The organism is Mesorhizobium abyssinicae (assembly GCF_049887195.1).
Lineage (GTDB): Bacteria > Pseudomonadota > Alphaproteobacteria > Rhizobiales > Rhizobiaceae > Mesorhizobium > Mesorhizobium abyssinicae.
The window spans coordinates 1-229153 of sequence record NZ_JARAKC010000004.1; the positions used below are offsets into that span (position 1 = coordinate 1).

208 protein-coding genes, 2 tRNA genes, 3 pseudogenes and 1 riboswitch (1 of these 214 cut by a window edge) are annotated in these 229153 nt (G+C 63.4%); of the genes and pseudogenes, 102 read left to right on the forward strand and 111 right to left on the reverse strand.

Annotated features, from left to right (window positions below; translation table 11 throughout):
• Positions 1-235: 235 nt before the first annotated feature.
• The 5 genes from PU724_RS10420 to PU724_RS10440 are packed head-to-tail and all read right to left on the reverse strand — an operon-like array spanning position 236 to position 7813.
• A complete protein-coding gene (locus tag PU724_RS10420) occupies positions 236-2683 on the reverse strand; it encodes a GcvT family protein (RefSeq protein ID WP_354422459.1) in 2448 nt (815 codons plus the stop codon).
• Positions 2680-3861 (reverse strand): pyridoxal phosphate-dependent aminotransferase, encoded by a 1182-nt coding sequence (locus PU724_RS10425; protein ID WP_354422457.1) that lies wholly within the window; start codon positions 3859-3861, stop codon positions 2680-2682. The genes PU724_RS10420 and PU724_RS10425 overlap by 4 nt, the downstream gene beginning before the upstream one ends.
• Positions 3861-4760 (reverse strand): homocysteine S-methyltransferase family protein, encoded by a 900-nt coding sequence (locus PU724_RS10430; RefSeq protein ID WP_354422455.1) that lies wholly within the window; start codon positions 4758-4760, stop codon positions 3861-3863. The genes PU724_RS10425 and PU724_RS10430 overlap by 1 nt, the downstream gene beginning before the upstream one ends.
• Positions 4757-7210 carry a GcvT family protein gene (locus PU724_RS10435; protein WP_354422453.1) on the reverse strand — a complete coding sequence of 818 codons (2454 nt, stop codon included), beginning with the start codon at positions 7208-7210 and terminating at the stop codon, positions 4757-4759. Before PU724_RS10435 ends, PU724_RS10430 begins: the two co-directional genes overlap by 4 nt.
• 15 nt (positions 7211-7225) lie before the next feature.
• Complete coding sequence (locus tag PU724_RS10440; protein ID WP_292173765.1) at positions 7226-7813, reverse strand: helix-turn-helix domain-containing protein; 588 nt, start codon at positions 7811-7813, stop codon at positions 7226-7228.
• A gap of 236 nt (positions 7814-8049) precedes the next feature.
• On the opposite strand from PU724_RS10440, the gene PU724_RS10445 reads away from it, so the two are divergent.
• Entirely contained in the window at positions 8050-8754 is a 705-nt protein-coding gene (locus PU724_RS10445; protein WP_127311983.1) for a nitroreductase, read from the forward strand.
• Between the two features lie 25 nt (positions 8755-8779).
• On the opposite strand, the gene PU724_RS10450 is transcribed toward PU724_RS10445, so the two are convergent.
• The 5 genes from PU724_RS10450 to PU724_RS10470 all read right to left on the reverse strand — a co-directional run bounded on the left by PU724_RS10450 (position 8780) and on the right by PU724_RS10470 (position 15579).
• Positions 8780-10222, reverse strand: coding sequence for an MFS transporter (locus PU724_RS10450; RefSeq protein ID WP_426213169.1), 1443 nt, complete (start codon positions 10220-10222; stop codon positions 8780-8782).
• A gap of 204 nt (positions 10223-10426) precedes the next feature.
• Entirely contained in the window at positions 10427-11029 is a 603-nt protein-coding gene (gene soxG / locus PU724_RS10455; RefSeq protein WP_135908286.1) for a sarcosine oxidase subunit gamma family protein, read from the reverse strand.
• Positions 11022-14015 carry a sarcosine oxidase subunit alpha gene (locus PU724_RS10460; RefSeq protein ID WP_354422449.1) on the reverse strand — a complete coding sequence of 998 codons (2994 nt, stop codon included), beginning with the start codon at positions 14013-14015 and terminating at the stop codon, positions 11022-11024. The genes soxG and PU724_RS10460 overlap by 8 nt, the downstream gene beginning before the upstream one ends.
• Positions 14012-14308 carry a sarcosine oxidase subunit delta gene (locus PU724_RS10465; RefSeq protein WP_127283739.1) on the reverse strand — a complete coding sequence of 99 codons (297 nt, stop codon included), beginning with the start codon at positions 14306-14308 and terminating at the stop codon, positions 14012-14014. The genes PU724_RS10460 and PU724_RS10465 overlap by 4 nt, the downstream gene beginning before the upstream one ends.
• Before the next feature lie 11 nt (positions 14309-14319).
• Positions 14320-15579 (reverse strand): sarcosine oxidase subunit beta, encoded by a 1260-nt coding sequence (locus tag PU724_RS10470; protein WP_354422447.1) that lies wholly within the window; start codon positions 15577-15579, stop codon positions 14320-14322.
• A gap of 204 nt (positions 15580-15783) precedes the next feature.
• Here PU724_RS10470 and PU724_RS10475 point away from each other — a divergent pair, with 204 nt between their 5' ends.
• From PU724_RS10475 to PU724_RS10560, 18 genes are all read left to right on the forward strand, one after another.
• Positions 15784-18273, forward strand: coding sequence for a mechanosensitive ion channel family protein (locus PU724_RS10475; protein ID WP_354422446.1), 2490 nt, complete (start codon positions 15784-15786; stop codon positions 18271-18273).
• Positions 18274-18567: 294 nt separating this feature from the next.
• Positions 18568-18831, forward strand: a complete 264-nt coding sequence (locus PU724_RS10480) for a hypothetical protein (RefSeq protein ID WP_187331283.1) — start codon at positions 18568-18570, stop codon at positions 18829-18831.
• A gap of 220 nt (positions 18832-19051) precedes the next feature.
• Positions 19052-20485 (forward strand): UbiA family prenyltransferase, encoded by a 1434-nt coding sequence (locus PU724_RS10485; protein ID WP_354422443.1) that lies wholly within the window; start codon positions 19052-19054, stop codon positions 20483-20485.
• 2 nt (positions 20486-20487) lie between these two features.
• The gene (locus PU724_RS10490) at positions 20488-21834 is read left to right on the forward strand and encodes an FAD-binding oxidoreductase (protein ID WP_354422442.1); all 1347 of its coding nucleotides are present in this window, start codon (positions 20488-20490) and stop codon (positions 21832-21834) included.
• A gap of 121 nt (positions 21835-21955) precedes the next feature.
• Positions 21956-22390, forward strand: a complete 435-nt coding sequence (locus tag PU724_RS10495) for an EamA family transporter (RefSeq protein WP_127311339.1) — start codon at positions 21956-21958, stop codon at positions 22388-22390.
• Positions 22387-23394, forward strand: a complete 1008-nt coding sequence (locus PU724_RS10500) for an NAD-dependent epimerase/dehydratase family protein (RefSeq protein ID WP_354422440.1) — start codon at positions 22387-22389, stop codon at positions 23392-23394. Before PU724_RS10495 ends, PU724_RS10500 begins: the two co-directional genes overlap by 4 nt.
• 25 nt (positions 23395-23419) lie before the next feature.
• Positions 23420-24895 (forward strand): aspartate aminotransferase family protein, encoded by a 1476-nt coding sequence (locus tag PU724_RS10505; RefSeq protein WP_426213172.1) that lies wholly within the window; start codon positions 23420-23422, stop codon positions 24893-24895.
• Positions 24896-24912: 17 nt separating this feature from the next.
• Positions 24913-26154, forward strand: coding sequence for a hypothetical protein (locus PU724_RS10510; RefSeq protein WP_354422438.1), 1242 nt, complete (start codon positions 24913-24915; stop codon positions 26152-26154).
• Positions 26151-26903, forward strand: coding sequence for an FkbM family methyltransferase (locus tag PU724_RS10515; protein WP_354422436.1), 753 nt, complete (start codon positions 26151-26153; stop codon positions 26901-26903). The genes PU724_RS10510 and PU724_RS10515 overlap by 4 nt, the downstream gene beginning before the upstream one ends.
• A 95-nt stretch (positions 26904-26998) precedes the next feature.
• Positions 26999-27115: riboswitch (TPP riboswitch) on the forward strand.
• 103 nt (positions 27116-27218) lie between these two features.
• Positions 27219-29054, forward strand: a complete 1836-nt coding sequence (gene thiC, locus PU724_RS10520; RefSeq protein WP_354422434.1) for a phosphomethylpyrimidine synthase ThiC — start codon at positions 27219-27221, stop codon at positions 29052-29054.
• The gene (thiO, locus tag PU724_RS10525; protein ID WP_354422432.1) at positions 29051-30052 is read left to right on the forward strand and encodes a glycine oxidase ThiO; all 1002 of its coding nucleotides are present in this window, start codon (positions 29051-29053) and stop codon (positions 30050-30052) included. Before thiC ends, thiO begins: the two co-directional genes overlap by 4 nt.
• Positions 30021-30218, forward strand: a complete 198-nt coding sequence (gene thiS, locus PU724_RS10530) for a sulfur carrier protein ThiS (RefSeq protein WP_095783628.1) — start codon at positions 30021-30023, stop codon at positions 30216-30218. The genes thiO and thiS overlap by 32 nt, the downstream gene beginning before the upstream one ends.
• Positions 30219-30220: 2 nt before the next feature.
• Positions 30221-30994 (forward strand): thiazole synthase, encoded by a 774-nt coding sequence (locus tag PU724_RS10535; protein WP_354422431.1) that lies wholly within the window; start codon positions 30221-30223, stop codon positions 30992-30994.
• Positions 30991-31596 carry a thiamine phosphate synthase gene (locus PU724_RS10540; RefSeq protein WP_320320269.1) on the forward strand — a complete coding sequence of 202 codons (606 nt, stop codon included), beginning with the start codon at positions 30991-30993 and terminating at the stop codon, positions 31594-31596. The genes PU724_RS10535 and PU724_RS10540 overlap by 4 nt, the downstream gene beginning before the upstream one ends.
• Complete coding sequence (locus tag PU724_RS10545; protein ID WP_354422474.1) at positions 31587-32345, forward strand: hydroxymethylpyrimidine/phosphomethylpyrimidine kinase; 759 nt, start codon at positions 31587-31589, stop codon at positions 32343-32345. The genes PU724_RS10540 and PU724_RS10545 overlap by 10 nt, the downstream gene beginning before the upstream one ends.
• A gap of 158 nt (positions 32346-32503) precedes the next feature.
• Positions 32504-35065, forward strand: a complete 2562-nt coding sequence (locus tag PU724_RS10550) for a GcvT family protein (protein ID WP_354422428.1) — start codon at positions 32504-32506, stop codon at positions 35063-35065.
• Between the two features lie 79 nt (positions 35066-35144).
• A complete protein-coding gene (locus tag PU724_RS10555) occupies positions 35145-35990 on the forward strand; it encodes a DUF1194 domain-containing protein (protein ID WP_292104634.1) in 846 nt (281 codons plus the stop codon).
• Positions 35991-36086: 96 nt separating this feature from the next.
• Positions 36087-36434 (forward strand): peptidase inhibitor family I36 protein, encoded by a 348-nt coding sequence (locus tag PU724_RS10560; RefSeq protein WP_127284694.1) that lies wholly within the window; start codon positions 36087-36089, stop codon positions 36432-36434.
• A 45-nt stretch (positions 36435-36479) separates the two neighbouring features.
• Here the strand turns inward: PU724_RS10560 and PU724_RS10565 are convergent, their stop codons facing one another.
• Both PU724_RS10565 and PU724_RS10570 read right to left on the reverse strand, forming a co-directional pair.
• Positions 36480-37331: a TSUP family transporter gene (locus tag PU724_RS10565; RefSeq protein ID WP_354422426.1), complete on the reverse strand. Its 852-nt coding sequence runs from the start codon at positions 37329-37331 to the stop codon at positions 36480-36482.
• A 45-nt stretch (positions 37332-37376) separates the two neighbouring features.
• Positions 37377-37580: a DUF1127 domain-containing protein gene (locus PU724_RS10570; RefSeq protein WP_245493428.1), complete on the reverse strand. Its 204-nt coding sequence runs from the start codon at positions 37578-37580 to the stop codon at positions 37377-37379.
• Positions 37581-37800: 220 nt separating this feature from the next.
• Here PU724_RS10570 and PU724_RS10575 point away from each other — a divergent pair, with 220 nt between their 5' ends.
• Positions 37801-39144: an aminotransferase-like domain-containing protein gene (locus PU724_RS10575; protein WP_354422424.1), complete on the forward strand. Its 1344-nt coding sequence runs from the start codon at positions 37801-37803 to the stop codon at positions 39142-39144.
• Positions 39145-39154: 10 nt separating this feature from the next.
• Here the strand turns inward: PU724_RS10575 and PU724_RS10580 are convergent, their stop codons facing one another.
• The 3 genes from PU724_RS10580 to PU724_RS10590 all read right to left on the reverse strand — a co-directional run bounded on the left by PU724_RS10580 (position 39155) and on the right by PU724_RS10590 (position 41112).
• Positions 39155-40093 (reverse strand): GlxA family transcriptional regulator, encoded by a 939-nt coding sequence (locus tag PU724_RS10580; RefSeq protein ID WP_348627112.1) that lies wholly within the window; start codon positions 40091-40093, stop codon positions 39155-39157.
• 341 nt (positions 40094-40434) lie between these two features.
• On the reverse strand, positions 40435-40728 hold the full coding sequence (locus tag PU724_RS10585) for a hypothetical protein (protein WP_187331318.1): 294 nt from the start codon (positions 40726-40728) through the stop codon (positions 40435-40437).
• A gap of 198 nt (positions 40729-40926) precedes the next feature.
• Positions 40927-41112 carry a hypothetical protein gene (locus PU724_RS10590; RefSeq protein ID WP_292347869.1) on the reverse strand — a complete coding sequence of 62 codons (186 nt, stop codon included), beginning with the start codon at positions 41110-41112 and terminating at the stop codon, positions 40927-40929.
• 208 nt (positions 41113-41320) lie between these two features.
• On the opposite strand from PU724_RS10590, the gene PU724_RS10595 reads away from it, so the two are divergent.
• Positions 41321-42220, forward strand: coding sequence for a LysR substrate-binding domain-containing protein (locus PU724_RS10595; protein WP_127284690.1), 900 nt, complete (start codon positions 41321-41323; stop codon positions 42218-42220).
• 26 nt (positions 42221-42246) lie between these two features.
• Here PU724_RS10595 and PU724_RS10600 read toward each other — a convergent pair whose 3' ends face one another.
• The 3 genes from PU724_RS10600 to PU724_RS10610 form a co-directional block, all read right to left on the reverse strand.
• Positions 42247-43194 (reverse strand): alpha/beta hydrolase fold domain-containing protein, encoded by a 948-nt coding sequence (locus PU724_RS10600; protein WP_354422421.1) that lies wholly within the window; start codon positions 43192-43194, stop codon positions 42247-42249.
• Positions 43195-43436: 242 nt separating this feature from the next.
• Positions 43437-43622 carry a hypothetical protein gene (locus tag PU724_RS10605; RefSeq protein WP_354422419.1) on the reverse strand — a complete coding sequence of 62 codons (186 nt, stop codon included), beginning with the start codon at positions 43620-43622 and terminating at the stop codon, positions 43437-43439.
• Between the two features lie 184 nt (positions 43623-43806).
• Positions 43807-45876 (reverse strand): ASKHA domain-containing protein, encoded by a 2070-nt coding sequence (locus PU724_RS10610; protein ID WP_292172507.1) that lies wholly within the window; start codon positions 45874-45876, stop codon positions 43807-43809.
• A gap of 71 nt (positions 45877-45947) precedes the next feature.
• Here PU724_RS10610 and PU724_RS10615 point away from each other — a divergent pair, with 71 nt between their 5' ends.
• A complete protein-coding gene (locus PU724_RS10615; RefSeq protein WP_354422417.1) occupies positions 45948-46208 on the forward strand; it encodes a hypothetical protein in 261 nt (86 codons plus the stop codon).
• A gap of 79 nt (positions 46209-46287) precedes the next feature.
• Here PU724_RS10615 and PU724_RS10620 read toward each other — a convergent pair whose 3' ends face one another.
• The 7 genes from PU724_RS10620 to PU724_RS10650 all read right to left on the reverse strand — a co-directional run bounded on the left by PU724_RS10620 (position 46288) and on the right by PU724_RS10650 (position 51608).
• A complete protein-coding gene (locus PU724_RS10620; RefSeq protein WP_127285130.1) occupies positions 46288-47259 on the reverse strand; it encodes a methyltetrahydrofolate cobalamin methyltransferase in 972 nt (323 codons plus the stop codon).
• Positions 47260-47339: 80 nt separating this feature from the next.
• A complete protein-coding gene (locus PU724_RS10625) occupies positions 47340-48431 on the reverse strand; it encodes a methylenetetrahydrofolate reductase (RefSeq protein WP_127285131.1) in 1092 nt (363 codons plus the stop codon).
• Positions 48428-49027: a methylenetetrahydrofolate reductase C-terminal domain-containing protein gene (locus PU724_RS10630; protein WP_127285132.1), complete on the reverse strand. Its 600-nt coding sequence runs from the start codon at positions 49025-49027 to the stop codon at positions 48428-48430. The genes PU724_RS10625 and PU724_RS10630 overlap by 4 nt, the downstream gene beginning before the upstream one ends.
• Positions 49020-49322 carry a virulence factor gene (locus tag PU724_RS10635; RefSeq protein WP_127285133.1) on the reverse strand — a complete coding sequence of 101 codons (303 nt, stop codon included), beginning with the start codon at positions 49320-49322 and terminating at the stop codon, positions 49020-49022. The genes PU724_RS10630 and PU724_RS10635 overlap by 8 nt, the downstream gene beginning before the upstream one ends.
• Before the next feature lie 136 nt (positions 49323-49458).
• Entirely contained in the window at positions 49459-50229 is a 771-nt protein-coding gene (locus tag PU724_RS10640; protein ID WP_426213174.1) for a formyl transferase, read from the reverse strand.
• Between the two features lie 145 nt (positions 50230-50374).
• Positions 50375-50953, reverse strand: a complete 579-nt coding sequence (locus PU724_RS10645) for a DUF4893 domain-containing protein (RefSeq protein WP_128274729.1) — start codon at positions 50951-50953, stop codon at positions 50375-50377.
• A gap of 25 nt (positions 50954-50978) precedes the next feature.
• Positions 50979-51608, reverse strand: coding sequence for a DUF1638 domain-containing protein (locus PU724_RS10650; protein WP_128274730.1), 630 nt, complete (start codon positions 51606-51608; stop codon positions 50979-50981).
• A 62-nt stretch (positions 51609-51670) separates the two neighbouring features.
• Here PU724_RS10650 and PU724_RS10655 point away from each other — a divergent pair, with 62 nt between their 5' ends.
• Positions 51671-51811 carry an entericidin A/B family lipoprotein gene (locus PU724_RS10655; RefSeq protein ID WP_127393868.1) on the forward strand — a complete coding sequence of 47 codons (141 nt, stop codon included), beginning with the start codon at positions 51671-51673 and terminating at the stop codon, positions 51809-51811.
• A gap of 84 nt (positions 51812-51895) precedes the next feature.
• On the opposite strand, the gene PU724_RS10660 is transcribed toward PU724_RS10655, so the two are convergent.
• On the reverse strand, positions 51896-52594 hold the full coding sequence (locus PU724_RS10660) for a corrinoid protein (RefSeq protein ID WP_127285137.1): 699 nt from the start codon (positions 52592-52594) through the stop codon (positions 51896-51898).
• 274 nt (positions 52595-52868) lie between these two features.
• Here PU724_RS10660 and PU724_RS10665 point away from each other — a divergent pair, with 274 nt between their 5' ends.
• From PU724_RS10665 to PU724_RS10690, 6 genes are all read left to right on the forward strand, one after another.
• Positions 52869-54443 (forward strand): trimethylamine methyltransferase family protein, encoded by a 1575-nt coding sequence (locus PU724_RS10665; RefSeq protein ID WP_292171530.1) that lies wholly within the window; start codon positions 52869-52871, stop codon positions 54441-54443.
• Positions 54444-54532: 89 nt separating this feature from the next.
• Positions 54533-55222, forward strand: a complete 690-nt coding sequence (locus tag PU724_RS10670; RefSeq protein ID WP_354422412.1) for a hypothetical protein — start codon at positions 54533-54535, stop codon at positions 55220-55222.
• A gap of 104 nt (positions 55223-55326) precedes the next feature.
• Positions 55327-56058 carry a dienelactone hydrolase family protein gene (locus PU724_RS10675; RefSeq protein WP_354422410.1) on the forward strand — a complete coding sequence of 244 codons (732 nt, stop codon included), beginning with the start codon at positions 55327-55329 and terminating at the stop codon, positions 56056-56058.
• 182 nt (positions 56059-56240) lie between these two features.
• Entirely contained in the window at positions 56241-56798 is a 558-nt protein-coding gene (locus PU724_RS10680; RefSeq protein ID WP_128346821.1) for an RNA polymerase sigma factor, read from the forward strand.
• A gap of 2 nt (positions 56799-56800) precedes the next feature.
• On the forward strand, positions 56801-58954 hold the full coding sequence (locus PU724_RS10685; protein WP_354422408.1) for a YfbK domain-containing protein: 2154 nt from the start codon (positions 56801-56803) through the stop codon (positions 58952-58954).
• Between the two features lie 453 nt (positions 58955-59407).
• The gene (locus PU724_RS10690) at positions 59408-59593 is read left to right on the forward strand and encodes a hypothetical protein (RefSeq protein ID WP_245493432.1); all 186 of its coding nucleotides are present in this window, start codon (positions 59408-59410) and stop codon (positions 59591-59593) included.
• Between the two features lie 24 nt (positions 59594-59617).
• Here PU724_RS10690 and bmt read toward each other — a convergent pair whose 3' ends face one another.
• Together bmt and PU724_RS10700 are read right to left on the reverse strand one after the other, a co-directional pair.
• Complete coding sequence (bmt, locus tag PU724_RS10695) at positions 59618-60634, reverse strand: betaine--homocysteine S-methyltransferase (protein ID WP_354422406.1); 1017 nt, start codon at positions 60632-60634, stop codon at positions 59618-59620.
• Between the two features lie 89 nt (positions 60635-60723).
• Entirely contained in the window at positions 60724-61566 is an 843-nt protein-coding gene (locus PU724_RS10700) for a helix-turn-helix domain-containing protein (protein ID WP_292171551.1), read from the reverse strand.
• 227 nt (positions 61567-61793) lie between these two features.
• Here PU724_RS10700 and PU724_RS10705 point away from each other — a divergent pair, with 227 nt between their 5' ends.
• Both PU724_RS10705 and PU724_RS10710 read left to right on the forward strand, forming a co-directional pair.
• Complete coding sequence (locus PU724_RS10705) at positions 61794-62804, forward strand: fatty acid desaturase (protein ID WP_354422404.1); 1011 nt, start codon at positions 61794-61796, stop codon at positions 62802-62804.
• Between the two features lie 90 nt (positions 62805-62894).
• Entirely contained in the window at positions 62895-63695 is an 801-nt protein-coding gene (locus PU724_RS10710; protein WP_354422402.1) for a phosphate/phosphite/phosphonate ABC transporter substrate-binding protein, read from the forward strand.
• Between the two features lies 1 nt (position 63696).
• Here PU724_RS10710 and PU724_RS10715 read toward each other — a convergent pair whose 3' ends face one another.
• The 4 genes from PU724_RS10715 to PU724_RS10730 all read right to left on the reverse strand — a co-directional run bounded on the left by PU724_RS10715 (position 63697) and on the right by PU724_RS10730 (position 70908).
• Positions 63697-65049 (reverse strand): M24 family metallopeptidase, encoded by a 1353-nt coding sequence (locus tag PU724_RS10715; protein WP_354422400.1) that lies wholly within the window; start codon positions 65047-65049, stop codon positions 63697-63699.
• A 20-nt stretch (positions 65050-65069) separates the two neighbouring features.
• Positions 65070-66482, reverse strand: coding sequence for an ArnT family glycosyltransferase (locus PU724_RS10720; RefSeq protein ID WP_426213204.1), 1413 nt, complete (start codon positions 66480-66482; stop codon positions 65070-65072).
• 191 nt (positions 66483-66673) lie between these two features.
• Positions 66674-69244 (reverse strand): GcvT family protein, encoded by a 2571-nt coding sequence (locus PU724_RS10725; protein ID WP_354422396.1) that lies wholly within the window; start codon positions 69242-69244, stop codon positions 66674-66676.
• Positions 69245-69330: 86 nt separating this feature from the next.
• Complete coding sequence (locus tag PU724_RS10730; RefSeq protein ID WP_128346961.1) at positions 69331-70908, reverse strand: trimethylamine methyltransferase family protein; 1578 nt, start codon at positions 70906-70908, stop codon at positions 69331-69333.
• Positions 70909-71112: 204 nt separating this feature from the next.
• Between PU724_RS10730 and PU724_RS10735 the strand changes: the two genes are divergently transcribed.
• The 6 genes from PU724_RS10735 to PU724_RS10760 all read left to right on the forward strand — a co-directional run bounded on the left by PU724_RS10735 (position 71113) and on the right by PU724_RS10760 (position 81961).
• Positions 71113-73020 (forward strand): phospholipase D-like domain-containing protein, encoded by a 1908-nt coding sequence (locus tag PU724_RS10735; protein WP_354422394.1) that lies wholly within the window; start codon positions 71113-71115, stop codon positions 73018-73020.
• Positions 73021-73131: 111 nt separating this feature from the next.
• Positions 73132-74319 carry an MFS transporter gene (locus PU724_RS10740; RefSeq protein ID WP_354422392.1) on the forward strand — a complete coding sequence of 396 codons (1188 nt, stop codon included), beginning with the start codon at positions 73132-73134 and terminating at the stop codon, positions 74317-74319.
• Between the two features lie 89 nt (positions 74320-74408).
• Positions 74409-75569: an MFS transporter gene (locus PU724_RS10745; protein ID WP_354422390.1), complete on the forward strand. Its 1161-nt coding sequence runs from the start codon at positions 74409-74411 to the stop codon at positions 75567-75569.
• Between the two features lie 105 nt (positions 75570-75674).
• Positions 75675-77744 carry a prolyl oligopeptidase family serine peptidase gene (locus tag PU724_RS10750; protein WP_354422388.1) on the forward strand — a complete coding sequence of 690 codons (2070 nt, stop codon included), beginning with the start codon at positions 75675-75677 and terminating at the stop codon, positions 77742-77744.
• A gap of 206 nt (positions 77745-77950) precedes the next feature.
• Positions 77951-79330, forward strand: coding sequence for an aspartate aminotransferase family protein (locus tag PU724_RS10755; RefSeq protein WP_354422386.1), 1380 nt, complete (start codon positions 77951-77953; stop codon positions 79328-79330).
• A 192-nt stretch (positions 79331-79522) separates the two neighbouring features.
• The gene (locus tag PU724_RS10760) at positions 79523-81961 is read left to right on the forward strand and encodes a GcvT family protein (RefSeq protein ID WP_354422384.1); all 2439 of its coding nucleotides are present in this window, start codon (positions 79523-79525) and stop codon (positions 81959-81961) included.
• A gap of 335 nt (positions 81962-82296) precedes the next feature.
• Here PU724_RS10760 and mmsB read toward each other — a convergent pair whose 3' ends face one another.
• The 3 genes from mmsB to PU724_RS10775 form a co-directional block, all read right to left on the reverse strand.
• Positions 82297-83181, reverse strand: coding sequence for a 3-hydroxyisobutyrate dehydrogenase (gene mmsB, locus PU724_RS10765; RefSeq protein WP_354422382.1), 885 nt, complete (start codon positions 83179-83181; stop codon positions 82297-82299).
• An 81-nt stretch (positions 83182-83262) separates the two neighbouring features.
• A complete protein-coding gene (locus tag PU724_RS10770) occupies positions 83263-83631 on the reverse strand; it encodes a four helix bundle protein (protein WP_292246500.1) in 369 nt (122 codons plus the stop codon).
• A gap of 42 nt (positions 83632-83673) precedes the next feature.
• Positions 83674-84840: an isobutyryl-CoA dehydrogenase gene (locus tag PU724_RS10775; protein ID WP_354422380.1), complete on the reverse strand. Its 1167-nt coding sequence runs from the start codon at positions 84838-84840 to the stop codon at positions 83674-83676.
• Positions 84841-84978: 138 nt separating this feature from the next.
• Between PU724_RS10775 and PU724_RS10780 the strand changes: the two genes are divergently transcribed.
• Both PU724_RS10780 and PU724_RS10785 read left to right on the forward strand, forming a co-directional pair.
• The gene (locus PU724_RS10780; protein WP_354422378.1) at positions 84979-85593 is read left to right on the forward strand and encodes a dimethylsulfonioproprionate lyase family protein; all 615 of its coding nucleotides are present in this window, start codon (positions 84979-84981) and stop codon (positions 85591-85593) included.
• The gene (locus tag PU724_RS10785; protein WP_354422376.1) at positions 85593-87086 is read left to right on the forward strand and encodes a cobyric acid synthase; all 1494 of its coding nucleotides are present in this window, start codon (positions 85593-85595) and stop codon (positions 87084-87086) included. Before PU724_RS10780 ends, PU724_RS10785 begins: the two co-directional genes overlap by 1 nt.
• On the opposite strand, the gene PU724_RS10790 is transcribed toward PU724_RS10785, so the two are convergent.
• The 4 genes from PU724_RS10790 to PU724_RS10805 all read right to left on the reverse strand — a co-directional run bounded on the left by PU724_RS10790 (position 87083) and on the right by PU724_RS10805 (position 89532).
• Positions 87083-87505, reverse strand: coding sequence for a VOC family protein (locus PU724_RS10790; protein WP_127391675.1), 423 nt, complete (start codon positions 87503-87505; stop codon positions 87083-87085). The two genes, PU724_RS10785 and PU724_RS10790, sit on opposite strands and share 4 nt — an antisense overlap.
• Positions 87506-87596: 91 nt before the next feature.
• Positions 87597-88421, reverse strand: coding sequence for a helix-turn-helix domain-containing protein (locus PU724_RS10795; protein ID WP_354422374.1), 825 nt, complete (start codon positions 88419-88421; stop codon positions 87597-87599).
• Positions 88422-88524: 103 nt separating this feature from the next.
• Entirely contained in the window at positions 88525-88695 is a 171-nt protein-coding gene (locus PU724_RS10800; protein ID WP_126054125.1) for a hypothetical protein, read from the reverse strand.
• Positions 88696-88746: 51 nt separating this feature from the next.
• Positions 88747-89532 (reverse strand): TSUP family transporter, encoded by a 786-nt coding sequence (locus PU724_RS10805; protein WP_354422372.1) that lies wholly within the window; start codon positions 89530-89532, stop codon positions 88747-88749.
• Between the two features lie 114 nt (positions 89533-89646).
• On the opposite strand from PU724_RS10805, the gene PU724_RS10810 reads away from it, so the two are divergent.
• Positions 89647-90078: a TerB family tellurite resistance protein gene (locus tag PU724_RS10810; RefSeq protein ID WP_127287368.1), complete on the forward strand. Its 432-nt coding sequence runs from the start codon at positions 89647-89649 to the stop codon at positions 90076-90078.
• Between the two features lie 32 nt (positions 90079-90110).
• On the opposite strand, the gene PU724_RS10815 is transcribed toward PU724_RS10810, so the two are convergent.
• The 5 genes from PU724_RS10815 to PU724_RS10835 form a co-directional block, all read right to left on the reverse strand.
• A complete protein-coding gene (locus PU724_RS10815; RefSeq protein ID WP_354422370.1) occupies positions 90111-91733 on the reverse strand; it encodes an ABC transporter ATP-binding protein in 1623 nt (540 codons plus the stop codon).
• On the reverse strand, positions 91730-92599 hold the full coding sequence (locus PU724_RS10820) for an ABC transporter permease (protein WP_354422368.1): 870 nt from the start codon (positions 92597-92599) through the stop codon (positions 91730-91732). Before PU724_RS10820 ends, PU724_RS10815 begins: the two co-directional genes overlap by 4 nt.
• Positions 92596-93543 (reverse strand): ABC transporter permease, encoded by a 948-nt coding sequence (locus PU724_RS10825; protein WP_354422366.1) that lies wholly within the window; start codon positions 93541-93543, stop codon positions 92596-92598. Before PU724_RS10825 ends, PU724_RS10820 begins: the two co-directional genes overlap by 4 nt.
• Before the next feature lie 73 nt (positions 93544-93616).
• Complete coding sequence (locus PU724_RS10830; protein WP_354422364.1) at positions 93617-95098, reverse strand: ABC transporter substrate-binding protein; 1482 nt, start codon at positions 95096-95098, stop codon at positions 93617-93619.
• A 151-nt stretch (positions 95099-95249) separates the two neighbouring features.
• A complete protein-coding gene (locus PU724_RS10835) occupies positions 95250-96530 on the reverse strand; it encodes an acetylornithine deacetylase/succinyl-diaminopimelate desuccinylase family protein (protein ID WP_354422362.1) in 1281 nt (426 codons plus the stop codon).
• 222 nt (positions 96531-96752) lie between these two features.
• On the opposite strand from PU724_RS10835, the gene PU724_RS10840 reads away from it, so the two are divergent.
• The 3 genes from PU724_RS10840 (at position 96753) to PU724_RS10850 (ending at position 99514) form a co-directional block, all read left to right on the forward strand.
• Entirely contained in the window at positions 96753-97184 is a 432-nt protein-coding gene (locus PU724_RS10840) for a L,D-transpeptidase (RefSeq protein ID WP_127285696.1), read from the forward strand.
• A gap of 158 nt (positions 97185-97342) precedes the next feature.
• Positions 97343-98188, forward strand: a complete 846-nt coding sequence (locus PU724_RS10845; protein WP_426213179.1) for a hypothetical protein — start codon at positions 97343-97345, stop codon at positions 98186-98188.
• A gap of 465 nt (positions 98189-98653) precedes the next feature.
• Complete coding sequence (locus tag PU724_RS10850) at positions 98654-99514, forward strand: hypothetical protein (RefSeq protein WP_292168748.1); 861 nt, start codon at positions 98654-98656, stop codon at positions 99512-99514.
• A 227-nt stretch (positions 99515-99741) separates the two neighbouring features.
• Here the strand turns inward: PU724_RS10850 and PU724_RS10855 are convergent, their stop codons facing one another.
• The 10 genes from PU724_RS10855 to PU724_RS10900 all read right to left on the reverse strand — a co-directional run bounded on the left by PU724_RS10855 (position 99742) and on the right by PU724_RS10900 (position 110340).
• The gene (locus tag PU724_RS10855; protein WP_354422358.1) at positions 99742-100755 is read right to left on the reverse strand and encodes a lipid A biosynthesis lauroyl acyltransferase; all 1014 of its coding nucleotides are present in this window, start codon (positions 100753-100755) and stop codon (positions 99742-99744) included.
• 4 nt (positions 100756-100759) lie between these two features.
• Positions 100760-101785: a zinc-binding dehydrogenase gene (locus PU724_RS10860; protein WP_127285699.1), complete on the reverse strand. Its 1026-nt coding sequence runs from the start codon at positions 101783-101785 to the stop codon at positions 100760-100762.
• A 39-nt stretch (positions 101786-101824) separates the two neighbouring features.
• Entirely contained in the window at positions 101825-103096 is a 1272-nt protein-coding gene (locus PU724_RS10865) for a beta-ketoacyl-ACP synthase (protein ID WP_292246511.1), read from the reverse strand.
• Positions 103097-103116: 20 nt separating this feature from the next.
• A complete protein-coding gene (locus tag PU724_RS10870; RefSeq protein ID WP_354422355.1) occupies positions 103117-104307 on the reverse strand; it encodes a beta-ketoacyl-ACP synthase in 1191 nt (396 codons plus the stop codon).
• A 54-nt stretch (positions 104308-104361) separates the two neighbouring features.
• Positions 104362-104643, reverse strand: coding sequence for an acyl carrier protein (locus PU724_RS10875; protein ID WP_126054139.1), 282 nt, complete (start codon positions 104641-104643; stop codon positions 104362-104364).
• 177 nt (positions 104644-104820) lie between these two features.
• Positions 104821-105963 carry a slipin family protein gene (locus PU724_RS10880; protein ID WP_354422353.1) on the reverse strand — a complete coding sequence of 381 codons (1143 nt, stop codon included), beginning with the start codon at positions 105961-105963 and terminating at the stop codon, positions 104821-104823.
• 351 nt (positions 105964-106314) lie between these two features.
• A tRNA-Arg gene (locus PU724_RS10885) sits at positions 106315-106390 on the reverse strand.
• 2 nt (positions 106391-106392) lie between these two features.
• Positions 106393-106466 (reverse strand) — tRNA-OTHER (locus tag PU724_RS10890).
• Positions 106467-106695: 229 nt separating this feature from the next.
• Complete coding sequence (locus tag PU724_RS10895) at positions 106696-107244, reverse strand: histidine phosphatase family protein (protein ID WP_127311155.1); 549 nt, start codon at positions 107242-107244, stop codon at positions 106696-106698.
• A gap of 84 nt (positions 107245-107328) precedes the next feature.
• Positions 107329-110340 carry a caspase family protein gene (locus tag PU724_RS10900; RefSeq protein ID WP_354422351.1) on the reverse strand — a complete coding sequence of 1004 codons (3012 nt, stop codon included), beginning with the start codon at positions 110338-110340 and terminating at the stop codon, positions 107329-107331.
• A 144-nt stretch (positions 110341-110484) separates the two neighbouring features.
• Between PU724_RS10900 and PU724_RS10905 the strand changes: the two genes are divergently transcribed.
• The 3 genes from PU724_RS10905 to PU724_RS10915 all read left to right on the forward strand — a co-directional run bounded on the left by PU724_RS10905 (position 110485) and on the right by PU724_RS10915 (position 114193).
• Positions 110485-111435, forward strand: a complete 951-nt coding sequence (locus PU724_RS10905) for an AEC family transporter (protein ID WP_354422349.1) — start codon at positions 110485-110487, stop codon at positions 111433-111435.
• A gap of 173 nt (positions 111436-111608) precedes the next feature.
• Positions 111609-113066, forward strand: coding sequence for an NAD-dependent succinate-semialdehyde dehydrogenase (locus PU724_RS10910; protein ID WP_126088724.1), 1458 nt, complete (start codon positions 111609-111611; stop codon positions 113064-113066).
• A 98-nt stretch (positions 113067-113164) separates the two neighbouring features.
• On the forward strand, positions 113165-114193 hold the full coding sequence (locus tag PU724_RS10915) for an aldose epimerase family protein (RefSeq protein ID WP_292347790.1): 1029 nt from the start codon (positions 113165-113167) through the stop codon (positions 114191-114193).
• 168 nt (positions 114194-114361) lie between these two features.
• On the opposite strand, the gene PU724_RS10920 is transcribed toward PU724_RS10915, so the two are convergent.
• Positions 114362-115282, reverse strand: coding sequence for a sugar kinase (locus PU724_RS10920; protein WP_354422346.1), 921 nt, complete (start codon positions 115280-115282; stop codon positions 114362-114364).
• A 208-nt stretch (positions 115283-115490) separates the two neighbouring features.
• On the opposite strand from PU724_RS10920, the gene PU724_RS10925 reads away from it, so the two are divergent.
• A complete protein-coding gene (locus PU724_RS10925; RefSeq protein WP_426213205.1) occupies positions 115491-115934 on the forward strand; it encodes a FixH family protein in 444 nt (147 codons plus the stop codon).
• A 7-nt stretch (positions 115935-115941) separates the two neighbouring features.
• Positions 115942-117150 (forward strand): cytochrome-c peroxidase, encoded by a 1209-nt coding sequence (locus PU724_RS10930; protein ID WP_127285678.1) that lies wholly within the window; start codon positions 115942-115944, stop codon positions 117148-117150.
• Position 117151: 1 nt separating this feature from the next.
• Here PU724_RS10930 and PU724_RS10935 read toward each other — a convergent pair whose 3' ends face one another.
• On the reverse strand, positions 117152-117604 hold the full coding sequence (locus tag PU724_RS10935) for an Lrp/AsnC family transcriptional regulator (protein WP_127285682.1): 453 nt from the start codon (positions 117602-117604) through the stop codon (positions 117152-117154).
• Positions 117605-117767: 163 nt separating this feature from the next.
• Between PU724_RS10935 and putA the strand changes: the two genes are divergently transcribed.
• On the forward strand, positions 117768-121379 hold the full coding sequence (gene putA / locus PU724_RS10940) for a bifunctional proline dehydrogenase/L-glutamate gamma-semialdehyde dehydrogenase PutA (protein ID WP_354422342.1): 3612 nt from the start codon (positions 117768-117770) through the stop codon (positions 121377-121379).
• A gap of 175 nt (positions 121380-121554) precedes the next feature.
• Here putA and hmuQ read toward each other — a convergent pair.
• The 4 genes and pseudogenes from hmuQ to PU724_RS10960 form a co-directional block, all read right to left on the reverse strand.
• Positions 121555-121870: pseudogene (gene hmuQ, locus PU724_RS10945) on the reverse strand (heme-degrading protein HmuQ).
• A gap of 44 nt (positions 121871-121914) precedes the next feature.
• Positions 121915-122967, reverse strand: a complete 1053-nt coding sequence (locus PU724_RS10950; protein WP_354422340.1) for an energy transducer TonB family protein — start codon at positions 122965-122967, stop codon at positions 121915-121917.
• Between the two features lie 52 nt (positions 122968-123019).
• Entirely contained in the window at positions 123020-123460 is a 441-nt protein-coding gene (locus tag PU724_RS10955; RefSeq protein WP_354422338.1) for a hypothetical protein, read from the reverse strand.
• A gap of 5 nt (positions 123461-123465) precedes the next feature.
• Positions 123466-125685, reverse strand: coding sequence for a TonB-dependent hemoglobin/transferrin/lactoferrin family receptor (locus tag PU724_RS10960; protein WP_426213180.1), 2220 nt, complete (start codon positions 125683-125685; stop codon positions 123466-123468).
• A 201-nt stretch (positions 125686-125886) separates the two neighbouring features.
• On the opposite strand from PU724_RS10960, the gene hemP reads away from it, so the two are divergent.
• From hemP to PU724_RS10985, 5 genes are read left to right on the forward strand one after another with little or no spacing between them, the layout of a single operon-like run.
• The gene (gene hemP, locus PU724_RS10965; protein WP_126054152.1) at positions 125887-126093 is read left to right on the forward strand and encodes a hemin uptake protein HemP; all 207 of its coding nucleotides are present in this window, start codon (positions 125887-125889) and stop codon (positions 126091-126093) included.
• Between the two features lie 37 nt (positions 126094-126130).
• Complete coding sequence (locus PU724_RS10970; RefSeq protein WP_354422333.1) at positions 126131-127192, forward strand: hemin-degrading factor; 1062 nt, start codon at positions 126131-126133, stop codon at positions 127190-127192.
• Positions 127193-127204: 12 nt separating this feature from the next.
• Complete coding sequence (locus PU724_RS10975; RefSeq protein ID WP_354422331.1) at positions 127205-128101, forward strand: heme/hemin ABC transporter substrate-binding protein; 897 nt, start codon at positions 127205-127207, stop codon at positions 128099-128101.
• Between the two features lie 2 nt (positions 128102-128103).
• Positions 128104-129204 carry a FecCD family ABC transporter permease gene (locus PU724_RS10980; protein WP_354422329.1) on the forward strand — a complete coding sequence of 367 codons (1101 nt, stop codon included), beginning with the start codon at positions 128104-128106 and terminating at the stop codon, positions 129202-129204.
• Positions 129205-129211: 7 nt separating this feature from the next.
• Positions 129212-130000 (forward strand): heme ABC transporter ATP-binding protein, encoded by a 789-nt coding sequence (locus PU724_RS10985; RefSeq protein WP_354422327.1) that lies wholly within the window; start codon positions 129212-129214, stop codon positions 129998-130000.
• Positions 130001-130013: 13 nt separating this feature from the next.
• On the opposite strand, the gene rirA is transcribed toward PU724_RS10985, so the two are convergent.
• Positions 130014-130475 (reverse strand): iron-responsive transcriptional regulator RirA, encoded by a 462-nt coding sequence (rirA, locus tag PU724_RS10990; protein ID WP_127285960.1) that lies wholly within the window; start codon positions 130473-130475, stop codon positions 130014-130016.
• Positions 130476-130676: 201 nt separating this feature from the next.
• Between rirA and PU724_RS10995 the strand changes: the two genes are divergently transcribed.
• The 3 genes from PU724_RS10995 (at position 130677) to PU724_RS11005 (ending at position 133181) form a co-directional block, all read left to right on the forward strand.
• A complete protein-coding gene (locus PU724_RS10995; RefSeq protein WP_320319901.1) occupies positions 130677-131972 on the forward strand; it encodes a DUF445 domain-containing protein in 1296 nt (431 codons plus the stop codon).
• A 55-nt stretch (positions 131973-132027) separates the two neighbouring features.
• A complete protein-coding gene (locus PU724_RS11000; RefSeq protein ID WP_354422325.1) occupies positions 132028-132456 on the forward strand; it encodes a phasin family protein in 429 nt (142 codons plus the stop codon).
• 227 nt (positions 132457-132683) lie between these two features.
• Positions 132684-133181: a MaoC family dehydratase gene (locus PU724_RS11005; RefSeq protein ID WP_354422323.1), complete on the forward strand. Its 498-nt coding sequence runs from the start codon at positions 132684-132686 to the stop codon at positions 133179-133181.
• Positions 133182-133320: 139 nt separating this feature from the next.
• Here PU724_RS11005 and PU724_RS11010 read toward each other — a convergent pair whose 3' ends face one another.
• Positions 133321-134775: an MFS transporter gene (locus PU724_RS11010; protein ID WP_354422321.1), complete on the reverse strand. Its 1455-nt coding sequence runs from the start codon at positions 134773-134775 to the stop codon at positions 133321-133323.
• A 114-nt stretch (positions 134776-134889) separates the two neighbouring features.
• Between PU724_RS11010 and PU724_RS11015 the strand changes: the two genes are divergently transcribed.
• Positions 134890-135783 (forward strand): LysR family transcriptional regulator, encoded by an 894-nt coding sequence (locus PU724_RS11015; RefSeq protein ID WP_127311989.1) that lies wholly within the window; start codon positions 134890-134892, stop codon positions 135781-135783.
• A gap of 6 nt (positions 135784-135789) precedes the next feature.
• Here the strand turns inward: PU724_RS11015 and PU724_RS11020 are convergent, their stop codons facing one another.
• On the reverse strand, positions 135790-137208 hold the full coding sequence (locus PU724_RS11020) for an aminotransferase-like domain-containing protein (protein ID WP_354422319.1): 1419 nt from the start codon (positions 137206-137208) through the stop codon (positions 135790-135792).
• Between the two features lie 106 nt (positions 137209-137314).
• Here PU724_RS11020 and PU724_RS11025 point away from each other — a divergent pair, with 106 nt between their 5' ends.
• On the forward strand, positions 137315-138208 hold the full coding sequence (locus tag PU724_RS11025) for a DMT family transporter (RefSeq protein WP_354422317.1): 894 nt from the start codon (positions 137315-137317) through the stop codon (positions 138206-138208).
• 15 nt (positions 138209-138223) lie between these two features.
• Here PU724_RS11025 and PU724_RS11030 read toward each other — a convergent pair whose 3' ends face one another.
• The 3 genes from PU724_RS11030 to PU724_RS11040 are packed head-to-tail and all read right to left on the reverse strand — an operon-like array spanning position 138224 to position 140653.
• A complete protein-coding gene (locus PU724_RS11030; RefSeq protein WP_354422315.1) occupies positions 138224-139264 on the reverse strand; it encodes a zinc-dependent alcohol dehydrogenase family protein in 1041 nt (346 codons plus the stop codon).
• A gap of 35 nt (positions 139265-139299) precedes the next feature.
• Entirely contained in the window at positions 139300-139950 is a 651-nt protein-coding gene (gene maiA, locus PU724_RS11035; RefSeq protein WP_354422313.1) for a maleylacetoacetate isomerase, read from the reverse strand.
• A gap of 4 nt (positions 139951-139954) precedes the next feature.
• Positions 139955-140653 (reverse strand): fumarylacetoacetate hydrolase family protein, encoded by a 699-nt coding sequence (locus tag PU724_RS11040; protein ID WP_354422311.1) that lies wholly within the window; start codon positions 140651-140653, stop codon positions 139955-139957.
• Positions 140654-140723: 70 nt separating this feature from the next.
• Between PU724_RS11040 and PU724_RS11045 the strand changes: the two genes are divergently transcribed.
• Positions 140724-140969 (forward strand): hypothetical protein, encoded by a 246-nt coding sequence (locus PU724_RS11045; protein WP_354422310.1) that lies wholly within the window; start codon positions 140724-140726, stop codon positions 140967-140969.
• 12 nt (positions 140970-140981) lie between these two features.
• On the forward strand, positions 140982-141665 hold the full coding sequence (locus tag PU724_RS11050; protein WP_127393290.1) for a response regulator: 684 nt from the start codon (positions 140982-140984) through the stop codon (positions 141663-141665).
• Between the two features lie 89 nt (positions 141666-141754).
• Here the strand turns inward: PU724_RS11050 and PU724_RS11055 are convergent, their stop codons facing one another.
• Genes PU724_RS11055 through PU724_RS11070 form a run of 4 tightly spaced genes read right to left on the reverse strand, consistent with a single transcriptional unit; the run spans position 141755 to position 145066 of the window.
• A complete protein-coding gene (locus tag PU724_RS11055) occupies positions 141755-142183 on the reverse strand; it encodes a hypothetical protein (protein WP_354422308.1) in 429 nt (142 codons plus the stop codon).
• A 13-nt stretch (positions 142184-142196) separates the two neighbouring features.
• A complete protein-coding gene (locus PU724_RS11060) occupies positions 142197-142466 on the reverse strand; it encodes a hypothetical protein (RefSeq protein WP_354422306.1) in 270 nt (89 codons plus the stop codon).
• Positions 142463-143806 carry an ATP-binding response regulator gene (locus PU724_RS11065; protein ID WP_354422304.1) on the reverse strand — a complete coding sequence of 448 codons (1344 nt, stop codon included), beginning with the start codon at positions 143804-143806 and terminating at the stop codon, positions 142463-142465. The genes PU724_RS11060 and PU724_RS11065 overlap by 4 nt, the downstream gene beginning before the upstream one ends.
• Before the next feature lie 12 nt (positions 143807-143818).
• Entirely contained in the window at positions 143819-145066 is a 1248-nt protein-coding gene (locus PU724_RS11070) for an FIST N-terminal domain-containing protein (protein WP_426213181.1), read from the reverse strand.
• A gap of 204 nt (positions 145067-145270) precedes the next feature.
• Between PU724_RS11070 and PU724_RS11075 the strand changes: the two genes are divergently transcribed.
• The 3 genes from PU724_RS11075 to PU724_RS11085 all read left to right on the forward strand — a co-directional run bounded on the left by PU724_RS11075 (position 145271) and on the right by PU724_RS11085 (position 149041).
• Positions 145271-145771 (forward strand): (2Fe-2S)-binding protein, encoded by a 501-nt coding sequence (locus PU724_RS11075; RefSeq protein ID WP_127285950.1) that lies wholly within the window; start codon positions 145271-145273, stop codon positions 145769-145771.
• A 109-nt stretch (positions 145772-145880) separates the two neighbouring features.
• Complete coding sequence (locus PU724_RS11080; RefSeq protein WP_127393492.1) at positions 145881-148232, forward strand: xanthine dehydrogenase family protein molybdopterin-binding subunit; 2352 nt, start codon at positions 145881-145883, stop codon at positions 148230-148232.
• A 14-nt stretch (positions 148233-148246) separates the two neighbouring features.
• Positions 148247-149041 (forward strand): FAD binding domain-containing protein, encoded by a 795-nt coding sequence (locus tag PU724_RS11085; RefSeq protein ID WP_292170922.1) that lies wholly within the window; start codon positions 148247-148249, stop codon positions 149039-149041.
• Positions 149042-149099: 58 nt separating this feature from the next.
• Here PU724_RS11085 and PU724_RS11090 read toward each other — a convergent pair whose 3' ends face one another.
• The 3 genes from PU724_RS11090 to PU724_RS11100 form a co-directional block, all read right to left on the reverse strand.
• On the reverse strand, positions 149100-149588 hold the full coding sequence (locus tag PU724_RS11090) for an SRPBCC family protein (RefSeq protein ID WP_128346103.1): 489 nt from the start codon (positions 149586-149588) through the stop codon (positions 149100-149102).
• Between the two features lie 76 nt (positions 149589-149664).
• On the reverse strand, positions 149665-150159 hold the full coding sequence (locus PU724_RS11095; protein ID WP_354422299.1) for a GNAT family N-acetyltransferase: 495 nt from the start codon (positions 150157-150159) through the stop codon (positions 149665-149667).
• A gap of 16 nt (positions 150160-150175) precedes the next feature.
• Positions 150176-150934 carry a copper homeostasis protein CutC gene (locus PU724_RS11100; RefSeq protein ID WP_354422297.1) on the reverse strand — a complete coding sequence of 253 codons (759 nt, stop codon included), beginning with the start codon at positions 150932-150934 and terminating at the stop codon, positions 150176-150178.
• A gap of 303 nt (positions 150935-151237) precedes the next feature.
• On the opposite strand from PU724_RS11100, the pseudogene PU724_RS11105 reads away from it, so the two are divergent.
• Positions 151238-151688: pseudogene (locus PU724_RS11105) on the forward strand (carboxymuconolactone decarboxylase family protein).
• 6 nt (positions 151689-151694) lie between these two features.
• Here the strand turns inward: PU724_RS11105 and PU724_RS11110 are convergent.
• From PU724_RS11110 to PU724_RS11130, 5 genes are all read right to left on the reverse strand, one after another.
• Positions 151695-152126: a cupin domain-containing protein gene (locus tag PU724_RS11110; protein ID WP_354422295.1), complete on the reverse strand. Its 432-nt coding sequence runs from the start codon at positions 152124-152126 to the stop codon at positions 151695-151697.
• Between the two features lie 166 nt (positions 152127-152292).
• Complete coding sequence (locus PU724_RS11115; protein WP_354422293.1) at positions 152293-152472, reverse strand: hypothetical protein; 180 nt, start codon at positions 152470-152472, stop codon at positions 152293-152295.
• 152 nt (positions 152473-152624) lie between these two features.
• Positions 152625-152783 (reverse strand): hypothetical protein, encoded by a 159-nt coding sequence (locus PU724_RS11120; protein WP_187331286.1) that lies wholly within the window; start codon positions 152781-152783, stop codon positions 152625-152627.
• Positions 152784-152914: 131 nt separating this feature from the next.
• Positions 152915-153091 (reverse strand): hypothetical protein, encoded by a 177-nt coding sequence (locus PU724_RS11125; protein WP_426213209.1) that lies wholly within the window; start codon positions 153089-153091, stop codon positions 152915-152917.
• Positions 153092-153104: 13 nt separating this feature from the next.
• Positions 153105-153383, reverse strand: a complete 279-nt coding sequence (locus PU724_RS11130) for a hypothetical protein (protein ID WP_426213183.1) — start codon at positions 153381-153383, stop codon at positions 153105-153107.
• A gap of 601 nt (positions 153384-153984) precedes the next feature.
• Between PU724_RS11130 and PU724_RS11135 the strand changes: the two genes are divergently transcribed.
• Positions 153985-155430 carry a tyrosine-type recombinase/integrase gene (locus tag PU724_RS11135; RefSeq protein WP_354422291.1) on the forward strand — a complete coding sequence of 482 codons (1446 nt, stop codon included), beginning with the start codon at positions 153985-153987 and terminating at the stop codon, positions 155428-155430.
• A gap of 155 nt (positions 155431-155585) precedes the next feature.
• Here PU724_RS11135 and PU724_RS11140 read toward each other — a convergent pair whose 3' ends face one another.
• Positions 155586-155825 (reverse strand): helix-turn-helix domain-containing protein, encoded by a 240-nt coding sequence (locus PU724_RS11140; RefSeq protein WP_426213184.1) that lies wholly within the window; start codon positions 155823-155825, stop codon positions 155586-155588.
• A gap of 164 nt (positions 155826-155989) precedes the next feature.
• Here PU724_RS11140 and PU724_RS11145 point away from each other — a divergent pair, with 164 nt between their 5' ends.
• Entirely contained in the window at positions 155990-156655 is a 666-nt protein-coding gene (locus tag PU724_RS11145; RefSeq protein WP_354422287.1) for a hypothetical protein, read from the forward strand.
• A 34-nt stretch (positions 156656-156689) separates the two neighbouring features.
• On the opposite strand, the gene PU724_RS11150 is transcribed toward PU724_RS11145, so the two are convergent.
• Together PU724_RS11150 and traA are read right to left on the reverse strand one after the other, a co-directional pair.
• Positions 156690-156902: a helix-turn-helix transcriptional regulator gene (locus tag PU724_RS11150; RefSeq protein WP_354422285.1), complete on the reverse strand. Its 213-nt coding sequence runs from the start codon at positions 156900-156902 to the stop codon at positions 156690-156692.
• 130 nt (positions 156903-157032) lie between these two features.
• A complete protein-coding gene (traA, locus tag PU724_RS11155) occupies positions 157033-160017 on the reverse strand; it encodes a Ti-type conjugative transfer relaxase TraA (protein WP_354422283.1) in 2985 nt (994 codons plus the stop codon).
• A 172-nt stretch (positions 160018-160189) separates the two neighbouring features.
• Here traA and PU724_RS11160 point away from each other — a divergent pair, with 172 nt between their 5' ends.
• The 5 genes from PU724_RS11160 to PU724_RS11180 all read left to right on the forward strand — a co-directional run bounded on the left by PU724_RS11160 (position 160190) and on the right by PU724_RS11180 (position 165287).
• Complete coding sequence (locus PU724_RS11160) at positions 160190-160516, forward strand: conjugal transfer protein TraD (protein ID WP_354422282.1); 327 nt, start codon at positions 160190-160192, stop codon at positions 160514-160516.
• 1 nt (position 160517) lies between these two features.
• Positions 160518-160739 carry a conjugal transfer protein TraD gene (locus PU724_RS11165; protein ID WP_354422280.1) on the forward strand — a complete coding sequence of 74 codons (222 nt, stop codon included), beginning with the start codon at positions 160518-160520 and terminating at the stop codon, positions 160737-160739.
• 221 nt (positions 160740-160960) lie between these two features.
• Entirely contained in the window at positions 160961-161404 is a 444-nt protein-coding gene (locus PU724_RS11170) for a hypothetical protein (RefSeq protein ID WP_354422278.1), read from the forward strand.
• A 972-nt stretch (positions 161405-162376) separates the two neighbouring features.
• Positions 162377-163624: an HlyD family secretion protein gene (locus PU724_RS11175; RefSeq protein ID WP_354422277.1), complete on the forward strand. Its 1248-nt coding sequence runs from the start codon at positions 162377-162379 to the stop codon at positions 163622-163624.
• A 49-nt stretch (positions 163625-163673) separates the two neighbouring features.
• Entirely contained in the window at positions 163674-165287 is a 1614-nt protein-coding gene (locus PU724_RS11180; RefSeq protein WP_354422275.1) for an MDR family MFS transporter, read from the forward strand.
• Between the two features lie 648 nt (positions 165288-165935).
• Here PU724_RS11180 and PU724_RS11185 read toward each other — a convergent pair.
• Positions 165936-166742, reverse strand: a complete 807-nt coding sequence (locus PU724_RS11185; RefSeq protein ID WP_354422273.1) for an alpha/beta hydrolase — start codon at positions 166740-166742, stop codon at positions 165936-165938.
• 495 nt (positions 166743-167237) lie between these two features.
• Between PU724_RS11185 and PU724_RS11190 the strand changes: the two genes are divergently transcribed.
• The 4 genes from PU724_RS11190 to PU724_RS11205 all read left to right on the forward strand — a co-directional run bounded on the left by PU724_RS11190 (position 167238) and on the right by PU724_RS11205 (position 171389).
• Entirely contained in the window at positions 167238-168167 is a 930-nt protein-coding gene (locus tag PU724_RS11190) for an MBL fold metallo-hydrolase (RefSeq protein ID WP_354422271.1), read from the forward strand.
• A gap of 46 nt (positions 168168-168213) precedes the next feature.
• Positions 168214-168399 (forward strand): (2Fe-2S)-binding protein, encoded by a 186-nt coding sequence (locus tag PU724_RS11195; protein ID WP_354422269.1) that lies wholly within the window; start codon positions 168214-168216, stop codon positions 168397-168399.
• A 397-nt stretch (positions 168400-168796) separates the two neighbouring features.
• Complete coding sequence (locus PU724_RS11200; protein WP_354422268.1) at positions 168797-169453, forward strand: response regulator transcription factor; 657 nt, start codon at positions 168797-168799, stop codon at positions 169451-169453.
• Between the two features lie 97 nt (positions 169454-169550).
• Complete coding sequence (locus tag PU724_RS11205) at positions 169551-171389, forward strand: PAS domain-containing sensor histidine kinase (protein ID WP_426213185.1); 1839 nt, start codon at positions 169551-169553, stop codon at positions 171387-171389.
• On the opposite strand, the gene PU724_RS11210 is transcribed toward PU724_RS11205, so the two are convergent.
• From PU724_RS11210 to PU724_RS11225, 4 genes are read right to left on the reverse strand one after another with little or no spacing between them, the layout of a single operon-like run.
• Positions 171379-172368: an ABC transporter permease gene (locus tag PU724_RS11210; RefSeq protein ID WP_354422264.1), complete on the reverse strand. Its 990-nt coding sequence runs from the start codon at positions 172366-172368 to the stop codon at positions 171379-171381. The two genes, PU724_RS11205 and PU724_RS11210, sit on opposite strands and share 11 nt — an antisense overlap.
• The gene (locus tag PU724_RS11215) at positions 172369-173232 is read right to left on the reverse strand and encodes an ABC transporter permease (protein ID WP_354422262.1); all 864 of its coding nucleotides are present in this window, start codon (positions 173230-173232) and stop codon (positions 172369-172371) included. It lies immediately after the preceding gene.
• On the reverse strand, positions 173229-175031 hold the full coding sequence (locus PU724_RS11220; protein ID WP_354422261.1) for an oligopeptide/dipeptide ABC transporter ATP-binding protein: 1803 nt from the start codon (positions 175029-175031) through the stop codon (positions 173229-173231). The genes PU724_RS11215 and PU724_RS11220 overlap by 4 nt, the downstream gene beginning before the upstream one ends.
• A 44-nt stretch (positions 175032-175075) precedes the next feature.
• Complete coding sequence (locus PU724_RS11225) at positions 175076-176635, reverse strand: ABC transporter substrate-binding protein (protein ID WP_354422259.1); 1560 nt, start codon at positions 176633-176635, stop codon at positions 175076-175078.
• Positions 176636-178281: 1646 nt separating this feature from the next.
• Between PU724_RS11225 and PU724_RS11230 the strand changes: the two genes are divergently transcribed.
• The 5 genes from PU724_RS11230 to PU724_RS11250 all read left to right on the forward strand — a co-directional run bounded on the left by PU724_RS11230 (position 178282) and on the right by PU724_RS11250 (position 183811).
• Positions 178282-178674, forward strand: a complete 393-nt coding sequence (locus PU724_RS11230) for an SPW repeat protein (RefSeq protein ID WP_354422257.1) — start codon at positions 178282-178284, stop codon at positions 178672-178674.
• Between the two features lie 604 nt (positions 178675-179278).
• Positions 179279-182092, forward strand: a complete 2814-nt coding sequence (locus PU724_RS11235) for an MASE1 domain-containing protein (RefSeq protein ID WP_354422255.1) — start codon at positions 179279-179281, stop codon at positions 182090-182092.
• Entirely contained in the window at positions 182089-182730 is a 642-nt protein-coding gene (locus PU724_RS11240; protein WP_354422253.1) for a response regulator transcription factor, read from the forward strand. Before PU724_RS11235 ends, PU724_RS11240 begins: the two co-directional genes overlap by 4 nt.
• Before the next feature lie 3 nt (positions 182731-182733).
• The gene (locus PU724_RS11245; RefSeq protein ID WP_354422251.1) at positions 182734-183123 is read left to right on the forward strand and encodes a response regulator; all 390 of its coding nucleotides are present in this window, start codon (positions 182734-182736) and stop codon (positions 183121-183123) included.
• Positions 183113-183811: a response regulator transcription factor gene (locus tag PU724_RS11250; protein ID WP_354422249.1), complete on the forward strand. Its 699-nt coding sequence runs from the start codon at positions 183113-183115 to the stop codon at positions 183809-183811. Before PU724_RS11245 ends, PU724_RS11250 begins: the two co-directional genes overlap by 11 nt.
• Before the next feature lie 73 nt (positions 183812-183884).
• On the opposite strand, the gene PU724_RS11255 is transcribed toward PU724_RS11250, so the two are convergent.
• The 6 genes from PU724_RS11255 to PU724_RS11280 all read right to left on the reverse strand — a co-directional run bounded on the left by PU724_RS11255 (position 183885) and on the right by PU724_RS11280 (position 187929).
• Positions 183885-184532, reverse strand: coding sequence for an HD domain-containing protein (locus tag PU724_RS11255; RefSeq protein ID WP_354422247.1), 648 nt, complete (start codon positions 184530-184532; stop codon positions 183885-183887).
• A gap of 47 nt (positions 184533-184579) precedes the next feature.
• A complete protein-coding gene (locus tag PU724_RS11260; RefSeq protein WP_354422245.1) occupies positions 184580-185038 on the reverse strand; it encodes a carboxymuconolactone decarboxylase family protein in 459 nt (152 codons plus the stop codon).
• Between the two features lie 87 nt (positions 185039-185125).
• Complete coding sequence (locus tag PU724_RS11265; RefSeq protein WP_354422243.1) at positions 185126-185563, reverse strand: CBS domain-containing protein; 438 nt, start codon at positions 185561-185563, stop codon at positions 185126-185128.
• Between the two features lie 45 nt (positions 185564-185608).
• Positions 185609-186025 carry a cupin domain-containing protein gene (locus PU724_RS11270; protein WP_354422241.1) on the reverse strand — a complete coding sequence of 139 codons (417 nt, stop codon included), beginning with the start codon at positions 186023-186025 and terminating at the stop codon, positions 185609-185611.
• Between the two features lie 92 nt (positions 186026-186117).
• Entirely contained in the window at positions 186118-187101 is a 984-nt protein-coding gene (locus tag PU724_RS11275) for an alpha/beta fold hydrolase (RefSeq protein ID WP_426213186.1), read from the reverse strand.
• A 69-nt stretch (positions 187102-187170) separates the two neighbouring features.
• Complete coding sequence (locus tag PU724_RS11280; RefSeq protein ID WP_354422238.1) at positions 187171-187929, reverse strand: SDR family oxidoreductase; 759 nt, start codon at positions 187927-187929, stop codon at positions 187171-187173.
• 409 nt (positions 187930-188338) lie between these two features.
• Between PU724_RS11280 and PU724_RS11285 the strand changes: the two genes are divergently transcribed.
• Positions 188339-189100: a sensor histidine kinase gene (locus tag PU724_RS11285; RefSeq protein WP_354422236.1), complete on the forward strand. Its 762-nt coding sequence runs from the start codon at positions 188339-188341 to the stop codon at positions 189098-189100.
• 294 nt (positions 189101-189394) lie between these two features.
• Here PU724_RS11285 and PU724_RS11290 read toward each other — a convergent pair whose 3' ends face one another.
• The 3 genes and pseudogenes from PU724_RS11290 to petA form a co-directional block, all read right to left on the reverse strand.
• A complete protein-coding gene (locus PU724_RS11290; protein WP_354422234.1) occupies positions 189395-190894 on the reverse strand; it encodes a mechanosensitive ion channel family protein in 1500 nt (499 codons plus the stop codon).
• Between the two features lie 119 nt (positions 190895-191013).
• Entirely contained in the window at positions 191014-192303 is a 1290-nt protein-coding gene (locus tag PU724_RS11295) for a cytochrome b (RefSeq protein WP_354422232.1), read from the reverse strand.
• Positions 192304-192318: 15 nt separating this feature from the next.
• Positions 192319-192743 (reverse strand): annotated as a pseudogene (gene petA, locus PU724_RS11300) (ubiquinol-cytochrome c reductase iron-sulfur subunit); the annotation flags it as partial.
• A 537-nt stretch (positions 192744-193280) separates the two neighbouring features.
• Between petA and PU724_RS11305 the strand changes: the two are divergent.
• From PU724_RS11305 to PU724_RS11325, 5 genes are all read left to right on the forward strand, one after another.
• A complete protein-coding gene (locus PU724_RS11305) occupies positions 193281-193529 on the forward strand; it encodes a hypothetical protein (RefSeq protein ID WP_354422230.1) in 249 nt (82 codons plus the stop codon).
• Between the two features lie 738 nt (positions 193530-194267).
• A complete protein-coding gene (locus tag PU724_RS11310) occupies positions 194268-195104 on the forward strand; it encodes a helix-turn-helix domain-containing protein (protein ID WP_354422228.1) in 837 nt (278 codons plus the stop codon).
• A gap of 68 nt (positions 195105-195172) precedes the next feature.
• On the forward strand, positions 195173-196156 hold the full coding sequence (locus PU724_RS11315) for a DMT family transporter (protein ID WP_354422226.1): 984 nt from the start codon (positions 195173-195175) through the stop codon (positions 196154-196156).
• Positions 196146-196994, forward strand: a complete 849-nt coding sequence (locus tag PU724_RS11320; RefSeq protein WP_354422224.1) for an alpha/beta fold hydrolase — start codon at positions 196146-196148, stop codon at positions 196992-196994. Before PU724_RS11315 ends, PU724_RS11320 begins: the two co-directional genes overlap by 11 nt.
• A 119-nt stretch (positions 196995-197113) precedes the next feature.
• On the forward strand, positions 197114-197977 hold the full coding sequence (locus PU724_RS11325) for an alpha/beta fold hydrolase (RefSeq protein WP_354422223.1): 864 nt from the start codon (positions 197114-197116) through the stop codon (positions 197975-197977).
• A gap of 79 nt (positions 197978-198056) precedes the next feature.
• Here PU724_RS11325 and PU724_RS11330 read toward each other — a convergent pair whose 3' ends face one another.
• From PU724_RS11330 to PU724_RS11365, 8 genes are all read right to left on the reverse strand, one after another.
• On the reverse strand, positions 198057-198854 hold the full coding sequence (locus PU724_RS11330; RefSeq protein ID WP_354422222.1) for an SDR family NAD(P)-dependent oxidoreductase: 798 nt from the start codon (positions 198852-198854) through the stop codon (positions 198057-198059).
• A 227-nt stretch (positions 198855-199081) separates the two neighbouring features.
• Positions 199082-200812: a fatty acid--CoA ligase gene (locus PU724_RS11335; protein WP_426213187.1), complete on the reverse strand. Its 1731-nt coding sequence runs from the start codon at positions 200810-200812 to the stop codon at positions 199082-199084.
• A 21-nt stretch (positions 200813-200833) separates the two neighbouring features.
• Positions 200834-201808, reverse strand: a complete 975-nt coding sequence (locus PU724_RS11340) for a 3-hydroxyacyl-CoA dehydrogenase NAD-binding domain-containing protein (RefSeq protein WP_354422219.1) — start codon at positions 201806-201808, stop codon at positions 200834-200836.
• 22 nt (positions 201809-201830) lie between these two features.
• Positions 201831-202751 (reverse strand): 3-hydroxyacyl-CoA dehydrogenase, encoded by a 921-nt coding sequence (locus tag PU724_RS11345; protein WP_354422217.1) that lies wholly within the window; start codon positions 202749-202751, stop codon positions 201831-201833.
• 84 nt (positions 202752-202835) lie between these two features.
• Positions 202836-203621, reverse strand: a complete 786-nt coding sequence (locus tag PU724_RS11350) for an enoyl-CoA hydratase (protein WP_354422215.1) — start codon at positions 203619-203621, stop codon at positions 202836-202838.
• 32 nt (positions 203622-203653) lie between these two features.
• Complete coding sequence (locus tag PU724_RS11355; protein WP_354422213.1) at positions 203654-204880, reverse strand: CaiB/BaiF CoA transferase family protein; 1227 nt, start codon at positions 204878-204880, stop codon at positions 203654-203656.
• Positions 204881-204916: 36 nt separating this feature from the next.
• A complete protein-coding gene (locus PU724_RS11360; protein ID WP_354422211.1) occupies positions 204917-205771 on the reverse strand; it encodes an enoyl-CoA hydratase-related protein in 855 nt (284 codons plus the stop codon).
• A 54-nt stretch (positions 205772-205825) separates the two neighbouring features.
• Positions 205826-207049 carry an acyl-CoA dehydrogenase family protein gene (locus tag PU724_RS11365; RefSeq protein ID WP_354422209.1) on the reverse strand — a complete coding sequence of 408 codons (1224 nt, stop codon included), beginning with the start codon at positions 207047-207049 and terminating at the stop codon, positions 205826-205828.
• A 521-nt stretch (positions 207050-207570) separates the two neighbouring features.
• On the opposite strand from PU724_RS11365, the gene PU724_RS11370 reads away from it, so the two are divergent.
• The 6 genes from PU724_RS11370 (at position 207571) to PU724_RS11395 (ending at position 211780) form a co-directional block, all read left to right on the forward strand.
• Positions 207571-207744, forward strand: coding sequence for a hypothetical protein (locus PU724_RS11370; protein WP_354422207.1), 174 nt, complete (start codon positions 207571-207573; stop codon positions 207742-207744).
• Positions 207745-207821: 77 nt separating this feature from the next.
• Entirely contained in the window at positions 207822-208160 is a 339-nt protein-coding gene (locus PU724_RS11375) for a hypothetical protein (RefSeq protein WP_354422205.1), read from the forward strand.
• 3 nt (positions 208161-208163) lie between these two features.
• Positions 208164-209036, forward strand: coding sequence for a sigma-70 family RNA polymerase sigma factor (locus PU724_RS11380; protein ID WP_354422204.1), 873 nt, complete (start codon positions 208164-208166; stop codon positions 209034-209036).
• Positions 209037-209247: 211 nt separating this feature from the next.
• Positions 209248-210645 (forward strand): cytochrome ubiquinol oxidase subunit I, encoded by a 1398-nt coding sequence (locus tag PU724_RS11385; protein ID WP_354422202.1) that lies wholly within the window; start codon positions 209248-209250, stop codon positions 210643-210645.
• A complete protein-coding gene (gene cydB, locus PU724_RS11390) occupies positions 210642-211652 on the forward strand; it encodes a cytochrome d ubiquinol oxidase subunit II (RefSeq protein WP_354422200.1) in 1011 nt (336 codons plus the stop codon). The genes PU724_RS11385 and cydB overlap by 4 nt, the downstream gene beginning before the upstream one ends.
• Positions 211652-211780, forward strand: a complete 129-nt coding sequence (locus PU724_RS11395) for a DUF2474 family protein (protein ID WP_354422198.1) — start codon at positions 211652-211654, stop codon at positions 211778-211780. Before cydB ends, PU724_RS11395 begins: the two co-directional genes overlap by 1 nt.
• Before the next feature lie 317 nt (positions 211781-212097).
• Here the strand turns inward: PU724_RS11395 and PU724_RS11400 are convergent, their stop codons facing one another.
• The 7 genes from PU724_RS11400 to PU724_RS11430 all read right to left on the reverse strand — a co-directional run bounded on the left by PU724_RS11400 (position 212098) and on the right by PU724_RS11430 (position 217914).
• Positions 212098-213366 carry a patatin-like phospholipase family protein gene (locus PU724_RS11400; protein ID WP_354422196.1) on the reverse strand — a complete coding sequence of 423 codons (1269 nt, stop codon included), beginning with the start codon at positions 213364-213366 and terminating at the stop codon, positions 212098-212100.
• A gap of 114 nt (positions 213367-213480) precedes the next feature.
• Positions 213481-213708, reverse strand: coding sequence for a YjiS-like domain-containing protein (locus PU724_RS11405; protein WP_426213189.1), 228 nt, complete (start codon positions 213706-213708; stop codon positions 213481-213483).
• Between the two features lie 314 nt (positions 213709-214022).
• Entirely contained in the window at positions 214023-214457 is a 435-nt protein-coding gene (locus PU724_RS11410; protein ID WP_354422194.1) for a DUF983 domain-containing protein, read from the reverse strand.
• A gap of 62 nt (positions 214458-214519) precedes the next feature.
• Positions 214520-215797 carry an HlyD family secretion protein gene (locus PU724_RS11415; RefSeq protein WP_354422192.1) on the reverse strand — a complete coding sequence of 426 codons (1278 nt, stop codon included), beginning with the start codon at positions 215795-215797 and terminating at the stop codon, positions 214520-214522.
• Between the two features lie 11 nt (positions 215798-215808).
• Positions 215809-216012: a DUF1656 domain-containing protein gene (locus tag PU724_RS11420; RefSeq protein ID WP_354422190.1), complete on the reverse strand. Its 204-nt coding sequence runs from the start codon at positions 216010-216012 to the stop codon at positions 215809-215811.
• The gene (locus PU724_RS11425) at positions 216009-217748 is read right to left on the reverse strand and encodes an FUSC family protein (RefSeq protein ID WP_354422188.1); all 1740 of its coding nucleotides are present in this window, start codon (positions 217746-217748) and stop codon (positions 216009-216011) included. Before PU724_RS11425 ends, PU724_RS11420 begins: the two co-directional genes overlap by 4 nt.
• 19 nt (positions 217749-217767) lie before the next feature.
• Entirely contained in the window at positions 217768-217914 is a 147-nt protein-coding gene (locus PU724_RS11430) for a hypothetical protein (protein WP_354422186.1), read from the reverse strand.
• 200 nt (positions 217915-218114) lie between these two features.
• Between PU724_RS11430 and PU724_RS11435 the strand changes: the two genes are divergently transcribed.
• Positions 218115-218237: a hypothetical protein gene (locus tag PU724_RS11435; RefSeq protein WP_354422184.1), complete on the forward strand. Its 123-nt coding sequence runs from the start codon at positions 218115-218117 to the stop codon at positions 218235-218237.
• A complete protein-coding gene (locus PU724_RS11440; protein WP_354422182.1) occupies positions 218231-219745 on the forward strand; it encodes a mechanosensitive ion channel domain-containing protein in 1515 nt (504 codons plus the stop codon). The genes PU724_RS11435 and PU724_RS11440 overlap by 7 nt, the downstream gene beginning before the upstream one ends.
• Before the next feature lie 283 nt (positions 219746-220028).
• On the opposite strand, the gene PU724_RS11445 is transcribed toward PU724_RS11440, so the two are convergent.
• Positions 220029-221297 carry an MFS transporter gene (locus PU724_RS11445; RefSeq protein ID WP_354422180.1) on the reverse strand — a complete coding sequence of 423 codons (1269 nt, stop codon included), beginning with the start codon at positions 221295-221297 and terminating at the stop codon, positions 220029-220031.
• 368 nt (positions 221298-221665) lie between these two features.
• Between PU724_RS11445 and PU724_RS11450 the strand changes: the two genes are divergently transcribed.
• The 7 genes from PU724_RS11450 to PU724_RS11480 all read left to right on the forward strand — a co-directional run.
• Positions 221666-224389 (forward strand): helix-turn-helix transcriptional regulator, encoded by a 2724-nt coding sequence (locus PU724_RS11450; RefSeq protein WP_354422178.1) that lies wholly within the window; start codon positions 221666-221668, stop codon positions 224387-224389.
• Between the two features lie 168 nt (positions 224390-224557).
• Complete coding sequence (locus PU724_RS11455) at positions 224558-225424, forward strand: sensor histidine kinase (protein WP_354422176.1); 867 nt, start codon at positions 224558-224560, stop codon at positions 225422-225424.
• Positions 225425-225723: 299 nt separating this feature from the next.
• Complete coding sequence (locus PU724_RS11460; protein ID WP_354422174.1) at positions 225724-225945, forward strand: DUF680 domain-containing protein; 222 nt, start codon at positions 225724-225726, stop codon at positions 225943-225945.
• An 8-nt stretch (positions 225946-225953) separates the two neighbouring features.
• Complete coding sequence (locus tag PU724_RS11465; protein ID WP_354422172.1) at positions 225954-226187, forward strand: hypothetical protein; 234 nt, start codon at positions 225954-225956, stop codon at positions 226185-226187.
• Positions 226188-226453: 266 nt separating this feature from the next.
• Entirely contained in the window at positions 226454-227743 is a 1290-nt protein-coding gene (locus PU724_RS11470; RefSeq protein ID WP_354422171.1) for an epoxide hydrolase family protein, read from the forward strand.
• A 46-nt stretch (positions 227744-227789) separates the two neighbouring features.
• Entirely contained in the window at positions 227790-228566 is a 777-nt protein-coding gene (locus PU724_RS11475; protein WP_426213191.1) for an alpha/beta fold hydrolase, read from the forward strand.
• A gap of 50 nt (positions 228567-228616) precedes the next feature.
• Positions 228617-229153, forward strand: the 5' portion of a protein-coding gene (locus PU724_RS11480; RefSeq protein WP_354422169.1) for an alpha/beta fold hydrolase. The gene runs 507 nt beyond the window's last position; the window shows 537 of its 1044 coding nt (coding positions 1-537); the start codon lies at positions 228617-228619; its stop codon lies off the right edge, out of view.

The following is a 229153-nucleotide window of genomic DNA, read 5'->3' on the forward strand; positions in this document are numbered from 1 at the left end:
CGGGGTCGATGGAACGGCGGACGATGACCCTCGCTCTCCCACGGGCTTCAAGGCCCAAAGATGCTCCGGTCTCTCGTCCGCCACCGCACCTGCTGCAATAGCAGAGTCGGCAAGGGACAAGTTACAAAGATGCCGGCAGGCAGATGAGGGGCGGCGCTTCACTGGCAGAACTTGGCGCTGCCCCTCATCCGCCCTTCGGGCACCTTCTCCCCGTAGAACGGGGAGAAGGAAGAGATCACATCTTCACCCGCTCCGCCTTGGGGTCATACATCGGCTTCAGCGATGCCTCCGCCGCGAAGCGCTCGCCGGCGATCTCCACCTCGTAGGACGAGCCAAGAACATCCGCCTCGCTCTCGCCCTTGCACGGCACGTAGCCCAGCCCGATCGCGCCGCCGAGATGGTGGCCGTAATTGCCGGAGGTGATCGGGCCGACGATCTTGCCGTCGCGCAGGATCGCCTCGTTGTGGAAGAGCAGGGGTTGCGGGTCCTTGAGGCGGAACTGCAGCAGCCGGCGGTCCAGCCCGGCTTCCCTCTTCCGCAGCACGGCATCACGGCCGATGAAGTCGCCCTTGGCCGTCTTGACGGCGAAACCGAGGCCAGCTTCCAGCACATTATCCTCGTCGGTGATGTCGTGGCCGAAATGGCGGAAGGCCTTCTCGATGCGGCAGGAATCCAGCGTGTGCAGGCCGCAAAGCTTGAGGGCGCCCTCCGCGCCGGCGTCAGTGAGCGCCTCGAAGATGTGGGCCGCCTGCTCGGTCGAGACATAAAGCTCCCAGCCGAGCTCGCCGACATAGGTGACGCGGTGGGCGCGGGCCAGCCCCATGCCGATCTCGATCTCCTGGAAGGTTCCGAACGGATTGGCCTCATTGGAGAAGTCGTTGGGGCTCACCTTCTGGATCAGTTTTCGCGACTCGGGACCCATCATGCAGATGACCGCTTCGGCGGCGGTGACGTCGGTGATAACGACGAATTCGTCGGCGACATGCCGCCTTAGCCAGGCGAGGTCGCGCTGCAGCGTAGCGCCGGGCACGACGAGGAAATAGGCTGTCTCCGACAGGCGCGACACGGTGAGGTCGCTCTCGATGCCGCCCTTGGCGTTGAGCATCTGCGTGTAGACGATCTTGCCCGGCGCGACGTCCATGTCGTTGGCGCAGAGCCTTTGCAGGAAGGCACAGGCGTCGCGGCCCTCGACGCGGATCTTGCCGAACGAGGTCATGTCGAACAGGCCGACGCCGTTCCTGACCGCCAGATGCTCTTCGCGCTGGTTGTCGAACCAGTTCTGCCGCTTCCAGGAATAGCGGTACGCGCGCTCCTGGCCGTCGCGGGCGAACCAGTTGGCACGCTCCCAGCCGGCGACCTCGCCAAAGACGGCGCCGCGCGCCTTCAGATGCTCATGCAACGGCGAGCGGCGGATGCCGCGCGACGTCGCCATCTGGCGGTAGGGGAAATGGTCGGCGTAGAGCAGGCCGAGGGTTTCGGAGACGCGCTCCTTGAGATAGCGGCGGTTCTTCTGGAAGGGCTGGGCGCGGCGGATGTCGACCTCCCAGAGGTCGAAGGGCGCCTCGCCATCGTTGATCCACTGCGCCAAAGCCATGCCGGCGCCGCCGGAGGAGACGATGCCGATCGAATTGTAGCCGGTTGCCATCCAGTAGCCGGAGAGTTCCGGCGCCTCGCCGAGATAGTAGCGGTCGTCGGGTGTAAAACTCTCGGGGCCGTTGAAGAAGGTGTGGATGCCGGCGGTGCCCAGCATCGGCATGCGGTTGACGCCCATTTCGAGGATCGGCTCGAAATGATCCATGTCCTCGGGCAGCTGGTCGAAGCAGAAATCCTCGCGAATGCCGTCCATGCCCCAGGGTTTGGCCACCGGCTCGAAGGCGCCGAGCATCATCTTGCCGGCATCTTCCTTGTAGTAGGCGCACTCGTCCGGCACGCGCAGCACGGGCAGGCGGGTCAGCCCCGGGATCGGCTCGGTGACGAGATAGAAGTGCTCGCAGGCGTGCAGCGGGATGGTGACGCCGTTCTGGCGGCCGAGCTCGCGCGCCCACATGCCGGCGCAGTTGACGACGATGTCGGTCTCGATCGTGCCCTGTTCGTCGCCCTGTGCCCACGACACGCCGGAGACGCGGCCTCCCTTGGTGTGGACCTTGGTCACCTTGACGTTCTCGATGACTGTCGCACCCCGCTGGCGCGCGCCCTTGGCCAGCGCCATGGCGATGTTGGCGGGGTCGCATTGGCCGTCGAGCGGCAGGTGCACCGCGCCGACGACATCGGACACGTTGAGATGCGGATACATCTCCTTGACTTCGCTGGGCGAAATCTCGCGGACATCGACATCGAAGGCGCGGGCCAGCGAGGCCTGCCGGTAGATCTCGTGCTTGCGCTCTTCGGTCAGCGCCACGGTGATCGAGCCGACCTGGCGCATGCCGGTGCCGACATCGGTCTCGGCTTCGAGCTTGACGTAGAGGTCGGCCGAATATTTCGCCAGCCGGGTCATGTTCTGGGAGGCGCGCAACTGGCCGATCAGGCCGGCGGCATGCCAGGTCGTGCCGCAGGTGAGTTGCTTGCGTTCGAGCAGCACGATGTCGGTCCAGCCGAGCTTGGCCAGATGATAGGCGACCGAGCAGCCGGACACGCCGCCGCCGATGATGACAGCGCGGGCTTTGCTGGGAACGCTTTTGGTCATGCGGCCTCGCGGCGGTAAGCGGAAGCGAAGCGGCGCAGGCGAAGCGCTGCTTCCTTGAGGATGGGCTCGGGCTGGCAGAGGCTGATGCGGATATGTCCGGCGGCGGCCTCGCCGAAACTCGAGCCCGGCATGACGCCGACCTTTTCCTTGTCGAGCAGCGCCCAGGCGAATTTCTCGTCGTCGCGTTCGACGGCCGAGATATCGAGCATCACATACATGCCGCCTTCGGAGCCGCGCACGGTGACATCGTTCATGCCGCGGATCGCTTCGAGGAACAGCATGCGCCGTCCCGCGTAACGCTCGGCGATTTCCTTCACGCCATAGTGGTTTTCAAGCGCCTCGGCGCAGGCGATCGAGATGAAGGCCGGCAGGCCGTAGGTCGTCACCAAATTGAGGTTGATGAGCAGCGTGATCATCTCGCTTGGGCCGGTCAGCCAGCCCATGCGCCAGCCGGTCATGCCGTGGCTCTTCGACATCGAATTGATGACCAGCGTGCGCTCGGCCATGCCGGGCAGCGAGCGCGGCGAGATGTGCTCGCCGCCGCCGAGCGTCCAGTAGACCTCGTCGGAGAGCAGCCAGAGGTCATGATCGCGGCAAACTTGCGCCAGTTCCTCCAGCCGCTCGCGCGAATACACGGCGCCGGTCGGGTTGTTCGGCGTGTTGATGAGGATGGCGCGGGTGTTCGGCCGCAGCGCGGCGCGGATCATGTCGGCCCGCGGCTGGAAGCCGTTCTCGGCCGGGGTTTCGACCACGGTGAATTCGGCGCCCGCCGCACTGAAGGTGTTGGGGTAGGTGGCGTAGTAGGGCGCGACGACGATGGCATGGTCACCGGGATCGAGCACGGCCTGCACGGCGGCGTAGAGCGCCGCCTGTCCGCCCTGCGTGGCAATGACCTGGTCGGGTTCCGTCAGGACGCCGGTGCAAGCGGTCGAAGCCGCCGCCATCGCCTTGCGCAGTCGCGGCAGGCCGGGCAGCGGCGTGTAGTGGTGGTTGCTGGCGCGAACGGCGCTGACGCAGGCTTCGATCGTCTGCGAGGGCGTGTCGAAATCATGGTCGCCGACCGACAGCATGATGATTTCCTCGCCGGCCTGCTTGCGGGTCCAGGCGGCGAAATGCACCTCCCAGCCATCCTTGCCCGAAGGCACGATGCCGGCAATGCGCGATGAGGGTCTGGGCATCATTGAACTCCCGAAATCCGGTGGCCGGCCTCGTCGAGCCGGTCGCGCAGAGCGGCGATGTGGGCGGGGCCGACCTCGCAACAACCGCCGACGATGAGGGCGCCGGCCTCGACCCAGCCGATGGCCTGGTCGGCATAGGCCCGCGGGTCGAGGTCGTGGCGGGCATGCAGCACGTCGACCGTGCCGCCATGCTTCAGCGCCTCGATCGAGGTGAAGCCGTTGGCGTAGGCGCCGACCGGTCCGCCGAGGGCGATCAGCTCGGGCAGTGCGGCGCTCACGGCTTCCGGCCGACAGCAATTGACCAGCCTGGCAGCGACCGGCAGGTCGCCGAGCGCGCTCGACGCCGCGGCGATCGTCTCGCCGCTGCGCAGGCGCGGCGTGCCGTGGTCGGCGAGCGTCCACGACACCCAGACCGGCTTGCCGCTTTCCGACGCTGCCGTGACGGCGGCGCGCGCCTCGTCGGCGGAGGCCATGGTCTCGCACAGGAAGAGGTCGACTCCCTCCGCCTGCTCGGCGACGATGCGGCGGTAGATGTCGAGCGTCTCCTGGTAGGAGATGGTCAGCGCTGGCGCGTAGCTGCCGAACAGAGGCGACAGGCAGCCGGCGACGGCTGCGTCGCCGGCTTGCTCGCAAGCCTGCCTGGCAAGCTCAACGCCGCGCTTCTGCAACGGCTTGAACAGGTCTTCCGCGCCTTCGCGCGCCAGGCGTTCGGGCGTCGCGGAATAGGTGTTGAGGGTGATGACGCGGGCGCCCGCCTGGATAAACTCGACATGCAGGTCGCGCACCAGGTCCGGTTCGTCGATCAGCACCCTGGCCGACCACAAGGGCGTCGGCTCGGACTTGCTGCGCCGGACCAGTTCCTGGCCCATGCCGCCGTCGGTGAGGATCACTGATTTCATGTCCGCAATCTTTCGTTCTTCGGGTCCCAGAGCGGCTCGTCCTTCTGCACCACGGCCTTGAAGCGGTCGCCGAAGATCTCGACCTCGACCGACGCGCCGGGCTCGGCGAGATCGGCGCGCAGCATGCCGAGCGCGATCGACTTCTCGACCCGGTGGCCATAGCCGCCCGATGTCGTCTCGCCGACGACCCTGCCGTCATGCCAGAGCGTCGACATATAGGGCGCGTCGCATTCGCCGGGGTTCTCGACGACCAGGGTGACGAAACGCTTCTTCACGCCCTGCTGCTTCTCGTTGAGCAGTGCCGCCTTGCCACGGAAGTCTGGCTTGTCCCATTTGACGAAACGCTCCAGCCCGCCCTGCAGGATCGTATAGTCGGTCGAAAGGTCGCCCTTCCAGGCGCGGTAGCCCTTTTCCAGACGCAGGGAATCGAGCGCGTACATGCCGAAAGGCTTCAGCCCGTGCTTCTGGCCGGCGGCCCAGACAGCATCGAACACCGTCGCCGTGTCTGCGACCTTGGTGTGGATCTCCCAGCCGAGCTCGCCGGCGAAGGAGACGCGCACCAGCTTCGCCCAACGTCCGGCGATCGTCGTTTCCTGATGCGTCAGCCACGGAAGCGTCAGGTCGGCGGCGCAGACCTCGGCAAGGATTTTTCGCGACTTTGGGCCGGCGAGGATTTGCGTCGAATAGTCCTCGGTGCGGTCGGTCAGGGTGAAGGCCGCGTCTTTCGGCATGCGCGATTTCAGCCATTCGAAGTCGTGCCACTGGGCGACCGCGGCGGTGATCAGCGTCATCTGCTCCTCGCCGTGGCGCACGACCGACATTTCGGTGACGATGCGGCCCTTGTCGTCGGAGAAATAGACGAGGCCGATCCGGCCGGGCTTCGGCACCAAGCCGGTGACCTGCAGCGCCAGCCAGTCTGCGGCGCCCGGGCCTTCCAGGTTGAAGCGGGAAAAGCCGGGCAGGTCGAGGATGCCGGCGGCGTCGCGCACCGCCAGGCATTCCTCGCGCACACGGTGCTGCCAGGGTCCGTCGCGGCGGAAGGTCAGCGTCGATTCCTCCGATGTGTCGTCACCCTGATGCGCGTACCAGGTGGCGCGCTCCCAGCCATTATAGGCGTCGAACTGGCCGCCGAGCGCCTTTATGCGATCGTGCAGCGGCGACAGCTTGCGGTTGCGCCCCTCCGGCCAGGCATGGCGCGGGAACTGGATGGCGTATTCGTTGCCGTAGATCTCCATGCCCTTGGCGACGCAATAGTCGGGCGCCGCGGCAAAGGACGTGAAGCGGCGCGGATCGCAGGACCACATGTCCCATTCGGTCTGGCCCTCGGTGATCCATTCGGCCAGCACCTTGCCGGCGCCGCCGCCCTGGGCGATGCCGAAGGTGAAGACGCAGGCCTCGAAGGCGTTCGGCACGCCGGGCATCGGGCCGATCAGCGGGTTGCCGTCCGGCGCGTAGGGGATCGGTCCGTTGATCACCTTGGAGAGGCCGGCAGTGCCGAGGATCGGCACCCGGGCGACTGCGTCGGCGAGATAGTGCTCCAGCCGGTCGAGATCGTCGGGGAAGAGCTGGAAGGAAAAATCCTCGGGCATCGGGTCGTTGTGGGTCGCCCAATGCGCGCGGCAATTGCGCTCGTAGGGGCCGAGATTCATGCCGCTCTTTTCCTGGCGCAGATAGTAGGACGTGTCGACGTCGCGCAGCAGCGGCAGCTTCTTGCCCTGTTCCCTGGTCCAGGCGGCAAGCTCGGGGATTTCCTCGAACAAAATGTACTGATGGCTCATCACCATCATCGGCACCTCGCGGCCGAACATTTTTCCAACCTCGGCGGCGCGGTAGCCGGCGGCGTTGACGACGATCTCGCAGCGGATCTCGCCCTGCGGCGTGACAACCACCCATTCGCCGTTCTCGCGGCACACGCCGGTGACCGGGCAGAAGCGGATGATCTTCGCGCCCATGTCGCGCGCGCCCTTGGCCAGCGCCTGGGTCAACTGCGCCGGATCGATGTCGCCGTCGCTCGGGTCGTAGAGCGCGCCTTTCAGCTCATGCGTCTCGATGAACGGGTAGCGGCGCTTGATCTCGTCGAGCCCGACGACGTCGATATCCATGCCCTGGTAGCGGCCCATCCCCTTGGCGCGCTGGAATTCCTGCATGCGCTCCTTCGTATGGGCGAGCCTGAGCGAGCCGGTGACGTGATAGTTCATCGGATAGTCGACGGCTTCGGCAAGCCCGCGATAAAGCTCGGTCGAATAACGCTGCATGTTCATCAGCGACCATGAGGACGAGAAGGTCGGGACGTTGCCGGCGGCATGCCAGGTCGAGCCCGAGGTCAGCTCGTTCTTTTCCAGAAGCACGCAATCGGTCCAGCCCGCCTTGCAGAGGTGGTAGAGCGAGGAGGCGCCGACGACACCGCCTCCGATGATCACCACGCGTGCCGTGCTCGGCAAACCCGCCATGTTCTTCCCCTTCAATCAATAGACAGGTGGCGAAACCACCCAGATGACCACCGCCGGCTCGGCGCCCGGATTGCGCCAGCGGAACGGCTTGCCCTCGAAGCGAAAGCTGTCGCCTTCGCCGAGCCGGTGCCAGACGCCGGCAATCTCGATCTCGAAAACACCCGACACGACGTAGCCGGCTTCTTCCGTCGGGCGGCGCGCCTCGGTCTTCAGTTCCGCTCCCGGCGCGAAGACCGAGCGCAGCATCTCGAAGCTACCGCCGAGATCGGGCGACAGAAGCTCCTCCACGAGGCCGGATTCGCTTGTGCCAAGCGAGCGCCTGCTGCCGGCGCGCACGACCACGCCGCGCTCCTTCTCGGTAGGCACGTCGTGGCCGAAGAACAGGCTGAGCGGCACGCCGAACAGTTCGGCGAAGGCCCTAAGGTCGCCGAGCGAAGGGACCGACAGGCCGCGCTCAACCTGGCTGACCCAGCCGACGGAACGGCCGAGTTTCAGGCCGATCTCGGCCAGCGTCAGCCCGCGCGCCTTGCGCAGCGCACGGATGTCGCCGGCCAGCAGCCGCTCGCCATTGTCCTGTTCCGATCTGAGGGTGGTCGGGGTCATCGGCCTCCCGGTGAAAAAATTCAGTTTAATTTCATGAGAGGCCAGCCGCATGAAAAAATCAAGAGTATTTTCATACCCCCACAAGATTTGCTTGCGCGTTTTTTGCGGTTCATGCAAAGGCTCGGCCACGAACGGCGGGTGGGGACGTCCGGTCGTGGACCAGGTTTCAAGCAGTCTGCGCGTGGTCCTTCGCGGGAACCGGTTTCGGTTTCCGGCCACGCGCAAAGGGACGACCCATGCTGGAGAACAACAGCCGGATTGCCAAGGACGCGGCGATCGTCGACGAGGCGATCACGTCGCGCCGGTCGGTGCGCGCCTTCCTGCCCGACATGGTCGACGACGAGACCATCCGCGACGTCCTTTCCGTTGCCTCGCGCGCGCCTTCCGGCACGAATATGCAGCCGTGGCGGGTCTATGTGACCAAGGGCGAGGTGAAGCAGCGCATCTCCGACGCCATCCTCAATTCCGGCATTCGCGCCGAGAAGGCGGAGTGGGACGAATATCGCTACTACCCCGACCAGTTCTTCGAACCCTATCTCACCCGTCGCCGCGCCAATGGCTTCGGCCTCTACGGCGCGCTCGGCATCGGCCGGCGCGAGGTCGACAGGATGCGTGCCCAGCACGACCGAAACTTCGTCTTCTTCGATGCACCCGTCGGCATGATCTTCACCGTCGACCGGCGGCTGAACAAGGGCTCGTGGATCGACTACGGGATGTTCCTGCAGAACATCATGGTGGCGGCGCGGGGCAGGGGCCTGCACACCTGCCCGCAGGCGGCCTTCGCGCCTTATCACCGGCAGATCCGTCCGGTTCTCAACATCCCGGACGAGGAGATCGTCGTCTGCGGCATGGCGCTGGGCTACGAGGACACGTCGAAGCCGGAGAACGAATTCCGCACCGACCGCGCGCCGCTCGAGGAATGGGTGACGTTCAGCGAGTAAGGCTCGCGAGCGCCACGCCTGCAGCCTACTCGGTGTCCATACGCGCGCCATGGCCGCTGACATGGGCGCCGTCCTGCGGCGTCAGCCGCAGATAGGCGAACAGGGCGCAGAGCGTGATCAGGCCTTCGATAACGAACAGGATGCGGAAATCGTTGACGCTGGCCTGGCCGCCGCCTGCGAGCAGCGACAGAAGTGCCGCCGCCAGGCCGACGCTGACCGCCACCGCGAGCTGCCAGAGGATGTAGTAGAGCGCGCTGAAGCGGCCGAGTTGCTCGGGCGCGATGTCCGAGTAGGACAGGTTGCCGGTCGAGGCCCATTGCACCGAGCGGAAGATGCCGAAGATGAAGATATAGGCGAGCACGATCCAGGCGGGCAGGCTTGCCTGCATCAAGGCGAAGCCAGCGACCAGGCAGGCGACGATCGGCGTGTTGGCGACCAGCACGCGGCGGAAGCCGAAGCGGTTGAGGATGCGCGGCATCATGAAGCGCGTCAGCAGCGAGCCGATCGCGGCAACGAAGGTCAGCGATCCCGCCTGCACCGCGCTCATGCCGAAGCCGAGCTGGAACATCAGCGGCAACAGGAAGACGACCGAGCTCAGCCCGATCGTATCGAGGCCGCCGCCAGTCAGGAAGCTGACGCGGAAGGTGCGGATGCGCAGCAGCTTGAGGTCGAGCAGCGGATTGCGGACGCGCAGGCAATAGAAGGACGCGACGGTCAGGATGGCGACGGCCGCACCCAGCTCGGCGGCGATGATGCCGGCGGCGGCGTCCTTGGCGGCGAGCGAATCCATGCCGAAGACGAGCAGCGCCATGCCGCTGCCGACCAGCAGGAAGCCCGGAAAGTCGAACGGCGTGCGGACCGGCTTGGTCGCGGAGGGGAACAGCGAGGCGGCGAGCAGCGCGGCAATGAGCGCAATCGGGATGTTGATGTAGAAGATCCAGCGCCACGAGACGTAGGTGGTCAGCGCGCCGCCGACCAGCGGGCCGACCAATGGTCCGGACTGGCCGGCCAGCGAAATGTACATGTTGATCTTCAGCGTGCGGTCGCGCGGAAAGCTCGACAGGATCACCACCTGGCCGAGCGTGCCCATCAGCGCGCCGCCGAAACCCTGCAGGGCCCGCGAGGCGACCAGCATCCAGATGTTCTCCGAGAGGCCGCAAAGTGCGGAGGCACTGGCGAAGACCAGCAGGGCAAAGCAATAGACGTTGCGCAGGCCGAAGCGGTCGGCTGCCCAGCCGCCGAGCGGCATCGAGATGATGAGGCTGGCGACATAGACGGTGATCAGCAGGCCAAGCTGGCTCGGCGGACGGGCCAGGCTTTCACCGATGCCGGGAAGCGCAGTCACCACGACATTCTGATCGAGACTGGTCATGAAGACGCCGCAGGCGACCGTCGCCGGCAACAGCATCGACGCTTCGCCTGCCGGGGCAAAGCGGGTTGTGGCTGTCGCCGAAGTCTCTGCGGTCATTGGAGGATATGGTCGAACGGGTTGCCTGGACGGGCACCTGCCCCGACAGGAGCCCGTGATTTCCTATCTATCGTCCCGGCTGGCCTAAGGCTCAAGCAGCAGTTGTAGCCGTCCGTAGTGCCAGCTGCGTGCTCTTCCAGAATTGTCCTCTTGTCTTACGCAGTTCCGGACGGAAAACCGCTGCACACTTTTCCTGGAATTGCTCTATTGCACCTCGTAGCCGACTTCCTCGCTGGCGTGGCACAGCGCCTTCCAGAACGAGCGGGCGAAGGAGCGGAAGACGTAGATGTCGAACTGGTCGCCGCCGCTGCGCTGGATCTGCGCAAAGACGTCGTGATGCGTGGTCGAGCGGCCGGCGCCGACCGGGAAGGCCGTCAGGGCGAAATCGATGGCGAAGAACTTCGCCAGCACCCATTCGGCCTTCGGGCCGGCGATGCGGATCGCGGTGCGGCCGTGCGACAGATCGGTGACGGTGCCTACGTCCGGCGTGACGACGCCGGAGAACGCGGCCGCAAGGCCCTCGGCTTCGTCGACGACGGTGAACTTGCCCGGGGCGAAGCCGAATGCCGCTCTTACGCCGTTGGCGACGCCGCCGCCTGCGCCGTCCGGAAGGGCAAGGCCCGCAACCTTATATATGGCCGACATCAGCCGCTTCTCCTCGCCCGGCCAGGCGGCGAGCTGCAGGATCGACCCCGGCCGCGTCTCGGACAGGATGACGTCGACGCCTTGTTCGAAATTGCCGTGCGAGCCCGGATGGTACTCCGGCTCGAGCGGAGACAAGCGCACGGGTAATTGGCGTTCAACCATGCATGCGGCTCCCGTCCGGGTCGTAGAAGTGGTTGGAGACGATCTCGATCGGACCGAACCGGTTGCGCAGTGGGTCAGAGACGAAGGCGCGCGTGCCGTGGCGGGCCTTGCCGCCCTTGATTAGCGCCAGCGCGATATGCTTGCCGAGCGCCGGCGAGTAGCAGCAGGCGGTGATGTGGCCGATCGAATCGTGCGGATTGGCTTCGTCCAATTCCTCGACGATATGGGCGCCGCCGTTGAGCGGACGGTTGTCGAGCGAGACCAGGCCGACCAGTTGCAGCCGGTCAGGCGCGATCAATCCTTCGCGGTCCATCATTGCTGAGCCGATGAAGGGCTTCTTCTTCGACAGCATCCAGTCGAGATGCAGGTCGCGCGCCGTGGTGCGGCCGTCGATCTCGGCGCCGGTGACATGGCCCTTCTCGATGCGCATCGTGCCCAGCGCCTCGAGCCCGTAGGTGACCAGGCCGAACGGCTTGCCGGCCGCGATCAGCGCCTCCCAGACATGGGTGCCGTAGCCGGCGCCGGAATAGACCTCGAAGGCCATCTCGCCGGAGAAGGAGAGACGGCAGATCATCACCGGCACGCCTGATATCTGGCCGTGGACGATGCCCATGAAGGGCAGGGTGGCGTTGTCGACGGCGGTGCCAGTGACGCAGGCCGCAAGGATGGCTCTCGCCTTCGGCCCGCCGATGGCGGCGCCAGCCCATTCGTCGGTCACAGACGTGACGGTGACCTTCAGCTCCGGCCAGATGACGTCGAGGAAATATTCCAGATGCTGCATCACCTTGCCGGCATTGGCGGTGGTGGTGGTCATCAGGAAGTCCTGTTCGCCGAGCCGCCAGGTGGTGCCGTCATCGAAGGCAAGCCCGTCCTCGCGCAGCATCAGGCCGTAGCGCGCCTTGCCGACGGCAAGCGTGGAAAACATGTTGGTGTAGACGCGGTCGAGGAGCTCCGCCGCGTCCGGCCCCTGCACCGCGATCTTGCCCAGCGTCGAGACGTCGACGATGCCGGCGCTGTCGCGGGTGGCCTTGGCCTCACGGACATAGGCCTGCTCGACCGTCTCGCCGGCGAGCCCGTAGATCATCGGCCGGTACCAGAGTCCGGCCGAATACATCCTCGCGCCATTGGCGATGTGCCAGTCATGCATCGGCGTCAGCCGCTCGGGCTTGACGTCGCCAAAACGCTCGGCCGCCAGCGAGCCGATCGACACCGCAGTATAGGGCGGGCGGAAGCGCGTCGTGCCGACCTCGGGGATCGGCTTGCCGAGCGCCTCGGCCATGATGGCGAGGCCCGGCACGTTGGAGCTCTTGCCCTGGTCGGTCGCCATGCCGAGCGTGGTGTAGCGCTTCAGATGCTCGACCGAGACAAAGCCCTCGCGATGCGCCAGCCGCACATCTTCCGCCGTCACGTCGTGCTGGAAATCGACGAAGCTCTTGCCCTTTGCCTTGATCTCGAACACCGGCGCCGGATCGGGCTCGCCGGGCGCTGCTTCGACGTCCGGCAAGGCCGCCGGCGTGCCAGGGCCGCCGGCGGCGGCGAGACCCGCGGCGCGGCCTTCGGCAATGGCCTCGGCGGTCGAGAAACTGCCGGTGAAGGCGCCGGCGCCGACCCAGCGCTGCGTCGGCTTGGGCGGCAGGAAAGCCTGGCGGGAAGCGTCCCACTCGGCCCTGGCGCCGGCCTGGCTGGCGAGGTGGATGGTCGGCGACCAGCCGCCCGAGATCAGCAGGCAGTCGGCGTGGATGCTGCGCGCATCGCCGGTGAGCGCGCCGCTCGGCATGTCGAAGCGCTGCACCTTGAGGCCGTTGAGCGCCTTGCCGCCTTCCGTCGCGATTACGGCATGGCCGGACAGGATTTCCGCCTCGGCTTCGGTGGCGAGCCTGCGCATCTCATCCGACAGCTCGGCGCGAACGTCGATGATGGCGACGATCGCGGCCCCTGCCTGCTTCAGTGCCAGGGCGGAACGGTAGGCGCTGTCATTGTTGGTGAAGAGGGCAATCCGCTCGCCCGGCAGCACGCCATATTCATTGGCGTAACGCTCTGCCGCATGCGCCAGCATGACGCCCGGCCGGTCATTGCCGGGGAAGACCAGCGGCCGTTCGAAGGAACCGGTGGCGAGCACCACGGTCCTGGCGCGGATCGCCCAGTAGCGATGGCGCGGTTCGCCCCTGGCGGGGCTCTCCTTGTGGTCGGTGACACGCTCCAGCGCGGCAAGCGTGTTGCCGTCATAGTAGCCCCAGACCGTGGTGCGCGGCAAAAGCCGCACATTGTCGTTGCCTTCGAGCTGGCCGGCTGCGCGCGCCGCCCAGTCGGCCGCCGGCATGCCGTCTATCGTCTCGCCGGACCAGTTGGCCGAGCCGCCGAAGCGCGGCTCCAACTCGGTGAGGACGACCCGCGCGCCCTGGTCGGCGGCAGCCTTGGCGGCCATCAGCCCAGCCGGACCTGAGCCGACCACCAGCACGTCGCAGAAGGCGTTCATGCGCTCGTAACGCGATGTGTCGGCGGCGGTGCCGGCCCTGCCGAGGCCGGCGGCGCGGCGGATGAAATGCTCGCAGAACATCCAGAAACGCGTGCCCTTGAGTGGGCCGATCACCGGCCCCATGAAGGTCTTGTAATAGAAGCCGGCCGACAGCAGCTTGCCGCCGAGCTGATTGACCGCGCTGACGTCCCAGGCGAGCGAGGGGAAGCGGTTCTGGCTGACGGCGGTGAGCCCGTCATAGATCTCGACCATGGTGGCCGGGATGTTCGGCTCGCGGACCTCGCCGCGCAGCACCGTCACCAATGCGTTCGGCTCCTCGACGCCGGCGGTGAGCACGCCGCGCGGGCGGTGGTATTTGAACGAGCGGCCGAACAGCGTGACGCCATTGGCGAGCAGCGCCGAGGCCAGCGTGTCGCCGGCATGGCCTGTGTACGAAGCACCGTCGAAGCTGAAGCGGATGGTGCGCAGGCGGTCGACGCGACCGCCGGTCTCAGTGCGGCGCGGGCTCACGACTTCGCCTCCGTCTTGTGCCGCGCGGCGGATTTGTGGCCGCCATGCGCGAAGGCGGTGCTGGAGATGTCATGCGTCAGCGTGTTGCGCACGACCCTGACATGGGCGCGGCAGCCGCCCGAATGCTGCCAGATCTCGTTGTGATCGCCGGCCGGGTTCAGCCGGTCGTAGACATAGGCGTTCCAGGCGTCGATGTCCTGCGAGGCAGGTTGCGGGCGCTCGCGGTTGCCGTCGCCCTGATAGGTGAATTCGATGACGTCGCGCGGGCCGCAATAGGGACAGGTAATGAGCATTTATCTAAACCCTAATGCAGCCGAGGCGTCGCGCCCTGGCCTTTGTCGTCGATGACGAGGCCGCGATAGAAGCGGTCGAGCGTGAAGGGCGCGTTGAGCTCGTGCGGCTCGTCCTTGGCGATGGTCCAGGCAAAGCACAGGCCGGAGGCAGGCGTCGCCTTGAAGCCGCCATAGCACCAGCCGCAATTGAGATACATGCCGGGCAGCGGGCCGGTTGTGATGATCGGCGAGCCGTCCATCGTCATGTCGCAGAGGCCGCCCCAGGAGCGCAGCATGCGCACGCGCGCCAGGCCCGGGAACAGCGCCAGCATCTCGCTCATCACCTCGTCGACGATGGGCAGGCTGCCGCGCTGGGCATAGCTGTTGTAGCCGTCGAGGTCGCCGCCATAGACCAGGCCGCCCTTGTCGGACTGCGAGATGTAGAAGTGGCCCATGCCGAAGGTCAGGATGGTGTCGATGATCGGCTTCAGCGATTCCGATACGAAGGCCTGCAGCACGTGGCTCTCGATCGGCATCTTGTCGATGCCGGCCAGTTGCATGACGCGGCCGGTGCTGCCGGCGACGGCGAGCGCAACCTTCCTGGTGCGGATTTCGCCGCGCGTCGTCGACACGCCGGTGATGCGGTCGCCGTCGCGCAGGAAGCCGGTGACCTCGCAATTCTCGATGATGTCGACGCCGCGGCGGTCGGCGCCGCGCGCATAGCCCCAAGCGACGGCATCGTGGCGGGCGCTGCCGGCGCGCCGCTGCATCAGTCCGCCGATGACCGGAAAACGCGCCGAGCCGGAGACGTCGAGCACAGGCACCAGCCGCTTGATCTGGTCGACCGTCATCAGTTCGGCATCGACGCCGAGATGGCGCATGGCGTTGCCGCGCCTGGCATAGTCATCGAACTGGGCCGGCGTATGCGCGAGGTTGAGACAGCCGCGCTGCGAGAACATGACGTTGTAGTTCAGATCGTGCGACAGGTTCTCCCACAGCTTCATCGAATGCTCGTAGAAGCGCGTGTTGGACGGCAAAAGGTAGTTCGAGCGAACCGCGGTGGTGTTGCGGCCGACATTGCCGGAGCCGAGCCAGCCCTTTTCCAGTACCGCGACGTTGGTGATGCCGTGCTCCTTGGCGAGGTAGTAGGCGGTCGACAGGCCGTGCCCGCCGCCGCCGATGACGATCACGTCATAGGATGCCTTCGGGTCCGGCTTGCGCCAGGCCGGCTTCCAGTCCTGGTTTCCGCTGAGCGCGTTCTTGAGGAGCGAAAAGGCCGAATATTCCGCCATGTTTCATGTCGTCCGGTTTGTGCGATGCGGCAGACTATAGAGCAGGCGGCGGGCGCAAAGCCAAGATTGCGCCATCGCTTTTCGACTGGCCGACTCCGGTCCGTTCGGCGGCTCTGGACGGGGACGGCTTGCCGCATGGTATGGCGGTCTTTATCAAGAACGGAGTTTTTCCAAGTCTTTCGGCAGCGAGTCGCCAACAACGTCATGCTCTTCCGGTTGCTTCGCCTGATCCTGGTCTTCATGCTCGTCGTGTCGGCGCAGCCGTCGTTCGACGCGATGGCGCAGGCGATCGGCCAGGGTTCCGCCCAGCTGATCGCCGACCAGCAGAAGGTCGTCCAGGACCTGACGGCCAAGACCGATGGTCTCGAAAAGAAGGTTACCGACGATGCCGAGGACGACGCCGCGCTCGTCGACATCCGCCTGCAGCTCGAGGATATGTCGCGGGCGGCGCTGAACAGCGCGCTGGCCTTCCGCTCGCGCCTCACCGACATCAACAATCGCATCGAGGTGCTGGGGCCGCCGCCGGCGCAGGGACAGCCGCCGGAGCCCGCGATCGTCACCAACGAGCGCGGTGCCCTTGCCGCCGAAAAGGCGGAGATCAACGCCGTCATCGCCGGCGCGCAGAACCTGTCGATCCGCATCAACGGGCTGATCGACAAGATCGGCATCATGCGCAGCGAGCTTTTCCGCAACGTTCTGACCAAACGCTACGAGCTGACCGACGCAATCAGCCCGCAGGCCTTTTCCGATGCTCACGATCAGTTCACCGGCCTCTACAAGGCGGTGGTGTCCTGGCTGAGCTTCGCCTTCAAATTCAAGCTCCAGGCCGTGCTCGCGGCGGCCCTGATGGCGCTGGGGCTGGCGGCGGTGCTGCTGGTCGGCGGCCGGCGACTGTTCGGGCGGATCTTCGAACCCGACCCGTCCATCGAGGAGCCGTCCTATCTCAGCCGGCTTTCCGTGGCGTTCTGGTCGACGCTGCTGCCGTCCGCGGCGCTCACAGTGTTCCTCGCCTCGACTGTGTTTTTCTTCAATTATTACAATGTGCTGCGCGGCGACATCGGCGTCTTCCTCAATGCGCTGCTGGCCGTCATCGCGGTGGTGTTCTGCGTCAACCGGCTGACCAATGCCGCACTCGAGCCGCGCCTGCCGAACTGGCGCCTGATCCCCGTCGCAACCGGCCCGGCGCGCTGGCTGGTGCGGCTGACGACGGCGATGGCTGTGGTCATCGGCTTCAACAATTTCCTGGCGGTCGTCAACGACAAGATGGGCTCGCCGCTGTCGCTGACCATTGCCAGAAGCTTCGTCGCCACCATCATCGTAGGCGTCATCCTGATCCTGATGGCATTGCTGAAGCCATTCCGGGCGAGGGATGGGACATGGCGCCCGTGGCCAGCCTGGCTTCGCGTCACCGCCGTGGCGCTCGGCCTGTTCACCATCGCCGCGGCGCTGCTCGGCTATATCGGCCTTGCGCTCTTCGTCTCCCTGCAGGTGGTGGTCACCGGCACTGTCCTCGTCACCGCCTATATCGGCTTCCTGTCGGCGCGGGCGATCGGCGAGGAGGGCGGCTTCGCCGACACATCGATCGGGCGCTGGCTGACCACCAATTCCAGTTATGACGAGACCGCGCTCGACCAACTCGGCCTGGTCGTCAGCATCGCCATCAACCTGATGATCGTGCTGGTGTTCCTGCCGCTGATCCTTTTGATGTGGGGGTTCCAGCCCGGCGACATCCAGGCCTGGGCCTATAAGCTGGCGACGGGCGTCACCATCGGCTCGGTGACGATTTCGTTCACCGGCATCCTCAGCGGCATCGTCGTCTTCGTCATCGGCTATTTCCTGACGCGCTGGTTCCAGGGCTGGCTCGACGGTTCAGTGATGGCGCGCGGCAGGGTCGATCCCGGCGTGCGCAACTCGATACGGCTGGCGGTCGGCTATGCCGGCGTCGCCATTGCCGGCCTCGTTGGCGTCTCGGCGGCCGGCATCGACCTGTCGAACCTGGCCCTCGTTGCCGGCGCTCTGTCGCTCGGTATCGGTTTCGGCCTGCAGAATGTCGTGTCGAACTTCGTCTCCGGCCTGATCCTGCTCGCCGAGCGGCCGTTCAAGGTCGGTGACTGGATCGTCGCCGGCGACACCACAGGCACGGTCCGGAAGATCAGCGTGCGCGCCACCGAGATCGAGACGTTCCAGCGGCAGTCGGTGATCCTGCCCAATTCGAACCTGATCAACAATGCGGTCGGCAACTGGACGCACCGCAACAAGCTCGGCCGTGTCGATATCAAGGTCGGGGTCGCCTATGGCAGCGACGTCAAGCGGGTGCATGCCCTTTTGCTCGACATCGCGCGCAGCCATCCGCTGGTGCTGAAGAACCCCGAGCCGTTCGTGCTGTTCGCCAATTTCGGCGCCGCCGCGCTCGAATTCGAGATCCGCGTCTTCCTCGCCGACATCCTCAACGGCAACATCGTCCAGAACGACATCCGTTTCGCCATCTTCGATGAGTTCAACAGCGAGCACATCGAGATCCCGTCGACGCCGCGCGCCGTGGTCGAGACGAAGAAGCCCGAGGCATGGCCGCTCGACGACGACAAGATGGAGGCCGACTTCGCCGACAAGGAGCAAGCGGAGGCCGAAGCCGCGGTAGAGAAGGCGCGCCTGGCGAAGTCCAGGCGCAAGGGCAGCAAGCCCGACCCGGATTGAGGTGGGCTGATATTCAGGTGAGGCCGGCCTGCAAACGGCGGCTGCCTGCGCTTCCGGTGCTCACCTACTTTATGTACGCTCCGCTCCGGTTCTCGGAACCCACCGTTTTCGACACGGCCTGACCTGAATCTCAGTACACCTTGGAGACGCCGCAGCGTGCTCGCTAACCAATTGCGGCATGAATGCGGCATTCAGTTGCGGTTCAGCTTCGATCTCATATAAGCTCGCATGCAAAGGGCGAGAATGCCTTGCGAAATGCAACAAGAGGCGGTGTGGAAACACCGGTATTGCAAAATGTGGAAGTCTGTCGTCGCCGCCATCGCTTTCCTGGCCGTGAGCGGGTCGGCTTTTGCCGCCAGCGCGGTCAACAAGGACGCCGAGACCAGGACGCTGATCGTGACCGAGGGCGGCGGCAAGACGGAGCTGGCGCTGGCCGCCGGCGAAACCGTGGAATTCTGCCCGAACGGCTGTTTCGTCACCTTGCCGAATGGTGACCTCGAAGCCTTGACCGGCTCGGAGACGGTCGAGATCTCGGGCGGCGTCGGCCGCATCAAGTAGTCGTCCGCACCAAGTAACCAAGGCAACATCTCTTGCGAAGGCCGGGCACATTGCCCGGCCTTTTATTGTTTCCGGTAGCAGTCGTTTAACAATGACGGGGGAAATACCACCGTACACACCGGATGCAACCGGACGTTTTAACGTTCGCTACGGCGTTCCCCGCTATACCGGTCGCGAAGACGCCGAAACGCGGCGCGAAGGATCAGGCAGGCAGGGAATCATGGACGCGCGGTCGGACAGGAACGCAATTCCGCTTGCGGTCGATCTCGACGGCACGCTGATTGCAACCGATCTTCTGTGGGAAGGCCTGTTCATCCTGCTCAAGAAGAACCCGCTTTATGTCTTCATGGTGCCGTTCTGGCTGGCAGGCGGCCCGGCGCGCTTGAAGCAGGAGATCGCCGCCCGCATCGATATCGATCCGGCTTCGCTGCCCTATCGCGAGGCGTTGCTCCAGCGGCTTCGCGCCGATCACCAGGAGGGCCGCAAGATCGTGCTGGCGACCGGCACGCCGCGCAAGTTCGCGGAGGCGATCGCTTCGCATCTCGGCATTTTCGATCGCGTGCTGGCGACCGATGGCCCGCACAACATGACCTCGGGCAGGAAACGCGACTCGCTGGTCGCCGCTTATGGCGACGGCGGCTTCGACTATGCCGGCAACAGCCGGCACGACCTCAAGGTCTTCGACGCCGCGCGTAGCGCGATCATCGTGGCGCCCGACCGTCATGCGGCGCGCTGGCAGGCCGCTCATGGCGGCGAAACGGTTGCGGCGCCGAAGCCGACCTTGAAGACATTCGTCAAGATGCTGCGCGTGCATCAATGGCTGAAGAACGCGCTGATCGCGGTGCCAATGGTGCTCTCGCACGAGTACTTCAATATCGACATGATCTGGGAATGCGTGCTGGCGTTCATTTCCTTCAGCGCGGTGGCCTCGGCCATCTATATCCTCAACGACTTCTTCGACCTCGCGCTCGACCGCAAGCATCCGACCAAGCGCTATCGCCCCTTCGCAAGCGGCGCGCTGTCGATCCCTTTCGGCTTCGGCGCGATGGTTGCTCTTATCAGCCTCGGCATCGCCGCCGGACTGGCGCTGCCGATCGAATTCCTTGGCGTGCTGTGCGGCTACATGGTCGTCACCACGGCCTATTCGCTGTCGTTCAAACGCATGCTGCTGGTCGACGTGCTAACGCTCGCCGGCCTCTACACGATCCGGGTGTTGGCGGGCGCGGCGGCGACCGGCGTCGACGTCTCGTTCTGGCTGCTCGCCTTCTCGATCTTCTTCTTCCTGTCGTTGGCGCTGGTGAAGCGCTTCGTCGAATTGCGCACCACCGCCATCCCGGCCGGCGAGCGCATTGCCGGCCGCGGCTACCGCACCGAGGACCAGGAGATCGTCGCCCAGGCGGGCATGGCCTCGGCCTTCTCCTCGGCGCTGGTGCTGGCGCTCTACATGGACAGCGTCTCGGTGCGCGAACTCTATCCGCATCCGTGGCTGGTCTGGCCACTGGCGCCGATCGTGCTCTACCTCACCATGCGGGTCTGGATCCTCGCCCGCCGCGACGAGATGCATGACGATCCGGTCGTCTTCATCATCCGCGACTGGCGCAGCCAGATCGTCGTCGCCATCGGCGCAGCGTTCCTGGTTGCCGGAGGCTGGTGAGCATGGCCGGTGACAGTTTCCAAAGTTTCGGCCGCGCCACGCCGGCGGCGCGCCATGCGATCCCTGCGGAAGACGCCATCGCGCTGCTGAAGAGCGGCGCGGCGAAGGACGGTTCCTTGCTCGGCTATGGCAATGGTCGTTCCTATGGCGACACCTGCCAGAACCAGGCCGGCTCGGTGGTCGACATGCGGCCGCTCAACCGCGTCCGCGCGTTCAACGCCGAGACGGGTGTGCTGGAGGCGGATGCCGGCGTTCTGTTGTGCGACATCATCGCCCACGCCGCACCCCACGGCTTTTTCCCGGCGGTGGTTCCCGGCACGCAGTTCGTGACGCTCGGCGGGGCAATCGCCAACGACGTCCACGGCAAGAACCATCACCGGCGCGGCACCTTCGGCTGCCATGTCGAATCGCTGACGCTGCTGCGCTCGGACGGCAAGACCTATCGCTGCTCGGCGACCAGCAATGCGCGGCTATTTCGGGCAACCATCGGCGGCATGGGGCTGACCGGGCTGATCCTGTCGGCGTCGATCCGGCTCATGCGGGTGCCTTCGCTCGACATCGTTGAGAAGGCGACGCCCTTTGGCGATCTCGGCGAATTCTTCGAACTGACCGAAGCGGCCGACCAGGCCAATGAGTACGCCGTCGCCTGGATCGACCAACTCGCCGGAGGGCGAGGGCGCGGCCTGCTGTTCACCGGCAACCATGCCGAGCATGGCTTGCATGCGGCGTCCCGTGCCGGCGCGCGCCTTTCGGTGCCGCTGCAGCCGCCATTCAATGTGCTCAACCGGCCGTTCCTGACTGCTTTCAATGCTGCCTATCGATGGAAGAAGGGGCGATCGGCGGCGCCGCGCCAGGTCGGCTACCAGGGCTTTTTCTTTCCGCTCGACGGTGTTGGCGACTGGAACCGGCTCTATGGACCGAAGGGCCTTTTCCAGCACCAGAGCGTGGTGCCGGAGGGGCCGGCGCGGCATGCCGTGCCGGCGCTGCTGGAAGCGGCAAGGCGCGCCGGGCAGGGGTCCTTTCTCACCGTACTGAAGCGTTTTGGCAGGGTCCGCTCGCCGGCGCTGCTGTCGTTTCCGAGGCCAGGCTTCACGCTGACGCTCGACTTCCCCAACCGGGGCGAAAAGACGCTCAGGCTGCTTGCCGAACTCGACCGCATTACGATCGAGGCGGGCGGCGCGGTCAACCCATACAAGGACGCGCGCATGGGCGCCGAGACCTTCGCGGCATCCTTCCCGGACTGGCCGCGGCTGGAAGCTGTGCGCGATCCCGCCTTCATGTCCGACTTCTGGGCGCGCACGGCAAAGAAACTGGATGAACGGCAGGGAGCTGCGCATGCGGCGGAATAGGTAGAATTCGAATAAATCTTGGTAAAAGAAGCGTTAAAGTCAGGGTTTACTCAAACAGTCACGTGACTTCACGAAATGTTTGCAGGTTTGTAATAGGACCGCTGCGAGCGGGGTGGCAACAATGAAATACATCGTCTTCATTCTCTTCACGGTCATGACCAATGCGGCGGCCCAGCTGATGCTGAAGCAAGGCATGATGTCGCTCGGGCCAATTTCGTTCGAGGGCACCAATCCGCTGCTGAAGCTGCTGCAGATCGTCTTCAGCCCGTGGGTGTTCCTCGGGCTCTGCACCTTCGTCATCTCGATGGCTTCGCATCTCTATGTGCTGTCCAAGGTCGAGCTCAGCTTCGCCTATCCATTTCTTAGCCTCGCCTATGTCGCGGTCGCCGTCTTCGCCTATTTCGTTTTCCGCGAGGACCTCAATGGCTGGCGCGTCGCTGGCATCGCGTGCATCTGCGTCGGCACGGTGCTGATCGCCCAAAGTGGGCGAGGGCACGAGGACCAGACCGCTTCCATCACCCAAGACAAGATCGGCACAAGCGAGATCGTTCGATGAGACATGTGATTTTCGGCGGCGACGGTTTCGTCGGCCGCCACCTTGCCCCCAAGCTTGTTGCCGACGGCGAAGAGGTCGTTGTCGCCGACATCGTCAAGAGCGATCTGCCGCATTATCGCTCGGCTCGTTTCGTCACCTGTGACGTCACCGATCCGGCCTCGGTCGCGACCGTCGGGCTCAGGGGCGACGACATGGTCTACAACCTGTCGGCGAAGATGCTGTCGCCGATCCAGGTGCGCGCCAAGCGGCACGACTTCTTCTTCCCGGTGAATTTCCACGGCACCGAGAACATCATGAAGGCGATGGACAAGGCCGGCGCCTCGAAGCTCGTCCACTACACGACCGACATGATCTACGGGCACACGGTGACGCTGCCGATGACCGAGGAGCATCCGGTCGCGCCGCTCGGCGAGTACGGCCTGTCGAAGTTGAGGACCGAGGAGCTGGCTGCCGAATGGCGCAAGCGCGGCATGTCGATCTCGCTGTTCAGGCCGCGCCTGATCATCGGCCCCGGCCGCCTCGGCATTTTGGAAAAACTGTTCAAGCTGATCGACTGGAATTTGCCCGTGCCGATGATCGGCTCGGGCAAGAATCCCTACCAGTTCATCTCTGTTTTCGACTGCGCGGAAGCTGCCCGCGCGGCCTGGAAGGCCGGCGTGCCGAACGAGGCCTATAATCTCGGCTCCCTCAAGCCGCCGCCGGTGAAGAAGCTGCTTGGCGACCTGATCCGGCATGCCGGTTCGAAATCGGTCCTGATCCCGACACCGGGCTGGGCGGTCAAGCGCACGCTCGACCTGCTCGACCTCATGAACATGCCCATCATGGATCCGGAGCAGTATCTGATCGCCGACGAGGAGTGCGTGCTCGACGTGTCCAAGGCCGGGCGCCAGCTCGGCTGGGTGCCGCAATATCGCGACGAGGACATGCTGATCGCCGCCTACAGCGAGTACCGCGCCAAGAAGGACGGCCACGCCGTCGCCACCAAACACGTTCCTGCCGAATAAAGGCGACGAAGGGGAGATTTTTCAGATGACCGTCATGGCCAAGCCGGAACACACGGGCACGCGCACGCTGGTCGAGGCGCCTGCGCTGTCGCCCGCCACCATCGCCAAGCCCGAGCTGATCAGCGTCGAGCAGGCCAAGGCGATGGACGTCGCCCGCATCACCGACCTGTTCAAGGCGCATCTCAATCCGGGCCAGCTGCATTTCATGAAGCTGCTCGGCTTCCACAAGGTCAAGATCGAGCGCGCCGAGGGCATGTTCTACATCGACCAGAACGGCCGCAAGATCCTCGACTTCTTCGGCGGCTTCGGCTCGCTGGCCTTCGGCCACAACCATCCGCGCATCCTCGAAGCACGCAAGAAATTCCAGGAGGAGAAGCGGCAGGAAATCGCCATCGCTTTCATGTCGCAATATGCAGCGGCCCTTGCGCACAACATCGCCAAGTGCTCGCCCGGCGACCTCGACATGGTGTTCCTCGGCTCGTCCGGTTCGGAAGCCATGGAAGCGGCGGTGAAGCTTGCCGAGCGCGCCGCCGGCCCGAAGCGGCCGAAGGTCGTCTATGCGGAGAATTCTTTCCACGGCAAGACCAAGGGCGTGCTGGCGATCACCGACGGTTCGCTCTACCGCGCCGACTTCAGGGTGGCGGACAATGTGGTGCGGGTTCCCTTCGCCGACATCGATGCGGTCGAGCGCCTGTTCAGGAGCGATCCCGAGATCGGCGTCATCGTGCTCGAAACCATCCAGGGCGGCGGCGGCATCATCCAGGCGCCTGGCGAATACTGGCAGAAGCTGCGCGCGCTTTGCGACCAGTACGGCGTGCTGTGGGTCGCCGACGAGGTGCAGTGCGGCTATGGCCGTTCCGGCCGCTTCTACGCTTTCGAGCACTACGGTGTCGTGCCGGATGTGACGGCGCTGGCGAAATCGCTCGGCGCCGGCAAGGCGGCGGTCGGCGCCATGATCGCCAGGCGCGACGTATACATGAAGGCCTATGGCACGCCGAAGACGGCGATGATCCATGCCATGGCGACTTTCGGCGGCATGGGCGAAGCCTGCGTCACCGCGATCGAGGGGCTCAACGTGCTCTACGACGAAGGCCTGATCGACAATGCGGCCGCGACGGGCGACTACCTTCTGCAGCGGCTGCAGGCGCTCAAGGAGAAGTATCCGAAGATCATCAAGGACGTGCGCGGCAAGGGTTTTATGATCGGGCTCGAATTCCACGATTTCTCGCAGACCCTGCCGATGGTGCTGCGGCCGATCGTCAGCGTGCTCGACGACAAGCTGAAGGGCTCGCTCTCAGGCTTCGTCGGCTCGCTGTTGTTGGGCGACTATGACGTGCTCGTCGCCTTCACCGAATACAATCGCAACGTCATCCGGCTTGAGCCGCCGCTGATCTGCCAGCGCGAACATGTCGACCGCTTCGTCGATGCCTTCGACAGCCTTCTGTCGCGCGGCATCGTGGCGATCGTCAAGGATTTCGTCAAAAGCCAGGTCGGCAAGTAGAGGCGGCTGAGCAGAACATGCTGACCAGGCCGCCTAACGTCCCGACCAATCCGCTCGACCGGCTCGCCGGGGCTGGTCTCGCTTGGGGCGAGGGGACCTATGCGCGGCTGGCGGCACCTATCGGCGCGGCGGCTTTCTCGCTCTACATCCTTTTGACGGCGGCAACGGCCTGGATCATGCCCGACGCCAATTGGGATATGCTGCCTTATCTGGCGGTCGCCGAGGAAGGCACCTATCCCGATCCGCAGGCCCTGCACGACTATGCCTACAGCGCGGTTAAGGCGGGCGTCTCGGCCGCCGACTACAAGACGCTGACCGACGATGGCGGCGGCTACCGCAGCCATATGGCGGAAAATGCCGCCGACTTCCATTCGCTGCTCGGCATGTACCGGATCAAGTTCCTCTATGCCGAGATCCTGTCCGGCCTCAGCCATGTCGTGTCGCCGGTCGAGGCTATGCGGCTGGTCTCCGTGGTCTCGGTGCTGCTGTTTGGCGGCATCACGCTCATCTGGCTGCGTTCGGAAGGCGCGCTGGCCCTGGCTCCGATAGTCGGCGCGGTGCTGATCATGGCCGATTTCGGCGACGCGGCGCGCGCGTCGACGCCGGACCTGATGTGCTCCGCACTGTTCCTCGGCGGCCTGTTCGCCTATGTGCGCAAACGCGAGGCGGCGACCGCGATCCTGCTGTTCCTCGCCTTCATGGCGCGGCCGGACAACATCGTCTTCCTAGCGATCTTCGCCGTGCTGCTCATCATCTTCCGGCAAAGGGCCTGGGGCGCGCTGGCGGGCTTTGCCGCCTCCTTCATTGCCTATTTCGCCATTTCGCACTGGGCCCAGCACCCCGGCTGGTGGCCGCATCTGTGGTTCTCCACGATCGAGCAGCACTACAACATGGACGGCTTCGAGCCGCCATTCTCGCTCGCGGCCTACCTCAAGGCCTTCGCCGCCTCGCTGCTGCGTGCGATCAACGCCAACAGTTGGGTGGGCGTCTCGGTGCTGGCGCTGGCCGGATGGTACGCGCTTGGCCGCGCCGGTTTCCGCCTCCACCGTCGCGCCGGTATCCTGCTTGCGGCGCTGGTGCTCGGCGTTCTGGCCAAGTTCACGGTGTTCCCGATCCACGACACACGCATCTATTTCCCCAACCTGCTGCCGCCCTTCCTGCTGCTTGCTGGCCCGCTGATGGCGCTATGGGCCTCGGCCGGCCAGCGTCGCGTCGCGCCGCACGTCGTTGGCGGAGACAAGCCCGGAGACACGCAATGAGTTCCGTTTCCAACCTGGCGCGCATCGCGCTCTCGTTCGGCCTTCCGGCCGGGCTGCTCGATCGCGGGCCGGCGCTGCGCGGCACGAAGTTCCTCGCCCGGGCGGCGCTGATGGCACGCTTCGGCGGCAGGCCGTTCCAGATGGTCAATGTCGGCGCCTGCGACGGCGCCCTATTCGACGACGTCACGCCCTGGCTGCACCGCATTCCAAGGGCGCGGGCGATGCTGGTCGAACCGATCCCCTACAATCAGAAGCGCCTGCGCGCCAACTATCCCGATACCGGGCGCTTCATCATCGAGCCTGTGGCGGTGACGCGGACCAGGGGGACGATCACCGTTCATACATTTGACGCCGCCGCGCTCGAAGACGGCACGCTGCCGATCGAGTTCATCGGCTGCTCGTCGGTAACCGACACCAATCTGATGTCGGGCAAGAACGCCTGGGGCGAGGCGGACGCCAACTTCAACAAGTTCGCGCCGCACCTCAAGGACATCGAGGTGCCGTCGGAGACACTGCAGACGCTGCTCGACCGCAACGGCATTGCCTATATCGACGCCTTCCTCGTCGATTGCGAGGGCGCCGACTGGATGGTGTTCGAGCAGCTCGACCTCAAGCGCTACCGTCCCGGCATGATCAAGATCGAAGTCGGCGCGCTGCCGGCGGCCGAGATCGGCCAGGTGGTGGTCAAACTGAAGACCGCTGGCTACCAGGTCGGCTTCCAGGCCGAGGACGTCTGGGCTTTCGCCTGAGTTTCGCCGACCTCCCGTCCACAAGGGCAAGTCTCTCCCGCCGCCGCGCCGGCCGAACACGGCTTGACAAAGCGGCGCCGGCCCGTCCAACCTGAGGCATTCACCAGGGGAGTCCCGGCAAGGGGCTGAGATACTGCTGGCTTTCGCGGCGCAGTGACCCGTTGAACCTGATCCAGTTCATACTGGCGTAGGGACGGTGCAAGCGCTTTGCGGGAGTCTATGCCCGAGGTCCTGTTTCGGCAGGGCGACCAAAGCGTCTTTTCATCCTTCCGGCACAGAACTGGGTCTCCAATGCATGAGCAAAGGAGCCTCAAGATGAATGCCCTTACCCCCACCGTGTCGACGGGGCCGTTGCCCGCCTCGCGCAAGATCCACAAGCAAGGCAGCCTCCACCCCCAGATCAAAGTGCCGATGCGCGAGATCTCCGTCCATCCGACGGCCGGCGAGCCGCCCGTTACCGTTTACGATCCATCCGGCGCCTATACCGACCCGGCTGTCGAAACCAACATCGAAAAGGGCCTTGCCCGGCTTCGCCAGGAATGGGTTACAGCACGCGGCGATGTCGAAGCCTATGACGGCCGCCATGTGCGTCCGGAAGACAACGGGTTCGCGACAGGCGAGCGCCTGACGCCGGAATTTCCGATCCGCAATCGTCCGCTGCGGGCGAAAGCCGGCAAGGCGGTGACCCAGCTTGCCTATGCGCGCGCCGGCATCATCACGCCCGAAATGGAGTTCGTCGCGATCCGCGAGAATCTGGGCCGCGAGGCCCTGCGCGGCAATCTCGAGCGCGACGGAGAAGCCTTCGGCGCGGCAATCCCCGACTTCGTGACGCCGGAATTCGTGCGCGACGAAGTGGCGCGCGGACGGGCGATCATTCCCGCCAACATCAATCATCCCGAGAGCGAGCCGATGATCATCGGCCGCAATTTCCTGGTCAAGATTAACGCCAATATCGGCAACTCCGCCGTCACCTCGTCGATGGCCGAAGAGGTCGAGAAGATGGTGTGGGCGATCCGCTGGGGCGCCGACACGGTGATGGACCTGTCGACGGGCCGCAACATCCACAACATCCGCGAATGGATCGTGCGCAATGCGCCGGTGCCGATCGGCACGGTGCCGCTTTACCAGGCGCTGGAAAAGGTCGGCGGCATCGCCGAGGACCTGACCTGGGAGGTCTATCGCGACACGCTGATCGAGCAGGCCGAGCAGGGCGTAGACTATTTCACCATCCACGCCGGCGTGCGGCTGCACTATATCCCGCTGACCGTCGACCGGGTGACCGGGATCGTCTCGCGCGGCGGCTCGATCATGGCCAAATGGTGCCTGCACCACCACCGCGAGAGCTTCCTCTACGAACACTTCGCCGAGATCTGCGACATCTGCCGTGCCTACGACGTGTCCTTCTCGCTCGGCGACGGGCTTCGTCCGGGCTCGATCGCCGACGCCAACGACGCCGCGCAGTTCGCCGAGCTGGAAACGCTAGGCGAGCTGACTCAGATCGCCTGGGCCAAGGACTGCCAGGTGATGATCGAGGGGCCCGGTCATGTGCCGATGCACAAGATCAAGCAGAACATGGACAAGCAGCTCGCCGTCTGCGGCGAGGCGCCGTTCTATACGCTGGGGCCGCTCACCACGGACATCGCGCCGGGCTACGATCACATCACCTCCGGCATAGGTGCTGCCATGATCGGCTGGTTCGGCACGGCAATGCTCTGCTACGTCACGCCGAAGGAACATCTCGGCCTGCCCGACCGCAATGACGTCAAGACCGGCGTGATCACCTATAAGATCGCCGCCCATGCCGCGGATCTCGCCAAGGGCCACCCTGCGGCGAAGGTCAGGGACGATGCGCTTTCCCGCGCGCGGTTCGAGTTCCGCTGGGAAGACCAGTTCAACCTGTCGCTCGACCCCGAAACGGCGCGCTCCTTCCACGACGAGACCTTGCCCAAGGAGGCGCACAAGCTGGCGCATTTCTGCTCGATGTGCGGGCCGAAATTCTGCTCCATGCGCATTTCCCACGACATCCGGGCCGAGGCACAGAAAGAAGGCATGGCGGCGATGGCGGCGAAATACCGTGAGGGCGGCGATCTCTACGTGCCGGCGGACGAGATCGGCGCGCCGCTGATGTCAAAGGCGGCCCAGCCGTCATGAAGGTGCTGGTCAATGGGGCCGGCGTCGCCGGCCTCACTGCCGCCTTCGAGCTCGCCACGCGCGGCGCGACGGTGACGGTTGCGGAGACAAGGCACGGCCTTGGCGGCAATGCGTCGTGGTTCGCCGGCGGCATGCTGGCGCCCTGGTGCGAGCGTGAAAGCGCCGAGCAGCCGGTGCTGGATCTCGGACGCTACGCCGCCGACTGGTGGGATGCGGCGACGCCCGGCCAGGTGACGCGGGGCGGAACGCTGGTCGTGGCCGCGCCGCGCGATGCGGGCGAGCTCGACCGCTTCGCCAACTGCACTACGGGTCACCGGCGTATCGATGAAGACCAAGTCGCGCGCCTCGAGCCCGACCTCGCCGGCCGCTTCCGCCGCGGACTGTTCTTCCCAGGCGAGGCCCATCTCGACCCGCGCCAGGCGATGGCGAGACTTCATGACCGGCTAGCGGCCATGGGCGTCGCATTCCGCTTCGGCGCCGATATCAGGCAGGTGTCCGGTTTCGATCGCCGGATCGACTGCACGGGAATGGCCGCTGTCGACGACAGGCTGCGCGGCGTGCGCGGCGAGATGCTGATCCTGCGTGCGCCCGACGTCTCGCTGTCGCGGCCGGTCCGGCTGCTTCATCCGCGCTTTCCGCTCTACATCGTGCCGCGCGCCGACCACCGCTTCATGATCGGTGCGACGATGATCGAAAGCCAGTCCGGGGGATCGATCACCGCCCGTTCGATGATCGAGTTGCTCAGCGCTGCTTGCGCGCTCCAACCGGCCTTTGGCGAGGCTGAGGTCCTTGAGACCGGCGTCGGCGTTCGCCCGGCCTTTCCAGACAACCTGCCGCGCGTCGAAACGAGCGGCGACACCGTCAGGATCAACGGCCTCTATCGTCATGGCTTTCTTCTGGCGCCCGCCATGGCACGGCAAGCAACCGAAATTGTCTTCAGGCAGCACGAACCTGTGGAGTCTACACATGAAACTGATCGTCAACGGCGAGGCGCTTGAGATCACGGCGACAACCCTGGCGGCGCTGCTTGCGGCGCTCGACTATGAGGGCGATTGGCTGGCAACGGCCGTCAACAGCGACCTCGTGCACAAAGCCCATCGGGCGGAATTCCATTTGAGCGACGGCGACCGGATCGAAATCCTCTCGCCCATGCAGGGAGGCTAGCGATGCTGGAGCTTTTCGGGACGACGCTTCCCTCTCGTCTGCTTCTCGGAACGGCGCAATATCCGTCGCCAGCCATCCTTGCCGATGCCGTTAAGGCGTCGGGCACATCGGTGCTGACCGTCTCCTTGCGGCGGGAGATGGCCGGCGGCAAGGCCGGCGAGAAATTCTGGGCGCTGATCAGCACGCTTGGCACGAAAATCCTGCCCAACACCGCCGGCTGCCATTCCGTCAAGGAAGCGGTCACGACCGCGAAGATGGCACGCGAAGTGTTCGGCACGAACTGGATCAAGCTGGAAGTGATCGGCAACCACGACACGCTGCAGCCGGATGTGTTCGGCCTGGTCGAGGCGGCGCGCATCCTCAGCGAGGACGGCTTTTCGGTATTCCCCTACACCACCGACGACCTCGTCGTCGCCGAACGGCTGCTTGAGGCGGGCTGCAAGGTCCTGATGCCGTGGTGCGCGCCCATCGGTTCGGCGCTGGGGCCGGTCAACATCTCGGCGCTGCGCTCGATGCGCGCACATTTTCCTGGCGTTCCGCTGATCGTCGATGCGGGATTGGGCCGGCCATCACATGCCGCGACCGTGATGGAACTCGGCTTCGATGCGGTGCTCCTGAATACGGCGGTCGCCAAGGCTGCCGACCCGGTCGGCATGGCGCGCGCATTCGGCAAGGCGGTGGAAGCCGGCCATGAGGCGTTCCGCTCGGGAATGCTCGAACCGCGCGAGGTCGCGATGCCGTCGACGCCGACATTCGGCAGGGCGGTTTTCGTATGAAGCTCGATCCCTTCTACCTGATCGTCGATAGCGCCGCCTGGATCGAACGGTTGGCGCCACTCGGCGTCAGGCTGGTTCAGTTGCGCATCAAGGCTATGGACGAGGCCGGACTGCGCGCCGAAATCCGCAAGGCGAAAGCCTTGTGCGCCGAGCACCAATGCCAGCTCATCGTCAACGACCACTGGCAACTGGCAATCGAGGAAGGTTGCGACTTCATCCATCTCGGCCAGGAGGATCTGCAGACCGCAGACCTCTCGGCGATACGCGCAGCCGGTATGAGGCTCGGGCTCAGCACGCACGATCATGCCGAACTGGAAACGGCCATCGCCGCCAAGCCCGACTGCATCGCGCTCGGTCCCGTCTATCCCACCATCCTGAAGAAGATGAAATGGGCGCCGCAAGGGCTGGAGCGGATCGGCGAGTGGAAGCGCCGGATCGCGCCAATCCCCTTGGTCGCCATCGGCGGCCTCAACCCTGACCGGCTCGACGGCGTTTTCGACGCGGGCGCCGACAGCGCCGCGGTTGTGACCGATATCACGTTGAATGCCGATCCCGAGGCGCGCACCCGGGAATGGATCGCAAGGACGGAGCGATGGCGCTGAGGCAAGAACCGCACGTCCTTGTCATTGCCGGATCCGACTCCAGCGGGGGTGCCGGACTTGCACGCGATATCGAGACGATCTCTTCTCTTGGCGTGCGCACCTGCCTGGCAGTCACCGCGCTGACAGTACAGACGCACGAAAGCGTGGCGCAAATACACCGCTCATCGCCACGCCTGGTGGCCGACCAGATGCGCGCCGCGCTGCAGGCCAACGAGGTGGTCGCCATCAAGATCGGCATGCTGGCGACTGCCGAGACCGTCGTGGCCGTTGCGGCCGTGCTGCGCGAAAATCCTCGGGTGCCGGCAATACTCGATCCGGTGTTGGCCTCGACGTCAGGCCGGGCGCTGCTGGAAGCTGACGCGGTCGCGGCGATGAAGCATGACCTGATGCCGCTTTGCCGCTTGGTCACGCCCAATCTCATCGAGCTGGCGCTTCTTGTCCCGGCGGAACGCGCAACCGACGAGGATGGCGCGATCAGGCAGGGTCAGGAATTGCTCGGCGCAGGTGCGCAGGCCCTGCTGATCAAGGGCGGTCATGCATCGGGACCGCGATCGACCGACATTCTGTTGCGCTCGAACCAAGAACCACTCCGCTTCGACACACCACGCCTTGCAGCATCGATGCGTGGGACGGGATGCATGCTGGCCAGCGCGATCGCCGCGCATCTGGCGAAGGCGAAGCCGCTTGAAGACAGCGTGCGCGAAGGTAAGCAGCTTGTCTTCCAGAAGTTCATGGAGCGGTCCGACTGACTCCGGCGCATGGCAAAAATCCTCGCCTGTGGCGTCCGAAGGAAGCATGTTCGGTCTTCAGGGTCGCTCGGTCTTTTCGTAATGTCGCAAACAGGCTTCAATCGCGACACCGCTCCGCCCTATAGTCCGCCCGCTTTACCACTTTGGAGTCACGGGCAATGGCAGGGTTTCCGGAAAAGGCGAAGGTCGTCATCGTCGGGCTGGGCGGGATCGTGGGCGCTTCCATCGCCCATCACCTGATCGAGCGCGGATGGGACGACATTGTCGGCATCGACAAGTCCGGCATCCCGACCGATATCGGCTCGACGGCGCACGCGTCCGACTTCTGCTACACGACCAGCCATGACTTCCTGTCCTGCTGGACAACGCTCTATTCGATCGATTTTTACGAGAAGATGGGCCATTACGCGCGGATTGGCGGCCTCGAAGTCGCGCGCGTCGGCGACGACAGCCGCATGGCGGAGATCAAGCGCAAGATCGCTTCGGCCAAATCCTTCGGCACCCGGGCGCGGCTGATCGAGCCGGCCGAGATCAAGGAAAAGTTTCCGCTGATCGAAGAGAGCATGGTGCAGGGCGGCTTGTGGGATCCGGATGCCGGCCTGGTCATTCCGCGCTCGCAGACGGTCGCCGGCAAGCTCGTCGACCAGGGTGTGGCCTCCGGCAAGCTCCAGTCTTTCGCCAACACCTCGGCCAAGTCGCTGATCGTCGAGAACGGGCGCATCAAGGGCGTGGTGACCGAGCGCGGAACGATCATGGCCGACTATGTGGTCGTCTGCACCGGCATCTGGGGCCGTTTGACCGCGGCGCTGGTCGGCGAGGACCTGCCGGTGATGCCGATCGACCATCCGCTGACCTTCTTCGGCCCCTACAACGAGTTCGCCGGCACCGGCAAGGAGATCGGCTGGCCACTGCTGCGCGACCAGGGCAATTCGGCCTATATGCGTGACACCGGCGATCCCAAGACCGCCGAGGGCGGGCAGATCGAGTGGGGCTATTACGAAGAGAACAATCCGCGTCTCTGCCACCCGCGCGACCTGCTCGAAAAGGACCAGGCGCGGCTGTCGCCGTCGCAGCGCGATCTCGACATGGAGCAGATCCTGGCGCCGCTGGAACGCGCCATGGAGCTGACGCCGATCTTGGGCGAGCTCGGCTACAATCAGAGCCATTCCTTCAACGGCCTGCTGCAGGTGACCACCGACGGCGGCCCATCGATGGGCGAGAGCCAGAAGGTGAGGGGCCTGTGGTACGCCGTCGCCATCTGGGTCAAGGACGGCCCCGGCATGGGCAAGCTGATCGCCGACTGGATGACCGACGGCCGCACCTCGATCGACCATCACGCCATCGACTATGCGCGCTTCTACCCGCACCAGACGAAGGAAGAGTTCATCTGGGAGCGCTGCACCGAGACGGCGATGAAGGTCTACAATCCGGCTGTGCATCCGCGCGAGCCGTTCTCGAAGGGCCGCAACATACGCCGCTCGCCGTTCTGGGAGCGCGAGAAGGAACTCGGCGGCTATTTCATGGAACTCGGCGGCTGGGAGCGCGCCCACGGTTATGCCGCCAACGAGCATCTGCTGGAGAAATACGGCAACCGCGTGCCGGTGCGCCAGGACGAATGGGACAACCGCCATTTCTGGCGCGTCTCCAATGCCGAGCATCTGGCGATGAGCGAGGATTGCGGTATCGTCAACCTTTCGCATTTCTCGATGTATGACGTCGAAGGGCCCGACCATGTCGCGCTGCTCGAATGGCTGTGCGCGGCCAAGATCGGCGGCGACAACAACATCGGCAAGGGCATCTACACCCACTTCCTCGACGAGGAAGGCATGGTGCGCGCCGACTTCACCGTCATCCGCATGGCCGACCGCTGCCGTGTGATCGACGGTGCCGACGCCGGTCCGCGCGACTTCCGCTACATGCAGCGCACCGCGCAGGACAAAGGCTTCGACGTCACCGTCACCGACGTGACCGAAAAATACGTCACCATCGGCATCTGGGGGCCGAACGCGCGCACCACTCTGCAGAAGGTGGTCGAGGATCCGAACGGGCTGACGCCGGAGAATTTCCCCTTCGCCGCGATCAAGCCGATCCGGATCGGCGGCAAGGATGTGACGGCGTTCCGCATCTCCTATGTCGGCGAGCAGGGCTGGGAATTGCACATGCGCTACGAGGATGGCCTGGCCGTCTGGGACGCGCTGCGCTCGACCGGCGTCATGCCGTTCGGCGTCGAGACCTATGCCAACACGCGCCGCATGGAAAAGAGCCTGCGGCTGCAGAACGCCGACCTGTTGACCGAGTACAATCTGCTCGAGGCCGACCTTGCACGTCCGAAGGTCAAGGAGAACGATTTCTGCGGCAAGGCCAAGCATGTGGAGTATCGTGCCCGCGAGCATCAGCCGGCGATGCTGTGCACGCTGGTGATGACCGACAACATCGATGCGAACGGCGTCGCGCGCTATCCGGTCGGCACCATGCCAGTGCTGGACCCCGCGACCGGCGAGACGCTGGTCGACGAACTCGGCCGCCGCTCCTTCACCACCTCGGTCGCCTACGGCCCGACCATCGGCACGAACATCGCGCTTGCCTATCTGCCCTGGGCCTACGCCCAGGAAGGGCGCAAGCTGCAGGTCGAGTATTTCGGCGAGACCTATCCGGTCGAGGTTGCCGGTGTCGGCTACAAGCCGCTCTACGATCCGGAGAGTCTGAAGCCGCGCAGCTGAGTTTTTCAAGCGCACGAGAAGCCCGGCCCCGCCGGGCTTTTCGCTTTGTCCGGCCGCGATTCTCGCTTACCGTCGCGGCATGTCTGCTTTTGCCAGTGCAAGACATCTCCTTCCGTTCTGCGCCGCGCTGGCGTCGGCGCTTTGCGCGACGCCCGCATCCTCCGCGGAACCCGTCGACATCGAGCTGGTGCTTGCCGTCGACGTCTCGCTGTCGATGTCGCCTGAAGAGCTCGAGATCCAGCGCCATGGCTACGCGGCGGCCCTGACGCACGATCTGGTGCTCAAGGCGATTGCCGACGGCGCCTATGGCAAGATCGCCGTCACCTATGTCGAATGGGCGGGCAGCAACTGGCAGCGGGTCATCGTGCCGTGGACGGCGATCGCCAACCGGGCCGATGCCGAGCGCGTGGTCGAGCAGCTCAACGCCCACCCGCCGGACAGCGCTAGGCGCACCTCGATTTCCGGCGCGCTGGAATTCGGCAGCGATCTTTTCGCCGAAAGTGGCTTTCAGGGCGTCAAGCGCGTCATCGACATTTCCGGCGACGGGCCTAACAACCAGGGGGCGCCCGTCAACCTCGCGCGCGATATCGTGGTGAGCCAGGGCATCACCATCAACGGGCTGCCGTTGATGACGCGCGGCGGCTTCACCGGCGCCTACGACGTCAATGATCTCGACCGCTACTACAGCGACTGCGTCATCGGTGGTCCCGGCGCCTTCATGATCCCGGTCAACGACTGGACGCAGTTTCCGGAAGCGATCCGCCGCAAGCTTGTGCTGGAGCTTGCCGGTCCAGGTTCGCCGCAATGGGCGGCCGATGAGGCAGCTGATCCGCCGATGGTGCTCGCCCAGGACAAGCCGATCGTGGATTGTCAGGTCGGCGAGAAAATGTGGCGCGACCGCAGCTGGATGTTCGACAGCCGCTAGTTGTCATGCCCCGGCTTGCCTGTCCGGTGTCGGCCATGCAAAGTCGTCGCGCCGTGCCGATCATACGGCTTCCATGCGCAAACGAGGAGACGTCCCATGAAATCTGTCGCAATCCTGATGGCGGCCGCATCGGTGTTTTGCGCCGGCAGCGCCAGTGCTCAGTATTACGGCGATGCGGGCTGCATCATGTTCGAGCACTCGAATTTTCGCGGCCGCGCGCTGGAATTGGGAGCGGACGATTCGGTGAGCTTTCGTGGCGGCCAGTTCTGGAACGATCGCGTCTCCTCGGTGATCGTGAGCCGCGGCTGTACCCTCGTCGCCTATTCGGATACGAGGATGCGAGGCCGGTCGATCGAGCTCAATCGCAGGGTCCGCGATTTCAGCAATACCGGCTGGAACGATCGCATCTCATCAGCCGAATGCTATTGCGGCGAGCGGTATTGAGCCGGCCGTGATCTGAGCCAAGACTGCCCGACGTCAAGCGGAGATTCAAGACTCCGACCGGGCCTTTGCACCCGGCGCTGGGACTGCCGCCTGCATGCGCTCGTTCTGGTCGGTCTGCGGTTCCGCGGGCGTCGCTGCCGCAAGCGCTCGCGGTCCGCCGAGCTGGGCAATGCCCTGGACCAGGCAGGTGGCGGCGGTGGCGACGATCAGCCACCGGCTCCAGCGCGTGAAATGCGCGTCGCTGATGGCATCGAGGGCGCGCCGCGAAAGCTGCGTCCCGATTGCCGCCAGCGCGATAGCCAGCGCCACCGCCGTCGGCGCCAGGACGTCGGTGCCGGTGACCAGCAACTGTCCGAAATAGACGACCTTGAGGAAGTGCCCAAGCGCCTGGATGGCGGCCTTGGTCGCCACGGTCTGCCGGCGGTCTAGTCCGGTGCGTATGAAGAAGACATCGAGGATCGGCCCCGAGACCCCGGCGGTGAGCTGCAGCGTCGTGCAGAGGAAGCCGCAGCAGACGCCGTGGCCGCCGCGGCGGATGTCGGGCGCGATGGCGCGCGGCACGGACAGCCCGGCAAAGGAGAGCAGCGCCAGCGTGATCAGCGCGACCGGCTTGCTCGGCACCAGCTCGATCGCCGCCAGCAACAGGGCGGCGGCGAGTGCGCCTACGGCATAGAAGGCAGCGATGCGCCACCGGATCGCGCTCCACCACAGCCAGGCCCGCCAGCTGTTGGCGGTGAGCTGGGTGAGGCCGTGCAGCACCATCGCCACCGTCAACGGCATGATCGCCATCAGCACCACGATCAGGATCATGCCGCCGGCCATGCCGAAGATGCCGGAAATAAACGACGTGGCGAGCACGGCGGCGGCAAGCTCGGCGGCAAAAAGCAAGGTGATCATGGCGACCTCGCGGGTTCTCGAACGGTTGGTCGAACGTCGCGCCTCCTAGCGGCCCTCGCGCACGGCGAACGCGATCTCGCCGCGCGCCAGACCGATATCGGTCAGCAGGTGATCGTCGAGTTGCCGCAGCGCGCGCATTGCCTTGCGCGCTCGCATCTCCTTACGGATTGCACCGAAGCCATGCCGCATCGAGTGCGCGAGCCGGTGCTGCGGATGGTGATTGGTGGTGGCCTGAACGATCGAGGTCATCTCTGTCTCCTTTGCTGTCGGCGCCGCCGTTCGGGCGAGCGCGGGGGTTGCGCGTGCGCTAGCACGACGCTGATTGACCGCTGTCCGGCCGGTTCATCCGGGTTTTTCGGCTGCACCTGTCCTCGAGCTGGCTCGACCTCGGTGCAATGTTTGCCTTGCGACCTAGGAAATCGCATGCTAATTGCCTCGGTGCAATCGAAACATTGCTCTCGGTGCAATTATGTCGGCAAACGAATACCTGAAGCTCGCGGATGAGGTCGCCCTGGAGATCGCAGAGGGCCGCCTGAGGCCCGGCGAGCGGCTGCCGCCGCAGCGCAGCTTCGCCTACCAGCGCGGCATCGCGGCATCGACCGCGACCCGCGTCTATGCCGAGCTATTGAGGCGCGGCCTGGTCGTCGGTGAGGTCGGTCGCGGCACCTATGTGTCGGGGCAATCGCGCCGGGGTGCCGCGGCGACCACGGATCCCGGCGATCCGCGCATCGACCTGGAGTTCAATTTCCCAATTCTATCGGGGCAGGCGCAACTGATGTCGCAGAGCCTTGCCGGACTTGGCGATACGGACGCAATGCAGATTGCACTGAGGCCGGCGACCAGCGGCGGCACGCCGGCGGCGCGAGAGCTTGGCGCCCGTTTCCTCGCCCGCGGCGGCTGGTCGCCCCGGCCCGATGGGCTCGCCTTCACTGGCGGCGGCCGTCAAGCGATCGCCACCGCGATCGCCACCCTGGTTCCGACCGGTGCGCGCTGCGGCGTCGAGGCGGTGACCTATCCGCTGGTCAAGGGCATCGCGGCGCGGCTCGGCGTCAACCTGGTGCCGCTCGCCATGGATGAGAACGGGGTGCGCCCGGACGCCGTCGAGAAGGCGCATCGCGAGGCGCGGCTGTCCGCGCTGTACGTGCAGCCCGTGCTGCACAACCCGCTCGGCATCACCATGCCCGCCGCTCGCCGCGTAGACCTGGCCCGGCTCGCGGAAAGCCTCGACCTGGTGATGATCGAGGACGCGGTCTACGGCTTCCTCGCCGACGAGGCGCCGCTGGCGGCGCTGGCGCCTGACCATTGCGTGGTGCTGGACAGCCTGTCGAAGCGCGTCGCGCCGGGGCTGACGCTGGGCTTCGTCAGTGCGCCGCCGCGGCTCAGGGAAAGCGTCATGGCTTGCATCCGCTCCGGCGGCTGGGGGGCAGGGGGCTTCGCCTTCAACGCCGCGCAGCGGCTGATCGCCGATGGCGTTGTCGGCGAACTCGTCGCAGCCAAGCGCGAGGATGCCAGCCGTCGCCAGCGTCTCGCCGCCGACTGCCTTTCAGGGTTCGAGGTGCAGGCTGACCCGCGTTCCTACCATTTGTGGCTCACTTTGCCGGAACACTGGCGTTCGCAGGCTTTCGTCGCCGTCGCCGCGCGGCGCGGCATCGCGATCACGCCGTCGAGCGCCTTCGCCGTCAGCCCCGGACACGCGCCGAATGCGGTTCGGCTGGCGCTTGCGGCCCCGCCGATCGAGCGGCTCGAGGAGGCGTTGCGCACCTTGGCAGGCATGCTGCACGCGAGCGAGCAGGACTTCGCCTTCGTGGAATGACCGCTCCGCCTCAGGCCGCCAGCAGCTGCTTGCGGTCGACGCGTTCCTGCTGCGGCGAGCGGGCATAGAGCTCGCGGTAGCATTTGGAGAAATGCGAGGCGGAGACGAAGCCGCAGGCCACCGCCACCTCGACCACCGGCATCGACGACTGGATCAAGAGATGGCGGGCGCGGTCGAGCCGGATCTCCAGGTAGTAGCGGGCGGGCGAACGGCCCATCTCGGTGCGGAACAGGCGCTCGATCTGTCGGCGCGAGAGATCGACATGGTCGGCGATCTCGATCAGCGACAGCGGCTCGGAGAGGTTCGCTTCCATCAGTTCGATGATGGTCAGAACCTTGGAATTCTGCACGCCGAGGCGGGCGCGCAGCGGCAGGCGCTGGCGGTCGGTCGGGCTGCGCACGCGGTCGGTCAGCACCTGCTCGCAGACGCGGTTGACGAGGCTCTCGTCGAAATCGTCGCCGATCAGCTTCAGCATCATGTCGAGCGCGGCGGTGCCGCCGGCGCAGGTGTAGATGTTCTGGTCGATCTCGAACAGGTCGGCAAAGACGTTGGCCTTGGGGAAGGCCTCGGAAAAGCCGGGCAGATTCTCCCAATGGATGGCGCAGCGCTTGTTGGACAACAGGCCGGCGGCGGCAAGGATATGCGCGCCCGTGCACAGCCCGCCGACGGCGACGCCGCGATTGTATTCCTCGCGCAGCCAGGCGAAGGCCGACTTGTTCTGGTAGCGCTCGACATTGACGCCGCTGCAGACGATGGCCATGTTCGGCCGGTCCGGTCCGGCCATCTTCCTGCGCTCCTCCTCAAGCGAGGTGTTGACGGCGCATTCGACGCCGTTCGAGGCGCGCACCGGCTTGCCGTCGATACTCGCCAGGCGCCAGCTATAGGCCTCGTAGCCAAGCATGCGGTTGGCCGAGCGCAACGGATCGAGCGCCGTCGCGAAGGCGATCATGGTGAAGTCGGGGACGAGGAAAAATACAAACGATCTCTTGATCGGGTACTTTACGGCATTCACGGGAAACCTCACGCGGCCATGACGCGAACAGGATGTCGCGAATAGCATAGCGACATCAGGAAAAACCATTCCTGTCAATCGCCTAGAGAGGTTTGGGACAATTAAATTTGCGACATGGGTCGCAAATGGGCAATCGCCTGGGGAATGGGCCCCGATGTGCTACCGGAGCGGGCAGAACGGCCCCTGGGCAAAAGAAGCGCCGCTTCGGTCTTGCCGAAGCGGCGGGGAGGTCAACTTCACAGCGTCGGCTGGGAGGCGCCGCGCCTAAAGTCTCAATATCAAGCGACGAAACCGAGGCGCGCGGCGGCCAGGGCGCCGGTCTGGCCGGGCATGGTCTTCGAAAGGCGCTGGCGCTCGAGCGCGGTCGTCAGGTTCATTTCGCGGCGGTGGAACAGGCGGGCAAGAAGCTTCATAATCATCTCCATTCGGTTGCTCAGACGGGTCGCCTTCGCGTGATGGAGTGGGGCAGCTCGTTTGCTGGCGTTGATATAGGCTTGTGCGAACGAAAACGAAATCGCAAAAGCGAAGCGCTTGTTATGAAAAGCGACACCGATTGCGACATTTTTGGGCAATGTGCCCAGGATTTACGATTGTTTACAACGCGTTAAATCGAAAAATGCAGCGTTATGCGATTGGCTCATATGCGTCATGCAGCCGTAGCATGGCTCGGAAAAATCATTTGAATGCAAACAAACAGGCGGTCGTTTAAATTAGAGAGGCCTGCCGGGCTGGGTCCGCCGGGCAGGCCTTCAGGTTTTGATACACACGATTTACTTCGCTCCGGCCCAGGATCCGACACCGTGGCGAGCACCGGTCCTGGCATCGGCTGCTTCCGGCCAGCCGATATCCTTCTGCAGTTCGATCGGCAGCGCATGGATGGCGCGTTCGGTCTGATAGCGGGTGCGGGCCGCGGTGAATTCGGTCGCAAGCCGGCCGATGGAGGAAAGGATGGACATTTCATTCTCCTTTGCGTTGGGCCGGGAGTTGCCCGGCGGCAGTCTGTTTCAGCTTCATTTCTGTCGAATGCAGGTCCGTGCCGGGGTCGTTTGATGGCTGCTTGTGGCAACAGCCTGCTTCGATGGAGTTGACTATCCTCCCAAACTGATGTTCAATCAAACGAAATGGAATGATCGTTCGCATCAGAAAAATTGAAGGCCGATCCCGATGAACGCCCCACTCAATCATCCGCTGCCGCTGCTCGATCTCGATGTCCTGCGCACCTTCGTGGCGATTGCCGAAACCGGCAGCTTCACCACGGCCGCCACCGCCGTCTTCCGTACGCCGTCGGCCGTCTCCATGCAGATCAAGAAGCTGGAGGACATCCTCGGCCGCTCCGTCTTCGCGCGCGACGCGCGCTCGGTGACACTGACGACGGACGGCGAGATGCTGCTCGGCTATGCCCGCCGGCTGTTGTCGATCAACCGCGAGGTGGTGTCAAAGTTCATCATCCCCGACATTGTCGGCGTGGTGCGGCTGGGCTCTCCGGACGACTACGGCGAACGCGTGCTGCCGCATGTCCTGAAGCGCTTTGCACAGTCGCATCCCTCGATCGCCGTCGACGTCACCATCGACCAGAGCATCAATCTGCGCCGGCGCATGGACGACCGGGCGCTCGACATCACTCTGCTCACCAACTCCTACAAGACCAGCGCGCTCGGCGCCGAGGTGCTGTTGACCGAACCGATCGTCTGGGCCGGCGCCAAGGGCGGCTGCGCGCATCTGCGCGAGCCGCTGCCGGTATCGCTGTGGGAGGAGGGCTGCGTGTGGCGGGCCGGCGCCCTCGAGGCGCTCGGCCGCGAGGGCCGCAATTACCGCGTCGCCTATATGAGCGCGCACACGGCCGGCCAGCGTGCCGCCATCATGGCCGACCTCGCAGTCGCGCCGCTGCCGCGATCGTTCCTCGGCGACGAGATGGTCGCGCTTAGCCCGAAGGACGGCATGCCCGATATCGGCACCTACAACCTGGCCATGGTGGTGACGCCGGACGCCAGTGCGCCGGTGAAGGCGGTCGCGGACCATATCCGCGCTACTTTCGAAGTGTTCAAGGAAACCGGCAAGTTCTGAGCTTGGCTGGCAAGTCCGGCTAAGGGTCAGGTCGCGGCCTGACCCTCAAGCGACCAGCCACGAGCCTTGACCGGCCGCGTTCTGGTTTCCCCAGTCAGGAAGGCAACGATGCTGTTGCGCGCGCGCCGCGTCTCCGGCATCTCGATCAGCGGCCAGACGTGGAACATGCCTTCCTCGTAGACGACCTCCACCTCGACGCCGGCGGCCCGCGCCTTCTCGGCGAAGATCAGGTTGTCGGGGGTGAGCAGGTCGTGCGAGCCGGTCAAGAGCAGCGTCTTCGGCAATACAGAAAGGTCGCCGTAGAGCGGGCTGATGTGCCAGTCCGCGCGATCGATGCCGGCGCTGTAGAGCCGGATCGCCTCCAGCCCGCCGGCGATGCCAAGCCACGGATCGTTGCGCTCGGCCTCGAACACTTCGGGGTTGGAGAGCGACATGTCGAGCCCGGGCGAAATCAGGACGTGGTGCGAGGGGAGCGGCAAGGCATCCTCGGCCGCCATCATGGTCAGCACCACGGCCATGTTGCCGCCGGCGGAATCGCCCATGAAGACGATGTCCGCGGCTTCCGTCTCCTCGAGCATCTGCCGGTAGACCTTGCCGACCATGCCGAACATGGCGTGGAAGTCGTGCTCGGGCGCGATCGGGTAGATCGGCACGGTGATGCCGAAGCCCAGCCGCTCGGCCATCTCGGCGATCAGGCCCCAATGGTAGGAGGTGATCTGGAAGACAAAGGCGCCGCCATGCAGATAGAGCATGCGCTTGCGCTCGCCGGTCCTTGGCGCGATCTCATAAACGGGAAAGCCGTTCACCATGCGCTCGGCGATGTCGAAGCGGGAACGCAGCGAGGCCGGCGGATGGTGATCCTCGGTCTTGCGCGCATAGGCGATCCAGCGCTGCAGGTTTTCCGGACTGGAAAAGGCCTGCTTGCGGCTATGCCTGAGGACAAAAGAAACGACGTGGCTTTTGAAGCTGGGCATGCGGATACACGAACTTCGGCGGAGCCGACTAAGAGAATTCCCCTCTAATCCGAAGATCGTGTCTTGGGCGGAAATGTCAAGATTTGCGCCGGGTGCAACACGCTTGTGTGATCCTGCCGTGCCGCTGCGTCCAGTCTAGCGGCGCGGCAGCAAGGCGACGCGCAGTTTGTTGTCGCCGGCAGCCGGAGCCGCATCACGGCCCCGGCGGTTGGCCAGCAGCTTGCATTTGTCGGCGAAGGTCATCAGCGCGCCGAGCCCAGGAGCAACTGGGAAAGCACGGCCTGCGGATCATTCGGCGGCGACGCCGGCCAGCCAATGTCCTTCTGGATGTCGACGGGCAGACTGTTCACGGCCCGGATCGACTTGTTCCTGCTGTGCGCATGCTTGATGGCCACCCCATAGCGGCCGAGGCTTTCGAACATCGACATGGTGTTTCCTCCGGAAGCGGCGGCGGGAAGACATTTCCGGCCTGCCGTTCGACGGGTGCCTAAATGCGCCCGGCGTGTTTCCAGCCGATTTCACGAAAACAGCGTTTCGGTTTCCGGATCGGGCGATCCGGAAACATTTGCATGCAAATGAAAATGGGAGACTTTGGGAGGCGGTGAGAGGCTGCTATTCCCGGCCGCGCCTTGCCGCATGGCCCTCGCGCGAGCGCCGGCGCGGCGTGGCGTCGCCGGCAACACCGTCCTCGCTCACCGTCTTGCGCGGCGGCAATTTCACCGCAGCCGAAAGCTTGGGGAACGGATCGACCTTGTTCGGCAGCGCCATGGCGTAAACGAAGTGCTCCTGGAATTTCGGCTCAAGCGCGGTCTCGATCTTCTCGATGCGGCTTACCGTCTCCTCGATCTCGCGGCGGTAGCCGCGATTGAGCAGCGCCATGCGCGCACCGGCGCCGGCGGCGTTGCCGACTGCCGAGACCTTGTCGAGATCGCAGTCCGGGATCAGGCCCAGCACCATGGCGTATTTCGGATCGATGAAGGAGCCGAAGGCGCCGGCGAAATGGATGCGGTCGACATGCTCGGTGTTCTGCTTTTCCATCAGCAGCTTGGTGCCGGCGTAAAGGGCTGCCTTGGCGAGCTGAATGGCGCGCACGTCGTTCTGGGTGATGGTGATCCTGGGTTCGCCGTCCTTCAGCACATAGGAGAAAGTGCGGCCATTGGCGACGACGCGCGGCGAACGCGCGGCGAGCGAGCCGTCGACCACGCCGTCCTCGGAGATGATGCCGGCAAGGTACATCTCCGCCACTATCTCGATGATGCCGGAGCCGCAGATGCCGGTGACGCCGGTCGCCTGCACGCTTTCGAGGAAGCCCGGCTCGTCCGACCAAAGCTCCGAGCCGATGACGCGGTATTTCGGCTCCAGCGTCTCGGGATCGATGCGCACGCGCTCGATCGCGCCGGGTGCGGCGCGCTGGCCTCCGGAAATTTCCGCGCCTTCGAAAGCGGGGCCGGTCGGCGAGGAGGCCGCCACCACCCGCGTCGAATTGCCGAGCACGATCTCGGCATTGGTGCCGACGTCGACGATCAGCATCATCTCGTCCTGGCGGTGCGGGCCTTCCGACAGTGTGACGGCCGCCGCGTCGGCGCCGACATGGCCGGCAATGCAGGGCAGCATGTAAAGGCGCGCGCCCTGGTTCAGCTTCAGGCCGATGTCGGAGGCCTTGATGCGCACGGCGCCCGATACGGCGAGCGCGAAGGGAGCGCCGCCAAGCTCCGTCGGATCGATGCCAAGGAAGAGATGGTGCATGATCGGATTGCCGACGAAGACGGAATCCAGGATGTCGCTGCGATGGACATTGCCTTCGGCGCAGACCTTGTCGACCAGACCGGAGACCGCCTCGCGCACGGCGACCGTCATGCCCTCGCGGCCGTCCGGGTTCATCATCACATAGGAGACGCGGCTCATCAGATCCTCGCCGAAGCGGATCTGCGGATTGGACGTGCCCGACGAGGCGGCGACGCGGCCCGACAGCAGCGACACCAGATGCATGGCGATGGTGGTCGAACCGATGTCGCAGGCCAGCCCGTAGGCCTCGTTCTTGAGGCCCGGCCAAAGCGCTATGACGCGCGCGATGTCGCTGTCGGCATCCTTGTGGATGGCGGCGGTGGCCGTCCAGTTGCCCTTGCGCAGGATGCCCTGCACCTGCGGCAGCAGATAGAAGTCGAACTCGAGGCTCTTGAAGCCCCAGTCCTTCATCAGCGCGATCTTCAGCCGGTCGAGATCGCCGAGCGGCTTGTGCATGTCGGGCTCTTCGATCTCGACATAGCACATGCGGATCGCGGTATCGCGGGCGATGACCCTGGTGTCGGCGTCCTTGCGGATGGTCTGGGCGTTGATGACCGTATCCTGCGGCACGTCGATGACGAGGTCGCCGAGGATCTGCGCCGAGCAGGACAGGCGCCGCCGCTCGGGCAGACCGCGCACGCGTTCGTAGCGCTCCTCCTTGGCGCCCTTGGCCGAGATGTGGTCATTGGAGGAGGTGATCTTGTGCTTGGCGAAATTGCCTTCCTGCACCTCGATCTGGCAGCGTCCGCAGGTGGCGCGCCCGCCGCACACGCTCTCGACATAGACACCGAGCTGGCGCGCGGCATCGAGCACCGGCGTGCCGACCGGGAACCGGCCGCGCTTGCCGGACGGCATGAACAGCACGAGCGGGTCGGTGATGTTGGTGTGCGAGTTCATGCCTGCATGGGTCTCGGTGATGATTGTCGATGCCGTTTAACGGATCGTTTCACTGTTGGGTGGAGTGTTTGATGGTCCAGAGGCCAACCATCTCCGATCTCCTGCTGTCCGCCATATTCACCGCTTTCACGATGGTGCGGGTGCTGAAGGGCCGCTGGCTGCACAATCCGCAATATCTGGCGTCCGGCATTGTCGGCGCGATCGTTGCGGCATTGCTGCTGCACGCCTTCTGGCCTGCCGCCGACGATGATCTCATCGTTGGCGGCGCGACCGGCATTTTCGGATCGTGGGCGGGGATGGCCGTGTTCGACGCGATCCTGGGCCTGGCCTGAGCGCAAAGCAGACTGAACCGACCACACCAAAGGTGCGATCGGTTCAGCGAGGTTTGCGGAAAGGCTCACGATTGCGCGCTTATCCCCTGGCCATCCGGGCTTCACGGCCACCGCGGCGGCGGCCGCCAGCGGCGCCTTCGCCAGGAGCGGTAACCGCCACGGGGGCGGCGACGGCGTGGCCGCCCTCGGCCGGCTTGTAGTCCTTGTAGGTGCGGATCCAGTTGGTGCAGTTCTCGTCGGTGCCGTTGAGCACATTGGCGCCGCGCACCGCTTCCATTTCCTGCGGACGCACCGGGTTCATGATCGCCGAGGTCATGCCGGCGCCGATCACCATCGGGATGAAGGCGGCGTTGATGCCGTGGCGGTGCGGCAGGCCGAACGAAATGTTGGAAAGGCCGCAGGTGGTGTTGACCTTGAGCTCCTCGCGAAGACGGCGCAGCAGCGCGAACACCTGGCGGCCGGCATCGCCCAGCGCGCCGATAGGCATCACCAGCGGGTCGACGACGACGTCATGGGCGGGAATGCCGAAATCGGCGCAGCGCTCGACGATCTTCTTGGCGACGGCGAAGCGGACATCCGGGTCCATCGAGATGCCGGTCTCGTCGTTGGAGATGGCGACCACCGGGACATTGTACTTCTTGACCAGCGGCAGGATGGCTTCAAGCTTCTCTTCCTCGCCGGTGACGGAATTGACCAGCGGCCGGCCCTTGGCGACCTTCAGCGCCGCCTCGATGGCGGCGGTGACCGAACTGTCGATCGACAGCGGCAGGTCGACCAGGCCCTGCACGATCTCCAGCGTCTGCACCAGCAGCGCCGGCTCGGTGGCGTTGGGGTCGACGGCGGTGACGCCGGCATTGACGTCGAGCATGGTGGCGCCGCACGCGGCCTGCTCCAGCGCATCCTTGATGACGGTCTCGAAGTTGCCGGCCACCATTTCGGCGGCGAGCTTCTTGCGGCCCGTCGGGTTGATGCGCTCGCCGATCACGCAGAAGGGCTGGTCGAAGCCGATGATGATTTCTTTGGTCGCGGACGCGACGATGGTGCGGGTCATGCAATCTCTCCGTCGTGATATAAAGAGTTCTTTATATCGTTATCTGATTTCGTTCAAGCGAATGGTGACGGCCGCGTCCTTCAATGCGCGGTCTTCACCATGTCCACCTGGGTTTCGGTAATCTCGTCATGCAGAATGTGGTCGAGCCGGTCGGCGACCAGCTGGTCGTCGCGGCGGATTTCGCGCTTCCATGGCTGGCGGCCCTTCAGCACGCCCGATTCATCGACAATCTCGGCGACGTACTCCTCCTGGCGGTAGGCCATCACATGGACGCCGGCGACGCCCGGGATTTCCTTCACCTCGTTGATGATGTCGATGCAGAGCTGCTTGCCTTCCTTCTTCTGGTCCTGGGCGCCTTCCAGCCGTTTGATGATCGCGTCGGGGATATGGATGCCCGGCACGTTGGAACGGATCCACTTGGCCGTCTTGGCCGAGGCCAGCGGCCCGACGCCGCACAGGACGAAGACCTTCTCGGTGTGGCCGAGGTCACGCGCCTTCTGCATGAAGGTTTTGAACATTGGCACGTCGAAACAGTACTGCGTCTGCACGAACTGGGCGCCGGCGGCGATCTTCTTGCCGAGATGGATGGGGCGGAAGTCGAAGGGCGGGGCGAAGGGATTGACGGCGGCGCCGAGGAAGATCTGCGGCGGCGTCGTCAGCTTGCGGCCCGAAAGGAACTTGCCGTTGTCGCGCATGATGCGGCAGGTCTCGAGCAGCGACATGGAATCGAGGTCGAACACCGGCTTGGCGCCGGGCTGGTCGCCGGCCTGCACACCGTCGCCGGTGAGGCAGAGCATGTTGGCGACGCCCATCGCGGCGCCGCCCAGCACGTCGCCCTGGATGGCGATGCGGTTCTTGTCGCGGCAGGCGATCTGCATGATCGGGGCATAGCCCATGCGGGTGAGCAGCGCGCAGATGCCGACCGAGGACATGTGGCAGTTGGCGCCGGAGGCATCGACGGCGTTGATGGCGTCGACCCAGCCGTCGAAGATCTTGGCGCGGTTGTAGACGTCCTCCGGATCGGCGCTGTCCGGCGGGTTGAGCTCGGTGGTCACCGCGAACTCGCCGCGCCTCAGCACTCGCTCCAGACGGCCGCGCGAGGTGTGGCCGGGCAAGGGATCGAGTGGCAGGTGGATGCCGGCCGGGTTCTCGTCGCGCTGGCGGATGGTCATGCGGACGCTCCGGTCTTGGTTGCATTGTCGGCCGGCTGGCGCGCGGCGGCTGCCTGCGCGGTCACGCGCAGCCAGGCGGAGGTTTCACGCAGCGACTGGTCGACCGGCTTCTGCACGTCGAGGATCTTGTCGCCATGCACCATGTTGCGCGAACCTTCCCAGGCCTTGACCCAGACGCAGGGCATGTTGGGCTCGACCTCGCAATTGCCGTTGGCGCGCACGCCGCCGCACGGGCCGTTGCGGAGCTGCTTCGGGCAGTTCATCGGGCAGGACATGCCGGTCGAGGACAAGACGCACTGGCCGCACATGCGACAGTCGAACATGAAGCCCTTGACGCGCTTCTCGACGAACTTGACCGGAGCCTCGACGCGACCGTAGCCGATGCCTTTCCACAAGGGATGCAGCAGCAGGAAGATGTCGGCGAAGCGGCTGTAGAACCATTCGAGCAATCGTGAGTGCCGGATAGACCACAATCTCACCGCGAAGGAGCGCTGGACGCGCCGCTGCGGCGACACGTCGGCCGGCTTGTAGTCGGATTTCGGCGCTGCCTTCTTGACCAGAGTGGCCTGGGTAACCGCCGGTTGCTGTTCAGACATTTTCTTTTCCGCCCGCCTTGACCAGAGCGACCAGCCGCTCGCGGTCGTATTTCGTGTCGAGCTCGTGGAAGGCCCTTTCGACCTCGGCCTCGAGGTCGTCGCCGACCGGAACCGGGTCGGCCTTGCGCCATTCGGCCAGATAGTCGTCGGTGCCGCCAGCTCCGGTGCGCATGGCGCACATGTCGATCGCCTCGGTGAAGCGCAGCGGCAGTTCGCGCTTGGCGTTCTGCCGGCCCTTCCTGACGATGACCTGGGCGGGGATGTCGCGCCAGTAGACGACGATCAGATCGGCCATAAATTTCTCACTCCTCGAAGCTGCGAGCATTGCCGCATGCGCACTGGGGCCGCTTGTTATGGGACGACGCGCGCGCATTCAAAAGCGACGCTATTGGAGGTCGCAAAAAGAAAGGTGAAATAGCGCGGCCAGCCGGCTACCAGATGCGCTTCGTCAAGCCGGTCCAAAGGTAGTGCCAGATCGTCGGATGATACCACTGTTTCGAGGGCAGGCCGGGATCGAATGTTGCGAGCTTGCCCGCCAGTGCGTCACCGACCGCTTCGACGCAGATGTCGCGCGAGAATGCCGCCTGCCGCAGCGCGTAGCTTGAGATCGTGTCGCCCGGTTCAGGCTTGCCGCGCGCCTGTCGCAGCACGCCGCCGGTGTCGACGCCGGCATCGACCAGATGCACGGTGCTGCCGAAATTGCCCGCGTCGCCCGAGGCCAGCGCCCAGTAGCCGCCATTCATACCGCGATATTTGGGGGCGATGCCGGCATGATAGTTAAGCACCGGACAGGCTATCTTCGCCAGCGTCTGCCGCGACAGCAGGCGGCAGCCGGCCAGCAGCACCACGCCCGGCTGGAGATCGGCGATCGCCCGAAGGCACTCCGGCCCATTGGCCGAGGGGATGTCGATGATGGTCTGGCCGGGGCGGGGTTCGGTCTCCAGTTTCTGCTCGGCGATCAATCGTGCCGCATGGCCGGAAAAGAACCGTTTGCCGAGCCGCGTCAGCACCATGGTGCCGAGCTGTCCGATGGCCGAGATCCAGCCCTGGCGCCGAGCCCGGCCGAGAAGCAATTGCTTTTTGGATTCAGGTGTTTCGAGGACGACGCTGACAGGGCCGAGCCGATCGGCGATGGCGTTGACGATCGCCCAGATGTGCGGACCGCCCTCGGTGACGACGACGATCGGTCGTGGATCTGCCATTGGCGCTGCCATGGTTCGTGCCGCCCCCTGGGTGTCGGAGCGCCCGGCGCGCCCGGATGGGAGCGACCTGCGCAAACGCGCGGCATGCTAGGCTGGCGGGGTTAATCCTTGGTGACGGCGCGAGACCAAAGGTCTCTGGGCGGAATCAGCGCTTGAATTCCATGATGTCGAGCTTCGATTCGTAGTAGGGCGCCGGGAATTCAATGCGCCATTCGGTGGCGCTGTTGCGGAAGGCATAGCCGACCTGGTCGCTCTGCGGGCCGCTGCCATAAGGTTTGGCCGGATCTTCGTTGACGGTGAACGAGCCGAGATAGATGGCGCGCTTTTCGCTCTCGTCGAAGAAGCGGCCCTTGGTGCGCTGCGAGCCGCTGATCTTTTCCAGTCTCCAGCCGGAGCCGTCATCGCTCACCTTGCAATTGAACCAGCCATAGATGACGAGCGGGCTCAAGCCGCCGGCCTTGATGGTGCGGCATTTCCAGGTGCCGGTCAGGTCCTTGTCGGAAAACGCCACCAGCGGCTTGGCGAGCAGGGTATCCAACTGCTTGACCTCGGCCGGGTCGCCGGCCTTGGCCTCCTCGAGGGCGGCCTTGCGCGTCTCGCCATATTTGTCGAGCCGCGCCTTGTCGGCGGCGGTGATCAGTTTCTGCACCTCGCCATCGGCGTGAGCCGGCAGAGTCAAGCCGACACCCAGGCACACAGACAGAAGCAAAGCCCGAAAACGCATTGATTCCCCCCTCTTGATCAGCAGGTCAGCCGCGTGTGGCGGCCTCGGCCAGTTCCGTCGTCAGATCGCCATAGCCGGTCGAGCGGCGCTCATAGGCCAGGCCGAGCAGCGCGGCTGCCTTCTCCGCAACCCTGTCGAGCTCCGGATCGTCGGTCTGGGCGATATAGACCAGCTTCTGGTAATTGCCGAAATAGTCCTTGATCAGCTCGGGATGCCTGTCGAGGCCAAGCGGCTTCATGAAAAAGGCATCGAACTGGCGACAGAGGAAGTCGGTCATGTAGAACGACATCATGTCGTCGTCGGCGACCTTCGCGTAGGCGTCCATGCCCTGGTAGAAGGCGAAGCAGTGCGGACCGGCCATGCGCCCGACGCCGTGCTTCTCGCAGATGCGATCAAGCATGCCGCCGGTGCCGCAGTCGGCATAGCCGACGAAGATGTGCCGGTAGCCCTCGGCCTTGGCCTTTTCGATCGCCTTGTCCATCGCCGGCGGGATGCGGTCCGGATAGAAATGGAACTCCGCCGGCAGGCAGGTCAGGTCGAGATGGTCGAGCCCGAGCTGCTGCTTGACGGCCAGAACTTCGCGCGCAATCATCCCGCAGGCGATGACGAGCAGCCTTTCGCCTTGATCGGGTTGCGCTTTTCGCACGGCACTCATAGAACCAGCCGAACCGTTGGTTGCGTTATCTTCTTACCTACAGAACGAGGGAGACACCGTCCATGAAACTGTCGCGCCTTGGCCCCATCGCCATTCTTGCCTGCGCGCTGGCCCTTTCGGCCTGCGCCAATACGATCCGCGGTGTCGGCAAGGACGTCAAATCGACCGCCAATGCCGTCGAGGACACGGTCAAGAATCCCTGATCCACGGTCTTCCAGAATCTGGGAACAAAAAAGCCGCGCTGCAAGGCGCGGCTTTTTTCATTGTTCATTGCGAAGCCGCTGGGCTCAAGCCGAAGCCCGCACATTGTGCTTGCGCTTCATGAAGTCCTTGGCGGTCTCGACCGCCACCGCCGCGTCGCGGCAATAGGCGTCGGCGCCGACGGCCTTGCCGAACTCCTCGTTGAGCGGCGCGCCGCCGACCAGCACGACATAGTCGTCGCGGATGCCCTTCTCCTTCATCGTGTCGATGACGACCTTCATGTAGGGCATGGTGGTGGTGAGCAGCGCCGACATGCCGATGATGTCGGGCTGGTGCTGCTCGATCGCCTCCAGATACTTCTCGACCGCATTGTTGATGCCGAGGTCGATGACGTCGAAGCCGGCGCCCTCCATCATCATGCCGACCAGATTCTTGCCGATGTCGTGGATGTCGCCCTTGACGGTGCCGATCACCATCTTGCCCTGCTTGGGCGCGCCGGTGGCGGCGAGCAGCGGGCGAAGGATGGCCATGCCGGCCTTCATGGCGTTGGCCGACAGCAGCACTTCCGGCACGAACAGGATGCCGTCGCGAAAATCCTCGCCGACGATGCGCATGCCTTCGACCAGCGCCTCGGTCAGCACCTTGTAGGGAACCCAGCCGCGCTCGAGAAGGATGTTGGTGCCTTCCTCGATCTCTTCCTTCAGCCCGTCATAAAGGTCGTCGTGCATCTGCTGCACGAGCTCGTCGTCGGAAAGCTCGGAAAGGATGATCTCGTCGTCGGACATTTTTTCTCGGGCTCCTTGCTGCTCGGAATGTCTGCGGCAGCCTAAAATCGATGCGCCAATACCTAACCCGCGAGGGCCGCGTATCCATAGCTGATTTGCGACTTCCCGCAAAAGGAAAGCGACCGCAAATCTATTGGAATTCTTGTCGATTTTGCGACAGGCGTTGGCGCTGGCTGGCCGTTTCGAATAGGGTGCATGGCTACGATCCGGCGAGAAGCAGCCGCACGCGGCCGCAATCCACATCAGGTCAGAACAAAATCAGGGAAGAACGATCATGAGCGAGAACGCGGCAGTCGAGCAGGAGCCGTCGAGCGGCAGGCGCGGGCGCGGCGCTGGCAGTGGCGCGGCGGCGCGACGGGCAGCGCGCTCGGGCGGGGGTCCGGGCACCCAGCTCACCTACATCAAGCGCAAGATCAACGTCTATGAAGTGCTGGACGAGGAAGGCCTGGCGCTGATCGAGAAGAACACCGACACGGTGCTGGAAGAGATCGGCATCATCTTCCGCGACGACGCCGAAGCCCTGCAGCTCTGGAAAGAGGCCGGCGCCGACGTCAAGGGCGAGCGCGTGCATTTCCCGAAGGGGCTCTGCCGTTCGTTGCTGAAGACAGCGCCGTCCGTCTACACCCAGCATGCGCGCAACCCCGAACGCTCGGTGCAGGTCGGCGGTAAAGCGACGGTGTTCGCGCCGGTCTATGGCCCGCCCTTCGTGCGCGATCTCGACGGCAACCGCCGCTATGCGACGATCGAGGATTTCCGGAACTTCGTGAAGCTCGCCTATATGGCGCCCTCGATCCACCATTCGGGCGGCACGGTGTGCGAGCCGGTCGACGTTCCCGTCAACAAGCGCCATCTCGATATGGTCTACAGCCATATCAAATATTCCGACAAGCCGTTCATGGGCTCGGTGACCGCGCCGGAGCGCGCCGAGGACACGGTGGCGATGGCCAAACTCGTTTTCGGCGACGACTTCGTCGAGAACAACACGGTGCTGACCAGCCTGATCAACGCCAACTCGCCGATGGTGTTCGACGAGACGATGCTCGGCGCGTTGAAGGTCTATTCGCGCCACAACCAGGCCTGCATCGTCACGCCGTTTATCCTTGCCGGCGCGATGAGCCCGGTGACGGTCGCCGGCACGCTGACGCAGGTGCTGGCCGAAGTGCTGGCCGGCGCATCGTTCACGCAGTTAATCCGGCCAGGCGCGCCGGTGCTGTTCGGCACCTTCGCCTCGTCGATCTCGATGCAGTCGGGCGCGCCGACCTTCGGCACGCCAGAACCGTCGCTGGTCTCCTATGGCGCCGCGCAGCTTGCCCGCCGCCTCGGCCTGCCGTTCCGCACCGGCGGCTCGCTCTGCGCCGCGAAGATCCCGGACGCGCAGGCGGCTTACGAGAGCGCCAACACGCTGAACTCGACCATTCTTGCCGGTGCGAATTTCGTGCTGCACTCGGCCGGCTGGCTCGAGGGCGGGCTGGCGTCCTGCTACGAGAAGTTCATGATGGACATCGACCAGCTCGGCATGCAGCAGAAATTCTCCGAGGGCGTCGACCTGTCGGAAAACGGCCAAGCGATGGACGCCATCCGCCAGGTCGGTCCGGGCAGTCATTACCTCGGCTGCGACCACACCCAGGCCAATTTCCAGACCGCCTTCTACCGCTCCAACATTGCCGACAACAATTCCTACGAGCAGTGGCTGGCGGAAGGCGAAAAGACCGCGCCGCAGCGGGCCAACGAGCTCGCCCGCCGCTGGCTGGAAAGCTACGAGGCGCCTTACCTCGATCCGGCGATCGACGAAGCCCTGACCGACTTCATTGCCAGGAAGAAAGGCTCGATGGCCGACGCCTTCACTTGAAAGGAGCCCGAGTCAGGCCGGGCTAAAGTGGCCGACATCATCCACAAGGAAGTCTGGCGGAGCGCATTCTCCGAGCCGGGCAAGAAGGGATGATTGTTTCGCGCGGCACGGTCGACGATATCTCGGCCGTGCTCGCGGTCGATGGCTTGATCCTGCGCGGCGGCTTCCTTTTCACCAGCCAAGACACAGCACCCGCCGGGCGCTCCGGCATGCCCGCCAGGTCCATCCTGCTGGTCGGGCAGGCGGGTGCGGCGCCGTGGCCGCATTTCCTGCGCTGGCGGGAGCGGCAACCGCAGGCCATCGCCAATCCGCTCGACACCTGGGCGCGCGCAGTGATCGGCTCGGTTGCGGAAGAGTTCGGCGCGCGCGCCGTGTCGCCCTCCGACAGGCCGTATCTCCCGTTCCAGCAATGGGCGATGCGGGCGGAGGGGCTAAGGCCGTCGCCGCTCGGCATCCTCATGCACCCACGCTACGGGCTTTGGCATGCCTATCGCGGCGCTCTGCTGTTCGAGCAGGCGATTGCCATCCCCAAACCTGACGCAGCTCTCCACCTTTGCGATGCATGTGTCGAAAAACCTTGCCTGAAATCCTGTCCGGTCGACGCCTATGCGGCGGACGGCTTCACGCACCAGGCCTGTCTGGCGCATGTGCGCGGCGCCGATGGCGCGTCTTGCCGCAGCGGCGGCTGCCTCGACCGCAACGCCTGTCCTTATGGCTCCGACTATCGCTACCCAGCAGATGTTCAGGCCTTCCACATGGCGTCGTTCGCCGGCCTGTAGAGATGGTTCCGAGCCGCACGGAAACTTGACTGCGATTGAGATGCCGTGACTTGCCCTGACGGCCGACGCGGATATCTATCGCCTGGCAACAAGCGGAGCGCGCAATGGCGAAGCAGGACCTCGAGATCAAGACCCAGGATGGTTCGGCGAAAGCTCGGCTGTTTCGTCCAGCCGCGCCGGCCAAGGCCGGAATCATCCTCTACATGGATATTTTCGGTCCGCGCCCGGCGCTCGACCAGATGGCCGAGCGCCTCGCCGGGCTTGGCTACGCCGTGCTGGTGCCCGATCTCTTCTATCGCTATGTGCCCTATGGTCCGTTCGACCCCAAGACCGCCTTTGCCGAGGAAAAGAGCAAGGCTGCGCTTTTGATGCTGAGCGGCGGCACGACGCAGGGCATGACCATCCGCGACGGCGCCGCCTTCCTCGATGCACTGACCGCCGCAGGGATCACCGGGCCGGTTGGCGTCGTCGGCTACTGCATGGGCGGCGCGCGGGCGCTTAACGCGGCGGCGAGCTATCCGGACCGGATCGTTGCCGCGGCCAGCTTCCATGGCGGTAATCTGGCCAGCGATGCCGCCGACAGCCCGCATCGCAAGGCGGCGTCAATCAAGGCCAGGGTCTATGTCGGCGTAGCCGGCGTCGACCGCAGCTTTCCGCCGGAGCAGTCGGCGCGACTGGCCGAAGCGCTGAGGGTGGCCGAGGTCGACCACGCGATCGAGAACTATGTCGGTGTGGCGCATGGCTGGTGCGTGCCCGACCACAGCGTCTACGACGCGGCCGGCGCCGAGCGCCATTGGAAGCGCTTGACGACGCTGTTTACCGAGACGCTTGGCTAGCCTTCTCTCGCAGATCGCGGCGAGGGCACCATGTGGCGCGAGCCTTCGAAACGTTCGCGCCGCCCCTCATCCGCCCCTCGGGCACCTTCTCCCCGTAAACGGAGAGAAGGGAAGCGCTGCGGCAAAAAAATCTTTCCATAACCCCAAGGATTGGCCATTAGCCTTCGTCCAACAGGCAAATGATGGCGATGATGCTGGACGAGGGCGAAGCCTCCGACGCCGAACTGGTCGGGCGGGCGAAGGGTGGAGACAGGGGTGCTTTCGGCAAATTGCTCGAAAGGCACTATGGCTTCGTCTATCGCGCTGCCTATCGCTGGTGCGGTAGGAAGGCGGACGCCGAGGACATCGCCCAGGAAGTCTGCGTCCGGCTCGGCCGGGCGATTCGCGACTATCATGGCAAGGGCGCCTTCACGACGTGGCTCTACACCATGACGCTGAACGCAGCGCGCGACATGATGCGCAAGAGCGCCCGCGACACTCGCAAGGCCGAGGCCTACGGCGCCTACGCACTGATTGCGGGGGAGGCGGCGGAACCCGAGGACCCGGCCGAAGCGCTATGGGCGGCGGTGCGCAAGCTGCCGGACAAGCAGCGCGATGCGGTGCTGCTCGTCTATGGCGAGGGGCTCAGCCACGCGGATGCTGCCGAGGCGCTGGCGATCTCGGAGACGACGGTTTCCTGGCACATCCATGAAGCGAAGAAACGGCTGAAGACGTTGATGCGTTCAGCCGGGGAAGTGTGACCATGGTCGACGACAACGAACTCGAGAGGCTGCGCAACATCACGGCACCGGCGCCGGACGGCGAGGCGAAGGCGCGCGCGTTGGCTGCAGCCATGCAGGCTTTCGACGAGCAGGAAAAAATCTTCGCTGCCGCCCAAGGATCGGCCGGCGGGCTTCGTCTCACAGAGCGGGTACAAAAGCTCTGGAGAGAGATCATGCAAAAGAAACTGATCGCCACGCCGGCCATTGCCGGGCTCGTCGCCCTGCCGATCGCCGGATACGCCACCTTGCAGATGCTGAGGGAGGCGCCGCCGCAGATCGGCGGCGATGAGAAGATCACCGAGACGCTGGCCGACAAACCGGCAACCAACGGGCAGGCAACCAACGTGCCGGCGACCAACGCGCCGGCGACTAAAGTGCCGGCGACGCTGAAGCCGGTTGCCGAGGCCGATAAGCAGAAGAAAGATACCGATAGTGAAAGCCGCGGTTTGAACGAGGTGCTGGTCGCGCCGGCACAGCCGCCGAAGTCCGAAGCGGAGAAGGCCGGCGGCCTGGTCCGGCAGGATGCGCTCCAGCGCACCGAGCCGGCGCCTGCGCCGACCGTCAGTGGCCAGCTCTCCCTCGATGGTGGCGCCGCGGCCCCCGCCGATGTCGCACGCGGCGGCCCGGTACCGGGCACCGCCGCCGAATCCAAGCTGATGGCGCAGCCGTCCACGCTGCCTGCCGACCAATTGCTGCCGCAGGAGGAAAACCGCGACCGCGTCGAGGATTTCAAGACCAACCCGGTGCATGCCGCGCTCGAGGACCCGGTCTCGACCTTCTCGATCGACGTCGACACCGCCTCCTATTCCTTCGTGCGGCGCTCGCTGAAGGAAGGCTACCTGCCGCAGGCCGACACCGTGCGCGTCGAAGAGATGATCAACTACTTCCCCTACGACTGGAAGGGACCGGATGCGGCCTCGACGCCGTTCAACTCGACCGTCAGCGTCATGCCGACGCCGTGGAACGAGCACACCAAGCTGATGCACGTCGCCATCAAGGGGTTCGACGTCAAGGCGACCGAGCAGCCCAAGGCCAATCTGGTGTTCCTGATCGACGTGTCGGGTTCGATGAACGAGCAGGACAAGCTGCCGCTGCTGCAGTCGGCCTTCCGTCTGCTGGTCAGCAAGCTGAAGCCGGACGACACCGTCTCGATCGTCACCTATGCGGGCGATGCCGGCACGGTGCTGATGCCGACCAAGGTTGCCGAGAAGGATAAGATCCTGTCGGCCATCGACCATCTGCAGCCTGGCGGCTCGACGGCGGGCGAGGCGGGGATCCGGGAAGCCTACAAGCTTGCCCAGCAATCCTTCGTCAAGGATGGCGTCAACCGTGTGATGCTCGCCACAGACGGCGACTTCAATGTCGGCCAGACAGACGACGACGACCTGAAGCGGTTGATCGAGCAGGAGCGCAAGACCGGCGTCTTCCTGTCGGTATTCGGCTTCGGGCGCGGCAACCTGAACGACCAGATGATGCAGACCATCGCGCAAAACGGCAACGGCACCGCCGCCTATATCGATACGCTCGCCGAGGCCGAGAAGGTCCTGGTCGAGGACGCGTCCTCGACGCTGTTCACCATCGCCAAGGACGTCAAGATCCAGGTCGAGTTCAATCCGAACAAGGTCTCGGAATACCGCCTGATCGGCTATGAGACCCGCGCGCTCAACCGCGAGGATTTCAACAACGACCGCGTCGATGCCGGCGATATCGGCTCGGGCCATTCGGTGACGGCGATCTATGAGATCACGCCGAAGGGCAGCGGCGGCGAGCAGATCGACCCGCTGCGCTACGGCCAGGCAACGGTCAACAATGGCGGCGTCGCCAATGCCGACGAATATGCCTTCGTCAAGATCCGCTACAAGCTGCCGGACGAGGACACCTCGAAGCTGATCACCACGCCAGTGACGTCAGCCAACGAAGTCCAGTCCTTCGACCAGGCCGGCACCGACCAGCGCTTCTCGGTCGCGGTCGCGGCGTTCGGCCAGAAGCTGCGCGACGAGGATGCGACCGCGAAGTTCGGCTACGACAAGATCATGGAGATTGCCACCGCCGCCCGAGGAGCCGATCCGTTTGGCTACAGGTCGGAATTCCTGTCGCTTGTGCGCCTTGCCTCGGCGCTGGGCGGTAACCGGTAGTGGCAATAACGGCCGGTTCCTTTCAGACGGGGATCGTTCTGATACGGGGAACCGGCCACGGGCGGGTGAGGCAGGCCGGCGAGGGGAACCTTGCCGGCCTTTTTTTCGGATCTGATGAGATTCATGTGAGGCCGGCCTGCAAATGGAGGTTTCCTGCGCTTCCGGTGCTCACGTACTTCAGTACGCTCCGCTCCGGTTCTCGGAAACTCACCATTTTCGGCTCGGCCTGACCTGAATCTCAATAGATCCTGAAGCCGGCTCCCTTTTCGGCAGATCGTTAAATTGCGAGGCTTTTCAGGAATATGATCGCAATTCCCTCTTGTTACGAAAAGCTAATACACGGGCTTGTGGGGGCCGGAAGTGCTGATCAGAGACATTGCGAATTCAACGCCGGCTGCAAGGGACGTTCAGTCGACCGCCTCGCAGGCGCCGTCGGCGGAATCCCGGCGCATCATGAATGATGTCGAGGCGGCCAGGAACACCGCGAAGTCGGCCCTGAACAATGACCGCTTCCGCGTCATGCTGGAGCAGATCAGCGATCCCCGCGCATCGGGCGCCTTGATGAGCATGGGCAGCGACGCAGGCAGCGCCACCGATTTCAACACGGCGCTGTCGCGCTACGCCGAAAACAGCGAATAATCGAAACGGCGACCGATCAAACGGTCAGGCGCGGCCGCGACGGCGTTCGCGGCGGGCCTCGCTGGTCTCGGCGGTGTTTGCGGTAGCCACCTTGTTGCGCATCGGGCCGATGCGCTCGACGATCGTCTCGATGGTCGGCCGGCTCGATTTGGTGTGCGCGTCGAGCGCCTTGCGCATGGCGGCAAGATGCTGGAACGAGGTGCCGCAGCAGCCGCCGACGATCCTGGCGCCGGCATCGACGGCGAGCCGGACATAGTCGGCCATCAGTTCCGGCGTGCCGGAATAGTGGATCTCGGTGCCGCGGAATTCCGGAATGCCGCAATTGCCCTTGACGATCACCGTCGCCTCCGGCCTGGCCTCGGTCATGTCGAGCAGCGAGGCAAGGATGTCGGACGCGCCGACCCCGCAATTGGCGCCGACGCCGAGCGGATCTTGCGACAGCCCGTCGACGACGCCGTGGATGTCCTTGGGCAGCAGGCCCATCATGGTGCGGCCGGCGGTGTCGAAAGAGCCGGTATAGGTGTAGGGCAGTCCGACGCGGATCGCGGCTTCGGCGGCGGCGCGGATCTCGTCCGGCGCCGACATGGTCTCGATCCACGCGACTTCGGCGCCGCCCGCCTTGAGGCCTTCGATCTGCTCGGCGAAGGCGTCGACCGCCTCGTCATAGGTCATGGCGCCGAGCGGCACCAGCAATTCGCCGGTCGGGCCGACCGAGCCGGCGACGATCACCTTGCGGCCGGACTTGTCGGCCACCGCGCGCGCGATCTCGGCGGCGCGCTTGTTCAGCGCATGCACGCGATCCTGCGCATGATGCAGCTTCAGCCGGTGGCGGGTGCCGCCGAAGGAGTTGGTCAGGATGATGTCGGCGCCGGCGTCGACGAAGTTCTGGTGCAGGCTGGCGATGGTGTCGGGCGCGGTCTCGTTCAGCAGTTCCGGCGCCTCGCCGGCCTCCAGGCCCATGGCGAACAGATTGGTGCCGGTAGCGCCATCGGCGAGCAGCACGCCCTTTTCGGCAAGCAGTGCCTCGATCGGATTGGTCATGATGACATACGCCTTACGGAGTTCTTTGTTGAGATAAGGATATAAAGAACTCTTTATATGTCGTCAATCTCAAAGCCGGTCCTCAGCCGTCAAAATCGCATCTCGGCCAGCCTTTGCGCGAAGCTCGCCGCCTCATGCGCGTTGATGTCGGCAGCGCGGATCAGATTGTCGAAATGGCTGGTCAGCGTGCGGATCGGCTGGGGGGCGTTGAGCACCAGATACATGTCGCCGACATAGATCGCGGCGCGGTAGGGTCCGAAGATGGTGTAGGGGATCGAATAGCGCATGCGCCCGTCATAGAGATAGAGGCGAAACGTCGGATAGAGGTCGTCGAGCAGCGTTGCCATGTGCAGGAGCTGCTGGCGGCGGTCGGCCTCGGGAAAGCGATCCCAGACACCCAGCCCGCGCGCGAAGATCTCCAGCGTGTGGCGCGGCATGCAGACCTCCATGTCGGTCTCCGGGCGCCTGGTGTAGTCGATGCGGTACTGCGTCTCGCCCGCCTGGGCCTCGCGGCTCTTGTTGGTGATGTTCGCCTCGTAGTCGACCAGCGCCTCGGTGCGCAGCAGGTCGGGAATGCCGGCCGGCACGTAGCGGATTTTCGTTCCAGCCGCTTCGGAGTGCCATTTGGCGAGCAGCGTGCGGTCGAAGCCGTCGGGCGCCTCCTCGATCTCCAGGCTCTCGCGGATTTCGCCGGTGACGCCTTCGTCATGGCTGAGGCCCAGCAGCCAGTCGAGCGACACTTTGAACTCGGCAGCAATGTTGAGCAGCGTCTCGGCGCGGGGCAGTCGGGTCGACGTCCCGGAGAGCAGTTGCGAGAGCGCCGAACGGTCGATGCCGACCGCTGTCGCGAAGGCCGACTGGTTCAGGTCCGAGCGTGTCAAGAGCAATTTCAAACGGTCCCGGAAGAGGGTCGACAGATCGCGCTTGTCCATGACGCTGCTCCTGCTTCGGAGAGGAAAAATTTGCGCCGTAGCCGCATTGAACGTGGCTCAGGCGGAAATGAATCCGCTGTTTGTTTACAATGTATAACATATGCGGCTGAAAATGCGCACTCGCAACATTTTGTGCGCTTTGTCGCGTTGCGGCAACGACAGGCTCCTGACACAATGTTGTCAGGAATCAAGGTGGTTCCGGCGACTGGAGGGCAGTGGTCGATCGCATGGCAAGCATGACTAAGAGACGTGGCAGTGCAGCGGCTATCGAATGGCCGACCGTGTTCCTCGCATTTTTTTGCTACGGCGCCTGGCTTGCCACCGGCTTCCTTCTCTGGCCATCCTATCCAATACTGGCGCTCGCCGTCCTGGCCCTGACCGCCGCACTGCAATCGTCGCTTATGCACGAAGTGCTGCATGGCCACCCGACACGCAACGCGCGGATCAATGAAGCCTTCGTCTTCCTGCCGATCGGCATGGTATGGCCATTCCGCCGCTTCAAGACGATACATCTTCGCCACCATGCCGACGAGCGGCTGACCGATCCGCTCGACGATCCGGAGAGCTACTACCAGGCGCTCTGGATGCATGAGGAATTGCCGCCGGCAATGAAACTCCTGCTGAAGATCAACAACACGATGGTCGGCCGCCTCATCCTCGGTCCGTGGCTGTCGTCGATCGGCTTCTTCATCGACGACGCCAAGCAGATCGCAGCCGGCGACAAGGCGATCCGCAAGGCATGGCTGCAGCACGCCGCCGGCCTTGCCATAGTGGTGCCGATCGTGACGTACGGCTTCGGCATTCCGCTGTGGCTCTACATTCTGGTGCCGGTTTGGCTCGGCCAGTCGATGATTTCGATCCGCACCTATGCCGAGCATCAGTGGTCTGAACATCCGGAAGGGCGCACGGTGATCATTGAGCGCTCGCCGCTGTCCTTCCTGTTCCTCAACAACAATTTGCATTTCGTTCATCACAAGAGCCCGACGGTTGCCTGGTACCGGCTGCCGAAGCTGTTCCGCGACCGCCGCGAGGAATGGCTGCGGATGAACAACGGCTATGCCTATCCGAACTATTTCGCGCTGCTCAAGGCGCATGCCTTCAAGGCCAAGGAGCCGATCGTCCATCCGGTGCTGCGGCGCGCGCCGGAGCCGGGTCGGGCATTCAAGCCGCGTGTCCGGGCGCGCAGCATCAATGGCCTTGGCAGCGCCCCGGTTCCGGCCGAGCCGCCAAAGGAATGATCCCGGCATAGCCGCCACGCGTCATCTATGCTGCGGGCGGCTCGCGTCCGCGATCTTGTCAGTTTTCCAGAACGGCGGTCAAATCCAGGCATGAGCGAATTCGTTGCGGCCTTGCCGATGTATGACTGGCCCGAGGCGAGGGGCGAGGTCGACGCGCAATGGGCGCGGCTGCGCGAAGCCATCAGGGGCAAGGGCGTCGACGCGCCGGAGACGCTCGTCCGCGTTAATGGCGACCTGCCGCCGGTGCCCGGCGGCATCCGCGACGCAGCCGGCAAGGTCATCGCGCCCGATCCGGCGACGCTGCCGGCGGGCGAGCTCGATTTCCACGGGCTCTGGCTGCATCCGGCACTGCTGTTCGGGCAGACCTGCTGGGGACCGATGGAACTGGGGCTCGCGAGCCACGTCCAGGTGATCGGCCAGCCGAGCTACGATGCCGTCGAGGGCGGGCAGGGCGAGCTCTATTCCAGCGCCATTGTCATGCCGGCCGATGGCGGGCAGTCCGTCGCATCGCCGGCCGATGGCAGCGCCTCGATCCCGCTCGATCTCATCCGCGGCAAGCGCTTCGCCTTCAACAATCCGGACTCCATGTCCGGCCTGCTCGGGCTGACGCGCGACCTGGAGGCGATGGGCGAAAGCCTCGACATTTTTGCTTCGCAGATACAGAGCGGCGGCCACCGTTCATCGATTGTCGCCATTGCCGAGGGCAGGGCCGATGTCGCGGCGATCGACTGCGAGAGCTGGGCGCTGGCCAAACGCTTCGAGCCGGCGGCAAGGCACGTGAAGGTCGTCGGCTGGACGAGACGGCGCAAGGGCCTGCCGTTCATCACCGCCCGCGCCACGCCGCTAGAGACGGTAGCGGCGTTGCGCGAAGCGATCGCGGGCCTCGAGTGACTCAGCCAAGCAACCGCTCGTCGAGCGGATAGCTCGAGAGCTGCTGGTTGCCGGTCTCGGTGATGAGGATCTGCTCCTCGATCTTGACGCCCTCGCGTCCGCCCAGCCGGCCGATATAGCTTTCGACGCACAGCACCATGCCGGCTTCGAGCACGCCGTCCGGCGTATCCTCGGTCCAGTCGCTGGCATGCGGCAGCGTCGGATATTCGTCCGCCAGGCCGACGCCGTGGTAGAGCACGCCGTAGCGGGTCGGGAAACAGTCGCCGGGCGGCACCGCGGCGCGCTTGACAAGCTCGCGAAAGGAGATGCCCGGGCGCATCAGTTCGGTGTTGTGGGCGATCTGGTCGGCGGCGATGCGGAAAAGATCGCGCTGCTCGTTCGAGGGTTTGCCGTCGCCGCAGAGCCAGGTGCGCGAGAGGTCGGCGCAGAAGCCATACGGGCCGATCAGGTCGGTGTCGAAAGCGACGAGATCGCCGGCCTCGATGACGCGCGACGAGCATTCCTGGAACCAGGGATTGGTGCGCGGACCGGAAGACAGCAGCCTGGTCTCGATCCATTCGCCGCCGCGCGCGATGTTGCCGCGATGCAGCTCCGCCCACAGCTCGTTTTCGGAAATGCCTGGCTCCAGCGCCCGTTCCATCTCGCCCATCGCCGCCTCGCAGGCGACGATCGAACGGCGCATGGCGAGGATCTCGTCCGGCGATTTGATCAGCCGCGCGCTCTCCATCACCGCCTCGCCATTGCCGATGCTGACGCCAAGGCGGGCAAGCTCCTCGGCGCCCTCCGGGTTGATGTGGTCGACGGCGATGCGGCGGTTGCCGCCGCCATGTTGCGCCACCAGATCGGCGATGCCTGCGGCCCAGCGGCGGACCTTCAACGGCGTCAGCTCGCCGCTGTAGAGATACATCCACGACACCGAAGGTCGCACCTCGTCGACGACGCCGGAATGATCGGACAGGTGCTCGCAGGAAAAATAGTCGAACAGCACTACCGGTCCGTCGGCGGCGACGAAGCAATGGCGGGTCGGATTGTGCGCGACCCAGAGCTGCATATTGGTCGAGTCGGTGGCGTAGCGGATGTTGACGGGGTCGTAGAGCAGGGCGCCGGCATAGCCGCGGCGCTTCAATTCGGAGCGGATGCGGTCGAGCCGGTATTTGCGCATGGCGGCAAGGTCGGGAGCGGCGATGCCGGCCGCCTGCCATTCGGCCTCGGCCTGCGCGCCGTAGCCCAGCACATGCTGGTTGAGCGAAGCCGCCTTGTGGCGGGAGGCTTCACGCAGCGCTTCAACGGAGCCGGCCGCTTCCGGTTCGAACGGCATGATCTTGCGATGGCGGCCGAAGCGTTGTGTCTCCATGCGATCCCTCCCGAAGCGCGCTACGGCGCCGTGATCCTGTGAAGTCTGGCTATCGTGAGCTGGCGGGTCGCAGGGGTGCCGCCGAGCAACTGAGGTACCTCAACCTGCCGATGGATGGTGTCCATCGCGTAGCCGGCCTTGGCGATCCTGTCGAAAATGATCGAATTCGGCTCGCCGTCGTCAGCCGCCAGGACAAGCACGGCTGGTTCGCGGATCGACGCGGCAAAATCGGGTATCTCGTCGTCGAGCACGACGAGATCGGAATCGACAAGACGCAAATTGCCGGCCCAGAACCAGCTGGATATCACCGTGCGCACCGGCCCTTCGGACATGAGCTGGCCGTACAGCGAATGATAGTCCATCCGCACGATGCGCCCGCGGCTGTCTCCGCCGTACACCTGCATGTACCAGCTTACCGGCAGCACCAGGATGGCGAGGACGGCGCCGGCGAAGACAATCGTGGCTTGCGTCTTCCTGCCCCTGTCGCCCATGGCATCCAGACGCATGGCAAGGGCAGCGGGCAGCAGAACGAAAACCGGAAGCATCCAACGATCGCGAAATTGCGTCACGCCGCCCGCCAGCACCACCACCAGCGTAATCAGCAGAGCAAAAGCAATCGCACGCCAGAGCAGCTTTTCGGGCCAGGGCCAAGGCTCTGACGATGGCGCGGGTCTGCTGATTGCCACCAAGAGCGCAACGGCGAAGACGGCGATCGGAAGCCCGGCGAAGTTGAGTATCGCCTTGCCCAAGCCGAACACGCCGAGCGATGCCGTCGCCGCCGCGCTGCCACCCTCGGCAACGCCGAAGCCGTCGCTATGCAACAGCAAGTCTTCGAGATGCGCGAGGCTCCAGTGGAATGTCGGGAGACAGGCAAGGATGGCCACCACCACGCTGATCGGGAAGCGGCGGTCGAAGATCGCCGCGCGGGTTTCGCGCAGCGACAGCGCCGCCAGGAGCAGCGCGGCGAGAAAGATGACATTGTTGTATTTCGACAGCATCGCCGCGGCCGTTGCCAGGCCGAACAGCACATAGGCGGCGAGGGATCGCCGTTTCAGCAGCTCGACCAGCGCCAGGAACAGCACCGACGAAAAGCAGAATATGGCGACCGAGTGGGTGAGGGCATGCTGCATTTCCCAGATGATCTGTGGAAACAGAAGCAGGCCGAACATGGCGGCAGCGGCAGCGCGATTCGAGAAGCCGAGCCGGCGCACCGCGGTGAAGTATGCCGCGAGCCCTCCGCCCAGCAGACCGTATTTCACGATCTTGAGGGCGAGGATGCTGGTTCCGACCAACGAGGCCGTCAGGTGGGCAAGCCACGTATAGAGCGGTGGCTGCGAGCTGCCGTAGCCAGCCGCCAGGACCCGCATCACCATCAATTGCTCGGATTCATCGACGCCGACGCCCGTGCCTGCCCAGTGCGACGACAGCGTCATCACCACGACCTGGACAAGGCAGTATGTGACGGCAAAGGCGAGCGCGGCGTTGAATGGACCGGCCTTGTCGTCGCAAAGCCAGTCGGTCCATTTCTCTAGATTCTGCAAGGACGTCGTTTTCCCATCGCGGCCGGTCGAACCGTGCTTGGTCGAAACGCCAACTACACGATCCGGCACGCGCTGTCGCCCTTTTACGTGCGCATCTTCTCACCGCTCGGGTCGAAGGGCGGCTCGACATTGATGCGGGCCGGACGGCGGTGGCCGAGGATCTCGATCTCAAACAGGCCGGCGCTTTCGTCCTCGGCCAACGCCGCCGGCACATAGCCCTGCGCCATCGACTTTTGGACGTAGTGCCCATAGCCGCCCGAAGTGACCCAGCCGACCACGCGCCAGTCGCCATCGGCGATGCCGCGCACTGCGGAGGCGCCTTCGGCAGCCTTCGAACCGCGCACTTCCTTGCCCGTGGTGTCGAAGCGCGGCGCGCCATAGCCATGCGGCTTTTCCACCGTGCCGTAGTCCTTGCTGACCTTGGCCCAGATCGGCTCGTCGCCCATCACGTCGGCGTCGGCCGCATCGACGATGAAGGAGACGCGGCGCAGCTTCGGGCCTTCGGCGTGCTCCTTGGCGGATGCCTCACGGCCGATGAAGTCGTTCTTCTCCAGCTTGATGAAGCGGTCCATCGAGCCCTCGAACGGACCGTAGATCGGGCGCAATTCGCGGAACCAGGTCGGGAAATTCTTTTCCAGGCGCATCGACAGAAGCGCGCGCATGCCGAAGTCGACCAGGCCGAATTCCTCGCCGGCTTCCTTGATCGCCTTATAGACGAGGCGCTGATAGGCGGGCGCCATCCAGATCTCGTAGCCAAGATCGCCGGTATAGGTGATGCGGTTGACCATGCAGGGCGCGCCGCCGACCGCCATCTCGCGGAAATCCATGAAGCGGAAGGCCTTGGTCGAGACATCGACATCGACCAGCTTCTGCAGCAGGTCGCGGGATTTCGGCCCGGCGATCGACAGGCCGACCAGCGTCTGGTCGAAACGGTGGATGCGCACCGAACCGTCCTTCGGCAGGTGTTTCTCGAACCAGCGCATGTGGTATTTCTGCGCGGCGGACGAGCCCCAGATCATGAACCGGTCCTCGCCCGACTTGGCGATGGTGAAGTCGCCGATCAGCTTGCCGAACTCGTTGACCATCGGGGTCAGCACGATGCGGCCAACCTTCGGCATGCGGTTGGTCATCAGCCGGTTGAGGAATTCCTCGGCTGCTGGTCCGGAGACTTCGTATTTGGCGAAGTTGGCGATCTCGGTGACGCCGACCTTCTCGCGCGTGGCGCGCACCTCCTCGCCGATCGGGCCGAAATCGTTGGAGCGGTGGAAGGAGACGATGTCCTTCGGTTCGGTGCCCTTCGGTGCGAACCATAGCGGGGTCTCCAGACCCCACGAGTCGCCCATGACCGCGTTGTTGGCGAGCATGGTGTCGTAGAGCGGCGTCGTCTGCGCCGGGCGAGCGGCCGGCAGTTCCTCGTTGGGGAAGCGGATCGAGAAGCGGCGCGAATAGTTCTCGCGCACCTTGGCGTTGGTGTAGCGCAGGCCGGCCCATTCGCCGAAGCGGGCTACATCCATGCCCCAGACGTCGAAGCCGGGATCGCCATGCACCATCCAGTTGGACAGTGCGAGGCCGACGCCGCCGCCTTGGCTGAAGCCGGCCATGACGGCGCAGGCGCACCAGAAATTGGTCAGGCCCTGCACCGGGCCGACCAGCGGATTGCCGTCGAGCGCGAAGGTGAAGGGGCCGTTGATGATCTGCTTGATGCCGGCCTTCTCGATGCCGGGGAAATGTTTGAAGCCGATCTCCAGCGACGGCGCGATACGGTCGATGTCGGGCTGCAGGAGCTCATGGCCGAAATCCCAGGGCGTGTTGACCGGCGACCACGGCTTGCAGGCCTTTTCATAGGTGCCGAGCAGGATGCCGTTGCGCTCCTGACGGGTGTAGATCTCGCCCTTGAAATCGAGCACGCCGATCATCTCGCGGCCGGTCGACTTGTTGAATTCCTCGACCTCCGGCATCGGCTCGGTGAGCAGGTACATATGCTCCATCGCCAGCACCGGCAGCTCGACGCCGACCATGCGCCCGATCTCGCGAGCCCACAGGCCGCCACAGTTGACGACATGCTCGGCGTGAACCGTGCCCTGCTCGGTAACGACGTTCCAGGTGCCGTCCGGCTGCTGCGTCAGGTCGACGACGCGGTTGCGCAGCACGATCTCAGCGCCGAGCTTTTTCGCCGCCTTGGAATAGGCAATGGTGGTGCCGGAGGGGTCGAGATGGCCTTCGACCGGATCCCACATAGCGCCGACGAAATTCTTCTCGTCCATCAGCGGGAACATCGCCTTGGCTTCCGACGGCGTGATCAGCTCGGTGTCCATGCCGAGATAGCGGCCCTTGGCGTGGGCAAGGCGCAGAAAGTCCATGCGCTCCGGCGTGTCGGCCATCATCACGCCGCCGGTGAGATGCAGCGAGCACGACTGGCCGGAAATCTCCTCGATCTCCTTATAGAGCTGCACCGTATAGGCCTGCAGCTTGGCGACGTTGGGGTCGCCGTTCAGCGTGTGGAAGCCGCCCGCGGCATGCCAGGAGGAGCCCGAGGTCAATTCCGAACGCTCGATGAGCATAATGTCGGTCCAGCCGGCCTTGGCCAGATGGTAGAGCACCGAGCAGCCGACGACGCCGCCGCCAATGACAACCGCTTTGACATGAGATTTCATACAGATAGGTCCGTGTTTGAAGAGATTGAATCAGGTTTCGGCGCGCCGCCAGACATCGACCGGCGCACCGGTTGGCGCGCAGAAAATCAAAAATCGGTCGGGGCGCCGCCTTCGGCGCGGCGTTTCTCGACGAAGTCGTTCAGTTCTTCGCGGATCGCCGGGTCCATATAGGGTTCTTCGTAGGACGCCAGCCGCTCCTTCCAGACCCGGTTGGCCTTTTCGAGCGCCGTTGGCGAACCGGCTTCCGTCCAGCTTTCGAAATTGCGCCAGTCGGAAAGGACAGGCGAATAGAAGGCGGTCTTGTAGCGGTCCTGGGTGTGCTGGGTGCCGAAGAAATGGCCGCCGGGGCCGACCGACTGGATGGCGTCGAAGCCGAGCGCGTCCTCCGACAGGTCGAGCGGGGTCAGGAACTCGGCCACCATTTGCAACAGGTCGATGTCGAGGATGGTCTTCTCGTAGGAGCAGCGCAGGCCGCCCTCGAGCCAGCCGGCCCCGTGCATCATCAGATTGCCGCCGCCCTGGATGGCGCCCCACAGTGAGAAGACGCTCTCATACGCCGCCTGCGCATCGACCGTGTTGGCGGCGCAGGTGTTGGAGGTGCGGTAGGGGATGTTGTAGCGCCGCGCGAGCTGGCCGCCGACGAGCTGCGCTTTCATGTATTCGGGCGTGCCGAAGGCCGGCGCGCCGGATTTCATGTCGACATTGGAGGTGAAGCCGCCATAGCCGACGGGCGCGCCCTTCTTCACCATCTGCGCAAAGGCGATGCCGGACAGCGCCTCGGCGTTCTGCTGCACCAGCGCGCCGGCGATGGTGACAGGGGCCATGGCGCCCGAGAGCGTGAACGGCGTGACGATGACGACCTGGCCCTTGCTCGACATCTGGATGATGCCTTCCATCATCGGCACGTCAAGCTTGAGCGGCGAGTTGGTGTTGATGATGGTGAAGACCGACGGCTGCTCGAGCAGTTGCTCATGGCTGATGCCGCGCGCGATGCGGGTGATCTCGATGCCGTCGACATTGCGCTCCTTGCCGAGCGAATAGATGTGGAACACCTTGTCGGTCAGCATGGCGAGGTCGCGGATGCATTCCAGGTGCCGGACCGAGGGGTGGATGTCGATCGGCTCGACCGGATAGCCACCGGTGCAGTTGAGGATGTTGTGCATCTGCGCCAGGCGCAGGAAGTTGCGATAGTCGGCCTGGTTGCCCGGACGGCGGCCACGGTCGAGGTCGGAGCAGTTGGGCGCCGAGGCCATCATCGAGAGGATGACGTTGTTGCCGCCGAAGCGCAGATTGTGCGCCGGGTTGCGGGCATGCAGCGTGAATTCCGGCGGGCAGTGCGAGATCAGTTCGAGGATCAGGTCGCTGTCGAAGCGCACCCGCTCGCTGCCGTCGCGCACGTCGGCGCCATGCGCCTTCATGATGCGGCGGGCTTCGTCATGCAGCACGTCGACGCCGATCTCCTTCAACACCCGCAGCGAGGCGAGGTGGATCGATTCCAATTCGTCATCCGAGACCAGCCTGGTCGGCGCGAGCGGATTCTTCAGCTGCCGGAACGGCGGCTGCTCGAACGCCGCCGAGCCACCGGCGCGCTTGCCCGCGCGGCCGCCGCGGCGGGCGCGATCGGTTGCCAGTGCCGGTTCGGCGGGGTGAAGGGCAGCGGTCATGAAAAGCCTCATGGGATGCGAAGGTCGGCGGCATAATGGACCGCCGCCAATGCCGCCGGTGAGGAGGCGGCGACCACTAGGGCGAGGGAAGCGACATGACGGAGCGCCAACCGAGAGCCCGGCGTTTCGCAACGTGAAGCCTGTTACAGTTCCGTCTTTTACTTCTGCTATACTTATGCGCCGAGCATCTTGAGGGGGGTGGCGATGCCTGATGTCATCAAAGTGCGTGCGGCGACCAACAACGAGGTCGCGTTCCTGGCTTGGGATATTGACGGGATGATCCCGGGCTGCCTCGGCTTCGAGATCGTCCGCCTCTATCCCGACACCGGCGAGGAGCGTTGCCTGGCGGCATGGGTGCCGTTCAAAGGGCAACGCAATCCACGCTGGATTCCGCAGGACACCGGCGTGTGGCCGGTGCAGAAGACCTTCTGGCGCGACCTCACGGTGCGCCGGCGCCGCGACAGCCTCACGATCCGGCCGGAAGGCGAGATGATCGCCTATCGGGTGCGCCCGGTCGGCGACATGAAGCTGGGCCTCGAGCCGGTGCCGGTGCGTCCGGAGCAGGTGGTCGACGGCCAACCCGCCTATACCGGCGCGGCCCGGCCGCTCGGCTATCTCGGCCAGGGCGCCGTCAGCCCGCCGATCTTCCTGGGGCAGATGTTCGGCAAGGCGCGGGTCGCCTTCACCAACGGTGTCTTGTCGACGCAATGGATGTCGCACGCGCTGGCGGAAGCCGGCATCAAGGTCGGACAGCGCGACAAGATCAGGGCCGAACTGCAGAACCCGGCGAGCAAGATACGCGCCTATCTGCAAGGCGATGTGCCCAAGGTTTTGACCAGCCTGATGGAGCGGGCCAAGGACCAAGGTGGCTCCGTCAGGCTTGCGCTCTACGAGCTTGGCGACGACGAATTGAGCGACGCGATCGTAGCCGCCAAGGATGTCGTCGAGGTCATCCTTTCCAATTCGGGCAAAGACGAGCAGACAAAGGCCTGGGACTTCGGCAACGCGCCGTTCCGGAAGCGGCTGCGCGATGCCGGCGTCGTGGTGACGGACCGCCTGTTCAACAACAACCATATCGGCCACAACAAGTTCGCGGTCTACCGCGATGCCCACGGCAAGCCGCAGGCAGTGATGACCGGCAGCACCAACTGGACCTCGACCGGCATTTGCGGGCAGTCCAACAACGCCTTCGTCCGCGACGACCCGGCGATGGCAGAAGTGTTCAACGCCTATTGGGAGCGCATGAAGGCCGACGTCTTCCCGCCGCCGGCGAGCGAAAGCGCCGCCGGCCATGTGGCGCAAAAGCAGGGCGTGCCGTTTCGCAAGGAAAACCACATTTCGAACCCGCTGAACGGCGCCAGCGCAGCGCTGGACGGCATGACGGTGTGGTTTTCGCCGAACGATCCCGAGCGCAGCAAGAAGGACATTTCGGTGCGCCCGGTCGACCTCGAGGACGTCTTCGCCCGGATCAGGGCGGCGAAGCGCGCGGTGCTGTTCCTCGTGTTCAATCCGTCGCGGCTCGGCGAGAACTCGATCGTCGACCAGGCGGTCGCGGCGGCGAATGCGGATCCGAAGCTGATCGTGCAGGGCGCGATCAGCGACGAGACCGCGATGCCCAACTATGTCGCCCCAACCAGGGATCCGGTGACCCACAAGTCGAACAAGGACGGCAAGTCGCCCTTCGTCTATCCGGAGAAGGTCTGGGAGGCGCCGAACGTCTCGATCGTCAGGGCGGCGAACCTGACCGGCGCCACGATCGCCCGCGATTTCCAGGCGGAGGTGCTGACCGTCGGGCACGCCATCGTGCACGACAAGATCGTCATCATCGATCCGATGGAGGACAATGCCACCGTCATCACCGGCAGCCACAACCTCGGCTACAAGGCGTCCTACGAGAATGACGAGAACCTGGTCATCGTCGAAGGCGACAAGACCTTTGCCGCGGCTTATGCGGTGCACATGCTCGACGTCTTCGACCACTACAAATTCCGCGCATGGCGCCGGACGATCGGGAAGGGGCCGTCGGCTGACGACGGGATTTCCATCGACGACAAGTGGCTGAAACCCTATGCCGACGGCAAGAAGGGGGCGATCGCCCGCTACTTCCCGTAGTCTGCGTGGCCCTGAGGCGCGATGGCCGTTGGCGCAAGCGGATTTCGCCCCCGGCCCTTCCTTTTCCCGTGTCGAGCCGCTAGCCGGGTCGCATGCCACCTGAGGGTGGCGATGCAGACGGATGGCGCAATGGCGGCGGCGAGCGATAGCGAGGCGGGAACGCAATGGGCGGCACTGGCCGGCGTCACCACGGCGCTGGCCATGTTCGGCGCAGCGCAGGGGCTGAGCTATCCGCTGTTCACCTTGCTGATGCAGCGGCAGGGCCTGTCGCCGGCGCTGATCGGCCTCTCCGCGGCGATGATGCCGGTCGGCCTGCTGCTGTCGGCGTCGTTCGTGCCGGCCGCCGTGCGCTTGGTCGGCGCGCGCAATCTCGCCGTCGGCTGCTCGCTGATCGGCGCGCTCTGCTTCCTGGGCATCGGCTATCTGCAGAACTGGATCGCCTGGTACGCGCTGCGCTTCCTCGTCGGCGTGGTCATCAATCCGCTCTATGTGCTTGGCGAGGTCTGGGCGCTGTCGCTGGCGGCGCCGTTGCGCCGCGGCAGGGTGATGGGCGTGTTCAACGCGCTGATGGGCGCCGGCTACGCCGCCGGGCCGCTGATCCTGATCACCCTCGGCGCGTCCGGCTGGCCCCCGTTCATCGCCGCCATAGCGGGCTTTTGCCTGTGCGCGCTGATCCTGCGCGCCGTCTCCTCGCAACTCGCCGGCTTCGAGGATGACGGCCAGGCTTCCGGCGGCATCGCCGGGTTCGCCAGGCTGGCGCCGGCGCTGCTGCTGGCGGTGCTGGTTTCGGCGGCCGTGCAGCAGAGCACCTATTCGCTGATTCCTGTCTTCGGCACCGGCTACGGCCTGCCGGAGGCGAAGCTCGCCGCGCTGGTGACGGCGCTGTCGGCCGGCAACATCCTGCTGCAAATCCAGCTCGGGCTGATGGCCGAGCGCTTCGGCGGCCGTGCGATGATCGTCTTTTGCGCGCTGGCGACCGGCGCCTGCGCGCTGTCGCTGCCGCTGCTGATCACGACGCCGCTGGTCTGGCCGGTGCTGGTGGTGATGGGCGCGGTCGGTTACGGCGTCTACACGATGGCGCTGGTCGAGCTAGGCAGCCGTTTCAAGGGGAGCCCGCTGGTGGCCGGCAACGCCGCCTTCGCACTGATGTGGGGCGCCGGCGGCATTGTCGGCCCGCCCGGCGCCGGTGCGCTGATGCAGGCGGTCGGCCCACTCGGCCTGCCGGCGGTGATCGTCGGGCTCGATGCGCTGCTGGTGGCCTTCGCGCTCTACAGGTCGGCCAGCCGCCGAAGTTCCTGACAGGGTTTGGCTGGAGCAAGCGGTTTTCGCGGGTAAGGGGGTTACGGCTGTCCAGCCGAACCGCTAAGGCTGCCGGCGGAGGAAGGGCCATGAGCGCCGCCGAAACGAACAGCGACGAAACGATACAGTGGGCGGCGATCACCGGGGTGATCGCGACAGTCTCGGTCTTCGCCATCGCGCAAGGCCTGAGCTACCCGCTGCTCAGCTTCATCCTGCAGCGCCAGGGCATCTCGCCGGCCATGATCGGGCTTTCGGCGGCGATGACGCCGATCGGCTTCATCCTGTCCTCGCCGATGATCCCGGCGCTGGCGCGCCGTTTCGGGCCAGGGCGGACGGCACTCACCTGCGCCGCGCTTTCCGCGCTGGTGCTGGCTTTGGTCGGCTGGACGCAGAACGTCTATCTGTGGTTCCCGCTGCGCTTGCTGATCGGCGTCGTCACCAACCCGCTCTATGTTCTGAGCGAAATCTGGGTGATCGCGCTGGCGCCGCCGTCGCGCCGCGGCCGCGTCATGGGCGTCTATTCGACCGTCATCTCGGCCGGTTTCGCCGCCGGTCCGCTTTGCCTGCTTGCGGTCGGCACCGAGGGCTGGCCGCCCTTCCTGGTCGGCATCTCCGCGTTTGTCTTCTGCGGCGGCTGCCTGGCGCTGGTGCTTGGCCGTCTGCCCAAGGTCGACGAGGCCGGACAGCAGGTTTCGGTGATGGGCTTCATGCCGAAGGCATGGCTGCTGCTCGCCGCCGTGGTCGTGGCCGCCGGCTTCGAGCAGGCGGTGCTGGCGCTGCTGCCGGTCTACGGCACTCACTACAGCATCGCCGAGGCCAGCATGTCGGCCCTGCTGTCGACGATGATCGCCGGCAACATCGCCATGCAGGTGCCGCTCGGCCTGCTGGCCGAAAGACTGACGGCGCGCCTGGTGCGCTTCCTGTGCGTGTCGCTGACCGTGCTCGGCTGCGTGCTGCTGCCGCTGCTGATCGAGACGCCTTTGATCTGGCCCTGCGTGTTCATCTGGGGCGCGGTTTCCTACGGCATCTATACGATGTCGATCATCGAGCTCGGCGAACGCTTCACCGGCTCGGCGCTGGTCGCCGGCAACGCCGCCTTCTCGCTGATGTGGGGCGTCGGCGGCATCCTGGTGCCGCCACTCACCGGCGGCGTCATGGATATCACCGGCGCGTCCGGCCTGCCGGCCACTCTCGGCGCGATCTGTGCCGCACTGGCGGTGGCGACCGTTCTGCGCCGGCGCGTGATGTGAAGGAAAAGCCGCGTTCGTCGCGACAAGCTGTCTTTGCCATCTTGAATGTGAGCGTCCGTGACGCGATGTAGGCGAGGCCGCCTGACAAGCTTTCGGAGACCGTGCGTGACCCAAGCCATCACAAAAAGCCAGACTGAACCGGCCGCTGGAGATTCCTTCCTTTGGCTGGAAGACCGAAATGGCAAGGGGGCGCTCGACTGGGTTCATCGCCAGAACGGGCTGACGGTTGCCGAGCTCCAGGGCGATCCCGGCTACCAGGCTTCGTTCGAAACCGCACTCGACCTGATGACGGCCGAGGACAACATCCCGGTCGGGACCGCGATCAACGGCCACGTCTACAATTTCTGGCAGGACAAGACCAACGTGCTCGGCCTGTGGCGCCGCACGACGGTCGCTTCCTACAAGACCGACAAGCCGGAATGGGAGACGATCGTCGATTTCGACGTGCTCTCCGCGAAAGAAGGCATCAAATGGGTGTTCAGCGGCGCGAGCCGCCTTTATCCGGATTTCAACCGCTGCCTGGTGAGCATGTCGCCGGATGGCGGCGATGCCAGCGAGATGCGCGAGTTCGACATCGCGGCGAAGTCCTTCGTCGAAGGCGGCTTTCGCGCCCCCGCCTCGAAGTCGGGTTTTTCTTGGCTGGACGAAGACACCGTCATCGTCTCGGCCGCCTTCGAGGAGGACGACAAAACGCAGTCCGGCTATCCGCGCGTGGTCAAGCTGTGGAAGCGCGGCACGAGGCTGGAAGACGCATCGCTTATCTTCGAGAGCGAAAAGCAGGACCTCGCGGCCGGCGGCGGGGTCGAGATCGACGGCGACAGGCGGCACCTGTTCCTGGCCCGGACCATCGATTTCTTCTCCTCGCACAGCTTCCTGCGGCTCGCTTCCGGCGAGAACCGGCGCATTCCGCTTCCAGACGACGTAACCGACACGGCGATCTTCCAGGGACAGCTCGTCTTTGGCGTGCGCAGCCCGTGGACGGCGCCCGACGGCACGCACTGCCTGCCAGACGGGCTTTATTCGGTGGATTTCGAACGCTGGATCGACACCAATACGCTGGGGCCGGTCGAAACCGTGCTCGCGCCGGCGCATCGCGTCTCGATCGCCGGGCTCGCCCGCACCGAGCAGCGGCTGTTCATCAACCTGATGGACAATGTGCGCGGCAAGGTCGTCGCTTGCGATCGGACAGGCGAGGGTTGGTCGCTGAAGCCGGTCGGCCTGCCGGAAAACGGCAATGTCGGCATCAGCCATGCCGAGCATTTCGGCGCCAGCGTCTCCTTCTCCTTCACCGATTTCCTGACGCCGAGCTCGATCATCTGGTCGGACGACGATGGCGAGACGCTTCAGACGGTGAAGGCGCAGCCGGCCCGCTTCGACGCTTCGCCCTTCATCTCCGAACAGTTCGAGGCACGCTCGAGCGATGGCACGATGATCCCCTATTTCGTGGTCAGGCGGCGCGACCAGGGCGGACCGGTGCCGACGCTGCTCTACGGCTATGGCGGCTTCGAAGTGCCGCTTCTGCCGGGCTATGCCGGCGTGCGCGGCAGGCTTTGGCTGGAGAAGGGCAATGCCTATGTGCAGGCCAACATCCGCGGCGGCGGCGAATTCGGCCCGGCCTGGCACCAGGCGGCGCTCAAGGGCAATCGCCAGAAGGCTTTTGACGATTTCGCCGCGGTTGCCGCGGACCTTGTCCGGCGCGGTCTCACCACAGCGGCGCAGCTCGGCATCCAGGGTGGCTCGAATGGCGGCCTGCTGACCGGCACGTCGCTGATCCAGCGTCCGGAACTGTTCGGTGCCGTCATCATCGACGTGCCGCTGCTCGACATGCTGCGCTACACCGAATTGCCGCCGGGGGCCTCGTGGATCGCCGAGTATGGCGATCCCGCAAAGCCGGAAGAGGCGGCGTGGCTGGCGGCCTACTCGCCCTATCAACATGTCAAAGCGGGTGCCGCCTATCCGCCGGTGCTGCTGATGACCTCGACGGCCGACGACCGCGTCCATCCCGGCCATGCCCGCAAGATGGCGGCGCGCCTGCAGGAGGCTGGCCACGGCCGGACACTCTTCTTCGAGGAAACCGAGGGCGGCCATGGCGGGCGTGGCGATCGTCGTCCTCAAGCGGCGCAAACGGCGATGCGCTATGTCTTCCTGCAGCGGGCGCTAGCGGGTACGGCTTGAATTCAGGGCATCAGGCGGCTTAAGGTGCCGCCATGGCTTGCACGAAGACATCAGGCGCCTTCGGGGTCGCGGTGACGCCGTCACCGCGGACCCTTCGTGCCGAGCTGCTCAGGCTTTGCGCCCGCATCGGCTATTCGCCGCCCGCCTGCCTCTGACGAATCCGCCCCGGCCGTTGCCGGATTGATTCAAGAGGAAAGAGCAAATCCATGACCTATCAGAATTATTCGCTGAAGCAGCTTCAGCAGATCGACGCCGCGCATCACCTGCATCCCTTCACCGACCACAAGGAGCTGCGCGAGGCGGGCTCGCGCATCATCACCCGCGCCGACGGACCGTTCATCTACGATGCCGAAGGCACCGAGATCCTCGACGGCATGGCCGGCCTCTGGTGCGTCAACGTCGGCTACGGCCGCAACGAGCTGGCCGAGGCCGCCTATGCGCAGATGAAGGAGCTGCCATACTACAACTCCTTCTTCAAATGCTCGACGCCGACACCGGTGCTGTTGTCGAAGAAACTGGCGGAACTGGCGCCGAAGCAAGTCGGCCAGGTGTTCTACGGCTCTTCCGGCTCGGAGGCCAATGACACCGCGCTCAGGCTCGTGCGCCACTACTGGGCCCTGGAGGGCAAGCCGGAGAAGAACCGCATCATCTCGCGCAAGATGGGCTATCACGGCTCGACCGTTGCAGGCACCTCGCTCGGCGGCATGGAGCCGATGCACAAGCAGCTCGGCGGCGCCGTGCCCAACATCGTCCATGTGATGATGCCCTATGCCTATGAGCTCGCGCTGCCCGGCGAAGGCGACCATGATTTCGGCCTGCGCGCGGCCAAGGCCGTCGAGGACGCCATCCTCGAGGCCGGCGCCGACAAGGTCGCCGCCTTCATCGGCGAGCCGGTGATGGGCGCCGGCGGGGTGAAGATCCCGCCGCTGAGCTACTGGCCGGAAGTGCAGCGCATCTGCCGCAAATACGATGTGCTCTTGATGCTGGACGAGGTGATCACCGGCTATGGCCGCACCGGCGAATGGTTCGCGGCGCAGACTTTCGGCATCGAGCCAGACACCATCACCACGGCCAAGGCGCTGACATCGGGCTACCAGCCGCTGTCGGCGCTGCTGGTCGGCGACCGCATCAGCAGGACGCTGGTCGAGAAGGGCGGCGAGTTCTACCACGGCTACACCTATTCCGGTCACCCCGTGGCCTGCGCCGTGGCGCTGAAGAATCTCGAGATCATCGAGCGCGAAGGCCTGGTCGAGCGGGTCAGGAACGACACCGGTCCATACTTCGCCCAGGCGCTGCAGGAGCGTATCGCGGGGCACAATCTGGTCGGCGAAGTGCGCTCGATCGGGCTGATGGGGGCGATCGAGATCGTCAAGGACAAGGCGACCAAGGAGCGCTACCTGCCGTCGGGAAGTGCCGCCGTCGTCTTGCGCGACCACGCGATCGCGCAAGGCATGATGCTGCGCGCCACCGGCGACACGATGATCCTGTCGCCGCCGCTGATCTGGACGCGCGAGACGGTCGACATGGCTTGCGATCGCATCGCCAAGGCGCTCGATCTCGCCGAAGCGGATTTGCGCAAGCGCTGAACGAAGGCCGGGCGGCGTCCGCGACGGCGCCCGGCCGTTTCCCATTGGCGTCAATCATGATCGTGGACCAACGGCCGGGCGGTTGCTGCCGTGTCCCAGACCAGGAAATGTGCTGAAAGGCCGGATGCCGTCTGACAGTATGCGCCAGCGGTCATGTGAACCAATGGCATTTTCATACAGGGGCAGGCGCATATGGTGAGTTCCTTTCGTGCGGTCGTGGTCGGTGGCGGCTGCGTCGGTGCCGGCATTCTCTATGGCCTGGCAAAGCGCGGCTGGACCGATGTGGCATTGCTGGAGAGGACGCAGCTTACCGCCGGCTCGACCTGGCATGCCGCCGGACTCATTCCGTCCTATGCGCGCAGCCGCAACGTCGGCCGCATGATCGCCAAGTCGATTGAAATCTATGAGGGCCTGGAAGCCGAGACCGGCCAGAAGGTCGGCTGGCACAAATGCGGCCAGTTGCGCATCGCCAACTCGCGCGACCGGCTCGACGAGTACCAGAGCTATATGGATGTCGCGGAGGTCCAGGGCGTGCGGGCCCGGATCGTGTCGCCGGCGGAGGCGCGCGAGATCTGGCCGCTGCTCGACAACAAGGACATGCTGGGCGCTCTCTACCATCCCGACGATGGTCACATTGCACCGGCGGACGTTACCCAGGCGATGGCCAAGGGCGCACGCGACCTCGGCGCGAAGGTCCATCTCGACACGGAAGTTGTCGGGTTCGAGCGGATGCCGAGCGGCGAGTGGAAGGTCAAGACCCCGCGCGGCGACATCCTCTGCGAGCATGTCATCCTCGCAACCGGCAACTATGCGCGCCAGACCGGCGCCATGCTGGGGCTGGACATTCCCGCGATCCCGATCGTGCATCAGTACTGGATCACCGAGGCGGTTCCGGAAGTTGTCGAACGCAAACGGCTGGGCCTGCCGGAGATGCCGATCCTCAGGGACGAGGGTTACGAGGGCTATCTGCGCGAAGAGGGGGACGGGCTGCTGTTCGGTCCCTATGAGCGGACCGAACAGCTCAAGCTGTTCGCCGAAAACGGCGTCCCGGAATGGTTCGGCGCCGATCTGCTCGACGAGGATTTCGATGCCGTCTCCTGGAATTGGGAGCGCGCGAGTGAATTGGTCCCGGCGCTCGGGCGCGCCGGCATAAAGCGCAATGTGCGCGGGCCTTTCCAGATGACCGCCGATGAACTGCCGCTGATGGGGCAGGCCTGGGGTCTTGAGAACGTCTGGCTCGCGGAGGGCGTGCCGGGCGGCATCCTTTGGGGCGGAGCGATCGGCTACTATCTTTCCGAGCGGATCGTGGAGGGCGGCAACAGTATCGACACGGCCGAACTCGATCCCCGCCGGTTCGGCGAGTATGCCAACAAGAACTGGACCCGGGAAAAAGTCAGGGAAGCCTGGGGCACCCACGCCGTGCAGCACTATCCAGGCCAGGACATGCCGGCGGCGCGACCGCAGAAAACGGCGCCGTCCTACGACCGCCTAAGCCAGCTCGGCGCGGTTTGGGACGTGCTGAACGGCTGGGAGATGCCGAGCTGGTTTGCGCCCGCGGGTGTCGAAGCGCGCAACATCTATAGCTGGCGTTGGACCTCCAAAGGCAACCACGTCGCCGAGGAGGTCCAGGCCGTCCGCCAGGCCGTGGGGCTGGTCGAGATGACGCCGATGACCAAGTTCGAGGTCAGCGGGCCGGGCGCCGAGGACTGGCTCGACGGAATCCTTGCCAACAAGCTGCCTCGTCCCGGTCGTGTCGCCCTTGCCCATCACCTGACGCCGGCCGGTGGCGTGCAGGCCGAGTATGTCGTGGCGCGGCTAAAGAGCGATCTGTTCTATCTCATATCGACGCCGCGCGCCGAGCGCTGGAATTTTGACGACTTGAGCCGGCTGCTGCCAGAGGGCGGCAACGTTCAGCTTCGCAATGTCACCGATGATCGCGGCAGCTTCACAATCGTTGGACCGAAGGCGCGGGAGGTATTGCAGCCACTGACGGAAGTGGATCTCTCAAACGAGGCCTTCCCAGGGTTCAGCGTGCGGTCCGGAACCGTCGGCCTGGCCAGCGATGTGCGTCTGCTGCGCGTCAACTACTCGGGCGAACTGGGATGGGAGCTCTATCATCCGCTCTGTTATCAGCGGCATTTGCTGGACGCGCTTTTGGCGTCGGGCGAGGGGCACGGGCTGAGATTGGTTGGACTTCAAGCACTGGAGTCCCTGCGTCTCGATAAGTCCTACCGGGCCATGTATCGCGACATGAATGTCGAATTGTCAGCCTGGGAAAGCGGCCTCGACCGCTTCGTCAGCTTCGACAAGGGCGACTTCATCGGCCGGGCGGCACTGGTCGCTAAACAGGAGCAGGGGACGGCGCGCCGGATCGCCACGCTGTCGATCGATACGGACGGCGCGAGCGCGTTCGCCTTCGAGGGCGTTTACCGCGACGGCGAGCTTGTCGGCTACGTCACGTCGGCAGGCTACTCCTATACTTTTGGTCACGACATCGCACTCGCGCTGCTGCCCCTGGAACTGCTGTCGCCCGGTACCGAACTGGAAGTTTCAGTCCTCGGCGAGCGGCGTCGGGCAAAGGTGATCGCCGACTCGCCCTACGATCCGGAAGGCACGCGTGGGCGCATGTGAAACGCCAGGGCACAATTCTTGGAACAAACAACGAAGACCGCACGCCAATCGCCGAACGCGGCAACGAAAAATAGTGCGGCAAAACGCAAAAACCGCGTCCCATCGGGAACGCGGCTTTGCCAGATACGCATGGCGTTTCGCTACAAGCGACTTGCGAAACTTACGGGCTCCGGTACGCGAGACCTGATCCGGAGCGCCGGGCGGATGCGATATGTCCGCCTCGCAGTCCGTTTTATAGGCACATCGTTACCGGCCGGTTATCGAGACCTTAAGCAAATCTAAATTTGCCGGTTTTCGGCCAAATAATCTTCTAATAAGCCTTTGAAAGCAGCGGTTTATGCGAGTTGGCCGCGGAGGAAATTAATAATGCCGGAGAAATCGACCCCGGCATTGCCTTGCGCGTTGAACAGCGCGTAGAGCTGCGTCGCCTCGGCACCGAGCGGCGTCACCGCGCCGGCACTTTGCGCCGCCTCCTGCGACAGCTTCAGGTCCTTCAGCATGAGGGCTGCGGCAAAGCCGGGCTTGTAGTCGCGGTTGGCCGGCGAGGCCGGCACCGGACCGGGCACCGGACAGTAGGTGGTCAGCGACCAGCATTGGCCCGAGGAGGTCGAGGCGACGTCGAACAGCGCCTGATGCGACAGGCCGAGCTTTTCCGCCAGCACGAAGGCTTCGGCGACGCCGATCATCGAGATGCCGAGAATCATGTTGTTGCATATCTTGGCCGCCTGTCCGGCGCCGTCGTCGCCGCAATGGACGATGCGGCCGGCCATCGGCGTTAGGATAGGCTCGGCCTTGGCGAAGGCGTCCTTCGAGCCGCCGGCCATGAAGGTCAGCGTGCCGGCGGTGGCGCCGCCAGTGCCGCCCGAGACCGGAGCGTCGATCGACAGCAGGCCGTGTTTGCTGGCGACGGCATGGGCCTTGCGGGCCGATTCGACGTCGATGGTCGAGGAATCGATGAACAGCGCGCCTTTCTTGGCCTTGGGCGCGATGTCCTCATAGACCGACAGCACATGCTTGCCGGCCGGCAGCATGGTTATGACGACATCGGCGTCCTTCACCGCCGCTACGGCGTTGCCCATGATGACCACGCCATGCTCCTTGGCGACTGTGAGGTTCTCCGGCACCAGGTCGAAGCCGTGCACAGAATGCCCGGCCTTGACCAGGTTGGCGGCCATCGGATTGCCCATATTGCCCAATCCGATGAAGGCGATGGTTGTCATAGCGGTGCTCCCAGGGTTTGGCAGTAGGCAGTAGGCAGTAGGCAGTAGGCAGTAGGCAGTAGGCAGTAGGCAGTAGGGGATCTATTCAGGCGCCAGCTTGATAATAAGCTGGCGAAGCATCTTTCCGATGGCTTCTGTGGCTGAGAGCATATGACGAACCTCATCACGAGTGGCCAAGCCGATGCGTTCAGCGATCTGGAGGTGTGTCTCGAGCTCCTTTAGAGAGCCTTGGGCTATCCTGAGAAACTGCTGATAGGAACCCGTGTTATCGCGGCCGTAACCTTCCGCGATGTTTGCAGGGATAGATGTGGCTGAGCGGCGGATTTGGCTGGTCAGCCCGTACAATTCCTCCTTTGGCCATGCCTTGGTCAAGGAGTAGGTAGCGACGGCCAGATCCATGGCCTGCTGCCACACGATAAGATCCTTGTACGAATTGATCTTGCCGGTCATCCTTCGCCTACTGCCTACTGCCTACTGCCTACTGCCTACTGCCTACCGGCCGATCAGCGCGCGTGCGATGATGACGCGCATGATCTCGTTGGTGCCTTCGAGGATCTGGTGGACGCGCAGGTCGCGCACCAGCTTCTCGACACCGTAATCGTGCAGATAGCCATAGCCGCCATGCAGCTGCAGCGCCTCGTTGGCGACATCGAAGCCGACATCGGTGACGAAGCGCTTGGCCATCGCCGACCATTTGCCGGCGTCCGGCGCCTTGCGATCGAGCTTCGAAGCGGCGGCGTAGAGGAAGATGCGCGCCGCCTGCAGCTCGGTCTCCATGTCTGCCAGCCTGAACTGCAGCGCCTGGAACTGGTTGATCTTCGAGCCGAAGGCCTTGCGCTCGCCTGTATAGGACAAAGCCTTGTCGAGGGCCGATTGCGCGCCGCCGAGCGAGCAGGCGGCGATGTTCAGCCGGCCGCCGTCGAGGCCGGCCATGGCGATACCGAAGCCGGCGCCTTCCGTGGCCAGCAGGTTCTCGGCCGGCACCTTGCAATCCTCGAAGATGACCTGGCGGGTGGACTGCATGTGCCAGCCCATCTTGTGCTCTTTGGCGCCGAAGGAGAGGCCGGGCGCATCCCTGGGCACGACGAAGGTGGAGATGCCTTTCGGTCCGTCGGCGCCGGTACGCGCCATGACAACATAGAGGTCGCTGTCGCCAGCGCCGGAGATGAACTGCTTGGCGCCGTTCAACACATAGTCGCCGCCGTCTTTCACCGCGCGCGTCTTCAGCGCCGCGGCGTCAGAGCCGGACCCGGGCTCGGTCAGGCAGTAGCTCGCCAGCCATTCCATCGAGGTCAGCCTGGGCAGGAAGCGCTGGCGCTGCTCCTCGCTGCCGAAGCGGTCGATCATCGACGCCGCCATGTTGTGGATCGAGATGAAGGAGGAAAATGCCGGATCGGCGCGGGCAAGCGCCTCGAAGATCAGCACGGCATCCAGCCGGCCCAGCGCCGAGCCGCCTACGTCGTCGCGGACATAGATGCCGCCGAGGCCGAGCGGCCCGGTTTCACGAATCACATCGGCCGGGAAATGTTTCGCACGGTCCCAGTCGAGCGCGTTCGGCGCGACGCGGTCGGCGGCGAAGGCCTCGGCCATCTCCTGGATGGCGCGCTGCTCCTCGGTGAGTTCGAATTGGCTGGTGCTCGCATCGACCGCGGCGTCCATGGCGTGCTCCCTGTCGTTTTAGGCCTTCTGGCCTGTCGTTTTTGGCTTTGCGCGCCATTCAATCTAGACCAATGATGCCGCCGCGCAACCCGCCCGGCCGCGGAGCGGCTGTGCATAGATCGACCAACGGAGCATGGCGTGACGACAGTCTTCTATGAACTGCTCGACCGGTTCCACGCCTACCTCAGGACCTTGGACAGCGCTCTGGTCAGCGACGCCGTCGCCCGCATCGATTGGGACATGCCGGTGCGACCGCTGGAGCCGCATCCGCTCGCCTGCCTGCGCCATCTCGACCGCATCGCCGAACTTTCGCCATCGGACATCCGGCCCCTCACGCGATTCGTGGCGGAACATCGCGGCGATCTGCGCTGGGGCCAGACCTACAGCGTCTCGGATTTCGGCCGGGCTTTCCTGGACAATTACGGCTGGCTGGAGGTTTTCGGCACGCGCGGCCATTTCGTCAATGACGAGGTCGCGGCCGGCCTGCTGATCCTCGGGCCTGGGATCGTCTATCCCGACCACCATCACATTGCCGAGGAGATCTACATTCCGCTGACCGGCGGTACGGAGTGGCACAAGGGCGAAAGCGGTTTCCATGTTCGCGAGGCGGGCGAGGTGATCCATCACCCTTCGAATGTCAGCCATGCCATGCGCACGGGCAAGGAGCCGCTGCTGGCGCTCTACATCTGGCGTGGCGGGCCGCTGGCGCAGAAGTCGACAATCCCGGGCACCGTGGCGCAGGGCAGGGGCTGATGGCTGCCAAAGCGATCATGCTGCAAGGCACTGGCTCCGATGTCGGCAAGAGCGTGCTGGTGGCGGGGCTCTGCCGCGCGGCGAAGATGCGCGGGCTGAAGGTGCGGCCGTTCAAGCCGCAGAACATGTCGAACAATGCCGCCGTCGCCGACATTCCCGGCGACGACATTCCCGGCGACGACAAGGCCGGCGGCGGCGAGATCGGCCGCGCGCAATGGCTGCAGGCGATCGCCTGCGGCGTGGCGCCGACCGTTCACATGAACCCGGTGCTGCTCAAGCCGCAAAGCGATGTCGGCTCGCAGGTGGTGGTGCAGGGCAAGGTGTTCGGCGAGGCCAGGGCGCGCGACTACCAGGCGATGAAAGGCCGGCTCATGGATGCCGTGCTGGAGTCCTGGGCGAAGGTCGGCGAGGGCGCCGATCTCGTCATCGTCGAAGGCGCCGGCTCGCCGGCCGAGATCAATCTCAGGAGCCGCGACATCGCCAATATGGGCTTTGCGACGCGGGCCAATGTGCCGGTGGTGCTGGTCGGCGACATCGATCGCGGCGGCGTCATCGCTTCGGTCGCCGGCACCCATCTCATCCTGCCGGAGGAGGACCGGCGCATGATCGTCGGCTACCTCATCAACAAGTTCCGCGGCGAAGTCTCGCTGTTCGACGACGGCATCAAGGCGATCGGAAAGTTCACCGGCTGGCCTTGCTTCGGTGTGGTGCCGTGGCTGAAGGCGGCGGCGAGGCTGCCTTCCGAGGATTCGGTGGTGCTGGAACGGCTGGCATCCGGCGAGAAGCGGGCGCTGAAGGTCGCGGTGCCGATGCTTTCGCGCATCGCCAATTTCGACGATCTCGATCCATTGAAGGCCGAACCGCAGGTCGAGGTGGTGTTCGTGCCGCCAGGCAAGCCGCTGCCCGCGGATGCGGGATTGGTGGTCATTCCCGGCTCGAAGTCGACGATCGGCGATCTCATGAAGTTCCGGGAGAATGGCTGGGACCGCGATCTCCTCGCCCATCGCAGGCGGGGCGGCCATGTCGTCGGCATCTGCGGCGGCTTCCAGATGCTCGGCGGCAAGGTCAGCGATCCCGCCGGCATCGAGGGCAGCGTGACCGAGGCGGAAGGGCTCGGCCTGCTCGACATCGAAACGGTCATGGAGCCGGAGAAGACGGTCCGCAATGTCAGCGCCCGCTCGGTGCAGTTCGATCTGCCGCTGGAAGGCTACGAGATCCATCTCGGCCGCACCATCGGACCGGACTTGGCGCGGCCGTCCGCCGTCATCAACGGCATCGATGACGGCGCGATCTCCGCCGACGGCAAGGTGGTCGGCACCTATCTGCACGGGCTGTTTTCCGCAGACGCCTTCCGGGCAAGGTTCCTGGAAAGCCTCGGCGTCAAAGGCGGCGGTATCGACTATCGCGCCGATGTCGAGCGGGCGCTGGACGAGGTCGCGGCCGAACTGGAAACCCGTCTCGACTGCGACGCGATTTTTGGCCTGGCCCGTTAGCTGGCGGCGTCTCCTGCCTTCGGCCAGTAGGTGCCAAACGACCAGACATTGCCTTCCGGGTCGCGGCAGATGAACTCGCGGCTGCCATAGTCGCGATCGGTCAGTTCCTGCAGGATCGTGGCGCCGGCCTTTCTTGCCCTGGCGTAGGCGGCATCGGCGTCTTCCACCGCGACATAGATCGACTTGCCGCCGCCGGCGCCCGGCTCGCCGACCATCTTGCCGTAGTCGTCGTCACGCGCGGTGCCGAGCATGATCATCGAGGCGCCGAAGACGAGCTCGGCGTGATGCACGACGTCGCCCTCTCCATAGCGGGCGCGCACGGTGAAGCCGAAGGCGTCGCACAGCCAGTCGATCATTCCGGCGGCATTCCTGTAGCGCAGAGCGGGGTAGAGACGAGGTGCTTCGTTCGCGGTCGACATGGCAATCTCCCTGGTGTCGGTTGACGGTATCCAGTCTCGGCGAAGGCCGCCGCGGCGTCTTGAAGAAATGTTACCTCGGTGGAGAAAGAGACTATGCGAGCGCGGTTGGCGTCTCGCCGGCGAGATCGCGGAATTCGCGCACCAGATGCGCCTGGTCAGCATAGCCGCAATCGGCGGCGATCCCCGCCCAGTCGTCGAGCTGATGCTTGGACAGCGAGAGCGCCCGGTTGAAGCGCACGATGCGCGACAGCGTTTTCGGCCCGATGCCGATCGCGTCGGAAAATTTCGCCGCGAGATGCTTGCGGCTCCAGCCGAGCTCATCGGCAAGCACGGAGACCCGCGTGCGTCCGCCAGAGCCAATGACTTGCCGGTAGGCCCAGGCGATCTCGGCTGACATCCGCTTCGCCTCCGCCAGCCTTGCTGCGACGAAGCTCTCGGCAATCGCGAAACGCGAGCTCCAATCCCGTGCCTCGCCGAGCCTTTCGCGCAGCGCGATGCCTTCGAGGCCAAGCACGTCGTCGAGCCCGACCATGCGGTCGGTCAACTCGCTCATCGGCAGGCCGAAGAAGCGGCGGGCGCCGAGCGGGGTGAAGTTGATCTGGACGCAGCAGGCGCCGCCGAAGGATTGGATCACCACCGGCCCGGCAAAGAGGCCGGCGGCAAAGCTGGCGAAGCGATCGTTGTCGCCGGGGTCGCGCCCAAGCCCGATGGCGAAGGGCTCGGCGAAGCTGATGACCAGCGGCACGGTCAGCGAAGCATATTCGACATTGCGGGAGCGGAGGGGCAGCATCTCGCGATAGCCGCAAAGGTCGGTGACTGCGCCGGCAAGCGAAGCGTCAGCCGCTCGCCGCACCATCTCGAACCTCGCGGCTAAAGAATGGTCCTGTTCATGACGGCGCTCTGTCTCGATCGACATCGGCAATCCTCGCCCGCCAAATCTAGCAGACCACATTCCGAAATCAAAAGCGCCCGGCTTGTGGCCGGGCGCTTCGGTTACCTGAGATCTGAATGTGCCTGACTTAAGCGCCGCGCATCATGCAGCCGGCGGCAAGCACGATGTAGCCGATGAGAACAATCCACACTGCGGCAAGAGGAATGAACGCAAGAACGCCAAGAGCGGCGAGAACGCCGATGATGGCGATGACAAGGGAGATAATGAAAATAAGCTGAGTAGGCGCACTGAGATTCATGTGTGGCTCCTCCAACATGATTCGTACGCCGGCATTGTATCAGCCGGGCCGTCACACACCAATCAGCTGGCGCAGCGGGTTCGCCGGGTCGGCGAGAAGCTTCACCGCCAGCGCCACGCAGACGACAACCAGCAGCGGCTTGATCAGCCGGGCGCCGATGCGGATGGCGAGGCTGGCGCCGAGGCGGGCACCTAAGAACTGGGCGACGCCCATCATCAGGGCGATCTTCCAGTAAACGACGCCGACGGCGGCGAAGATGGCGAAACCGCCAATGTTGGAGGCGAAGTTGAGCAGCTTGGTGTGCGCCGTCGCCTTGAGTACGCCGTAGCCGGCAAGGCTGACGAAGGCCAACATGTAGAAGGAGCCTGCACCAGGTCCGAAAAGGCCGTCATAGAAGCCGACAAGAGGTGGAACGATCAGTCCGAACAGGAAGGGCGACAGGCGCTCGGCGCGGTCGACATCGTTCATGTTGGGCTTGAGCGCGAAATAGAGCGCGATGGCGATCAAAAGCAGTGGCAGCAAGGCGCGCAGGAAATCACCGGGCACGATTGTAGCCAGCAAGGCGCCGACGGCGCTGCCGATTAACGCCAGCAAGGCGGACGGCAACTGCCGGCGCAGCTCGACATGGCCGTTCGCCGCATAGTGGATGGTGGCCGACCCGGAGCCGAACATGCCTTGCAGCTTGTTGGTGCCTAGCGCGGCGGTCGGCGAGAAGCCCGCCAGCAGCAGCGCCGGAATGGTGATCAGGCCGCCGCCGCCCGCGATGGAATCGACGAAGCCGGCGGCGAAAGCGGCGAAGGCCAACACGGCAACAGTCTGTATGCTAAGATCGATCATCGGGGCTATGGGTCTTGCGGCGGGAAGATATGCGCGCTTCGACCACGGCAACCCCGTTTGCGCAAGGCCGATTCCGCGCTAACTATCTGCGACGGAATCGCAAAAGGGAGGCCGATGGCGATGGCACTGCTCGATCAGATACGCTCGATCTTCGACGGCGATCCCGGCGTGCGCAAGGTCGCAGACGATCCGGTCCTGTCGGCGGAACTGTTGATGCTGTTCCGCATGATCCTGGCCGACGGGTCCGTCTCGGAGAGCGAGATGGTCGCCTTCCGGCGCATCTGCAAGGAGGCGTTCGGCATTCCCGAGACGAGCATCGACAGCGTCATCGAATATCTCAACGACTTCGGCTACGAGACCAACGGCTCGCAGGCCATCGCGCTGTTCCGCGACCTCGACGTCGAGCGGCGCAAGCTGCTCGCCCAACATATGGCCGAAATCGCCAAGGCCGATTCGAAGCTTGCCGAAAACGAGGTCAGGCTGCTGCGCCGCACGCTCGACCTGCTCGACATCAGCCCGGTCGATGTTGTGAAGCCGCAGGAATAGCCGGTTTCGATAGCGGCCGGCAGGCTCGCTGCTTACCCTTGTTCCTGTAGTCTCCGTGCGATCGCCCGGTGCAGATCGGGCGCCGCTCTCACCAGCGCCCTGGCCGCCTCGGATTGCGGATGATCGAGTACCGCGCCGGTCTTGCCGCGCTCGACGATCCTGCCTTCATGCATGACCAGCACCTCGTCCGTGATGGCGCGGGCGACGGTCAGGTCGTGGGTGATGAACAGATAGGCGATGCCGAGCTTCTGGTTGAGCTCGGCGAACAGGTCGAGGATCTGGGCGCGGATCGAGACGTCGAGCGCCGAGACCGGCTCGTCGGCGACGACCAGCTTGGGGCGGGTGATGATGGCGCGCGCGATCGACAGGCGCTGGCGCTGGCCGCCCGAGAATTCATGCGGATATTTGTCCATGTCGCGCGGCCCGAGGCCCACCTCGTGCAGCGCATGCGCCACCAGCTCGCGCCGCTCGGCATTGGCCGGTTTCTTGTCCAGCACGTGCAGCGGCTCGGCGACCACCTTCTCGACCTTCTGGCGCGGATCGAAGGAGCCGTAGGGGTCCTGGAACACGACCTGCATGTCGCGCCGCGCCGGCCTCAGCTCCGCCTCGCTCCTGCCGGTGATGGTCTCGTCGCGGAAACGGATCGTTCCCGAGGTCGATTTGTCGAGCGCCAGGATCATGCGGGCAAGCGTGGACTTGCCGCAACCGGAGCGACCGACCAGCGCCACCGACTGGCCGGGCTCTATCGACAGCGAGACGTCGTCTACGGCGCGGATGGGAGCGGCACGCCGGAACATCGAGCTGCGTCGTCCCGGATAGTCGCGCGTCACGCCTTCGACCTGCAGCAAGGGCCTGGCCGAGCCGGCGGTGTGGGGGCGAGGGCGGGCCGGCACATGCATGGAGGCCTGCGCCAGCTGACGCGTATAGGGATGGAGTTGCGCAGACAGCGTGCGTGCGGTGTCGCCGGCTTCCATCACCTCGCCATGGCGCATGATGGTGATCTTGTCGGCCATCTCGGTCACCACCGCGAGGTCGTGCGAGATCAGAAGCAAACCCATGCGGTTTTCCGCCACGAGATCGCGCAGCAAATCGAGGATCTGCGCCTGCAGCACCACGTCGAGCGCCGTGGTCGGCTCGTCGGCGATCAGGAGCTTGGGTTTCAGCGCGCAGGCGATCGCAATGACGACGCGCTGGCGTTGGCCGCCGGACAGTTCGTGCGGATAGCGCGACAGCGGGAATTTCGCCGAAAGCAGGCCGACGCGGTCGAGTATTTTGCGCGCCCGCTCCTCGGCCTCGGCGCGGCTCGCCTTGGTGTGCCAGCGGATGCCTTCGGCGACCTGCTCGCCGATGGTCTTGACCGGGTTCAGCGCCGTCATCGGCTCCTGGAACACCATGCCGATGTCGTCGCCGCGCAACGCACACATCTGGTCCTCGCTCGCCGCGAGGATGTCGATGCCGTCGAAAATGACGCGTCCGCTGGCGCGTGCCGCCAAGGGCATGAGCCGCATCACGGTGAGTGCCGTCATCGACTTGCCGGAGCCGGATTCGCCGACCAGCCCCATCACCTCGCCGGGCGCCACCGCAAGCTCGACGCCCTTCAGGGTCGGCGTGTCGCCGATCGACAGCGACAGGTTCTCGATCTCGAGCAGGCTCATCGCTGCCGCCGCGATTTCGGGTCGAGGATGTCGGCGATGCCGTCGCCGAGCAGGTTGAGGCCGAGCACGGTGACGACGATCGCCATGCCCGGAAAGATCGCCATCCACGGCGCCACCACCATGCGCGTCTGCGCGTCGAACAGCATGCGGCCCCAGCTCGGCATCGGCGGCTGCGCGCCGAGGCCGACATAGGAGAGGCCCGCTTCGGCAAGGATGCCCAGTGCGAACTGGATTGTGCCCTGGACGAGCAGGAGAGTCGCGATGTTGGGCAGGACGTGCTCGATGGTGATCAGCGTCGGGCCCTTGCCGGCGGCGCGGGCGGCGAGAATGAACTCGCGCGGCCAGATGGCCAGCGCGCCGGCACGGGCGACGCGCGCGAACACCGGAATGTTGAAGATGCCGATGGCGATGATGGCGTTGATGGCGCCCGGCCCGAAGATGGCGGTGATCATGATCGCCGAAAGCAGGGCGGGGAAGGCGAAGACGAGGTCGTTCAGTCGCATCAGCGCTTCGTCGGCGAGGCCGCCGCGCGCTGCCGCGAAGGCGCCGAGCGGAACGCCGACGCCCATGCCGATGCCGACCGCGACCAGCGCCACGGCGATCGAGTTGCGGGCGCCGACCATGATCATCGACAGGATGTCGCGGCCGAAATGGTCGGTGCCGAACCAGTGCGCCCATGAAGGCGCCAGCGTCTTGTCCGAGATCACCAGCCGGGTGACGTCGTATGGCGTCCAGGCGTAGGAGAGGACCGCCACCGCCGCCACCAGCGCGGTGATGACGAAACCGACAAGGAAGGATCGGTTGCGGAATGCCTTGGCCAGAATGCCGGCCAGGGTCTCCTCGGGGATGTCGACATGCAGCGTCATTGCCGGCTTCTCAGGCGCGGATCGACGACCGCGTAGGAGATGTCGACGAGGAGGTTGACGGCGATGACGGCGGCGACCAGCAACATGACGACGCTTTCGACGACGATGAGGTCGCGTTGGGTGATCGCCTGGAACACCAGCCTTCCGAGGCCGGGCAGGTAGAAGACGTTCTCGATGATGATGGTGCCGGCGAGCAGGAAAGCGAATTGCAGCCCGAGGATGGTGAGCACCGGGATCATGGCGTTGCGCAGCGCGTGCCGCCAAAGCACGGCGCGGTAGGGCATGCCCTTGGCGCGGGCGGTGCGGATATAGTCCTCGTTCAGAACCTCGATCAGCGCCGAGCGGGCGACGCGTGCCAGGATCGCGGCTTGCGGCAAGGCAAGGGCGACCGCCGGCAAAAGCAGCGATTTCAGCGCCGGCCAGGCGCCGGCGCCCCAGCCGGGGAAGCCGCCGGCCGGCACGAGACGCAGCCAGACGGCAAAAAGATAGATCAGCATCAGCGCGAACCAGAAGTTCGGCACGGCGACGCCGAGCTGGGCGGCGCCCATGGCGATCGCATCGCCGGCGTGACCGCGCCGGCTGGCGGAAAACAGGCCGACCGGAATGGCGATGGCCGTGGACAGCGCCAGCGCGATCAGCGCCAGCGGCAGCGAGACGACGACGCGTTCGCGCACGAGATCGATGACCGGCACCGAATAGGTGTAGGAGCGGCCGAAATCGAGGCTCAGCAGCCCGCCCGCCCAATGCAGGTAACGCAAGGCCAGCGGCGCGTTGAGCCCCATCTGATTGCGCAGCACCTCGACCTGCTCGGCGCTCGCGTTCATGCCCAGCATCAGCCGCGCGGGGTCGCCGGGGATGACCTCGAGCACCGCGAACACCACCATGGAGGCCAGCACAAGCGTGGCGGCGGCGATGATCAGACGCTTCAGGAGGTAGGCACTCATCGGCACAACCTGCCGGAAAAGCAAAGGCCCCGGAAGCGGCTTTCGCCACCGGGGCTCTGCATTTCTCTCGAGGTCAATCCGACCACTTCACCTTGGTCAGATCATTGGCCTGAATCGGCGCGTTCTCCCACAGGCCTTGCAGCTTGGCGTCCCAAACGCCGACCTTCGGCAGTTCGTAGAGGAAGCCGACCACGGCGTCGTCGGCGAGGATCTTCTGCGCCTCACCGAGCAACTCCTTGCGCTTGGCCTCGTCGGAGGTGAGGTTCAGATCGGCGATGACCTTGTCGAAGGCCGGGTTGTCGTAGTTGAAGTAATAGTCCTTGCGCGAATAGATATCGATGTCGTTGGGCTCGGTGTGGGAGACGATGGTGAGGTCGTAGTCCTTCTTGGTGAACACCTGGTCCAGCCACTGCGCCCATTCCACCGGCACGATCTCGAGATCGATGCCGACGTCGCGCAACTCCGAGGCGATGATCTCGCCGCCGAGCCGCGCATAGGAAGGCGGCGGCAGCTTCAGCGTCGCCTTGAAGCCGTTCTCGAGCCCGGCTTGCTTGAGCAGTTCCTTGGCCTTGGCGACATCATGCGGATAACGGCCGGTGAGGTCGACATAGTCCTTGTTGGCGGGCGACATGTGCGAGCCGATCGGCTGGCCGAGCCCCGCCGAGGCGCCATCGATGATCGCCTTGCGATCGAGCGCGTAGGAGATCGCCTGCCTGACCTCGACCTTGTCGAAGGGCGGCTTCTTGTTGTTGATCGACAGGATGGTCTCGCCCTCGGTCGAGCCGATCACGACATGGAAGCGCGGATCGTCCTTGACCTGGGCGACGCTGTCGGGATCGAAGAAAGGGAAGGCCTGGATGTCGCCGGAAAGCAGGGCCGGAACGGCGGCGGCGGCATCGGGGACGATGCGGAACTCGGCCTTGTCGAGAGAGACCGGCGCGCCCCAGTATGCGTCAGATTTCACCAGCGTGATCGACGAGCCCTTGACCCAGTCCTGGAATTTGAACGGGCCGGTGCCGATCGGCTTCTCCTTGTTGGTGTCGGCCGATTTCGGCGACACGATCACCGCGTCGCCCCAGCCCATATTGTAGAGGAAGGAGCCCTGCGGGTTCTTCAGCGTCACCTTGACGGTGGCCGGATCGACGACATCGACCTTGTCGATCGCCGCGAACAGGCCCTTCTGCGCGTTGACCGAATTGTCGGCGCGGGCGCGGTCAAGCGAGAACTTGACGTCGTCGGCGCTGAAGTCGGCGCCGTCATGGAATTTTACGCCGGTATGAAGCTTGAACGTATAGACCTTGCCGTCGTCGGAAATGCTCCAGCTTTCGGCGAGGTCGGGCAGCACCTCGCCGTTCGGGCCGATGCGGGTCAGGCCTTCGAACACGTTGGCGTAGAGCACTTCGTCGATCGCCGCGGCAGCACCCGCGGTCGGGTCGAGATGCGGGGGTTCGAGCGGAATGCCGATGACGAGATCGGTACGCGCGGCAAAAGCCGAGGTGGCGGTGGCGAGCGCCAGAGCGGCGGCGGCGGCGAGAACGGTCTTCCACAATTTCATCGGGCAACTCCCATCTTCTCAAACCGGGTGGATAGAAGCGTGATTTCGAGGTCGAGTAAATTGCGTTTCGTGCTGTCGGACAGCGCCAGGCGGAATGTTTTTCCCGAAACAGGCGGACTGGCCGACCTCCACTTGCCTGTTTTCGTAGGGATCAGTCGGCGATGGTGCCCCGCAACAGCACGTTGAGGCCGATCGCCATCACCTTGGCCGATTCCACCATGTCGGCGATACCGACCCATTCGTCGGGCCGGTGGGCGAGGTCGAGAATGCCCGGCCCATAGGCGATGCAGTCATAGATGTGGCCGATACGGGCGACGTGCTTCTGGTCGTAGGTACCGGGCGAAATCACATAGTCGGGCTCGCGGTCGAATATCGCCATGATGCCTTGCGCCACAGCTTTCACCACCGGAGCGTCGCGCTCGGTCATCAGCGGCAGCACTTCCATCAGATCGCGGATCTCGTAGTCGAACTTCTTCCGCTCGCGCTTCAGCCGCTCCAGGATATCTGTCACCTCGCTCTTCACCGTGGCGAGGTCCTCCTCGAGCAGGAAGCGCCGGTCGATGGTCAGCCGGCAGGAATCGGGCACGTTGGGGGAGGGCAGGCCGGGACGAAAATCCTCGGTCTGGCCGCCATGGATGGAATTGATGTTCATGGTCGAGCGCTTGGCGCCTTCAGGCACCACCGGCATGCGCGTCACCTTGCGGTCAAGCGCCGGGAACAATTCATCCTCGAAGGCCTGCAGCACGGCGCCCATGTGGCGCACCGCATTGTCGCCGAGGAACGGCATCGAGCCATGCGCGATCTCGCCCTTGGTCTCGATCTCCGCCCACCAGACGCCGCGATGGCCAAGGCAGATGCGATCCTTGTTCAGCGGTTCCGGAATGATGACGTGGTCGACTTTCGGCTTCGAGAAATAGCCGAGCCTGGCAAGATGGGCGACCCCGCCGAAGCCGCCGGACTCCTCGTCGACCGTACCCGAGATCTCGATGGCGCCCGGGAAGTCCGGGAACACCTCCATGAATGCCTCGGCGGCGATGATCGAGGCCGCCAGCCCGCCCTTCATGTCGCAGGCGCCACGGCCGTAGACCCTGCCGTCCTTCACCAGCCCGGCGAACGGATCGACGGTCCAGCCTTCGCCGGCCTCGACGACGTCGATATGCGAGTTGAAATGCACGCAGGCGCCGGCCGATCTGCCGTCGAAGCGGGCAACGACGTTGACGCGCGGGTAGCGGTCGGTGTCGCCGGGGGTGCCTTCGGCGCGGATGAACTCGGTTTCGAAGCCGCGCTTCCTCAGGCGCTCGCCGACATATTCGGCGCAGGGGCGATAGGCCTCGCCTGGCGGATTGACGGTCGGGAAGCGGATCAGGTCCGCGGTCAGCGCAACGAGGTCGTCGATCCGCGCGTCGACGGCCTTAAGGAGTCGTTCGGTCATTCCTGAAGTTGAGCAGTGAAGCGGGCGACTGGCAAGCGCGACGGCGAAGTCTTTGAAACTACGTGTCGCGGCGGCAACTATGGCGGGAAAATCGTTCAAATTCGCTGCTTTGGATTGGCGAATTCATCAACGAGTGTGTGTTACTTCATTCACCTGCCGTTAAAATGCTGAAAAATCGCGTGATGGCAGGCATGCAAGGGGCAATCAAAGGGGTTTGATCGCATGAAAAAGACTGTTCTCATGGCAACGATACTGGCGACCGCGCTGTTCGGCACCTCGGTCGCAGGCAAGGCTGCCGCACTGGTGGCCAATATCGACGTATCCTCACAAACGATGACCGTCAGCAAATACGGCCAGGTGCTGTACCGCTGGAGCGTGTCCACCGCCCGCAAAGGTTACTTCACGCCGCGCGGCAGCTACCGCCCGCAGTGGACGGCCCGGATGTGGTATTCGCGCAAATACGAGATGTCGCCGATGCCATACTCAGTGTTCTTCCGTGGCGGCTACGCCATCCACGGCACTGGCGCGGTGAAGTATCTCGGGCGTCCGGCCTCGCATGGCTGCGTGCGCCTGCACACCGCCAACGCCGCGACCTTCTATTCGATGGTGCGCGAAGCGGGCTACGGCAACACGCGCATCGTCGTCACCGACTGACCTCGCGCGATTGGCTTTCGGCGCCAAAAGCGTTGCAGCAATGCCGCACTGCAACCGGAACTCGCGTCGACGCATGGTTTCCGGTGCCGACGTCGATTGCGTGAATCTTCGGCGGTGGTAGGTATCGCAACGTTACTTTTTGATGCTTGGGGACTACAATGTATCGACTTGTTTTGAGCGCGGCGATTGCCGTAACCGCTACTTCCGCCTTCGCTGCCGACGCGCCCGTCGTCCTGGACCAGGAACTCGCCCAGCCGCATGTTTCAGGCTACGGCGAGGTATATCTCGGCGGTCTCTACTTCGCGACCCCAGGGGACGATGCAGACGGCACGACCGCCGGCGGCGCCGCCCGGGTCAATTTTCCGATCGACGCCCGCTGGAACATCCAGACCGACGCGGTGATCGATTCGCTGTGGGTTGAAGGTACGAACATCTACAGCTACGGCGGCGCCATCCATGGTTACTGGCGCGATCCGAGCTCGTATGCCCTGGGCGCCTTTGCCACGATCAACGGATATGGCGGCGACGAGGGCCTCGGTGACGCAGGCATCTACACTTTCACCGTCGGTCCCGAGGCACAGGCTTATTTCGGCAACGTGACGGTCTACGGGCAGGTCTATTACGGACAGCTGCGGGCCAGCGGCGAATCCGAACACTTCGACAATTGGGGCGGCCGCGGCGTCGTGCGGTATTTCGCGCAGGACGATCTGCGCTTCGACGGCGAACTCGGCTTCTCGCGGCTGTCCGGTTTTGGCGGCCATTTCGATACCGTCTCGGCGGCATTGCAGGCGAACTATCGGTTCTCGGGGACCCCTTGGTCAGTGTTTGGCCGCTATCAGCTGGATCACCTGAGCTTCTCGGAAGCTTCGGGCAGCGTGAACATCCACAAATATCTGATCGGCCTGCGGGCAAGCTTCGGTTCGGACACGTTGCTCTCCGAAGATCGCAACGGCGCCACCATGGATACATTCCGGCCGAACTTCACTGTCCCTGCTCCGCTCTGAGGGACCTTAATCCAGAGCCGCGAGGAGTACTCCTCGCGGCTTTTTTGTTGCGCATCGAAGCAGGGCAATCGGAGCCGCCGCTTGCGCCGACGGCCGCTCATCTGCCAACGCCTGTCGAACCAAATCGCTGGCGCGTGTCCAACGCCCGCAAAGCTGCTGCACGCCGCGCGGAAGTTACCGTCCGCAATGGGCGGCGCTGATGCGGTATTCGCGCAAGCCGGTAAGGCAATACGCGCGTCGCCGTCACGGATCAGATGGAGTGTTGGAGAAAAGACAATCCGGCTCCTGCCAGTGCTTATGAATACTGCAAGTGCTCATGGACACTGCACAGTATTTGGGCAGCTTAAGGCCAAAGCGTTGCAGTAATGTCGCAGGGCTTCAGAACCCGGCTTGTACGCCCGGGTTTGAGCCTGTTCACGCTTGCGTGAACGGGCAGCGATGGTAAATGCCGGATAAGTCAGACATTTGAGGGGCTTCACGATGTATCGACTTCTCCTTGGTGCGGCACTTGCCGCAACGGCCACGTCGGCTTTTGCCGCCGATGCCGTCGCTCCGATCGTTATGGATCAGGAACTCGCCCAGCCGCATGTTTCGGGCTACGTCGAGGCCTATCTCGGCGGGCTGTATGTGACGGCCGCTGGCGAGCACGCGGATGGCACGACCGCAGGCGGCACGGGCCGGGTCAATTTCCCGATCGATTCCCGCTGGAACGTCCAGACAGACGCGTTCGTCGATTCGCTGTGGGCCGAGGGCACCAACATTTACGGCTATGGCGGCGCGGTTCACGGCTACTGGCGCGATCCCAGCGCCTTTGCGCTTGGCGCGTTCGCCTCCGTCACCGGCTATGGCGGCGACGGGTTCGACGACGATCTCTACAGTTTCTCGGTTGGACCGGAAGGCCAAGTCTACATGGGTAATGTGACCGTGTACGGCCAGGTTTACTATGGCCAGTTGCGGGCCAGTGGCTCGTCCGAGCATATCGACACCTGGGGCGGTCGCGGGGTGGTGCGCTATTTCGCCCAGGACAATCTCCGCTTCGATGGTGAACTGGGCTATTCGACGACATCTGTGGGCCCCTTCGACACCAACACCTTCACCGGCGCGCTGCAGGCTACGTACCGGTTTTCCGGAACGGCGTTTTCGGTGTTCGGCCGCTATCAGTTCGAACGCGCGTCCATATCTGCGTTCGACGTAACCGAGAACATCCACAAATATGTGATTGGCGTGCGGGCGAGCTTCGGTTCGGACACATTGCTTGATGAGGATCGCAACGGCGCTACGATGGATACCGGCCGGCCGAACCTCATCCTGCCTTCGTTACTGTAGTATCGGCGGGAAACAAGAGATTTATGGCGAAGACCGCGAAGAGCAATCTTCGCGGTTTTTCTTTGCCGCGTCCAATCTGCGCACGCGATGGCAGATGCACCGAGCGGAATGGAAAAGGCTTCGGCGCCCGGTCCTTCAGTCAGAATTTCCCACAAGCGCAACCGATGAACAAACAACGAAGCCGCGAAGGGTCTCTTCGCGGCTTTTGCTTGGTGCGGCGTCAATGGTCAATTCGGGCCGGGCACCGGGTCAGCCGGCCGCTCCTCGGCCTGCCCACGCCGCTTGCGCCGGCGGCCGCTCATCTCCCAACGCTTGTGGAACCACATCCACTGGCCGGGATCCTCGCGCACCCAGCGCTCGACGACGTCGGCGAGAAGCTGGGTGGTGGCGTGGACGTCGACGCTACCGCTTTCGGTGCGCGGCAAGGTCAGCTTGTCCTCGATGTCCAGGCGGAACCGGTTGCCCGGCAGCCGGACGCAGCGGGCGGGATAGACGTCGCAGTCGTAGTGGCGGGCGAGCATGCCCAGCACCGGATTGCTCTGGCACGGACGGCCGAAAAAGGTCGTCTCCAGTCCGCTGGAGAATTTCTGGTCAACGAGCACGCCGATATTGCCGCCGTTCTCCAGGATGGCGGCAAGCGCGAAGGACGCGCCGGTCGAGGAGGGCAGCAAGTCCCCCATGGTCGAGAGGCGCGTCGAGTGGATGTAGTCGGCGAGATAGGGATTGTTGGGCGGGCGAAACAGCGCGGTGATGTTCATGCCGAAGGTGGCGGCGGCCACCGGCAGCAATTCGAAATTGCCGAGATGGCCGGTGAACAGGATATGCGGCTTCTTCTCGCCGGCGATCTCGACGAAATGCTCGACGCCACGGACGTCGACCCGGCCGGGCTTTGTCGCTTTCGGATCATAGTCGAAGAGGGCGTCGAGGAAGATGTACTCGGCCGCCAGCCGGGCCATGTTGCCCCACATGTCGAGCGCGATGGCCTCGATGTCGGCGTCGCTCTTTTCGGGATAGGCAAGGCGCAGATTGTTGACCGCAACGCGGTGACGTCCGACCAGCGGGCCAATGCGACGGGCGACGCGGTCGGCGAAGTTGAGCGCCTTGTCCGGCGGCAGGAGCCGCAGCAGCGAGATCATCGCCATGGCCAGGCGCGCCACCAGCCAGTGCTCCATCTGGCGCAACCGTCGGCCGTAGCGGAACATGAAGTCCCGGCGGGCTTTCTTGAGCACCTTGCCGACCATTGCCCTAGACGCGCAGGATGATCTTGCCGAACACGTCGCGGCCTTCCATGCGCTTCAGCGCCGCGTCGATGTCGTCGAAGCCGACTTCGGTGTCGATGACGGGAGCGACGAGGCCGGCCGCCATCTTCTGCATGGCATCGGCCATGTTCTCCATGCGGCAGCCGAAGGAGCCGAGCAGCTTCAGCTGCTGCTGGAAGAGCTGCATAAGATTGACCTGCGTCGACACGCCGGAGGTCGAGCCGCAGGTGACAAGGCGGCCACCGCGCTTGAGGCACAGCATCGAGCCGGCGAAGGTGTCGGCGCCGACATGCTCGAACACGACGTCGACGCCCTTCTTCTTCGTCAGCTTGCGCACGACGCCTTCGAAACGGTCCTCGCGGTAGTTGATGACATGATCGGCGCCGAGCGCCTTGGCCTTGTCGATCTTGTCGTTGGAGCCGACGGTGGTGATGACGGTGCAGCCCATCTTCTTCGCCAGCTGGATCGCGGCGGTGCCGATGCCGGAACCGCCGGCATGGACGAGGATGGTCTCGCCGGGCTCGAGCTTTGCATTGTCGAACAGCATGTGTTCGACCGTGCCGAAGGTAACGGGCGCGACCGCCGCGCCGATCTCGCTGACGCCGGGCGGGGCGGGGACCAGCAGGCGGGCCGGCAGGTTGATCTTCTCTTGCGCGAAGCCGTCGAGGTGGAAGCCATGAACGCCGGAGACGTGCTCGCAGAGATTGTCGCGGCCTTCGCGGCAGGCCCGGCAAAGGCCACAGGTGCGCGCGCCATAGATCGAGACCAACTGCCCCGGCAGAAGGCTGGAGACGCCAGGTCCGACGGCGTCGACCTCGCCCGAGGCCTCCGCGCCGACGACAAGCGGCAGCTTGCGCTTGGCGAAGGCCATGCCGCGCCAGCCCCAGACGTCGATATGGTTCAGCGCCACCGCCTTGATGCGAAGCGTCACTTCGCCGAGCGAAGGCGGCGGGGGAGGCGGCAGGTCCACCGTTTCAAGACGGCGGTCCTCGATAAGTTGCAATGCGCGCATTGGGCCTGTCAGTTCGTCAAAAGGGGGGAAAACGTCCGCTTAGACCGGTTCCCTCGCCATGACAAGGCAGGTGTTCTGGCCTCCGAAGCCGAAGGAGTTCGACAGTACAGTGCCGACCTCGGCGTTGCGCTTCTTGTTGGGCACCACGTCGAGCACGATCGCCGGGTCGGGATTGTCGTAGTTGATGGTCGGCGGAATGACGCTTTCGCGCATGGTCATCAGCGAGAAAGCGGCCTCGACCGCGCCGGCTGCCGACAGCGTGTGGCCGATCATCGACTTGTTGGACGAGATCGGCATCGAGCCGATCCGCTCGCCGAATACGGTCGACAACGACAGATGCTCCATCTTGTCGTTTTCAGGCGTCGAGGTGCCATGCGCGTTGACGTAGTCGATCTCGTCCTCACTCAGGCCGGCATCGGCAAGGGCGGCGCGCACCGCAGCGATCGCCGGCGAACCATCGGGCTTGGAGCGGGTGCGGTGGAAATCGTCGGCCTTTTCGCCGCAGCCGCGCATGATGCCGAGGATAGGGGCGCCACGGGCAAGGGCCGCCTCCAGCGATTCCAGCACCAGCGCGCCGGATCCCTCGGCGAGCACAAAGCCGTCGCGATCCTTGGAAAAAGGCTTCGACGCCTTTTCCGGGATGTCGTTGTGAGTGGAGAGCGCCGAAAGCAGCGAGAAGCGGATCAGCGCCTCGGCGGTTGCCGAGCCGTCGGCGCCGATCGACAGCGCCTTGTCGCATTCGCCGCGGCGGATCGCCTCGACGCCGAGCTGGATGGCGGTGGCGCCGGAAGCGCAGGCGGTCGACAGCGTGATCGGCAGGCCGCGCGTTCCGAAACGGTCGGCCAGCCGGTCGGCGATCGAACCGAACTGGGTGGTCTCGAAGATGTCGAGTTCCTTCAGCGCGCGCGCCACGCGCAGCAGCCTCTCGGCGCCGGCATCCTGCTTATCGGAATTGTAGAGCGAGAAACGGTCGGCCCAGTCGAGTTCGACCGGCGGCGAGGCAAGGAAAAGCGGTCCGGCGAAATCGCCGCTGTCGAGGCCGGCTTCCGCCACCGCCTCCTGCGCCGCGGTCTCGGCCAGCTCGTAGGTGAGGGGGCTGGCGCCCTTGGAACTCGACGGCAGGAAGTCGACCATGCCGGAGATGCGGGTGTTCAGATGATCGACCGGAAAGCGGGTGATCGGGTGGATGCCGGACTTGCCGGAGGTGAGCGCCGCCCAATTGTCGGCCTTGCCGACGCCCAGCGACGTCACCACGCCGATGCCGGTGACGGCGACGATCGGCCTGCCCATGTGGTCGTTCAGATTGGCCATGTTTTGTCCCTGGTGGTCACTCAGGCCGCCTTGATCAGCCCCATGCCCTCGAATTGGTGATAGCCGATCGCCGTTGCAAGCACGGTCGTGGGAATGCCGGCGAACGGCTTCTCGGTCGTGGCATCGAAAGCGGGATAGGCGGCCTTGCGCTCGACGGCGAGCGCCGCGAGCGCCACGGCGAAGGGGAACTGCGCCTCCTTCATATGGCCGGTCAGCGTCGAAAAGGCACGCGCCGCGATCGCCGGGTGGGCGGCGAACGCGGCTCTTTCGGCCGCTGTGGCGGTGTGGGCGCCGGAGGCGCCGGAGATCGCCAGCAATTCGCCATTCGGCAGCGCCGTCTGATCGAGCAAGGTCGCGATCTCGGCATCGAGCCCGCCGTTCCGCCGCTTGGCGCGGCCGGACACGATGGGGCCGAGCTCGGCGTAGATCTTGCGCCCGCGGCTCGTCGCGTGCTCGCGCTGCTCCAGCACCAGGAAGGCGCCGCCGGATCCGGTCACCACGCCGCCGCCTTCGCCGCCCTGCCTTTGCCAGACAGGCTTCCAGGCGCCACGATGCAGGTAGCCGGCCAACTCGTAGCCAAGCAGCATGTCGGAATGCTCGGTCTGGAAGGCGCCGCCGACCAGCACATGCGTCGACTGTCCCGAGCGGATGCGCGCGGCAGCCGTCTCGACGGCGGCGACGCCAGCGCCTTCCTCACCCATGAAGGTGCGGGACGACCCGGTGACCTTGTGGACGATCGAAATGTTGCCAGCGAGCAGATTGGAGAGCTGGGCGAGGAACAGCGTCGGGCGCAGTTCAGTGGTCAGCTTCTCGTTGAGCAGCACGTCGCGGTCGTTGCGGCTTTCGGATGCGGCGAGGATGGCGGCATCGACCGCCTCGTCGCGCTCGCCGCCGCCGGCCGCCACCACCATGTCCATCGTCGCGCAGAGCTCGTCATTGCCCTTGATGCCGGCATCGTCCAGCGCCAGACCCGCCGCATAGGTGCCGAGCCGCTGCCAGGTCTCCATCTGCCGCTGGTCGCCGCGCTTGGCGATCTGCAGGTTCCAGTCGATCTCCGGCAGCGGGTGGATGGTATAGGGCGCAAAGCGCGCGGCATCGAGCACCGGCTCAAGGCCGGGCTGGGCGAGCTTCTGCCAGTGCGCATCCGGACCCTCTCCCAGCGAGGAGACAAGGCCGATACCGGTGATGACGACGTCGTGGGGGCTGCTCATGGGCGGCTTTGTGGGTCACGTGGCCGGGCGCGTCAAGTTCACGCCCGAACCGCCTCAGGCGTTCTTGGCCGCGACCAGCGCGTCGATCTTGGCGCACAGGTTCTTCATGACGAAATAGTCGTCGGTCGAGGCCTTGCCGTCGTTGACCTCCTGCGTCCACTTCTCCAGCGGCACCTTGATGCCGAATTCCTTGTCGATGGCAAAGACGATGTCGAGGAAATCGAGGCTGTCGATGCCGAGATCGTCGATGGTGTGGCTTTCGGGCGTGATCGTTTCGATATCGATCTCGCTGGTGTCGGCAATGATCTTGGCGACTTTGTCGAACGTGGTGGACAAGGGCTCTTCCTTCGGTTGCGGGCGGAATCTGTCCGCATCTTGTTTGGGCGCTGTCTAATCGGTTTTTCCGGGCAGGAAAAGGGCTGATAAGCCCGCTCCAGATGGGATGCTGGCTTTCGAAACGCAAGAAGGGCCGCCGGACTACCGGCGGCCCTTCCCATTTGACGTCACGTCAGCTCAGTTTTCACGGAGCTTGACCAGGTCGTTCAGCAGTCCGCCCGTCCCGTTGTGGACGGTCAGCCGCTCGACCTTGCCGGCGATGGCTTCCAGAGCCTCGAGCTCCTTCAGCCGCAGCATCACCGGGTTCTCGGCCATCACCTTGGCCGTGTTGAGGAGCGAACGCGTCGCGTTCGTTTCCTCGCGCCGGCGGATGACGTTGGCCTCGGCCTGCTTCTCGGCCGAAACCACCTGGTTGAGGATCTCGCGCATCTCGCCCGGCAGGATCACATCCTTGAGCGCGATGTCGCTGACCTCGACCCCGATCTCGGCCATGTCGGCGCGGACCTTGGCCGCCGCCTCCTCGTCGACCGTCACCTTCTTTTCAAGGATCTGGTCGAGCGTGAGCGCGCCAAGCGTCTTGCGGAACGCGTACTGCAGGGCGCGGTAGAGGGCTTCAGAGAAGTCCTTCACCGCGCTCACCGCCTTGACCGGATCGACGACCCGGTATTCGGCGGCGATGTTGACGCGGATCGTCACGCGATCCTTGGTCAGCACTTCCTGCCCGGCGACGTCGAGCGACTGGCGCTTGAGGTCGACGACCTTCATCTGCACCATGCGCCCGACGTTCCAGAAGGCGTGCACGCCCGCGGCAAGCGTCCGCGCCAGCGCCCCGTCGACGAACAGCAGTCCGGCCTGACCGTCGACCACCGGGTGAACGGACATCAGTTCCGTCTTGCGGGCCTGGCCGAGCCGGCGCATCAGCGCCGGATCGATCGCAAGATCGGCCGAGGTGTCGACCAGCGTTACCTTCCACGGGCCGGCATCGGTCCACAGCACGAGCTTGCGGTCCGGCGCCAGGACGGCATGGAGGTTGCCGTCACGCTCGATGACGGCGACATCCGTGCGCCCGGTGCGAACGACGGTGAAATGACGCGCCGCCACATCCGGCAGCTTGTCGAACAGCGCCTTCTCGTAGGCCGAAACGAATTCCGGGTTCTTCAGGTCGTGCCGGGACACTTCAAGGCGTCCGCGCCGGTTGGCAAGCCAATGCTCACCCGGCATCAGGACAGCCTTGATCTCCCCCTTATAGAGGGTGACGGCCCGTTCGTTTTCCTTAACAAGGACGCGCTCGCGCCCGAGAACCTTATCGAGAATGGTCATTGGCTTCACTCCTGTCGGGCATGGCCCCATGCGAGGCGTCAACTCATGCGTCGATCATCCTTTTCGTTTCTCGTTTCCTTTTCCCGGCACGAATGATCCGGAGACCGGTGGCATCGCCAAGCAGCGGGCTGTCGGGAGCGGATCGCGAGGCAGCGAAGCGGGCGCCGGAGGCCTTGGCCTCCTAGCCGGCGACACTGCGCCTTGATCGTCACCGCGGGCCTGGCCGCGAGCCGATGGCGTCGGATCTGCCGATACGGTCTTGGCCCGAAGGCTTCGGCCGTCCGTCAGCTCTTTCGCATTCCAGTCCCCGGACCGATTTTCCGAATAACACCGTGACAGGGTGGCTTGGCTTGGAAGGCCAATGGAGAAGGATTCGAACCTTCGACCGTCAGATTCGTGATCTGATGCTCTACCCAACTGAGCTATCCGTGGTGCAGACAGCAGGATTCGAACCTGCGACCTCCGGATCCAAATCCGGCGCTCTCCCCCTGAGCTACATCCGCGATCCCAACCTCCGAAACGGCGCCGTACACAGGGCGGCAGTGCCACCTGCGCGGGCGGAGACGAAAGCTCCAACCGTTGTGCTCGCTTCGGTTTTCGTGACCGGGAGCGCGCCTATAGACCCTGCGACGGGTTGTCGCAAGCGGCATTGTCGCGGCGGATTTGCGGCTTCTTTCAGTAGTGGCATTTCGGCAACATTTGCAACCGTCGCCTGTATCAGGCTCGCGTCCGTCAGAAAGTGACGCGACCAAGCACCCTTAGGCCGTCGCCCTGTGGCTCGACCACCACCGCTTCGCCTTCGCGCGGCGCGACGCCGGTCAGCGCCATGATGTTCTCCAGATGGGTGACCAGCACGAGATTGTCGGAACCGGAATAGCCGCGAATCTCCTTGAGCGTCGCCTCAAGCTGTGCGGCCTTCTCGGCGGGATCGGTCTTCAGGAGGTCGAGTGGGGCGAAAGGCTCGGGCTCGGCCTCGAAGGCGATGCGGGCGGTGTCGAGGCAGCGGCAGTAGCGGCTGGAGAGCACGCGCTCGATGGGTGCTGCGCGGGCGGCGAACAGGGCGCCGATCCGGCTAGCTTGCTGTTGGCCGCGCGCCGACAAATTGAGCTGCGTCGGGCATTTGGCGATGTCGAAATTGGCTGGATCGGCAGCGCCGGTGACCATGGCATGGCGCAAAAGCACGATATGGCCGCCGTCGCGCAGCAGCGCCCAGCCGGCATCCGTCGCATGCGCCGTGGCAGAAGCGAGGAGCAGCATCAGCGCCAGGAGAAATCGAACCATCAGCCATCCTTCTTGCATCCACCGGCAGCGACGGCGGTGAGCGCCATATAGGGACCGCAAAGCCGGCTGAAAGACAAGCTCGGGCTATTTCTTCGCCAGTTGCTGCTTCACCAGCTCGATCTTCTTGTCGGTGAGCGGGATCGGGATGGTGTAGCCGGCTTCGACAAAACCCTCCTTGGCATTTTCGAAGAACTCGATCGCTTTCAAATAATCGGCGTCGCCTCCGCCCTGGCTGGCGCGGTTCCAATGGACATCGCCGAGGTTGTTTTGCGCGAAGGCCCACTGCAGGGGTTGGCTGTCGCGGGTGAACACTTTGAGCGTCGCCTGGAAGGCCGCTTCGGCCTCGTCCAGATATTTGCCGCTGCGTTCGAGCGTGCCGAGATTAAGCAGGCTCATGCCGATGCCGTTCTGCGCGTTCGCCCAATCGAGGGGTGCCGCTTCCAAGGTCAGCACCTCGAGCGCGGCCCGGCGCGCGGCGACCGACTCGGCCAGGGACGTGGTATCGCCTTCGGCCATGCTCAGCCAATGCAGCGCCGAGCCGAGGCCGGCCTGGGCCAGCGCCCATTGCCGCGGCGTCGTCTCGCGCTTGTATTCTCGCAACGCGTCCCGATAGGCCGTCACCGCATCCTTGTAGTGTTCCGGCTTGTCGGACAGGCCGCCGAGCAATTGCAGCGTGTTGCCGAGATTGTAGGCGGTCATCGCCCAGTCGAGCGGAAAGGCGCGCCTGGTGTAGATGCGCCGCGCCGCCCGGAAGGCGGCAACCGACTGCTCCAGTCTCGCCGGATCGCGGGCTCGCTGGCCGAGCGTCTGGTAGACCGAGCCGAGATTGTTCTGGGTGGAAGCCCAGTCCATCGGGAAACGCTTGCGGGTGAAGACGGTCAGCGCATCGCCATAGGCCGTCGCCGCTTCTTCGAGCTCGCCGGTGCCGAGATCGAAGCGGGCGGCGCTGCTCAGCGCGTTGCCGAGATTGAGCCGGCTGGTCGCCCAGGAAACCGGGAAGGTCTCGCGCGTGCGGATCTCGAGCGCGGCGCGGAAGGCCGCGGCCGCCTCGGTGATCTTCGCCTGATCGTTGCGCTGCGTGCCCAGCGACACCAGCGTGTTGCCGAGATTGTTCTCAACCATTGCCCACTGCACCGGCGCCTTCTCGCGCGTGTACTCCTGCAGCGCCAGCCGATAGGCGGCCTCGGCGTCAACGAGGCGCTCGCCGCCGGGTTCGCGTTCCGAGAGCGCGTAAAGCGCCAGGCCGAGATTGTTCTGGGAGGCGGCCCAGTCGCGCGGAACCTTGTCGCGCGGCCGCTTTTCCAGCGTCGCGCGCATGGCGGCAACCGCTTCGTTCAAGCGCTTGGGGTCGCTCTCCCGTTCGCCGATCTTCAACAGGACATTGGCGAGATTGTTCTGGGCTGCGGCCCAGTTGAGGTCGTCCTTCTCGCGCTCGAAGACGACCAGCGAGTCCCGGAAGATCCGTGCCGCTTCATCGAGCCTGGCCGTGTCGGTTTCGCGCTCGCCAATGGTCTGCAGCACCACCGCCATGTTGTTGCGGGTGATCGCCCAGTCGCGGTTCTGTTGGCCATTGGGGATAAAGCCGAGGATGACCTGATAGGCATCGGTCGCCTGCTCGAGCGCCTTCCTGTCGCCGGTGGCATCGCCATGCGCGTTCAGCGCCTCGGCCTCCTGGTTCTTGTAGTTCCAGCGCAGCTTGTCGTCCCACTTCTCGACCAGCGAGAACGCCTTGCCGTAGTCACTGGCGGCGGCGCTGTAGTCGAAGACCAGCGCCGAGGCATCGGCTCGCCTGGCATAGATGGCGGCATCGGCGAGGCGCTTCTGCCGGACCAGTTCCTCCGCCTGGTCGACGGCGCCGCGGGTCTGCTCGACCCGGCGCACCGCTTCGTCGAGGAACTTGTGCGCGGTGACTATCGCGCCCTGGCCGATCGCCTTGTCGGCCGAGGCTACGAGGCGCTTGATCTCGGGGTCGTCGGTGCTGAGCGCGTCGCGCTCTGACAGCATCTTCTTCAGCCGCTCGGCCTGGGCATCGAGGAGCTTTTCCAGGTCCGTTGGGTCCTCGGGTATCTTCTCCGTGCCCAGTGCCCTGAGCACGCCATAGAGCGCGTCGAGCGGCACGCCGTCCTGCTGCGAAGCCAGTTCCACTTGCGAGCGCTTCGGATCGGGCAGGTCGGCGATGGTCAAAAGCAGCTGCCGCCGCTCGCCGGTGATCAGCCCCTCATCGCCGGCCGGCTCCGGCGGCGCGACGCCGAAATAGAGCAGCCGGCGCAGGCTTTCGTTGACCCATGGCCGTTGCCTGGCCTTGGTGTCGAGATAGACCTCCTCGGTCACCATGCGCATGACCGAGCCGAATTCGGTGCCCTTCATCGCGGCGAGGTGGCGCAGCAGCGCCGCCGCATAGGGGCTGTTCTCGCCGGCGGCGCCATCGAGCGCCGGGCGTCCGGGCTCGGCGGCGAAGCCGACCACGGTTCCGAGGTTTTCCGTCGCCGGCGCGCTGCCGAGCGCCTTGGCGCCGCGCACCGGTTCCAGCCCGCCGGCGCCGATCGGCGAGGCCGAGGCGGACGGCGCGCGGCGCAACTCAGCGTCAGGCGGAAACGGATTGGTGCGGCAGGCATCGAGCAGCATGATCGTCACCGGCACCGTCTTCTTCAGCTCCTCCATGACGGCGGAGATCGGCACCAGGGCGTTGTCGGCATCCTTCAGCGAGGACATATCGGCATCGACCGGGACCAGGTAGTTCTGGCCGCCGGCCTCGATGCCGTGGCCGGAATAATAGATGAAGGCGACATCGGCGCCCTCGGCGTCCTCGACGAAGCGCTCGAGGTCGCGCTTCAGTTTCGCGGCATCGCGATCGGTGACGCTGCGGGCATCGAAGCCGAGATCGGTCAGCATCTTGGCCATGTCGCGGGCGTCGTTGGCCGGGTTTGGCAGGGTGGCGATGTGCTCGTAGGCCGATTGGCCGACGATGAGAGCGACGCCCTTGAGGTTCTCCGCGCCGTTGGCCAGCGTCGCGACGAGACAGAGCAAGCCGGTGACGAAAACCGTCAGCCACGCCCTTGCCGAAAGGTGATGGTTCGGGGTTTTGAGCAAACCCATTCGCCGCGTATCCCCCTGACGATCCCAAGCCTCTATAACGCTGCCAGCCGACCTTGATCAATTCGGGCGGGGGCAGGAAGCGGGGTAGGCCTTCCTCGGCCGGCGCGATTGCGTTGCAAACGGGGCTCGCCTATCACGGGAAAAATGTCCCCGCTCACCGAAACCGTCCTTTTCGTCTTCAGCCTCGTCGCGCTCGGCTACCTTGCCGGGTTCACCGGCTATCTGAGGCCGGCGAGCGGCGAGGGCATCTCGGAATTCGCCATCAACGTGGCGATGCCGCTGCTTCTGTTCCAGACGATGGTGAAGTCCGATTTCCACGGCGTGGCGCCGTGGTCGCTATGGGGCGCCTATTTTACGGCAGTGGCCATCACCTGGGCGGTGGGGCATCTCGTCACCACTCGGGTCTTCGGCAGGGATTCGCGCACGGGCATCGTCGGCGGCGTGTCGTCTGGCTATTCCAACATCGTCCTGCTCGGCGCGCCCTTCATCCTCGGCATATTCGGACCGAGCGGCTTCGAGGTCCTGTCGCTGCTGGTCTCCGTCCACCTGCCGGTCACGATGATGGCCTCGATCGTCCTGTTCGAGATGTTCGGCCGCGGCGCCGGCGAGCCCGCGCATCCGCTGCGCGTCGTCACCAGCTTCCTCAGGCGACTGTTCCTCAATCCGCTGATCATCGGCATACTCGCCGGACTTGCCTTCCGCCTGAGCGGCGCGCCGCTGCCGGAGCTCGTCTCGCGTGTGGTCGATGCTCTGGCGGATACCGCCGGGCCGGTGGCGCTGTTCGCCATGGGGCTCAGCCTGCGCCGCTTCGGCATTTCCGGCAACATCCGGCCGGCGCTGGCGCTGTCGGCGCTGAAACTGTTCCTGTTGCCGGGGCTGGTGCTTGGCCTGGTCTGGCTGCTTGGCCTGCCGCCGCTGACGGCCAAGGTGGCGGTGGTGGCGGCGGCGCTGCCCTCGGGCATCAATTCCTACCTGATCGCTGTCCAGTTCAACACCGGCCAGGCGCTGGCGTCGAACCAGATAACCATCGCGACGGCGAGTGCGGTGGTGACCACGTCCTTCTGGCTGACGGTGGTTCTCCACGTCTTCGGATAGGGGAGCGGCCGCGCGGCCAACTCTCGCCTTTGCTGGTCTAACCCCTATATGCCATCTTGCGATTGCTTGCCGGCCTTTCCCTAGGTAAGAGCAATGCGCCAGCGTGCGGCCACAGCACGCCCAACGAATATCCAGAAAAACGGCCGATCAGCGCGCCGAACGGAGGCCAGACCATGCTTCAGAAAACCAGCCATTTCATGCGCCAGGCCAATCTCATCAATGGCGAATGGGTGCAGGCCGACAGCGGCCAGACGGTCGACGTCAACAACCCCGCCACGGGCTTGAAGATCGGCACCGTGCCGAAGGCCGGCAAGGCCGAGACGCGCCGCGCCATCGAGGCCGCCGAGGAAGCCTTCAAGTCCTGGCGTAAAACCACCGCGCTCGAGCGCTCGAAGCTCTTGCGCAAGCTGCACGACGCCATGATGGACAATCAGGACGTGCTCGCCGAGTTGTTGACCATCGAGCAGGGCAAGTCGCTGTTTGAATCGAAGGGCGAGATCGGCTCGGCCGCCGCCTATATTCTTTGGTTCGCCGAGGAAGGCCGCCGCACGTATGGCGACATCGTGCCGTCGCCCTGGGGCGACCGCCGCATCCTGGTGACCAAGGAGCCCGTCGGCGTCATCGCCGCCATCACTCCTTGGAATTTCCCGTCCTCGATGCTCGCCCGCAAGCTCGGGCCGGCGCTGGCCGCCGGCTGCACCGCCGTGGTCAAGCCAGCCTCGCAGACGCCGTATTCCGGCCTCGCCTGGGGCGCGCTCGCCGAGGAAGTCGGCTTCCCCAAGGGCGTCATCAACATCCTGACCGGTTCGGCGGCCGAGATCGGCGACGAGATCTGCGCCAATCCGCTGGTCAAGAAGATCACCTTCACCGGCTCGACCGAGATCGGTAAACTTCTCATCCAGAAGTCGTCGGTGACGGTCAAGAAAGTGTCGATGGAGCTCGGCGGCAATGCGCCGTTCATCGTCTTCGACGACGCCGACATCGACCGCGCCGTGGCCGGCGCCATCACCGCCAAGTACCGCAATTCGGGCCAGACCTGCGTGTGCACCAACCGCTTCCTGGTGCAGGCCGGCGTCTATGACAAGTTCGTCGACAAGCTGGTCGTCGCCAGCAACAATCTGAAGGTCGGGTCCGGTCTCGAAGAGGGCGTGCAGCAGGGGCCGCTGATCGACGACAAGGCGGTCGAGAAGGTCGAGGAGCTGATCGCCGACGCGACGTCGAAGGGCGGCAAGGTTGTGGCCGGCGGCAAGCGGCACGCGCTTGGCGGTTCTTTCTTCCAGCCGACGGTGATCGCCGACGCGACGCCGAAGATGCGCTTCATGAAGGAAGAGATCTTCGGCCCGGTCGCTCCGGTGTTCAAGTTCGACACCGAGGAAGAGGCGATCGCGCTCGCCAACGACACCGAATTCGGCCTTGCCTGCTATTTCTACACTGGCGATCTCGGCCGCGCCTTCCGGGTCATGGAAGGGCTGAAATACGGCATGGTCGGCGTCAATGAAGGCCTGATCACCACGCCGGAAGCGCCCTTCGGCGGCGTCAAGGAGTCCGGCCTCGGCAAGGAAGGCGGACATCAGGGGATCGAGGACTATCTCGACACCAAATATGTCTGCATCGGCGGCCTCGGCCTCTGACAACCAAGCGGAAGGACAGGCGCAAAGCCTGCCTTTCTTGTATTGCAAACCCGGTCGGGACCGGCCGGGTCAATAGATCAACGAACTGACTTTCGGGCATGACGATGAAGGACGGCGAGGTCTTCGGCACGACGCAGGCGGGCGAACCCGTGCGCCGTTTCACCATTCGTGGCGGCGGCCTCTCCGCCAACATCATCGGGCTTGGCGCGATCATCCAGGACCTGCGGCTCGCCGGCCACGACGCGCCGCTGGTGCTGGGCTACGACCGTTTCGAGCCGTATGAGACGGACCGCGCCTTCTTCGGCGCCGTCGTCGGCCGCTTTGCCAACCGCATTGGCGACGGCCGTTTCACCATCGCCGGCAAGCGCTACCAGACGGAACGAAACTTCCTCGACAAACACACGCTGCATGGCGGCTCGCAGGGCTATTTCCACCGGCCGTGGACGGTTTCGCTGCATGGCCGGGATTTCGTGACGCTGACCTTGCATGACCCGGACGGCACGATGGGCTTTCCCGGCGCGCTCGACGTGACCTGCACCTACCGGCTCAAGATTCCCGGCACGCTCAGCGTCGAACTGACCGCCACGACCTCCGAGGAGCCGACGCTGTGCAATCTCGCGCAGCACTCCTATTTCAACCTCGACGACGGCGGCGCCGGCGATATCCTTGACCATCGGCTGATGCTGAACGCCGGCGCCTACACGCCGGTCGACGGCGAGATGATCCCGACAGGCGTGGTCAAGCCGGTCGACGGCACGCCCTTTGACTTCCGCCAGGCGCGTCCGTTGCGCATGGAGAGCGAGGGCGAGCAGCTTCCCTATGATCTCAATTTCTGCCTGGCCTCGGCTCGCGGACCGTTGCGGCAGGCTGCCTGGGCGCAAGGCGCTTCATCGGGCGTCGAAATGGAAGTCTGGACCACCGAGCCCGGCCTGCAGCTCTATACCGGCCAGTACCTGCAGCCGTCCTCGGCAGGCCTGGACGGACGCCAGTACAAGGCCTTTTCGGGTCTCTGCCTGGAGGCGCAGGTTTGGCCCGACGCGCCGAACCGGCCGTATTTCCCGCAGGCCACGCTGTGGCCGGGGCAGATCTACCATCAGGTCACCGAGTACCGGTTCCGACTGCCTTGAAGGTGTGTTGATATTCAGGTGAAGCCGGCCTGCGAACGCTGGTTTCTGCGCTTCCGGTGCTCACGTACTGAAGTACGCTCCGCTCCGGTTCTCGAAAACAACCGTTTTGGTCGCTTCGCGCCCGTCTTCGACACCGACTCGGCCTACCTGAATCTCAATACACCTTAGCTAGTTGCCGAACGCCGCTCTCAGCGTTTCGAACGGCGCCAGCGCGCCGCGCACCTGTACGACCGCGGCGGCGACGCGGTGCGCACGCTCGGCTGCCTCAGCCGGGCCATGGCCGGCAAGCCGGGCGGCGAGGTAGCCGCCGTTGAAGGAATCGCCGGCGCCGGTGGTATCGACCGGGGTGGCGACATGCACGGCCGGTACCAACTGGCAGGCGCCGTCGACGGCGATCAGCGCCGCGTCCTCGCCATTCTTGACGACGATTTCGCCGACCAATCGGCCAAGCCGGTCGGCAGTCGCCTGCGGTGTCGCGTCGCCAAACAGCATCTGCTCGTCGGGAAAGGTTGGCAGCGCGATATCGGTTACAGCCAACGCTTCGCTGGTTGCCGCCTGCGCCTCCTCGCGGCTGCGCCACAGCCGCGGCCGGTAGTTGGGATCGAAGGCGACGAGCGAACCAGCCGTGCGCGCCTTGGCCACCGCCTTCAGCAATGTCTGGCGTCCGGCGTCCTCCAGAATTCCCAAAGTGATTCCGGAAAAATAGACAAGTGCCTGGTTTTCAAGGTTTTTGGCCAGTGCGTCCGGATCCGAAGCCAGTTGCCTGGCGGCGGCGTCGGCGCGCCAGTAGGTGAAGGCGCGTTCGGCGCCGGTCAGCGTGATGGCGTAAAGGCCTGGCCGGGCGCCGGGAATGACAGGGCTTTGGCCGATGCCGATGCCGTTTTCGGCGAAGAAGGCGATCTGCCCTTGCGAGAACGGGTCGTCGCCGAAGGCCGAGACATAAGTCGCCGGCCGCTCGCCGCTCAGCGCATGCAGCGCCCACAGCATGTTGAACGTGTCGCCGGCAAAGCCCATGCGCCAGTTCGGTCCCGCCTGGCCCGACAGTTCGAGCATGCACTCGCCGATCGAGGCGACGCCATTTGCAGCCATCTATCTGTCTCCCGGTGCATGTCGCGCAAAAGTGTCTAGCGTTTTGGGGATGACGACATGCACAAACCAACGAGGTGCTGCTGTAGCTTTTTGCGACCGGCAACGCCATGCTTGGCGGCTGCGGATTTTTGCGTCAGAAGCGGTTTCCCACAGTCGCGGCGGGATGCGATGCGTCCGCTGGAACGTTGTCTTTGGAGAAGGAACCGGTTTGGCATCCCTATGGCGCTATCTTCTCGCGGGTCTTGGTCTGGCCGCCTTGCTGGCTGGCGTTCTTGCGATCGTGTACCTGACCGCTCCGCAAACGACGCCGGGCCCCGACACGTCGCGCTCGAAGACGACGGCAAACGGGCTGTTCGTCGCCAGTTTCCAGCCGGAGCGGGGCGGGGTCCGGCAAGGCGAATTGCAGTCTTGGCAGCTGACGCTGAAGACAGTCAAGGGCGATCCGGTGGAGGGAGCGGCGATTGCTGTTTCCGGCGGCATGCCGCAGCACAATCACGGCCTGCCGACCAGCCCGCAGGCGACCGACTATCTGGGCGAAGGGCGCTATCGCATCGATGGGCTGAAATTCACGATGAGCGGCTGGTGGCAGCTGCGCTTTGCCATTTCCGCGGCGGCCGGGTCCGATACGGTCGTCTTCAACATCGTGCTGTGAGCGGTCGATGAGGCGCCTCCTGCTGGTCCTGCCTCTCGTCGCACTGGTCGCCATGGCGTTGCTTGCCGGCTGCGGCAAGCCGCAGTTTTCCGATGCCGAGAAGAAAGTCATCGCCTCGCTGGCGCTGAACACGCTACCGCCGCTGAAGCCCGACACCACCAATCGCTTCGCCGAGGTGCCGGCGGCCGCGGCCCTAGGCTCGACGCTGTTCTTCGACCAGGGCATGAGCCGCGACGGCAACGTGTCCTGTTCGACCTGCCACAAGATCGACCGCCAGTTCCAGGACGACCTGCCGCAAGCGGTCGGCATCGGCCGCACCAACCGGCGCACCATGCCGCTGGCCGGCGTGGCGCGCGATCCCTGGTTCTTCTGGGACGGGCGGCGCGACAGCCTGTGGGCGCAGGCGTTGACGCCGCTCGAAAACCCGCTCGAGCATGGCGGAAACCGCGCCGCCTTCGCGCATTACATCAAGAAACGCTTCGGCGAGCGCTACGAGCGCATCTTCGGGCCGCTGCCCGATCTCTCCACCGTGCCCGCCAATGCCAGCCCGCTCGGCACGGATGCCGAGAAGGCGGCCTGGGCCGCCATGCCCGTCAGCCAGGCCGAGGACGTCAACCGCGTCTTTGCCAATATCGGCAAGGCGATCGGCGCTTTCGAGCGGTCGATCGAGCCGCCGCAGACGCGCTTCGACCGTTTCGCCATCGATCTGGCATCTGGCGCCGAGCCACAGGGGGACGACGCCTTGTCGCCCGAGGAGATGCTTGGTCTGAAGCTGTTCATCGGCAAGGCCAATTGCGTGACCTGCCACAATGGTCCGCGTTTCACCGACAACTCTTTCCACAACACCGGCGTGCCGCCGGTCAAGGACCTGCCGCCGGATCGCGGCCGCATCGATGCCGTAGTGCAGGTCGAGGCCGACCCGTTCAACTGCTTAGGCAAGTTCCGCGACGGCGACGACAACGCGTGCCGCGAGCTGCGCTTCATGGTGAAGGGCGGGCCGGACCTGGTGCGCGCCTACAAGACGCCGTCGCTCCGAGGGGCCGCTGCCCGCGCGCCCTACATGCATGCCGGCCAGTTCTCGTCGCTCGAAGAGGTGGTCGAGCACTATTCGAAGGCGCCGGCGAGCGTCGAAGGTGTTTCCGAGGTCCACCCGGTCGAGCTTTCCGACCGCGAGCGCGCGGCGCTGGTGGCGTTCCTGAAGACGCTGTCGGAATGAGCTAGCGGTCCTTGACCGTCTCCATCGCCACGAAGGTGGAAGTCTGGGCAACATGCGGGAGAGCCGAAATGCGCTCGCCCAGCACCCGACGATAGGCGGCGATGTCGGTGGTGCGGACCTTCAACAGATAGTCGAAGCTCGACGCCATCATGTGGCATTGCTCGATCTCGGGGACTGCCTGCACGGATCGATTGAAGGCGTCGAGCGCGGCCGAGCGGGTGTCCGACAATTTCACCTGGACGAACGCGACGTGGCCTTCTCCCATGCGCTCGCGATCGATGATCGCCTGGTAACCCCTGATGTAACCGTCCTTCTCCAGGCGCTTGACGCGCGCCTGCACCGGCGTCTTCGACAGGCCGACCTTGCCGGCCAGCTCAGACATGGAAAGCCGCCCGTCGCGCGCCAGCGCCGACAGGATGTTGCGGTCGATGCGGTCCAATTGGTCTTCTGTCATCGAATTGGCAATCGAATTGGCGAGAATACTGCGCAAATCATAGTCCAATCGAACCGGCATGTCGATTTCTTTAGACCGACTGAAAACGGCAATTGTGCTAGCTTGCGCCATTCGGTCCGGTGACCGCCGGCCCGCTCCCTCAAGCTCGCTCGATAGGACAGCCATGCCCGCGCTCGATGCCATCCGCCAGCAGATCCGCGCCAACTATTTGCCCGACGAAGACGCCGCGGTGAAGCGGCTCGCCGATGGCGCGGGGCTTTCGGCGGATGACCGCAAGGCGATCTCGGCCCGCGCGGCCGATCTGGTGCGCGCGGTGCGCGGCTCGACCGATCCGAGGCTGATGGAGGTTTTCCTCTCCGCCTACGGCCTGTCGACCAAGGAAGGTGTCGCGCTGATGTGCCTGGCCGAGGCGCTGCTGCGCGTGCCCGACACCGAGACGATGGACGATCTCATCGCCGACAAGATCGCGCCGCACGACTGGTCGGCGCATTCGGGCGGCTCGAGCTCGATCTTCGTCAATGCCTCGACCTGGGCGCTGATGCTGACCGGGCGCGTGCTGGACGAGGGCGAGGGCGGCATCGAGGGCACGCTGCGCGCCATGGTGCGCCGGCTGGGCGAACCCGTGATCCGCAAGGCGGTGGCGGCCGCCATGCGCGAGATGGGCGAGCAGTTCGTGCTCGGCCGCACCATCGCCGAGGCCGTCAAGCGTGGCCGGCCGATGACGCAGAAGGGCTATCTCTATTCCTTCGACATGCTGGGTGAGGCGGCCCGCACCGAGGCCGACGCGCTGCGCTACCACAAGGCCTATGCCGACGCGATCTCCTCACTCGATTCCGGTTCCAACGGGCCGGACATCCGCAACAACCACGGCATTTCGGTCAAGCTTTCGGCGCTGCATCCGCGCTACGAAGTGGCGCAGAGGGAGACGATGCTGCCGGTGATGGCCGAGCGGCTGCTGTCGCTGGCGCTGGCGGCGCGGCATTCGCGCATGGGGCTCAACATCGACGCCGAGGAGGCGGACCGCCTCGATCTCTCGCTCGACGTCATCGAGCGCGTGCTGGCCGAGCCGGAGCTTGCCGGCTGGAACGGTTTCGGCGTGGTGGTGCAAGCGTATGGGCCACGCGCGGCCTTCGTCATCGACTGGCTCTACCAGCTGGCCAAAAAGTACGACCGCACCATCATGGTGCGGCTGGTCAAGGGCGCCTATTGGGACACCGAGATCAAGCGGGCGCAGACGCTGGGGCTCGCCGGCTATCCGGTCTTCACCCGCAAGGTCAACACTGACGTCTCCTACATGGCCTGCGCGAAGAAGCTGCTGTCGATGACCGACCGCATCTATCCGCAGTTCGCCACCCACAACGCCCATACGGTTGCCGCCATCCTGTCGATGGCCAAGGATCGCGATTCCTTCGAGTTCCAGCGCCTGCACGGCATGGGCGAGGCGCTGCACGAGACCGTGCGCCAGGCCGAAGGTGCGCGCTGCCGCATCTATGCGCCGGTCGGCGCCCATTCCGACCTGCTCGCCTATCTGGTGCGCCGTCTGCTGGAAAACGGCGCCAACTCGTCCTTCGTGCACCAGCTCACCGACGAGGAGGTCGAGCCGGAAGACATCGCCCGCGACCCGCTGGAAACGGTCGAGACGCAGGGGCCCGCCGCCAATCCGGCGATCGCCCGTCCCGCCGGGATCTTCGGCGCCGGGCGCCGCAATTCCAGGGGCGTCGACATCACGGATCCGGTGACGCTGGCGGCGATCGACAAGGCCAAGGCCGAGTTCGCCGGATCGAACCGCTGGCACGCCAAGCCGATCACGCGCGCCGCCGGCTACGGCAAGGAACGCCCGGTGGTCAATCCGGCGAAGCCCGACGAGGTTGTCGGCACCATCCACGAGGCGGCCGCCAAGCAGGTCGCCACTGCCGTGCGCATCGCCGTCGAAGCGCAGCCGGCCTGGGCCAAGCGCCCGGTCGCCGAGCGCGCGGCGATCCTGAACCGCGCCGCCGACCTCTATGAGGCCAACGCGGCCGAGTTCTTTGCGCTCGCCACCCGCGAGGCCGGCAAGTCGCTGGCCGACGGCGTCGCCGAGGTGCGCGAGGCGGTCGATTTCCTGCGCTACTACGCCGCCGAGGCCGCCAATGCGGAAACGGGCACCGAGGCGCGCGGCGCGATCGTCTGCATCTCGCCGTGGAATTTCCCGCTCGCCATCTTCACCGGCCAGATCGCGGCAGCCCTCGTCACCGGCAATTCGGTCATAGCCAAGCCGGCAGAACAGACGCCGCTGATCGCCTTCCGCGCCGTCGAGATGCTGCGCGAGGCGGGCGTGCCGGAAGACATCATCCAGCTTCTGCCCGGCGATGGTCCCTCGGTCGGCGCGCCGCTGACGGCCGACCCGCGTATCGCCGGCGTCTGCTTCACCGGCTCGACCGAGGTCGCCAAGCTGATCGAGAAGCAACTGGCCGAGACCGCCGCGCCCGACGCCATGCTGATCGCCGAGACCGGCGGGCTCAACGCCATGATCGTCGATTCCACCGCGCTGCCCGAGCAGGCGGTGCGCGACATCCTCGCCTCCGCCTTCCAGAGCGCCGGCCAGCGCTGCTCGGCGCTGCGCGTGCTCTACGTGCAGAAGGACGTCGAGAAGAAGATGCTGGAGATGCTGAAGGGCGCGATGGAGGCGCTCCACCTCGGCGATCCCTGGCTGATCTCGACCGATGTCGGCCCGGTCATCGACGACGAGGCGCAAGCGTCGATCCGCGACTATTGCACCAAGATGGGCCTGCAGGGTCGGCTGATTGCCAAGCTCGAGGCGCCGAAGAGCGGCCGCTTCGTCGCGCCGCATGTCTTCCGCGTCAAGGGCATCGAGGAGATGGAGCGCGAGGTGTTCGGCCCGGTGCTGCATGTCGCCAGCTTCGACGCCGACGAGATCGACACCGTCATCGCCGCCATCAACCGCAAGGGCTATGGCCTGACCTTCGGCCTGCACACGCGCATCGAAGGGCGCGTCCAGCATTTCGTCGACGGCATCCATGCCGGCAACATCTATGTCAACCGCAACCAGATCGGTGCCGTGGTCGGGTCGCAGCCGTTCGGCGGCGAGGGGCTTTCGGGCACGGGACCGAAGGCCGGCGGGCCGCATTACCTGCGGCGCTTCCGCAAGGGGCCGGAGGCGGGCACGCATGTCGCCGAGGGCCACAAGGTGACGGCAACCGAACTTGCCGACAATCTGCCCGATCCGACGCTCGGCGGCTGGTCGACGCGGCCCGACCGCGTGGCGATCCTGCGGAAGCATCTGCGCGGCAAGGGCGCGGCGGCCATCGGCGCGGCGGCAAGTATCGATTTTGGTCAGGTCGACCTGCCGGGCCCGACGGGGGAGGCCAACACGCTGTCGCTGGCGCCGCGCGGTCGCGTGCTCTGCCTTGGACCGGATACCGACACGCTGCTGGCGCAGGCGATCCAGGCGCTCGCCGCCGGCAACGCCGTGCTCGCGGTGGCGCCGGGCGCGCCGGCGGCGCTGTCGGCGCTGACCGGCAAGGGCCTGCCGATCGCGGCCATAGACGGAAGGCCCGACCCGGTCGAGGCGCGCGCGCTGCGCGTCGACGTCGTCGCCTTCTCCGGCACACCGGAGGCGGCACGCGTCGTGCGCAAGGTCATCGCCGAGCGCGGCGGCCCGATCGTGCCGTTGGTCAGCGAGGTGCTCAACCCGGCGGCCTACGCGCATGAGCGCGCCGTCTGCGTGGACACCACGGCGGCGGGCGGAAACGCCAGCCTGCTGGCTGCTGCCTAGGGTGTGTTGATATTCAGGTGAGGCCGGCCTGCAAATGGCGGCTTCCTGCGCTTCCGGTGCTCACGTGCTTCAAGTACGCTCCGCTCCGGTTCTCGGAAGCCACCATTTTCAACTCGGCCTGACCTGAATCTCGACACACCCCTACCGTCAACCGAGATTGACCGCGCGCCAGCGGCTACGCCCCCTCGACAACCGAGAACCCCTTGAACTGGGGGTGACCAAGATAGTGCACCTTCGAGGTGCCGGCGTTACGATGGGCGGCGCGGAAGTTTTCCGATTTCGTCCAGGCGACGAATATCCTCGTGGCTGGCCCAAACCGTGTGCGAGGCGAACAGCGTGTAGCCCTCGGTCTCGTTGACCGGACCGCGCAGCAGGTGGAATTCCCTGAAGCCTTTCATGTCGGAGAGGCTGGAATCGCGGTTCTTCCAGACATCCTCGAAGGCGCCTTCCGAGCCGTTCTGGACCTTGAAGCGGTTCATGGCGATGTACATTGGCTATTCCTTTGGCGATGTATGGTGGGTGGTTTCGAAGCCGATCAATACGGACCGATTGGGGCTCTGAACCGCCAGCTCGAAATTCCGATCTCCGGCGGAATGGGAGGGAAGGGTGACTGCTGGCGCACCAGGTTCAACGCGAACTGATCGAGTTCGGGTGAACCTGAACTTTTGGCGAGCTCAAGGTCCGTGACGCGGCCATTCGCCAACACCACAAAGCTCACCGTGGCATTGTTGAGAGCCTTGGCCTGCGCCGACTTTGAAACAAGACGATTGGCCTTCGCCAGCTTGCTGGCGATCTCGCCACTGTAGCGCGATCTCGCCGCTTCGCCGTTCGCTGCCTTGGCCCTGCCCTTGCTGGCGATCGACGCCTTGATCTCTTGCCCGTCCGCCGTGCCGCGCGCGTCGGCCATCTTGCTTGCAGCGCCCGAACCGTCGGCAGGGCTCGGCCTCGGGGTCGGGACGGGCGGCTGCCCGGAAAAAGCCGGTTCAGGCTCGGAGCTTTCGTCCTGGATCGCGGAAGTCACCGGCTGCTCATCCGCCTGCGCCGGACTGTGCAGGTTGTCTCGCGGCGTTCCGGCGATCAAAATGTCAGGTGCCGGGTCTGGCTTTTCGACGGTTTCCTTCGCAGGTGCTGGCGCTGCCGACTCTCGTTGTGCCTGGGGAGCAGGAGTTGGCGCCGGCTTCACTGCCGGCGTCGTCGGTGGTTTCGGGGTTGGCACCAGCGCGACATTGACCGCGCCCGGCATTTGTCCATCCGAGGCGCTGCCGACGACGTTGGCGCCTGATTGATCGGCGCCCTCCGCCTGCATGGCGTCCTGAAAACTAAGGGTTGTCGCCGGCGCAATCATCAAGGCCGCCGCCAGCGCCGCGTGAAGGGTGCCGGACGCGCCGATCGTCGCGATCCAATTGAGGTTCCTTTCCGGCGGCCGCGCGCCCGCAAGCGGCTCGCCTGGTGTTGCCGTCAACTCGCTGCTGAGGTCGGAAATTTCACTGATGTCCTGCATGGCGCGGTACGGAAGCTGCCGCGACCAGTCCGGCATTGTCAAATCAAGATCGCTTGCCGCGAGCGGCGCGAAGCCGATGCCGGCCATAGGCCAGGCAAGGGCGTCTCGCGCGAGTGACGGCTCCATGCCCACCGCTGCGTCAGACTCCGAAAGCGACGCCGGTCTTGGTCGAGGTCTTCAGGCCGCGCATGCAGCCGGCCGGCTTGACGCCAGCGCCAGCGCATTCGGCCGCGCTGTTGATCAGCACGCGGCTGACCTTGGCGCAGTCGGTGCCGGCAAGATCGAAGCGCGTCACCTTGGTCTTGCCCGCTGGCAGGTCCTTGAAGTCAAGCACGGTCAAGCGGTCGACGACGCCGGCCTCGTTGAACAGAGCGATCTCGAAGGCGGCCTTCGACAGGTCGGCGCCGAGCGCGTTGTTGACCACGAAGGTCAGCCGGCAGCCCTTATCGGAGGGCTGCGCGGCATTAAGCTCGAGGCTGAGTTGAGGGGCCGACGCGGACTGGGCCCACGCCGGCGCCGCCGCAAGCGACATCGCCAGCGTCGAGGCCAGCAGACGAAGGGAAGCCGCTATGCTCGTCATGATCGTCAGCCTCCAAAGCGCATGGTCGCCGCCAGCTTCAGCGTGATCCCGGGTTCGTAGAGGACGGCCGTCGTGCTGCCGTTCAGCGGGTTGGTGTATTTGACGTCGAACAGGTTGTCGGCGCGGAAGTCGACCTTGAGATTGTCGGTCGCCTGGTAGCTGGCGAAGGCGTTGACCAGCGTATAGTCCTTGGCCACGGAGTTGCCTTTGGGCTTGCCGTTGTACTGCACCTCGCCGCCGACGGTCAGCTTGTCTTCGAGGAAGCGAAGGCCAAGCTGCGCTGTCACCTGCGAAGAGGGGATGCTGGCAAGGTCGGCACGCACGCCTTTGTAGGAAATGGTGTGGCCGTGGATGACAGAGGCCGAGAGCCCGGCATAACCCCAGCCGGCGTCGTAGACACTTTCCAGTTCGAAGCCGTTTATCTTGGCCTTGGCGAAGTTCTGGTACTGGAAGCAGATCGGGATGCCCGGGCCGAACGGGCAGCCGCTGGTCGGGTCGAATGCCGACAGCACGACGCCGTCAATGTAGTCGTCGACATTGTTGTTGAAATAGGCGGCCTTGAGCCGCAGCGCGTCGCCGGCTTCGAAGATGTCGTTCTGCTTGAAGTTGACGCCGAATTCGACCGTCTTGCCGGTTTCGGGCCGCAGGTTGGGGTTGGGCAGGAACGGGAAGCTGACGCCGGCCGGATGGTTGCCGCTGATCAGCGTCTCCGTCAGCGAGGGCGAGCGGTAGCCTTCGGCGTAGGTGCCATAGAACTGCAGGCCAGACAGGCTGGCGCTTTCGAAGGGCGAGACGCCGACGGTGATGCGCGGCGACAGCCTGTCGCCGGACGTCTCGTTATCCGAATCCTTCAGGCTGTAGCTGTCGTAACGCAGGCCGGTGATGACCTCGAGCCATTCCCAGGTGAGTTTGTCCTGGATGTAGGCGCCGGAGACGTTGCGCTTGCCGGACGGCGTGTAGAAGCTGTCGCCGCCGGCGGTGCCGCCCGTCTCGACATTGTCGCCGACCCAGTCGCCGCCATAGGTCAGCTCGTGCGCGACGCCGGCGGTCTGGAAGCGCGACGTGTTCCAGATATCGATGCCGGTTGTGCCGACATCGAAGGTCGAGGTCGACCCCGCAGGCAACACGACGGGAAGACCGGTTTCCGGATCGAACCGATTTTGCGCGACAAGGCTGGTCAGATCCAAGTTGGTCTTGTTGTAGGAGGCGTTGATGTGGAGATCGAGCCAGCTCCTGGCGTCGTCGGTGATGTTGTAGCGGGCGGTGAAAGTGTTCGACCTCAGGTCGACATCGTTGGCCGGCACGCCGCTGCTGGTCTCCGTCCAGCCGTCGCTGGAGCCGACCCAGCCGAGTTTCAACTCGCTATTCTCGGTCGGGCGGATCGTGGTCTTGAGCAGGCCGCTCAGCACGTCGAAGCCGGTGCCGGCGACAGTGTCGCCGCCGCCATTCTTGTAGTCGTCATAGTCGCGGTAGACGATGTTGCCGAGCACATCCCAGTTCTCGTTGAAGCGGTAGGCGCCGGTGGCGCTGGTGGTCCAGCCCTTGCCGTTGCTTTCATAACGGCCGGTGAGCGCGCTAGCCCAGCTTTCCTCCGGCTTGAGGAAATCCTCGGCATCCTTGGTGTCGAAGAAGACGACGCCGCCGATCGCGCCGGAGCCGTAGGTGTTGGCGACCGGACCGCGGATCACGTCGACGGATTTGATGAGTTCAGGGTCGACGTAGAAGGTCGACTGCGTGCCATGATCGGAGCGCTGGAAATCCTGCCTGGCGCCATCGATGATGACCGCGACGCGGCCGAAATCCTGCAGGCCGCGGATGTTGATGCTGGAACTGACGCGGCGCGCGTCGGCCTGCACGGTCACCCCCGGCACGCCGAGCAGCATCTCGTTCGGCGTCGTCGCCATGCGGCGGTCGAGCTGCTCTCGGTCGACATGGCTGGCCGAGGCGAGCGACTGGATCGCCGTCTCGCCGGTGCGGCTGAGGACCAGGATCTTGTCGAGCAGCGTCGCCTCGGCCGGCTTCGCCTCTTCCGTCTTCTTTGCAGGATCGGCCTGCTGCTGGTCGCCTGCAGGCTGGGCGGCCTGCTGAGCGCTTGCCGGCGGGGTCAGGATCGCGATCGCCGCCGCGCCGGCCAGAAGCGCGGCCATTCCCCTTGCCATAGACCGTTGCGCCGAGCCCGCGTTCTCATACGCCAGACCCAGCCTTTGCCAATTCGCCAACCCCATGCCCCAACTCCAGATTCCAGGTTCGCTGCTGGCTGGCCCGAGGCTCGCTGGCATTTTTCATCACATCCGGCGCGTTAAATGTTGACTCATTTACTCCGGTATTGCACTGGTATAAAACATGATTATTCGAGTCAAGAAATGAATCGGCATTTTATGCAGGCGTCCGGCCAGGTGGCCGGCACAGGGAAAGGACCGACCCAGATGAACACGCACAACGCAAACGATTTCCGCTATCGCGTCCGTCGTTCCGAAGATGTTGCCACCCGTTTCGACCGGGTTCCGCTGGCGGTGAGGACGCTCTCCAGCAACACGCTTTTCCAGGGCGAGCACGAGATCGGCATCGAGCACCATGGCGCGCTATATCGGTTGAAGATCACCCGCCAGGGCAAGCTGATCCTCAACAAGTAAGCAGCAACCGACGACAGGCTGAAAGCAGGGGAAGCACATGGACCAGCGCGTGAAACCCACACCGCATGAAATCCGGCGGGCGCGGGAAGACAATCCGAAAGCGCGCGAGCGCGACCTTGCCGCCGAGCTCGGCATCTCGGAAGCCGAGCTCGTCGCGGCCCATTGCGGGCAGGGCGTCGTGCGGGTCGAGCCGCGCGTCAACGATTTGCTGACCGGCCTCGAAGCTGTCGGCGAGGTGATGGCGCTGACCCGCAATGAGAGCGCCGTTCACGAGAAGATCGGCGTCTACGACAAGGTCGTCACCGGCAATCACAACGCCATGGTGCTCGGCGAGAACATCGACCTGCGCATCTTCCCGAAAGTCTGGGCGCATGGCTTTGCCGTCGAGAAGCGCGACGGCGGCGACATCCGCCGCAGCCTGCAGTTCTTCGATGCTTCGGGCGAGGCGGTGCACAAGGTGCATCTGAGGCCCGCCTCGAACCTCTACGCCTACCAGAAGCTGGTGGCGGAACTGGAATCGTCGAACCAGGAGCCGATCGTTTCGGTGTCGGCAAGCGGGAGCGACGACGAGGCCGAGGTCGAGGGGCAGGCGGCCAGCATCGACGATCTGCGCGACCGGTGGAGCAGGCTCACCGACGTGCATCAGTTCTTCGGCATGCTGAAGACGCTGAAGCTCAGCCGCCGCCAGGCGGTGCGCATGGTCGGCCAGGACTATGCCTGGCTGCTCGACAAGGATGCCGTAGCCGCCATGTTCCATCACGCCGCCGAAGGCGCGATGCCGATCATGTGCTTCGTCGGAAACCGCGGCTGCATCCAGATCCATTCCGGCCCGATCAAGTCGGTCAAGCCGATGGGGCCGTGGATCAACGTGCTCGACGAGACGTTCCACCTGCATCTCAGGAACGACCACATCCACGAGGTCTGGGCCGTGCGCAAGCCGACCAAGGACGGCCATGTCACCTCGCTCGAAGCCTATGGCGCCGACGGCAAGATGGTCATCCAGTTCTTCGGCAAGCGTCATGAAGGCGAGGGCGAGCGCGACGACTGGCGGTTCCTCGCCGAGAACCTGCCGCGCATTCCAAGCCCGACCGCTGCCTGAGGAGGATGAACCATGGTTTCCTTCCCCAGTCTGTCGCGACCGAAGCTTGTCCCGGCAATCGGACTTTTGCTTCTTCTTGCCGTCCTGCCGGTTCGAGCCGAGGACGCCACGACCGTCTTCGCCGACACGTCGAAGATCGTCGCCATCGGCGGTTCGATCACCGAGATCGTCTACGCGCTCGGCGAAGAGGGCCACCTCGTCGCGCGCGACTCGACCAGCCGCTATCCGGAAGCCGCGCTCAAGCTGCCGGACGTCGGCTATATGCGCCAGCTGTCGCCGGAAGGCGTGCTGTCGGTCAATCCGTCGGGAATATTGGCCCTGCACGGCAGCGGCCCGAAGGAAGCGGTCGACGTTCTGAGGAAGTCGAGCGTTCCCTTCATAGAGGTGCCCGAGCACTACACCCATGACGGAATCCTCGAAAAAATCCGCCTCGTCGGCAAGGCGCTCGGAGTCGACGCCAAGGCCGACAGGCTGGCGGCCGAGGTCGGCGCCGGACTGAAGGCCGCCGAGAAGCAGACGGCCTCGATCAAGGAGCGCAAGCGTATCCTGTTCGTGCTATCGACACAGGGCGGCAAGATCCTTGCCGCCGGCAGCGACACCGCCGCCGACGGCATCGTCAGGCTGGCCGGTGGCGTCAACGCGGTCGAGGGCTTTTCCGGCTACAAACAGATGTCGGACGAGGCGGTCGTCACCGCGAAGCCGGACGTCATCCTGATGATGGACAATGCAGGACCGGCGGTCTCCGACGACGAGCTGTTCTCGAACCCGTCGATTGCCTCGACGCCGGCCGGCCTCGCCCGCAAGGTCATCCGCATGGATGGCGGCTATCTGCTCGGCTTCGGACCGCGCTCGGCAGAAGCCATCCACGACCTTGCCGTTTCGCTCTATGGCGGCCAGGTCACGGACTGATCATGGCGGGTCAATCGATCGCCGGCGCGGCGGGCAGGATGACGGTGGCCGAGGGCGACCGCTCGGCGCGCGCTCGACTTGTCATACTGCTTCTGTGCCTGGCGCTTGTCGTCTCGGTGCTGCTGTCGCTGACATCGGGCGCCTCCGACGCCTCGGCTGTCGGCGTCGTTGGTGACTGGCTCGCCGGTGCCGTGCCCGACGACGCGGCATTGAGCGCCCGCGACCGGCTGATCGTCTACGACATCCGCTTGCCGCGCGTCCTGCTCGGCGTGTTGATCGGCGCCGCACTCGCCGTCTCGGGCGCGGTTATGCAGGGGCTGTTCCGCAATCCACTCGCCGACCCCGGCCTGATCGGCGTCTCGGCCGGTTCCAGCCTCGGCGCCGTCGCCGTCATCGTGCTCGGCTCGACCCGGCTTGCGCCGCTCACCTCGGCCCTCGGCACGCTGGCTCTGCCTCTCGCGGCCTTCGCAGGCGGGCTGGCGGTGACGCTGCTGCTCTGTCGCGTTGCGACCAGGCATGGCCGCACCTCGGTCGCCACCATGCTTCTCGCCGGCCTTGCGCTGGCGGCGCTTGCCATGGCGCTGACGGGAATATTGATCTTCATGGCCGACGACCGGCAGTTGCGCGACTTGACGTTCTGGCAACTCGGCTCGCTCGCCGGCGCGACCTGGCAGAAGATCGGCTCCGTCGGGCCGGTCATCGTGTTGGCGCTGTCCGCAATGCCGTTCCTGGCGCGCGGCCTCAACGCGCTGGCGCTGGGCGAAGCGACGGCGGGCCATTTGGGCATTCCGGTGCAGCGGCTGAAATACACGGCGATCGTCGGTGTCTCGGCGGCGGTTGGTGCCTCCGTCGCCGTCAGCGGGGGCATCGGCTTCGTCGGCATCGTCGTGCCGCATCTGCTGCGGCTCTTGATCGGCCCGGACAACCGCTACCTGCTGCCGGCGTCGGCCTTGCTCGGCGGCTCGCTCTTGCTGCTGGCCGATGCGGTCGCCCGCACCATCGTCGCGCCCGCCGAACTGCCGATCGGCATCGTCACGGCCGTCGCCGGCGCGCCGTTCTTTCTGTGGATCCTGCTGCGCAAGCGCGGCGTGATCGACTTGTGAGGTCCCGATGATCGAAGCGCGCGATGTTTCGGTGGCGATCGGCGGCAAGCGCATCGTCACCCATGTCGATTTCGCCGCACGGCCAGGCGAGATCGCGGCCATTGTCGGACCCAACGGTTCCGGCAAGACAACCTTCCTCAAGGCGCTGTCGGGCGAGCTTGCCTATACGGGCGGCATTGCGCTGAACGGCTGCGACCTCAAGGCGATGAAGCCGGCTGAGGCGGCGGCCTATCGCGCCGTGCTGCCGCAAGCGACGACATTGTCCTTTCCGTTCACGGTGCGCGAGATCGTCAGGCTCGGCCTTGTCGGCGGCCGCTCCGGCGTGCTGCCCGGCGAGGACGCGCGGCTGCCTGAGCGGGCGCTGGCGCGCGTCGATCTCGACGGCTTTGCCGGACGATTCTACCAGGAGCTTTCCGGCGGCGAGCAGCAGCGCGTGCAGCTTGCCCGCGTGCTCTGCCAGGTCTGGGCGCCGGTGCTCGACGGCAAGCCACGCTATCTGTTCCTCGACGAGCCGGTGTCCAGCCTCGACGTCAAGCACCAACTGATCATCATGGACATTGCCCGCGACTTCGCCAGGCGCGGCGGCGGCGTCGTCGCCATCCTGCACGATCTCAACCTGACCGCCATGTATGCCGATCGCATCCACGTCATGCATCGCGGCCGGCTCGCCGCCGCGGGCGCGCCGCAGCACGTGCTGACCGACGAACTGATCGAGAAGGTGTTCGATTGCCGGTTGAAAGTTGGCGTGCTGCCGGCAGCCAATATGCCGTTCGTTTTGCCGCAATCGGCGGCCTAGCCGCCGGCTGCAATCAGGCGGCGGGGGCGCGCTGCTCCAGCATGTCGATGCCAAGCAGATGGCGCACATTCGGGCGCGCCGCCACAAGATCGGCGATCGTGTAGCGCGACAGCACGGCAAAGAAGGCGTTGAGCGCCTCGCGCAGCGCCGAGTTCAGCGCGCAGCTGTCGACCAGCGGGCATTCGACCGCGTCGTTCTCGAAGCATTCGGCCATGGCGAAGCTCTCTTCGGTCACCCGCACGACGTCGAACAGGCTGATCTGTTCGGCCGGACGGCCGAGCCTGACGCCGCCATTCCTGCCACGCACCGTCTCGACCAGGCCGTTCTCCACCAGCGGCTGCAGGATCTTGAACAGGAACAGCTCCGACACCGAATAGGCGGCGGCGATCTCGGGGATGCGGCTCAGCCGTTCGGTATTGGCGGCGCAATACATCAGGATGCGCATGGCATAATTGGTCTGGCGCGTCAGCCGCATTTCGTCCTCTTGAACCAGTAGCTTGGGCTCAATATGGCCTATACCTTGGAACAATTCCAGACTGGCGGCGCACGATAGATGAATAAACGCGTCAACTTTATGTGCATGGTGGCGCAAATCGTGAGCGTGGGTAGCGTGCCGCGGGCATTTGGCCTTCAGCGTCCCTAGATAAGTCGCAACATCGATCAGGAGCGGCTCACAATGTCACAAGCGGCCCCGGCCATGAACCATGTCCGATTCGACACCGACGCCGCTGCCAAGCTTGCGGCGCTGAGGCGAACCAAGTTCGTGGCGACCGCGGCATTGGCGCTCTGCGTTCTGGTCTTTGCGCTCGCCAAATCGTTCGAGGGCACCTATCCGTGGCTCGGTTTCGTCGCCGCCTTCGCCGAGGCGGCGACCATCGGCGGGCTGGCCGACTGGTATGCGGTAGTGGCGCTGTTCAGGCGCCCGCTCGGCCTGCCGATCCCGCACACGGCCATCATCCCGGAAAACCAGAACCGCATCGCCGACAATCTCGGCCGCTTCATCGAGGTCAATTTCCTGGCGCCGGAGCCGGTGCGCGAAAAGCTGGCCGAGGTCGATTTCTCCGCCTTGGTCGCCGACTGGCTGGCCGATGCGGAGCGCGCCGCCGGCCTGTCGCGCTTTGTCGCCCGCCTGGTGCCGCAGACGCTTGCCGCCGTCGAACAATCCGGCCTGCGCGGCTTCGTCACCAGCCGCATGATGGATGAGGTCGAGAAGGTGCCGCTGGCGCCGCTTGCCGCCGAGCTGCTGTCGGCGCTCACCGACGACCGCCGCCACCAGAAATTGTTCGACGAGTTCACCAGGGTGATCGGCCGGTTCCTCAACGACGAGGAGGCGCTCTCCGCCATGCGCGAGAAGATCCGCGAGGAATTGCCGTCGCTGTTCAACCTGTTTCGCGCCGACGCCTATCTCCTGAAGAAGATCGTGGCCTCGGCCGGCACGCTGCTCGAGGAGGTGCGGGCTGATCCCGACCACCCGATGCGGGCAGAGTTCGACCGTTTCGCGAAGACTTTCATCGAACGGCTGAGGACGTCGAAGCAATATGCCAGGAGGGCCGAGCAGTTGAAGCGCGATTTCCTGGCGCGGCCGGAGATGAAGGCGCTGGCCGGCGGCATGTGGGAAAGCCTGCGGCAGTTCATCGAGCAGGACGCTCAGGCGGAGAACTCCCTGATCCGCGCCCACTTGGCCAACATGTTCGTCGAGGTCGGCCGCCATCTGGCCAGCGACGCGCGGATCAGGGCCGACATGAACCAGGGGTTCGTGGTGGCGCTGTCGTCCTTCGTCGAAAGCCAGAAGAGCGGCGTGTCGAAATTCATCGCCGACCAGGTCAAGCGCTGGGATCTCGGCCAACTCACCCGGCTGATCGAGATGAACATCGGCAGGGACCTGCAATATATCCGCTTCAACGGCATGGTCATCGGCGGCCTTGCCGGCATCGTGCTCTACACGGCCGAGCGGTTGTTCCTCGTCAATTGACGCAAGCGTAGCGTACTCTATTCTTCCTGGCGGGAGTAGATTGGGGAGCAGAGATATGGCGAAGCAACCGGAATCCGACTCGTTCCTGGACATGTTCAGCAGATTCGGCCGCGACCTGAAGGTGCCGAATGTCGATGTCGAGGCAATAATCAGCCACCACCGCAAGAATCTGGAAGCACTCGAAAAATCGGCCCGGGCCGGCGCGGCCGGCGCGTCCTCGCTGCTCAGCCGGCAACGCGAGATGATGCAGGACGCGCTACGCGAGATCACCGATCTGGCGCAGAATTACCGGGCGCCCGGCGATCCGCAGGAGTTGATGGCGAGGCAAGCGGAGTTCGCCCGCAAATCCTTCGAGACGGCGCTGAAGAATGCCGGCGAGGTGGCTGAAATGGCCAGGAAATCCGGCACGGAATCCATCGAGATCCTGCGCGAGCGGATCAAGGACGCGATGGCGGAGATCCGCGCCGGCTACGACAAGAAGTGACGCTTCCCAGCGGCGTCGCTGGTGCTGCCTGCCAGGTACCATCGCGCTTCCGGGGGCGGCTAGCTCGCGGGCGTTGAGGGGCAATGCTGCCTTCCGGCGGCATTGTGGACGAGCTGCCACCCATTGCAGCAAAACGCTGCCTGTCGGAACCGATTTGCCAGGCGGCGAATTGACAGGGGGCTCCGCTTCGTGGTCGGGAGACAGGCAAAGCGATCGGGAAAGCAGGAATGACGGAAACACGGCCGAGGACGCCGCCGACCTTCGAGCAGTTGAGGACGATGGCCGGGCAGGAAGTCGGCGTGTCGGGGTGGACGACGGTCGACCAGCATCGCATCGACCAGTTCGCCGAATGCACTGGCGACCATCAATGGATCCATGTCGACCCTGAAAGGGCAAAACGGCAGAGCCCGTTCCGCACCACGATCGCGCATGGCTATCTGACGCTGTCGATCATCGGCGCGTTGGCGCTCGACATGGGCATCGTGCCCGAAAACACCCAGGCCGCCTTCAATTACGGCTTCGACAAGGTGCGTTTCCTGGCGCCGGTCCGGGTCGGCTCGCGCATCAGGTTGCGCACGACGCTGCTGTCCATGGAGGACAGGGGCCCCGGCCAGTATCTGATGAAGGCCGCCAATACGGTCGAGATCGAAGGCGAGCAGAAGCCGGCTTTGACCGCCGAGACACTGGTCATGCTGTACGAGCGCCGCAAGCGGGCAGGGGCTTAGAGCTGTTTGGAAATTCTACTCTGGCGGCCATCTGATGGCGTTTTCTGCGCTTACGGTGCTCACGGACCCAAATGTCCGCTGCGCTCCGGTTCTCGAAACCACCACCATATGGTTCGCCAGAGCGAATTTCGAAACAGCTCTAGGCCTCGGCCCGCTCCTTGCTTCTCGCAGCCGTCCGCCGGCAGAACACGGCAAGGCCGAGCGCAAACAGCGCAAGCGCCATCGCGACCCGGAACGTGACCTGCATTCCGAGCAGGGTTGCCGATGGGGTCGCTGAATCTGCTCCAGCAGATGCCGCGGCGAATATGGCGCCCATCAGCGATGCGCCGGTGATCAGGCCGAGATTGCGCGACAGGTTGACGAGGCCGGAGACGACACCGCGCTGGTCGGCGATCGCGGCCCCCATCACCGCGGCGTTGTTCGCGGTCTGGAACAGGGCGTAGCCGCCGCTCAGCGCCAGGACCGGGACGACGTAGCTGGGAATGCCGAACGCGATCCGGATCGACGAGAGGGCAAACGTGCCGAGAACGAGCGAGGCCAGGCCGGCTATCATCGTCGGCTGGGCACCGAAGCGGTCGACCAGCCGCCCCGCCGGCACCGCAGCCAGCGTCGCGACCAACGGTGCCGTGGACATAACAAGCCCGACTGTGGCGGGGTCGAGGCCCAGCGCTCTGGAGAGGTAGAACGGCGCGACCACCAACTGGCCCATCACCACGGTCGAGACGACGACGCTCATGGCGAGGCTTGCGGTCAGCATGCGGTCGCCGAATGCAGCCAGGCGGACGAGCGGCGTTTCGACCTTCAATTCCGTCACGATGAACAAGCCGATGCCAAGGGCGGCAACGACAAGCAGGCCGAGATTGAGCAGACCAACGCTGCCCTTGCCCAGTGTCATGGCCAGCGCGTAGGCGGCCAGCGTCAGCGCGAGCAGAACCGTCCCGAGCGTATCGAAAGTGTTTCGTCCGGGCCCGGACCTGCCGTCCTTGGGCAACGCGCGCCAGGCAAGCGCGAAAGCCAGCATGCCGAGCGGCACATTGACCAGAAACATCGCCCGCCAGCCGGCGCCGGCGATCAGCAGTCCGCCGAGCGAGGGGCCAAGCATGGTGCCGATCGACGACATGGCGCCGAGCAGGCCCATGGCGCTGCCGGTCCTCGCCTTAGGGACGGTGCCGGCGACGAAGGCCAGCGTCAGCGCCATCATCACGGCGGCGCCAAGGCCTTGCGCGGCCCGCGCCGCGATCAACAGCCCAAGCGTCGGCGCCAGCGCGCAGAGCGCCGAGGCGATCGTGAACAGGGCGATGCCGCCGAGCAGGAGCGGACGGCGGCCGACAATGTCGGCCAGCCGCCCGGCGCTGACGATCATGGTGGTGATGGCAAGCAGATAGGCCAGCACCACCCATTGCACGGACTGGAACGAGGCGCCGAACGCCTGCATCAGCGATAGCAGGCCGACGCTGGCGATGCTGGTGCCAAGAGAGGACAACAGCGTGGCAAGCGACAGGCTGGCCAGCGCCCAGCGAACGGACCGCGTGGGCGTCGCAGCGCCGTCAATCCAATTGCTTTCGGTTCCAACTTTTTCCGCGACGTTCGCCATGGCTTGCTCCTTTGCTTCGGCCTGGTCGTACGCCCCTCGCTGACATGGCGGAAGACGCAGCATTTGCATCTTATTCATGCATGCGACGCCATATATCCATGCTATGATCCGGCGATGCCGTCACCCGATCTCAACCTGCTGGCCGCCCTGGATGTCCTGCTGAACGAAGGCAGCGTGGCGCGCGCCGCGCAAAGGCTGGGCCTCAGCCCGTCGGCGATGAGCCGCACGCTGGCGCGCCTGCGCGAGGCGACGGGCGATCCGCTGCTGGTCCGCGCCGGCCGGGGCCTTGTGCCGACGCCGCGCGCGCAGGAATTGCGGCTGCAGGTGGGCCGCGTGGTCGAAGACGGGGAAGCGCTGCTGCGCCCGGCCAGGCTGCTCGACCTGCAAGGCCTCGACCGGACGTTTACGCTGCGCACCAACGAAAGCTTCGTCGAGGAGTTCGGGCCGCGGCTTGTCGCCCGCGCCGGAGCGGAGGCTGCCAATGTGCGGCTGCGCTTCGCGCCGAAGTCCGACAAGGACGTAGCGTCGCTGCGCGACGCGACCATCGATCTGGAGATCGGCGTAGCCGGCGAGACCGGACCCGAGGTCCGCATTCAGACGCTCTTTCGCGACCGCTTCGTCGGTGCGGCGCGGTCCGGCCATCCGCTAAGCCAGGGCCCCGTCACGCCGGCGCGCTTCGCGGCCGGGCGCCACATCAGCGTTTCCCGGCGCGGCCGCGAAAGAGGGCCGATTGACGAGGCCCTGGAACAGCTCGGACTGCGCCGGACTGTGGTGTGCATGGTGTCCAGCTTCTCGGCGACCCTCGCCATGGCCCGCGCGTCCGACCTGATCGCCAGCGTGCCCGAGCGGCATACGGAAGGCGCGCGCGCCGGCATGTTCAGCTTTCCCCTGCCGGTCGCGACAGCGGAGGTGACGATCTCCATGCTCTGGCATCCGCGCCTCGACGCCGATCCGGCGCAACGCTGGCTGCGCGATTGCGTGCGCGCGGTCTGCGCCGCTTCCGGCTGAGCGGAATTACGCTGACATCGCCGCTTCGAGCGCCGTGAAGATGCGTTCGTCAGCCGACTGGGCGACATTGAAGCGCAGGAAGCGGCTGGCTGTTCCGGACAGGCTGAACGCATTGCCGGGTGCCAGCACCACACTGTCGGCCAGTGCGCGGCGAGCGACCTCCGCCGCATCCAGGCCCTCCGGCAGGCTGCACCACAGGAACAGGCCGGCCGGCTGCTCGATCCACGGCGTGATGCCGATCGGCTTCAGGCGGGCACTCGTTTCGGCCATGGCGCGCGCAAGCCGGATGCGCAACGCCTCGACATGCTTGCGGTAGCTGCCGTCCTTCAGCAGGGTCAGCACCAGTTCGGCCGCCAGCCTGCCGCCGCCGAAGGTCGTGGCGATCTTGAGGTCGATGAGCTGCTCGATCCAGTCGCGGGGCGCCGCGATGAAGCCGCAGCGCACCGAGGCCGACAGCGTCTTGGAGAAGCTGCCGATCTGGACGACGCGGTTGAGGCCATCGAACGCCGCCAGGCGAGGGGCCGGGCTGTGCTCGAAATCGGCGAAGATGTCGTCCTCGACGATGGTGAGGTCCGCCTGATCGGAGAGCTTGAGCAGCCGGTGGGCGGTGACCGGCGACAGGATCGCGCCGGTCGGATTGTGGATGCCGGAGTTGGTGATGTAGAGGCGCGGCCGGTGCTCGGCCAGCGCCGCGGCGAACAGGTCGATGTCCGGCCCAGACGGCGTGTAGGGAACGCTGACGACCTTGGCGCGGTGCGCGCGCAGAAGCGCGTGAAAATTGAAATAGCAGGGGTCGTCGACCAGAACGGTGTCGCCGGGTTCGATCAGGAAGCGGCACAAGAGATCGATGGCCTGGGTGCCCGATTCCGTCAGCATGACCTGTTCGGGCGAGGCTTCGATGCCATGCCCGGCCATGCGCCGGGCCAGCAACTGTCGCAGTGGTGCCAGGCCGAGTGGCGTGCCGTAATCGGCAAGCGCGACATCGTCGGCTCGCGCCGCCGAGCGCAGCGCCCGGCGCAAGGCGGCCTGTGGCATCCATGCGGCCGGCAGCCAGCCGCAGCCGGGTTTCAGCACCTCGTCGCCGGCTTCCAGCGACTGGCGCGAGACCCAGAGCGGATCGACCTCGCGGTCGAGACGGGGGCCGATCTCGGCCAGCGACAAAGGCGCCAGCTGGCCGGCGGTGTAGAAGCCCGAGCCCGGGCGCGAGCGGATCGTGCCTTCGGCGGCGAGCCGTTCATAGGCCTCGACGACGGTGGATTTCGAAACCTGCATGGATTTGGCGAGGGCGCGGATCGAGGGCAGCCGCGCCCCCGGCGTTAGGCTGCGGGCAGCGATCCGTTGACGGATGGTCGCCATGACAGTTTCGACAAGGGTGGTCGCGGCAAGTGAGCGCGCAGCGTCGGTTTCCAGAACGAGTGCGGTCATCTGTATTGCTCAATCGGCCATTACAGTTTTGCAGAATTGTACCGCATTGTCTCTGGCTGCACCATAGGGGTCTGCGCGATACAGGGCGAAAGAAATGGAGCCTGGAATGGACAAGACCGCGAGCGGCTGGGTGAACGGATTCGTCGGCGTACTGATTTTCTCAGGGTCGCTGCCGGCGACGCGTGTGGCGGTGGCGGATTTCGATCCGACCTTCCTGACTTCGGCCCGCGCGGCGATTGCCGGACTGCTCGGCCTGGTGATGCTCGTCCTGTTCCGGCAGAAACGTCCGGAGCGCGGTGATTTTCTGTCGCTGGTGATCGTGGCGCTCGGCGTGGTGGTCGGCTTCCCCTTGCTGACGGCGCTGGCGCTGAAGCATGTCACTTCGGCCCACTCCATCATCTTCGTCGGCCTGCTGCCGCTGGCGACGGCGATCTTCGGCATGCTGCGCGGCGGCGACCGACCAAGGCCGGCCTTCTGGCTGTTCTCCTGCCTCGGCAGTGCGCTCGTTGGGAGTTTTGCCTTGACGCAGGGCGTCACCGCCTCGCCGGTCGGCGACGCGCTGATGCTGGCCGCCATTATCGTCTGTGGACTGGGTTATGCCGAGGGTGCCGCGCTGTCGCGCCGGCTCGGCGGCTGGCAGGTGATCTGCTGGGCTTTGGTGCTGTCGCTGCCGATCATGCTGGTGCTGACCTTCGTGACGCTGCCGCCGTCCTTCGCCGGCATTGGCTCCGGCGCATGGGCCGGCCTCGCCTATGTCTCGCTGTTCAGCATGCTGATCGGCTTCGTGTTCTGGTATCGCGGCCTGGCCCAAGGCGGCATCGCCGCCGTCGGCCAGCTGCAGCTTTTGCAGCCCTTCTTCGGCCTGGCGCTGGCGGCGAGCCTGCTGCACGAGCAGGTCAGCCCGCTGATGATCGCCGTCACCGTCGCCGTGGTGCTGTGCGTCGTCGGCGCCAAGAGATTCGCCAAGCAGGAGTTGCCGAGACCCGCGGCTTCGGCGTGACGCCGGCATCCGCTCCTAGAACTTCGTCACTACGCCGATGCCGATGCCCTCGAAGCTGCCCATCGCCATCAAGGCCGCAGGCGCCTCCTCGAGGCTGATCTTCTTGCCGACCAGAAGTTCCGGCTTCAGCTTGCCGGTGCGGATCATTTCCATCATCGCCGGATAGCGGTAGGCCTGCATGCCGTGGCTGCCGAATATCTCGAGCTCGAAGGCGATCACCTTGTCCATCGGCACCTGCGGCTTGGCATGCTCGGCCAGCATCAGGCCGACCTGAACGTGGCGGCCGCGGCGGCGCAGATTGGCGATCGAATTGAACGAGGTGGTCGGGTGGCCGAGCGCGTCCATCGACATATGCGCGCCGCCATTGGTGATCTGCTTGACCGCCTTGACTACGTTGGGCGTGTTCGAGGCATTGATGGCCGCCACGGCGCCGATCTTCCTGGCGAAGTCCAGCTTCTCGTCGGTGAGGTCGATGGCGATGACGTTGGCGCCCATCGAACTGGCGATCATGATCGCCGACAGGCCGACGCCGCCGCAGCCATGCACGGCCACCCATTCGCCCGGCTTGACCCGACCCTGGTCGACGATGGCGCGGAAGGAGGTGACGAAACGGCAGCCGAGGCTGGCGGCGGTGGCGAAGTCCATCTCATCGGGCAGGCGCACGAGATTGGTGTCGGCATGGTCGATGGCGACATATTCGGCGAACGAGCCCCAGCCACTGAAGCCGGGCTGCGTCTGGTGCTCGCAGACCTGGTGGTTGCCCGACGTGCATTCGAAGCAGCGGCCGCAGCCAACGGCGAACGGCACGGTGACGCGGTCGCCGGCCTTCCAGCGGGTCACCCGCTTGCCTGCGGCGACGACGATGCCGGCGAGTTCGTGGCCGGGCACATGCGGCAGCGTGATGCCGTCGTCATGGCCCATCCAGCCGTGCCAGTCGCTGCGGCAAAGCCCTGTCGCCTCAATCTTGATGACGACCCCTTCCGGCGCCGGCTTCGGGTCGGGAACGGTCTGGATCGTCGGCGCTTCGCCGAACTTCTCGAAGACGACAGCTTTCATCGGCAACTCCTCATGCTCTACCCGGAATTGTGCGGCTACTCCGCGTCTACCTGATTCTCCGGCGCGGCCTTGCGGAAAGCCGGCAGCGCCATGCAGGCGGCGTGGATGCGCGAGATTACCGGATAGGGCGCCATGTCGACGCCGAAGCGGGCGTTGTTGGTGACCTGGGCGGCGAGACAGATGTCGGCAAGGCCGGGTGCGTCGCCGTGACAGAAGGTGCCGGTCTCGGCCGATGAAGCGAGAATCGTCTCAAGCGGCTGAAAACCTTCGTTCACCCAGTGCCGGAACCAGTTGACGACATCCTGGTCGCCGGCGCCGAACAGCGTGCGCAGCGAGGTGAGCACACGCAGATTGTTCACCGGATGGATGTCGCAGGCGATCATCTGCGCCAGCATTCTCGCGCGAGCTCGCCCAAGCGCGTCCTTCGGCAGAAGCGGCGGCTCGGGCACGGTCTCGTCGAGATATTCGATGATCGCCAGCGACTGCGTCAAAAGCTGGCCGCCGGCGAGGATCAGCGCCGGCACCAGCCCTTGCGGATTGACCGCGAGGTAGGCGGCTTCGAGGTGCTCGCCATGGCGCAGATGATGCGGCACGTAATCGTAGGTGAGGCCCTTCATCTCCAGCGCGATGCGCACCCGGTAGGAGGTGGAGGAGCGGTAGTAATTGTGGAGGATCAGGTCGCTCATCGCATCACGCTGCCGGCTGGCCGATGGTGATTTCGATGGCGCCGATGCCGTCGACGCCGCCGGTCATCGTTTCGCCCGGCCCGACCGCGCCGACGCCGGCCGGCGTGCCGGTGAAGATCAGGTCGCCCGGTTCCAGTTCGACCGCCTCGCTGCAGATCGAGACGATGTCTGCGAACGGCCAGATCAGCTCGGCAAGGTCGGCATCCTGCCGGACCTTGCCGTCGACGGCGAGCCAGATGCGGCCCTTCGCGGGGTGGCCGGACTTCTGCGCCGGGACCAGCGCGCCGCACGGGGCGGAACGGTCGAAGGCCTTCGACCAGTCCCAGGGCCGCGCCGCCTTCTTGGCCTGGTCCTGCAGGTCGCGCCGGGTGAGGTCGATGCCGACGGCATAGCCCCAGACATGAGCAAGCGCCTCGTCGCGGGGAATGCGGAAACCTGCCTTGCCGATCGCCGCGACCAGCTCGATCTCGTGATGCAGGTTCGCGGTCAGCGGCGGGTAGGGGATGGTGGCGCCGCTGTCGACCACCGCGTCGGCCGGCTTGGTGAAGAAGAAGGGCGGATCGCGTTCGTCATTGCCGAGTTCGCGGGCATGCGCGGCGTAATTGCGGCCGACGCAGAAGATGCGGCGCACCGCGAAGCGTTCGTGCGAGCCGGCGACAGCAACCGACGGTGTTGCGGGCAAGGGGAGGACGAATTCCGTCATGCGCTTCTCTCAATCTATATCTCTGGCCGGCACATTCGGCCGAATTGGGCCACCGGGCAAGGGATGCGCGATGGCAAGGCGCTGGTCATACCGGCGCTTGCCCGCTGGATATCAGCGGAACAAGGCCGCGCCGACGTTCAAAAAACCGTCGCGGCCAAAAGAAACAGCGCTGTGGGCCATTCGGCGGCATGTCGTTTACTTTCGTTTCCGGTTATGGCGTCACCTGGGCACTGCAATCGACGGCAAGAATGGCGATGTATTGTTTGCCAATAATCTGGCCATGGTTGCGGGATTATCCTATTCTGGGCGCAAGTGAAGCGACCTCATCATGACCGCAGTCAACGATCGCGCCCGGTTTCTGATCATCGACGACCATCCGCTGTTCCGCGAGGCGCTGCACAGCGCCGTGCAGATGGCCTATCCGGACGTCGATACGGTCGAGGCGCGCTCGATCGCCGAGGCGCTCGACCTGCTGGCCGGCCCGAAGCCGTTCGACCTCGCGTTGCTCGACCTCAGCATGCCCGACGTTCACGGGTTCGACGGTTTGCTGCAGCTCAGGACCCGCCATCCGCGCCTGCCGGTCGTGATCGTCTCCGGCTATGAGGAGCCGCGCATCATTTCCGAGGCGCTGTCCTACGGCGCGGCCGGCTTCATCCCGAAATCGGCGCGCAAGAGCGACCTCGCTGGCGCCATCCGCTCGGTGATGGACGGCGCGATCTATGTGCCGGAGACCTACGAGATCCAGCCGCCCGACGCCGACAGCATCGACCGCGCCGATATGGTGCAGCGCCTGGCGCGGCTGACGCCGCAGCAACTGAGGGTGCTGCAGATGCTGCGCCAGGGCATGCTCAACAAGCAGATCGCTTATGAGCTGCAGGTCGGCGAGACCACGGTCAAGGCGCATGTCTCGGAGATCCTGCGCAAGCTGAACGTCTACAGCCGCACGCAAGCGGTGATCGAGGTGTCGAAGCTCGATAATGCGGAGCTGTTTCGGGATCAGGCGGGGTTTTGAGGTTTGCAATCACCCTGCAGGTGATGACGCCGAGCGAGCACGAAAAAGTGCACCGTCACCGTAATTCATTTCCGACAGACCAACAGCCCCTAAAACGATATCGACGAAACGACTGCTCTCACTTCATCTAGTTCTTCATTCATAATCTCGCTTTCTTCACCAAGGCCGACATAGGTCACGAAAGCAAAATCGTTCCCATTCGACAAGTACCAAGCAGACAACGTTTCGTCCGCTTTCTGAGACAATACGCCAACACTCATTGTATTTGCGAATTTCTCCTCCGAAATATGATTGGTGTCTATGCGGTTGTTGTGGCAAAATTCGATCATGAACGATCTAAGAACCTCGAAACCCGCGTTAGGTTTTTCCCCGCTCCGATATTTGGCGATAGAGAATTGAAGAGCGCCGACACCCGATGCCTTGGCTAAGGTAGGGGGCCACGCTCCAGGAACGTCGTCGGTTATGTCTTCCCATCCGGCAGCCAGGTCGAATGTGATGCCATGGAATTGTACTATCATTGCGATTTCTGGATCACTCCTGAGCTACCTGCTTAGGCTCGCGGCCGTCGACAAAAAGCCGAACAAATCCCCCATCAGGGGGCCACAGGCAAAGATGGGTTCCGGCTTCTTCGATTTCGATCCGGCCCGCGGAAGCGGGTTCGTCGAAGAATCGAAACTCCGCTTCTGTTGATGGATCGATCAGATACTGATGTGCCCAAGGTTCCACGACGATCCGGATCGGACTGTCGGTACGGTTCCTGTACGAGATGGTCTGGGTGAGATGCATCAGCACCAGCTTCAAGCCAGCAGATGCGCCAGCAGCGCCCGCAGTTGCGCCGGCTTCAGCGGTTTGCGCATCAATTCGATGCCGTCGGCGCGGGCGGCCTTGGCGACGACGTCCGATCCGTCGGCGGTTACGATCAGCGCCGGCACTGGGCGGCCGAGATACTCGCGCACCTCGCCGATGGTCGCGGTGCCGAGGTCGCCGCCGTCGAGATGCTGGTCGGCAATGACGATGTCGGGCACCCAGTCGGTGTCGCCGAGGAGATCGAGCGCATCGTCGGTCGAGGTCGCGGCGCGCACCTGGCATTGCCAGCGCTCGAGCAGGAAGGTCATCGCCTGCAGTACGTCGGCATCGTTTTCGACCAGCAGCACCTTGGTGCCGAACAGGCCGTAGCCGCGCGGCCGCTCCAGATCGGCGGTGCTGGCGGTCGTATCGGCCGCGGCGCCGATGCCGACCGGAACGTCGATGTGGAAGATGGTGCCGCGGCCGAGCTTCGACGAGAATGTCACCGGATGGCCAAGGGCGGCGGCCATGCGGCGCACGATAGCGAGGCCCAGTCCCAGCCCGCCGCCGGAAAGCCCGGTGTCGGTGAGCGCCGTGCTGCCGCGGTGGAATTCCTCGAACACCGCCTCGCGCTGGTCGTCGGCAATGCCGCAGCCGGTGTCGGCGACATCGATGCGGATAATATCGCCGCGATGCCTGGTGCCGACCAGAACGCCGCCGGAGCGGGTGTAGCGCAGCGCGTTGGACAGGATGTTCTGCAGGATGCGGCGCAGCAGCGTGCGGTCGGAGCGCACCAGCGCGTTCACCGGCCGGAACTTCAACGTCAGCCCTTTCAGTTCGGCCACCGGCAGGAAGTCCGAACGCAGCGAGGAAAACAGCGCCTCCAGGCTGACATCGCCGATCTCGGGCTGCACAACGCCGGCGTCGAGCTTGGAGATGTCGAGCAGCGTGCGCAGCAGGTCCTCCATCGTCTCCAGCGAACGCTCGACCTGGCGCACCAGCTTCTTGCCTTCCTCGCTGGTCTGCACCTCGGCCAGCGCCGAGACGGAGAGGTGGGCGGCGTTCAGCGGCTGCAGCACGTCGTGGCTGGCGGCCGCAAGGAACCTGGTTTTGGAAAGGTTCGCCAGTTCGGCGGTTTCCTTGGCGGCGATCAGGTCGATGTTGGTCTGCTCGAGCCGGCGCAGGGTCGAGTGCAGTTCGTCGGTGCGCGTGCGCACCCGGTTCTCCAGTGAGATCGCGGTCTGGAACAGCGAGAAGGCATTGCCCTGCTGGTCCATCGAGCGCTCGACGCGGCTGACCAGCGCGGCGTTGATCTTCTTCAGCTTTTCGAGGTCGTTGATATCCCGGAGCGGCATGGGCGGCCCGCGCTATTCGGCCGCCAGGCGATCGCCGAAGGCGATGCCGGTGAAGGTCTGGTTGAGATGCATCGAGCGGTACTGTTCGCCATAGGTGCCGAAGCCGATGACGTTGTTGACCCGGTAGAGCTCCGAAATATCCCGGAACACCTGGCGGTTGCGCGCGTCGAGCCGCCGCAGCACGCAATCGAAACCGAGGATCATATCGATGCCGCCCAGCCGCTCCCTGACATCGCTGAGCGCGGCACGTGTCGCCTCCACCATGTTCTTCGGCTGGGCGATCGAGAGCACGACGCCGTCGTCGATGGCGCAGAAGAAGGAGAGCGAGCCGTCGGCATGCATCCTCTGGATCGAGCGGCAGTAATATTCGCCGCCCACCTTCACCACCACCGGATGCGAGGCAAAGCTCAGCGGCGTCAGCGTATGCGGCAGGATCCCGACCGAGGCGGCATATTCCTCGGCGGCGTTGACGGCGTTGAATTCGCGCACGATGCGGTGATCGGGATCGGAAGCGGTCACCACCAGCTTCTCGTCGGTGGGAATGAAATTGTCGGTCTTGAAGACGTGGAAGGGGATTTCGGTGGCGATCAGCATGATGATGGCGCTGTCGGAGGCGACCTTGCCATTCGAGATCAGCGTGGTGGTCTCGAATTTGAGGTCGTCGCCGGCCGAGCCGCCGATCAGCGGAATGTCATCCAGCCCCCAATGGATGGCCGACGTCACGGCCTCCTCGGCATAGGACAGCCCGTCGATGAAGCACAGCGCGAAGGTATCCTTGGCCCGTCCATGTCCGACGCGGCCGCGCAGCGAGCGCCTGAGCGCCGCGACCTCGCCGGTGATCCTGTCCATGCCCGACGAGGAGAGATTGTCGACCATGATGCTGGCCGTGGCGAACGAGGCGGACGGCAGGAGCAGGGCAAGGATGTGGCCGTCCTCGAGCCCCTGCGGCGTGATTTCGCCGGCGGTCGAGCAGCCGGCATAGGCAAGCGCCGGCGCGTGCTCGGTCAGCGCTTGCGACAGCGCCGCCGCATCGACCAGACTTTGGGAGAAGAACAGCAGCGCGAAACCAGCGTCGATCGCCGCCGCTTCCGCCGCGATTGCCCGGGCGAAGGCATTGGCGTCGGGCTCATCCGTGGTGAGCGCCGAGAGGCCGCATGCATAGCGCGTCCGCGAACTGGCCAGCTGCCTTCTCCTGCATTTCCTCCGACGTTGTCTTGTGCGCGTCGGGCGAGCGGCGTCGAAAGGCATTGTTGTCTTCACGGCGGCGCTTTGGCAATGGTCCGCCCCCATCCGGCGTGACCGAAAGTACAATATGCGACTTTTCGGGCGAACTGCATTCTCGCCCCGTGGAGGGCCCAAGCTATTTTTTCCCGCTTTTTGTGCGGCACGTGAACGGGCGAACAGCCAGGCGCCGGGAGGAAAACGGCGCCAGGACGACCAAGGTAAAATACCCAGGGAGGTTTCATGTCGGACATATCGTTGACGGTGAACGGCAGGCGCGTCAGTGGCGCCGCCGAGGACCGTACGCTTCTGGTTCACTTCTTGCGGGAGAATCTCGGCCTGACCGGGACGCATGTCGGCTGCGACACCTCGCAATGCGGCGCTTGCGTCGTGCACGTCGACGGCAAGGCGGTGAAGTCCTGCACGATGCTGGCGGCGCAGGCCTCAGGGTCCAGCGTGGTGACCATCGAAGGGCTCGCCAACGGCGCCGACCTGCATCCGGTGCAGGCCGCGTTCAAGGAGCATCACGGGCTGCAATGCGGCTTCTGCACGCCGGGCATGATCATGACCGCGACCGACATGATCGCGCGTCATCCGGAAGGCCTCGACGAGGCGACGGTGCGGGCCGAGCTCGAAGGCAATATCTGCCGCTGCACCGGCTACCACAACATCGTGAAGGCGATCCTCGCCGCCTCGAAGGCGATGGCGAAGGGGTCGAAGGGCAAGACGAAACGGGCTGCTTGATAGGGGAGTAAGGGAATAGGGGAGTAAGGGAATAAGCCAATTGGCTCTTAATTCCCTACTCCCTTACTTCCCTACTGACCTATTCCCCTAAATTCCGGAGGAATTTCATATGGGCATTGAAGGTGTTGGCGCCCGCGTGGCGCGCAAGGAGGACAAGCGGTTCATCACCGGCGCCGGCCGCTATGTCGACGACATGGTGGTTCCCGGCATGAAGCATGCAGCGTTCGTGCGCAGCCCGCACGCGCATGCGCAGATCAGGAAGATCGACGTCAAGAAGGCGCAGGCCATGCCTGGCGTCATCGGTGTGCTGACCGGCAAGGAGCTCAAGGCCGACGGCATCGGCAACCTGATCTGCGGCTGGATGATCCATTCCAAGGACGGCTCGCCGATGAAGATGGGCGCATGGTCGCCGCTGGCCGTCGACAAGGTCCGCTATGTCGGCGACGCGGTCGTAATCGTGGTTGCCGAAACCAAGGGCCAGGCGCGCGACGCAGCCGAGGCTGTCGAGATCACCTACAAGGAACTGAAGGCGGTGGTCGACGCGACCAAGGCGCTGGAGAAGGGCGCGCCGCAGATCCATGCCGAAGCCGAGAACAACCTGATCTTCGACTGGGAGATCGGCGACGCCAAGGCGGTCGACGCGGCGATCAAGGGCGCGGCGCACGTCACCCGCATGAAGATCGTCAACAACCGGCTGGTGCCCAACGCGATGGAGCCCAGGGCGGCGCTTGGCCACTACGACAAGGCAGAGGATCATTACACCTGCTGGACGACATCGCAGAACCCGCATGTCGCGCGGCTGGTGATGAGCGCCTTCTACAACATCGCGCCGGAGAACAAGCTGCGCGTCATCGCGCCCGATGTCGGCGGCGGTTTCGGCTCGAAGATCTACATCTATCCGGAAGAGATCGTCTGCCTGTGGGCATCGAAGAAGACCGGCGTGCCGGTGAAATGGGTCGCCGACCGCACCGAGAGCTTCCTCTCGGATGCGCATGGCCGCGACCATGTCTCGACGGTGGAGATGGCCTTCGACAGGAACAACCGGATCACCGGGCTGAAGGTCGACACGATCGCCAATCTCGGCGCCTACATGTCGCTGTTCTCGTCCTGCGTGCCGACCTATCTCTACGCCACGCTGCTGTCGGGCCAATACGACATGCCGGCGATCCACGCCAACGTTCGCACCGTCTACACCAACACCGCGCCCGTCGATGCCTATCGCGGGGCAGGGCGGCCGGAAGCGACCTATCTGCTGGAGCGCACGATGGAGACCGCCGCACGCGAGCTCGGCGTGTCGCCGGCGGAGCTTCGGCGGACGAACTTCATTAAGTCGTTCCCGCACCAGACACCGGTGATCATGAACTATGACGCTGGCGACTATGGCGCCTCGCTCGACGCGGCGATGAAGGCGTCGGACTATGCGGGCTTTGCCAAGCGCAAGGCCGCCGCCTCAAAGCAAGGCAAGCTCCGCGGCATCGGCATGAGCTGCTACATCGAGGCCTGCGGCATCGCGCCGTCGGCGGCGGTCGGCTCGCTCGGCGCCGGCGTCGGCCTGTGGGAATCGGCCGAGGTGCGCGTCAACGCCGTCGGCACGATCGAGGTGCTGACCGGTTCGCACAGCCATGGCCAGGGCCACGAGACGACCTTCGCGCAACTGGTCAACCAGCGCTTCGGCGTGCCGATCGACAGCGTGTCGATCGTGCATGGCGACACCGACAAGGTGCAGATGGGCATGGGCACCTACGGCTCGCGCTCGGGCGCGGTCGGCATGTCGGCGATCTCCAAGGCGCTCGACAAGGTCGAGGCCAAGGCCAAGAAGATCGCCGCGCATCTGCTCGAGGCCGACGAGAGCGACATCGTCATCGAGAACGGCGCCCTGAAGGTTGCCGGCACCGACAAGAACGTGCCGTGGTTCCAGATGGCTCTGGCGGCCTACACTGCCCACAATCTGCCGGCCGGCATGGAGCCGGGCCTGAAGGAGACGGCGTTCTACGATCCGGCCAACTTCACCTTCCCGGCCGGCTGCTACATCTGCGAGGTCGAGATCGATCCGGAGACCGGCTCGACCGAGATCATCCAGTTCGTGGCCGCCGACGATTTCGGCAACATCATCAACCCGATGATCGTCGAGGGGCAGGTGCATGGCGGCATCGCCCAGGGCGTCGGCCAGGCGCTGCTGGAAGGCGCCTATTACGACGCCAGCGGCCAATTGCTGACGGCAAGCTACATGGATTATACGATGCCCCGCGCGGGCGACCTGCCGTCGTTCAAGGTCTCGACCTCGAACACGCCATGCCCAAGCAATCCGCTCGGCATCAAGGGCTGCGGCGAGGCCGGCGCCATCGGTTCGCCGCCGGCGGTGATCAACGCCATCACCGATGCCATCGGCATTGCCGACATCGCGATGCCGGCATCGCCGTCCACGGTGTGGACCGCGATCCGCGCCAAGACCAAGCACTGAGGGAGGGAGCAAGCATGTATTCGGTCAACTACCACCGTGCCGCCTCGGTTGCCGAGGCCGCCAAGCTTTTGAAAAGCGGCGAAGCGAAGCTCCTGTCGGGCGGCATGACGCTGATCCCCGCCATGAAGACGCGGCTGGCCGCGCCCTCGGACCTCGTTGACGTGTCGCGGCTGAAGGACCTGCAAGGCGTCAAGGTGTCGGGCAAGACGGTGACCATCGGCGCCGCCACCACGCACCACGACGTCGCGAATGACCAGAAGCTGAGGAAGGCCTGTCCGGCGCTCGCCCATATGGCATCGCTGATCGGCGACCCGGCGGTGCGCCACAAGGGCACGATCGGCGGGTCGATCGCCAACAACGATCCAGCCGCCGACTATCCGGCGGCACTGCTGGCGCTGGGGGCGACGATCGTCACCAACAAGCGCGAGATATCAGCCGACAAGTTCTTCAAGGGCCTGTTCGAGACGGCGCTGAAGGATGGCGAGATCATCACGGCCGTCAGCTTCACCGCGCCGGCCAAGGCGGCCTACGAAAAGTTCCGCAATCCGGCGTCGCGCTATGCGATCGTCGGCGTGTTCGTCACCAAGGGCAAAGACGGGGTTCGCGCCGCGGTGACCGGCGCCGGCGACGATGGCGTCTTTCGCTCTAAGGAGATCGAGGCGGCGTTGGCGAAGAATTTCGCGGCGTCGGCCCTCGATGGCGTGAAGGTGCCGGCGAAGAACCTGATGAGCGACATCCACGCCTCGGCGGATTACCGGGCCAATCTGATCGCGGTCATGGCCAAGCGTGCAGTCGCCGCCGCCGCCTGACGCTTGCAGTCGCACGAAAGAGAAGGGGCCCTTATGGCCCCTTTTCGCTACCGCCTGATCAGGCCGCCTGGCGATTTTTCCGTTCGGACAGATAACGGCGCAGGCCGGCTTCGCCGCGCGGCGTCGTCCAGCGGTGGTTCCAGGCAAAGGCCTGCCTGAGCAGCGGCGCCAGAAACTTCAGGATCGGCCTCAGCACCGTGACCTGCCAGATCAGATTGACCCGGGTGCCATTTGCCGATGGCGACAGTTCCGCCCGCCATAGGCCGTCGAAATCGCCGAAGGTCTTGACCACCACGAGCCGGCCGGGTTCGAGTTCGGCCGCCTCGATGATGAAGTTCAGTTCGTAGGGCAGGGCGCCGCGCGCCCGGGCCTTTGCCCGCGAGCCGACCACGCCCTTGCCCTTCTTGTCGAGCGGCACGACCTGCTTGTAGACGTCGCCCCACCAGAGCGGCAGCAGTTCGGCGTCGGAGAGCACATCCCAGACCTCTTGCGGCGTCGCCTCTGGAATGTCCCAGCTCTCGTCGAAGCGGAAGACGTTGCTCGGCATGGCGGTTCGCCCCCGGTGGCGCAGACGGCCACTTTAGCGACGGCTTGTTTGTTGCGCCAGTGCCGCGCGCCGGCGCTCAGGCAAGTTGCCTGAGGTAGTAGCGCACGGCCTTCTTGCCGCCATGGATGACCGCGTCGCCGACCTCGGCGAACCCCAGCGCCGCATGGAAGGCGTCCGAAGCCGGATTGGGCGGATCGGCATTCACCTCGCAGGTGACAATCGCCTGGCCGGAGCGCGCGACGTGCTCGAATAGATCCTCGTAGAGCCGTCGGGCATGGCCACGGCCGCGCGCGGCTGCGGCGACGACGACCCGGTCGACATAGACGAAGCGCTGGTAGCGCTCGCGGAACCAGAGGAAGTTCGGGCTGTCGTAGTCGGCGTCCTGGTCGAAGGTCATGATGAAGGCCTCGAGCGCGCCAATGCGGCGCGCATAGAAGGCCTCGCCGAGCAGGAAGGAGAGCCGCTCGGCCTCCAGCCAGGACAGTTCCGCCGCATGCTCGTTGTTGAGCGCGAGAATGGCGGGCTCGTCCCCGGGAGAAACGCGGTCGATCGGCGAGCGTCCTTCGGTCATCGCATCTTCCCCGGGATCAGGCCCTGACGGCCGCGATGGTCGCCGCCACCAATGCCCCGTCGGTCACCGTGGTGCGGTACTCGCGGTCGAGGTCGCTGCCGCCCATGCCGACGCGCGGGTTGCGGTAGCGCATGGCGCTCGGCACATCGGCAAGCGCGGCGAAATGCATTTCCTTCAGCCCGGTCCTGGCGAGCACCTCTGCGATATTGTCGGGATCGAGCCCGCCGCAGCCGAGGATGATGATGCGCTCGCCGGCCTGTTGGACGAGCGCGGCCAGAAGCTCGGCGCCCTCCAGAGCAGTGTCGCGCTGGCCGCTGGTCAGCACGCGGCCGACCCTGCAGCGGACCAGCGCCTCGAGCGCCTCGGCCGGGTCGCTCGTCATGTCGAAGGCGCGATGGCAGGTGACGTTGAGCGGGCCAGCCGCGCGCACCAATTCGCCCATGCGGGCCTCGTCGATGGTGCCGTCGGCATTCAGGCAGCCGACGACGACGCCGGCGACGCCGAGACCGGCAAGCGCGCTGACATCGGCAAGCATCGAGCGGTACTCGGCCTCGCCGTAGAGGAAATCGCCGCCGCGCGGCCTGACGATGACGTGGAACGGAACGGTGGCGAGCTCAAGCGCCGCGCGCACCGTGCCGAGGCTCGGCGTGATGCCGCCTTCGACCAGGCTGGCGCAGAGTTCGACCCGGTCGGCGCCGGCGGCCTGCGCGGCAAGCAGCCCGTCAATGCCTTCGACACAGAGCTCGATCAGGGGTGGCTGAGGATTCTTGCTCAAGGTGCGGTCCGTCCATGATTTTTCGGCGACAGCCCTAGCATCGGGTCCGCTGCCGTGAAAGCGGCAATGATCGGTCCAGCAGGCGGCGGGCGACCGGCATTCGCCAAGGCGTGCTTGACAATTCAATAACTAGCGAGTTATGAGTTAATTCATAGCCGACGGGTTATTGATCGAGGCAGGCAATGTGGCCCAAAGGCCGTCCAGCCTGCGACGGTGTCGGCGAACCAAAAAGCCCTGGAGAAACCAGGAACTCCGGATGCTGAGCGCCCGGGGTTTGCGAGAACGCGACCGAAGGAGGCCATTGTGCAAGCACGACTGAAGAACCCCGTAATGCTCATCCCCGGCGCGCTGCAGGCGCTGCTGGCGCTGGACAAGTCGACCGAGGCGGCCGACGTGCCTTATGTGACGCGCAAGCTTGTCCACCTGCGCGCCAGCCAGATCAACGGCTGCAGCGTCTGCGTCGACATGCATGCGCGCGAGTTGAAGAAGGCCGGCGAGAAGGACGAGCGCATCTTTGCCGTGTCGGCCTGGCGGCAAACGCCTTATTTCACGGAGCCGGAACGCGCCGCGCTTGCGCTGGCCGAAGCCACGACCCGCCTGAGCGACCGGGCCGACCCCGGACCCGATCTGGGACGAAGCCGCCCGGCATTATGACGAAAAGCAACTGGCCGCACTGGTGGTGCAGATCGCCCTGATCAACGCTTTCAACCGCCTCAACGCCGCCACCGAACAACCTGTCGGCGCCTGGGGATGAGGGCGATTACTGGCGCAGCACCGTGTTCTTGGCGCCCTGCTCGATCTGGTCGATGACCAGCAGTTTCACCGGGCCGTCGCCGAGATTGGTGGCCTGGTGCCACTGGCCGATCATCTCGACGATGAAATCGCCGGTCTTGTAGGTATTGCTGTTGCCGGTTTCGACATTCGTCACCTTGAGCGTTCCGGCCTCGACATAGGCGTAGCGGGGAAACGGGTGCTTGTGGACCGGCAAGGTCGCGCCCACGGCGATCTCGAAGCTCGAGACGATGACCTCGACATTCTTCTGCGGCAGCGTGATGGGCTGGCCGGACGCCGTTTGCGTGCGATCGGCGAGCGGCGTCACGACGACAGGGTTTGCGCCGCTGTCCAGAGCGTTGGCGGCGGTTGCGGACAGCGCGACGGTTAGCAGCAGCGCCGATGCCAGGACGATTCGCATGGTTCCTCCTCAGGGTTTGGCGGACCATGGCGCGGCGGGCGTGCGGGCGCAAGATTCGTTGCTATTGAGAGGGCCAGCACAGCCTGTTGCGGCCGCAGCGGTGAGGAGTGCGAGAAACGCGGGAAGGCCGCTCAGCCGCCGCTTCGGCTCATTCTGATGAGCCCTTTCAACGCTTCATGAGGTCACGGCTGAACCTGACCTCGTGGCCGTACGAGCCGCTCGGCAGGTCGGCGGCGGCCTGGCGGAAACTGTCTTCTATCCGTGTTGTATAACGGCCTTCATTCTGAATCCTGTCCCACAGGACAAAGCAGACCGCCAAGGCGATGACAATGAGCACCGGTCGCATCGGAAAATCTCCCTCAAGAAGTTCCCGACAAAGCGGCTGTATGATGAGCCTGCTTCAGGCGAAATACAAGCTATTGCTAATATATGGTTGCCAGCGCTTGGCGTGTACGCCTCTCGGTGGCGCCGCGACTTGGTGATGATCAGCTGGCCGCGCTAGCCAATGATGGCCAAGCCAATGGCAATGCCCAACCCGATGGCAATGCCCATCAGGAGCTTGCCGGCGAGATTGAGGGCGATGGCGCGGACGTTGGCGCGCACATCACTATGGGGCTGTGCCACAGCCCTTGTCAGGTCATCGAAAGTCGCTTCCACGGTTGCCACCCTGCGATCTTTTCAGGGTAAGCCTAAATCATATCCTCGGTTATGTGAATCCCCCTTTTGTTCTAGGCAGCAAGCGACAGAAGGCGCCGGGAGGCGCATCTCCGCCGCAGGCCGAACCCCGCTTAGCGCGCGCTCGCCCGGCGCGCGGTGGCCGGGCCGGGACCGCGCATATAGTGGAGCTCCGGCCGGTAGCGCGGATGAACGAATTCGCGAAAGGCCGATGCCAACCGAATGAGTGCCAGCCCAAGGGCGGTGACCGAGAGCACCGCAAGAGGGCCGAACATAAGTTTGTGCGACATCATTGTCCCAACCTCAGATGCCGGTGTCGATATGGAACAGGTCTTTTCGGCCGGCATGACTGAAGTTGTGGCAGCAAGAACCGTGCCACGCCTGGCCGGCGCACGATTTGCCGCCTGGGCCGACGCACGCCGGCGTCTCGGAATGGGTCATTTGCTGCTGGCACCACAATTGCACTGCCAGCAATGCCGGGTTGTTGGGACCGGCAATAGGGGCGTTTGGGGGCCTCGCCGCTCCGCGAATGGAGCGGCGAGGTTTCTGCTTTTCCGGCCGGGCCTTCGGGCGACGCGACATGTTCCGGCCGGTTGCTGGTGTCGATCGGCACTAGGAATTCAGTTGAGCCCGTCCCCACCATCGAGCCGCCAGGCGGCGGCGTCGCCAGCCCGCAGGCCTCCCCTCACGCCCGGCGGCTCAGAGTGGCCGGCGCTTTCGGTCGGAGCCATCGGAACAAAGAGCGCCTCTGTCTGGTTTCGGGTGAGGGAGAGAAACCTGATGCCAGATCAAACCAAAGAGCGGCCCCCGCCGAAACCCGACCACAAGAAGCCACCGGTGCATCCCCGCGACAAGGAATCATCATCGCCCGAGCCTGATCATGTCGACCCACCGCCGCGAGATGTGCGTGAGGCACCGTCACCAAATCCAAACGGGAATAAGAATGGTTGACCGGACCAAGCGATGAACGGCGGAGCGGTCGCGGCCTTTGGATATGGACGCATGCGTGGCTGCCTAGCCGGACTGGCTGCGCAGCTTTCGCCTAAGTCTTTGAAAAAACTTGGCTCCCCGGGCCGGATTCGAACCAGCGACCAACCGGTTAACAGAGGGTTTCCAATGCAATTTTCTGGATCAGCGTGCGACAGCCTGAATTCCTAAAAATTCGTTGAATAACAAATAATTAGTGTTTCATCCCGTCGCGACCTGTCGCAGCCGGTATCGACAAAGCGCATGGTTTTGTGTAGATCATTCTGTAGATCACTCACGGAACCCGGGCAAACCGGTTGTAGCAAGATTGGTCGCTGGACAGATGCCGAAACTCGAACTCACCGATAAATTCTGCCAGGCCGCCAAGGCCGGTTCCGGCCGAAAAGCGGACTATTTCGATACGACTGTCAAAGGTCTTGTGCTGCGAGTCTCGGCGGGTGGGCAAAAGACCTGGTTTGCGGTTTACGGGCCGCCCGACAGGCGGCAATGGTTGAAGCTCGGCACCTATCCCGAGACACCGCTCGGCACCGACAAGGGCGCTCGCCAGAAGGCCAAGGACACTCGTGCAAGCGTGCAAGAGGGCGGCGACCCTGTGGCCGCCAAAAAGGCGCACGCCGCCTCGATGACCGTCTCTGATTTGGTCGAGAGCTATCTCACCCGCCGGGCATCATCGCGGCGGTCGGTCAATGAGATCGCGCGCCGGCTGCGCAAGAATGTGTCCGGCTATGACGCTTTCGGAAAGAAGGTCGAGAAGGCATCATCTGGCTGCATCGGCGAGGTGAAGCTCGCGGACCTGCATCGTCGCGACATTACCAAGGCGATCGACGCGGTGAAGGACCGGGGCGCGGCCGTCGAGGCGAACCGGGTGTTCGAGGACATTCGCGCCATGATCCGTTGGGGGCGCGGTCGTGGCGATCTGGACAGCAACTTGACCGAAGGTATGGCGAGGCCGACCGAAACGGTCGAGCGCGACCGCGTGCTGACGGCGCACGAGATCAAGACGATGTGGACAGCCTTGCCCGAAGCCGACATGCGGGAAAGCACCCGCCGCATTCTGCGCCTGTGCCTGGTTACAGGACAGCGTGTTGGCGAGATCGCCGGCATGGAGCACGGCGAACTGGACTTGACACGCGGCCTTTGGACGATACCAGCCAGGCGCGCGAAGAACGGCCGCGATCATGTTGTCCCGCTGTGCGAAATGGCAATCCGGATCATCGGCGATCAGATCGCAGACGTGAAGGCGCTGTCGGAGCGCAAGGGCAGGGCGGTACAGCCTTTCGTTTTTCCTGGACCGGGCGCCCGTGCAGCCGTCACCGGCGCATCTGTCCCGAAGGCAGTGAAGCGAGAAGAGATCAGCAAGCGCGGCGTAGCAATGATCATGGGCATTGCACCGTGGACGCCGCATGACCTTCGGCGATCTGCTGCGACGGGCATGGAAGAGATCGGCATTTCGCCATTCATCGTCGGGCATGTGTTGAACCACGTTTCGGCGACCAAGAGTACAGTCACGTCGCGGGTATATGCGCGCTACGACTATATGGGCGAGAAACGGGACGCCTTGGAGCTTTGGGCCGGTCGGCTTGCCGGCATCATTGCAAGCAAGGGCAACATCGAACCTCTGCGAGCGAAGGCGGTTGCATGAACCGGTCTGCGCAGCCGACGTTCGACCCGAAACCTTCTTGCCGCTCGCTGAAGTCTTCGCGGTTGATCTTGATCCCTCTGACTACCGTCGCAATCGAATGATTGTCGGCTAATGGACGCGCTTCGCCTTGCTTACCGAGAGCTACTTCACCGATCCTACGTCCTTTCGGAACGCCGTGACAAACGCACGCCGACACCACCGCCATTTTCAGGAATGAACTCGATGCCGGCATTCTCAAGCGTTTTTTGGAGGAGGTATCGCGTTCCTGTTTGAGGAACAGAACGGTCGTTTTCGAAATTGCGAATGGTAACAGCACTCGCGCCGGAGTGGGCGGCGAGATCCTCTTGCGTCCATTTCAGCAGCGCTCGTGCGGCGCGACATTGAGCAGAATCCATGTCGCAAACTGGTAATAACTCATGAAAATCGCAAGCTTTTTCGGAAAACGTTGACAGCCGATTTCTAAAAACCAATAATCCTTTCGTTTTTAGAAAGCGGCCGCACCGAATGCGCGAACACTCGATGCGGCCTCGCCACAACCCAGCTGTTAGGAGCTCGGATCATGGCTGATTCCGACAATAGCATGAGTGCGTTTTTCGTCACCCGGCGGCGCTTGCTGGCGGGGACGGCCACGGCCGCGGCGGCATGGCCCTTCCATGGAAAGTCTCGTGCCGCCGAACTGACGGACGGCAGTAACGCGACCGATCCTGCTCTTCGTCTGTGTGGGAACTGGCAAAAGATCCACGATGAGACACTGGCGTTGTGCCGCAAACAGCAGCGGTTGGAGACACACCTCGCCAGGACGGTCGGCTTTCCCTGCGCCAAGGTGCGGCTTGCCGATGGTACGGACGTGACGCTCCATTCCATCGAGAGCCTGAACGATGCCTACTCTCCCGAAAATGAAGTCGAGTGGGGCAGGGCGCTTGCGGATTTCGCGGCACACCAGGTGCGCTGGGACGCTGCTGATGATAAGATCGGCTATTCGAGAACAGACGAACTGATCCGACAATCGGAAACAGCCGAAAGCGCCGTTCTGGACGATCTACCGCAGACAGCGGCCACGTCCATCGAAGGCATTTTGGCCAAGCTCAAGGTGATCCTGTGCGACGGTGAGCACTGGGAACATCCAGACGACTTCCCCTGGCCGCATATCCGATCTGTGCTGGGTGACCTCTCGCGCCACCACAAATATCGATCCGGCGACCCCATGACCGCTGCTTCTCGATGAATGCCAGCTTTCCGCAGGGCTTGCATCGCCCTCATCACAATTTGTCGCCCTGGTCTTGCGGACGCCATGAAACGGGATCGGTGATCCAGCGACTGATGTCGGATTCATGCCAGCCTGAACCGTGGATACTGATCTGGATCTGGCGGGGGAAGCTGCCTTCGGCGATCTTGCGATAGATGGTGGACCGGGACAGACCGGTCCGGGAAAGGACGGTTTTCAGGCGTATGATACGGTCTGGTTCGCGCATGGTCGCGCTGCCTCCTGTTGGCTGTTTCTGGCTGCTGCTGGTCCAGACAGGACCAGGCACTTAGGGACGCGCAAGAGGGTTTTCCGCGTCGTCGTACGCCGGCGTAGAGACAGCGGCAAATAGGATGGGTCTAGAGCCCGATGCCCCGACCTCGCCCGAGGTCGACGCCGTGATTGAAGGCCAGTTCCAGGCCGAGACGACGGCCTGATTCGAAGGTGATGCCGAGGTCGTGTTTGCGCTTGGCGAGGATGGATTCCAGTTGCGGATCGCGCTCGAGGCTTTTGGCCATGTCGCTCATGGCTGACCGCGTGACCTTGTAGCCGGACATGTCGCCCGCCCGATATTGGCGCTGGCTGGCCCGGTCGAGCTTTTGCCAACGTTCCACGAAGTGGTCGGCGCGCCGGCCTGGATCAGTGCGGATTTCGGTTTCAAGCTGGAGGGCGCGGATGGCGCGATTGACATGATCACCGCCGGCCTCGCGAGCAAGGGCAGGGTCCTTGACATAAGCCGCCTCGGCATCGCGCCAGCCATGGGGCCGCACCTCGTCGAAGGCTTTTCGGGCGTCCGCCAGTTCGCGCGACAGCATAGGGCTGGCCTCGTTACCGGCACCCTCGTCATTGAATATCGCGTCCACCGCGCGGGCATGACGTACGAGCGCATCGGTTCGGGCTTTCCGCAACGCCGTCTCCGGGTCCTCGGTTCTGTCTCTCGCTGGCGCTGCCGATTTGCGGCGCATTTCCTCTCTTTCCGGCCTGCGCGTGGCCACAAAGTCGGTCGCGCCATCTGCCGAAGGGCGCCGGCCATCGAACATATTGCGTAGCCTTTCAGGCACGACCCTGCGCACGATCTCGGCAACACGCTCGCGGAAGGTGATCCCCCGCCGCTCGGCATAGCGCTGCGCCGGATCGGCGCGCTCATAATCTGACGCCATGTCCTTGGCCCGGTCGCGCGACAGGGTGCGCGTGAGCCGGTCCTGATTGGCAAAATCGTCGCAGCTATAATGCAGGTCCATGCCTTCGCGGTGACGCGACAGCGCGACGTAGCTGCCATGGGCGTCCATGCCCGGCGTCGCCAGCACGTGGGAGCGGTCCACCGTCATACCTTGCGCCTTGTGGATGGTTGCGGCATAGCCGTGATCGATGCTGTTATAATCCTTGAGGTCGAACGACACGCTGCGCCCGTCATCGGTGCGCACGGTCATGGATTGCGCGCTGACCTGCTCGATAGTCCCGAGCGTGCCGTTCTTCACGCCAAGGCCGCGCTCGTTGCGCAGGAACATGACACGGTCCCCGCTCGCGAAGTTGCAGTCGCCGCGCTCAACCGTCAGGCGCACTTCGTCACCGAGATCGCCGGCTTCACGCAATCCCCTGCGCGCTGCCTCGTTGAGTGCGCGCACCTCGTCGTGCGTGTGGGTGAGAATGATCCGGCTCGCCTCTGGTTGGGACTGCCTGTCGCGATCCCAGCGCTCGACCAGATCCTTACGTGCCTCGTCGCGCGTCCGGGCCTGATGCACCATGCCTTGTGCGTCATAAGCGCCGATCGCAGCGCCGATCCTGCCGGCTGCGAGGTTGCGCGTTGCGTCACGCTGCCAGTCCTCTCTCTGCCGGCGCACCTGGCCGATTTCGACGCCACCGTGTCGCTCGTGGATCGAACGGAACGCAGCGCCGGCCTCGATCGCCTGCAGCTGCTGCGGATCACCGACCAGCACGACCTTTGCGCCGGCTTCCGCCGCATGGGAGAGCACGCGCTCCAACTGGCGCGTGCCGACCATGCCGACCTCGTCGATCACCAGGACATTGCGCGCGGTGAGAAGATCGCGGCCCTGTCCCCAGCCATGCTCCATGCTGGCGATGGTGCGCGACGAAATGCCTGATCCGCTTTCGAGATTCTCGGCCGCAATGCCGGAGAGTGCGGCGCCTCGAACCCCATAACCTGCGGCCGCCCATGCCTGGCGTGCAACGCCGAGCATCGCGCTCTTGCCGGTTCCGGCAAAACCGACAACGACACCCAGATCGCGCACGTCCGTGACATGCGCTAGCGCTTCGGCCTGCTCGCCTGACAGAACAAGACCGCGTTGCGCGGCATGCGCCAGGGCTGCTTCGCGATGTGCATCACTCACCGCATGACGCTCCTGTCCAGCCAAGCGTTCTGCCGCTTGGTGCAAGCGCTGTTCGGTCTCGATCATCTGCCGGGTGGTGAACCGGTCTTCGCCACGTCCGTCCTTGCCGAGTTCGATCAGATCGGATGCGTTGCTGATGGCTCCTTTCACCGCGTTGAACTGCTCCACTCCGTCGCTGTGGCGATGCGCAAACTTCGCAATGTCTTTTCGGGTGAAGGTCGACTGCTGATGCGTGATGGCATCGAGCGCCACGGATGGATCCGCAATGATGCGCGCGCCATTGCCGCGCGCGATCTCGCGGTGCATCTCGGCGCGACCTGCTTCAATGCCGGCAACATCAAACCCGCTGCTCTCAATGCGTTGGGCCGGAGCACCAATCTGGGTCTCCGGCTCCAATGCAATGCCCTGCGCTTCCAGACTGCGATGATCGATGCGGGCGTCGATATCGAGTTCAGCCAAGCGTTCGTTGGCAAGCTCGGCCCATCGCTCGCGCCAGCGCTCGACCATCTGGGTAGCATTCCAGTCTCGAACCTTTGTCCCAAAACCGTTCTCATCGACCGAGCGCATGGTGAGCATGACATGGGCATGCGGTTTTGGACTGTCATCCTCGGCCTTGTCCCAATGCACATTGAGATCGGCCACCATGCCTCGGCTGACGAACTCTGCCTGAACGAAGTCGCGCGCCAACTCGATGCCTTGCGCCTGGCTGAGTTCGCGCGGGAGGGCAAACTCCACCTCGCGGGCCAGCTGCGCATCCTTGCGCACCTCGAACGCTTCGACATCGTTCCAGAGCCGTTCGCGGTCGCTCCAGGCTTCGGGCGCACTCTCCGGCAGCAAGACCTCGGAATGGACGACGCCGCGCTTGGCCGAGAAGTCATGAGTGCGTTCGATGCGCTCGTCGCGCAGCCGCGACGCCGAGCGGTAGGCCGCTGACGCCACCGCGCTCGAGCCTGCCTTGCGGCCAATGACTTTGACATGAAGGTGATAGATCGACATCGCGGGCAGATCATTTGCACGTCAAAGCGCACGTCGGCACGACGTATAAGCGCGCCCTCCCTCGAAAAAATCTCGGGATGGACCAGCCCGTCCCGGGCTGTCTCGGCAACCCTGAAGCCTTCCGGCGGACCCTCCCCTATCATGCCCGCATCGACAATCGATGGAGACAACTATGCGCAAACCACGAGACTTCGACGCCGAACTGAAGGCGCTGGAAGACAAGGCGCGGGAACTCAAGACGCGAAAGGTGCAGCAACTCGGCGAACTGGTCATTGCCACCGGCGCCGATCAACTCAGCACGGAGGAGCTGGCAGGAGCGCTGGTCGCAATCGCCGAAACGAAAGATGCGGCGAAGCGTGAGGCATGGGCCAAGCGTGGGGTGATGTTTTTCGAGAGCCGGTCGAAGAGAACTGCTCCGACAACTGGTCGAAACCTGCGCGGCGCTCCGGCACAGTCGGGCAGCCCACAATCGCCGGCAAGCGGCGCAGGCTCGCAATGACATGCGCACGTGGCAGGTCGAGCGCCGCAAGCGCACTCGACATCTGATCGAACTCGGCGGCCTCGTCGCCAAGGCAGGCATCGTGGAGCTGACTGCCGATGATCGCGCCATTATATATGGCGCGTTCCTTTGGATCGCGGAGAAGCTCCAAAGCGAGGACGCCGAAGGCGCACGAGTTCGCTGGGCGCAAAAAGGGAAAGATGCTTTACGCGGGCAGGTATGAACAGCGGAAAACGTGGCGAATGTAACTCCTTTGGGTCTAGCGGCGGGCGACGCGGAGACCTCAAAAATCGCAGCGTCGCCAGCCTGCGCGCCGGCAGTCGACTTGAAGCTCTAGAACCCCGAAGATCTCGATCGGGCTGTTTGCAGTGATGGATTGGGAGCAGATAGCTGGCCGTTCGGCGACCGGCAAGCGCCTTCGTCCGTCATTTCGGCGAATATGCGTTGCGCGCCCTGCAAAGTTTCGGCGAGCGGCTCTCTGCCTCCCACGGTCTCGCCGCCTCCAATAAACATCTTGCTGAGGCTGCGGCACTGAACAACATCACGGCTGATCGTTATCTATGGAGTGAAGGGATAGGCGCCGAAGCCGCCAACCCACGCAGTCACGCGACGGAATCGGCATTTCTGAACGTCCTGCGCAACTTTATGGCCGATTGGGCCGATTTCGACATCGCCGCCGTACACTATTCCTATGGTTTGACCTGCTTTGCACTGAGGATCAGGGCAAGCTCGTGTCGAATTCCATTTCGGATCAAAGCAAGCCGCCGACGACCAGGGTGTGTTCGCGGTCCGCTCAATCACCCTCATGGACCTCGCCGCACTCTGCTGGAAACGGTTCCGGTTTCCGCTGTCGAGGTCGTGAGGGCAAGACCAAACGGTCATCTGTAAGCAACTTCCCGCCCATCAGGTCTCTTTGAAAGCTGGCGCGATAGTGGCGCCGCTTGCCCACGTCCCTTTCAGCACCGGCGCATGTCGATCGAAAACGAGGTGTGTCTATCCCACAAGCGCTTTCGGTGCGCACTCGACCCCTCGAGCTGGATGAGCTGGTGGATGCGATAGTCGTGCCAGAGCGCCGCCTGACCCAAAAGGAGCTACTAGGTGTCCGACTGGAACACCTGCCGCCAGCCCATACACGCGGGATCGGCGACGGCCGCCGTAATTAGGCGCAAGGATCTGGGGGCGGCCCCAGCCATTTCGAAGCGGGCATTCAATACCTCGGTCTAGTCGTCCTGAGTGAAAGACTTAGGAAGACTAGTCAAAGCGCATATGCATGCTCACTGATGGCTGCAGGTTCTAGTAGCCAGGGCCTTGCGATGCCCGCCCTCCCCAGCCGGTAGCGATTAAGCGGAAACACAATTTCTAGATCCACGATACGACGGGATGGGCAAGCCTATCTGTTTGGTAGCGTAGCCATTCTAGTCACCAAGTGCGACTTTTCGGATGCGATCTTCTCCCTGAAGCCGCTGACACGGTGATGACCGATGACCGGTGTTTGGGCAGACCTCGGATCAAGTAACAACGCATAACCGCCGATCTGAAGGAGTTTCCTCTTATGCTACCTCTGCTGCAGGCATTGCATCGAATTGCTGCTCCGCGCGGCGATGGATGGCGGTCGGAATTTCTGCGGATGGCAGGGGAGGGAACTCCGGGACGGACCATCCCGATTCGAACAGAGCTCGCCGCGCTGGCCGGCCATTACCACACGCCTGTTGCACCGAGAGATGCGCCGAGGACGTCCTTCGATCCACGCTACCAGGCTGAACTCCACCACATGCGGTGCCCAGGGCCTGCTTGCGGAGGCTGCGCAGGTATGGGCGAGGCAGAATGCGTATCTCATAAACTGCAAGGCGAACATCGGCCATGACGAAGCACCTTCTCGATCCTGACGCCATGTCCAGCGCTGCGGCGAGCGGCGAGCTTCTATCGCCAGTGCCAGCCCCTTTGCCGCTTCTGGCGCCGGTGACCCCCAATGACATCGTACCGCCGACTGGGCGCCGGAGCTTCAAGCGTGTCCTTGCCGCTGTCGTGCTTTTGGCGGGCACCGTTGCCGGCAGCTATTACGGCCACGATTACTGGACGACAGGCCAATATCTGGAATCGACCGATGACGCGTATGTGAAGGCAGATTCGACGACAGTTGCACCGAAGATCTCAGGTTACATCGCCGAGGTGCTGGTCCGCGATAATCAGAAGGTCACGGTGGGGCAGGTGCTGGCACGCATCGACGACCGCGACTTCTGCGCCGCGCTTGACCAGGCTGAGGCCGACATGCGATCCGCCGAGGCGACCGTCCGCAATCTCGAGGCCCAGATCGTGCTGCAGCGGGCGCTGATCGAGCAGGCCAAGGCAACGGTTGCTGCAACTCAGGCCTCGCTGAGGTTTGCCGCGACCGATGCCAACCGTTACGCCACGCTGGCCAAGAATGGCACTGGCACAACCCAGAAGGCCGAGGCCAGCCGCGCCGAGGCGGACCAGCAAGCCGCGGGGCTGGCGCGAGACCAAGCTTCGCTCGTTGCGGCCGAGGTCAGGATCGATGTTCTCGCTACCGAACGCGATAAGGCGCTTGCTCTGGTGGACCGAGCGCAGGCCGCCGGCGAGCAGGCCAGACTCAATCTTTCCTATGCGACCATCACTGCGCCGGTCGATGGCACCGTGGGCGCGCGCACGCTTAGGGTAGGCCAATATGTCGGGGCCGGCACTCAGCTGATGGCGGTGGTGCCCCAGAACGCCATTTATGTGGTCGCCAACTTCAAGGAGACACAGCTTACTTATGTTCGCGACGGCCAACCGGTGCTTGTTACCGTCGACGGCTTCCCCGGCGTCGAGCTTGAGGGCCACGTCGACAGCCTGTCACCGGCAAGTGGTCTCGAGTTCGCACTTCTGCCGCCCGACAATGCGACCGGTAATTTTACCAAGATCGTGCAGCGAATCCCGGTGAAGATTGCGATTCACGACCACGAGCTCGGCGGCCTGCTAAGGGCCGGCATGTCGGCAGAGCCGACCATCGACACAAAGGCAACGGCGCTTGCCGCGAATGGCAGGTCCGCGCCGTCCGATACCCTCTCCCTCAATTGGAACGCCAAGGCCGCGAGGGAGCGCGCCGAGTAGGGAGCGCGGGCATTCAGGCTCGTCTCCCTGTGCCGTAGGAGTGGCAGATATGACAAGCATTGTGTCGTCCCTTCCAACTCCGGCCCGAACCGTCCGAAACGAGACCGGAACCGCAGGCACCGCCGCCTCGCCGCGGGTCTGGGTGGCGGTGGTCGGCTCCACACTCGGCGCCTTCATGGCCGTGCTGAACATTCAGATCGTCAACGCTTCGCTGACCGACATCCAGGGCGCGATCGGAGCCGGCGCCGACGACGGCGGTTGGATCTCGACCGCCTATCTCGTCGCTGAGATCGTCGTAATCCCACTGACGGGATGGCTGTCCCAGGTCTTCTCGCTGCGCAACTATCTCGTTACCAACGCACTGCTCTTCCTCGCCTTTTCAGTGGCATGTGCCTTCGCCGCCAATCTCGGACAGATGATCGCCTTGAGGGCCATCCAGGGTTTCACTGGTGGCGTGCTCATTCCGATGGCCTTTACCATCGTCATCACGCTGCTGCCCAAGGCCAAGCAGCCTATTGGACTGGCGCTCTTTGCAATGTCGGCAACTTTCGCACCTGCGATCGGACCGACCATCGGCGGCTACCTCACCGAGAACTGGGGCTGGCAGTACATCTTCTACGTCAACCTGGTCCCCGGCGCGCTGATGGTCGGTATGTTGTGGTTCTCGCTCGACCGCCAGCCTATGCAGCTCGCCTTGCTCGGGCAAGGCGACTGGCTTGGGATCGTTACCATGGCCGTCGGGCTAGGTGCGCTGCAGACAGTGCTTGAGGAGGGCAACAAGGATGACTGGTTCGGGTCGCCATTTATCTTTCGGCTGGCGATCATCGCAGCCGTGTCACTCTCGCTCTTCATCTGGATCGAACTCACTTCGAGCCATCCTCTGCTCAATCTGAAGCTGCTCGTGCGTCGCAATTTCGGCTTCGGCATCCTGGCCAATTTTCTCCTGGGGACAGCGCTTTATGGCTCGGTCTTCATCTTGCCGGTCTATCTCTCGCGCATCCAAGGCTACAATGCCGAGCAGATCGGTCTGGTGCTCGCATGGACCGGCCTGCCACAACTCCTGCTGATCCCGCTGGTACCAAGCTTGATGCAGCGCTTCGACGTGCGCTTGGTCATTGTGATTGGTTTTGCACTCTTTGCCGCTTCAAATTTCATGAACATTTACATGACCATCGGCCATGCCAGCGACCAATTGTTCTGGCCGAACATTGTGCGGGCCATCGGCCAGGCACTGGTTTTTGCGCCGCTGTCGGCGATTGCCACATCAGGCATCGAACAGGAGAACGCCGGCTCTGCATCGGCTTTGTTCAACATGATCCGCAATTTAGGCGGCGCCGTTGGCATCGCGCTGCTGCAGACGTTCCTCACTAAGCGCGAGCAGTACCATTCGAACGTGCTGGTCCAGTCAGTTTCACTGTTCGAAGAAGCGACCCGTTCCCGCATCGCGAAACTCACGGCCTACTTCCTGTCTCATGGGGTGAGCGACCAAGCGCTGGCCGCGCAGAAAGGAGTGATCGCGATTGCCCTCAGAGTCCGACAGCAGGCCTTCATAATGGCTTTCAGCGACACGTTTTTCCTGCTTGGTATTGCGTTGGTGATCGCGCTCGCAGCCACTCTGCTGCTGAAGAAGCCCGGTCGTATCGACGGGGGCGGCGCGCACTGAGCGACTTGGCCAAGGCGATCGTTCTAGCCAGAAGCGACCTACACGACCGAGCGCGAAGTCTCCACGGTGCCGCGAGATCAGAGGGAGAATTCCCGGATCGTGCCAGCAGGGCGCGCTTGACCCAACCGATCGGCGGTTTCCCTGGTTTCTGCTGCATGCGCCAAGGCAGAAAAATTGGGACCGTGTAGCACTCTGCCTCTCTGGCGCGAGCACGGATCGCCAAAGTCGCCTGGGCGGCTTTGGGACCTCGCTGGGTGTTCGTGCGGTCGGACGGGTCGAGGCGGATATCCATCCTCAAGCCGCCGAATAGCTAGAGATAGGGACGCCGCGGTGCGCGAGCGGCGCCTACGGCGTCGCCAGCGCCCCGTCTGTTGTCAGGGGGATGCTGACGTCGGCAACTGCCGGCTCGGGAGCATTCTCGGGCGTCTCGAAGCGTCCGCTCATTCGATTCCCGGAAGGATCCTCGAGGTTGCCAAAGACGGCCAGCGTGTACCGCAATTCAGTCCAGGGAGCATCGGGCGGAAAGGTCCACCTCTTTTCGCCGTCGTCGAGTTGAACTCGTCCCGGGACTCGGCGATTGCTTGCGTCCGCAACTGCCAGGTAGTCGACATCTCGACCGTCGATAGGCGTTGCCGACCTTGAAGGCGGTTAGACCGGCTGCAGCGATAGAACCTTGTGGGCGCGGGTGTTCTTCGCAGCCCAATCGAGCGCGAAGTCCGCCACTTCCTCCCAACCCGGCTGGAGACAAGTCCAGTGCGACCGGTTGGGAAAGATCTTGAGTTCGGTGGTCGACGGCGCCTGCTTCTGCTTCTCGAAAATGGCCTTGGTCAACTTGGCTCCGGCAATCAAATCGATGCCACCGCCAATAAGCAGCAGAGGTGCGCGATTGGGGTTGTCCCAGCGGATCTTCCCGGCAGCCGAGACGAGACCGTCCCAATAGATCCTCCCGGGCGTGGGGACGATATAGCGGTCGTACATGGTATTGATCTGCCTTGCGGGCACGGTCTGTGCGAAGCGTGCGCTGAAAAACCGCCGCGACATGACCATGACGCGGCGCCAGCTACCCCAGGAGAAGAATACGGGGAAGGTCGACTTGATGGTCTGCCATCCGACCAGCACACCGGAAGTCGGCGCTGGGTCAATGGCGACGCCCGCCGCGCCAAGCCCTCGATCAAGCAAGTGCTGCGTTACGGTACCGCCGAACGAGTGCCCGATCAGGATTGGCGCCTCGGGCAGCGCACGGATGAGGCGATCGTAGTGATTGATCAGCTCCCTGATGCCGACCTGAGCGAGAGCAGGATCCGGTGATGCCCGTAGTTCCGTCGGAGATCTGTCGTCGAGCGGCCAGGCCGGGGCGATGACAGTGTAGCCCCTTGCTTCGTAGCGGGCCATGAAGCCTTCCCAGCATCGGCCGTTCAACCAGGCGCCATGGATCAGCATGATGGTCTTGGACATTGGTCTCTCCGTCGGTTCGGCATTGTGGCTGGGCAGCGCCCATGCGTACCGCCCGTCTCGATTGTGCTGGACTGTGTGCCCGTGCGCGAAATGCCAGTGTTCCTGGACTGCTCGATCGACCAGTGCGCCGATAAGAGCCGTCAGAATCCTATGTCGATAACGAGCGTGCAGTCGACTGCATCAAGGCCGGGGGCGACCAGTACCGCAGCACAGGATATCTCACGTGCTCGTGTACCGTCGCCAGGTATGACGAACGGCCGTGGTACGCTTGGATAAGAGGGGCCTTCCGACGTTTGCGTCGGTTCACCTAAGCTCGCGACAGGCCTGCCATGGACCTTCGCATGGCATGGCTGACGCTTCCGTTCGATGGCCGCGCAGTCTGCGCCGGCGCAATCTCCTCAGCGTACGCCGGCCCTTCGGGCGCGCCCATTCTAGGAGGCCGCCGGCGGTGGCGGCCTATATTGCCGTGCGAGAGGCGATCAACAGGAGACAAATATGAGCACAAATATGAGCCTGGGCGACATGTCACACTTTGGGCGGCCGGTGCCGGACGAACTGGTTCCATCGCGTTATGCACTTAAGGTCGGAGAGATTGACGTTCTGATTGTAAGCGATGGAATTCTACCCATTCCAGCCCCGACGATCGCATACAACGTCGACCCGGCCGTGCGCTCGGCCTGGCTGGAGGATGAGTTCCTGTCGCCGGATCTGCTCGAGTGGCCGCTGAACGTGGTCGTGGTGCGCAGCGGCCGCCAGACGATACTCGTCGACGCCGGGCTCGGGGCGGACCCGGACTTGCACTTGCCGAGGGCCGGGCAACTGATCCATCGGCTGGGGGCCGCCGGCGTCGATCTCGCTTCAGTGACTGATGTCGTGCTTACTCACATGCACATGGACCACATTGGCGGGCTACTCATCGGCGGAGTCAAAGAGCGGTTTCGTCCTGACCTGCGGATTCACGTGGCCGCCTCTGAGCTCGAGTTCTGGCAGTCGCCCGATTTCTCGCGCGTTTCCATGCCGCAAGGGTTTCCCGACGCTCTTCGGCGCGCGGCCAAGCAGTTCGTCAATGAGTACCGCGATCACTTGCGTCCGTTCGATCAGGAGCACGAAGTGGCGCCAGGGGTAGTTGTCCAGCGGACCGGCGGCCACACCCCTGGGCACAGCGTGGTCCGCCTCGCGTCCGGCGGCGACCGGCTCACATTCGCCGGGGACCTCGTGTTCCAGGTCGGTTTCGACCATCCCGACTGGCACAATGGCTTCGAACATGACCCGGAGGAGGCGACCCGGGTCCGCGTCAGCCTTATGCGGGAGCTCGCGGCGAATCGCGAGCCGCTGGTAGCAACTCACCTGCCGTTCCCGTCCCTTTGTCATGTGGCGGTAGATGGCGACGCCTTTCGTTGCGTACCGGCTGTCTGGGACTACTGACCGCTTGCCCGGCTAGACCCGAACCAGCCTTGATGACGTCGCCATCATGATCATCTGTTCCTGCAATGTGTTGACCGATCAGGCTGTCCGCTCCGCCGTCGAGGCGGAGCGGCCATCCTCGACCAGCCAGGTCTATGGCTGTCTCCGTTGCAGCCCCAAGTGCGGCCGCTGCGCGGTCACCATCCGCCGCCTCATGGATGAGGCGTTCGGCAGGGCCCGTTCCGCATCCTGAAAGCCTGCACGCGATCCGGGTCTCCGCATGAATGGCCGTGGCGCCTCACACACTACTCGGTGCAGCAAAAGGCCATCACAACCGAGTAGGAGGGCTACGCGTGCGGGTCGCGGCCCGGCTTTGCGACCCATACCGGAGTATAGGTTGGGCATCGAAACCTCTATGTTCGATCGCACTTTGGCGTAGTAGCGCTGCCGATCTCAATTCCGCTATCTAACTTCCGACGTGGCGTCATACGTTGGTGGGACATGTACGGAACTGCCTGTCGCTCAATCGGTTCCCAGCGGCAGACATCAACCGCAGGGTCATTGGTTGACGTGTGGTGGACGCACGGTTGATACTATCTTTGTAAACGCAGCCAATTCGTATCCACCAGTTCTCCCCTGAGGCGAGGATCATGGGCGCGCTAGATTCAGCACCTGGAGGATTTTCAGGAACCGAAGGCAGGCCCATTGCGATTCTCGTCGATGACGACACGGAGGTCCGCGACTCCCTGCAGGAGTTACTGAATTCGGTCGGCATCGACTCGATATCGTTCTCTTCGACGCAAGAAGTGTTGGATGCAGAGCTTCCGGATCGCCCGGCTTGTCTTGTTCTCGATGTCCGCATGCCGGGACTCAGCGGCCTCGACCTCCAGCAGCTCCTCCTGACCAAAGGCATACAGACGCCGGTTGTATTCCTGACGGGCCACGGCGACATCGCTATGAGCGTGCAGGCGATGAAAGCGGGAGCGGTTGACTTCCTGACTAAACCTGTGCGCGATCAGACCTTCCTCGACGCAATATCGGCAGCCGTCAATGCCGACATTGCCCGGAGAGCTGCAGCGACCGTGTCACGTAAGACCATGGCGCTTTACGAGACGCTCACTCCCCGCGAACGTGAGGTGCTTACATTTGTCGTCGCAGGGGCGATGAACAAGCAGATCGCATTCGATCTTGGCATCAGCGAAATCACTGTGAAGCTTCATCGGAGCAACATGATGAGGAAGATGAATGCAAGGTCCCTCACGCACCTCTTGGGTGCCTGGCAGTCTTTGCCGGCTGAGATGCGTTGAATGCCACTCGAGGCGAGGCTCTCGCTGTAGGGACGATGTGTGCGCAGCCAGCCGCCGCACGGCAGTTTCGAGAGGGTCTAAAATGGAATTGAAGTCAATGACACAGCGCCGCGCCGTGGCTGCGGCAATTGGTGCTGTGTCGTTCTTCCTTGCATTGTCTGCCGGCGAGCCTTCCGGCCTGCTGGTCACCATTGCAGTTATAAGTATCTGCGTGGGATGGAAGACGGGATTAGCGGCGATTGCCGTGGGCAGTCTGCTTTCAGCTGAGATACTCCCGGCATACGGGACCGAAAATGGCACCGTCAGGTTGGTGGCGTTTGTTGCCGCCGCGTTTGGCCTTTGGCTCGCGGTGAACATATTCAGAAGCATCAGTTTTCTTGACGAGGTCTACCAGCAAGCCGGACCTGGTGTAGCCGAAATTCCGGGCCTAGGCTGGTCCGCCAATCCTGACGGGCGCCGACGGTTCCCCAATGCTGCAGCGCTCGATTATGTTGGCGTCTCCGCCGAAGAAATGCGCGAGATCATGGATGCTGACGACTCCTGGTGGCTGAGGTTTGTCCATCCCGACGATATCGAAGCGAGCATGGCGCAATGGCGCCACAGCCTGGAGACGGGCGAACCCATGATCGGGGAGCAGCGCTTGCGCCGGTTCGATGGCACCTATCGCTGGTTTCGCGATACAGGTGTTGCCTCGCGTGATGAGCGGGGGCGGATCGTCGGCTGGTATGGCCACACCGAGGACATCGACGACCGGCGCAAGGCGGAAGCCGCGCTGCGCCAGAGCGAGAGGGAGCTCAGGCTCCTGGTCGATACAGTTCCCACCATGATCTGGCTGATGACGCCGGCGGGACTGCCGTACTATTTCAACAAACGGTTCGTCGATTGGGCGGGCACTGACTCGGCCAAGGTGGCACCGCGCGGCACGCGGCAATTCGCTTCGCATGTGGAACTGTTCCATCCTGATGACCGGGCGGCCGTCAAAGCCGTGTTCCAGAAGTCCTTTGCCCGTGGAGAGCCGCTCCAGCACAAGGGCAGGCTGTGCCGGAAGGATGGCGAATATCGCTGGATCGATTCTCGCTTCGAACCGCTACGCGATGAAGACGGCACGATCCTTCGCTGGTACGGCGTCAATTTCGACATCGACGATGAGGTCCGCGCTCAGGAAGCCCTACGTCTGGCTGACGAACGGCTTGCGCGCGCGTTGCGCGCAGCTAGCCTGTCCGAATTGTCGGTGTCCATTGCCCATGAGCTCAACCAGCCGCTGCAAGCGGTCGTGTCCAACGCCGGCGCGTTCCAGAGATGGCTGAACGCCGACCCACCAAACTTCGAACACGCCAGCCGGGTGGCCCAAAAGATCATTAGAAACGCCGACGCGGCGGCGCAGGTGGTCAGCCGCATCCGGGCCTTGTTCAGCAAGACTGAAGGCGAACCGCTCGCGATCGATCTTAATGCCGTGATCCGCGAAGTGTGTGATCTGCTGGGTGACAGGCTCGCGTCGAGTAGCGTCAAGCTGGAGCTTCACCTCGATTCCCGCCTTCCGGCGGTGGCTGCCGATCGCATTCAGATGGAACAGGTCGTCCTCAACCTCGTCCGCAACGCAATCGAAGCGATGCAGGAGGTCGCCACTAATGTGCGAAGGCTGCGGATCGTGTCGCGAAGTCAGATTGACGGGACAGTCGAGGTCGAAGTGCGAGATCGCGGGCGCGGACTTAGCAATCCGGAACTGATTTTTGACGCGTTCTACACAACCAAGCCGGACGGAATGGGAATGGGTTTGGCAATCTGCCGATCGATTGTCGAGGCGCACTGCGGACGGCTTTGGGCCGAAAATGTCGAGACAGAGGGGGCATCGATAACCTTCAGCCTCCCCATCGGCGCTGCCAGCTCGGTCAAGGAAACAAAACCCGCGACAATAGGCGTCGCGCTCAGAGGCTAATTCGGGCATCGGCTATCGACTGCCCGATCTCGATGAGCGTGTTGACCAAAATGTACAGGGTTCCAAAGACCATTGCGACGCCCAGCACCGCCGGGAGATCGGCGCTGGCAAAAGCCTGAACTGTGTAAAGACCGAGACCGGGCCACCCGAAAATGCGCTCGACAACAAGCAGATTGCCGAAGAGAAGGCGGACCTGCAGGCCGAGCATGGACAGTGGGGCCGTGGCGGCATTGCGCAAACCGTGGTGGAACAGTACCCGAGTCTCGCCAAGGCCCTTGCCGCGTGCTGTTCGGACATACGCCTGGTTCATCACGTCGTGAAGCGCACCGTTCAGGCTTCGCCCAACCGCGACGCCGATGGGCAACGCCAGTGCAAACGCTGGCAAAATCATGTGCAACAGCGCGTCGGCACTGACGTCGGGCCGGCCGACCAGTATTCCATCAATCACGTTGAGTCCCGTAGGGCCTGCGAAGTCGACGTATGCAAGCCTGCCTGCTCCGGGAAGCCAGTCGAGTCGGAACCAGAAAAAGTAGGCGAGAACTAGGGCGGACAGAAAGATCGGCGTGGAGCCCACTCCCACCAAAGCGAGCCTGATGCCGGCCGATCCTGGAATGAGGAACTGAAGTGCCGCCATGACGCCGGCGAGCGCCACTCCCAAAGCGATCGACGTCAGTCCGAGTTCAAGCGTGGCCGGAAGAAATTGCTGTATGTCGTCCGACACTGGGCGCCGGGTTCTTACCGACGTACCCAGATCTCCATGCGTTAGGCGCGATAGGAAGCGCCCGTACTGAACGACAGCCGGGTCGTCCAGTCCTAGTTGCTTGCGCACGGCTTCAACAGCTTCTGGCGGAGCGCTCGGCCCAGCAATCGCCCGCGCTGGATCGGCGGGTATGATGCTTTGGAGACCAAAGACGATGAAGCTCATCATTAGGAGAACGACGACGGCGCCGACGATGCTTTTGGTGAGATACGCCAGCATCTAGGTCCCCCTCAGCGCCGCGCGGATGCCGTCGCCGGCAAGGTTGGCGAGGAGGCAAAGAAGGAAGATTATCGCGGCCGGCAGCACCGGCAGCCACCAATGGACGGTGAGGCTGTCGAGCGTGCGCGACGTCATGGCGCCGAGTTCAGGCGCCGGTGCAGGCAATCCAAGTCCCAGGAAGGACATCAGCGACAGCGTCATAATGATGTTGGCAACATCCAATGACGCCCCGATGACCAACGCCGGGAAAACCCCCGGCAACAAGTAGCGCAACAGGAGGCGCGGACCGCGGACCCCGGCATTAAGCGCCGCCTCGACATGAGGACGGGCCTTCAGGCGACGAATTTCATCCCGCGAAATGCGCGCGTACCACATCCACCAGAAGATCGCGAGCGCGATCATGGTGTTCGCGAGCCCAGGGCCGAGGGAAGCCACGACAGCCAGGGCGATGAGTGTTGCTGGAAGGACTAGGAACAGATCGACGATCCGCTCGATGACCAGATCGACTTTGCCGCCCGCAAGCCCTGAAATCAGGCCGACTAGCGAGCCCACGACAAGACTGAAGCCGATAACCGCAAGCCCTGGCAGCCAGGTATATCGAATGCCGAGGATGACGCGCGAGAACAGGTCGCGGCCGATCTCGTCGGTGCCGAACCAATGTTCGGCCGAGGGTGGGAGGTAGGCGCCGGCAACGCGCAGTTGCGGATCGAACGGCGTGATCCAAGGCGCCAGCACGGCGACAATTGTAACGATAGGCACGCCGACAATACCGATGCTTTCAAGCAAACCGGCACGCCGGAAGAAGTCGCGCCAGTTGAAGCGAGGTCGCGCAGGGAGGGTGTCCGGGCTTGGCCTGCCCGTCATTGTCCGCCTCCCGTTTGCAGGCTCGGCATCGCCTCGATCAGTGAGCGCGTGTAGGCGGACTGAGGTGCCGCAATGATAGCATCTGGGTCGGCAATCTCGACCAACTCGCCGTCCTTTAGCACCGCGACGCGGTCGGCGATGATTCTGGCGGCCGCAAGATCGTGGGTCACGAACAACATCGCCATGTCGAGTCGCCGCCGAAGGTCGCTAAGAAGGTTTAATGTGGTGGCCGCCAGTGACACATCCATGGCGCTGATCGGCTCGTCGCAGAGCAGAAGCCTTGGGGGGACGATTACCGCGCGCGCTAAAACAGCGCGCTGGCATTGCCCGACCGAAATTTCGGCCGGCAGCGCGTCCATCAGGACCGGATCGAGGCCGACTAGCTTCATTGCCTCACCGACGCGACGGCGCCCGTAATCACTATCCAGCGAAACGGCACGCAGGCGCTCGCCGATCTGCTCGCCGATCGTGAGCCATGGTGTCAGCGCCGCCACGGGGTCTTGAAACACGACTTGTGGTGGAATCTTGTCGAAGCGAGTAACAGTGCCGCTGTCGGGCACCACGAGCCCGGCAGCAATCCTCAGAAGGGTGGACTTGCCGGCGCCACTTTCGCCCACCAGCGCCACGCACTCGCCGAGCTTGATCGAGAGGTTGACCGACCTGAGAACTGGCTGCGGTTGACGCGGTCCCCAAAACGATCGTGCGCCTGTCGGATAAGTTTTCCCGACGTTCGACAACCTCAAGGCAGCGGTTTGCTGGATCGCCTGGGGTGGCCATGGTTCCGCCCCCGCGCCATGCGTTGAGAGCAACGGAGTTTGTTCCTGGTAAAGGCAGGCGACAGCGCCACTGTGGGCGGAAGCAGGCTCCAGCGATGGGCGGATCGCCGTGCAATCTGGCTGGGCAATCGGGCAACGTGTCGCGTAGGCGCAGGCGTTCTCGATGGTTACGGAGGGTATGCGCTCGGACGGGAGCGTGGGAAGCGGGCGCCGTCGATCAGAGTCCAGATCGAATCGAGTAGCGAGCAGACCGGCGGAATAGGGGTGTGCGGCTTTTCGAGCTACGTCCTGCATGCGTCCCATTTCAACGATGCGTCCGGCGTAGAGAACCAGGATGCGGTCCGCCAGTGAGGCCGCCACACGCAGATCGTGGGTCACGAATAGAATTGCCGTCCTCTGCTCGCGGGCGAGACCGCGCAACAGGTCGAGGATCTGCGCCTGCATGGTTACATCGAGCGCGGTGGTCGGTTCGTCGGCGATAAGTACCTTCGGTCTTGCCATCATCGCCATGGCGATCAGCACGCGCTGACGTTGTCCCCCGGAAAGGCGATGCGGAAGCGCATCGGCGATGCGGTCCGGGTCAGGCAAGCCGGTCCGGCGGAGCCAGTCTTCGATCGATCCCTCGGCCTCCCCATTGGATTCTCGCATCTGGCGGCGGATCGTCATCGTGGGATTGAGTGCGCCCATCGGATCTTGCGAGATGGCACGGACGAGTTGGCGACGGGCCAACTGCCAGGTGCGCCGTCCCGCGCCGACAAGCTCGATCCCCGCAAGCCGGATCGAGCCTCCGACCTGCGGCAGGTTTTCGCGCGGCAGGAGCCCCTGAAGTGTTAGCCCGATGCTTGTCTTGCCAGAACCGCTTTCCCCGACCAGCGCAATGATCTCGCCCGGAAACATGTCGAAACTTATGCCGTCAAGGACGCGGGAAGGACGGCCTTCGCGGCTGAGGAAGACCGAGAGGTCTTTGACGGCGAGGACGGACTCGGTCGCGGGTTCGGACATTCGGGGCGAAGGCTTGATCATTTGCAGTGCGGGCGTGAGCTGCGAACGAACCGGAGGGCTGGAGTTCAGTGTCCCCAGCGAACGGTGCTGAAGTCGATGTTGCCAGGTGGGTACACAGGACGAAGTCCAAGGTCCTTCAGACCCTTGGCGTGGACAACCACATCGTCGACGTTGACGAGCGGGATCACGATGCCGGCATCGAAATACATCTGCCCCGCTCTCTCGTAGAGAGCGTCCCGTTCTTTGACGTCGGTCAACTTCCCTGCCTGGTCCACTATGGCATCCGCTTCCGGCACGACCCGGCCAAAAAAATTAAGGACGCCATCTTTCGTGAAGAACACCTTGGCCTGGTTCTCCGGATGAGCGGCGTCCGGCCCCGCGATGGTGAGCAGCAAATCGGGAGGGTTTGGGTTGTGCTTCAAGGTGTAGGCAGCGCCGGAGGGCAGTACGTAAGCCGTTGCTTTTACGCCGATCAACGCCAGTTGTGCTATCATCAGGTCGGCGATGCGGCTGTAGCTCGGAGCCGCGCTATGGAGGCCAATGACCAAATTGACCGCGCCATGCTTGGAGATCGCGGCTTTGGCTGCCTCGAGGTCGGTTGGGAACCGGATAGGATTCACTGGGTCGAGCATGACATTCGGATATACCGACTTTGACAAGCTGGCGAATTCTCCAAAGGCGTCCTTGACCCACAGCGCCGGGTTGATTGCGGTCAAAACGGCTTTGCGGACCTCCGCATCGTCGAGGGGCGAGTTCGGCTTAACGAAGAGATCATACGGTATCATGCTGGGGGCGGCGGTGATCTCCAGACCCTTTGGCAAGCTTGCGAGTTGGGCGAAAGGATAGTTGATCGGCACGGCATCGATCGCACCCGCCTGCAATTGAAGTATCTGCTGGCTGATATCGGGCACGACAGAGATCTGGATCTGCCGGAAGAACGGTTTGTCGCCCCAGTAGTCATCGTTGCGTTCGAGTACATAGCGCTGACCGCGTTTGAATTCGGCCAGTTTAAATGGACCGGTACCGACCGCATGCTCATTGAGCCAGGTCTTCGCGAAGTCGCCTTTGTCATGCTCGGCCAGCGCTGCGGGACTGATGACCTTGGGCCCCCACGGACTGGAAAGGGCGTCGAGGAGCGACGGCTGAGGATGGCCCAGTGTGAGGACGACTGTCGAATTGTCGGAAGCTTTCATGTCTTTCACATTGGCGAGGAAGTAGCTCAAGCTCAGCCCACGGTCACGGCGCCTTTCGAACGACGTTATGACAGCTGCCGCATTGAATGGCGTGCCATCATGGAACTTGACGCCATCCACCAGGTGAAATGTGTAAGTCAGGCCGTCGTCTGAAATCTCCCAACTCTTGGCGAGCCGACCAACGATTCTGGTCGAACTCGGCTGGTATTCGACAAGGCCTTCGTAGACGTTGTTGATTGCGCTCATCGCGCCGGTCTCAAACCCGTTGTCCGGATCGAATGTGCCGATATCGGTCACATACGGAATGCGCAGGATCTCCTGAGCGAACGCCGGCGCCGCCCAAAGCAGCAAGCCGAGCGCGAGTCCCAGCATACGGAGGCCAAAGCCGAGCCTGGAAGATTGTTTGGCAGGACGAGAGTAGGACGTTTGCATCAAATGTCCCCGTTGGCCTGGTCTTTCGGCGAGGGACTGCGGCAAGCCATATGCACTCGAATCCTTGGCCGAAGAGGGCACTTGTCCAACTCAGCATCTGTCGATGTCGCCGAGACTACCCTTCGTCGCTCCACATCGGCGCTGTCAGCCAGACAATACACTGCCTGGTTGCACCATACGACGGCTCACCGATAACAGTCTATGAGTCTCGGGCAGAGGATACTCTATCCTTAGGCATAGATTGCGGAACGCGAACGCCGGCTCAGCAAAGTCTTTCGGGCCGAGGGAATTCCTGAAAAGCACTGCGGCCGACATCAACTCTGATCCGGCCGGGCGGCATTGTGTAGAGGATGTATACACCCTGTCGCCTAGGCCTAGTCTTCGCACACTGAGGCATCGGTCCGAGGTTAACTGTGATCGGGGTCGCCATCCACCGGGCGCAGCCCGCCAACACCATGGCATCGAGTCGCAGATACCCTTGCAGAATTGGTTCGCGGGTGGGGTCGGCGCATCCTGTCCCACACAGCCGCAATCCTCTAGGAGGAGTCAATGTACGAGCACACGCGAATGCCGTTGCGCCACACGTGTCTTGCCGTGCCAGCTTTCGTAGCCCGGACTGCGCTGGCGATATCACTAGCGGCACAATTGGCATCTGCGGTCCGCGAATTCTTCGCACCCCGCTACAGGCCAGAGCTCCACTATATGCGGGGCCCGGGACCCGCCTGCGCACGTCGCGCGATCAAGGTTGAATTGAGCCAAGTCCAGTCGGCAGGCCGTCAACAGCGGCGCATACCTTGGAGGCCGTCGATGAATTGTATCCACTGCGGTTCTACTTTTTACCAGCGGCCGTTCCACTATTACTTTTGCTCGCAGATGTGCTGGGAGGTCGCCAAGAGAGACACACCTTGGAGGATCCTGTCGGATGGTTTCGGCCCGTTCAAATCGCCTGTTAAGTCCACTACTTCTGTCCGGTATCCTCGGCCTTCCTGGACAGGCCATCGCACACCGCGCCCCGACCGGGTGGAAGTATCCGTGGGCATGATGCAGCAGTATTGACTGCAAGGAAGTGCAGTCGTCGGTGGTGCTCGAAAAGTCGGAAGGCTACGTCATTCAATCAACCGGCGAGGTGGTGGGCTACCAAGACAAGCGGGTGAAGAACTCGCTTGATGGCGACTACCATTGGTGCGCGCATCAGGCGGGCATTGATGCAGGCCATACGAGCCGGTCGGCACCGCCTCTGGGAACGCTACGTTGCCGAGCTCCAGCCGCCGATGGTTGTCACCAACTCGCGCTCCGGCCAACGACCGCAAGCCAACTCATGAGAAGAGGCTCCCGGCCGTATAGCGGGCGAGGGGCTGCTCCAAATCTAGATTGTCGCACAGCGATCGCCCACGGTTAGGCCGAGTCCCTGTATCGGGAAGTAGATGACCATCGCGACTCGGTCCGGGTGGAAGACAACGCGCTGATTCGACGATTGGAATAGCCACTCCTGTAGCCTTGGCGCGTAGGACCGTCCTGGCGACTAACTGCCCTAGCCCTTTGCATCGCCAGACAGATGCCTGCGTAGAATAGTCTAGCGCATCTGACTGTATCATTCTCCTAAAACCTGCCGCGATTCCAGTAATTTCGCATGGACAGGCCACCGTATGAAATCAAAGGAGAAGAATATGATAAGTGAAGTACCAAGCAAAGGGTTGGAATGGACCAACCTCATTCTCGGTGCATGCCTGGCTTGCGCTGCGATCAAGTTCGCCGGGTTGCCCCTCGCGGCTTGGAACGCAGGGATCACGGGCACACTGATTGTATGCTGTTCTGCCGTGGCGCTCTATCGCTATGGGACTTGGACCGAATGGTCCAATCTCACCGTGGGATGCTGGGCGGCGATCGCTCCATTCCTGCTCGGATTCGGTTCGGTGCAGGGACCGATGTGGACGCACGTCGTGATCGGGCTTTGCGTTGCGACGATCGCTGTCATGCAGCTTGCGGCAAGTCGCAAGTCCGCGGTGCCCTCGAGCACCAATTTCGAGGCCCGCAGGTAATATGGTCAAAGCCTGACCGCCAAGGACGGCCGCGCCGATTTGTTGCGGCCGTTCTCAGGAAGCGATGGCCCGAAACAATGAACGGGAAGCTACCGCGCATCCTGGCTGTAACGCCTGCCTTGCTAACAAGCGAGGCTGGACGTTCAATGGTTCGGTAAAACGAGTTCTACCGAAGTATCAGAAATCCTAGACGATCGGATGAAGCGAGCTAGCCCGACACCTGATCGACCTGCAGCACCTCTATCAAATAAATTCTTCAGGGCCATCCGCGTCTGGAGGTCTACTGCTATGCGGGATTCACCCGGAGGACGAAATGTCCGAGAATGCCCGCCATTAAAAGCTTTTTGCCGGTCGCTGAAAGGTAAGCACCTTACTCATGAAGTGAGCATGGGAAATCGCGCCCTCCCCAACAGGGAGGCGGGGTACATACGCTCGGATCGTTTTAGGGTTCGTCTCTGCTCATGGATTTCCATGAGGTGTGCCCGGGGTATGTTGGGACTATGGTGAGGGCGTGAGTTCGCCAGGCCAGATCCAGACACCAAGCACCAGTGCTATACCCAGCACTAACGGGCTCCATGCTTTGATCGTTCTGGAGAAGCAGCCAATGATGCACGTCTGGTCGCATCGTCCTCAATTCGCGCACCTGGGGCTTTTTTTTGCCGCCTATGTCCTGGGCTGCGGATTCGCTCAGTTGCTCGCAATCGTGCCCGGAACAGGTATTTCCATCTGGCCGCCGAGCGGACTTTTCATCGCTACGCTGGTCTTCGCCTCCAGGCCTAGCTGGCCGTGGTGGGTAGCGACGGGCTGTCTCGCCGAACTGTTCAGCAATCTCCTGTGGTTCCACAGTCCGCTGCCTGCGGCATTCCTGATCTTCGCCGGCAACGCTCTTGAAGCCATGTTCGGCGCATGGCTCGTAAGCCTAACCTGCAAGCGGCCGGTCCGGCTGGAGACGCTACAGGAAGTTCTCGCGTTCGTGGTATTGGCCGCCGGAATCGCGCCTGTCGCAAGCGCGACCGTCGGAAGTGCCACCCTTGCGTGGTTTGGTATGCAATCACAAACCTTCGCGGCGGCATGGCCGCTATTCTGGATCGGCGACGCAACAGGGGTCCTGATCGTGGCCCCGCTGGCGCTCGTCGTATTCCACAACTGGCGTGACGTCGCTCTGGTCTCAAGGGCGCGTTGGATGGAGATCTGCATCCTAGGGCTGATCTTTCTTGGTGTGGCAATTCTTTCACTCAGCGCTTACCTGCCCTTTGCCTACATAATCATGCCGCCTCTTCTTTGGGCCGCGGTGCGTTTTGAATTCAAGGGCGCCGCCGTCGCCTTGGTCCTTCTCGCGCTGATTACGGCGGTCTTTACGATATCCGGCGCCAGCCAATTTGCTGGCGACCCCGAAACGCTGAAGCAAAAACACGTCATGCTGCAGTTGTTTCTGGCCATTTCGGCCTTCTCGGCGCTCATCGTTGCCGCCATATCCAGGCAGCACCAGTTGGCGCTGCGCACATTGGGCGAACGCGAGCGCCAGCTTCAGCGGATGATCGATGCACTTCCGGTCCGCGTGTGGAGCGCGACGTCAACGGGCCAGCCGTTGTACTTCAACAAGCGATATCAGGACCATTTCCACGCTGTTGTCCCGACCTTCGATCTTCCCCAATCCCCACCTATCGAAACATTGGTGCAGGAACTGACGCACCCCGAGGACGCGTCCGAGGTGCAGCGGACTCTGCAGAACTGTTTCGCAACCGGCAACGCCTCGACGATGCGGTTTCGTTGGCGCGAGAAGGACGGCGACTACCGATGGGCGGAATGCCGGGTGGAACCACGGCGTGACGAGGATGGAGCGGTTGCAGAATGGTACGGCGTTTCCCTGGATATCGACGATGAGATGCGCGCACTGGAGGCATTGCGCGACCGGGAGCGCGAACTTTCGTACCTCGTAAACATGGTTCCGGCCATGATCGGGCGCCAGAAGCCAGACGGCGAACTGACCTTCTTCAACAAGCAGCTAGTAGATTACCTCGGTTTCGACGTAGCCGACACCGACAAGCCAGGCACGAGCCGCCTGTTCGCCTGGATCAAAGCTGCGGTTCACCCCGATGATGTAGAAAGGCTAAGCGAAATGGCTCGCCGCGGTTTTCTCACTGGCGAGCCCTTCTCCATCAGATATCGCCTGCGCCGTGCGGATGGCGTGTATCGCTGGATGAAAAGTCGCGGGGAGCCGCTGCGGGATCAAAACGGCTCGATCATCCAATGGTACACGGCCGCCATCGACATCGACGATGAGGTGCGGCTTTACAGGGACATTGAGGAGCGAGACGCCAGGATTCGGCGGCTAATCGACTCCGATATCATCGGGATCGTTTTTTGGGATCTTGATGGAATGCTGCTCGACGCCAACGACGCGTTCCTGCGCATGGTCCAATACGACCGCGACGATTTGAAATCCGGCCTTGATTGGTTGGTGATGACGCCTCCGGAATGGCAGGAGGTGCATGCCCGCGAGGAGGCCGAAGAGATAGCGCGCACTGGCAAGATGGAAGCCCGCGAGAAGGAGTTCTTTAGGAAGGATGGCAGTCGGGTGCCTGTTCTGATTGGGGCCGCCTGCTTCGAGGGCACCTATAGGCAAGGGGTGGCCTACATCCTCGACTTGACTGAAAGGAAGCGTGCCGAAGCGGCACAATTGCGTGTTGAAGATGCGCTCCGCGTGGCGCAAGAACGTCTTGCGCGAGCAAGTCAGGCGGCGAGCCTTGCCGAAATCTCGGCGTCTATCGCCCACGAAGTGAACCAACCTTTGGCGGCGATCGTCGCCAACTCACATGCGTGTCATCGTTGGTTGTCCGCGAATCCTCCAAATCTCGAGCGCGCGAAGATCACGGCCGAACGCATTATCCGTGACGCCAACTCCGCTGCAGATGTCGTTGGCCGCACTCGCGCGCTGTTCAAGCAGTCTACGGAAGCTCGAAGCTCGACGGCGCTGGATAGCATCGTGGGCGAAGCTCTGGATCTCATGGCCGAGGAGGTTGCGCGACTTCGCATTCGTATTGAAATGGATGTCGAACGCGGCCTTCCACTCGTGGCGATCGACCGTGTGCAGATTCTGCAGGTGGTGGTCAATTTGATGCGCAATGGCGCCGAAGCAATGGCTTCTGCCCCGGACCCCAGAGTTCTCGGCCTGCGCGTGCGCCAGACCGCAGACGCCATCCAGATCGAGGTCAGCGATCGCGGTGCAGGTGTGCAGTCCCCTGACAAGATATTCGAGCCGTTCTTCACAACAAAAGACGAAGGCTTGGGAATGGGACTGGCGATCTGCAGGTCGATCGTACAATCACACGGTGGCCGGTTGTGGGTAGAAAAGAATGAACCACACGGCGCAAAATTCATCTTCACCCTGCCGGTCGAAGCGAAAGCTGCGGCATGACGACCGAGAACCATATTGTCTACGTCGTCGATGATGACGCACGGATCCGCGAGGCGCTCAGCGAGCTGTTGTTGTCGCACGGAATACGGGCCAAGACATTTAGATCGGCGGGCGAGTACATCAGCATCGAAAAGCCGGATGTTCCAGCCTGCCTCATCCTCGACGTTGAGCTGCCTGATATCAATGGCCTTGATCTGCAAAGACAGATCTCGGAGGGCAATCATCCGCCGATCGTTTTCGTGACGGGCCACGGCGACATCCCGTCATCTGTAAGGGCGATCAAGCACGGTGCGGTGGATTTCTTGACGAAGCCGTTCAGCGACTCGGAGCTGATGGCCGCAATCCATGCTGCGATCGCACAGGACCAGGACCAACGATCCGAACGCGCCGACCTTAAAGCGCTAAACCAACGTTATCTCGACTTGACGCCGCGCGAACGCGAAGTGCTGGCGCTTGTAGTGAGCGGCCTGCTCAACAAACAAGCCGCCGTTGAATTGGGAATCAGCGAGGTTACCCTGGAAATCCATAGAAGGAATGTCATGCAGAAAATGGCAGCGGCGTCACTTGCCGACCTGGTGCGCATCGCTGAGAAATTGAAGATACCGATTACCCACTCGCGCAGAGCGAGAGAAGGCTGAGAAGTGAATAAGCAAAGACCCATCGTAGCGATTGTCGATGATGATCCGAGAATGCTCGAATCGGTGGAGGAACTCCTAGAGTCGGCTGGATATACTGCTCGTACCTTCTCGTCGGGTCGGTCTTTGCTTGCCAGCGGCCTGTCGAGCGTGAACGTGGTTATCACCGACATTGGGATGCCTGGCGTTGACGGCTTTGAACTTCGCAAACTTGTGAAGGAGGTGCGTCCGGAGCTGCCGGTATTCCTGATCACGGGCCGCCACGAGATAGCCGATCAGGACCAGGCGCAGGGCGTTAGCGGGTTTTTCCGCAAACCCTTCGATGCCAAAGCCCTGCTTGCGGCGGTCGGCGACGCGTTGCGCAATCAAAAAGTGGAGGATGATCATGACAAGTGAGCAGCCGCTCCCGCGGAGATCGGCACCGCTATCGAAGCAGCAAGAAGTGGAGCAGCCGCTAGTCATCATTGTCGATGATGATGCGTCTGTTCGTGAAGCGCTGTCCGAGCTGATCCTATCGGCGGGCTTCCAGTCGATTTGCTTTGCCTCGACCCGCGAGCTTCTCGACGCCGACGTATTGGACGGGCCTGGCTGCTTGATCCTCGACGTGCGCATGCCAGGAGCGAGTGGTCTCGACCTGCAGAATCGTCTGGCAAAAAGCGGTAACTCCAAGCCGATCATTTTCCTGACCGGGCATGGCGATATTCCGATGACCGTTCAGGCGATGAAGGCCGGCGCAATCGACTTTCTCACAAAGCCGGCGCGTGATCAAACCCTGCTAGACGCCGTTACGGCGGGGATTGCGATGGACGCCACTCGACGGGCCGCTGCGGGGATCGTCAAGCGCAATGTCGAACGGTTTGAGACACTGACACCGCGCGAACGCGAAGTTCTGCGCGAAGTCGCGCGGGGTCGAGTCAACAAACAGATCGCGTTCGACCTCGGGATCAGCGAGGTCACCGTCAAGCTCCACCGCGGCAATGTCATGCGCAAGATGGAGGTGGCATCAGTCGGCGAGCTCATTCGGGCTTGGGAAACATTGCCGCCCGCGATGCGCGATGTGGCCGCGGCCACGTCCTCAACTTGATCCCCTGTCGCCATTGGCGGGATGTCGGTGCTCGAAGAGAAACTTGTCGCCGGCACAGAGCTGAGGCCCAGGCTTATTCCTCGAAGGGAGCGTTCGACACGATGTCGACCGAAGAGGGGACCCTGTAGCCGGGCACGAAGCGTTCGCCAAAGTCCCGGGCGAAGTTGTCGTAGGTCGTTTCCGGGTGCGTCTTGGCGATATGGCAGAAGCACCGTGTCATGCGTTGCTTCATCTCGAGCCGCGGAAATTCAGCTACAATATCGGCAATTTCAGCTGCAGGGATGGTCTCGTAGTCGAGTCCGACAACGTCCAGGCAGACCCCGGCGGTACTAAGGGCTACCTCCGCTTCCTTGTAGAGACCGATCGACGGGGTGGAGTTTAGAGCCACGCTGTCCCAGATGAGCTGGGCCCGGCGCTCGTCAATGCCGGCTTGTCGCGAGAAGGACCTGGCCAGATCCGCACCTTCGACTTCGAAACGGCGCGGACCATCGAAACGCTCGTTGAGCGTGATGTCGTGCAACAACGTCCCGACCGCGACGACTTCCGCGTCGTGATCGATGTTGCGGAGCTGCCCAAGCCGTGCCGCAAACAACCAGGAGCGGACGACGTGATTGAACAGATAGTCCTCGCACTCTCTCCGAGCATATTCGAGTGCCTGTTGGACGAGCGGGGTATCGGGTACCGACACCCCTGCTAGTATCCGGCTTGTGGTTCCGGTCATCTCGATTGTCTCCTCAACGCATTCCGACCGGTTTTGCCGGTCCGACTTCAAGCGGCGGCGCGCATGCGATCCGCGGGATGCTGCAGGCGAAAGCCGATCGCCAGCCTGTTCCAGGCGTTGATCGTGGCGATGCCGATCGATAGCGCGACGAGTTCATCCTCCGAGAAGGCCTTCCGGGCCTCCTCGTAGACACCGTCAGGCGCATGGGTTTCAGAGATGCGGGTGAGGGCTTCCGCCCAGGCGAGAGCGGCCCGCTCGCGTTCCGTGTAAAGGGCAGACTCGCGCCAGGCATCGAGCAGCAGCAGCCGGTCGTCGGTCTCGCCCAGCTTGATGGCGTCTTGCCGGTGCATGTGCAGGCAATGCGCGCAGCCGTTCATTTGCGATACCCGCAATTTCACGAGTTCGAGCAGCTTCGGATCGAAGCTGCTGGCAAGCCAACTCTCGATGGCGACGAGACCTTCGATGCCGCCATTCTTGCGGGCCAGGAAATTCAGACGCTTGGTCATGTGAGACTCCATGATGTCGATTGAAGGTTTCATTTTTTCGCAGTGGCCTCGGCGCTGTTTCGTCGCGCCGACGGCTGACGATCGCGGTTAGCGATAGCCGACACCGGCAACGTAGTCGGAGAGTATCTGCTCTTGGATCTCTTCCCGCTCGAACAGCACTTTCATCGCGTCGCGTATGTCGAGCATACCGACAGGCTTGGCGCCTATGTCGACTACGGGCATGTTCTGCAGGTTAGTGGCAGCCATTGTCTGCCACACCTCATGCAAATCATCCTCCGGCGTGCACGAAACGATTTGTCTGCTCATCAGGGCTGAAACTGGCGGCACTGACGACGCCGAACTGACGAGATGGCGAACGAGGTCAGATTTGCTCAGCACGCCTTCGGCGCCCCCGCCGCCATTGCAGATCACAACCAGGCCGATGCCGGGCCTGGAAAGCGAAAGGGCGGCCGCTTGCACAGTGGCATTGACATCGATCACGGCAAGGCGTGGCGAGGTCAACGCATGTATTTTGTCGACAAGCATTGCAGCCGTCCTCCATATTCAAACCGATCCGTGAGATGCTCGAGCTCAGTCGTCGTTGTATGTGGTCAGCTCGGTTTCACTGGTATCGACGACGAACACAGCCAGAAGCTTGGCGGGTTCGGTCGCACTGGCATTTTCGCTGACGCCGTGGTGGTCGCCTGGAAATTCGGAAAAGCTTTCGCCGGCGCGATATGTCGTGACCGGCCCGTCATTGACCTGGCTGCGGATTGCGCCTTCGAGAACCGTCGCAAAGATGAACGCGGATTTTGGATGCGTATGTCCCGCAGACGTGCCGCCTGGTTCGTATTCGACGAGCACGGCGCGCATGCTCTTGCCCGGCACGTTGGGCAGCGGGTGGTCGTAGATCAGCGCGGCCTTGTCGCCATGGGAATCATGGGCGAGCGCTGAGCCCGTGGCGAGACTGGTTGCGATAGCAGCGGTGCACAAGATGGTCTTGATCATTGTTGGCTCCGGTTCGGAGGCTGGATGGGGGATCGCCGGCCGGGGAGGGACGACCGGCGATCGGGCTCTCGCTGGGGGGACGCGGCGCGAGCCTATAACTTGATGAAGGCGAGCAACTCGGCGTTGACCTGGTCCTGATGCGTGGCGGTGATGCCGTGCGGCGCGCCCGGATAGTAGATGTCCCTGGCGCCCTTGATCAGCTTTGCCGACTTCCGCGCAGAGTCCTTGACCGGCACGATCTGATCGTCTTCCCCATGCAGGACCAGCGTCGGGACATCAAATTTCTTGAGGTCCTCGGTGAAGTCCGTCTCTGAGAATGCCTTGACGCTCTCATAGGCGTTCTTTGCGCCGGCCTGCATGCTCCATAGCCAGAATTGGTCCAACGTGCCCTGCGAGACCTTGGCGCCTGACCGATTGGCGCCGTAGAAGGCGAGCGCGAGGTCCCTGTAGTATTGCGACCGATCGCCGGCGACGCCGGCTCGAATGCCGTCGAAGACCTCCATCGGCAGACCTTCAGGGTTGGCCTCGGTCTTCAGCATGATCGGCGGAACGGCAGCAATGAGAACTGCCTTGGCAACCCGGCTGGTTCCGTGCCGGCCGATATAGCGGGCGACCTCGCCGCCGCCAGTGGAGTGACCCACGAGCGTGGCGTCCTTGAGGTCTAGCGCTTCGATAACGGCAGCGAGATCATCGGCATATCCGTTCATGTCGTTGCCGGAGGAAGCCTGGCTCGACCGGCCGTGCCCGCGCCGGTCGTGTGCGACAACGCGGAAACCGTTCTGGGCGAGGAAGAGCATCTGGCCATCCCAAGCGTCGGCATTCAGCGGCCAGCCGTGAGAGAAGGTGACGACCGGACCAGTGCCCCAGTCCTTGTAGTAGATTTCCGTTCCGTCCTTAGTGGTGATTGTGCTCATGGTTGTTGATCCTTTGGTTGCGGTGGAAGAGGCAAGGTTTTGCTTCCCTTCCGCTTGTGCCGTCGTGGCTCGCGACAGGCCGACCGCAGCCGTTGCGGCAAGGGCGCCTAGCAAGACATCGCGGCGCGATGCGCGAGGGTGGGAAGGATGGTGCGATTCCATTGTTTGTTCCTTCGTGTTTCGCGCTCGACGCTCGCGCGACGTCGCGCAACGCGCGGTCGGGTGGGTCGCCTAGTGCGGCTGAGGCGAGGCGTGGCTGAACCAGTCTTCGAAGCGCTTGGCGCCGATTCGCGGGTGATCGCCGGGGACGAGTGACCGGTCATCCAACTCAGTGCCGAAATATGGGGCGTGGGGATCCGCATTCACCTTGCGCGGATCGTTCGTCGCCTTCAGAAACTTCGCGACAAGGTCGCTCATGCGGACCGGCGCGGGGCCGGCGATCTCGATCACGCCGTTGACCGGCGGCGAAAGCGCCACGTCGGTCATGATGTCGGCGACGTCGTCGGAGGCGATCGGCTGAAAATAGGCAGACGAAACTGTTGTAACATCTCCCACCGTTCCCGACTGCGCGATGCCGCCCAGGAATTCGAAAAACTGCGTCGAATGGACGATGGTGAACGGTATCCCCGAGTCCCAGATCAGTCTCTCCTGGGCCATCTTGGCGCGCATGTATCCGCTCTTGGGTAGGCGCTCGGCGCCCACGATAGAGAGCGCGATATGGTGTTTCACGCCAGCCCACTTTTCGGCGGAGAGCAGATTTCGCCCGGAGGTCTCGAAAAACTCCAGGACGGCCTTGTCCTCAAATGATGGCGAATTCGCCAGGTCAATGACGACCTGCGCTCCCGAAAGCGCTTCGGTCAATCCTTCGCCTGTGATCGTATTGACACCCGAATTCGGCGACGCAGCGAGCACTTCATGGCCCTTCTTGCGCAGCCTCTCGACCGTCTTCGAGCCGATGAGTCCGGTGCCGCCTATCACGACGATTTTCATGGTCGAACCTCCTTGTTCGCATCCCAGGCATTGGTTGGCTGATTGAGACGGCCACCAGGCCGACATCACTCGTCTTCGCAGCAAACAATGCGACGGAGACGCCCCACCGAACTATCGAACGGAAGCATCTGTCGTTTGATGCGAATGTCTAGCGTCTCTGCCTTCAGAGATGGGGAGTTCTAGTCGGTATGGAGCGAAGGGTGGTACCGGTGCATTGGTCGAATGGACCATCGGCGTAGCTGGTCGATCCTCCCGCACATATCCAACTGCGTCCTCGGGACCTTGCGGTAGGCCATCCTATCCGTCTTCGTGCGCCGTCCTGATCCTCGGCCCTATCGACGGTAAGGGCCTGCCCCACGTAGCGTTTTCGGCACGACCACAGCAGTTTCGTGCCCGGAGGGGACGTCAATTGTCACGCGCAGAAGCAAGACCCGGCACGGTTGGCCAAAGGGGTGTTGAAAGTAAGGATGAGGCTGGCGCGCGCGCCCGCCGCGCGGAGCAGCCAACAGCTGGCATCGTTCATGACCTGGGCAATCTCATCCAGGTCGCGTCGTCCGCGTTGAACCGCGTCGCGCGAGATACCACCGTCTCAACGACTCCGGACCTCGCACCTGTGATTGCCAGCGCCAGGACGGCGCTGCAACGCGCTGGCGCGCTCGTTCGGGAGACGATCGGCAGAGCCGCGGAGGCGCCTCGGGACATGGAAAGCACGGACTTGCGCAACTGCCTGGCTGAGGTCGAAACTCTCATCCGAAGCGCATGGGGACTGCAGATTCGGCTCGAGGTTCATATCGAATCTGATTTGCCTCTGGTCATATGCGATCCTTTGGGCCTGCAGAACGCGGTCCTCAATCTCGTCTTCAATGCGCGCGACGCGATGCCCGAGGGCGGCTCGATCTCAATGGACGTCGCAGTGGTCGATAAAGGCGATGGCGCGTTTGTCGAGCTCCGCGTCGCAGACACCGGTATCGGCATGACCCAAGAAACGATGCTCCGCGCCTTCGATCCCTTCTTCACCACGAAGTGCCAAGGCCTGGGTGGTATCGGACTGCCAATGGTGAAGCATTTCGCCGAGCGGCACGACGGCAGTGTCGAAATCGACAGCGCGCTCGGGTTGGGCACAACTGTGATCTTGCGATTGCCGGCGGCGCTGGCCCGAGCGGACGTCTGACGACAGCTGCGACCGAACAGCTTGAATGGATCCCTACATGACCCGGGCGGCTCAGTCTCCGCCTTCGAGCAGAGCCACCTGCGCTTGAAAAGCTAGCCCATCGGCCGGGGCTGAAGGCCTGGTCGACGGGATTAACGAGCCAATCATTCGACGATGCAAAGTGGCCGGGATGCGCCGTACTTCTGGCCGCTGGTCTGTTCGCTGAATGGCGGCACAATGTTGTACCGCGACTGGTGCCTGCATTTTGCAGGACAGTCATTGGCTATTCCTACTTTCCAGGCGCTGTCCGCCTAGCTAGGAACGGACAAACGGCACCGCGCGAAAAGCCGTCTGAATAGCCTCGCGGAGCGCAAACGTAGTGCTCGGATGCCGTTGTCCATTGATTCCGCTTTCACCTGCCGCCGAAATCTTGGCAGAGAGGGTCGTCGCAAGCTCCTCGGCCATTTCGGGCCGGCTCAGTAGCAGGGGGGCGAAGCTCTGCTGGTCTATTTCATAGGCAACCACCGGACCCGTGGCCCGTAACGTCGATGTCTCGCCTAAGCCCGCGAGGAAGCCTGTTTCTCCAAAGATGTCGCCGGGAGCAAGATGACCAACTTCCTGCGTGTGAGCTTCGTCGCCGCGTTGGCGCACGATAACACCGGTCCGAACGATCATCAGGCTCTGCAACATCTCCCCCTCTCGCACGATGATGTCACCCTTGCGGAAGGTGCGAACTACGGCCGTCGCGGCGAGGGCCTCTTGTTCCTGATCCGTCAGCGCCGAAAATAACGATATCGCTTTGATCAGTGCGATCGCCGTGGAGGCTGCGGCCGTGATCCCGTCTTCCGGTCGGTCTTTCACCAAAATCAACGACGATGGTGGCATCGCCAACTGCAAACCAACGGACTTGGCGTGCCGATAGACGAGGTCGAGAATTTCGTTCCGTGCGGCAATTCTCTTGCCGACATCTGCAACACAGAAAGACAAATCGATTTCGATTGCAGCCGCGTCAAGGCTTTTGAGGGCCACCAAGGGGGGCGGCTCCTTCACAATAGTGTCAGAGCTCAGCAGTGCCCTGCGCATTGCCTCTACGACGGCCGCAGGCGGCCTTGTCGGCGCCAGTCTTACCGAGAGTAACAATCTATGTCTCTCATCCGGGCTGCTGACATTGGTCAACCCCATTCTGGCCAAAAGGCTGTTCGGCAGCGCAACGACATTGTGGGCCGGGGTAAGCAAATGAGTCGACCGCCAATCGGTCTCGACAACGCGACCTTCGGTGCCGTCGCTGAGCAAGATCCAGTCTCCAAGCACATAGGGTCGGCCAAGGTTGAGGGCGATACCCGAAAATACGTCGCTCAAGGTGTTCTGAAGCGCCAATCCAAGAACGATAGCAAAGACGCCCGAGGTGGCCATCACCGCTCCGACTGGCACTCCGAATACAAATGCCAGGATCGACAGCAGCACCCCAACGTAGACGATGCCAACGACGAGGTCCTGCAAGAGGCGCGCCTCCTGCGGCTTCCGCTCGAACACTAGATAGATGCGAACCAGACCGATCAGAGCCCATGCAAGATGAACCCACCACAGGATCTTTGCCGACCCAAGGAATACAGTGCTTGCCGTAACTTCTGCGCTCTCTGTTAACTCGTAGGGGACGATAGAGCCATCGAGGAGCAACAGCGACATCGTGAGAAAGCAGGCGATCTGAGCGACCATCCTGGCGTTGGAGAAACGCTGTGGAATAACTCGCCAAACGATAATTCCGGCCAACCCGACCAGGACGACATAGAAAGGGGGAGAACTCCACCAATTCATGGATCAGATCCGAATTTGAACTACGACGCATCCAAACGACTTGCGCCGGCGTCCTGGCTTCGACACACGCCTTGGCCCACTGGTATTCATTCAATCCAACGCCATCAGCTTCAGGGCGATCACACGACAGGCGATGTCGGTCGCCCCTTCAAGCCACGGGTCTTGTTCTTCTTGAGAACCGCTTCTGTAATCGAGTGCGGCAATGGAAGAGGCTTTTCAACCAAGCCGAGTACTGGCATCACGATGATGAAGAAGGCGAAGTAGTAAAGCGTCGACAGCTGCATGGCGGGGACATACCAGCCTTGCACCGGTTTGGACCCTAGCCAGCCGAGAAAAATAACGTCTGCCGCGAATAGCCAGAAGAACCGCCGGTACCATGGGCGATAGACGGCCGAGCGCACCTTAGACCTGTCGAGCCAAGGTACGACGAAGAGCATCAGGATGGCGCCGAACAGGACGAGAACGCCGCCGAGCTTGGAGTCGACCGGCCCGATGTTGAAGGTGATCGCGCGGAGCATGGCGTAGAACGGCAGAAAGTACCATTCGGGCACGATGTGAGCCGGCGTCTTTATTGGATCGGCCGGGCTGTAGTTATCCGGGTGCCCGAGATAATTTGGCAAATAGAACACAAAATAGGCAAATACAATCAAAAACATTGCAGCGCCAAATATGTCTTTGATTGTGGCGTGAGGTGTAAAGTCGACGACATCCGTCTTCGACTTCACATCGATGCCCGTTGGATTGTTTTGCCCCACCACGTGAAGCGCCCAGATGTGAAGAGCGACATTGCCGACTAGCACGAACGGCAGAAGATAGTGCAAAGCGAAGAAGCGATTGAGAGTGGGGTTGCCGACTCCGAAGCCACCGAGCAACAGTTGCTGGATCCACTCTCCGATAAGCGGGATTGCAGTGAAGAAGTTGGTGATGACCGTTGCGCCCCAGAACGACATCTGCCCCCATGGCAGCACATAGCCCAGGAACGCTGTCGCCATCATCAAAATCAAGTTGAGGCAACCGATCACCCACAATAGCTCGCGGGGGGCCTTGTAGGAACCGTAGTAAAGACCGCGAAAGATATGGGTATAGACGGCAATAAAGAAAAACGAGGCGCCGTTGGAATGCAAAGACCGCAGCAGCCAGCCAAAATTCACGTCGCGCACGATCTTTTCGACGGAATCGAAGGCGAGCTTGGTATTGGCCCCATAATGCATGGCCAGCACGATGCCGGTTGCGATCTGCAATCCCAGCATCATCGTCAGGATACCGCCGAATGTATAGGCGAGGTTCAGGTTCCGCGGAACTGGATAGACGATGAAGGAATCATGCACCAAGCGCGGCAGCGGTAGGCGGATGTCCAACCAACGCTCGATACCGGTCTTGGGCATATAGGTCGAGTGTCCCTCGCTCATCGCAATATCCCCGCCTCAGCCGATACGGATTTTGGTGTCGGAAATGAACCGGCAGACCGGGATCGCCACGTTCTCGGATGCCGGGCCTTTGCGGATGCGGCCGACCATATCGTACTGCGAGCCATGGCACGGACAGAACCAGCCGCCGAGCTCGTCTTCCCTGGCGAGGGGAATGCAACCTTGATGTGTGCAGACCTGGACCATGACCATCCAGGCTTCCTTGCCTGCGTGGCGCGGTTGGCATCGGTCGCCGGCGCATCGGCCGGCAGATTGGCGTTGCGGGCGATCGGATCCTTAAGGTCGGCGAGATTGACGGCTTGACCGTCCATCATTTCCTTTTGGGTGCGGTAACGCACGACGACAGATCTACCGTGCCAGGTCACGACCAGCGACGTTCCCGGTGTAAGAGAAGAGACATCGACCTCGACCGAATCCAGCGCCTTGGCGTTTGAAGCATGCTCGGCGGCACCGCGTTGGAGTTCGGAAGGATCGGTCATGATGACGGACTCCTGTTGCAGGAAAAGCTGCTTCATCGCGCAGGCGGCAATCGAGCAATCCGACGCTGCGGTCCTCGGCTACTCGAGTTTCCTAATGTCGGATGGAACCATGCACGCCGTGGCGGGGTGCAAGCCATCGTGCCAAGGACACGCGCGTCCGATACTTTCGTTCATGATTTACTGAGCGAAGGGCTGGCCTGACAGTCGAGGACGCCATGCTCGGTGACAGGGGGGCTGGATTGTCCCGCTACCATTCCTCATGTCGGGTGTAGCACGAGCGGCAATCAAGGAACGATTGCTTCAGCCCGGTCATGCCTCGGCATAGGCATGCCTACCCGTCGGCGTCGAAGCCGACCTTCGTTTAGCCAGTCGCGTTCTGCGCTCGTGAAGGGCGATATTTCTCGGTGCCGACTGGTCCGCTGAATAGCGCATCGTCGTTCCGATCTTCTCAGGCTTTGTTGCTCACAAGGAGGAGTTGAAATGAAAATAGCAGTCATCGGCGGCTCCCGTTACTCCAGAGCGAGCACTATCAAGAAGTTGCAGCGGAAGGGCCACGAAGTGGAAGCGGCGCCGAGGCGAGCTGGCGTCGAAACTTTCATTGCGGACTATCGCGATGCCGGCTACGCTGGCCAACATCTCAGGAATTGCCTCCTGCATTTGGGATCGCTGATTTATGAATTGTGGCGCCTGAGACGCTCGTGGGGCAACAAGCTCAGCATTCGATTCTAAGGACAAACTTCCGAGTGGAGGTCGATCCAAGGCAGATTACGAAGCACTTGCCTCGCGTCAGTCCACACAGCTGATATCGCTCACATAGCGTCACGGAAATCGCGCTTCCAATCCCGCCATGCTCTGAATAGCGTGCGGTAATCGGCGGCAATCTAGTGCGACCAGGTCGGATCACAGCAGGCCTGTTTCTGGCACTGAACAGAAAGGTGCGCTTCTACGCGCCGGCCGAAGCGGTGACGATCGAGGACACAATCGCCAAGGCGTTACTGTGACCACGGCGAGGGGCGCCGACAATCACAGCTCGCCATCTCATTCTGACGACCGGCTATGAGCAGCTCAACGTCGGGCCCCTCGTCAGCCACATGTGCGATCGCGACCCGGCCGCAACCTGCGAAGATCTGGCCGGTAGCGCTTTTTGCCGTGATCCCATCCATCAGTGCCAGCGCGTCGCCAGTGGAAACGCCGGGCGCGGCGTTGCCCCGCAGCGGCACCGTATTGTTGTAGCGCTGGACCAGCGCCGGGCCGGTGACGTCGCGGACTCCTAAAATTAGTCAGAGCAGGAACGTCACCGGCAGAAGCCTCGAAGCAAATCGGCCTTGGCCGCTCCACGGTTAATCGCTAATATGGGAATTCGCCGATCCGCACACTCGTAGTCCAATAGCTTCCGCCTCTGGTGCAACCAAGAGTGAAAGCGGCGGTCGTCAGAAGACGTCAGATTCGAAATTGGCGGCGTCAAGGATGAAAGGACCTCCGCCTGAGGAGACCAGCTACTGTGGCCGCCAATCCAGCTTTGGCGACGCACTCCTGTTGCGTGCCACGGGGATCCAACGCGACTTTCCCCTGCATCGGCACGACTACTATGCCTTTGGGCTTCTCGATGAAGGGGTGGAAGCGTCCTGGGCGCGGGGAAGTCAGCATCTCATAACCACGGAAGACACGGTTCTGCTGAATCCGGAGGACGCTCACACCGGGGCGCCCTACCGCGGGAGGTGGAGTTACCGCATGCTCATCCTCGAACCCGAAACCGTCGAGGCCCTGGCTCGAGATCGGTGCGAGGGCAGCGGCAGCCCGCTTTTCCGAACCCCAATCGTACGCGGCGGCGATACACGATCGAAGCTGGCAGCGCTGATGGATGTGCACGAACTGATCCCCGATCTTCTGGACGAAGAATTGGTGGGGTTCATGTCGCATCTCATAGCACAACATGGGGGCGGAGATCGCGGGCATGAAGCGCCGGATGACGCGACCGCATTGGCTGTCGTCAGGGACATGCTGATCGATGAGCCGTTCCGGTCGCGGTCGCTGGCTGATCTCTCGGCTGCGTGCAACCTGTCACGCACGTACCTCGTGACGGCTTTTAAACGGCGTTACGGTCTGCCGCCTATGGCCTTCCAACTGCAGCATCGCCTTGACAGGGCTCGCCGGGACTTGTTGCACGGGGATAGGCCTATCGCGCAGATCGCCATCGAGAACGGTTTCTACGATCAAAGCGATCTCAATCACCATTTCTCGCGCATTTTTGCGATCTCCCCCTTTCGAATGCGCCGTCAGGTGCGGGATAGCCGTCGGACCTAAACATCCTCCAAGAAATGGCGTTCGTCGCTTGCTACTCCTGCTCCTGACAGGATGAAGGAGATCGGGCCTTGATCGTAGCCGTTCTAGCCGGGCTTGCTGCCGGCGCACTTTGGGCGCTGGCTTTCATCGCACCCGAGCTCGTCCGTCCCTTCGCAGCGTCCGATCTGACGCTGGTCCGCTATGCCGTGTTCGGTGCCTCGTCGCTTCCTCTCTTGGCCGTTTTGCCAGGCGAACGATGGTGGCCGGTCGTCAAGGTTCACTGGCGTGCCGTCGTGCTTCTCGCGCTGGCCGGGAACACCTTCTACTATTTGCTCCTGTCGGAAGCCATCCAGCGGTCCGGCCCCCTGCTGCCGGCCATGGTGGTCGGCGCTCTCCCCGTCGTCATGACGGTGCTCGGTGGCCTTCGCGATGGGCATTTCTCGCCACTCCGTGTTGCCATGCCCGCTCTGTTCATTCTCAGCGGCCTGATGACGCACATCGGAACGAGCCCGTCGCCGGTGCCTGTCACTTCTGCTTCCGGATCGATGCTTGGCCTCGCGCTTGCCGTTGCGGCTCTCGCCAGCTGGGCGTTCTACGGGCTCCGGAATGCAGAACTTCTGGATGCGCATCCGTGCATTGACCTCCTGGCCTGGACGGCGCTGACGGGCGTCGCCACGCTCATAACGCTGGTACCGCTAGCGGCGTTCTCGCTCGGACAGGGAATCGGGCCTTGGCGCAGCTCCTTCTCGGAAATCGCTCCTCTGCTCTTCTGGGGTGCTGTCCTCGGTCTCTTGTCGTCGTGGCTCGCAACCTGGTTCTGGAACATCGCCAGTCGCACTCTGTCGGGCGAATTGCTCGGCTACCTCATCGTTTCCGAGACGGTCTTCGCCATCCTCTATGCTTTCCTGCTGGAGTGGCGGCTACCGACTCCGGCCGAACTGCTGAGCATGCAGCTGCTTATTACCGGCGTCGTGTTGGGTATGCGGGCAACCCCGCGCATGAGACCCCAAAAGCAGGAGCTTGCGCGCGAAAGAATTTTCTCAGCTCAAGGGAGGTTAGACGATGACGATTGACCTGGGCGCCAAATGGAATCTGCCGAACGTATTTGACTTCGAAGGCCAGAAGGTTCGATGGGGTGTGATTGGGGAAGGGGCCCCGCTCGTTTTCGTTCACGGGACACCCTTCAATTCCGTCATTTGGCGCCGGATCATTCCGTACTTCGCGAGCCATCGACGCGTGTATTTTTATGACCTGTTGGGCTATGGTCAGTCTGAAATGCGTCAAGATCAGAATGTCTCACTTGCCGTTCAGAGTAGAGTTCTTGAAGCTCTGCTGGACCATTGGGAACTTCAGTCGCCCGACGTAGTCGGTCACGATTTTGGCGGCACGACGGTGCTGCGCGCACATCTGCTTGGCGCGAAAAATTACCGGTCTCTGACGCTGATCGACCCAGTTGCAGTCGCACCATGGATCCTGGAGGCAGCACTTTCCCATCACGCACTTCGGCATGAGGCCGCCTTCGCGGAGCTGCCAGCCTTTGTGCATCGAGCAATTGTCCCGGCCTATATCACTGGCGCAAGCCTAAAGACTCTCTTGCCGGAGACCATGGCGCTTTATGCCGAACCATGGCTCAGCGAGCTGGGTCAACCCGCCTTCTGGCGGCAAATCGCCCAGTTTGACGAGAAATATACCGACGAAGTGGAATCCATTTACGACCAGATCCGCTGCCCCGTCATGATTTTATGGGGTGAGCAGGATCGTTGGATCCCCGTCGACGATGGGCGCAGGCTCGCAACCATGATCCCGGGCTCAATCCTCAAGATCATACCTGGCGCAGGTCACATGGTGCAGGAAGATGCACCTGAAGCCATCGTAGCCGCACTGCTCGGATTTCTGCCCAGCAAGTCCTGACGCTGAAGATACAACGTACCGGCAAGCGTGATTCAGCGGCCGCCTGCCGGAAGGTCCTCAAGGGAGCATAGCCTCTCCCCATCGCCGCCAGGCTGAGGGAGAAAAACAGGAGATCTGCCGTGACCACCCGCACTTCGACCGAGTCCGCCGTTACAACCCCGACCTGCTTCCTCGACGTTGGTGGTCGACGGTTGGCTTACCGTGCGATTGGCGAAGGCAGGACCATCCTTCTGTGCACGCGTTTCCGTGGCACGATGGACGACTGGGATCCGGCCTTCCTTGACGCCCTCGCGTTCAATGGCATGCGCGTCGTGATCTTCGACTACACAGGGCTCGGCCTCTCAAGCGGTGTGCCTAGCTACGACCCTCGGGCCTTGGTAAAGGACGTGCATGACCTCGTTGAAGGTCTTTCACTTGAGAACATGATCATCGCCGGTTGGTCGCTGGGCGGCATCGTCGCGCAGGTTGTTCTTGCCACCATGCCGGCGAAGCTCAGCCACGCCGTACTTCTGGCGACAACGCCCGCCGGGCCGTTGGTGAAACCAAGCGAGCAGCTCTTCTACGACGAGGCCCGCACCGAGGACATGGGCTTTGAAAGGCAGGTCACACTGTTTTTCGAGCCGAAGTCGGAGGCAAGCCGCGGGGCAGCCAAGCGCTCGCTGGAGCGAATAGCGGAGCGGCATGAGGGCCGTGGTCCCGCTGTACCGATCGAATTTGCACGCGCCAATCTCGGCACCGAGCCGCGCAATCCGATCCTCCCCGCAATCCCAATCCTCGATGCCATGAAGGCAACCCGCCTTCCTATCCTCCACATCGCCGGCGACCACGACATCGCCTTCCCGGTGGAAAACTGGCAGGCGCTCGGCCGCGAGTTGCCGACCTTGCGCCTCTTGACCTTCCCGCATTCTGGTCATGGTCCGCACCATCAGTACCCGGAGGAGGCGGCGGCGCATATCGCTGCGTTCGTCCGGACCGCCTTCTGACGGTCAAACCAATAACGGAGGAGCCACGGCTCGAAGCGGGGGGCAATGTGGCAACGAAGATGTTGTGACCAAACGGTGGTTAGGTGTCGGCCCGGTAGCGAGGCGCCGGCGTAGAATTCGACAACTTGCCGATCATCGCCTGGCGCGCAGTCTCGTATGCATCGAAAAGGCCGCCGTCTTGGAGAGAGGGAATGGTAGCGAATTCGCCGCGATCGAGACCGAGAAGCGCGGCATCGACCAGATCCTCGCCGCTCATCACGATCGCGCTCGGCAATAATTCGACCGGTCGGCCGGCGATGGCCCAGAAGTCCGTAGCCGTGGCGCCCGGCAGGACGACCTGCACGCGAACGCCGGTGCCTTCCAATTCCTGTCGCAGTTTCTGACTGAACGCGACGACGAAAGCCTTCGTGCCGCCATAGACGCCGTTCAGCGACTCCGGGTTGATCGCAACGATCGACGCGATATTGATGATCGTTCCGGCACCACGCGCAATGAGCTGGGGGACCACGGCGTAGGTCAACCGCATGAGCGCGGTCACATTGAGCGAGATCATCGAGGTCATCTGATCGACATCGGAGTCGACCAGCTTCAGTGTGCCCCCCAAACCAGCGTTGTTGACGAGCAGGGTGACGTTTGGGGTCGCCTTCAGAAAATCCTCAATGCGCTTGAGGTCTTTCGCATCTGCGAGATCGGCAGGCAAGACGTCGACCTTGCGAGTGGTCTTGGCGCGAATCCGGTCCGCAACCGTGGCCAGCTTGTCGGCGCTTCGTGCAACCAACACCAGATCATAGCCCTGCGCGGCGAGCCGATCGGCATAGACCACGCCAATGCCGGTCGATGCGCCGGTGATCACAGCTATTCCCTTGGTGTTTGTCATTTCCATTACTCCCTCTTCGCAGTGCCGGCTCTTCGGCAATTGCCGATCATCCAGAGGCTCGGTCGTGCACAGTCTGCGCTATCGACGGAGCGGATTGAATGCTCAGCGCGGCAGATGCTCACAACTGATCGCCGCGTGTCGCAAATCTGATCTCACGCAGGAGCGCAGGCAATTGCACGTAGGTATCAAGCACATCGACTATGCCGGTGACGAAGCACGTGTTTTGGCTACGAGTGCCCGTACCTCTCCCGGAGTTCCCTCTTGTTGAATTTGCCGACGCTTGTCCTGGGAAGTGTATCGACAAAAAGAACCTTGTCGGGAATTCCGAACTTTGAGATCACTCCAGCGTCGGCGAAGGCTTTCAGATGCGCCTTGATCTTGATGTCGCTGAGCGCCCCGCCAGTGGACGCATCGCGGATGACGAGTGCCAGTGGCCGCTCGCCCCACTTGTCGTCCTTGACGCCGATGACGGCGGCTTCTGACACACCTTCGCACTGCGAAATGAGGTCCTCCAGCTGCAGCGATGACACCCATTCGCCGCCGGTCTTGATGACGTCCTTGATGCGGTCGACGACACGTAGGTAACCGCCCGCATCGATGACGCCGATGTCGCTGGTGTGCAGGTAGCCGCCGGCCCACAATTGTTCCGACGCCTCGGCGTTGTCGACATAGCCCTGCGTAAGCCACGGCGCGCGAACGATGATTTCCCCAGCGGTTTTGCCGTCATGGGGTACTTCCTTCTGATTCCTGTCGACCAACCGAACATCGACCAGCGGTGCCGAGATGCCGGCCGTGGTCCGAATATCCAACTCTTTATCGAGATCGGCAGTGAAATCCGCGGACCTTACCTGCGCCACCGAAAGCAGCGGTGCGCTCTCCGACATCCCGTAGCCCGCGTAGACGTCCACGCCGAGCGCGAGCGCTTGCTTGGCAAGTCCCTTGGGTAGTTCCGATCCACCGACAGCCATCTTCAAGCCTGCGAGATCGGTATTTGCCTGTGTCGCGGCGTTGAGGAGCATTTGGAGGATTGTCGGCACGCCGTGCGTGAAGGTGACGCCTTCGGTCTTGATCAGTTTGACGAGCAAAGCGGGATCGTAGCGGCCCGGATAAACCTGCTTGACGCCGGCAAGCGTTGCCATCCAGGGCATCCCCCAGGCGTGCGCATGAAACATCGGCGTGATCGGCATGTAGATGTCGTCACGACTGAAACGGCCCTGCTTCGCGGCGATGCCCGAGAAGGCCATTTGCGCGAGCGTATGGAGAACGAGTTGCCTATGGCTGAAGTAAACCCCCTTCGGCGAACCGGTTGTCCCGGTCGTGTAGTAAGTCGTGGCGAGTGTGTTCTCGTCGAAGTCCGGAAAAACGTAGTCCGGCGAAGCGCCGAGAAGCAGGCTTTCGTACTCGCCGGCGAATGCAAGCCCACCCGTTTGTGGCACCGCCCGGTCCGACATCAGGACGAGCGTCTTCACCTTCGGCAACTGCGGCCAGATGGCTTCCAAGAGTGGGACGAAGTCGTCATTGACGAGAAGCACTGATGCCCCCGCGTGAGCGATCGTGTAAGCGACCAGCTCCGGCGAAAGACGGACGTTTACTGTCTGCAGGACCGCTCCCATCATCGGGACAGCGAAGTAGGCTTCCAGGAACCGGTTGCTGTCCCAGTCGAGCACGCCGACAGTGTCACCGGCGCGGATACCGAGTCCGGTGAGTGCGGATCCCAGCCGCCCGATACGCTCCCGCAACTGGCGATAGGTGAAGCGCTTCAGGTCACGATAGACAATCTCCTGATCGCGCGCCTGCAGGAGCGGCGTATGCCAGAGCTGCTTGATGAGCAGGGGATATTGATAGGCGGAAGTCGTGGCTTGTATCAGCCTGCCCGTCGTTGCGCGCTCCGGAGCGCTTGACGGGGCGAACCGGGTGTCCAGCGACGCAGGGCCGCTGGTCAGGATAGTGGGGGACACCATTGCTCTTCTCGCTACAAATCACTCAGCGGCGATGCTGCGCTGCACGGTCCCCTCCGAAGCCTTCGCGCGCAACTGAAGCAGGCCGAGCAGGAGTTCGTCTCGCTCCGCCTCCAGCTCCTCAACCGTGCGCGATCCGATCTCGGCATGGACGCTGTCGATCAGTCTCTTCTGTACTTCGGCCGTGAGGACCGGCGACCCCAGCGACTTCCACGAAGCGGCCATGGGGGCCGCGAACTGTTGGAGGAAGTGCTCGATGCCGCCCCGGCCGCCACCGAGATGGTTGAGCATCATGTTGCCCATGATGGCCCAGCGCAGGCCCGGACCATGGGTCAGTGCCGTGTCGACGTCTGCAGCGCTCAGCACGCCTTCGGCAACGAGGTAGTAGACCTCGCGAGCCAACGCCGCCTGAAGGCGATTGGCGACATGGCCGGGCAGTTCCTTGTTGATGCGCACCGTCCGCTTGCCGATCGACGTGTAGAAATTCTCTGCGCGCCGTATCGTCTCCCCGGAGGTCTTCGCACCGCCGACGATCTCGACCAGGGGCATCAGGTGCGGCGGATTGAACGGATGACCGATGACACAGCGCTCGGGATGCGACGCTGCGCCCAACTGGATCTGGCTCATGGGAAGTCCGGACGAGCTTGAGGCGATGATCACATCCTGCGGGAGTAGGCTGTCGAGTTCACCGTAGAGCTTCTGCTTGAATTCGAGACGCTCGGGTCCGTTTTCTTGGACGAGGTCGACGTCTTTCACGGCTTCCGCCAGGTTGGGGGTAAAGACCAACCGCAATGGCGACGCGCCGGGAGTGAGACCCAGCCGATCGAGCGCCGGCCAGGCCGCGTCAACGAACCGTCTCAACGAGGCTTCGGCATCCGGGGCGACGTCGGTCGCCACGACGTCGAGCCCCTTGGCCAGGAACAGCGCCGTCCAGCTTGCGCCGATAACCCCGGTTCCAATAACAGCGACCTGGCGAATGGTTTTGGTGTCGGACATGGTTTGATCTCCTTGGAAATAATCAGGCGTAAGCGATGCCGGTCAGGTTGCCCTGGGCATAAAGGAGCACCCGCTTCGCGGATCCATCGAGCTTCGCGGAATAGACCGACCCGCCGAAATCCGTGACGAACATGCGGTCGCTGGGGGCGTCGAGAGCAATGCCGATGCCCTCCATTAGATCAGACAGCACGATCTCTGGCATACCGCCTTTGCTGGCCGGTGAGTCGATCGCGGCGCGATTGACGGTGTTGCCGAATGGCGGGTTGCCGCGATCCGTCCAGTAGAGAACTCGGCTTTTGACGTCGAGCTCGAGGTCGATCGGCTCCGGCAACTCGTCGAACAACACTTCGATGTCCGTGCGATTGGCGGGATCTTCACCTTCGGGCACATCTATGCCGGCTCGGAGGATGAGGCCGAGGCCGGAATTGTCGGGACCCTTCTGGGTCCAGTAGATCTGTCGGCGCACCGGGTCCACGGTGATGCCAACGCACCACCTCGTCGCGTCGCGACTGTCATCGATGCCTTCGCCGGTCTGGACCAGCGTCTCGACGTTGGTGCCGTCGAGGTTTGCGCGCAATACCCGCATGCCCTCGCGGTCACTCCAATAGAGCTTGCCGCTGTGCTTTTCCAGGTGAAGCTGCTTCGGCGTATGCGTGACGCCCTCAGGGACGATGACCTTGCGATTGCTTCCGTCGAAATCGGCACGCTCGATGGAGCCGTCCTTACGATTGAGCGTCCCCATGTTGGTCCAGTAGATGTGACCGGCTTGGGCGTCGACTACGATGCCGTCGGGAAAACGGCAGCCGGTGACAATAACCTTCGCACCGGAACCGTCCGGGTTCATTGAATGGATGCGACCACCGCTCAATTCGAGGAAGAACAGTCGGCCGGAGCGGGTCTCGCCTGATGGAACTTTTGCCCTGGCGGCCTCTACAACGCTCATGGTTTATCCTTTCGTGTCATCATTGCGTCCGGAGAAAACTGCGACCATGCAGGTCGAACAGATCAAAAAGGTATTGGCGCCGACTTATTCAGCCGCGGCCGGCGTCGCTGTCTGCGTGAAATTCGGCGCGCGCTTCTCGAGGAAAGCCGACAACGCTTCCCTGGCTTCGGCGGAACGCAGGCGTTCGCTGAACTCCCGGCTTTCCATTTCGATCGCCATCTTGACCTGATCGATGGAGCCTTGCTTGAGCAGTCGCTTGCTGGCCCGCAGTGCGCCGTTTGGTTTCGCGGCGAGGCTCTTCGCAGCTTCCATCGCAGTCGCGAACAGGCGATCGTCAGACACCACGCGGGTCACGAAGCCGAGCTCCACCGCGCGCGCGGCGCCGAATGGCTCTCCGAACATGAACAATTCCGCTGCCCGGATATGCCCCACGCGCGCCGGTAGCGAGTAGCTCGATCCAAATTCCGGCGTGAGTGCCAGATTGATGAATGGCAGCTGAAACCGTGCACTTTCGCCGGCGTAAACTACGTCGCAATGCGTCAGCATCGTCGTCCCACCGCCGATCGCCGCGCCTTGTACGGCCACAACGATCGGCTTTTCGAAGCTGATGAACGCCTCCATCAGCCGGGCCTGCGGAGATTTGCCTGGCGCAGGCGGTGCGTTCAGAAAATCGCCGGCGTCGTTGCCGGCGCAGAAGGCGTCTCCGGCACTATGCCAAAAGACGACGCGGGTTTCTTCGTCGTTGGCGGCCTCGTTGAAGATCTCGGCAAGGCAAGTGTACATGTCGCTGGTCATTGCGTTCTTCTTCTCGGGTCGATTGAACTCGACCCGCAGAATGCCGCCGGACCGCTCGGTGAGGATGTCGTTCATTGCTTGCTCCCGTGTTCTTCGTCTTCGATCCGTCACGCGGCGCGATCTGGCGATTTCGGCAGCGCGCCGCCAGCGCGCAGGTCGTCGATTCCTTTGGTATCAAACCCCAGCTCCTGCAGGATCTCTTCGGTGTGCTCGCCGAGGCCGGGTCCGCGTCGAGCCGGCGCCTTGGCGACGCCATGCACCTGAATCGGGCTGCTGATTGTCGAGGTAAGGTTCCCGCCGGCGCCTTCGAGCGGAACGACGATTTCGTTGAGCGCGAGCTGCGGGTCCTTGATCACTTCTTCCGGCCCACGCACCGCACCGAAGGTCACGTTGAGGCCGCTGAACACTTCGTGCCAGTGCGCCATCGGCTGTGCGCCAAAGACCTCGTCGAGGATGGCGGTGAGCTGCGGCCTGTTCGCCGTGAGTTTCGCAGGATCAGAGAACCGCGGATCCGCCAGGAGATCGGAGCGGCCAATGGCTTTGGCCACGGACACCACCTTGTCGGGGGTGATAATGAGGACGAACCAAGTGCCGTCGGAGGCACGATAGATGTTCAAGGCCGCATTCGCAGGGTTCTTGCGATCATGCGGGGCGGCAAACTTTGCGCCGGCCAACGCCCCTTGAATGGAAACGCTTGCCGACCAGACGCCCTCGGCGAGCAGGGACGTCGTGACATAGGATCCCTTGCCGGTCCGCTCACGGCGATAGAGCGCGGTGACGATAGCGGAATAGAGCCCGACGGCCGTTGCATTGTCGCCGCTTCCGCCCACCGGCCAGGTCGGCGGCACACCAGCGTCGCGCGTCATCGACAGGAGTCCGCTGCGCGCCCAGTAGGACGTTAGGTCGAACCCCGGCAGATTGGCATCGGGCCCGTTCTCGCCGAAGCCTGTGAGGTCGGCATAGATCAGGCGCGGGTTCCACTGCGCGACGTCATCAAACTCGAGCTTCAATTTTTTGCGCGCGTGGTGCGGAGTGTTGACGATGAAGACGTCGGCCCAGGCGACCAGCTTCTGAAGCACCTGTTGAGCGGTTGGCGATTTCAAATCCAGCGTGATGCTTCGCTTGTTGCGGTTGGCGAGATGCCACTGATAGGGATCCTCCGCCAACGGCTGCGGCGGGACCTGGTGTCCATGTCTCCAGGGGTCGCCGGTCGGCGGCTCCACCTTGATCACGTCGGCACCGAAGTCGGACAGGATTACGGCGGCGCCAGGCGCCGCGACGAAGCTCGAGAGGTCGACGACCTTCAACCCAGAGAAAATGTTATCGGTTGCCATTGGGTGTTCTCCTGAACAATCTTTCGGACGGTCGCGTCAGCGACCGCGGAACTGGGGAGCGCGCTTTTCGAGGAAGGCCAGTGTGCCCTCCTTCTTGTCCTCGGTCCCGGCGCAGAGGCCGAAATAGGAGGCTTCGAGAGCCAAGCCCTCGCTCTGGCTGGTCTCCATGCCCCTGTTCGTCGCTTCGAGCGCAAAGCGGACCGCGAGTGGGCCGTTCGCGACAATCTCGTGGAGGATCGCTTCGGCGCGCTGCATCAGACTGGCTGGTGCTACAATTTCGTTGACCAGCCCGAGGCGGTGTGCCTCCTCGGCGCCGATCATCCCGCCTGTCAGAATAAGCTGCAGGGCACGGCCCTTGCCGACCAGGCGCGGCAGCCTCTGGGTGCCACCACCACCCGGGATCAATCCCAGCTTGACCTCCGGTTGGCCGAATTTTGCATGCTCGACGGCGATACGGATCGTGCATGCCATTGCCGTCTCGCAGCCGCCGCCCAAGGCAAAGCCGTTGATCGCGGCGATGACCGGCTTGCCGAGGTTCTCGATCAGATCGAGGACCGCCTGTCCGAGGCGGCTCGATGCTTCCGCTTCGGTCGAGCTCACATGAGCGAGTTCGCTGATGTCAGCGCCGGCGACAAATGCCTTGTCGCCAGCGCCAGTGATGATGACACCCCGGATGGCGGAGTCATCACGCGCATCCTCGAAGGCGGTGCGCAGATCCAGCCAGGTCGCCCGGTTGAGCGCGTTCAGCACTTTGGGACGGTTGATGGTTACATATGCGATAGCGCCCCTCTTCTCGTAGAGGACATTATTGAGGAGCGGTCCGGCATTCAGCTCGCTGACAGGTGAGCTCATCTCGTCCTCGAGCGTATGGGCGGCGACTGGCAAGTCCATGTGTCGTCTCCTAGGTTTCAAACTGAATGAGTGCGGAGCTTCTGCTGTCGGCGCTTAAACGAAGGCGCTGAACCCTGTGATCGCCTTGCCGACGATCAGCGTCTGCATCTGGTAGGTGCCTTCGTAGGAGTAGATCGCTTCAGTGTCGGCAAAGAAGCGCGCCACGTTGTAGTCGACCAGAATGCCGTTGCCACCCATCAGTTCGCGCGCCCAGGACACCGTTTCCCGCGCTTTTGAAGTGGTGAACGCCTTGACGATCGCTGCCTGGGCATCCGTCAGCTTGCCTTCGGTTTCCAGCTGCACCGAGCGAACCAACATGCTTTGACAGGCCACGATGTTGGCCAGCATCTTCGCCAGAAGCTCCTGAACCAGCTGGAAAGACCCGATCGGCTTGCCGAACTGCAAGCGCTCCTGCGCGTATTTGAGGGCGTTCTCGTAGGCGCCCATCTGAGCGCCGGTGATTTCCCAACCGGACCCATGCCGGGTGCCGCGCAACACCAGAGCAGGATCGCGAAACGTCCCTGTGCCTCCCTGGAGGCGGTTCGCATCGGGTACGCGGCAATCGGTCAGCGTGATCTGGCCGTTCTGCACCACCTTCAGCGCGATCTTGTTCTGCATCTTCTCGACGCTGAACCCGGGCGTCGTCTTGTTCTCGATGATGAAGCCCTTGACCTGATTGTCGTCGACATCGCGGGCCCAGAGTATCGTGATGTCGCACCACGGGGCATTACCGATCCAGCGCTTCTGGCCGTTGAGGATCCAGGTGTCGCCATCGCGTTTCGCCGTGGTCGTGAGGCCGCCGCCGGTACCCGAGCCGACCAGCGGCTCGGTCAGCGCGAAGCATCCGATCTTTTCCATCCGCGCCATCGGCGGCAGCCACTTCTGCTTCTGCTCCTCGGTGCCCGCGAGGTAGATCGAATTCATCGCGAGGCCGGTGTGGACGCCATGGAAAGTGCAGAACGAAACGTCGGTCCGCGCGATCTCCAGCGCGACCAGGCTGGAGAGCAAGGGGCTTCCGCCCGGGCAGCCGTAGCCATTCATGGCGATACCGGCGATGTTCAGCTCCTTGTAAGAAGGGAGCAGCTCGAACGGGAATGCGTCCTCGACCCAGTATTTGTTGATGATCGGCTGGACCTTCGTCTCCATATAGGTACGGACTTTCTTGAGGATCGCCCGTTCCTCGTCGGACAGCATGTCAGCGAATTGAAAGAAGTCGCTGTTCGGTGCCGGCAACGGCTTGTGCTGCTCGGTCTGCTTTATGGCGGCTGCTGAAGGCATCTTGCATCTCCGTTCCGGTTCACCACCTGCGGCGGCGGCGTTGACCCAACCGTTCTCTGGTCAGCGCGTTGCTGTCCAAAATATGCAAACAGGGATGTCCCGGATTCTATAGTACAAACGTATTGCCAATACTTTGGTATTGGAGAAAAATTACAGAGTAGATAGCTCTAGTAAATTGTCACGCGACCAGGCCGAAGTTGCGCCCGTGGTGCGACAGCTTTCGACCATTTTGCGGCTCGTTGTCTTGGCAGTTTGAGCCTCTTGTCTGGACGTGGAGGCGCGCCGCGGACTGCCATGCGCAACGGAGGGTGCGGCAGCAGCACTGCGCATGGCTGCCGCTTGACTATGCGGATCGCCAGCCAACTTCGCGCGACTGACCGCAGCTTGCATTCTAGAACACCTCGGGCCCGATTGCTTTGAATGATCCCAAGGTATTGGAGACACCTTCGTGTAATGGACCAGCGGTCGAACTCGATCAAAATGTCCCTCGTTGGGTGGACTACAAAGATAGGAGACGACCTATGGAAACCTGGAACTCGATGGTGCAACTCATGTCGGCATTCCGCGAGTTCGTTGCACCTCGCTACCGCCCCGAACTTCACTACATGCGCGGCCCGGGTCCCGCGTTTGCGCGACGGGCCGTGCTGGTGGAAACGCGGCGCGCTCCGCCAATCCTGCGTGCCCCGCATCGATAGTTGCAGGGGAAAGCGATCCCGATCAGGCGCCGCCCGAAGGGGTGGTCAGCCGGACCAATACTAGACTGGAGACCGCAATGTCGCACTCAGGAATAGTATCCAACGCAAATGTCGCTGCGCTATCCTTGTTCGCTGCCGCCGCTTTCGCGGCATCCCCAGTCGATGCGCATCAAGCGCCGACTGGATGGACATATCCCTGGGCCTGTTGTTCGAACATGGATTGCCAGGAGGTCGAGGACAAGTCGGTCAGCGAGAAGCCGCAAGGCTATGTCATACAGAGCACCGGCGAGGTTGTCGCTTATGGCGACAAACGGGTGAAGAACTCACCCGATGGCGAATATCACTGGTGCGCGCACCAGGCCGGCATCGATGCCGGCCACACGATCTGTCTCTTCGTGCCTCCGAAAGGTTTCTAAGTCATGGAAACAGTTCTGGAGCGAATTTCCTTCGAGACCACCACCAGCAAACCGTCGTTGTCAGACATACCTCCGTCGACGTCGCACTGGCAGCGGCGTCCGGTTATCCACGAACGCGCCGAACGCAGAGAACAGTTCGTGCGGGTGATCCCGGCACGGAAAGGTGGCCTTTTGAGCAGCGAGGAAGAGCTCTCGCTCTTCCACCGCTGGAGAGATGGAGGCGATGACGGCGCGCTACACACCCTCGTCCTGGCCCATGAGCCTCTCGTCGCCAGCATTGTAGGTGGCCTGCGCAGGAATGGCGCCCCGGTCGAGGATGCCAAGCAGGAGGCACGATGTGGCTTGCTCGAAGCCGCTCGCCATTTCGATCCGAAAAAGGGCTTTCGGTTCGGAACCTATGCCCGCTGGTGGGTCCTGTCAGCGGTTAGCGCCTACGCGGCCGCCAATCGGGACGTTCTCTCAAGTCGGCGCACCAAACGCATCCAGAAGGTTCTGCCGTTGAACATCGTTTCGCTCGATGCCCCGATCACGCCCGACAGGATCTCGCTGGCTGAACTCATCCCTTCGGACGAGGCACCCCCGGACCTGATTGTCGAAGAATCGATTGACGGGGAAAGAACGGAGCGCTCCCTGGCTGATGCACTCAACGCTCTCGATCCGCGGGAAAGACAGATTGTTCGACGTCGGCACCTCAGCGAGGAGCCCGACACGCTTCTAACCCTTGCGAAGGACATGCAAATCACTGCCGAGCGCGTGCGCCAGATTGAAAAAGCGGCACTTGCGCGGTTACGCGATATCCTCATATCGTACCGAACGGCCGGCGTCGCTGGCAATGTGTTCAGACATGCGGGAAGCCGATCGCGTCGCACAGCGTGAGGCAGTGGACGTGGCATATATGCTCCACGGCGGGGCATTCGCTGGCCGGTGATTACAGTACCTCTGCCGAACCTGGGGAAACCGCGCATCGACGTGGCCGTCCTGCAGCGCGGGGAAGACCAGACATGGCCAAGGGCATACTCGCGTGGGCCGCATACTTGGTCGCGCGCGGCCGAAAATTGGCCCAGGGTCGAAAAGATAAGGTGCGTCAATGTTCGAAGGATGGGATGCGGTCACACTCGCCCGAGCGCAATTCGCGTTCACGATGTCATTCCATATCGTGTTCCCCGCGTTCTCGATCGGGCTTGCAAGCTACCTCGCGGTCCTGGAAGCGCGGTGGCTATTGACCGGGCGAGAGGTGTTCCTCAACCTGTTCAACTACTGGCTCAAGATCTTTGCGATCGCCTTCGGCATGGGCGTCGTATCTGGCATCGTGATGGCCTACCAGTTCGGCACCAATTGGTCGGTCTTCGCCGACAAAGCCGGCCCGGTGATTGGACCCCTGATGGCCTATGAGGTGCTTACAGCGTTCTTCCTCGAGGCCGGCTTCCTTGGCGTGATGCTATTCGGCCTAAAGCGCGTCGGCCCGCGCTTGCATTTTCTGGCGACGCTGTTGGTCGCGATCGGAACGCTGATATCGGCGTTCTGGATTCTCTCCGCCAATTCCTGGATGCAGACCCCCTCAGGCCAAGGGCTGAACGCGGCTGGCCAGTTCGTTCCGGTGGATTGGTTCGCGGTGATCTTCAATTCCTCATTTCCATATCGGCTGGTGCACATGGTCCTGGCTGCATACCTCACCACGGCGCTGGTCGTCGGCGCGACCGGGGCGTTTCATCTTCTGCGAGGCTCTGTTCTTGCCGGCCCCCGCGTGATGTTCTCCATGGCAATGTGGATGGCAGTCGTGGTGGCGCCGATTCAGATTCTGGCGGGCGATCAGCACGGTCTCAACACGCTGAAGCACCAGCCCGTAAAGATCATGGGTATCGAAGGTCACTATCAAAGCCATCAAGATGGCGCGCCGCTGATCCTGTTCGGCCTACCCGACCAGCAGGAAGGCAAGGTCAAATACGCCCTGGAGATTCCCAAGTTGGGCTCGCTTATCCTCAAACATTCGGCGGATGCGCCAATGCCAGGCCTCGACACAGTTCCGCGCGAAAACTGGCCGCCGGTGCCGATCATCTTCTGGTCATTCCGCATCATGGTCGGCATGGGTATGCTGATGTTCGTCCTCGGCCTGTTCAGCCTCTGGTGCCGGTGGCATGGCACGTTGTTTGAATCGCGGCTCCTGCATGTCTTTGCCCTTCTGATGGGGCCGGCCGGTTTCATCGCCGTTCTCGCGGGCTGGATCACCACCGAGGCCGGGCGGCAACCGTTCACCGTCTACAACCTGCTACGGACCGCTCAATCCGCCTCACCGCTGGCGGCCCCGGCTGTCGGTTCCTCACTGCTCGCTTTTGTCGTCGTCTATCTGGTCGTATATGCCGCCGGCTTGACCTATTTGCTGCGGCTAATGGCGAATGCCCCGCGTCCCGATGAATCTGGACCGCCGAGCAACATGCCGACTCGCACGGCAGGCATGGCGGCCCCGATGGAAGGGGCCCCCCAATGAGCCTCGCTATCGACCTCTCGACTATTTGGGCGTTCATCATCGCTTTTGGCGTGTTCGCCTATGTGGTGATGGATGGCTTCGACCTCGGGCTTGGCATCCTATTTCCGTTGTTTCCTGCGAAAGCCGACCGAGATGTGATCATGAACACCGTGGCCCCGGTATGGGACGGCAATGAGACCTGGCTCGTGTTCGGTGGCGTCGGCATAATGGCGGCATTTCCGCTTGCTTTCTCCGTATTGCTGCCCGCGCTCTACGCACCAATGATCGCGATGCTGATCGCGCTAGTCTTCCGCGGCATCGCATTTGAATTTCGCTGGCGCTCGCGACGAGAACGCAACCCTTGGGATTTAGCCTTTGCCTGCGGCTCGTGCCTTGCGGCATTTGCGCAGGGCGTCGCGCTTGGCGCCGTCCTCCAGGGGGTGCACGTCGAGGCGCGGCAGTATGCCGGTGGCTGGTGGGATTGGCTGACGCCGTTCTCGATCCTCACCGGCACGTCGCTGACGATCGGCTATGCACTGCTCGGCGCGACCTGGCTCGTCATGAAGACCGAAGGGACTTTGCGCGACCGCGCGTATCGTCTGAGCCGGCTGCTGTCGTTCGCGATGTTGGTGGCAATCGTCTCAGTGAGTATCGCAACGCCATTCTTGAATTTTCAGTACACGCAGCGCTGGTTTGCGTGGCCGAATATCATTTTCACGGCTCCGGTGCCGATCACGGTCGCCGCCGCCACCGCGCTGTTGCTCCGCGCGCTCGCCAACAAAAACGACTATCAGCCATTCTTTCTGTCGCTTGCGCTGTTCGGACTGTCTTATGCCGGGCTTGGCATCAGTATGTATCCCTTTATCGTGCCGGAGAGCATAACGATCTGGCAAGCGGCGGCGCCGGAGAACAGCCAGATTTTCCTGCTGTTCGGCGTCTCAGTGATGATCCCGCTGATCCTCGTCTACAGCGCCTGGGCCTACTGGGTGTTTCGCGGCAAGGTGCGGCCTGAAAGTGGGTATCATTGATGCTACCCGACCGGAACCCGTCCCCGCTTGCGCAACGCCTGTTGTGGTTAGCAACACTATGGTTGGGCGGCGTGGCCACATTAGGACTGATTTCGTTCGCCTTGCGCTTATGGATCGCTGCGAACTAAGGCCCCCCTACGAGAGGGGCGATGCAGGATACAGTTCGGACGTCAGCCTCGAACGGTGAGAAATCCTAGGACATCCTGCCACGGGCTGGCGTCGGACCGGGCGCCCCGTGGCCAAGTTGAAGCTGCCCCGGGCCGGTGGTGGCCGTAGAATAGCGCGCTGTGGCATTGCAGCCTCGCATCGTTCTCGACGGTCACCGACCGGACGTTGCGGCGCTGGCAGCAGTCAAGTCGGCGATAAACCGGCTCCTCTGGCTGCACCAGCAATCTGTGGTGGCTCAAAGGTAGCCCGATGTGCGAGACGGCGACTGCCGTAGGATTCATTTCAAAAGTCCGGGCGGTGCCTTTTTCCACGGCACGCCGCCCTGACCCATTTCGACACCCTTTTTGTATAGCGCACGCATAAACTTGTTGTCGAAAGGCGTCTTCGCCTCGACGGTGAAGTCTGTGGGGATGTCTATGTAATTGTATTGAATACCATCGCGCCTGGCGATTGCGTAGAGCCGGTACAGATCGCCAATCCCTTGCGTCTTGATCAGGGATGAGACCGCTTTTTTGGCGATATCAGGCAGTGTGGCCTTGACGATGCTCGGCTCCGGCGTCGTGCGGCCGTTGCGGATGATATAGAGCCGCGCCTTGACCCTGGTGTGGAACGTCTGGCTGAGTGCGCCTAGCGTGAGACCGGCTGGCATCAGGAATATCTCCATGGTCGTGCCTCCATCCACGTGCATCTCGTGGTAGGTCCGGCCCGCAGCTGTCACCTCGACGTCGACCGGCGGAAAGATGCCAGGAATGGACGTGGACGCGAGCATCACCTCCTTGAAGAGCTTTAAGCGGTCCGGCCGATTGCTCGCGGCGATTGCCCCCATGTCCCAGATAACAGCCCGGTCGGCGTCGAGGTTGGTGGTTCCGATGAACAGCCGCCGCCCCTTGGCATATTCGCGGGCGACCAGAACGAGCATGTCCTTGGTAATGTACTCGTCGAGCATCTTGGCGAGCGGAGCATTGCTGGAAAGGGATCCGCTGGCCAATGCGCCGAGAATAGTATGCCTGGTGTAGATATTGGAGTCCGTGATGGTGGTGAGACCCTCCTTGATCTGTTCGTCGTACGCTGGACCGAGGAAGGCGAATGGCGCAATCAAGGAGCCGGCACTGATGCCGGTCACGATGTCGAAATTCGGCCGGTTTCCGGCCTTCGTCCAACCGCCAAGGATACCGGCTCCGAAGGCGCCGCTGCTGCCACCCCCTGAGAGCGTAAGCGCGTTGAGCTCACTGAGGTTAATGGATCGGTCGGTCCTTGCCGCCCTGACTCGCTGGTTGTGAAATACGGCAAGCCGTTCGGCTGGGTAGCTTGCGTAGAGATCGCCCCATATGCGGATGTCGCTCGGATACCCGCTCACCTGGGCCGTTGCCATGTCCTTCGTGGGAACGCCATCGCGCGGATGCGCTGCAATACAGCCGGTAAGCTGCGTCGCGCACAGACCAATGACCACGATCCTCAGCAGAGCTTTCAGTCGGCCGAAATCTCGCATCGCTGCGTGTACGTGGGGACGAACGCAGGTGACTGCAGACAATCCGACATAGCGCATACGCGGCCCCCTCTATGCGGGAAGGGATTGACGACACTATACCATTGAAACCGGCATCGCGGGTTTGCATTCTGCGGAGCAGTTCGCGCCTGCCCATTGGCCAGGCGCGAACTTCTATCTCCAGAACGGCCGGCACGCCTCGAGATAGGCGTCAAGGCGCGAAACGCCGATGTCCTTCAACAGGTCGTCGCTCAAGTCCAGAAGCGCCGAGCGAGAACGCCCCCTATCTAACCGCCAATCCAGCCTTGCCAGCATGGAGTTGACCGACAAGCGCGATGCTCTGGACTTTGTCTCGATTGTAGCCATTGTCGTATCCCTGGTTTTAATTGCTTCACCTCTCATTCATTTATTTCGCCGATAGGCAGGATCCATTATACGATGGTGTGCGCAATACTTTTGTATTGTTCGAAGCGGATCATCGAGGAATCTGGCTCCAAGCCATGGTGGACGGGTGCCGGCGACTGGTACACAAACGTCACGGAGTCCACGTGTATGGCAATGAAGCTCGATCAGTGCGGCATATTGAATGCGCTGCCGGCCGCGTCGCTGTCAAAGGTGGTGGGTTCGAAAGCTCAGCTTCATTCTGTCCGCGCGCAGAGGCCGTTGCCTCGACAGAGCTGTTCCCGCGATGTGGTCAGGCTCACCTATCCGTGCGATCAGGCATCGGGGATTGTATCCCTCGCATCGTCGCGGCCGCTGAAGCCGTGCATGTAGAGCGCCCATTGCATGCCGATGACTGCGCCTTTGACCGGCTGAAGCAGAACCAGGGCCAACAGGATCGTTATCGGAACCCATATTGCGAGGTGCTCCCACAAGGACAACTCGAACAAGGTTTCGGTGCAGAGGAATCCGGCCACCACAAGGTGCCCGACGATCACCATGACCAGATAAGGCGGAAAATCGTCGGCGCGTTGGTGATGGATCGCTTCGCCGCAATGACAGCATTCATACACCGGTTTGAGCCAGGTGGCGAACAACGCGCCATGACCGCAATTGGGGCACTTGCCGAGAAAACCGCGCATCATCGCAGGCCACAGCCGCCGCGCCGGTCGCAGGGGTTGCGCTTTGGCGCCGAAGACCTGATCTGTCATCACCTTCTCCTGTTGTTCGATCTTGGGCACGCTGTGGCGCGAACGGCGCGTGTCGCGGTGACTTATTCGTAGCGCGGCGACGCCTCTATACCGGTGGCCAGGCTGGGATTGATCTGTTCCGGCTCCGGGGTTGCTTGTGCCGCCCACGCCGGAACTGATTGCGCCGGCGCTATGGCGGCCGTGGCTGCCGAAATACAGTCCGGGCGCGCGGACGGGCCGCTGAGTACATTGATCAGGCTCGCACGTGCGCTGTCGAACCAGCTGGAATGGTCGTTGGCAGGGTGATCCCGAATCGTCACGGTTGCAGTCATGCCGGATACAAGCGGTACACCGGCCGGCACGTCGTCGATTGCGATGCGGACCGGAACGCGCTGCGCCAGTCGGACCCAGGTGTAGATCGGATCCACGTTTGGAAGCCCCTGCGTGCCGGCGGCCGCGTTGGAAACGCTGAGACCGCGAGTGACCGTGCTGACGTGACCGATGATCGGTGCCGAGTAGCCCATCAGTTTTGCTTCGACCTGGGCTCCGGTGCAGACTCGTGCCATTTTGGTCTCTTCAAAGTATCCATCGATCCAGAAGCTGTCGGTATCGATGACCGAAACGTTGGTGATACCCTGGCGAGCAAAGTCGCCGGCGCGCAGCAGGAGGTTCGTCACGTAGCCGTTGACCGGACTGCGAACCTCGGTTCGCTCCAGGTTTACCTGAGCTTGAGTGACTTGGCTTTGCGCAGCTTCGAACGCAGCCTCAGCCTGGATCGCATTACCAGCATAGATCTGTTGCTGCTCCGGGGTGGTCGCAAGACTCGACAATTTTCCCTGTCGCTCAGACTGCCGCTGCTTCACCTGGAGGTCGGCTGCTCGTTGCTGCAGAGCGGCTTTGCTGATGTCCAGTGCGACGTCGAAATCGAAGGGATCGATCACATAAAGAACATCGCCCTTGCGCACGAACTGATTGTCGGCAACACGCAGCTCCTTGATCCGGCCCGAGACTTCAGGGGCTACGCTGGCAACCTGAACGCGGACGCGGCCGTCGCGGGTCCATGGGGCGGTCAAGTAATGGTCCCAGGCAATGAGCGAAACCAGCACGGCCGCCAACGCGATCGCGACAGTCGCAAGTCTTCTCCCTGACGCAATGAGTGCTTGCTGAAGGGCTTGCCGCTTCCGGATGTGAACGGATTGCGAGGCCAAAGGAGTTAGATCGCGATCTCGCGGCGCGACCTCCGGGACGATCTTCAGATTCGCCGGCGGTGGCGCGTCTTCCGTTCGTATCGGATTGGCCGACTCCGTCTCGGGCGCCGACGGCGTTGGCCGAACAGGCTGGTCTTTGAGCTGCGCTTCCATGACGATCTCCATTAGACAAGAAGCACGACGGTCCCGAGCACCATCACATAGAGGCTTAGCTCGGCAATCGACGAGTGACTGAACATCTTTGCGAAGCCGATCAGGTGCAGGATCGGGCGAAGAAGAAGGACGATGGCGAAAGCTCCGAGCGCGTAGGTCACGAAGGGTGCGAACAGCACGCCGCCAATCGCGAGTTCATGAAAATCATGCGTCATGGCAGCCGTCCTTGTATGGGGTTGCCGCCGAAGCGAATTGCCGCGGCCCGATCGAAGTACGCCAGCACCTCTTCTACGGAGTCCCGATACTCTGGATCGTTCGGACCTGTCGCGGCGATCCGGGCGACCCGAACGGCATCGCGAAACGTCGCTTCCTCGGGTGCGTAGCGTCGATCGGCGCGACCCGAGAGCAAATGAAGTTCGTGTCGAGCCGACGCGAGCAGCCAGCGTCTGCGTTGAGAATCTGAGACCGGAGGAATGAGATACTGCGCAGCGAGTAGCAAACCGGACGCGATACAGAGAAACAACGACGTGAAGAGAAAGGCCTGTGGGTTATAGGTCTGCGGATTGCTCGCCGCGAGGACCGCCGAGATGAAGATCAGGTTGACTTTCCCTAGACCCGACACAACCGGGTTTGGCAACGTCGCCAGAAGTGCGGCCCCGATCAGAAATGGAGCAAGCCCTATTGCCAGCAGCGGGAAGTCTGAGGCGCCATTAAGAACAAAGAATTCGAGGATGCCGGTCATTGCGATCGCAATCGGTGTCCCGGCAAAGCCGAGTGCCGTAAAAGCTTGCGGCGCGGGAGTTGTAGCGCCCAGTCCGACAACGACAATAATCAGCGACAGCGCGAAGCTCGCGCTCGGCCACCCCGCCAGGACGAGCAGAGTGGATGCCACCGCGATGCATGCCGCCGCCCGCCATCCGCTTCCCATGGCGACACGCTGCGACCGATAGAGCGGCGCTCGCCAAGAGCGCGATGGGCGCTTTCCGGACTTCAGCGCGGAAAGATAAAGCCGGACTTCGGCGTCCCGCCGCAGCAACTCATGGAGCGCCCATTCAAGGGACGTCGACGTGGCGCCAGCCAAAGCGATGGCATTCTCGTCGACCGGGATCGGCAAGGACTTTTCGGCGTCCACACTGAAGACGTGCGCCAGCCGTTCGCGAAGGACCGGATCGGTGATTGCAGGAAGTTCCGCCAGCGCGCGCACCGATTGCAACTCGGCGACAAGTTCCACGATCGCGCTACGAGCCGCGGCGCTCTTGGCCGGACCACTGCTCGTTTCAGCGGCGAGGCTTGAGATGTCGGGGCGGAGAGCAACGATCTCTCTCATCAGAGCGGCCACCGCCACAGCATCGGTGGACTCGCCGCTAACGACAGCCTGCGCATAGTTCCGGACGCGGCGGTGAAGGGCTGCGAGTTGTACGCCAAGCTGCGGATGACGGTCGGGGGCCGACAACAGATCGTTCACGATCGTGATTGAAAGCACGCCCACCGCAATGGCCGCGCCACGGTCCATGGCCGTTTCAAAGACATGCAGCGGCGTGTCGATCTGCTGAATGGCAACCAAGCCAACGGTGTAGCCTGATAGCACCGCCGCATATGCGCGATAGCCGTCGAGCAATGCACAAGCATAGATGCAAAGACCCATCCATGCCGCGAAGGCCACGAGCAGCAAATCTCTGGTCTGGGATAGAGAGCCCACGATCGCGATCGAAGCCGCCACCCCTATGACGGTCGCGATGAGGCGATAGCCGGCCTTCTCAAGCGCCTGCCCGCGCGTCGGCTCCGCCAGGATCATGACCGTAAGCATGGCGGAAGAGGGCGTCGAAAGCTGGAGCCAGAAACTCGCCAGCAGGGCGACGATCGCAGCAATCCAGATGCGGAGCGCAAAGGCCCACGACTGAATAGGAAATCCAGCGACAGTCAGGGGCAAGGAGGTTGTGGTCGCGGTCATAGCAGGGAATCCTCGAGCATCATCCAAGGATCACACCGGCGACCGAGAACATGATCCACAACCCGAACAAGGGAAGAAGGATCCAGCGTGCCTGGTGGACGCTCTCCTCCTTCGGCGCCGATACGGTCGCCGAGACGCCTAGATTGTTGATCTTATGGTCGTCCATGACGCATCTCCTTGGTCGAGATGCCATAGAGATCGACTGAGGGCGGGGGCAAATCTATTGAACGATAGTGTCGCCAATACTTTTGTATCGGACCACTATGAAGCATTCCATCGGCCGTTCTGACCTGCGAAGCCGACACCAAGGCACAATGGACGGTGGCGACATTGTATCGCAGGGTCGTTCGCCGAACCGGACAAGGAATGAAGTTCGAAATCGACGACCACCATGTCCTGGAAGCGTTCCGGGAATGGCATGACCTCCAGGCCGGTTGGCGGACGCTCGGGCTGCGAAACAGCCGCGATGGTTGCGAGTACCAATGTTGAATTATAGCGAGATCTCTGGAGCATTTGCCGACCCGATCGTGCAGACCGGTCTGGTCGCAGTGGTCGGCGCGATCCTCACGCGGCTATTGCTTCGAGACCATCCCCGACGTCAGCTCGTCGGGCAACTTGTCTTTTTCCTCGCCCTTAGTCTTCTGCTGGTGGCCACCGGGATCATTCCGTATCAGCCGGGACCGCCTGGCGCATCCAACGTGCAGAACCTCTTCATCGGGCTTGCCAAGATCATATGGTGGACAAGTGCGGCATGGTCGCTGATCAGCGTCGTTCGCGTTTTTCTGATCTTCGAACGTAGAGCTCGCGAGGGCCGGCTTTTGCAGGACCTGATCGTCGGCCTCATCTATGTCGGAGCGGTCCTGTCGGTTGTCGCCTATGTATTCGACGCCCCAGTCGGGACGCTCATCGCCACCTCTGGTGTTGTCGCGGTGATCCTCGGCCTGGCCTTGCAGAGCACTCTAAGCGACGTGTTTTCCGGGATCGCACTCAACCTGGCGAGGCCTTACGGCATTGGGGACTGGATTTCCCTCGGCAATGCCATCGAAGGAAAGGTCGTGGAGACGAATTGGCGGGCGACGCATCTCCTTACGAGCGCCAACGATCTCCTCATTGTCCCAAACAGCGATCTCGCGAAAGCGAGACTTATCAACCTCAGCAGCCCCGAACCAAGTCACGGTGTGACCTTGACGATACGTTTTCAGGCGGCGACGGCTCCATCCGCTATGGTCGACGTAATGCGCTCGGTCCTGCTGAGCAGTAGCATGATCCAGACCAGCCCAGAGCCCAGCATCCAGGTGACATCCCTGGATGCGGACGCGGTTGAGCTCGAACTGACGTTCAGGGTTGGAGATGTCGCCTTGATCGGCAAAGCCAAGACCGAAATCTTCGATTTGACCTATCGCCATGCCAAGGCTGCTGGCTTACCTCTCGCTCAGCCACCGGGAAGCTACTTCACAGCCGCATCGGCTCCGAGTGCAGGGTCCGTCGAACTGCGCACCACCCAATTGCGGTTGCTGGATGCCGTGCCGCTTTTCGCTCGACTGACCGAGGATGAAAAAGAGACTCTTGCTACGACCATGACACACTGCACTTTCCGCAAAGGGGAGGTTCTGGTCGAGCAAGGGCGCGTGCAGAAGTCTCTGATGATTCTGCGGAGCGGAGTCGCGGTGGTCACTCGCAGAGAGGATGCTATCGCAGAGGAGGCCGAGTTGGCCAGGCTTGCACCGGGAGATTTTCTGGGGGAGGGCGGACTGCTGACGGGCGCCGGCGAGCTCGGGACCGTGACGGCCCTGACTTCGGTCGTCGTCTACGAGATTACGCAAGAGGGTCTCGCACCCCTCATGAGGGACCGTCCGTCCATTGTCGACGAGCTAGGCTCGCTGTTGTCGAGGCGAACGGAGGCGGAGCGGTCCAAATTCGACCAGCTGCACAACGGCGGGCAATCGAAATCGGTACCGCGGCTGACGGCACGGATTAGACACTTGTTCAACCTTTGAAACTGCAGAGGTTAGATGACATGAGGCGCCGCTGGCCTCGGCACCCGCAATCTCAATTGGTCACATGCCGCGGGATCGATATGCGCATTTCCGATACCGACGCGCAGTGCATTTGCTCCCTCCAACCCCACATTTGTTTGCCTGTGTGGCGGATCGGCTGGTCGGAAGGGCGGACCACCGCATCTTGGCCACCGGCATGAAGCTGCTGTCGGATGGCGTGTCCGGCTGCCTCGTGTGAACGACGGATCAGAGACCTCCTCCGGACCACGCGCCGTCCGTTCATCTACGCCGGCAGCGGGCGACCGGATGTTTCCGGCGATAGCGCAATGAAGGGGAGCCCGACAACATAGATCGCCGCTAATAGCGAGATCGCTAGCGGAAGGCTTCCCGTCGTCCCGGCGATCATGCCGATTGCGGCTGGTCCGACTGCTCCGAGCAAGCGACCCAGGCTGAATGCAAAGCCCGAGCCGGAACCGCGCAAAGCTGATGGAAACATTTCGGGCAGCCAGATCGTGAAAAGACCGAACATGCCGTTGGTGAAGAAGCCAACAAGGGGCAACAGCAGGAAGAACAACGGGAGGCTGTCGAGATACCCAATCGCGAGTCCGTAACAGGTCACTACAGAAACTGTTGACCCAAGGAAGAACACGAACCCTGTCAGGCGCCTGCTGGCAAGGTACGTGGTTATCCAGGGCATGAGCAGGCAAGCGACGAGTGCACCACAATTGGTCGCGATTCCTGCAAGTGCTCCCAACTCTAAGGAACGCGCCGGCGCCGTGCCATTTGCCGTCAGCTTGATGGCGACGACGGCCGGCGCCCAGAAATTAGACGACCAGAGACCGAAAATGGCGCAACTCAACATGAGCGCGGCGGCCCAGGTTGTCTTTCTTTGATCGACGGCAAACAGCGAGGTGAACGAGGGGGGTGATCGTCGATGCACGGGCTTCGGAAATGCGCGGCGAACGAAAAGGACAAGCAATGCCGGCAAGATCCCGACAATAAACAAACCGCGCCAACCGAGAGCGTCGCCGGCGAGGAATACGAGCAACGCTGCAAGGAGCAATCCCGTCGGGGCCGCGGAGTGGAGCCAGCCCGCCAGGCGTACGCGTTGCTGCTCTGGAACCGTTTCATGCAGCAGTGGAGTGCCTGCCGACCATTCCCCACCGATGCCAAAGCCCGTCAAGAAGCGGAAGACTGCAAACATTGTGACGCCTGTCGCAAGCCCGCTGGCCGCAGTGAAAGTGGAGTAGACCAGGACGGTCATGCACAAGACCGGGGCGCGGCCGTAGCGATCGGCAGCCCAGCCCCAATACATCGAGCATGCCCATCCCACCATGAAGCAGGAGAACAGCAAGCCGCCGTAGAAGCCGATGTTGGATTGGCTTGCTGCGATTCCGCTAGCAGGCAGCAACTCCTTCAGGGCAGATACCAGGACATAGGCGTAGATCGATGCATCGAAACCATCGAGCATCCAGCCGAGCCACGTCGCCCAAAAGACCTTTTGAGCTGTTGGCCTTAAGTCCTGCATCGACCGCCAGTTCGCTTCGATCATCGCCCTTCAGCGAAAGCGCCACAGCCACTAGAGTCAGGTAATTGAGCATCGATTTTAACACGTTGCGCCCCAACGGCTAAGCAGGAGGTATGCCAAACCCGAACCGCGATGCCCAAAATATGATGGAGGACAGGATCGCTACCGGCCAAGGAAGCTGGGTGTCGCCGGCTGCAGTTGAAATGCGAGCTGCTTCGTTTCAGGAGCAGATGAAAGGGGTGCAACGGCTTCCCCACTGCGACACCAATGTGCGAAGCTGTGTGGCTGCGTGATAGTAAGCGCGGCTGGGTCAGAATATGAAAGAGCCCCGGGAGGATAGACGTCCATCCGCTCAGCACCGCGAGGGCGATGCGCGGGCCGCTTTTTTCCCCATGCAAGGACGCGAAAAGGACATCGCATTTCTGAAGAGGCTGATCGACCAGGTCGATCAGGGTGGATCGGCGTTAGTCATTCGCGGCGAGGCGGGGATAGGCAAGTCCGCGCTGCTTGAGGTGGCGAAATCTATAGCGCGTGAACAAGGGATACTGGTGCTCAGCATGACCGGCGTGCCGGCAGAAAGCCATGTGCCGTTCGCCGGGCTCGAGCAGGCACTTCGCCCGCTCTTCAAGCAGGTGGACAGTCTGGCGCCTCGCCACCGATCTGCGCTTCTGGTCGCGCTTAGCATGGGCGATGATACGGCGTCCCCCGATATCTTTCTTGTTGCTCTGGCAACGCTTGCCCTCCTTACGGAAGGCGCCGGGGGCACCCCGATCTTGCTGGTCATCGACGATGCTCAATGGATTGATCAGCCCACCTACGATGTCTTGGATTTTGTATCGCGACGGCTGAGCTCAGACCCGATCGTGTTGCTGGTCGCGACCCGCGATGACGCACGTCGTGTGCTCGGCGATACCGGAACGCCACAGATCCAGCTTTCAGCGCTCGATGATGTCGATGCGGAACGCTTGCTGGACGCTCATGCTCCCGACCTGCCGGCCGATCTGCGCCGCCGCTTTCTGAAGGAAGCCGCCGGCAATCCGTTGGCTATCCTGGAACTCCCCCTTGCCGATCAAGCGCTCGACCACGATGACTCATGGCTGCCGCTAACGGAGCGCCTGGAACGCGCGTTCTCAAGCCGATTGACCGGTCTGGAAGACACAACCCGCCGTCTGCTGTTCGTTGCGGCAGAAAATGACGGCACTTCATTTGAGGAAATCCGGCGTGCCGCCGAGATGATGTTGGCCAAGCCCGTGGGAGTGGACGCGTTAACAACGGCGGTTGCAGCCAAGTTGATCCATTTCGATGGGCGTGACGTGCGATTTCGTCATCCGCTCGTCCGCTCGGCGATTCACCAAGCTGCTGATCTAAGCGTGCGCCAGGCAATCCATGCATCACTTGCGGCTATCATGCCAGGCCAGCTTGATCGTCAACTTTGGCATCGTGCGGCGGCAGCCGTCGGATCCGACGAAGACCTTGCAGCAGAGCACGACTGCATGGCTGCTCGGGCACAGCGACGGGGCGTGGTTCTTACTGCTATCGACGTTCTCCAAACAGCGGCGCGATTGAGCAGCACGCCAAAGTCCAGAAGCGAACGACTTTTGCGGGCCGCCGAGCTCGCCGCCGATCTCGGGCAAGCGGAGTTGATGGAGGATCTGCTGCAACGCGCGGACGTAGATGAGTCGGATGAACTTGCCTCGGCGCGTATCGGCTGGTGTCGGGAAATCAGCCAGCCTCCGTTCGTAAATGATCCCACTAAGATACCGAGCCTGCTTCGCTTCGTGGCGCAGGCAGAGACCGCAGGTGCGATTGAGCTGGCAGGCAATCTGGCCTGGCGTGCAGCTCAACGGTGCTGGTGGAGCAATGCTACTGAGACAGTAGGCGAGAGCGTGGTTGCAGCGGCTGGTGCCTTGGGCCTGCCGGACACGGATGCGCGCGTGATCGCAATAGCCGCTTATGTCCAGCCGCTCAAAAACGGCGGCAAAGTGTATCAAGCCCTCAAACGGCTCGCCACCGAAGGGCTCGAAGACCCTGCTATCGCGCGAATCCTTGGAAGCACGGCGGACGTGATCGGGACCTTCGACCTTGCCGTGCACTTTCTAAACAGATCGAGCGCCGCGCTTCGCGAGCAGGGACGCCTCAGCGATCTAGCCCGAGTACTTTTTTCGCAGGCTTGGGCAGAAATGGAAGTCGGCGACTGGATCGGTGCGATGCGCGAGGCGGAAGAATCTGCGCGGCTTGCCGAAGAGGTGGGAGGAAATCTCTGGATCGCGGCGGCCACGATCGTCAAAGCGAAGTTGGCGGGCATGCGGGGCAACTTTGAACAGGCAGAGGTTCACGCTGCGCACGTCGAGCGCCTGCTCTTGTCCAGCCGGCCCAGCTTTCTGTTGGCAATGTTGCAGATCGCGCGGGGTATAACGGCAATTGGCGCGGGAGAGCATTCCGTTGCCCATGACCATCTACGACGGCTGTTTACACCCGATGATCCGGCATTCAACTCGGGTCTTCAGTTTTTCGCGCTGGCGGACTTCGTCGAGGCGGCTGCCTACTCCAATAGTTCGCGGGCGATCGCACACGGTCTGATCGACCAAATGGAGCTTGCCGCAGGCCGAGAGCGGGTACCTTGGGTTGAGACCATGTTGCTCTACGCTCGAGCTCTGCTTTCAGAGAATGAAAGAGCAGAGGAGCTGTTTATGCGCGGTCTCGGTGCGGATGCCAATGCATTTCCGTTCCTGCGAGGGCGCCTGCTTCTTGCTTACGGCAGTTGGCTGCGCAGACAGCGCAGATCCGCCAGCGCCAGAACGCCACTACGTGAAGCTCGTAACATCTTCGATGCACTCGGAGCTTCGCCATGGGGGGAGCGTGCCCGTGAAGAATTGCGCGCATCAGGCGAATTCAGCCGCGCTCGGGCAGAGTACAGCTGGGAAACGCTTTCGCCGCAAGAGTTGCACATCGCTCAACTCACGGCAGAAGGGTTTTCGAACAAGGAGATCGGCGCCAAGCTCTATCTCTCGCATAGAACCGTCGGCTACCATCTTCACAGGATATTCGCCAAGACAGGGATCACCTCTAGGTCCGCGCTCGGGCCGCTGCTTGCAAGGACGGTTGGCGCCAATTGAGACGCGACCGTAGCTGGCGCTATGCTGTCATTGGCGGGGGGCGGCACCAGAGCCGTTCACAGCGTGTCCCGCGACGCAACTGTAATCTGTCATCGACTGGTCATTTGACAGAAGCGAGCGGTGTCCCTTTTGCATAGCTTTGCCTTCAACATCATGAGGGCATGGATCATGAGCAGCGCTATCAACCGAACCACGTCGGATAACGAGGAAAGCGGCGGCGGGTCGGTCATCACTGGATCCAAGGCACGATCGCATCTCAAGTTGGCATGGCCCGCATCTCGGGAGGTGTCGGGTCAGGTACAGCTGAATGTCACCGAGACCACCAACTTGGAGAGCGTTTCCATGTTGTCCGAGTTCAGCGCCTACATCAGTCACGAGGTGAACCAGCCGCTTACTGGTATCGCCTTGTATGGTGGAACGATCCTCAGATGGCTGGCACAGCCAGCGCCCGATTTAGTCGAGATAGAACGAGTCGTCAGGCGTATGATCGCCGACGCACAACGGGCAAGCGAGATTGTCAGTCGTGTGGGGGCTGCGGCAACTAAGAACCTGCCAGAACCGACGCGGCTTTCGTTTGATGACGGTGTCGTGCGAGAGGCGCTGTTGGCCGTTGGCGACCAACTGAAGTCGCATGGCGTGACTGTCAGGCACTTTACATCTTTGGGCGGTGGACGCGAAGTCTTGGGCGACCGGGTCCAATTGCAGCAAGTGGTCATAAATTTGGTTATGAATGCCGTGCAGGCAATGGCTCAGACGCCAGGAGGAAAGCGCAGTGTGACGATTCGCACTTTCGAATCTGATCCCGCAAATCTGTGCTGTTCGGTGGAGGACAGCGGACCCGGCATCGACCCCCAACAGCTCGCTGGGTTGTTTGAGCGTTCCTTCAGCACCAAGGCCCGCGGCATGGGGATGGGACTTCGCATTTGCCGAACGGTGATCGAGGGACACCACGGAAAGATTGGAGCGGACAACAAGTCCTTACACGGTGGAGCCCGTTTCTTCTTTTTCCTTCCAATTGCTGGCGAGGCGGTATGAGTCAGCGAGTTGCAAGTCACGCCGATTGTCTTTGGGTCGATCTCAATCCACTAGCGGACCGTCGGTGGCGCTTAGAAGCCGCGTGCCCCGCGTCTGGATGACATACACCTAAAGTATAGAAAATACTGTCTATCTGAAAGTCTATCTGAAATTTTCATGTAAAAATAATACCACGAGACACCTTGGTATAATTGGAATTTAAGGCACCCCCATCCATCTGGAGATCATCCGACAAGCGCATCCTCCCAAGGCGCGACATCGTGATTGATAAGACACACTTGGAAAAGGAGTACGTTAAAATGACCAGAATATCTCTTGTGGCTGCCGCAGCCCTTCTTATCTCCGGCAGCGCCGCCTTCGCCGGCAGCGATCACTATGGATCCGATTTTGTCTACAAGCCGACATCGTCTCTGAGCACCAGCATCGACCACAGCTTCACGGCGTCGATCGGCCACACCGGCCCTAAGCATGTCCGGCCACTGTTCGATCCGGAGCCCGGTCAGGGCATCTGGGGACATTGAACTCCGCCATGACCAAGATCGCCTTTTTTACCTTGGTCACTCTTGCTTCCAGCCCGGCCTTCGCCGGCAGCGATCACTACGGCACTGTCGTCGAAAGCGGGTCGAGTCTTACCGACCTGACGGTCACCGGGTCGATCAACCGGCATGACGAGAGCAAAATCAAAGTCTTGCCGAAGGCAAGCGGTGGAGCAGAGGCCGACCAGTCCTGGCCAGACTTCAACAGAGGCCCCTGGGGCAATTGACTATTTTGCCGTCAGCTGAGCGGCGGGCATGGCTCGCCGCTCAGCGTTTTTGGATCGCTTTCTTTCCCGTTGGAAATCCACATTGCAACTGAGCACCCACCGCCGTCGCCGGTCATGACTTGGTCGTGCCAAGCCGTCGGCAACTTCCCGCGAAGCCGTCACGCACCAATCCTAAAGTATCGGCGACACCTTGGTGTAATAGATTTCGGGGCGCCTCTCGCCGATCTTCGCGTCGAACTTTCGCCGGACTGACATCGGAGGTAATCATGTCAAAGCTGTCACCCACTCGTCGTCAACTCCTTGCCGCAGCGGCCGCTGGCGGTGTTGTAAGTTTGCTGCCGGGGGCGCTGCGCGCGGCCACCGTTGACGCCATAAGACCCCTCAAGATCAATTTCCCGGAATCCGATCTGGCCGACCTGCGCCGACGCATTCTGGCGACGAAGTGGCCGGACAAGGAGCAGGTCTCTGACACCACGCAGGGCGTGCAGCTTGCAACGATGCGGCAGCTGGCACAGCACTGGGCGACCGATCATGACTGGCGCAAGATCGAGGCCCAGCTGAACGCGGTCCCCAATTTCGTCACCGAGATCGACGGGCTGGATATTCACTTCATCCACGTCCGGTCCAAGCACGAGAACGCTCTGCCGATGATCGTGACCCACGGCTGGCCCGGCTCGATCATAGAGCAGCTCAAGATCATTGGACCGCTGACCGATCCCACGGCTCACGGCGCGACCGCCGCTGACGCCTTCCATCTCGTCATCCCATCACTGCCGGGCTACGGCTTCTCCGGCAAGCCGACCGAAGTCGGCTGGAATCCGCCCCGCATTGCCAAGGCGTGGGCCGTTCTGATGAAGCGGCTCGGCTACAAGGAATACGTGGCTCAGGGCGGCGACTGGGGCAATGCCGTCACGGAGCATATGGCTGTGCAGCAGCCGCCCGGTCTGCTTGGCATTCACACCAACATGCCCGCCGCGGTACCGGCCGAAATCAACAAGTCGCTGGCCGAAGGAACGCCGCCTGCCAATCTTAGCGCCGACGAGTTGAGAGCATGGAACCAGCTCGATTCCTTCAATAGGAACGGCTTGGGCTATGCGATCGAGATGAACAACCGTCCCCAGACGCTATACGCCATCGCGGACTCGCCGATCGGCCTGGCGGCGTGGATGATCGACCATGACGACAGCAGCCAGAAGATGATCACCCGGGCCTTTGCCGGCCAGAAGGAAGGCCTGTCGAAGGACGACGTGCTCGACAACGTCACCCTCTACTGGTTGACCAACACGGCGATCTCTTCGGCTCGGCTTTACTGGGACAATGCGCATCATCCGACCGGCGGGTTCTTCGATGTGCGCGGAATCCAGATCCCGGTCGCAGTGACAGCCTATCCCGATGAAATCTATACGGCGCCGAAGAGCTGGGCCGAAAAGGCCTACCCCAAGCTGATCCACTTCAACAAGGCCCCGAAGGGCGGCCACTTCGCGGCGTGGGAACAGACGGACTTCTTCTGCCAGGAGATGCGTGCGTCATTCCAGTCCTTGCGTAAGCCGGCCTAGAGCCGCGCGAACAACGTCGCGACAAGTTTTGAAAGGAGTTCTACCGATGAAAACTTTCTCAGCTGCCTTGATGTTCGTCACCTTGCTGGCGACATCTGCTTTCGCGGCAACTGCGGAGCCGGCCAAACCGACCGTGGTCCTGGTGCACGGCGCCTTTGCCGACTCTTCGAGTTGGAATCGCGTTGTCGCTATTCTGGAGAAAGACGGCTACACGGTCGTTGCGGCCGCCAACCCGTTGCGAAGCGTGAAGAGCGACGCCGACAGCGTGCGCAGTCTTCTTAGCACCATCACGACGCCTGTCGTTCTGGTCGGCCACTCCTATGGCGGTATGGTGATCAGCGACGCCGCGCACAACCAGGCAAATGTAAAGGCTCTGGTTTATGTCGCCGCTTTCGCGCCGGAGGCAGGCGAGAGCGCCGGCGCCCTCGACGGCAAGTTCCCGGGCAGCGTACTAGGGCCGGCATTGTCGCCAGTGCCGCTGTCTGGCGGTGGCCACGACCTCTATGTCCAGCAGGACAAATTCCGCGAGGCCTTCGCGCCGGACCTGCCCGAACCCGCTGCCCGGCTTGCTGCGGTAACCCAGAGGCCGATCACTGACATCGCATTTGGCGAAGCGGCGACGGAGCCGGCCTGGAAGACCATTCCGTCATGGTTCGTCTATGGCGACCACGACACCGCAATCCCACCGAAGGCGTTGGCCTTCATGGCTGAGAGAGCCCACGCGCGCGAGACGGTTGTGGTCAAGGGTGCATCACATGTGGTGATGATCTCGCACGGGCCGGCGGTCGCCAAGGTCATCGAGGACGCAGCCACCGCCAACTAGGCGCCAAGTGCTGGCAGGCCGTCGGGGTTACCAACCACATGGGCTGACAAATGAACTGTTACAATCTCCTGGGGCAGATCAACCAAAGCCGTCGCGGCTTCTTCGCGACCGCGGCGGGCCTCGCGGCAACCCAAATTAGCATGATTAGATCAGCGGCGGCACAAGAGACCAAGGCGAGTTCCGCATCCGCGCATACATCCTTTGCAGCACTCAAGCAGGTCCATGCGGGAATGCTGGATGTCGGATACGCCGAGGATGGGCCTGAAGATGGCCCCGTGGTCATTCTCCTGCATGGCTGGCCATATGACATCTACAGCTATGTCGACGTTGCCCCGACACTGGCCAAGGCCGGCTACCGCGTGATCGTGCCCTATCTACGCGGCTACGGCACGACGCGCTTCCTGTCCGCCGAAACGCCGCGTAACGGACAGCAGGCGGCGCTTGCGGTCGACATCATCGACTTTATGGATGCGCTGAAGATCGATAAGGCGGTCCTTGGCGCCTTTGATTGGGGAGCGCGGACTGCCGATATTATCGCAGCCGTTTGGCCCGAGCGATGCAAGGCGTTGGTTTCGGTCAGCGGCTAT

Excerpts from the sequence above, each read along its gene's own strand:
- PU724_RS10420 (WP_354422459.1), bottom strand. The coding sequence starts at position 2,683 with ATGACCAAAAGCGTTCCCAGCAAAGCCCGCGCTGTCATCATCGGCGGC.
- PU724_RS10425 (WP_354422457.1), bottom strand. The coding sequence starts at position 3,861 with ATGCCCAGACCCTCATCGCGCATTGCCGGCATCGTGCCTTCGGGCAAG.
- PU724_RS10430 (WP_354422455.1), bottom strand. The coding sequence starts at position 4,760 with ATGAAATCAGTGATCCTCACCGACGGCGGCATGGGCCAGGAACTGGTC.
- PU724_RS10435 (WP_354422453.1), bottom strand. The coding sequence starts at position 7,210 with ATGGCGGGTTTGCCGAGCACGGCACGCGTGGTGATCATCGGAGGCGGT.
- PU724_RS10440 (WP_292173765.1), bottom strand. The coding sequence starts at position 7,813 with ATGACCCCGACCACCCTCAGATCGGAACAGGACAATGGCGAGCGGCTG.
- PU724_RS10445 (WP_127311983.1), top strand. The coding sequence starts at position 8,050 with ATGCTGGAGAACAACAGCCGGATTGCCAAGGACGCGGCGATCGTCGAC.
- PU724_RS10450 (WP_426213169.1), bottom strand. The coding sequence starts at position 10,222 with ATGACCGCAGAGACTTCGGCGACAGCCACAACCCGCTTTGCCCCGGCA.
- soxG (WP_135908286.1), bottom strand. The coding sequence starts at position 11,029 with ATGGTTGAACGCCAATTACCCGTGCGCTTGTCTCCGCTCGAGCCGGAG.
- PU724_RS10465 (WP_127283739.1), bottom strand. The coding sequence starts at position 14,308 with ATGCTCATTACCTGTCCCTATTGCGGCCCGCGCGACGTCATCGAATTC.
- PU724_RS10470 (WP_354422447.1), bottom strand. The coding sequence starts at position 15,579 with ATGGCGGAATATTCGGCCTTTTCGCTCCTCAAGAACGCGCTCAGCGGA.
- PU724_RS10475 (WP_354422446.1), top strand. The coding sequence starts at position 15,784 with ATGCTCTTCCGGTTGCTTCGCCTGATCCTGGTCTTCATGCTCGTCGTG.
- PU724_RS10480 (WP_187331283.1), top strand. The coding sequence starts at position 18,568 with ATGTGGAAGTCTGTCGTCGCCGCCATCGCTTTCCTGGCCGTGAGCGGG.
- PU724_RS10485 (WP_354422443.1), top strand. The coding sequence starts at position 19,052 with ATGGACGCGCGGTCGGACAGGAACGCAATTCCGCTTGCGGTCGATCTC.
- PU724_RS10490 (WP_354422442.1), top strand. The coding sequence starts at position 20,488 with ATGGCCGGTGACAGTTTCCAAAGTTTCGGCCGCGCCACGCCGGCGGCG.
- PU724_RS10495 (WP_127311339.1), top strand. The coding sequence starts at position 21,956 with ATGAAATACATCGTCTTCATTCTCTTCACGGTCATGACCAATGCGGCG.
- PU724_RS10500 (WP_354422440.1), top strand. The coding sequence starts at position 22,387 with ATGAGACATGTGATTTTCGGCGGCGACGGTTTCGTCGGCCGCCACCTT.
- PU724_RS10505 (WP_426213172.1), top strand. The coding sequence starts at position 23,420 with ATGACCGTCATGGCCAAGCCGGAACACACGGGCACGCGCACGCTGGTC.
- PU724_RS10510 (WP_354422438.1), top strand. The coding sequence starts at position 24,913 with ATGCTGACCAGGCCGCCTAACGTCCCGACCAATCCGCTCGACCGGCTC.
- PU724_RS10515 (WP_354422436.1), top strand. The coding sequence starts at position 26,151 with ATGAGTTCCGTTTCCAACCTGGCGCGCATCGCGCTCTCGTTCGGCCTT.
- thiC (WP_354422434.1), top strand. The coding sequence starts at position 27,219 with ATGAATGCCCTTACCCCCACCGTGTCGACGGGGCCGTTGCCCGCCTCG.
- thiO (WP_354422432.1), top strand. The coding sequence starts at position 29,051 with ATGAAGGTGCTGGTCAATGGGGCCGGCGTCGCCGGCCTCACTGCCGCC.
- thiS (WP_095783628.1), top strand. The coding sequence starts at position 30,021 with ATGAAACTGATCGTCAACGGCGAGGCGCTTGAGATCACGGCGACAACC.
- PU724_RS10535 (WP_354422431.1), top strand. The coding sequence starts at position 30,221 with ATGCTGGAGCTTTTCGGGACGACGCTTCCCTCTCGTCTGCTTCTCGGA.
- PU724_RS10540 (WP_320320269.1), top strand. The coding sequence starts at position 30,991 with ATGAAGCTCGATCCCTTCTACCTGATCGTCGATAGCGCCGCCTGGATC.
- PU724_RS10545 (WP_354422474.1), top strand. The coding sequence starts at position 31,587 with ATGGCGCTGAGGCAAGAACCGCACGTCCTTGTCATTGCCGGATCCGAC.
- PU724_RS10550 (WP_354422428.1), top strand. The coding sequence starts at position 32,504 with ATGGCAGGGTTTCCGGAAAAGGCGAAGGTCGTCATCGTCGGGCTGGGC.
- PU724_RS10555 (WP_292104634.1), top strand. The coding sequence starts at position 35,145 with ATGTCTGCTTTTGCCAGTGCAAGACATCTCCTTCCGTTCTGCGCCGCG.
- PU724_RS10560 (WP_127284694.1), top strand. The coding sequence starts at position 36,087 with ATGAAATCTGTCGCAATCCTGATGGCGGCCGCATCGGTGTTTTGCGCC.
- PU724_RS10565 (WP_354422426.1), bottom strand. The coding sequence starts at position 37,331 with ATGATCACCTTGCTTTTTGCCGCCGAGCTTGCCGCCGCCGTGCTCGCC.
- PU724_RS10570 (WP_245493428.1), bottom strand. The coding sequence starts at position 37,580 with ATGACCTCGATCGTTCAGGCCACCACCAATCACCATCCGCAGCACCGG.
- PU724_RS10575 (WP_354422424.1), top strand. The coding sequence starts at position 37,801 with ATGTCGGCAAACGAATACCTGAAGCTCGCGGATGAGGTCGCCCTGGAG.
- PU724_RS10580 (WP_348627112.1), bottom strand. The coding sequence starts at position 40,093 with ATGATCGCCTTCGCGACGGCGCTCGATCCGTTGCGCTCGGCCAACCGC.
- PU724_RS10590 (WP_292347869.1), bottom strand. The coding sequence starts at position 41,112 with ATGTCCATCCTTTCCTCCATCGGCCGGCTTGCGACCGAATTCACCGCG.
- PU724_RS10595 (WP_127284690.1), top strand. The coding sequence starts at position 41,321 with ATGAACGCCCCACTCAATCATCCGCTGCCGCTGCTCGATCTCGATGTC.
- PU724_RS10600 (WP_354422421.1), bottom strand. The coding sequence starts at position 43,194 with ATGCCCAGCTTCAAAAGCCACGTCGTTTCTTTTGTCCTCAGGCATAGC.
- PU724_RS10605 (WP_354422419.1), bottom strand. The coding sequence starts at position 43,622 with ATGTCGATGTTCGAAAGCCTCGGCCGCTATGGGGTGGCCATCAAGCAT.
- PU724_RS10610 (WP_292172507.1), bottom strand. The coding sequence starts at position 45,876 with ATGAACTCGCACACCAACATCACCGACCCGCTCGTGCTGTTCATGCCG.
- PU724_RS10615 (WP_354422417.1), top strand. The coding sequence starts at position 45,948 with ATGGTCCAGAGGCCAACCATCTCCGATCTCCTGCTGTCCGCCATATTC.
- PU724_RS10620 (WP_127285130.1), bottom strand. The coding sequence starts at position 47,259 with ATGACCCGCACCATCGTCGCGTCCGCGACCAAAGAAATCATCATCGGC.
- PU724_RS10625 (WP_127285131.1), bottom strand. The coding sequence starts at position 48,431 with ATGACCATCCGCCAGCGCGACGAGAACCCGGCCGGCATCCACCTGCCA.
- PU724_RS10630 (WP_127285132.1), bottom strand. The coding sequence starts at position 49,027 with ATGTCTGAACAGCAACCGGCGGTTACCCAGGCCACTCTGGTCAAGAAG.
- PU724_RS10635 (WP_127285133.1), bottom strand. The coding sequence starts at position 49,322 with ATGGCCGATCTGATCGTCGTCTACTGGCGCGACATCCCCGCCCAGGTC.
- PU724_RS10640 (WP_426213174.1), bottom strand. The coding sequence starts at position 50,229 with ATGGCAGATCCACGACCGATCGTCGTCGTCACCGAGGGCGGTCCGCAC.
- PU724_RS10645 (WP_128274729.1), bottom strand. The coding sequence starts at position 50,953 with ATGCGTTTTCGGGCTTTGCTTCTGTCTGTGTGCCTGGGTGTCGGCTTG.
- PU724_RS10650 (WP_128274730.1), bottom strand. The coding sequence starts at position 51,608 with ATGAGTGCCGTGCGAAAAGCGCAACCCGATCAAGGCGAAAGGCTGCTC.
- PU724_RS10655 (WP_127393868.1), top strand. The coding sequence starts at position 51,671 with ATGAAACTGTCGCGCCTTGGCCCCATCGCCATTCTTGCCTGCGCGCTG.
- PU724_RS10660 (WP_127285137.1), bottom strand. The coding sequence starts at position 52,594 with ATGTCCGACGACGAGATCATCCTTTCCGAGCTTTCCGACGACGAGCTC.
- PU724_RS10665 (WP_292171530.1), top strand. The coding sequence starts at position 52,869 with ATGAGCGAGAACGCGGCAGTCGAGCAGGAGCCGTCGAGCGGCAGGCGC.
- PU724_RS10670 (WP_354422412.1), top strand. The coding sequence starts at position 54,533 with ATGATTGTTTCGCGCGGCACGGTCGACGATATCTCGGCCGTGCTCGCG.
- PU724_RS10675 (WP_354422410.1), top strand. The coding sequence starts at position 55,327 with ATGGCGAAGCAGGACCTCGAGATCAAGACCCAGGATGGTTCGGCGAAA.
- PU724_RS10680 (WP_128346821.1), top strand. The coding sequence starts at position 56,241 with ATGGCGATGATGCTGGACGAGGGCGAAGCCTCCGACGCCGAACTGGTC.
- PU724_RS10685 (WP_354422408.1), top strand. The coding sequence starts at position 56,801 with ATGGTCGACGACAACGAACTCGAGAGGCTGCGCAACATCACGGCACCG.
- PU724_RS10690 (WP_245493432.1), top strand. The coding sequence starts at position 59,408 with ATGAATGATGTCGAGGCGGCCAGGAACACCGCGAAGTCGGCCCTGAAC.
- bmt (WP_354422406.1), bottom strand. The coding sequence starts at position 60,634 with ATGACCAATCCGATCGAGGCACTGCTTGCCGAAAAGGGCGTGCTGCTC.
- PU724_RS10700 (WP_292171551.1), bottom strand. The coding sequence starts at position 61,566 with ATGGACAAGCGCGATCTGTCGACCCTCTTCCGGGACCGTTTGAAATTG.
- PU724_RS10705 (WP_354422404.1), top strand. The coding sequence starts at position 61,794 with ATGGCAAGCATGACTAAGAGACGTGGCAGTGCAGCGGCTATCGAATGG.
- PU724_RS10710 (WP_354422402.1), top strand. The coding sequence starts at position 62,895 with ATGAGCGAATTCGTTGCGGCCTTGCCGATGTATGACTGGCCCGAGGCG.
- PU724_RS10715 (WP_354422400.1), bottom strand. The coding sequence starts at position 65,049 with ATGGAGACACAACGCTTCGGCCGCCATCGCAAGATCATGCCGTTCGAA.
- PU724_RS10720 (WP_426213204.1), bottom strand. The coding sequence starts at position 66,482 with ATGACGCTGTCGTCGCACTGGGCAGGCACGGGCGTCGGCGTCGATGAA.
- PU724_RS10725 (WP_354422396.1), bottom strand. The coding sequence starts at position 69,244 with ATGAAATCTCATGTCAAAGCGGTTGTCATTGGCGGCGGCGTCGTCGGC.
- PU724_RS10730 (WP_128346961.1), bottom strand. The coding sequence starts at position 70,908 with ATGACCGCTGCCCTTCACCCCGCCGAACCGGCACTGGCAACCGATCGC.
- PU724_RS10735 (WP_354422394.1), top strand. The coding sequence starts at position 71,113 with ATGCCTGATGTCATCAAAGTGCGTGCGGCGACCAACAACGAGGTCGCG.
- PU724_RS10740 (WP_354422392.1), top strand. The coding sequence starts at position 73,132 with ATGCAGACGGATGGCGCAATGGCGGCGGCGAGCGATAGCGAGGCGGGA.
- PU724_RS10745 (WP_354422390.1), top strand. The coding sequence starts at position 74,409 with ATGAGCGCCGCCGAAACGAACAGCGACGAAACGATACAGTGGGCGGCG.
- PU724_RS10755 (WP_354422386.1), top strand. The coding sequence starts at position 77,951 with ATGACCTATCAGAATTATTCGCTGAAGCAGCTTCAGCAGATCGACGCC.
- PU724_RS10760 (WP_354422384.1), top strand. The coding sequence starts at position 79,523 with ATGGTGAGTTCCTTTCGTGCGGTCGTGGTCGGTGGCGGCTGCGTCGGT.
- mmsB (WP_354422382.1), bottom strand. The coding sequence starts at position 83,181 with ATGACAACCATCGCCTTCATCGGATTGGGCAATATGGGCAATCCGATG.
- PU724_RS10770 (WP_292246500.1), bottom strand. The coding sequence starts at position 83,631 with ATGACCGGCAAGATCAATTCGTACAAGGATCTTATCGTGTGGCAGCAG.
- PU724_RS10775 (WP_354422380.1), bottom strand. The coding sequence starts at position 84,840 with ATGGACGCCGCGGTCGATGCGAGCACCAGCCAATTCGAACTCACCGAG.
- PU724_RS10785 (WP_354422376.1), top strand. The coding sequence starts at position 85,593 with ATGGCTGCCAAAGCGATCATGCTGCAAGGCACTGGCTCCGATGTCGGC.
- PU724_RS10790 (WP_127391675.1), bottom strand. The coding sequence starts at position 87,505 with ATGTCGACCGCGAACGAAGCACCTCGTCTCTACCCCGCTCTGCGCTAC.
- PU724_RS10795 (WP_354422374.1), bottom strand. The coding sequence starts at position 88,421 with ATGTCGATCGAGACAGAGCGCCGTCATGAACAGGACCATTCTTTAGCC.
- PU724_RS10800 (WP_126054125.1), bottom strand. The coding sequence starts at position 88,695 with ATGAATCTCAGTGCGCCTACTCAGCTTATTTTCATTATCTCCCTTGTC.
- PU724_RS10805 (WP_354422372.1), bottom strand. The coding sequence starts at position 89,532 with ATGATCGATCTTAGCATACAGACTGTTGCCGTGTTGGCCTTCGCCGCT.
- PU724_RS10810 (WP_127287368.1), top strand. The coding sequence starts at position 89,647 with ATGGCGATGGCACTGCTCGATCAGATACGCTCGATCTTCGACGGCGAT.
- PU724_RS10815 (WP_354422370.1), bottom strand. The coding sequence starts at position 91,733 with ATGAGCCTGCTCGAGATCGAGAACCTGTCGCTGTCGATCGGCGACACG.
- PU724_RS10820 (WP_354422368.1), bottom strand. The coding sequence starts at position 92,599 with ATGACGCTGCATGTCGACATCCCCGAGGAGACCCTGGCCGGCATTCTG.
- PU724_RS10825 (WP_354422366.1), bottom strand. The coding sequence starts at position 93,543 with ATGAGTGCCTACCTCCTGAAGCGTCTGATCATCGCCGCCGCCACGCTT.
- PU724_RS10830 (WP_354422364.1), bottom strand. The coding sequence starts at position 95,098 with ATGAAATTGTGGAAGACCGTTCTCGCCGCCGCCGCCGCTCTGGCGCTC.
- PU724_RS10835 (WP_354422362.1), bottom strand. The coding sequence starts at position 96,530 with ATGACCGAACGACTCCTTAAGGCCGTCGACGCGCGGATCGACGACCTC.
- PU724_RS10840 (WP_127285696.1), top strand. The coding sequence starts at position 96,753 with ATGAAAAAGACTGTTCTCATGGCAACGATACTGGCGACCGCGCTGTTC.
- PU724_RS10845 (WP_426213179.1), top strand. The coding sequence starts at position 97,343 with ATGTATCGACTTGTTTTGAGCGCGGCGATTGCCGTAACCGCTACTTCC.
- PU724_RS10855 (WP_354422358.1), bottom strand. The coding sequence starts at position 100,755 with ATGGTCGGCAAGGTGCTCAAGAAAGCCCGCCGGGACTTCATGTTCCGC.
- PU724_RS10860 (WP_127285699.1), bottom strand. The coding sequence starts at position 101,785 with ATGCGCGCATTGCAACTTATCGAGGACCGCCGTCTTGAAACGGTGGAC.
- PU724_RS10865 (WP_292246511.1), bottom strand. The coding sequence starts at position 103,096 with ATGGCCAATCTGAACGACCACATGGGCAGGCCGATCGTCGCCGTCACC.
- PU724_RS10870 (WP_354422355.1), bottom strand. The coding sequence starts at position 104,307 with ATGAGCAGCCCCCACGACGTCGTCATCACCGGTATCGGCCTTGTCTCC.
- PU724_RS10880 (WP_354422353.1), bottom strand. The coding sequence starts at position 105,963 with ATGACCATTCTCGATAAGGTTCTCGGGCGCGAGCGCGTCCTTGTTAAG.
- PU724_RS10895 (WP_127311155.1), bottom strand. The coding sequence starts at position 107,244 with ATGGTTCGATTTCTCCTGGCGCTGATGCTGCTCCTCGCTTCTGCCACG.
- PU724_RS10900 (WP_354422351.1), bottom strand. The coding sequence starts at position 110,340 with ATGGGTTTGCTCAAAACCCCGAACCATCACCTTTCGGCAAGGGCGTGG.
- PU724_RS10905 (WP_354422349.1), top strand. The coding sequence starts at position 110,485 with ATGTCCCCGCTCACCGAAACCGTCCTTTTCGTCTTCAGCCTCGTCGCG.
- PU724_RS10910 (WP_126088724.1), top strand. The coding sequence starts at position 111,609 with ATGCTTCAGAAAACCAGCCATTTCATGCGCCAGGCCAATCTCATCAAT.
- PU724_RS10915 (WP_292347790.1), top strand. The coding sequence starts at position 113,165 with ATGACGATGAAGGACGGCGAGGTCTTCGGCACGACGCAGGCGGGCGAA.
- PU724_RS10920 (WP_354422346.1), bottom strand. The coding sequence starts at position 115,282 with ATGGCTGCAAATGGCGTCGCCTCGATCGGCGAGTGCATGCTCGAACTG.
- PU724_RS10930 (WP_127285678.1), top strand. The coding sequence starts at position 115,942 with ATGAGGCGCCTCCTGCTGGTCCTGCCTCTCGTCGCACTGGTCGCCATG.
- PU724_RS10935 (WP_127285682.1), bottom strand. The coding sequence starts at position 117,604 with ATGACAGAAGACCAATTGGACCGCATCGACCGCAACATCCTGTCGGCG.
- putA (WP_354422342.1), top strand. The coding sequence starts at position 117,768 with ATGCCCGCGCTCGATGCCATCCGCCAGCAGATCCGCGCCAACTATTTG.
- PU724_RS10950 (WP_354422340.1), bottom strand. The coding sequence starts at position 122,967 with ATGGCCGGCATCGGCTTCGCGCCGCTCGCGGCAAGCGATCTTGATTTG.
- PU724_RS10955 (WP_354422338.1), bottom strand. The coding sequence starts at position 123,460 with ATGACGAGCATAGCGGCTTCCCTTCGTCTGCTGGCCTCGACGCTGGCG.
- PU724_RS10960 (WP_426213180.1), bottom strand. The coding sequence starts at position 125,685 with ATGGGGTTGGCGAATTGGCAAAGGCTGGGTCTGGCGTATGAGAACGCG.
- hemP (WP_126054152.1), top strand. The coding sequence starts at position 125,887 with ATGAACACGCACAACGCAAACGATTTCCGCTATCGCGTCCGTCGTTCC.
- PU724_RS10970 (WP_354422333.1), top strand. The coding sequence starts at position 126,131 with ATGGACCAGCGCGTGAAACCCACACCGCATGAAATCCGGCGGGCGCGG.
- PU724_RS10975 (WP_354422331.1), top strand. The coding sequence starts at position 127,205 with ATGGTTTCCTTCCCCAGTCTGTCGCGACCGAAGCTTGTCCCGGCAATC.
- PU724_RS10980 (WP_354422329.1), top strand. The coding sequence starts at position 128,104 with ATGGCGGGTCAATCGATCGCCGGCGCGGCGGGCAGGATGACGGTGGCC.
- PU724_RS10985 (WP_354422327.1), top strand. The coding sequence starts at position 129,212 with ATGATCGAAGCGCGCGATGTTTCGGTGGCGATCGGCGGCAAGCGCATC.
- rirA (WP_127285960.1), bottom strand. The coding sequence starts at position 130,475 with ATGCGGCTGACGCGCCAGACCAATTATGCCATGCGCATCCTGATGTAT.
- PU724_RS10995 (WP_320319901.1), top strand. The coding sequence starts at position 130,677 with ATGTCACAAGCGGCCCCGGCCATGAACCATGTCCGATTCGACACCGAC.
- PU724_RS11000 (WP_354422325.1), top strand. The coding sequence starts at position 132,028 with ATGGCGAAGCAACCGGAATCCGACTCGTTCCTGGACATGTTCAGCAGA.
- PU724_RS11005 (WP_354422323.1), top strand. The coding sequence starts at position 132,684 with ATGACGGAAACACGGCCGAGGACGCCGCCGACCTTCGAGCAGTTGAGG.
- PU724_RS11010 (WP_354422321.1), bottom strand. The coding sequence starts at position 134,775 with ATGGCGAACGTCGCGGAAAAAGTTGGAACCGAAAGCAATTGGATTGAC.
- PU724_RS11015 (WP_127311989.1), top strand. The coding sequence starts at position 134,890 with ATGCCGTCACCCGATCTCAACCTGCTGGCCGCCCTGGATGTCCTGCTG.
- PU724_RS11020 (WP_354422319.1), bottom strand. The coding sequence starts at position 137,208 with ATGACCGCACTCGTTCTGGAAACCGACGCTGCGCGCTCACTTGCCGCG.
- PU724_RS11025 (WP_354422317.1), top strand. The coding sequence starts at position 137,315 with ATGGACAAGACCGCGAGCGGCTGGGTGAACGGATTCGTCGGCGTACTG.
- PU724_RS11030 (WP_354422315.1), bottom strand. The coding sequence starts at position 139,264 with ATGAAAGCTGTCGTCTTCGAGAAGTTCGGCGAAGCGCCGACGATCCAG.
- maiA (WP_354422313.1), bottom strand. The coding sequence starts at position 139,950 with ATGAGCGACCTGATCCTCCACAATTACTACCGCTCCTCCACCTCCTAC.
- PU724_RS11040 (WP_354422311.1), bottom strand. The coding sequence starts at position 140,653 with ATGACGGAATTCGTCCTCCCCTTGCCCGCAACACCGTCGGTTGCTGTC.
- PU724_RS11045 (WP_354422310.1), top strand. The coding sequence starts at position 140,724 with ATGGCAAGGCGCTGGTCATACCGGCGCTTGCCCGCTGGATATCAGCGG.
- PU724_RS11050 (WP_127393290.1), top strand. The coding sequence starts at position 140,982 with ATGACCGCAGTCAACGATCGCGCCCGGTTTCTGATCATCGACGACCAT.
- PU724_RS11055 (WP_354422308.1), bottom strand. The coding sequence starts at position 142,183 with ATGATAGTACAATTCCATGGCATCACATTCGACCTGGCTGCCGGATGG.
- PU724_RS11065 (WP_354422304.1), bottom strand. The coding sequence starts at position 143,806 with ATGCCGCTCCGGGATATCAACGACCTCGAAAAGCTGAAGAAGATCAAC.
- PU724_RS11075 (WP_127285950.1), top strand. The coding sequence starts at position 145,271 with ATGTCGGACATATCGTTGACGGTGAACGGCAGGCGCGTCAGTGGCGCC.
- PU724_RS11080 (WP_127393492.1), top strand. The coding sequence starts at position 145,881 with ATGGGCATTGAAGGTGTTGGCGCCCGCGTGGCGCGCAAGGAGGACAAG.
- PU724_RS11085 (WP_292170922.1), top strand. The coding sequence starts at position 148,247 with ATGTATTCGGTCAACTACCACCGTGCCGCCTCGGTTGCCGAGGCCGCC.
- PU724_RS11090 (WP_128346103.1), bottom strand. The coding sequence starts at position 149,588 with ATGCCGAGCAACGTCTTCCGCTTCGACGAGAGCTGGGACATTCCAGAG.
- PU724_RS11095 (WP_354422299.1), bottom strand. The coding sequence starts at position 150,159 with ATGACCGAAGGACGCTCGCCGATCGACCGCGTTTCTCCCGGGGACGAG.
- PU724_RS11110 (WP_354422295.1), bottom strand. The coding sequence starts at position 152,126 with ATGCGAATCGTCCTGGCATCGGCGCTGCTGCTAACCGTCGCGCTGTCC.
- PU724_RS11115 (WP_354422293.1), bottom strand. The coding sequence starts at position 152,472 with ATGCGACCGGTGCTCATTGTCATCGCCTTGGCGGTCTGCTTTGTCCTG.
- PU724_RS11125 (WP_426213209.1), bottom strand. The coding sequence starts at position 153,091 with ATGTCGCACAAACTTATGTTCGGCCCTCTTGCGGTGCTCTCGGTCACC.
- PU724_RS11130 (WP_426213183.1), bottom strand. The coding sequence starts at position 153,383 with ATGTCGCGTCGCCCGAAGGCCCGGCCGGAAAAGCAGAAACCTCGCCGC.
- PU724_RS11140 (WP_426213184.1), bottom strand. The coding sequence starts at position 155,825 with ATGGATTCTGCTCAATGTCGCGCCGCACGAGCGCTGCTGAAATGGACG.
- PU724_RS11145 (WP_354422287.1), top strand. The coding sequence starts at position 155,990 with ATGGCTGATTCCGACAATAGCATGAGTGCGTTTTTCGTCACCCGGCGG.
- PU724_RS11150 (WP_354422285.1), bottom strand. The coding sequence starts at position 156,902 with ATGCGCGAACCAGACCGTATCATACGCCTGAAAACCGTCCTTTCCCGG.
- traA (WP_354422283.1), bottom strand. The coding sequence starts at position 160,017 with ATGTCGATCTATCACCTTCATGTCAAAGTCATTGGCCGCAAGGCAGGC.
- PU724_RS11160 (WP_354422282.1), top strand. The coding sequence starts at position 160,190 with ATGCGCAAACCACGAGACTTCGACGCCGAACTGAAGGCGCTGGAAGAC.
- PU724_RS11165 (WP_354422280.1), top strand. The coding sequence starts at position 160,518 with ATGCGCACGTGGCAGGTCGAGCGCCGCAAGCGCACTCGACATCTGATC.
- PU724_RS11175 (WP_354422277.1), top strand. The coding sequence starts at position 162,377 with ATGACGAAGCACCTTCTCGATCCTGACGCCATGTCCAGCGCTGCGGCG.
- PU724_RS11180 (WP_354422275.1), top strand. The coding sequence starts at position 163,674 with ATGACAAGCATTGTGTCGTCCCTTCCAACTCCGGCCCGAACCGTCCGA.
- PU724_RS11185 (WP_354422273.1), bottom strand. The coding sequence starts at position 166,742 with ATGTCCAAGACCATCATGCTGATCCATGGCGCCTGGTTGAACGGCCGA.
- PU724_RS11190 (WP_354422271.1), top strand. The coding sequence starts at position 167,238 with ATGAGCACAAATATGAGCCTGGGCGACATGTCACACTTTGGGCGGCCG.
- PU724_RS11195 (WP_354422269.1), top strand. The coding sequence starts at position 168,214 with ATGATCATCTGTTCCTGCAATGTGTTGACCGATCAGGCTGTCCGCTCC.
- PU724_RS11200 (WP_354422268.1), top strand. The coding sequence starts at position 168,797 with ATGGGCGCGCTAGATTCAGCACCTGGAGGATTTTCAGGAACCGAAGGC.
- PU724_RS11205 (WP_426213185.1), top strand. The coding sequence starts at position 169,551 with ATGACACAGCGCCGCGCCGTGGCTGCGGCAATTGGTGCTGTGTCGTTC.
- PU724_RS11210 (WP_354422264.1), bottom strand. The coding sequence starts at position 172,368 with ATGCTGGCGTATCTCACCAAAAGCATCGTCGGCGCCGTCGTCGTTCTC.
- PU724_RS11215 (WP_354422262.1), bottom strand. The coding sequence starts at position 173,232 with ATGACGGGCAGGCCAAGCCCGGACACCCTCCCTGCGCGACCTCGCTTC.
- PU724_RS11220 (WP_354422261.1), bottom strand. The coding sequence starts at position 175,031 with ATGATCAAGCCTTCGCCCCGAATGTCCGAACCCGCGACCGAGTCCGTC.
- PU724_RS11225 (WP_354422259.1), bottom strand. The coding sequence starts at position 176,635 with ATGCAAACGTCCTACTCTCGTCCTGCCAAACAATCTTCCAGGCTCGGC.
- PU724_RS11230 (WP_354422257.1), top strand. The coding sequence starts at position 178,282 with ATGAAATCAAAGGAGAAGAATATGATAAGTGAAGTACCAAGCAAAGGG.
- PU724_RS11235 (WP_354422255.1), top strand. The coding sequence starts at position 179,279 with ATGATGCACGTCTGGTCGCATCGTCCTCAATTCGCGCACCTGGGGCTT.
- PU724_RS11240 (WP_354422253.1), top strand. The coding sequence starts at position 182,089 with ATGACGACCGAGAACCATATTGTCTACGTCGTCGATGATGACGCACGG.
- PU724_RS11250 (WP_354422249.1), top strand. The coding sequence starts at position 183,113 with ATGACAAGTGAGCAGCCGCTCCCGCGGAGATCGGCACCGCTATCGAAG.
- PU724_RS11255 (WP_354422247.1), bottom strand. The coding sequence starts at position 184,532 with ATGACCGGAACCACAAGCCGGATACTAGCAGGGGTGTCGGTACCCGAT.
- PU724_RS11260 (WP_354422245.1), bottom strand. The coding sequence starts at position 185,038 with ATGACCAAGCGTCTGAATTTCCTGGCCCGCAAGAATGGCGGCATCGAA.
- PU724_RS11265 (WP_354422243.1), bottom strand. The coding sequence starts at position 185,563 with ATGCTTGTCGACAAAATACATGCGTTGACCTCGCCACGCCTTGCCGTG.
- PU724_RS11270 (WP_354422241.1), bottom strand. The coding sequence starts at position 186,025 with ATGATCAAGACCATCTTGTGCACCGCTGCTATCGCAACCAGTCTCGCC.
- PU724_RS11275 (WP_426213186.1), bottom strand. The coding sequence starts at position 187,101 with ATGGAATCGCACCATCCTTCCCACCCTCGCGCATCGCGCCGCGATGTC.
- PU724_RS11280 (WP_354422238.1), bottom strand. The coding sequence starts at position 187,929 with ATGAAAATCGTCGTGATAGGCGGCACCGGACTCATCGGCTCGAAGACG.
- PU724_RS11290 (WP_354422234.1), bottom strand. The coding sequence starts at position 190,894 with ATGAATTGGTGGAGTTCTCCCCCTTTCTATGTCGTCCTGGTCGGGTTG.
- PU724_RS11295 (WP_354422232.1), bottom strand. The coding sequence starts at position 192,303 with ATGAGCGAGGGACACTCGACCTATATGCCCAAGACCGGTATCGAGCGT.
- PU724_RS11305 (WP_354422230.1), top strand. The coding sequence starts at position 193,281 with ATGAAAATAGCAGTCATCGGCGGCTCCCGTTACTCCAGAGCGAGCACT.
- PU724_RS11310 (WP_354422228.1), top strand. The coding sequence starts at position 194,268 with ATGAAAGGACCTCCGCCTGAGGAGACCAGCTACTGTGGCCGCCAATCC.
- PU724_RS11320 (WP_354422224.1), top strand. The coding sequence starts at position 196,146 with ATGACGATTGACCTGGGCGCCAAATGGAATCTGCCGAACGTATTTGAC.
- PU724_RS11330 (WP_354422222.1), bottom strand. The coding sequence starts at position 198,854 with ATGACAAACACCAAGGGAATAGCTGTGATCACCGGCGCATCGACCGGC.
- PU724_RS11340 (WP_354422219.1), bottom strand. The coding sequence starts at position 201,808 with ATGTCCGACACCAAAACCATTCGCCAGGTCGCTGTTATTGGAACCGGG.
- PU724_RS11345 (WP_354422217.1), bottom strand. The coding sequence starts at position 202,751 with ATGAGCGTTGTAGAGGCCGCCAGGGCAAAAGTTCCATCAGGCGAGACC.
- PU724_RS11350 (WP_354422215.1), bottom strand. The coding sequence starts at position 203,621 with ATGAACGACATCCTCACCGAGCGGTCCGGCGGCATTCTGCGGGTCGAG.
- PU724_RS11355 (WP_354422213.1), bottom strand. The coding sequence starts at position 204,880 with ATGGCAACCGATAACATTTTCTCTGGGTTGAAGGTCGTCGACCTCTCG.
- PU724_RS11360 (WP_354422211.1), bottom strand. The coding sequence starts at position 205,771 with ATGGACTTGCCAGTCGCCGCCCATACGCTCGAGGACGAGATGAGCTCA.
- PU724_RS11365 (WP_354422209.1), bottom strand. The coding sequence starts at position 207,049 with ATGCCTTCAGCAGCCGCCATAAAGCAGACCGAGCAGCACAAGCCGTTG.
- PU724_RS11370 (WP_354422207.1), top strand. The coding sequence starts at position 207,571 with ATGGAAACCTGGAACTCGATGGTGCAACTCATGTCGGCATTCCGCGAG.
- PU724_RS11375 (WP_354422205.1), top strand. The coding sequence starts at position 207,822 with ATGTCGCACTCAGGAATAGTATCCAACGCAAATGTCGCTGCGCTATCC.
- PU724_RS11380 (WP_354422204.1), top strand. The coding sequence starts at position 208,164 with ATGGAAACAGTTCTGGAGCGAATTTCCTTCGAGACCACCACCAGCAAA.
- PU724_RS11385 (WP_354422202.1), top strand. The coding sequence starts at position 209,248 with ATGTTCGAAGGATGGGATGCGGTCACACTCGCCCGAGCGCAATTCGCG.
- cydB (WP_354422200.1), top strand. The coding sequence starts at position 210,642 with ATGAGCCTCGCTATCGACCTCTCGACTATTTGGGCGTTCATCATCGCT.
- PU724_RS11395 (WP_354422198.1), top strand. The coding sequence starts at position 211,652 with ATGCTACCCGACCGGAACCCGTCCCCGCTTGCGCAACGCCTGTTGTGG.
- PU724_RS11400 (WP_354422196.1), bottom strand. The coding sequence starts at position 213,366 with ATGCGCTATGTCGGATTGTCTGCAGTCACCTGCGTTCGTCCCCACGTA.
- PU724_RS11405 (WP_426213189.1), bottom strand. The coding sequence starts at position 213,708 with ATGAGAGGTGAAGCAATTAAAACCAGGGATACGACAATGGCTACAATC.
- PU724_RS11410 (WP_354422194.1), bottom strand. The coding sequence starts at position 214,457 with ATGACAGATCAGGTCTTCGGCGCCAAAGCGCAACCCCTGCGACCGGCG.
- PU724_RS11415 (WP_354422192.1), bottom strand. The coding sequence starts at position 215,797 with ATGGAAGCGCAGCTCAAAGACCAGCCTGTTCGGCCAACGCCGTCGGCG.
- PU724_RS11420 (WP_354422190.1), bottom strand. The coding sequence starts at position 216,012 with ATGACGCATGATTTTCATGAACTCGCGATTGGCGGCGTGCTGTTCGCA.
- PU724_RS11425 (WP_354422188.1), bottom strand. The coding sequence starts at position 217,748 with ATGACCGCGACCACAACCTCCTTGCCCCTGACTGTCGCTGGATTTCCT.
- PU724_RS11430 (WP_354422186.1), bottom strand. The coding sequence starts at position 217,914 with ATGGACGACCATAAGATCAACAATCTAGGCGTCTCGGCGACCGTATCG.
- PU724_RS11435 (WP_354422184.1), top strand. The coding sequence starts at position 218,115 with ATGAAGTTCGAAATCGACGACCACCATGTCCTGGAAGCGTTCCGGGAA.
- PU724_RS11440 (WP_354422182.1), top strand. The coding sequence starts at position 218,231 with ATGTTGAATTATAGCGAGATCTCTGGAGCATTTGCCGACCCGATCGTG.
- PU724_RS11445 (WP_354422180.1), bottom strand. The coding sequence starts at position 221,297 with ATGATCGAAGCGAACTGGCGGTCGATGCAGGACTTAAGGCCAACAGCT.
- PU724_RS11450 (WP_354422178.1), top strand. The coding sequence starts at position 221,666 with ATGCAAGGACGCGAAAAGGACATCGCATTTCTGAAGAGGCTGATCGAC.
- PU724_RS11455 (WP_354422176.1), top strand. The coding sequence starts at position 224,558 with ATGAGCAGCGCTATCAACCGAACCACGTCGGATAACGAGGAAAGCGGC.
- PU724_RS11460 (WP_354422174.1), top strand. The coding sequence starts at position 225,724 with ATGACCAGAATATCTCTTGTGGCTGCCGCAGCCCTTCTTATCTCCGGC.
- PU724_RS11465 (WP_354422172.1), top strand. The coding sequence starts at position 225,954 with ATGACCAAGATCGCCTTTTTTACCTTGGTCACTCTTGCTTCCAGCCCG.
- PU724_RS11470 (WP_354422171.1), top strand. The coding sequence starts at position 226,454 with ATGTCAAAGCTGTCACCCACTCGTCGTCAACTCCTTGCCGCAGCGGCC.
- PU724_RS11475 (WP_426213191.1), top strand. The coding sequence starts at position 227,790 with ATGAAAACTTTCTCAGCTGCCTTGATGTTCGTCACCTTGCTGGCGACA.